Annotated in this window: 210 protein-coding genes and 5 tRNA genes (2 of these 215 running past the window's edge); 110 read left to right on the top strand and 105 right to left on the bottom strand. The window is 36.5% G+C overall.

Annotated elements, in window-relative coordinates; all coding sequences use genetic code 11:
- The 4 genes in view from EG849_RS03320 to EG849_RS03305 are tightly spaced (at most 33 nt apart) and all read right to left on the bottom strand, a layout consistent with a single transcriptional unit that may run on beyond the window.
- Positions 1-599 carry the 5' portion of an efflux RND transporter permease subunit gene (locus EG849_RS03320; RefSeq protein WP_125011657.1) on the bottom strand. 2587 nt of this gene lie to the left of the window's left edge, so the window shows 599 of its 3186 coding nt (coding positions 1-599); its start codon is at positions 597-599; its stop codon lies off the left edge, out of view.
- Positions 600-618: 19 nt separating this feature from the next.
- A complete protein-coding gene (locus tag EG849_RS03315) occupies positions 619-1674 on the bottom strand; it encodes an efflux RND transporter periplasmic adaptor subunit (RefSeq protein ID WP_125011656.1) in 1056 nt (351 codons plus the stop codon).
- Positions 1675-1684: 10 nt separating this feature from the next.
- Positions 1685-3052 (bottom strand): TolC family protein, encoded by a 1368-nt coding sequence (locus EG849_RS03310; RefSeq protein WP_125011655.1) that lies wholly within the window; start codon positions 3050-3052, stop codon positions 1685-1687.
- 33 nt (positions 3053-3085) lie between these two features.
- Positions 3086-3682 (bottom strand): TetR/AcrR family transcriptional regulator, encoded by a 597-nt coding sequence (locus EG849_RS03305; RefSeq protein WP_125011654.1) that lies wholly within the window; start codon positions 3680-3682, stop codon positions 3086-3088.
- A 179-nt stretch (positions 3683-3861) separates the two neighbouring features.
- Here EG849_RS03305 and EG849_RS03300 point away from each other — a divergent pair, with 179 nt between their 5' ends.
- Positions 3862-4836, top strand: coding sequence for a polyprenyl synthetase family protein (locus EG849_RS03300; protein WP_125011653.1), 975 nt, complete (start codon positions 3862-3864; stop codon positions 4834-4836).
- A gap of 52 nt (positions 4837-4888) precedes the next feature.
- The gene (locus EG849_RS03295; protein WP_125011652.1) at positions 4889-5239 is read left to right on the top strand and encodes a hypothetical protein; all 351 of its coding nucleotides are present in this window, start codon (positions 4889-4891) and stop codon (positions 5237-5239) included.
- Here the strand turns inward: EG849_RS03295 and EG849_RS03290 are convergent.
- Positions 5236-5769 (bottom strand): hypothetical protein, encoded by a 534-nt coding sequence (locus EG849_RS03290; RefSeq protein WP_125011651.1) that lies wholly within the window; start codon positions 5767-5769, stop codon positions 5236-5238. The genes EG849_RS03295 and EG849_RS03290 overlap by 4 nt on opposite strands.
- A gap of 115 nt (positions 5770-5884) precedes the next feature.
- Between EG849_RS03290 and EG849_RS03285 the strand changes: the two genes are divergently transcribed.
- Together EG849_RS03285 and odhB are read left to right on the top strand one after the other, a co-directional pair.
- Positions 5885-8671: a 2-oxoglutarate dehydrogenase E1 component gene (locus tag EG849_RS03285; RefSeq protein ID WP_125011650.1), complete on the top strand. Its 2787-nt coding sequence runs from the start codon at positions 5885-5887 to the stop codon at positions 8669-8671.
- Positions 8672-8749: 78 nt separating this feature from the next.
- Entirely contained in the window at positions 8750-9988 is a 1239-nt protein-coding gene (gene odhB / locus EG849_RS03280) for a 2-oxoglutarate dehydrogenase complex dihydrolipoyllysine-residue succinyltransferase (RefSeq protein ID WP_125011649.1), read from the top strand.
- A 65-nt stretch (positions 9989-10053) separates the two neighbouring features.
- Here the strand turns inward: odhB and EG849_RS03275 are convergent, their stop codons facing one another.
- Positions 10054-10491, bottom strand: coding sequence for a retropepsin-like aspartic protease (locus tag EG849_RS03275; protein WP_125011648.1), 438 nt, complete (start codon positions 10489-10491; stop codon positions 10054-10056).
- A gap of 199 nt (positions 10492-10690) precedes the next feature.
- On the opposite strand from EG849_RS03275, the gene EG849_RS03270 reads away from it, so the two are divergent.
- The 5 genes from EG849_RS03270 to EG849_RS03250 all read left to right on the top strand — a co-directional run bounded on the left by EG849_RS03270 (position 10691) and on the right by EG849_RS03250 (position 15487).
- The gene (locus tag EG849_RS03270) at positions 10691-11161 is read left to right on the top strand and encodes an Lrp/AsnC family transcriptional regulator (RefSeq protein WP_125011647.1); all 471 of its coding nucleotides are present in this window, start codon (positions 10691-10693) and stop codon (positions 11159-11161) included.
- A 47-nt stretch (positions 11162-11208) separates the two neighbouring features.
- The gene (locus EG849_RS03265; RefSeq protein WP_233581743.1) at positions 11209-11982 is read left to right on the top strand and encodes a sensor histidine kinase; all 774 of its coding nucleotides are present in this window, start codon (positions 11209-11211) and stop codon (positions 11980-11982) included.
- A complete protein-coding gene (locus tag EG849_RS03260; protein ID WP_125011646.1) occupies positions 11945-12664 on the top strand; it encodes a LytR/AlgR family response regulator transcription factor in 720 nt (239 codons plus the stop codon). The genes EG849_RS03265 and EG849_RS03260 overlap by 38 nt, the downstream gene beginning before the upstream one ends.
- A gap of 106 nt (positions 12665-12770) precedes the next feature.
- Complete coding sequence (locus tag EG849_RS03255) at positions 12771-15041, top strand: cation:proton antiporter (RefSeq protein ID WP_125011668.1); 2271 nt, start codon at positions 12771-12773, stop codon at positions 15039-15041.
- A 116-nt stretch (positions 15042-15157) separates the two neighbouring features.
- Positions 15158-15487 carry a DMT family transporter gene (locus tag EG849_RS03250; protein ID WP_125011645.1) on the top strand — a complete coding sequence of 110 codons (330 nt, stop codon included), beginning with the start codon at positions 15158-15160 and terminating at the stop codon, positions 15485-15487.
- Here the strand turns inward: EG849_RS03250 and EG849_RS03245 are convergent.
- The 3 genes from EG849_RS03245 to pyrH form a co-directional block, all read right to left on the bottom strand.
- On the bottom strand, positions 15484-17979 hold the full coding sequence (locus tag EG849_RS03245) for a DUF5686 family protein (protein WP_125011644.1): 2496 nt from the start codon (positions 17977-17979) through the stop codon (positions 15484-15486). The genes EG849_RS03250 and EG849_RS03245 overlap by 4 nt on opposite strands.
- A gap of 117 nt (positions 17980-18096) precedes the next feature.
- Positions 18097-18660, bottom strand: a complete 564-nt coding sequence (gene frr / locus EG849_RS03240) for a ribosome recycling factor (RefSeq protein WP_125011643.1) — start codon at positions 18658-18660, stop codon at positions 18097-18099.
- Between the two features lie 75 nt (positions 18661-18735).
- The gene (gene pyrH, locus EG849_RS03235) at positions 18736-19443 is read right to left on the bottom strand and encodes a UMP kinase (protein ID WP_125011642.1); all 708 of its coding nucleotides are present in this window, start codon (positions 19441-19443) and stop codon (positions 18736-18738) included.
- 143 nt (positions 19444-19586) lie between these two features.
- Here pyrH and EG849_RS03230 point away from each other — a divergent pair, with 143 nt between their 5' ends.
- Positions 19587-20198, top strand: a complete 612-nt coding sequence (locus EG849_RS03230) for a thioredoxin family protein (RefSeq protein WP_125011641.1) — start codon at positions 19587-19589, stop codon at positions 20196-20198.
- Between the two features lie 85 nt (positions 20199-20283).
- Here EG849_RS03230 and EG849_RS03225 read toward each other — a convergent pair whose 3' ends face one another.
- The 5 genes from EG849_RS03225 to EG849_RS03205 form a co-directional block, all read right to left on the bottom strand.
- The gene (locus EG849_RS03225; protein ID WP_125011640.1) at positions 20284-20913 is read right to left on the bottom strand and encodes a YiiX/YebB-like N1pC/P60 family cysteine hydrolase; all 630 of its coding nucleotides are present in this window, start codon (positions 20911-20913) and stop codon (positions 20284-20286) included.
- A 3-nt stretch (positions 20914-20916) separates the two neighbouring features.
- Positions 20917-21624: a tRNA pseudouridine(55) synthase TruB gene (gene truB / locus EG849_RS03220; RefSeq protein ID WP_125011639.1), complete on the bottom strand. Its 708-nt coding sequence runs from the start codon at positions 21622-21624 to the stop codon at positions 20917-20919.
- The gene (locus EG849_RS03215) at positions 21624-22442 is read right to left on the bottom strand and encodes an undecaprenyl-diphosphate phosphatase (protein ID WP_125011638.1); all 819 of its coding nucleotides are present in this window, start codon (positions 22440-22442) and stop codon (positions 21624-21626) included. Before EG849_RS03215 ends, truB begins: the two co-directional genes overlap by 1 nt.
- Before the next feature lie 65 nt (positions 22443-22507).
- Positions 22508-22759, bottom strand: a complete 252-nt coding sequence (locus tag EG849_RS03210; protein WP_125011637.1) for a DUF3098 domain-containing protein — start codon at positions 22757-22759, stop codon at positions 22508-22510.
- Between the two features lie 48 nt (positions 22760-22807).
- On the bottom strand, positions 22808-23683 hold the full coding sequence (locus EG849_RS03205) for a cell division protein FtsX (RefSeq protein WP_125011636.1): 876 nt from the start codon (positions 23681-23683) through the stop codon (positions 22808-22810).
- A gap of 415 nt (positions 23684-24098) precedes the next feature.
- Here EG849_RS03205 and EG849_RS03200 point away from each other — a divergent pair, with 415 nt between their 5' ends.
- From EG849_RS03200 to EG849_RS03165, 8 genes are all read left to right on the top strand, one after another.
- Complete coding sequence (locus EG849_RS03200) at positions 24099-27167, top strand: leucine--tRNA ligase (RefSeq protein WP_125011635.1); 3069 nt, start codon at positions 24099-24101, stop codon at positions 27165-27167.
- A gap of 199 nt (positions 27168-27366) precedes the next feature.
- On the top strand, positions 27367-28065 hold the full coding sequence (locus EG849_RS03195; RefSeq protein ID WP_125011634.1) for a zinc metallopeptidase: 699 nt from the start codon (positions 27367-27369) through the stop codon (positions 28063-28065).
- Between the two features lie 356 nt (positions 28066-28421).
- The gene (locus EG849_RS03190; protein ID WP_125011633.1) at positions 28422-29189 is read left to right on the top strand and encodes a TatD family hydrolase; all 768 of its coding nucleotides are present in this window, start codon (positions 28422-28424) and stop codon (positions 29187-29189) included.
- Between the two features lie 65 nt (positions 29190-29254).
- The gene (locus EG849_RS03185; RefSeq protein ID WP_125011632.1) at positions 29255-30391 is read left to right on the top strand and encodes a 1-acyl-sn-glycerol-3-phosphate acyltransferase; all 1137 of its coding nucleotides are present in this window, start codon (positions 29255-29257) and stop codon (positions 30389-30391) included.
- Positions 30381-31409 (top strand): asparaginase, encoded by a 1029-nt coding sequence (locus tag EG849_RS03180; protein WP_125011631.1) that lies wholly within the window; start codon positions 30381-30383, stop codon positions 31407-31409. Before EG849_RS03185 ends, EG849_RS03180 begins: the two co-directional genes overlap by 11 nt.
- Positions 31410-31471: 62 nt before the next feature.
- A tRNA-Ser gene (locus EG849_RS03175) sits at positions 31472-31556 on the top strand.
- 144 nt (positions 31557-31700) lie between these two features.
- Positions 31701-34070: a TonB-dependent receptor gene (locus tag EG849_RS03170; protein WP_125011630.1), complete on the top strand. Its 2370-nt coding sequence runs from the start codon at positions 31701-31703 to the stop codon at positions 34068-34070.
- 16 nt (positions 34071-34086) lie between these two features.
- Positions 34087-34902 carry a DUF4249 domain-containing protein gene (locus EG849_RS03165; RefSeq protein ID WP_125011629.1) on the top strand — a complete coding sequence of 272 codons (816 nt, stop codon included), beginning with the start codon at positions 34087-34089 and terminating at the stop codon, positions 34900-34902.
- A gap of 52 nt (positions 34903-34954) precedes the next feature.
- Here EG849_RS03165 and EG849_RS03160 read toward each other — a convergent pair whose 3' ends face one another.
- Positions 34955-35269: an HPF/RaiA family ribosome-associated protein gene (locus EG849_RS03160; protein ID WP_125011628.1), complete on the bottom strand. Its 315-nt coding sequence runs from the start codon at positions 35267-35269 to the stop codon at positions 34955-34957.
- Between the two features lie 225 nt (positions 35270-35494).
- Here EG849_RS03160 and EG849_RS03155 point away from each other — a divergent pair, with 225 nt between their 5' ends.
- Positions 35495-36319 (top strand): porin family protein, encoded by an 825-nt coding sequence (locus EG849_RS03155; protein ID WP_233581742.1) that lies wholly within the window; start codon positions 35495-35497, stop codon positions 36317-36319.
- On the opposite strand, the gene EG849_RS03150 is transcribed toward EG849_RS03155, so the two are convergent.
- The 5 genes from EG849_RS03150 to EG849_RS03130 all read right to left on the bottom strand — a co-directional run bounded on the left by EG849_RS03150 (position 36314) and on the right by EG849_RS03130 (position 42926).
- Positions 36314-36919 (bottom strand): hypothetical protein, encoded by a 606-nt coding sequence (locus EG849_RS03150; RefSeq protein ID WP_125011627.1) that lies wholly within the window; start codon positions 36917-36919, stop codon positions 36314-36316. The genes EG849_RS03155 and EG849_RS03150 overlap by 6 nt on opposite strands.
- Before the next feature lie 71 nt (positions 36920-36990).
- Positions 36991-38463, bottom strand: a complete 1473-nt coding sequence (gene rpoN, locus EG849_RS03145) for an RNA polymerase factor sigma-54 (RefSeq protein ID WP_125011626.1) — start codon at positions 38461-38463, stop codon at positions 36991-36993.
- Between the two features lie 126 nt (positions 38464-38589).
- A complete protein-coding gene (locus tag EG849_RS03140; protein WP_125011625.1) occupies positions 38590-39504 on the bottom strand; it encodes a hypothetical protein in 915 nt (304 codons plus the stop codon).
- 80 nt (positions 39505-39584) lie between these two features.
- The gene (asnS, locus tag EG849_RS03135) at positions 39585-41018 is read right to left on the bottom strand and encodes an asparagine--tRNA ligase (protein WP_125011624.1); all 1434 of its coding nucleotides are present in this window, start codon (positions 41016-41018) and stop codon (positions 39585-39587) included.
- 537 nt (positions 41019-41555) lie between these two features.
- Positions 41556-42926, bottom strand: a complete 1371-nt coding sequence (locus EG849_RS03130; protein ID WP_125011623.1) for a saccharopine dehydrogenase family protein — start codon at positions 42924-42926, stop codon at positions 41556-41558.
- Between the two features lie 126 nt (positions 42927-43052).
- Here EG849_RS03130 and EG849_RS03125 point away from each other — a divergent pair, with 126 nt between their 5' ends.
- Together EG849_RS03125 and pckA are read left to right on the top strand one after the other, a co-directional pair.
- Positions 43053-43439, top strand: a complete 387-nt coding sequence (locus EG849_RS03125) for a DUF423 domain-containing protein (RefSeq protein WP_125011622.1) — start codon at positions 43053-43055, stop codon at positions 43437-43439.
- Between the two features lie 78 nt (positions 43440-43517).
- Positions 43518-45146 carry a phosphoenolpyruvate carboxykinase (ATP) gene (gene pckA, locus EG849_RS03120; RefSeq protein ID WP_125011621.1) on the top strand — a complete coding sequence of 543 codons (1629 nt, stop codon included), beginning with the start codon at positions 43518-43520 and terminating at the stop codon, positions 45144-45146.
- A gap of 106 nt (positions 45147-45252) precedes the next feature.
- Here the strand turns inward: pckA and EG849_RS03115 are convergent, their stop codons facing one another.
- On the bottom strand, positions 45253-46011 hold the full coding sequence (locus EG849_RS03115; protein WP_125011620.1) for a uroporphyrinogen-III synthase: 759 nt from the start codon (positions 46009-46011) through the stop codon (positions 45253-45255).
- 20 nt (positions 46012-46031) lie between these two features.
- On the bottom strand, positions 46032-46697 hold the full coding sequence (locus tag EG849_RS03110; RefSeq protein ID WP_125011619.1) for a DUF4271 domain-containing protein: 666 nt from the start codon (positions 46695-46697) through the stop codon (positions 46032-46034).
- 315 nt (positions 46698-47012) lie between these two features.
- Here EG849_RS03110 and EG849_RS03105 point away from each other — a divergent pair, with 315 nt between their 5' ends.
- The 3 genes from EG849_RS03105 to EG849_RS03095 all read left to right on the top strand — a co-directional run bounded on the left by EG849_RS03105 (position 47013) and on the right by EG849_RS03095 (position 49600).
- Positions 47013-47738: a polyprenol monophosphomannose synthase gene (locus tag EG849_RS03105; RefSeq protein WP_125011618.1), complete on the top strand. Its 726-nt coding sequence runs from the start codon at positions 47013-47015 to the stop codon at positions 47736-47738.
- A gap of 58 nt (positions 47739-47796) precedes the next feature.
- Positions 47797-49137, top strand: a complete 1341-nt coding sequence (locus EG849_RS03100; protein ID WP_125011617.1) for a dihydroorotase — start codon at positions 47797-47799, stop codon at positions 49135-49137.
- A gap of 73 nt (positions 49138-49210) precedes the next feature.
- Positions 49211-49600, top strand: coding sequence for a DUF4296 domain-containing protein (locus tag EG849_RS03095; protein ID WP_158611910.1), 390 nt, complete (start codon positions 49211-49213; stop codon positions 49598-49600).
- Here the strand turns inward: EG849_RS03095 and EG849_RS03090 are convergent.
- Positions 49597-50589: an NAD-dependent epimerase/dehydratase family protein gene (locus tag EG849_RS03090; protein WP_125011615.1), complete on the bottom strand. Its 993-nt coding sequence runs from the start codon at positions 50587-50589 to the stop codon at positions 49597-49599. The two genes, EG849_RS03095 and EG849_RS03090, sit on opposite strands and share 4 nt — an antisense overlap.
- 169 nt (positions 50590-50758) lie before the next feature.
- Between EG849_RS03090 and EG849_RS15560 the strand changes: the two genes are divergently transcribed.
- Together EG849_RS15560 and tyrS are read left to right on the top strand one after the other, a co-directional pair.
- Positions 50759-50914 (top strand): hypothetical protein, encoded by a 156-nt coding sequence (locus EG849_RS15560; protein WP_158611909.1) that lies wholly within the window; start codon positions 50759-50761, stop codon positions 50912-50914.
- Between the two features lie 30 nt (positions 50915-50944).
- Positions 50945-52240, top strand: coding sequence for a tyrosine--tRNA ligase (gene tyrS / locus EG849_RS03085; RefSeq protein WP_125011614.1), 1296 nt, complete (start codon positions 50945-50947; stop codon positions 52238-52240).
- A gap of 84 nt (positions 52241-52324) precedes the next feature.
- On the opposite strand, the gene EG849_RS03080 is transcribed toward tyrS, so the two are convergent.
- The 5 genes from EG849_RS03080 to EG849_RS03060 all read right to left on the bottom strand — a co-directional run bounded on the left by EG849_RS03080 (position 52325) and on the right by EG849_RS03060 (position 58888).
- Positions 52325-53347: a LuxE/PaaK family acyltransferase gene (locus EG849_RS03080; protein ID WP_125011613.1), complete on the bottom strand. Its 1023-nt coding sequence runs from the start codon at positions 53345-53347 to the stop codon at positions 52325-52327.
- Between the two features lie 77 nt (positions 53348-53424).
- Positions 53425-54270 (bottom strand): T9SS type A sorting domain-containing protein, encoded by an 846-nt coding sequence (locus EG849_RS03075; RefSeq protein WP_233581741.1) that lies wholly within the window; start codon positions 54268-54270, stop codon positions 53425-53427.
- Between the two features lie 114 nt (positions 54271-54384).
- Entirely contained in the window at positions 54385-54726 is a 342-nt protein-coding gene (locus EG849_RS03070; protein WP_125011612.1) for a T9SS type A sorting domain-containing protein, read from the bottom strand.
- 104 nt (positions 54727-54830) lie between these two features.
- Positions 54831-56018 carry a hypothetical protein gene (locus tag EG849_RS03065; RefSeq protein ID WP_125011611.1) on the bottom strand — a complete coding sequence of 396 codons (1188 nt, stop codon included), beginning with the start codon at positions 56016-56018 and terminating at the stop codon, positions 54831-54833.
- A gap of 125 nt (positions 56019-56143) precedes the next feature.
- A complete protein-coding gene (locus EG849_RS03060) occupies positions 56144-58888 on the bottom strand; it encodes a TonB-dependent receptor (protein WP_125011610.1) in 2745 nt (914 codons plus the stop codon).
- 186 nt (positions 58889-59074) lie between these two features.
- Here EG849_RS03060 and EG849_RS03055 point away from each other — a divergent pair, with 186 nt between their 5' ends.
- Both EG849_RS03055 and EG849_RS03050 read left to right on the top strand, forming a co-directional pair.
- A complete protein-coding gene (locus tag EG849_RS03055; protein WP_125011609.1) occupies positions 59075-59758 on the top strand; it encodes a response regulator transcription factor in 684 nt (227 codons plus the stop codon).
- Positions 59758-60801 (top strand): sensor histidine kinase, encoded by a 1044-nt coding sequence (locus EG849_RS03050; protein ID WP_125011608.1) that lies wholly within the window; start codon positions 59758-59760, stop codon positions 60799-60801. The genes EG849_RS03055 and EG849_RS03050 overlap by 1 nt, the downstream gene beginning before the upstream one ends.
- Here EG849_RS03050 and EG849_RS03045 read toward each other — a convergent pair.
- The gene (locus EG849_RS03045) at positions 60775-61830 is read right to left on the bottom strand and encodes a glycosyltransferase (protein ID WP_125011665.1); all 1056 of its coding nucleotides are present in this window, start codon (positions 61828-61830) and stop codon (positions 60775-60777) included. The genes EG849_RS03050 and EG849_RS03045 overlap by 27 nt on opposite strands.
- 304 nt (positions 61831-62134) lie before the next feature.
- Here EG849_RS03045 and trmB point away from each other — a divergent pair, with 304 nt between their 5' ends.
- From trmB to EG849_RS03010, 7 genes are all read left to right on the top strand, one after another.
- A complete protein-coding gene (gene trmB / locus EG849_RS03040) occupies positions 62135-62809 on the top strand; it encodes a tRNA (guanosine(46)-N7)-methyltransferase TrmB (RefSeq protein WP_125011607.1) in 675 nt (224 codons plus the stop codon).
- A 2-nt stretch (positions 62810-62811) separates the two neighbouring features.
- Positions 62812-63438, top strand: coding sequence for a LysE family transporter (locus EG849_RS03035; RefSeq protein ID WP_125011606.1), 627 nt, complete (start codon positions 62812-62814; stop codon positions 63436-63438).
- A 51-nt stretch (positions 63439-63489) separates the two neighbouring features.
- On the top strand, positions 63490-63831 hold the full coding sequence (locus tag EG849_RS03030) for an MGMT family protein (protein WP_125011605.1): 342 nt from the start codon (positions 63490-63492) through the stop codon (positions 63829-63831).
- A gap of 133 nt (positions 63832-63964) precedes the next feature.
- Positions 63965-65095 carry an Mrp/NBP35 family ATP-binding protein gene (locus tag EG849_RS03025; protein WP_125011604.1) on the top strand — a complete coding sequence of 377 codons (1131 nt, stop codon included), beginning with the start codon at positions 63965-63967 and terminating at the stop codon, positions 65093-65095.
- A gap of 68 nt (positions 65096-65163) precedes the next feature.
- A complete protein-coding gene (locus EG849_RS03020; protein ID WP_125011603.1) occupies positions 65164-65403 on the top strand; it encodes a NifU family protein in 240 nt (79 codons plus the stop codon).
- A 271-nt stretch (positions 65404-65674) separates the two neighbouring features.
- Complete coding sequence (locus tag EG849_RS03015; RefSeq protein ID WP_125011602.1) at positions 65675-66727, top strand: NAD(P)/FAD-dependent oxidoreductase; 1053 nt, start codon at positions 65675-65677, stop codon at positions 66725-66727.
- Positions 66728-66730: 3 nt separating this feature from the next.
- Entirely contained in the window at positions 66731-67063 is a 333-nt protein-coding gene (locus EG849_RS03010; protein WP_125011601.1) for a 2Fe-2S iron-sulfur cluster-binding family protein, read from the top strand.
- Between the two features lie 43 nt (positions 67064-67106).
- Here EG849_RS03010 and EG849_RS03005 read toward each other — a convergent pair whose 3' ends face one another.
- The 6 genes from EG849_RS03005 to EG849_RS02980 form a co-directional block, all read right to left on the bottom strand.
- Complete coding sequence (locus EG849_RS03005) at positions 67107-67889, bottom strand: DUF3050 domain-containing protein (RefSeq protein ID WP_125011600.1); 783 nt, start codon at positions 67887-67889, stop codon at positions 67107-67109.
- A gap of 74 nt (positions 67890-67963) precedes the next feature.
- Positions 67964-69142: an acyl-CoA dehydrogenase family protein gene (locus EG849_RS03000; protein ID WP_125011599.1), complete on the bottom strand. Its 1179-nt coding sequence runs from the start codon at positions 69140-69142 to the stop codon at positions 67964-67966.
- Between the two features lie 107 nt (positions 69143-69249).
- Positions 69250-70044 carry an alpha/beta hydrolase gene (locus tag EG849_RS02995; RefSeq protein ID WP_125011598.1) on the bottom strand — a complete coding sequence of 265 codons (795 nt, stop codon included), beginning with the start codon at positions 70042-70044 and terminating at the stop codon, positions 69250-69252.
- A 95-nt stretch (positions 70045-70139) separates the two neighbouring features.
- Entirely contained in the window at positions 70140-70847 is a 708-nt protein-coding gene (locus EG849_RS02990) for a tRNA1(Val) (adenine(37)-N6)-methyltransferase (protein WP_125011597.1), read from the bottom strand.
- A 113-nt stretch (positions 70848-70960) separates the two neighbouring features.
- Positions 70961-71485, bottom strand: coding sequence for a ribosome maturation factor RimM (gene rimM, locus EG849_RS02985; RefSeq protein ID WP_125011596.1), 525 nt, complete (start codon positions 71483-71485; stop codon positions 70961-70963).
- 13 nt (positions 71486-71498) lie between these two features.
- Positions 71499-72062, bottom strand: coding sequence for a 30S ribosomal protein S16 (locus EG849_RS02980; RefSeq protein ID WP_125011595.1), 564 nt, complete (start codon positions 72060-72062; stop codon positions 71499-71501).
- 229 nt (positions 72063-72291) lie between these two features.
- Between EG849_RS02980 and EG849_RS02975 the strand changes: the two genes are divergently transcribed.
- The 6 genes from EG849_RS02975 to EG849_RS02950 all read left to right on the top strand — a co-directional run bounded on the left by EG849_RS02975 (position 72292) and on the right by EG849_RS02950 (position 79939).
- Positions 72292-72744, top strand: coding sequence for a DUF6252 family protein (locus EG849_RS02975; protein ID WP_125011594.1), 453 nt, complete (start codon positions 72292-72294; stop codon positions 72742-72744).
- 278 nt (positions 72745-73022) lie between these two features.
- Positions 73023-73430, top strand: coding sequence for an RNA recognition motif domain-containing protein (locus tag EG849_RS02970; protein ID WP_125011593.1), 408 nt, complete (start codon positions 73023-73025; stop codon positions 73428-73430).
- A gap of 175 nt (positions 73431-73605) precedes the next feature.
- A complete protein-coding gene (dnaE, locus tag EG849_RS02965; protein ID WP_125011592.1) occupies positions 73606-78132 on the top strand; it encodes a DNA polymerase III subunit alpha in 4527 nt (1508 codons plus the stop codon).
- Positions 78133-78248: 116 nt separating this feature from the next.
- On the top strand, positions 78249-78569 hold the full coding sequence (trxA, locus tag EG849_RS02960; protein WP_125011591.1) for a thioredoxin: 321 nt from the start codon (positions 78249-78251) through the stop codon (positions 78567-78569).
- Positions 78570-78852: 283 nt separating this feature from the next.
- Positions 78853-79779, top strand: a complete 927-nt coding sequence (locus EG849_RS02955) for a DUF58 domain-containing protein (RefSeq protein ID WP_125011590.1) — start codon at positions 78853-78855, stop codon at positions 79777-79779.
- Positions 79780-79865: 86 nt separating this feature from the next.
- Positions 79866-79939, top strand: a tRNA-Asp gene (locus EG849_RS02950).
- 162 nt (positions 79940-80101) lie between these two features.
- Here the strand turns inward: EG849_RS02950 and EG849_RS02945 are convergent.
- Positions 80102-80602 (bottom strand): DUF456 domain-containing protein, encoded by a 501-nt coding sequence (locus EG849_RS02945; protein ID WP_125011589.1) that lies wholly within the window; start codon positions 80600-80602, stop codon positions 80102-80104.
- A gap of 58 nt (positions 80603-80660) precedes the next feature.
- On the opposite strand from EG849_RS02945, the gene EG849_RS02940 reads away from it, so the two are divergent.
- Entirely contained in the window at positions 80661-81140 is a 480-nt protein-coding gene (locus EG849_RS02940) for a hypothetical protein (protein ID WP_125011588.1), read from the top strand.
- Between the two features lie 154 nt (positions 81141-81294).
- Here EG849_RS02940 and EG849_RS02935 read toward each other — a convergent pair whose 3' ends face one another.
- Together EG849_RS02935 and EG849_RS02930 are read right to left on the bottom strand one after the other, a co-directional pair.
- Positions 81295-82416 (bottom strand): glycosyltransferase family 2 protein, encoded by a 1122-nt coding sequence (locus tag EG849_RS02935; RefSeq protein WP_125011587.1) that lies wholly within the window; start codon positions 82414-82416, stop codon positions 81295-81297.
- Positions 82404-83330, bottom strand: a complete 927-nt coding sequence (locus tag EG849_RS02930) for a lysylphosphatidylglycerol synthase domain-containing protein (RefSeq protein WP_125011586.1) — start codon at positions 83328-83330, stop codon at positions 82404-82406. Before EG849_RS02930 ends, EG849_RS02935 begins: the two co-directional genes overlap by 13 nt.
- 52 nt (positions 83331-83382) lie before the next feature.
- Between EG849_RS02930 and ruvC the strand changes: the two genes are divergently transcribed.
- The 7 genes from ruvC (at position 83383) to EG849_RS02895 (ending at position 87968) form a co-directional block, all read left to right on the top strand.
- Positions 83383-83937 carry a crossover junction endodeoxyribonuclease RuvC gene (ruvC, locus tag EG849_RS02925; RefSeq protein ID WP_125011585.1) on the top strand — a complete coding sequence of 185 codons (555 nt, stop codon included), beginning with the start codon at positions 83383-83385 and terminating at the stop codon, positions 83935-83937.
- A gap of 47 nt (positions 83938-83984) precedes the next feature.
- Positions 83985-85124: a radical SAM family heme chaperone HemW gene (hemW, locus tag EG849_RS02920; protein WP_125011584.1), complete on the top strand. Its 1140-nt coding sequence runs from the start codon at positions 83985-83987 to the stop codon at positions 85122-85124.
- Positions 85125-85160: 36 nt separating this feature from the next.
- Positions 85161-85445, top strand: a complete 285-nt coding sequence (locus EG849_RS02915; RefSeq protein ID WP_125011583.1) for a GIY-YIG nuclease family protein — start codon at positions 85161-85163, stop codon at positions 85443-85445.
- 42 nt (positions 85446-85487) lie between these two features.
- Positions 85488-86255 (top strand): cyclase family protein, encoded by a 768-nt coding sequence (locus EG849_RS02910; RefSeq protein ID WP_125011582.1) that lies wholly within the window; start codon positions 85488-85490, stop codon positions 86253-86255.
- A gap of 12 nt (positions 86256-86267) precedes the next feature.
- Entirely contained in the window at positions 86268-86774 is a 507-nt protein-coding gene (locus EG849_RS02905) for a GNAT family N-acetyltransferase (protein ID WP_125011581.1), read from the top strand.
- Positions 86775-86778: 4 nt separating this feature from the next.
- Positions 86779-87144 carry an MmcQ/YjbR family DNA-binding protein gene (locus tag EG849_RS02900; protein WP_125011580.1) on the top strand — a complete coding sequence of 122 codons (366 nt, stop codon included), beginning with the start codon at positions 86779-86781 and terminating at the stop codon, positions 87142-87144.
- Between the two features lie 68 nt (positions 87145-87212).
- Complete coding sequence (locus tag EG849_RS02895; RefSeq protein ID WP_125011579.1) at positions 87213-87968, top strand: PH domain-containing protein; 756 nt, start codon at positions 87213-87215, stop codon at positions 87966-87968.
- 106 nt (positions 87969-88074) lie between these two features.
- On the opposite strand, the gene EG849_RS02890 is transcribed toward EG849_RS02895, so the two are convergent.
- From EG849_RS02890 to EG849_RS02865, 6 genes are all read right to left on the bottom strand, one after another.
- Positions 88075-89175, bottom strand: a complete 1101-nt coding sequence (locus tag EG849_RS02890; protein ID WP_125011578.1) for a DUF4407 domain-containing protein — start codon at positions 89173-89175, stop codon at positions 88075-88077.
- Between the two features lie 154 nt (positions 89176-89329).
- Entirely contained in the window at positions 89330-90586 is a 1257-nt protein-coding gene (locus tag EG849_RS02885; RefSeq protein ID WP_125011577.1) for a M56 family metallopeptidase, read from the bottom strand.
- Positions 90583-90954, bottom strand: coding sequence for a BlaI/MecI/CopY family transcriptional regulator (locus EG849_RS02880; protein WP_125011576.1), 372 nt, complete (start codon positions 90952-90954; stop codon positions 90583-90585). Before EG849_RS02880 ends, EG849_RS02885 begins: the two co-directional genes overlap by 4 nt.
- Before the next feature lies 1 nt (position 90955).
- Positions 90956-91390, bottom strand: a complete 435-nt coding sequence (locus EG849_RS02875; protein WP_125011575.1) for a toxin-antitoxin system YwqK family antitoxin — start codon at positions 91388-91390, stop codon at positions 90956-90958.
- Positions 91391-91618: 228 nt separating this feature from the next.
- Positions 91619-92047 carry an energy transducer TonB gene (locus EG849_RS02870; protein WP_125011574.1) on the bottom strand — a complete coding sequence of 143 codons (429 nt, stop codon included), beginning with the start codon at positions 92045-92047 and terminating at the stop codon, positions 91619-91621.
- A gap of 7 nt (positions 92048-92054) precedes the next feature.
- Positions 92055-93443: a dipeptidase gene (locus EG849_RS02865; RefSeq protein WP_125011573.1), complete on the bottom strand. Its 1389-nt coding sequence runs from the start codon at positions 93441-93443 to the stop codon at positions 92055-92057.
- Between the two features lie 112 nt (positions 93444-93555).
- Between EG849_RS02865 and EG849_RS02860 the strand changes: the two genes are divergently transcribed.
- Positions 93556-93637, top strand: a tRNA-Leu gene (locus tag EG849_RS02860).
- A gap of 194 nt (positions 93638-93831) precedes the next feature.
- Positions 93832-95895 carry a M3 family metallopeptidase gene (locus tag EG849_RS02855; RefSeq protein ID WP_394336483.1) on the top strand — a complete coding sequence of 688 codons (2064 nt, stop codon included), beginning with the start codon at positions 93832-93834 and terminating at the stop codon, positions 95893-95895.
- 51 nt (positions 95896-95946) lie between these two features.
- Here EG849_RS02855 and EG849_RS02850 read toward each other — a convergent pair whose 3' ends face one another.
- The 8 genes from EG849_RS02850 to EG849_RS02815 form a co-directional block, all read right to left on the bottom strand.
- Positions 95947-96798, bottom strand: coding sequence for a mechanosensitive ion channel family protein (locus EG849_RS02850; RefSeq protein WP_125011571.1), 852 nt, complete (start codon positions 96796-96798; stop codon positions 95947-95949).
- Between the two features lie 124 nt (positions 96799-96922).
- Positions 96923-97285: a nuclear transport factor 2 family protein gene (locus tag EG849_RS02845; RefSeq protein ID WP_125011570.1), complete on the bottom strand. Its 363-nt coding sequence runs from the start codon at positions 97283-97285 to the stop codon at positions 96923-96925.
- Positions 97286-97383: 98 nt separating this feature from the next.
- On the bottom strand, positions 97384-98295 hold the full coding sequence (locus tag EG849_RS02840; RefSeq protein ID WP_125011569.1) for a pseudouridine synthase: 912 nt from the start codon (positions 98293-98295) through the stop codon (positions 97384-97386).
- A 233-nt stretch (positions 98296-98528) separates the two neighbouring features.
- The gene (locus EG849_RS02835) at positions 98529-99488 is read right to left on the bottom strand and encodes a geranylgeranylglycerol-phosphate geranylgeranyltransferase (RefSeq protein WP_125011568.1); all 960 of its coding nucleotides are present in this window, start codon (positions 99486-99488) and stop codon (positions 98529-98531) included.
- Between the two features lie 111 nt (positions 99489-99599).
- Positions 99600-100538 (bottom strand): mevalonate kinase family protein, encoded by a 939-nt coding sequence (locus EG849_RS02830; RefSeq protein WP_125011567.1) that lies wholly within the window; start codon positions 100536-100538, stop codon positions 99600-99602.
- 1 nt (position 100539) lies between these two features.
- A complete protein-coding gene (locus EG849_RS02825) occupies positions 100540-100845 on the bottom strand; it encodes a type II toxin-antitoxin system RelE/ParE family toxin (protein WP_125011566.1) in 306 nt (101 codons plus the stop codon).
- Positions 100842-101063 carry a hypothetical protein gene (locus EG849_RS02820; protein ID WP_125011565.1) on the bottom strand — a complete coding sequence of 74 codons (222 nt, stop codon included), beginning with the start codon at positions 101061-101063 and terminating at the stop codon, positions 100842-100844. Before EG849_RS02820 ends, EG849_RS02825 begins: the two co-directional genes overlap by 4 nt.
- 29 nt (positions 101064-101092) lie before the next feature.
- On the bottom strand, positions 101093-102172 hold the full coding sequence (locus tag EG849_RS02815; protein WP_125011664.1) for a diphosphomevalonate/mevalonate 3,5-bisphosphate decarboxylase family protein: 1080 nt from the start codon (positions 102170-102172) through the stop codon (positions 101093-101095).
- Between the two features lie 145 nt (positions 102173-102317).
- Between EG849_RS02815 and EG849_RS02810 the strand changes: the two genes are divergently transcribed.
- Positions 102318-102797 carry a TspO/MBR family protein gene (locus EG849_RS02810; RefSeq protein WP_125011564.1) on the top strand — a complete coding sequence of 160 codons (480 nt, stop codon included), beginning with the start codon at positions 102318-102320 and terminating at the stop codon, positions 102795-102797.
- A gap of 60 nt (positions 102798-102857) precedes the next feature.
- On the opposite strand, the gene EG849_RS02805 is transcribed toward EG849_RS02810, so the two are convergent.
- Both EG849_RS02805 and EG849_RS02800 read right to left on the bottom strand, forming a co-directional pair.
- The gene (locus EG849_RS02805) at positions 102858-104078 is read right to left on the bottom strand and encodes a BaiN/RdsA family NAD(P)/FAD-dependent oxidoreductase (RefSeq protein ID WP_125011563.1); all 1221 of its coding nucleotides are present in this window, start codon (positions 104076-104078) and stop codon (positions 102858-102860) included.
- On the bottom strand, positions 104075-104761 hold the full coding sequence (locus tag EG849_RS02800; protein WP_233581740.1) for a glycerophosphodiester phosphodiesterase: 687 nt from the start codon (positions 104759-104761) through the stop codon (positions 104075-104077). The genes EG849_RS02805 and EG849_RS02800 overlap by 4 nt, the downstream gene beginning before the upstream one ends.
- Positions 104762-105025: 264 nt before the next feature.
- On the opposite strand from EG849_RS02800, the gene EG849_RS02795 reads away from it, so the two are divergent.
- The 3 genes from EG849_RS02795 (at position 105026) to EG849_RS16020 (ending at position 107251) form a co-directional block, all read left to right on the top strand.
- Positions 105026-106573 (top strand): SIR2 family protein, encoded by a 1548-nt coding sequence (locus tag EG849_RS02795; protein WP_125011562.1) that lies wholly within the window; start codon positions 105026-105028, stop codon positions 106571-106573.
- A gap of 180 nt (positions 106574-106753) precedes the next feature.
- Positions 106754-106915, top strand: coding sequence for a hypothetical protein (locus EG849_RS16025; RefSeq protein WP_317125180.1), 162 nt, complete (start codon positions 106754-106756; stop codon positions 106913-106915).
- Positions 106916-106921: 6 nt separating this feature from the next.
- Positions 106922-107251, top strand: coding sequence for a GNAT family N-acetyltransferase (locus EG849_RS16020; RefSeq protein ID WP_317125182.1), 330 nt, complete (start codon positions 106922-106924; stop codon positions 107249-107251).
- 52 nt (positions 107252-107303) lie between these two features.
- Here EG849_RS16020 and EG849_RS02785 read toward each other — a convergent pair whose 3' ends face one another.
- From EG849_RS02785 to EG849_RS02760, 6 genes are all read right to left on the bottom strand, one after another.
- On the bottom strand, positions 107304-108740 hold the full coding sequence (locus EG849_RS02785) for an alpha-amylase family glycosyl hydrolase (protein WP_125011561.1): 1437 nt from the start codon (positions 108738-108740) through the stop codon (positions 107304-107306).
- 7 nt (positions 108741-108747) lie between these two features.
- Positions 108748-110580 (bottom strand): glycoside hydrolase family 13 protein, encoded by a 1833-nt coding sequence (locus EG849_RS02780; RefSeq protein ID WP_125011560.1) that lies wholly within the window; start codon positions 110578-110580, stop codon positions 108748-108750.
- A 127-nt stretch (positions 110581-110707) separates the two neighbouring features.
- The gene (locus EG849_RS02775; protein ID WP_125011559.1) at positions 110708-113017 is read right to left on the bottom strand and encodes a glycoside hydrolase family 65 protein; all 2310 of its coding nucleotides are present in this window, start codon (positions 113015-113017) and stop codon (positions 110708-110710) included.
- An 83-nt stretch (positions 113018-113100) separates the two neighbouring features.
- The gene (gene pgmB / locus EG849_RS02770; RefSeq protein WP_125011558.1) at positions 113101-113754 is read right to left on the bottom strand and encodes a beta-phosphoglucomutase; all 654 of its coding nucleotides are present in this window, start codon (positions 113752-113754) and stop codon (positions 113101-113103) included.
- A 4-nt stretch (positions 113755-113758) separates the two neighbouring features.
- Positions 113759-115102, bottom strand: a complete 1344-nt coding sequence (locus EG849_RS02765; protein WP_125011557.1) for an MFS transporter — start codon at positions 115100-115102, stop codon at positions 113759-113761.
- A 202-nt stretch (positions 115103-115304) separates the two neighbouring features.
- Positions 115305-116330 (bottom strand): LacI family DNA-binding transcriptional regulator, encoded by a 1026-nt coding sequence (locus tag EG849_RS02760; protein ID WP_125011556.1) that lies wholly within the window; start codon positions 116328-116330, stop codon positions 115305-115307.
- Between the two features lie 226 nt (positions 116331-116556).
- Here EG849_RS02760 and EG849_RS02755 point away from each other — a divergent pair, with 226 nt between their 5' ends.
- The 5 genes from EG849_RS02755 to EG849_RS02735 all read left to right on the top strand — a co-directional run bounded on the left by EG849_RS02755 (position 116557) and on the right by EG849_RS02735 (position 128018).
- Positions 116557-119502, top strand: coding sequence for a SusC/RagA family TonB-linked outer membrane protein (locus EG849_RS02755; RefSeq protein WP_125011555.1), 2946 nt, complete (start codon positions 116557-116559; stop codon positions 119500-119502).
- 16 nt (positions 119503-119518) lie between these two features.
- Positions 119519-121117, top strand: a complete 1599-nt coding sequence (locus EG849_RS02750; protein WP_125011554.1) for a RagB/SusD family nutrient uptake outer membrane protein — start codon at positions 119519-119521, stop codon at positions 121115-121117.
- 45 nt (positions 121118-121162) lie between these two features.
- The gene (locus EG849_RS02745; protein ID WP_158611908.1) at positions 121163-122227 is read left to right on the top strand and encodes a SusE domain-containing protein; all 1065 of its coding nucleotides are present in this window, start codon (positions 121163-121165) and stop codon (positions 122225-122227) included.
- A 53-nt stretch (positions 122228-122280) separates the two neighbouring features.
- Complete coding sequence (locus EG849_RS02740; RefSeq protein WP_125011552.1) at positions 122281-125142, top strand: alpha-amylase family glycosyl hydrolase; 2862 nt, start codon at positions 122281-122283, stop codon at positions 125140-125142.
- Positions 125143-125267: 125 nt separating this feature from the next.
- Positions 125268-128018 (top strand): AsmA-like C-terminal region-containing protein, encoded by a 2751-nt coding sequence (locus tag EG849_RS02735; protein WP_125011551.1) that lies wholly within the window; start codon positions 125268-125270, stop codon positions 128016-128018.
- Here EG849_RS02735 and EG849_RS02730 read toward each other — a convergent pair.
- The gene (locus tag EG849_RS02730) at positions 128015-129577 is read right to left on the bottom strand and encodes a hypothetical protein (protein ID WP_125011550.1); all 1563 of its coding nucleotides are present in this window, start codon (positions 129575-129577) and stop codon (positions 128015-128017) included. The genes EG849_RS02735 and EG849_RS02730 overlap by 4 nt on opposite strands.
- 155 nt (positions 129578-129732) lie before the next feature.
- Positions 129733-129805 (bottom strand) — tRNA-Phe (locus tag EG849_RS02725).
- 123 nt (positions 129806-129928) lie between these two features.
- On the opposite strand from EG849_RS02725, the gene EG849_RS02720 reads away from it, so the two are divergent.
- The 6 genes from EG849_RS02720 (at position 129929) to EG849_RS02695 (ending at position 136249) form a co-directional block, all read left to right on the top strand.
- Positions 129929-130663: a type III pantothenate kinase gene (locus EG849_RS02720; protein ID WP_125011549.1), complete on the top strand. Its 735-nt coding sequence runs from the start codon at positions 129929-129931 to the stop codon at positions 130661-130663.
- Positions 130656-131894: a hypothetical protein gene (locus EG849_RS02715; RefSeq protein ID WP_125011548.1), complete on the top strand. Its 1239-nt coding sequence runs from the start codon at positions 130656-130658 to the stop codon at positions 131892-131894. The genes EG849_RS02720 and EG849_RS02715 overlap by 8 nt, the downstream gene beginning before the upstream one ends.
- 46 nt (positions 131895-131940) lie before the next feature.
- Positions 131941-133275: a tetratricopeptide repeat protein gene (locus tag EG849_RS02710; protein WP_125011547.1), complete on the top strand. Its 1335-nt coding sequence runs from the start codon at positions 131941-131943 to the stop codon at positions 133273-133275.
- 1 nt (position 133276) lies between these two features.
- Positions 133277-133834 carry an LPS export ABC transporter periplasmic protein LptC gene (gene lptC, locus EG849_RS02705; protein WP_125011546.1) on the top strand — a complete coding sequence of 186 codons (558 nt, stop codon included), beginning with the start codon at positions 133277-133279 and terminating at the stop codon, positions 133832-133834.
- An 18-nt stretch (positions 133835-133852) separates the two neighbouring features.
- On the top strand, positions 133853-134053 hold the full coding sequence (locus EG849_RS02700) for a hypothetical protein (RefSeq protein WP_125011545.1): 201 nt from the start codon (positions 133853-133855) through the stop codon (positions 134051-134053).
- Positions 134054-134200: 147 nt separating this feature from the next.
- A complete protein-coding gene (locus EG849_RS02695; RefSeq protein WP_125011544.1) occupies positions 134201-136249 on the top strand; it encodes a peptidylprolyl isomerase in 2049 nt (682 codons plus the stop codon).
- Positions 136250-136316: 67 nt separating this feature from the next.
- On the opposite strand, the gene EG849_RS02690 is transcribed toward EG849_RS02695, so the two are convergent.
- Both EG849_RS02690 and EG849_RS02685 read right to left on the bottom strand, forming a co-directional pair.
- Positions 136317-137228, bottom strand: a complete 912-nt coding sequence (locus EG849_RS02690; RefSeq protein ID WP_125011543.1) for a GYDIA family GHMP kinase — start codon at positions 137226-137228, stop codon at positions 136317-136319.
- 6 nt (positions 137229-137234) lie between these two features.
- Positions 137235-138560 (bottom strand): hydroxymethylglutaryl-CoA reductase, degradative, encoded by a 1326-nt coding sequence (locus tag EG849_RS02685; protein ID WP_125011542.1) that lies wholly within the window; start codon positions 138558-138560, stop codon positions 137235-137237.
- A gap of 278 nt (positions 138561-138838) precedes the next feature.
- Between EG849_RS02685 and EG849_RS02680 the strand changes: the two genes are divergently transcribed.
- From EG849_RS02680 to EG849_RS02660, 5 genes are all read left to right on the top strand, one after another.
- The gene (locus EG849_RS02680; RefSeq protein WP_125011662.1) at positions 138839-141007 is read left to right on the top strand and encodes a S9 family peptidase; all 2169 of its coding nucleotides are present in this window, start codon (positions 138839-138841) and stop codon (positions 141005-141007) included.
- 27 nt (positions 141008-141034) lie between these two features.
- The gene (locus EG849_RS02675) at positions 141035-142618 is read left to right on the top strand and encodes a peptide MFS transporter (RefSeq protein WP_125011541.1); all 1584 of its coding nucleotides are present in this window, start codon (positions 141035-141037) and stop codon (positions 142616-142618) included.
- 135 nt (positions 142619-142753) lie between these two features.
- The gene (locus EG849_RS02670; protein WP_125011540.1) at positions 142754-144394 is read left to right on the top strand and encodes an MFS transporter; all 1641 of its coding nucleotides are present in this window, start codon (positions 142754-142756) and stop codon (positions 144392-144394) included.
- A 67-nt stretch (positions 144395-144461) separates the two neighbouring features.
- Positions 144462-146222 carry a peptide MFS transporter gene (locus tag EG849_RS02665; RefSeq protein WP_125011539.1) on the top strand — a complete coding sequence of 587 codons (1761 nt, stop codon included), beginning with the start codon at positions 144462-144464 and terminating at the stop codon, positions 146220-146222.
- Positions 146223-146266: 44 nt separating this feature from the next.
- Positions 146267-146728, top strand: coding sequence for a thioredoxin family protein (locus tag EG849_RS02660; protein ID WP_125011538.1), 462 nt, complete (start codon positions 146267-146269; stop codon positions 146726-146728).
- Here EG849_RS02660 and EG849_RS02655 read toward each other — a convergent pair.
- The 4 genes from EG849_RS02655 to surE form a co-directional block, all read right to left on the bottom strand.
- Complete coding sequence (locus EG849_RS02655; RefSeq protein ID WP_125011537.1) at positions 146725-148764, bottom strand: ComEC/Rec2 family competence protein; 2040 nt, start codon at positions 148762-148764, stop codon at positions 146725-146727. The genes EG849_RS02660 and EG849_RS02655 overlap by 4 nt on opposite strands.
- Before the next feature lie 37 nt (positions 148765-148801).
- Positions 148802-149482, bottom strand: coding sequence for a C40 family peptidase (locus tag EG849_RS02650; protein WP_125011536.1), 681 nt, complete (start codon positions 149480-149482; stop codon positions 148802-148804).
- Between the two features lie 296 nt (positions 149483-149778).
- Entirely contained in the window at positions 149779-150894 is a 1116-nt protein-coding gene (gene lpxB, locus EG849_RS02645; protein ID WP_125011535.1) for a lipid-A-disaccharide synthase, read from the bottom strand.
- A 19-nt stretch (positions 150895-150913) separates the two neighbouring features.
- The gene (gene surE, locus EG849_RS02640; RefSeq protein WP_125011534.1) at positions 150914-151696 is read right to left on the bottom strand and encodes a 5'/3'-nucleotidase SurE; all 783 of its coding nucleotides are present in this window, start codon (positions 151694-151696) and stop codon (positions 150914-150916) included.
- Positions 151697-152079: 383 nt separating this feature from the next.
- Here surE and EG849_RS02635 point away from each other — a divergent pair, with 383 nt between their 5' ends.
- The 5 genes from EG849_RS02635 (at position 152080) to EG849_RS02615 (ending at position 161252) form a co-directional block, all read left to right on the top strand.
- Positions 152080-154317, top strand: a complete 2238-nt coding sequence (locus EG849_RS02635) for a carboxy terminal-processing peptidase (RefSeq protein WP_125011533.1) — start codon at positions 152080-152082, stop codon at positions 154315-154317.
- 1 nt (position 154318) lies between these two features.
- On the top strand, positions 154319-155425 hold the full coding sequence (locus EG849_RS02630) for an ABC transporter permease (protein ID WP_125011532.1): 1107 nt from the start codon (positions 154319-154321) through the stop codon (positions 155423-155425).
- 95 nt (positions 155426-155520) lie between these two features.
- Entirely contained in the window at positions 155521-158160 is a 2640-nt protein-coding gene (locus EG849_RS02625) for a gliding motility-associated C-terminal domain-containing protein (RefSeq protein ID WP_125011531.1), read from the top strand.
- Positions 158161-158191: 31 nt separating this feature from the next.
- Positions 158192-159127 carry a PorP/SprF family type IX secretion system membrane protein gene (locus EG849_RS02620; RefSeq protein ID WP_125011530.1) on the top strand — a complete coding sequence of 312 codons (936 nt, stop codon included), beginning with the start codon at positions 158192-158194 and terminating at the stop codon, positions 159125-159127.
- Between the two features lie 10 nt (positions 159128-159137).
- The gene (locus tag EG849_RS02615) at positions 159138-161252 is read left to right on the top strand and encodes an OmpA family protein (RefSeq protein ID WP_125011529.1); all 2115 of its coding nucleotides are present in this window, start codon (positions 159138-159140) and stop codon (positions 161250-161252) included.
- A gap of 37 nt (positions 161253-161289) precedes the next feature.
- On the opposite strand, the gene EG849_RS02610 is transcribed toward EG849_RS02615, so the two are convergent.
- The gene (locus tag EG849_RS02610) at positions 161290-161769 is read right to left on the bottom strand and encodes a hypothetical protein (protein ID WP_125011528.1); all 480 of its coding nucleotides are present in this window, start codon (positions 161767-161769) and stop codon (positions 161290-161292) included.
- Positions 161770-161883: 114 nt separating this feature from the next.
- Here EG849_RS02610 and EG849_RS02605 point away from each other — a divergent pair, with 114 nt between their 5' ends.
- Positions 161884-162720, top strand: coding sequence for a DNA/RNA non-specific endonuclease (locus EG849_RS02605; protein WP_125011527.1), 837 nt, complete (start codon positions 161884-161886; stop codon positions 162718-162720).
- A gap of 153 nt (positions 162721-162873) precedes the next feature.
- Here EG849_RS02605 and rodA read toward each other — a convergent pair whose 3' ends face one another.
- Genes rodA through EG849_RS02570 form a run of 7 tightly spaced genes read right to left on the bottom strand, consistent with a single transcriptional unit; the run spans position 162874 to position 170251 of the window.
- Positions 162874-164127, bottom strand: a complete 1254-nt coding sequence (gene rodA / locus EG849_RS02600; RefSeq protein WP_125011526.1) for a rod shape-determining protein RodA — start codon at positions 164125-164127, stop codon at positions 162874-162876.
- 6 nt (positions 164128-164133) lie between these two features.
- Complete coding sequence (gene mrdA / locus EG849_RS02595) at positions 164134-165990, bottom strand: penicillin-binding protein 2 (protein WP_125011525.1); 1857 nt, start codon at positions 165988-165990, stop codon at positions 164134-164136.
- Positions 165987-166496: a rod shape-determining protein MreD gene (locus tag EG849_RS02590; protein ID WP_125011524.1), complete on the bottom strand. Its 510-nt coding sequence runs from the start codon at positions 166494-166496 to the stop codon at positions 165987-165989. The genes mrdA and EG849_RS02590 overlap by 4 nt, the downstream gene beginning before the upstream one ends.
- On the bottom strand, positions 166489-167319 hold the full coding sequence (gene mreC, locus EG849_RS02585) for a rod shape-determining protein MreC (RefSeq protein ID WP_125011523.1): 831 nt from the start codon (positions 167317-167319) through the stop codon (positions 166489-166491). The genes EG849_RS02590 and mreC overlap by 8 nt, the downstream gene beginning before the upstream one ends.
- Before the next feature lie 11 nt (positions 167320-167330).
- On the bottom strand, positions 167331-168359 hold the full coding sequence (locus tag EG849_RS02580; protein WP_125011522.1) for a rod shape-determining protein: 1029 nt from the start codon (positions 168357-168359) through the stop codon (positions 167331-167333).
- 56 nt (positions 168360-168415) lie between these two features.
- Positions 168416-169942, bottom strand: a complete 1527-nt coding sequence (gene purH / locus EG849_RS02575) for a bifunctional phosphoribosylaminoimidazolecarboxamide formyltransferase/IMP cyclohydrolase (protein ID WP_125011521.1) — start codon at positions 169940-169942, stop codon at positions 168416-168418.
- Between the two features lie 57 nt (positions 169943-169999).
- Positions 170000-170251: a hypothetical protein gene (locus EG849_RS02570; RefSeq protein WP_125011520.1), complete on the bottom strand. Its 252-nt coding sequence runs from the start codon at positions 170249-170251 to the stop codon at positions 170000-170002.
- A gap of 121 nt (positions 170252-170372) precedes the next feature.
- Here EG849_RS02570 and EG849_RS02565 point away from each other — a divergent pair, with 121 nt between their 5' ends.
- Positions 170373-171623, top strand: a complete 1251-nt coding sequence (locus EG849_RS02565) for an ABC transporter permease (protein ID WP_125011519.1) — start codon at positions 170373-170375, stop codon at positions 171621-171623.
- A 119-nt stretch (positions 171624-171742) separates the two neighbouring features.
- On the opposite strand, the gene accD is transcribed toward EG849_RS02565, so the two are convergent.
- The 3 genes from accD to tamL all read right to left on the bottom strand — a co-directional run bounded on the left by accD (position 171743) and on the right by tamL (position 176299).
- Positions 171743-172597: an acetyl-CoA carboxylase, carboxyltransferase subunit beta gene (accD, locus tag EG849_RS02560; protein ID WP_125011518.1), complete on the bottom strand. Its 855-nt coding sequence runs from the start codon at positions 172595-172597 to the stop codon at positions 171743-171745.
- Positions 172598-172671: 74 nt separating this feature from the next.
- Positions 172672-173739: a class II fructose-bisphosphate aldolase gene (gene fbaA / locus EG849_RS02555; protein WP_125011517.1), complete on the bottom strand. Its 1068-nt coding sequence runs from the start codon at positions 173737-173739 to the stop codon at positions 172672-172674.
- Between the two features lie 49 nt (positions 173740-173788).
- Positions 173789-176299: a translocation and assembly module lipoprotein TamL gene (tamL, locus tag EG849_RS02550; protein ID WP_233581739.1), complete on the bottom strand. Its 2511-nt coding sequence runs from the start codon at positions 176297-176299 to the stop codon at positions 173789-173791.
- A gap of 88 nt (positions 176300-176387) precedes the next feature.
- Between tamL and EG849_RS02545 the strand changes: the two genes are divergently transcribed.
- Positions 176388-177116 (top strand): TrmH family RNA methyltransferase, encoded by a 729-nt coding sequence (locus tag EG849_RS02545; protein WP_125011516.1) that lies wholly within the window; start codon positions 176388-176390, stop codon positions 177114-177116.
- A 2-nt stretch (positions 177117-177118) separates the two neighbouring features.
- Here the strand turns inward: EG849_RS02545 and porT are convergent, their stop codons facing one another.
- Together porT and ubiE are read right to left on the bottom strand one after the other, a co-directional pair.
- On the bottom strand, positions 177119-177823 hold the full coding sequence (porT, locus tag EG849_RS02540) for a type IX secretion/gliding motility protein PorT/SprT (RefSeq protein ID WP_125011515.1): 705 nt from the start codon (positions 177821-177823) through the stop codon (positions 177119-177121).
- A gap of 1 nt (position 177824) precedes the next feature.
- Positions 177825-178556: a bifunctional demethylmenaquinone methyltransferase/2-methoxy-6-polyprenyl-1,4-benzoquinol methylase UbiE gene (gene ubiE / locus EG849_RS02535; protein ID WP_125011514.1), complete on the bottom strand. Its 732-nt coding sequence runs from the start codon at positions 178554-178556 to the stop codon at positions 177825-177827.
- A 200-nt stretch (positions 178557-178756) separates the two neighbouring features.
- On the opposite strand from ubiE, the gene EG849_RS02530 reads away from it, so the two are divergent.
- Positions 178757-179074 carry a hypothetical protein gene (locus EG849_RS02530; protein WP_233581738.1) on the top strand — a complete coding sequence of 106 codons (318 nt, stop codon included), beginning with the start codon at positions 178757-178759 and terminating at the stop codon, positions 179072-179074.
- Between the two features lie 72 nt (positions 179075-179146).
- Here EG849_RS02530 and EG849_RS02525 read toward each other — a convergent pair whose 3' ends face one another.
- The 9 genes from EG849_RS02525 to EG849_RS02485 form a co-directional block, all read right to left on the bottom strand.
- Positions 179147-179632 carry a dihydrofolate reductase gene (locus tag EG849_RS02525; RefSeq protein ID WP_125011513.1) on the bottom strand — a complete coding sequence of 162 codons (486 nt, stop codon included), beginning with the start codon at positions 179630-179632 and terminating at the stop codon, positions 179147-179149.
- 1 nt (position 179633) lies between these two features.
- Positions 179634-179981: a 2TM domain-containing protein gene (locus tag EG849_RS02520; RefSeq protein WP_125011512.1), complete on the bottom strand. Its 348-nt coding sequence runs from the start codon at positions 179979-179981 to the stop codon at positions 179634-179636.
- Between the two features lie 71 nt (positions 179982-180052).
- Positions 180053-180877 carry a thymidylate synthase gene (locus EG849_RS02515; protein ID WP_125011511.1) on the bottom strand — a complete coding sequence of 275 codons (825 nt, stop codon included), beginning with the start codon at positions 180875-180877 and terminating at the stop codon, positions 180053-180055.
- A 69-nt stretch (positions 180878-180946) separates the two neighbouring features.
- Positions 180947-181162, bottom strand: coding sequence for a hypothetical protein (locus tag EG849_RS02510; protein ID WP_125011510.1), 216 nt, complete (start codon positions 181160-181162; stop codon positions 180947-180949).
- A gap of 39 nt (positions 181163-181201) precedes the next feature.
- Positions 181202-181414, bottom strand: coding sequence for a hypothetical protein (locus EG849_RS02505; protein ID WP_125011509.1), 213 nt, complete (start codon positions 181412-181414; stop codon positions 181202-181204).
- Positions 181415-181481: 67 nt separating this feature from the next.
- The gene (locus EG849_RS02500; RefSeq protein WP_125011508.1) at positions 181482-182114 is read right to left on the bottom strand and encodes a bifunctional nuclease family protein; all 633 of its coding nucleotides are present in this window, start codon (positions 182112-182114) and stop codon (positions 181482-181484) included.
- A gap of 325 nt (positions 182115-182439) precedes the next feature.
- Complete coding sequence (locus EG849_RS02495) at positions 182440-183408, bottom strand: electron transfer flavoprotein subunit alpha/FixB family protein (protein ID WP_125011507.1); 969 nt, start codon at positions 183406-183408, stop codon at positions 182440-182442.
- Between the two features lie 108 nt (positions 183409-183516).
- A complete protein-coding gene (locus EG849_RS02490; protein WP_125011506.1) occupies positions 183517-184263 on the bottom strand; it encodes an electron transfer flavoprotein subunit beta/FixA family protein in 747 nt (248 codons plus the stop codon).
- A 148-nt stretch (positions 184264-184411) separates the two neighbouring features.
- The gene (locus EG849_RS02485) at positions 184412-185053 is read right to left on the bottom strand and encodes an O-methyltransferase (RefSeq protein WP_125011505.1); all 642 of its coding nucleotides are present in this window, start codon (positions 185051-185053) and stop codon (positions 184412-184414) included.
- Positions 185054-185120: 67 nt separating this feature from the next.
- Here EG849_RS02485 and rlmN point away from each other — a divergent pair, with 67 nt between their 5' ends.
- From rlmN to dnaG, 6 genes are all read left to right on the top strand, one after another.
- Positions 185121-186164 (top strand): 23S rRNA (adenine(2503)-C(2))-methyltransferase RlmN, encoded by a 1044-nt coding sequence (gene rlmN, locus EG849_RS02480; RefSeq protein WP_125011504.1) that lies wholly within the window; start codon positions 185121-185123, stop codon positions 186162-186164.
- A gap of 132 nt (positions 186165-186296) precedes the next feature.
- The gene (locus EG849_RS02475) at positions 186297-187277 is read left to right on the top strand and encodes a polyprenyl synthetase family protein (RefSeq protein WP_125011503.1); all 981 of its coding nucleotides are present in this window, start codon (positions 186297-186299) and stop codon (positions 187275-187277) included.
- A 162-nt stretch (positions 187278-187439) separates the two neighbouring features.
- A complete protein-coding gene (locus EG849_RS02470; RefSeq protein WP_125011502.1) occupies positions 187440-188000 on the top strand; it encodes an RNA polymerase sigma factor in 561 nt (186 codons plus the stop codon).
- Positions 187987-188682 (top strand): hypothetical protein, encoded by a 696-nt coding sequence (locus EG849_RS02465; protein ID WP_125011501.1) that lies wholly within the window; start codon positions 187987-187989, stop codon positions 188680-188682. The genes EG849_RS02470 and EG849_RS02465 overlap by 14 nt, the downstream gene beginning before the upstream one ends.
- A 27-nt stretch (positions 188683-188709) precedes the next feature.
- A complete protein-coding gene (locus tag EG849_RS02460; protein WP_125011500.1) occupies positions 188710-189783 on the top strand; it encodes a hypothetical protein in 1074 nt (357 codons plus the stop codon).
- A 310-nt stretch (positions 189784-190093) separates the two neighbouring features.
- Positions 190094-192073: a DNA primase gene (dnaG, locus tag EG849_RS02455; protein WP_125011499.1), complete on the top strand. Its 1980-nt coding sequence runs from the start codon at positions 190094-190096 to the stop codon at positions 192071-192073.
- Here the strand turns inward: dnaG and EG849_RS02450 are convergent.
- The gene (locus tag EG849_RS02450; protein WP_125011498.1) at positions 192070-192699 is read right to left on the bottom strand and encodes a LuxR C-terminal-related transcriptional regulator; all 630 of its coding nucleotides are present in this window, start codon (positions 192697-192699) and stop codon (positions 192070-192072) included. The two genes, dnaG and EG849_RS02450, sit on opposite strands and share 4 nt — an antisense overlap.
- Before the next feature lie 71 nt (positions 192700-192770).
- Complete coding sequence (nadE, locus tag EG849_RS02445) at positions 192771-193586, bottom strand: NAD(+) synthase (RefSeq protein ID WP_125011497.1); 816 nt, start codon at positions 193584-193586, stop codon at positions 192771-192773.
- A 123-nt stretch (positions 193587-193709) separates the two neighbouring features.
- Here nadE and gldB point away from each other — a divergent pair, with 123 nt between their 5' ends.
- Entirely contained in the window at positions 193710-194669 is a 960-nt protein-coding gene (gldB, locus tag EG849_RS02440) for a gliding motility lipoprotein GldB (protein ID WP_125011496.1), read from the top strand.
- Positions 194669-195010: a gliding motility protein GldC gene (gene gldC, locus EG849_RS02435; RefSeq protein ID WP_199732246.1), complete on the top strand. Its 342-nt coding sequence runs from the start codon at positions 194669-194671 to the stop codon at positions 195008-195010. Before gldB ends, gldC begins: the two co-directional genes overlap by 1 nt.
- A gap of 126 nt (positions 195011-195136) precedes the next feature.
- Here the strand turns inward: gldC and yihA are convergent, their stop codons facing one another.
- Together yihA and EG849_RS02425 are read right to left on the bottom strand one after the other, a co-directional pair.
- Positions 195137-195757, bottom strand: a complete 621-nt coding sequence (gene yihA / locus EG849_RS02430) for a ribosome biogenesis GTP-binding protein YihA/YsxC (RefSeq protein ID WP_125011495.1) — start codon at positions 195755-195757, stop codon at positions 195137-195139.
- A gap of 86 nt (positions 195758-195843) precedes the next feature.
- Positions 195844-196605, bottom strand: a complete 762-nt coding sequence (locus tag EG849_RS02425) for an alpha/beta fold hydrolase (RefSeq protein ID WP_125011494.1) — start codon at positions 196603-196605, stop codon at positions 195844-195846.
- 440 nt (positions 196606-197045) lie between these two features.
- Between EG849_RS02425 and mraZ the strand changes: the two genes are divergently transcribed.
- The 17 genes from mraZ to EG849_RS02340 all read left to right on the top strand — a co-directional run bounded on the left by mraZ (position 197046) and on the right by EG849_RS02340 (position 215695).
- Positions 197046-197519, top strand: a complete 474-nt coding sequence (gene mraZ, locus EG849_RS02420; RefSeq protein ID WP_125011493.1) for a division/cell wall cluster transcriptional repressor MraZ — start codon at positions 197046-197048, stop codon at positions 197517-197519.
- Positions 197494-198402: a 16S rRNA (cytosine(1402)-N(4))-methyltransferase RsmH gene (rsmH, locus tag EG849_RS02415; protein WP_199732245.1), complete on the top strand. Its 909-nt coding sequence runs from the start codon at positions 197494-197496 to the stop codon at positions 198400-198402. The genes mraZ and rsmH overlap by 26 nt, the downstream gene beginning before the upstream one ends.
- Positions 198403-198469: 67 nt before the next feature.
- Entirely contained in the window at positions 198470-198817 is a 348-nt protein-coding gene (locus EG849_RS02410; protein ID WP_125011491.1) for an FtsL-like putative cell division protein, read from the top strand.
- Entirely contained in the window at positions 198808-200805 is a 1998-nt protein-coding gene (locus tag EG849_RS02405) for a penicillin-binding protein (RefSeq protein ID WP_125011490.1), read from the top strand. Before EG849_RS02410 ends, EG849_RS02405 begins: the two co-directional genes overlap by 10 nt.
- Positions 200802-202265, top strand: a complete 1464-nt coding sequence (locus EG849_RS02400; RefSeq protein WP_125011489.1) for a UDP-N-acetylmuramoyl-L-alanyl-D-glutamate--2,6-diaminopimelate ligase — start codon at positions 200802-200804, stop codon at positions 202263-202265. Before EG849_RS02405 ends, EG849_RS02400 begins: the two co-directional genes overlap by 4 nt.
- Positions 202266-202272: 7 nt before the next feature.
- Complete coding sequence (gene mraY / locus EG849_RS02395; protein WP_125011488.1) at positions 202273-203496, top strand: phospho-N-acetylmuramoyl-pentapeptide-transferase; 1224 nt, start codon at positions 202273-202275, stop codon at positions 203494-203496.
- On the top strand, positions 203497-204834 hold the full coding sequence (murD, locus tag EG849_RS02390; RefSeq protein WP_125011487.1) for a UDP-N-acetylmuramoyl-L-alanine--D-glutamate ligase: 1338 nt from the start codon (positions 203497-203499) through the stop codon (positions 204832-204834).
- 40 nt (positions 204835-204874) lie between these two features.
- Entirely contained in the window at positions 204875-206212 is a 1338-nt protein-coding gene (locus EG849_RS02385; RefSeq protein ID WP_125011486.1) for an FtsW/RodA/SpoVE family cell cycle protein, read from the top strand.
- Between the two features lie 83 nt (positions 206213-206295).
- Positions 206296-207387 (top strand): undecaprenyldiphospho-muramoylpentapeptide beta-N-acetylglucosaminyltransferase, encoded by a 1092-nt coding sequence (gene murG / locus EG849_RS02380; RefSeq protein WP_125011485.1) that lies wholly within the window; start codon positions 206296-206298, stop codon positions 207385-207387.
- Between the two features lie 87 nt (positions 207388-207474).
- The gene (gene murC / locus EG849_RS02375; RefSeq protein ID WP_125011484.1) at positions 207475-208824 is read left to right on the top strand and encodes a UDP-N-acetylmuramate--L-alanine ligase; all 1350 of its coding nucleotides are present in this window, start codon (positions 207475-207477) and stop codon (positions 208822-208824) included.
- On the top strand, positions 208811-209536 hold the full coding sequence (locus EG849_RS02370; protein ID WP_125011483.1) for a cell division protein FtsQ/DivIB: 726 nt from the start codon (positions 208811-208813) through the stop codon (positions 209534-209536). The genes murC and EG849_RS02370 overlap by 14 nt, the downstream gene beginning before the upstream one ends.
- A gap of 3 nt (positions 209537-209539) precedes the next feature.
- Entirely contained in the window at positions 209540-210931 is a 1392-nt protein-coding gene (gene ftsA / locus EG849_RS02365) for a cell division protein FtsA (protein ID WP_125011482.1), read from the top strand.
- A 66-nt stretch (positions 210932-210997) separates the two neighbouring features.
- Entirely contained in the window at positions 210998-213025 is a 2028-nt protein-coding gene (ftsZ, locus tag EG849_RS02360; protein ID WP_125011481.1) for a cell division protein FtsZ, read from the top strand.
- A gap of 280 nt (positions 213026-213305) precedes the next feature.
- Positions 213306-213755, top strand: a complete 450-nt coding sequence (locus tag EG849_RS02355) for a GatB/YqeY domain-containing protein (RefSeq protein WP_125011480.1) — start codon at positions 213306-213308, stop codon at positions 213753-213755.
- 81 nt (positions 213756-213836) lie between these two features.
- Positions 213837-213913, top strand: a tRNA-Arg gene (locus tag EG849_RS02350).
- A gap of 50 nt (positions 213914-213963) precedes the next feature.
- On the top strand, positions 213964-214767 hold the full coding sequence (locus tag EG849_RS02345; protein WP_125011479.1) for a zinc-dependent peptidase: 804 nt from the start codon (positions 213964-213966) through the stop codon (positions 214765-214767).
- A 37-nt stretch (positions 214768-214804) separates the two neighbouring features.
- Entirely contained in the window at positions 214805-215695 is an 891-nt protein-coding gene (locus EG849_RS02340; RefSeq protein WP_125011478.1) for a DUF72 domain-containing protein, read from the top strand.
- Positions 215696-215749: 54 nt separating this feature from the next.
- Here EG849_RS02340 and rpe read toward each other — a convergent pair whose 3' ends face one another.
- The 5 genes from rpe to EG849_RS02315 all read right to left on the bottom strand — a co-directional run bounded on the left by rpe (position 215750) and on the right by EG849_RS02315 (position 221285).
- Positions 215750-216412 (bottom strand): ribulose-phosphate 3-epimerase, encoded by a 663-nt coding sequence (gene rpe / locus EG849_RS02335; protein ID WP_125011477.1) that lies wholly within the window; start codon positions 216410-216412, stop codon positions 215750-215752.
- Positions 216413-216958: 546 nt separating this feature from the next.
- Entirely contained in the window at positions 216959-217822 is an 864-nt protein-coding gene (locus EG849_RS02330; RefSeq protein ID WP_026707723.1) for a sigma-70 family RNA polymerase sigma factor, read from the bottom strand.
- A 243-nt stretch (positions 217823-218065) separates the two neighbouring features.
- Positions 218066-220246: a polyribonucleotide nucleotidyltransferase gene (locus EG849_RS02325; protein WP_125011476.1), complete on the bottom strand. Its 2181-nt coding sequence runs from the start codon at positions 220244-220246 to the stop codon at positions 218066-218068.
- A 153-nt stretch (positions 220247-220399) separates the two neighbouring features.
- Positions 220400-220669, bottom strand: a complete 270-nt coding sequence (gene rpsO / locus EG849_RS02320) for a 30S ribosomal protein S15 (RefSeq protein WP_121375174.1) — start codon at positions 220667-220669, stop codon at positions 220400-220402.
- Positions 220670-220829: 160 nt separating this feature from the next.
- Positions 220830-221285, bottom strand: a complete 456-nt coding sequence (locus EG849_RS02315) for a GAF domain-containing protein (protein WP_125011475.1) — start codon at positions 221283-221285, stop codon at positions 220830-220832.
- Between the two features lie 75 nt (positions 221286-221360).
- Here EG849_RS02315 and xrtF point away from each other — a divergent pair, with 75 nt between their 5' ends.
- The 5 genes from xrtF (at position 221361) to EG849_RS02290 (ending at position 225513) form a co-directional block, all read left to right on the top strand.
- Complete coding sequence (xrtF, locus tag EG849_RS02310; RefSeq protein WP_125011474.1) at positions 221361-221909, top strand: exosortase family protein XrtF; 549 nt, start codon at positions 221361-221363, stop codon at positions 221907-221909.
- Positions 221893-222348, top strand: a complete 456-nt coding sequence (locus EG849_RS02305) for an exosortase F system-associated membrane protein (protein ID WP_125011473.1) — start codon at positions 221893-221895, stop codon at positions 222346-222348. The genes xrtF and EG849_RS02305 overlap by 17 nt, the downstream gene beginning before the upstream one ends.
- Positions 222349-222402: 54 nt before the next feature.
- Positions 222403-222822, top strand: coding sequence for an HYC_CC_PP family protein (locus EG849_RS02300; RefSeq protein WP_125011472.1), 420 nt, complete (start codon positions 222403-222405; stop codon positions 222820-222822).
- A gap of 66 nt (positions 222823-222888) precedes the next feature.
- Positions 222889-225138: a TonB-dependent receptor gene (locus EG849_RS02295; protein WP_125011471.1), complete on the top strand. Its 2250-nt coding sequence runs from the start codon at positions 222889-222891 to the stop codon at positions 225136-225138.
- A 33-nt stretch (positions 225139-225171) separates the two neighbouring features.
- Positions 225172-225513, top strand: coding sequence for a heavy-metal-associated domain-containing protein (locus EG849_RS02290; RefSeq protein WP_125011470.1), 342 nt, complete (start codon positions 225172-225174; stop codon positions 225511-225513).
- A gap of 132 nt (positions 225514-225645) precedes the next feature.
- Here EG849_RS02290 and groL read toward each other — a convergent pair whose 3' ends face one another.
- The 6 genes from groL to EG849_RS02260 form a co-directional block, all read right to left on the bottom strand.
- A complete protein-coding gene (gene groL / locus EG849_RS02285) occupies positions 225646-227274 on the bottom strand; it encodes a chaperonin GroEL (protein ID WP_125011469.1) in 1629 nt (542 codons plus the stop codon).
- A 129-nt stretch (positions 227275-227403) separates the two neighbouring features.
- Positions 227404-227679: a co-chaperone GroES gene (locus EG849_RS02280; protein ID WP_125011468.1), complete on the bottom strand. Its 276-nt coding sequence runs from the start codon at positions 227677-227679 to the stop codon at positions 227404-227406.
- 141 nt (positions 227680-227820) lie between these two features.
- On the bottom strand, positions 227821-228195 hold the full coding sequence (gene secG, locus EG849_RS02275; RefSeq protein WP_125011467.1) for a preprotein translocase subunit SecG: 375 nt from the start codon (positions 228193-228195) through the stop codon (positions 227821-227823).
- A 5-nt stretch (positions 228196-228200) separates the two neighbouring features.
- On the bottom strand, positions 228201-229118 hold the full coding sequence (locus tag EG849_RS02270; RefSeq protein WP_125011466.1) for a hypothetical protein: 918 nt from the start codon (positions 229116-229118) through the stop codon (positions 228201-228203).
- A gap of 15 nt (positions 229119-229133) precedes the next feature.
- Positions 229134-229640: an LptE family protein gene (locus EG849_RS02265; protein ID WP_125011465.1), complete on the bottom strand. Its 507-nt coding sequence runs from the start codon at positions 229638-229640 to the stop codon at positions 229134-229136.
- 18 nt (positions 229641-229658) lie between these two features.
- Positions 229659-230686, bottom strand: partial view of a sigma-54 interaction domain-containing protein gene (locus EG849_RS02260; protein ID WP_125011464.1) — the 3' portion only. The gene runs 235 nt beyond the window's last position; only the last 1028 of its 1263 coding nucleotides appear in the window; its start codon lies off the right edge, out of view; it ends in the stop codon at positions 229659-229661.

Raw genomic sequence — 230686 nt, 5'->3', positions numbered from 1 at the left:
GAAATTGAAAGGCCATAACCTTCTAGCTTTCCGGGATCGATACTTACTTGGATTTCACGTTCTTCACCACCAACCATGTCCACTTTTGCCACGCCGTTGATACGGGCAAAAACAGGCTGAATTTTTTGGTCAAGCAAGTCATATAGCTCTTTCTCCGTAAGCGTAGAAGTTACCGAAAGGTTCATGATCGCCACATCGTCTAAAGAGAATTTATTCAAACTTGGCGGATCAGCATCTTCAGGCAAATCGTTGATTACGGCATTGATTTTACGCTGTGCATCGGTCAATAAAAAGTTGACGTCGGCTCCTGTATTTAGCGTAATCATCACGACAGAAACACTTTCCATCGATTTTGATTCGATTTTTTTGACACTTTCTAGTGAAGCTACGGCGTCTTCGATTACTTTGGTCACCGACGTTTCCACTTCAGAGGGCGCAGCGCCAGGATAAACTGTCTGTACCGTGATTACGTTTACTTCAAATTTTGGAACCAGCTCATAGCCTAATCCCATATAAGAGAATATACCGCCCAAAGTCAGCAGCGTAAATAATACGATGACCAAACTGGGCCTTTTTATTGATATTTCAGAAATTTTCATCCGTTATAGTCTAATTAAATTATTTGATAATTTGTACGGCTGTTCCGTCAGAAAGGTTGATCTGGCCCGAAACGACAACTGGAGTTCCTTTTTCAATTCCGGTAGTGATCTCGATATAATCGCCAAAACTTCTTCCCGTAGTTACTTTTGTCAAGGTCACTTTTCCGTCTTTAATCACAAAGATTTGTCCTGAACTGATGGAGCCTACAAAAGCAGTTCTTGGCGCCACCAAAGCTTCCACTTTTTGATCGCTTCCAAAATAGGCAGTGCCATACATTCCGGCTTTCAAGTCTTTTGAGCTGTTGTTTTTAATTTCTAATTCCACTGGGAAATTCAAGCTTCCATCTGCTTTTGGAGCAATAAAAGTAATTTTTCCTTCAAATGTTTTATCGGATAAAATTTGTGCCGTTACTTTTACCGTCTGTCCTAATTTTAAGCTAGAAATGTTTTTCTCGTCCACATTTACTTTTAATTTTAAAGAAGTGACATCTACAATTTCAAATAATTCTTTGCCTGGATTTACATACAATCCTGGCTCTACATTTCGTTTGTTGATGATTCCTGAAAAAGAGGCTTTGATGTTTACGTCAGAAGCTGCTAATTGAGAAGAGCGCAGGCTGTTTTTCGCATTTTCTAATTGCAAGCGGGTTTGGTCTAATTGCTGTTTGGTCACGCCGCCCGTTTTATAAGCGCTTTCAAATCGTGAGTATTCTACTTGGGCATTTTTATACACCGCCTGTGCATTTGCTACGTTTACATTTAGTTTGTCTCCGTCTATGATCGCCAAAGTTTGTCCGGCTTTTACAAAAGCACCTTCTTCCACTAACACGCGCCTTACCAAACCGGAAGCGTCTGCCGAAAGCATTACCTCTTGCTTTGGCAGAAAGGTGCTGTTGGCTATGTATTGGGATGAGACTTCTTTTATATTTACGGTATCGGCACGAACGGCCACATCTGTATTTTTTTCTGCAACAACGGCTGTTTCTGCTTCGTTTTTGTCTTTATTGCTGGTCAGCTTGTATCCGATTAAGCCTATAACAGCTACAATTACTACTATATATATTACTTTTTTCATTTTTGATGGATTAATTTGAAAGTGTTCTTAGTTCTCCTTTTGATTTGATCAGCTGTATTTCGGCCAGTTTATAGTCCAATAAAGCGGTTGTGTAATTATTTTGAGCTTCTACATTTGAGTTTTCTGCGTCCAACAGATCAGTCAAAGGAGCCAATCCGTTGTAATAATTATTTTGGGTATTGTCTAAAACTTCTTGTGCCAGTTTCACGTTTTCCTTTTGAGAATTAATCGTGATGATGCTGTTGTTGATTTGCGTCTTGGCATTTTCATAAGCCAGATCAAGGGAAAGTTTGGTGTCAATCATATCTTCCTTAATTCTTCTGATTTCAACATCGGCTTGGCGAACTTTCGCTCTTGTTCCAAATCCTGTGAAGATCGGAACTCTTAAATTCAACCCGATTGAAGAATAATCGGTCCAGTAAACGCCGTCGGCTGGCTTTGCAAACAGAGGCATTTCGGGACCTTGGCCCAGATAATTATAGCTTCCAGAAATGGAAAGAGTCGGGTAGTACCCAGCAATGATTGATTTCTTCTGGTAAATCAAAAGCTGCTCTTGTTTTTCAAGCAAAAGATATTCGCTTCGGGTTGCGGTCAGCGGCGCTTCTGAAAGTGCTTGCGGCGTCACTTCAAATTCAGTATCCGGAATAATAATAGGAGTTTCAATCGGCATTCCCATATAAAATTTCAGCGCATTTTCTTGTAACTGCAACGCATTGATTAGCTGCTGGCGCTTGGTGTTGATATTGTATAAGTTTACGGTCATACGGTCTAGATCAATTTTTTTGGCCAAGCCATTGTCAAATTGCCCCTTGATGATGTCGCGTACTTTGGAGGTGTTTACATAATTGCTGTCCACTACCGCCAATTTTTGTCTTTGCACAAAAACTTGGTAGTAATTGTTCGCCACCCGTTCAATCACCTGTTCTTCTGTCAGCTGCTGGTTGATTTGGTAAAACTCTCTTGTTGTTTTTGCTGCTTTCAGGCCCGTAAAAACGGCTTGGTCAAAGATATTCTGCGTCAAAGAAATACCGCCGCCCGCTGTCCATTTTTGACCTAATGGCGCTAATAGGGTGGTTCCGGGCTGTCCAAAGAAATCTCCGGGCAGTGCATTTAACTGCAAGATCGGGTTGTAAGTCAAATTCCCGTTTGCAGCAATCTGGGGCAAGGCTCTCGAACGAACTTCTTCGATTTGATACTTGCTGTTTTCAACTTCCAGCTTGGCTTTCTTTGAATCTGCTTTGTTTTCCAAGGCATATTTGATGGCATCTTTCAGGGTCAACGTTTGGGCTTGCGCGTGGATGCCCTGCGAAACAAAAAGCGATGCAACAAATAAAAAAGCGGCAGCTTTCAGCTTTTGTAAGCTATTTGTGGTCTTCATTTGTTTAAATTTATAATTGATTAACATTTGTTTTTACTTGATAAATAAAGTGTCCATTATGATTTCTTTTCGGTCTGAAAGAATTTTATCATATTCAGCATCATTTAAATGCATTGTTTTTTGAAAAAGCGGACGCATCGCAATCGGGAAAGAAGTCAGCGAAATCATATTCAGAATGAATTGAATCGGATCTGTTTTTCTGATCAAACCTTCTTCCATTGCCACTTCAAATTCTTCGTAGAATTTTTTCAGCATTCGGTCCATTCCTTCTTCGTCTTTGAAAAAACATCCTTGGTTGAATTGGGTTACCAAATACATTTCCATGTAAGGATATTCTTTTGCAATTTCAAAGGTATCGTCGATAAATTCAGCGATTTTTGCTTTGAAAGGAAGCTCAGAAAAGATAATAGATTCTGTTCTTTCTTGTTCGCGAGCTTGTGCGTCGGTGAAAACTAAGTCGAATAATTTGTCTCTAGATCTAAAATAATAGTTGATCAAGGTTCTATTTACACCAGCTGCATCAGCAATCTCTTGAGTTGTTGCATTAAATTTTCCTTCTCCAAAGAATAATCTTTTGGCGGTATTTTTAATCAACTCTTCTGTCGCTTCGTCTTTTTTAGTTGTTGCCATTTTTGTTTAACTAAAATATTTAACAATTTTGTCAATGCAAAGATATGTACAAAAGTGTTTAACAAAAATGTCAAATTTATTTTTAACGATTTTTTAACAGAAACCGTTTTCGTTTGAATTATTGATAATCCTATTTGGAATGAGAGAACAATACTGTAAATTAGCGCAAAATTATTTTTATGCATTCGATCAGCGACTACCAAGAAAATTTCCTGAATTATTTAGAAAGCCAGAAAATTTCTAGAGAGCCAAAAAGTCTTTACGAACCAATTCATTACATTTTGTCTTTAGGAGGCAAACGAATTCGTCCGATTTTGACACTGATGACGGCAGAAATTTTCGACTGTGATTATAAAGAGGCATTGCCGGCCGCTTTGGCTGTTGAGGTTTTTCATAATTTTTCGCTGGTTCACGACGATATTATGGATGATGCGCCCTTGAGAAGAGGAAAAGAAACGGTTCATGAAAAATGGAGCCTAAATACCGGAATTCTTTCTGGCGATGCGATGCTGATTTTGGCGTATCAATATTTTGAAAAATACGAACCGATAATTTTTCAATCCCTTGCAAAATTATTCAGCAAAACGGCTCTTGAAGTTTGCGAAGGACAGCAGTTGGACGTTGATTTTGAAAATCGTGATGATGTCACGATCCCTGAATATTTAAAAATGATTGAATATAAAACGGCCGTTTTGGTTGCTGCTGCTATGAAAATGGGAGCAATAATTGCCGGAACCAATGAAGAAAATTGCAACGCTATTTATGATTTTGGATTAAATCTTGGAATTGCTTTCCAGTTGCAGGACGATTATTTAGATGCTTTTGGTGATCCAGAAACCTTTGGAAAACAGGTGGGCGGCGATATTATTGAAAATAAAAAAACCTACTTGTTCTTAAAAGCCTTGGAGTTTTCTTCAAAACAAGATGCCGAGCAGCTTTTAAACTTGTTCTCGATCCAGCCGATTGACAACACCGAAAAAATCAATTCAATCAAGCAGATTTTTAATGAAACGGGTGCTGCAAAAGCGACTCAAGAGGCGATAAAAGAATTTACAATGAAAGCTTTTGCCACTTTAGAAACCCTGAACATAGCGGATGAAAAGAAAGAAATCTTAAGGCTTTTCGGTGAAAATTTGATGAGCAGAAGAGTTTAATGCTTCAAAAGTTTTAAAGTGCTTTGCACAATCTTAAATCAAAAATCTTAAAATGTTCATAGCTCCAATAAATACGGATGTACTGCTGTCAGAAGCTGAAAGAGAAAATCTCTACCTAAAATTGATTGAACAGATCAACAAAGATTTTAATTCTGCCAATGAGCCGGTTGATTTTCCGATGAGCACTTCGCCTGAAGAATTGAAAGTACAGCTTCACGAAAAAATCTTCCGCTTAATTCAGTATAAATTTGCAGAGTACTTGAATCTCCTTTATATAATGGATGTTTCTGAAGCCGAAATTAAAAAACTAGACGGTTCAGATTTGGTAGTTTTATCTGAAAATGTAGCTTTCTTGATCTTAAAAAGAGAATGGCAAAAAGTTTGGTTCCGAAATAAGTTTTAAAAATAAACCCTCACAAAAGGCATCAGAGCGTCACTGTACACATTTTTGCCGCTATCGTGCAAGACATTATAGCGAACGCCAAGCGTTACATTGTTAGTTCGGTAGCCTATGCCTAAAAACAGTGCGGTATTCCAAAAATTATCATTGGGAACTCCAAATTTGTCGTCATAATCTACGTTGACGCGAAGCTGTTCTAGTTCGGCTGAAAGCTGGATTTGCGGAATTGGATTTCCTAAAACGATCAAGCTCGGCCCATACATGTAGGATTCATAGAAGTTTTTATCCTTGACATAACTTCCCTGCAAGCCTATTCCGGCTGAAATATAAGGGTTAAAATCATAAATGGCACTGGGAGCCAATGCAATATTGGTATAATTAGAACCAAAACCAACACCCAGACCGCCTCCAAAATGAACCCTGCTCCAGAAATCTTTATCTTCGAATTCTTGTGCTTTTGCGCCTCCAGAATAAGCGAATAAACTTATTACGAAAACGATTTTTGTCATGTGGTTTAAAATGCCTACTTTCATACCTTAAATTTAAGTTAAGTTTGTTACATAAAAGTATGAAAAAATTATTAGGTTGTTCTAATTGTCGTACTTTTGCAAAAATATTTCTAACATATTTAGGACATTCAATTATATTATGGATAGGTTTTCTTTTTTAAACGCGGCACATACTGAATTTTTTGCTCAATTATACGATCAATATCTTGAAAATCCGGATAGCGTCGAACCAAGTTGGAGAAGTTTCTTTCAAGGTTTTGACTTCGGAATGGAAACATATAGCGAAGAAAATCAGGCACCTGCACAGCAAATGGCAAATTACGCATCTTCAAGTACTGCAGACGTAAGCCAGATCTCAGAAAAATTACAAAAAGAATTTAATGTTTTAAAGCTTATCGAGGCTTACAGAGCGCAAGGGCACTTGTTTACCAAAACAAATCCGGTTCGCGAAAGAAGAATCTTTAGTCCAAATTTGGATTTAGAGAATTTCGGGCTTTCAAATGGGGATTTGAACACAGTTTTTGATGCTGCGAAAGCCATCAAGATTGCACCTTGTACATTAAAAGAAATTTTGGGTCATTTAGACAAAATTTACCGCGAGCACATCGGTGTTGAATACATGTACATCCGGAATCCAGAAATAAGGCAGTGGATCCAAGATAAAATTGGCTACAACGACAACCAGCCAAAATTTTCTGCAGAACAAAAGAAAAATATTTTAAATAAATTGAATGAAGCGGTTTCTTTTGAGAACTTTCTTCATACCAAATATGTCGGCCAAAAACGTTTCTCCCTGGAAGGTGGCGAAACTTTAATTCCAGCTTTAGATGCTTTGATTGAAGCAGCGGCTGAAAAAGGAGTGGAACAATTTGTAATGGGAATGGCCCACCGTGGCCGCTTGAACGTTTTGGCAAATATCTTCGGAAAAAACACGCAAGATATTTTCTCTGAATTTGACGGAAAAGATTATGATGATGATGCGCTTTTTGACGGTGACGTAAAATACCACTTAGGCTTGACTGCAGACAAAAAGACAAAATCAGGAAAAAATATCAATATCAATTTAGCGCCAAATCCATCTCACCTAGAGACTGTTGGAGCTGTAATTGAAGGAATCGCAAGAGCAAAACAAGACCGTCATTTTCCAGATGATTTTTCAAAAGTATTGCCGATCGCACTTCACGGAGACGCTGCAATCGCTGGACAAGGAATTGTTTATGAAATTGTTCAAATGGCGCAGTTGGATGGTTACAAAACAGGAGGGACAATCCACATTGTAATCAACAACCAAGTTGGTTTTACTACAAATTACCTTGACGCCCGTTCTTCAACGTATTGTACAGATATTGCAAAAGTGACTAATTCGCCCGTTTTGCACGTAAATGCGGATGATGCGGAAGCAGTCGTACACGCCATGCTTTTTGCACTGGATTACAGAATGCAATTTGGAAGCGACGTTTTTATTGACCTGTTAGGGTACAGAAAATACGGGCACAACGAAGGCGATGAGCCTCGTTTTACACAGCCAAAATTATACAAGCTAATTGCAAAACATGAGAATCCTAGAGATATCTATGCTGACAAATTGAAAGCAGAGGGAATTATCGACGGTGACTATGTGGGTAAATTAGAAAAAGAATACAAAGGACTTTTAGATGAAAATTTAGAAGCGTCCCGCAAGAAAGATTTGACAATCATCACTCCGTTTATGCAAAATGAATGGGGCGGCTACACGCAAGCTGATGCCGATGAGATGTTGCAGAAAGTAAACACCACTTTCTCAAAAGAGATCTTGACAGAAATTGCTGCAACCATCACGACGCTGCCAAGCGACAAAAAATTCATCAGCAAAATCCAAAAATTAATCAACGACAGGAAAAGAATGTTTTTCGAATCGGATAAGTTGGATTGGGCAATGGCGGAACTTTTGGCCTATGGTTCCCTTTTGACAGAAGGATTTGATGTTCGTATTTCGGGCCAAGACGTGGAAAGAGGAACATTCTCGCACCGTCACGCAGTGGTTAAAGTAGAAGATTCTGAAGAAGAAGTAATCTTATTGCAGCAATTAAAACACCAACAAGGAAAATTCAACATCTTCAATTCACTTTTATCTGAATATGGAGTCGTTGGTTTTGACTACGGATATGCTTTGGCAAGCCCAAAAACATTGACCATCTGGGAAGCGCAATTTGGAGATTTCTCTAACGGAGCCCAAATTATGCTGGACCAATATATTTCTGCGGCAGAAGACAAATGGAACAATCAAAACGGTTTGGTAATGTTATTGCCACACGGTTATGAAGGCCAAGGAGCAGAGCACTCTTCAGCAAGAATGGAAAGATATTTACAGCTTTGTGCCAACCACAATATGTTTGTGGCTGACTGTACAACGCCGGCAAACTTCTTCCACTTGTTAAGAAGACAGATGAAAACAACGTTCAGAAAACCTTTAATCGTGTTTACGCCAAAGAGTTTATTGCGCCATCCATCAGTAGTTTCTTCGGTAGATGAATTTGCAAACGGAAGCTTCCAAGAAGTTTTGGATGACCCGAATGCAAAAGCAAAAGACGTAAAAACATTGGTATTCTGTACGGGGAAATTCTACTATGATTTAGTAGCAGAAAGAGAAGCAAACGGAAGAAATGACGTAGCCTTCGTGAGAATTGAACAGCTTTTCCCATTGCCAGTGGAACAATTGAAAGCAATTATAGCTAAATATCCAAATGCTGACGATTATGTTTGGGCACAAGAAGAGCCTAAAAACATGGGAGCTTATAGTTATATGTTGATGAATTTTGATTTAATAAAATTAAGAGTCGCTTCATTAAAGGCGTACAGCGCACCAGCAGCAGGGAGTTATGCACGTTCTAAAAAACGTCACGCAGCAGCAATTGCAATGGTTTTTGACAAAAATCTTTTTAGTTAATTAGATGCTGTCAAGGCTGAAAGCCGTAATTTTGAAATAAAGAAAACAAAAAATAACACACCATAAAATTATATACAGATGATTTTAGAAATGAAAGTTCCTTCTCCAGGGGAATCAATTACCGAAGTAGAAATCGCAACTTGGTTAGTAAAAGACGGAGATTACGTAGAAAAAGATCAAGCGATTGCTGAAGTAGATTCAGACAAAGCAACCTTAGAATTGCCAGCTGAAGCCAGCGGCATTATTACGCTTAAAGCAGAAGAAGGTGATGCTGTGGCTGTTGGTCAAGTGGTTTGCCACATTGATACTGACGGAAAACCTTCAGGTGGCGCTCCGGCAAAAGAAGAAAAGAAAGAAGAAGCTCCAAAAGCGGAAGCTAAAAAGGAAGAGCCTAAAAAAGAAGAAGCAAAACCAGCTCCAGCAGCTGAAAAAAGTTATGCTTCAGGAACTCCTTCGCCAGCGGCAAGAAAAATTTTGGACGAAAAAAATATGGATGCTTCAGCAGTTTCGGGTACAGGAAAAGGCGGAAGAATCACTAAAGACGATGCTGTAAACGCTGTTCCGTCAATGGGAACTCCAACAGGAGGAAACCGTGGATCAGAAAGAACAAAATTGTCAATGCTTCGTAGAAAAGTAGCAGAACGTTTAGTTGCTGCAAAAAACGAAACAGCCATGCTGACTACGTTTAACGAAGTAAACATGACGCCAATCAACACGCTTCGTAATGAATACAAAGATGCGTTCAAGGCAAAACACAACGGAATCGGTTTGGGATACATGTCTTTCTTCACAAAAGCGGTTACAAGAGCATTGCAACTGTATCCTGATGTGAATTCAATGATGGACGGTGACCACAAATTGGCTTTTGACTTCGTAGACGTTTCTATCGCAGTTTCTGGTCCAAAAGGTTTGATGGTTCCTGTGGTTAGAAATGCAGAAAACTTGACTTTCCGCGGTATTGAAGCTGAAATCAAAAGATTGGCTATCAAAGCGCGTGACGGACAAATTACGGTTGACGACATGACTGGCGGAACGTTCACAATCACAAATGGTGGTGTTTTCGGAAGCATGCTTTCAACGCCAATCATCAATCCTCCACAATCTGGAATCTTGGGAATGCACAACATTATCCAACGTCCAATCGCGGTGAACGGTAAAGTGGAAATTCACCCAATGATGTACGTGGCTTTGTCTTACGATCACAGAATCATCGACGGACGTGAGTCAGTTGGTTTCTTGGTTGCGGTTAAAGAAGCATTAGAAAATCCAGCAGAATTATTGATGGATAACAATCCTAAAAAAGCGTTGGAACTATAGTTTTCCAACTTCTTATAAATAAAAAATCCCGTTCAATGAACGGGATTTTTTTATGCTTGTCTTTTTTATTTTAAATAAAAGTACTCTCCGTGGTAGTCAATAATTCCTTTCCCTTTCATTAAAATATCGGCACCAATGATGCCGTGGACTGGTTTTGCTTTGTATTGTTCCAAGGCGATATTCACATGTTCCATATTAAAGATGACTAATGAAAAATCATCTGTTTTCCAACGGCCAAGCTGCAATGTATTGTTTGTTGAAGTTTGGGTATCCATCCCCACAGCTCCAGCTCCAGCAGCTTTCGTGAGCGAATCTTCGGCCATTAATTTAAAATGTTCCACATCGCCAAAACCCACGCAGCTGCTGGATGCGCCGGTGTCTAAAATGAAGTTTCCTTCAATTCCATTTATTTTGGCTTTGATTACAAGGTGATGTGTTTTTGAAACCTTTAATTTTATTTTTTTATAGCCTTTGCTTTTTAGTGCGTCGAAGATTTTGTCCATTATTTTGGTATGTTGTAACTCAAAAATAGCCAATTATCTTTAAAACTGACCTACTTCAAAACATAATATTTTACTAAAGATTGTGGTGTTTAATTTTAAAAAACGCTCCTTTTTTTGATAAATTAAAATAGTAAAAAATGAGTATATTTGATTTTTAAATGTAATTAAAATAGGTTCATCAGTTGTAAATTAAAAGGTTATGAAGATAAATTCCTTACAAATAGAAATTGACGGTATAGACAAAGAAATTTTACGTGATTTGATGGAAGATGCGCGAAAGCCCATTCTTCAGATTGCAAATAAAATTGGAATTTCAGGCGCGGCGATTCACCAAAGATTGCGGAAATTAGAACAGAATGGAGTAATTTCGAGTTCCAAATTGGTGGTGAACCCGAAAGTTTTGGGTTACAGCACGATGGCTTTCGTTGGCATTTATTTAGACAAAGCGGCCCGAAATTTAGAAGCGGTCCGTGAACTAAAAAAAATTCCGGAAGTTTTAGAATGCCATTACACCACCGGAAATTGGTCTATTTTGATCAAAATTATTTGTAAAGATAACGAACATTTGATGAGTCTTTTGAATACAAAAATTCAGGCCATCGAGGGCGTATCCAGAACAGAAACCTTTATTTCTCTGGATACCCAAATTGACAGGCAGATTCAGGTTTAGTGAAATTGGATTCTCAATCAAATGACTAATTTTACCCCAAATAAAAAATGGATACCAACGTTTTAATATCAAACACCCTTTACATGCTTGGCATTATATGCATCATCTGCCTCATCGTAGGAATTTTTGTGCTGTTTGTAAAACTTAAAAAAGCAAAAAGCGAAAAGCAGGAATTTGAAGAAAAGTACAATTCTTTAGAAATCAAGGTAAACGGTTTAAAACTGGAAACTTTAGAGTCGAAACTCAATCCGCATCTTTTTAAAAACATACTGAATTCGATACAGTCCCACGCGTACCAAACCTATCACGCGCTTGACAAATTGGCCAATGTGCTGGATTATATTTTATACGAAAGCCAAAAAAAGTTTGTTTCTCCGAGCGAAGAAATTGAATTTGCATTGAATTTAATTGAAATCAACAAGATCAAGATCAGTCCGCTGTTTGAATTAAAAGTAAAAACAAAAATAAAAGAAGGCGAATTGCTCTATGAGCAGCCCATTTTGGCACCAATGATCTCAATTGATTTAATTGAAAACGCCTTTAAACATGCTGATTTAAAAAGTTCGGATGCTTTTATTTCAATTGTTTTTGAATTTAAGGAAAGCTGTTTTTACTTGACCGTCTCTAATAAAATTTCAGATCATAAAATCTTGAAAAAAGACCGTAGCGGGTTAGGTTCTGATACTTTAGAGCAACGATTGAAAATAATTTACAACAATAATTTCAAACTCGATAAATTTGTCGAAGATGATGTCTATATTGCCCACTTAAAAATTGACCTCCTTGAATACAAAGCTCAAATGCTTGCTTCTGGACGATGAATTGCCAGGACTGACGTACTTAAAAATGCTCTGCGAACAAATTCCGGAACTGGAAGTCGTGAAGGCATTTGACAATCCCGAAAAATTACTGTCAGAGATAAAAAATATTGATTTTGATCTGGTCATCACCGATATTGAAATGCCAGGAATGGACGGCTTGAGCGTAGCCAATTTGCTGAAAGATAAAATGGTCATCTTTGCCACGGCTTATAAAGAATATGCTGTGGATGCTTTTGATATTGAGGCAATTGATTACATCACAAAGCCGGTAAAAAAGGACCGTTTGCAAAAAGCAGTAACGAAAGCTTTAGAAAAAATCAATAAAAAAACTTCAACAAAAAAATTCGTGCAGTTGAATACAGACAAAGGAAAAGCGCTTTTGTTTTTTGACCAAATTGTTTATATCCAGCCTTCTGAAAGTGACAGTCGTGACAAAGAAGTTTTGATGAAAGATGGTAATTCCATTTTATTAAAGAACATCACGTTTGCAAAATTGCTTTCCCAACTTCCGAAAGCTGATTTTTGCCGAATCAACAAAAAGGATATTATTGCGATGGCATCAGTGAAATTCTTTGCTCATGATGAAATTACGACAACATTTTTAGACAAATCGGGAAAAAATGTTGTGCTTTTTTTAAGTGATATTTATCGTTCTGACTTCCTTTGTAAAATCGATATTTAGGTTTTATTACAAAATTCTACCTTCTTGTTACAAAGCCTAAAAACTATTTTACAAAATCAAATTTAAAAGATTTTCAATGCAGATATTTGCGCAAAATAACCACACCATGCGCAAACATAAAAATTCTATTTTCTATGTAGTTCTCGTTGCCTTTTTTTCGCTAGTAATTTACTGGTTCTTAAAAGAAGGAAAGCATCTGGAACACGGAAGGACCATCATAGCAAAGACTTCTGACAAATCAGATTGGGCAGAATTTGTAGATTCGATGCAGCACAGCCTGCAACATCCGCTGGCAATTTTATTGGCGCAAATCCTGACGATTATTTTAGTCGCAAGATTCTTTGGGTGGATTTGCAGAAAAATCGGGCAGCCGTCTGTGGTTGGAGAAATTATTGCAGGTATCGTTCTCGGGCCTTCTTTAGTGGGATTGTATTTTCCGGAGTTTAAAGAAGCACTTTTTCCGGTAGAATCACTTGGCAATCTGCAATTCTTGAGCCAAATCGGGCTGATACTTTTTATGTTCGTCATCGGAATGGAATTGGACTTAAAAGTACTGCGAAATAAGGCACACGATGCAGTGGTCATCAGCCATGCCAGTATTATCTTTCCGTTCACGTTAGGTATCGGCTTGGCTTATTTTATGTACGAATCCTTTGCGCCAGCAGGAGTAGAATTTTTGTCATTTGCCCTTTTTTGCGGTATCGCAATGAGCATCACGGCCTTTCCGGTTTTGGCAAGAATCGTGCAGGAAAGAGGCATCCACAAAACAAAATTAGGAAGCATCGTCATTACTTGTGCTGCAGCAGATGATATCACGGCTTGGTGTATCTTGGCGGCTGTTATCGCTATTGTAAAAGCGGGTTCTTTTGTCAGCTCTTTATATATAATTGCTTTGGCAGTGGCTTATGTTTTCTTAATGATCATGATCGTAAAACCTTTCTTGAAAAGAGTGGGCGATTTATATTCTTCTAGAAAAACATTGAGCAAACCAGTGGTTGCCATCTTCTTTTTGACTTTAATTATTTCTTCTTACGTAACAGAAGTGATCGGAATCCACGCTTTATTTGGAGCTTTTATGGCAGGCGTTATTATGCCCGAAAGTGCAAAATTCAGAAGTATTTTTATTGAAAAAGTAGAAGATATTGCATTAATTGTCTTACTGCCGCTATTTTTTGTTTTTACCGGATTAAGGACGGAAATCGGACTTTTGGACGATCCTTATTTATGGAAAATCACAGGATTTATAATTGCGGTTGCCGTCATCGGAAAGTTTTTAGGAAGTACTTTGGCAGCAAAATTTGTGGGCCAAAATTGGCGCGATTCCTTATATATCGGCGCCTTGATGAACACCAGAGGTTTGATGGAATTAATTGTCCTAAATATCGGGTATGAACTTGGGGTACTTTCTCCGATGATATTTACAATGATGGTAATTATGGCTTTAGTCACCACATTAATGACGGGTCCTGCTTTAGACTTAATAAATTATTTATTTAAGACTAATAATTCAATTATTCCAGAGTCCATTAGCGCGAAGATCAAATATAAAATTTTGCTTTCTTTTTCTGTTCACGAGCGAGGAGTAGCTTTGCTGAAAATTGCAAATAGCCTAGTGAAAAAGCAAAACGGAAATGCAATGGTTACCACGATGCATTTGTCGTCCAGCAATGAATTGCACGGTTTTGATGCCAGCCATTATGAGCAGGAAGTTTTTAAGCCGATTGTCAGTGAAGCCGAAAATTTAAATCAAAAAATAATTACCCTTTACAAAGCTTCCGTTGACGTGGATTCTGATAGTATTGAAATTGCGAATCAAGGCGAATTTGACTTGCTGTTAATTGGCTTGGGACAGTCTATTTTTGAAGGAACATTGCTAGGGAGAGTTTTGGGTTACACCACAAGAATCATCAATCCAGATCGTTTGATTGATAAATTGTCAGGAAAGGAAGGCTTGTTTGAGAATTCCCCTTTTGATGAAAGAACCCGTCATATAATTGCTTACAGTAAAATGCCGGTGGGAATTTTGATGGATAAAAATCTTGAAGAAATTGACCAGGTTTTTATGCCTTTGTTTTCTGCCGAAGACAAGTTTTTAATTGAATACGCGCAGAAATTAATTCACAATAACGGTTCGCAAATCACGGTTTTAGATCCGGCGGGCGAGATTAAAAACAATTCTGAAATTAAAGAAAGTATTCGTTCAATTGAACATATTGCGCCAAACCACATTACTATGTCAAACGAAATAACGATGACCAAAGAGTTTTTAGAAAATCACGATTTGATGATTATCAGTCTTGACAGCTGGAAGAAATTAGTCGATTCCCAAAGTATTTGGTTAAATAACACGCCATCTGTGTTAATTATTAAGCCGTAAAAGTAAAAAGTGCTATTTTTGTTACGGATTATTTGTAAAAATACGTTATTATTAATTCTAATAAACCTGCCAAACTTTTTAGTTAGGCAGGTTTTATATATTTAAAAACAATCGAAATGAATTGGATTTTACTGATTATTGCTGGGTTATTTGAAGTAGGTTTTGCATCCTGTCTAGGCAAAGCCAAAGAAACGTCTGGCACTGAATCTACCCTTTGGATGGGTGGCTTTTTTGTCTGTTTGACCATCAGTATGGCGCTTTTGTACAAAGCGACCCAGACATTGCCAATCGGAACGGCTTATGCCGTTTGGACCGGAATCGGAGCGGTAGGAACTGTTTTGGTTGGGATTTTAATCTTTAAAGAACCAGCGACTTTCTGGAGAATCTTTTTTCTTTCTACTTTGATTGCTTCCATAATCGGATTGAAATTTGTTTCAAGCCACTAAATACCTAAGTTTAAAAGTACAGTCAGCTTAACCGAAATATTGTCTTCCAATCTAGGCAATTGGTTGGGGCCATATCTGTAAAATCCCGATAACCCGATGAATTTATAAATTTGGTTTAATTCAATTCCTGATTCAAAATAACCATCGCGCAATGTTTTATAATCCAGCCCGACGTGTTGCTCTGGTTTTTCCAAATCGCCCCAGGCGGCACGAGTTACCAAAACCGCTGATGGTTTGATTCCTTTAAAAAGCATCATTCTTTTGAAGCCGTGTTTTAATTGAAACATCGCATATTTACTGGAGAAAAACTCATTAAAATACATCGTTTCAAAACTGTTTTTTCCTGAAATTGTAATGCGCTGGATGATCTTCTCCTTCGTAAGGCTGTTTGGCGAAGTATTATACAAATGCGAAATCGGAAGGTCGCCCAACGCATAGCCGGCTTCCATCAAAAAAGCAGTTTTTTGTCCGTTTAAATATTTCTTTTCATATTCTGCACGAACATCTAATTTTGAAAACTGGAAGTCATTTTCAAAAACTTTTGGAAGCGACTGCGTAAACTGAAACGTGAATTTTGGGAACCTTTTTTCAATTTCTAATCTTCCTGATGGCGTCTGCATATAATCACTGAAAGGATTCCACTGCAAGGCCACCATTGCCGTGGTCATGTCATAATTGCTGTATAGTTTTCCGCCTAGATTATACACATAATTAAATTTCGGCTCAATTCTGCTGTGTGATAATTGCCAGATACTTTCCGTTTTTGGGATGATTTTAGTTTCAATATAACCGCGCCATGTCTTGTGATTGTAAAACGTGCTCAAGTTGATGGGCCGGGGATCGTATATTTTAAAAACGCGCTTGTCAATTGCAAAAGAAGTACTTGCAATCTCTCGTACGTCATCGGTATAGCTTCCGCCCAACCAAGTGTTTGAAAAAATCCCCAATCGAACCGCTCCGCCGATGCTGTATTTTATTTCGCCGTCTTTTGTGCCGTAAGCAGTATACCCTTCCAAACGGAATTTATTCGAAAATTTTTCATTCGTAATACCACCCAAACCTAAACGAAATCCTTCGTAATTATTGTAGCTCAAAAGATAGCGAAGGCCTAAATCCACAGGTCCAATTGGAATATATCCATTTAAAATTTTTCGGCCGAGGCGCAATTTTTTTTCAATTTTTTCTTTTTCTGCAATGCTGTCCAAAGCAAAATAAGTGCGTTCGCTTCGCGCGTCAAGCGTGTCAATTCGGTATTGATTCCAAAAAGTTTCGTCTTTTTTAATCGCATCATTTTTAACTTCCAAAGCAATTGCAGGATGCCTGATTTTCAACGGAACATTATACTCTTCGTCAAAATTATAAGATTTAGAAAGTAAATACGTAAAATCAGATGCTTCTTTTTTGCGCTTTTTATTCTCGTCAAAATCACCTTCAAATTTAATGGTTCCACCTAAAATTCGAATATCATCATCATTTTTTCCTTTGACAATTTTAAACTCTTTTTGTGTAGGAAACCACATTTTTTGGTCTTGCAAATATTTGAATTCGTGCGTGGCAGAAATATCCATTACAGCGCGAATTCTCATAATAGCTTTTGCAACAGCGAAATTCTCTTGGTCGATATAAAGAACGCCTTCAAGGCCATAGGTTTTGCTCTTTTTTCTGGGCTTGAAATAAACCATAAAAGCACTTCTATTATCAATTGTGACAGTGTCTAATAATTTAAATCGATAATCTGAAAAAGCATCTGGAGCAATCGGGCTATGGTATTTGGTTTCAAAAAGTTCGTATTTCAAATCATAAACCGAGAAAGACTGCAGATTAAAAGCAATAATTTCATAAATCGGATTCTTCAATCCCGCCATTCTGGTACCCAAAATGGTTTCCTTCAGTCGCTTGTCGGTAAACTGAAATTGCGACACTTTTTCAGTTTGGAATAAATGCTGTCTGTCAATAATTTTCTTGAAATTATAATTAGAAGAATCGATTTCTTTGAAAACGCGCCCTGAATATTTTTCGACAAAAACGGAGTCAATCCGTCCATCAATCGAATCAGGATTTGCAGTTACTACGAGCTTATTATACGTCTTAAATTGAAAACTTTTTAGCTTTTGTTGTGGGTCGTTATTTTTTTTATTCTGTATGGTTTTCATGATAATTTCATTCGCCGGATTTTCTTGGGACGCAATTAAAACTTCGTCGATCCTTTCTGATTTTGGCGAAAGCGCTATTTCAAAATAATTTTTTGTGCCTCTTGAAATATTATTTTTAGGTCGGTATCCAATGTAAGATGCTGAAAATAAATGGACTTCGCTTTTAGTAAATAAAATAAATTTCCCGTCAACATCAGTAATGGTAGAATTGTGTGCGGAAGAAATTGTAGCAAACGGAAGTGGCTTTTTGGTGTTTTCATCTCTTACAATTCCAGAAATTTGAAATTGCGCTTGCAAAGCAACCGAGAAAAAAAGCATCAGAAAAGTGAGAAATCTCATCAAAGGGAATTTGATTATAAGACGATTAAAGCCCAGATTTGTTACAACTGCAAATGTACTCTACTTTAACAAAAAAAATCCACTGTTTAAGTGGATTTTATGAGTTTATATAAAAGCTTAGACTTTCATAATTTCAGCTTCTTTATTCGCTAAAAGTTCGTCAATTTTTTTAATGTAAGCATTTGTCAAGTTTTGGACTTCGTCTTCTGCACTTTTGCAGATATCTTCTGAAGTTCCTTCTTTTTCTAATTTTTTAATCTCAGAATTTGAGTCTTTACGAACATTTCTTACGCCAATTTTTGCGTCTTCAGCTTCCGCTTTTGCTTGTTTTGCCAAATCACGACGGCGCTCTTCTGTCAAAGGCGGTACGCTGATGATGATGAGGTCACCATTGTTCATTGGGTTAAACCCCAGGTTTGCAATTTGGATCGCTTTTTCAATCGGCTGGATCATGTTTTTCTCAAAAGGCTGTATTGTGATCGTTCTCGCATCAGGAACGCTTAATTTTGAGACTTGAGATAAAGAAGTTTGCGAACCATAATAGTCCACAAAAACACTTCCCAACATCGCAGGACTCGCTTTTCCTGCGCGGATATTTAAAAATTCTTTTTCAAGGTGAGCAATAGAACCTTCCATAGATTCTTTTGTGCTGTCTAATATAAAATCAATTTCTTCAGTCATCTTTTAGATTATTAGATTGTTCAAGAGCTGGATTTTTCGAATTATCTATAAATCGAATTATCCAACTATCTTAAATTATACATTAACTACAGTTCCAATATTTTGTCCTTCGCAGATTTTTAGAAGGTTTCCTTTTTTATTCATATCAAAAACCACGATTGGCAATTCATTTTCTTGGCTTAAAGTAAAAGCGGTGGTGTCCATTACATTCAATCCTTTTTTCAAAACGTCTTCAAAAGAAATCGTGTCGAATTTTACAGCATCCGCATTTTTTTCTGGGTCAGAAGTGTAAACGCCATCAACGCGGGTTCCTTTTAAAATGACATCAGCATTGACTTCAACACCTCTTAAAACCGCTGCGGTATCTGTTGTAAAATACGGATTTCCGGTTCCAGCACCAAAAATAACAATTCTTCCTTTTTCAAGGTGGCGAACGGCCCTTCTTTTGATATACGGCTCTGCTATCGCCTCGATTTTCAACGCCGTTTGCAAACGTGTCAACATGCCTTTTTCTTCAAGAGCTCCTTGAAGCGCCATTCCGTTGATAACCGTTGCCAGCATGCCCATATAATCGCCTTGAACGCGATCCATTCCGTTGCTTGCTCCGGCTACGCCACGAAAAATATTTCCTCCTCCAATTACAATCGCGATTTCCACGCCTTTGTCGTGGATTTCTTTAATTTCTTCTGCATATTCAGCCAATCTTGCTGGGTCAATTCCATATTGTCTGTCGCCCATCAAGGCTTCTCCGCTTAATTTCAGAAGGATTCTTTTATATTTCATAGCTGTGTTTTAGTTTACTTTCGGCATTATTTCTTTACCAAAAGTTGTGCAAATATAGTCATTATCTAATTTTTTGTAATATGTTGCTCAAAAAAAAGTATTTCCGTTTTTATGAATTAATTTTGCAAAGATAAATCAAAGTTATGAAAGATATAATTAAGGAGAGTTTAAGCAAAAGCCTAACTTATTTGGAATATAGAAAAGTAGTTTCAGAATTGCTTTTGGAAGGAAAATCAACGGGTGATGTTCAGTCGGAAGAGTTATTGCATTACAGCAATTTGAATGAGACCAGAATGAATCGTCTGGAGAAAACCATAGCAATTACTCCAGAAAACGTCGAAAGATTAAAACTTTTGAAGAAAAAATACCTGTGGATTTTTATTTCAGAAGGTTGGTGTGGCGACGCAGCGCAATTGCTTCCGATTATGCACAAAATGGAAGTTCTGTCTGACAATATCGATTTTAAAATCGTGCTTCGTGATGATAATGAAGATTTGATGAACGAGTTTTTGACCAATGGCGGAAAGTCAATTCCGAAACTGCTAATTTTGGATTCGGAAACGTTGGAAGTTTTAGGAGATTGGGGTCCGCGACCGCAAGAAGCTTTTGATTTGGTTAAAAACTATAAAGAAAAACACGGCGTTATTGACGAAACGATCAAAACCGATCTTCAAATGTGGTATTTGCATGACAAAGGGCTGAGCACGCAAAAAGAACTTTTAGAAATGATGCGGTTGATTGAAATTCAGGAATAGCTATTTGAAAAACTTCGAAATTAAGTTTCATTACGCTTCTCAACAGTTGCTGAATTTTTCTTAATTCCAGAAGGTTTCAAGGATTTTATTTCAAAGTTCCCAAGATATAAATCTTACGAGAAGTTGACATGCCACCCGGATTACAGCCTGGTTTTCCTTCTGGAATTTCGCTTCCGATTGTTTTGTAATATTCGATCCAAGCCGGGAAAAACGCGTTCGTTCCCGGTTCTTTATAGGTCATCGGGAATAATTGAAAAAAAGGCTTTTCCTTATTTGCTTTTTTGAAAGCATCATAAATCAATTCTGAACAATAATATTTTCCGTTGTCATATACGTAATCATCATCATAACGAACGCCAATCTGTTCCAAAGAAAAAGAAATCGCTTCCGGAATTAATTTTTCATACTTCTTTTTGACTCTTCCAATGTACATTGGTTTTTTGGTGTTCTTTGAAAATTTCTCCAAAGAATTTAATCGAACAGCAGTGCCGGCGGCTTCAATAATAAAGATGCTGTCGTTTTTTTTGTACACCAATCCCATGTGGCTGAAATCATTTCCTTTATAGCCATCAGTCACCGCTTCAATGGCATCGCATAACGGACCGCAATCCATATCTTGAAAAATAAGATCGCCTGTTTTTAAATCAGAAGGATTGATTTGGGAATACGAAATAAAAGAGAATAGGAGGAAAATTAAAAAGGCTATTTTTTTCATAATTTACGCTTTATCTTCTGAAAAGTAATCTACAAAAGCTTCTAAATCATAGCCGTCTTCTACTTTGTAATCGCCAATTTTTGTTCTTCGTAGCGCCGAAAGATGTGCTCCAGAATGCAGTTCTTTTCCAAAATCAAAAGCTAGGGAGCGGATGTAAGTTCCTTTGCTGCAAACGACTCTAAAATCAATTTCAGGCAAAGCGATTCTTGTAATTTCAAATTCGTGAATAACCGTTTTTCTCGTAGGAATTTCGACTTCTTCACCTGCCCGCGCATGTTCATACAAACGAATTCCGTCTTTTTTCAACGCAGAAAATATAGGCGGTCTTTGGTCAATTTCGCCTAAAAACTGCTTTACGGTTTCGTGAATTAATTCGTTGCTAATATGTTCAATCGGGAAAGTTTCGTTGATCTCCGTTTCTAAATCATACGAGGGCGTCGTCCCTCCAACAGTGATGGTTCCGGTATATTCTTTGGCTTGGCCTTGCAATTCAGAAATTCTTTTGGTGAATTTTCCAGTGCAAACCAAAAGCAATCCTGATGCCAAAGGATCTAAAGTTCCGGCATGGCCGATCTTGAATTTTTTAGGCAATCCAACCTTATTGATTAAAGTGTATTTTAATTTATTAACCGCTTGAAACGACGTCCAATTTAAAGGTTTGTCGATCAATAAAACCTGACCTTCTTGGAAATCTTCTATTGTTAATTTCATTATTTAAAGTAAGTAAAATAAATTAATAAGCCGATTCCAATTATGATTCGGTACCAACCCCAAAACTTAAATCCGTATTTTGTCAAAAGGTTGATAAAGGTTTTGACAGCAATCAAAGCCACAATAAAAGCGACGATGTTCCCGACAATAAATAAGTTAATATGGGTTTGGTCTTGAAGAATCATCTCATAGCCTTTCATTTCGGTAGGCGTTCCTTTTCCCCAAGTTTTTACAAAAATAGAATAAACGGTAACAGCCAACATGGTGGGAACGGCCAAGAAAAATGAAAACTCGGCAGCAGCTTTTCTACTTAAGCCTTGAGTCATTCCTCCAATAATTGATGCGGCAGAACGGCTAGTTCCGGGCATCATTGCCAAACATTGCCAAAAACCGATGATCACCGCTTTTTTTACAGTAATTTCTTTTTCATCACTAACAGTTGGGTTTTTAAACCAATTGTCTACAAATAACAATACGATGCCGCCTAAAACCAAAACAGAAGAAATGGCGATTTGATTTCCTAAAACAGCTTCAATTTTATCATCAAAAAGATACCCTAAAACCAGGGCAGGAAGTACGGCAAAAATTAATTTTAGATAGAAACTTAAATTGGTGAAGTCAAAGAATTTCTTCCAATACAGCACTACGATTGATAATATCGCGCCAAACTGAATCGAAACCTGAAACATTTTTAAGAACTCACTTTCTTCCATATTTAAAAGTGAGGCAGCGAATCCCATGTGGGCTGTAGAAGAAACGGGCAAATATTCAGTTAAACCTTCAACAATGGCAATTATAATAGCTTGAATTAAATCCATATTTTTATTTTGACAGTTCGATTAATCGATATTTCGAAAAATCTAAGAATTGAACATTCGAATTTCTAGTTTTTCTTCGGTTTTTTTAAAATGGCAAAAATCGTAATTCCAAATCCAATCAAAACCGTTGTAGGAGCTAATCTAATTCTTCTGAAATCAAAAATTTTATCGCTGAAAACAGCAGGATCGTCCGATCCACCGCCCGACATCAAGATGAATCCCAAGGCGATAACCGCAATCCCGATTAATAAAAATTTATAATTGGCTCTTTCAAAAAGAAACTCGTTTTTTGAAGTATGTGATTCTTTATTGCTCATAATTTTAAGTCTTAAAGTTTAAAAGTCTAAAGTGTGAAAGTCTCAATTCTAGTATAAATCGTCCGTTCTTAAGTTCAAGAAACGTTGTGTTGCGAAGAAAGTGCTGAACCAAGTAATCAAGATTCCCACTAATAAAACACCAACCAAAACGGCGCCGATCATCAGCTGGTCTTCCAAAATATTCAGGTTAGGGAAATTCGTATCCACATAATATAAAACGCCCATCAAGGCAATAATTGCCAAAACAGAACCAATTACGCCTAATTTGATGCTTCTCCAGATAAAAGGTTTTCTGATAAAAGACTTTGTCGCGCCCACCATCTGCATCGTTTTGATGATAAAACGGTTCGAATAAATGGACAAACGCATTGAGCTGTTGATCAATAAAACCGCTACCAAAGCCAAAAATCCGCTGGCGATTAAAATCCAAAAAGTAATTTTCTGAATGTTGTCATTTACCAAATTTACCAAAACTTTGTCATACACAATATCAGAAACCATCGGGTTTTCCAAGATTTTTGTTTCAAACTGCTTGATGCTGTCCGTCACGATATAATCGGCTTTCAAGTGAATGTCAAACGAATTCTCTAACGGATTTTCGCCTAAAAATGCCATAAAATCCTCACCAATAATATCTGTATGTTGCTTCGCTGCCTGATCTTTCGTTACGTAGTCATAGGATTTTACAAACTTTGAAGTCTTTAATTCCGTGTCAAAAGCGTTGATAATGCTATCGTTCGCTTCGTTTTTGAAATACACTGACATCGCGATTTCTTCCTTAAAATCATCAGACAATTTCTTAGAATTGATTACAAATAACCCCAAAATTCCCAATAAAAAAAGTACCAAGAAAACACTCAATACCACAGAGAAATAAGAAGAAATAAGTCGTCGCTTTTGAAATTTTTCGAAAGAAGATGCCATAGAATTTAATTTGATGCCGTAAAAATAATAAAGAATTTCTTTAAACACAGTTTATAACGCTCAAAGTTTTGACTTTCGTACAATAAACGTAAATTTGCCACTTCGAATTGATTTTTTTTGTATAGAAATTATTTAGAAGCGAAAAAACAGTGTATTGCAGGAATTGCATTTCCCGCTGAACGCCACTCGCTGTTCTTCTGCAAAAAAGGCAGAAGAACGAGCTTAAACAAAGGCGTCATCGGGGCTATTTGAGAAACCATCTGCATTTTTTTAAACGCCGGTTTCCAAAATTGCGCCCAACATAAATTGAACAAAAAACACAACGAAATAAATGTTCAGCCCTAAAATCCTGAACTAAAAAAGAAATGACTTGAGCTTGCGAAAGCATGACTCCTTAAAAAAAATAAAAAGCAGAATGAAATACAACCCTAACGAAGTAGAGGCCAAATGGCAACAATACTGGGCAGAAAACCAAACTTTTCAAGCACAAAACAATTCAGACAAACCAAAATATTATGTTTTGGATATGTTTCCTTATCCATCAGGAGCGGGATTGCACGTTGGGCATCCGCTGGGTTACATCGCTTCGGATATTTACGCAAGATTCAAGCGCCATCAAGGTTTCAACGTTTTGCACCCTCAAGGTTATGACAGTTTCGGACTTCCGGCTGAGCAATATGCCATCCAAACGGGGCAACATCCTGATAAAACAACCAAGGAAAACATCGCACGTTACAGAGAACAACTAGACAAAATCGGTTTTTCATTCGATTGGAGCCGGGAAGTACGTACCTCAAACGCCGATTATTACAAATGGACACAGTGGATTTTTATCCAATTGTTCAATTCTTGGTACGATAAAGATGCCAATGAAGCAAGAGATATCAAGACATTGGTAATGAATTTCGAAGAAAACGGTAACGTAAAAGTAAACGCCGTTTCCGACGATAATATTCCTGCTTTCTCTGCCGAGGAGTGGAAATCTTATTCAAAAGAAGAACAAGAACGCCTTTTATTAAAATACAGATTAACGTTCCTAGCCGAAACTGAGGTAAACTGGTGTTCCGCTTTAGGAACCGTTTTGGCAAACGACGAAATCATCAACGGGGTTTCAGAACGTGGAGGCCACCCGGTTGTCCGTAAAAAGATGACCCAATGGAGTATGCGAATTTCTGCTTATGCTGAAAGATTGTTGCAAGGTCTAAACGACATCGATTGGACGGAATCATTAAAGGAAAGCCAAAGAAACTGGATCGGAAAATCGGTTGGAGCCTTAGTAACTTTTAAAGTGAAAGATTCTGAATTCGAAAGAAATGCAGTGGATTATGTATTGTCTGGCGATGAAACCAACGAACATAGAATTGAAGTTTTCACAACCCGTCCCGATACGATCTTTGGAGTAACGTTTATGACGTTGGCACCCGAGCACGAATTGGTTTCGAAAATTACCACACCCGAACAAAAACAAGCAGTTGAAGCTTATGTAGAAGCGACTTCTAAACGTTCAGAAAGAGAACGAATGGCCGATGTAAAAACCATTTCAGGTGTTTTCACCGGCGCGTATGCTGAACATCCTTTCACAAAAGAAGCCATTCCGGTTTGGATTGGCGATTACGTTTTGGCTGGTTATGGAACTGGTGCGGTAATGGCGGTTCCGTGTGGCGACGAACGTGATTATGCGTTTGCAAAACATTTCAATATAGAAATTAAAAATATTTTTGAAAACGTAGACATTTCAAAAGAAGCCTACGGTTCAAAAGACAATGTGGTTATTGATAATTCTGATTTCCTAAACGGATTGAATTACAAAGAAGCGACTCAAAAAGCCATCGAAGCGTTGGAAGAATTAGGCCAAGGAAAAGGAAAAACCAACTACCGTTTGCGCGATGCTGTTTTCTCCCGCCAAAGATATTGGGGCGAGCCTTTCCCGGTGTATTATGTAAACGGATTGCCACAGATGATCGCCACGCAACATTTGCCAATTCGCCTTCCAGAAGTAGAAAAATATTTGCCAACCGAAGACGGACAGCCACCTTTAGGAAACGCACCAGAATGGGCTTGGGACAGTATTGCAAATAAAGTAGTGAGTAGTCAGTTGATTGACCATAAAACTATTTTTCCTTTAGAATTAAACACCATGCCAGGTTGGGCAGGAAGTTCGTGGTATTGGTTGCGTTATATGGACGCGCACAACAACGACGAATTTGTTTCAGACGAAGCACAAAACTATTGGCAAAACGTCGATTTATATATAGGAGGAAGCGAACACGCAACCGGACATTTATTGTATTCCCGTTTCTGGAACAAGTTTTTGAAAGACAGAGGTTTTGTCAATCAAGAAGAGCCGTTCAAAAAATTGATTAATCAAGGAATGATTTTAGGAATGAGCGCTTATGCATATAGAATGAATCTTGAATTTTCGAAATCAGTAGATGATGAAAAATCTGAGATAGAAGGTGATACAATTATAAAGGATATAATTAAAAAACTTTCTAATAAATCATTTTTGTCATTTGATTTGATTCCAGAGTTCTATAAAAAAGATATCAGTATTTTAGGATCTGAAATCAAATTGTCTGAAATTCCTCAGATGGAAAACTTAATAAAAGAACAAGGGTTAAAAGATGATTTAGTTAGCCAATTTACAGTTAGGTTAACTCCAATTCATATTGGTGTACACCTTGTGGATTCAGGTAATAATTTAAATTTGGAAGACTTTAAATTAGATAATACTTACAGAGAATATTCAGATTCTGTTTTTGTAACTTCTAACGGCAAATATATAGTAGGTCGCGAAGTCGAAAAAATGTCTAAATCAAAATACAATGTAGTAACACCAGACGACATCTGCGAAGAATACGGAGCCGATACCTTGCGTTTATACGAAATGTTCCTTGGGCCATTAGAGCAAGCAAAACCTTGGAATACCGCCGGAATCACAGGGGTTTTCGGATTCTTAAAGAAACTTTGGAAATTGTATTTTGATGAAAATGGGTTGGTTGTAAATTCAAATCCGGCCACGCCAGAAGCTTTGAAATCATTACATAAAACCACCAAAAAAGTAACTGAAGATATCGAAGGATTCTCTTTCAATACTTCTGTAAGTCAGTTTATGATTGCCGTAAACGAATTGACCGCACAAAATTGCCACGAACGTTCAGTTTTAGAACCTTTGGCTGTTTTGATTTCTCCGTATGCGCCTCACATTGCCGAGGAATTGTGGGAGAAATTAGGACACACCGAAAGTATTTCAACGGTTCCTTTCCCAAAATTCAATCCAGAATATTTGGTAGAAAGTAACAAAGAATACCCGGTTTCGTTCAACGGAAAAATGCGTTTCACGATGAATCTTCCGCTAAACTTGACAGTTGCTGAAATTCAAGAAATCGTGATGGCTGACGAAAGAACCATCAAACAATTAGACGGAAAAATACCGAATAAAGTGATTATCGTTCCAGGAAAAATCATCAACTTGGTGGGGTAATTTAACTAAAAGATTTAAAAAGGACGAACGGCAACAGTTTTAGAAGCCGTTGCAACTTTAAAGGTCGGAAAAAAATCGAGGTTCTATTTTAAGAAAAATTTAGCACTGACAAACTTTCATAATTCAAAGAACCTCGCTATTTTGGCGAGGTTCTTGCTTTCTAGTAGGCATCAATCAAACTTAAAAAAAACAAAAAGAAATGATAGGATATTATATTTTATTAGGAGTCATCGCTTTGGCGAGCTGGGCGGTAAGTTCAAAACTAAAAAGCAAGTTTGAATTTTATTCAAAAGTGCATCTTAGAAATGGAATGAGCGGTGCCGAAATTGCTGAAAAAATGCTTGCCGACCACGGAATTTCGGGTGTTCAGGTAATCTCAACTCCGGGTCGTTTGACAGACCATTACAATCCGTCTGACAAAACCGTGAACTTGAGCGAAGCCGTTTACAACCAACGAAATGCTGCCGCAGCGGCCGTTGCCGCGCACGAAGTGGGTCACGCCGTGCAACATGCGCAAGCCTACCAATGGTTGACCATGCGTTCCAAAATGGTTCCGATGGTGAATGTTGCCGCGCCAATTTCGCAGTGGCTGATTATCGGCGGGCTGATTTTAGGCGCTGCCGCAGGTGTTGGAGCCGGTTTTTATGTGGCGGTTGCAGGGCTGGCCTTGATGACAATCGCCACGATTTTCACGTTAGTCACTCTTCCGGTCGAATATGACGCAAGCAACAGGGCTTTGGCTTGGCTGAAAAATAAAAACATGTTGAGCCAGCAAGAATATGCCGGAGCCGAAGATTCATTAAAATGGGCGGCACGAACCTATCTGGTTGCCGCACTTGGTGCCGTAGCGTCTTTGCTTTACTGGGCCATGCAGGTTTTTGGCGGAAGAAGAGATTAAAACGATAAAAATATTTAAAAAAGCCACGTCAACTGATGTGGCTTTTTTTTTGAAGCGAATCAACAGTGAATTGTCGGTAAAGGCAATTCCCGCTTTCTGCAGTAGTTTTTCTCCGAAAACGGAAGAAAAAGCTACTGTCGCCAATCAGGGCTATGGGAGATAGTTTTTCGCTTTTTTGAAAACTTGGGAGACAATCGCTGTCGATAAGCGTTATCATTGTTTGGAACGGCTTCCAACAGAGAATCAATTCCACAATCTTTATAAAGACTACTAATGCGAGAGCTTCATTCCTTGCAATGACAAATGGAGCGTTCCTAAAAAAAAACGTAATTTTGCCCTTTTCCAAAATAAAAGAGATGATTTTTACCGATACACATTCCCATATTTACAGCGAAGAATTTGCCCAAGACAGAACCGAAATGATGCAACGCGCTTTTGAAGCTGGCGTACAGCGCATTTTCGTTCCTTCGATTGATTCCACTTACACCGAAAAAATGTATGAAATCGAAAAGCAGTATCCTGAAAATGTTTTTTTGATGATGGGCTTGCATCCCACTTATGTCAAAGAAAATTATGAAGAAGAATTGGCTTTCGTAGAAACCGAATTGGAAAAAAGAAAATTCTATGCCATTGGCGAAATCGGAATTGATTTATTTTGGGATAAAACATTTTTAGAACAGCAAAAGATTGCTTTCAAAAGACAGATTCAATTAGCCAAAAAACACAAATTACCAATAAACATTCATTGTCGCGATGCGTTCGACGAAGTTTTTGAAGTTTTAGAAACTGAAAAAGCAGAGAACCTATTCGGAATTTTTCATTGCTTCACCGGAACTCACGAGCAAGCGCTTCAAGCTATTTCTTATAATTTAAAATTAGGTATCGGTGGTGTTGCCACTTTCAAAAACGGTAAAATCGATCAGTTTCTACATGAAATTGACATCAAACATATCGTTTTGGAAACCGATTCGCCTTACCTCGCTCCCGTGCCCTATCGCGGAAAAAGAAACGAAAGCAGTTATACAAAATTGGTTGCGGAAAAAATATCACAAATTTATAATTTGCCTTTGGAAGAAATTGCCAAAATAACAACTGAAAACTCAAAAGCTATTTTTGGGATTTAACAAAGAAATCATCCAAAATTCATAAAATTTTTGTTCATTTGTGAATTGTTAAAAAAATACAGTAAATGTCCAAATTTGATAATATCCGACCGTTTTACGACGTGGAAGTAAACGAAGCTTTATGCAAAGTTGCAGAACATCCGATGATGAAAGCCATGATGAGTTTTTCTTTCCCTGAATTAGACGAAAAAGTCTGGGTTGAACAATTGAAAAGAACACACTCTATCAGAGATTTTCAATGTAATTTCATATATCATGCATTGATGAAAGTGCTTGAAAATAGTTCTGACGGCTTGACAACTTCAGGTTTTGAGAAATTAGACAAGCATACTCCTTATTTATATATTTCAAACCATCGAGACATCATTTTAGATACGTCTTTGTTGAACGCCTGCTTATTTGACAACGGTTTGGTAATGACGGCTTCAGCTATTGGGGATAATTTAATTAAAAAGAGTTTTCTTAATATATTAGCGAAATTAAACCGCAATTTTTTAGTTCAAAGAGGTCTGTCTCCAAGAGAATTATTACAAAGTTCAAAATTAATGTCAGAATATATCGGACAATTGATTTTAAGAGAAAATCGATCTGTTTGGATTGCACAGCGTGAAGGAAGAACCAAAGATGGTAATGACTCGACGCATCCAGGAGTTTTAAAAATGCTTTCAATGGCTTCTGAAGAAAAAGTTTTAATGGACCATTTTAAGAAATTAAAAATTGTTCCCGTATCGATTTCTTATGAATATGACCCGACTGATGCTTTAAAAATGCCACAATTGGTAGCAAAAGCTAATGATGAAATATATGTAAAAGATGAAAATGAAGATTTCATGACACTATTAAAAGGTATAATGGGTCAGAAAAAACGAATTCATATTCACGTTGGTGATGTTTTAGACAAAGAATTAGACGAAATTAAGATTGAATTTGACAATTCTAACAAGCAAATTCAAGCTTTGGCACAAGCTATTGATGATTCCATCTTGAATTCTTATAAGTTGTGGCCAACAAATTATATAGCTTACGATATTTTAAATAACACTACAAAATATTCCCATTTATATACCGAGAAGGAGAAGTCGCTTTTTGAAAGACGTCTTGAAATTCGAATTGATGAAAATAATCCGGTAGAAATGCAAGGGTTTTTAGCGATGTATGCGAATCCGGTCGTGAATAAATCAAAATACGAAAATGCAATCTAGACCAAAGATACTTCTGATTTACACCGGTGGAACCATCGGAATGATGAAGGATTTTGAAACCGGAGCTTTAAAAGCGTTCAACTTTAGTAAATTGCTACAGCGAATTCCGGAGTTAAAACAATTGGACTGCGAAATTGAAACACACTCTTTCGAAACTCCGATTGATTCTTCGAATATGAACCCTGAAAAGTGGATTCAAATTGCAACTATCATTGAAGAAAATTACACTTCTTTTGACGGATTTGTAGTGCTCCACGGCTCAGACACGATGTCATACTCGGCTTCGGCACTAAGTTTTATGTTAGAAAATTTGGCAAAACCTGTGGTTTTTACGGGTTCCCAATTGCCGATCGGGGATTTGAGAACGGATGCCAAGGAAAATTTGATTACGGCAATTCAAATCGCTTCTTTGCAACACAAAAACAAACCTGTGATTAACGAAGTCTGTCTTTATTTCGAGTACAAACTATATCGTGGCAATCGAACTACCAAAATTAATGCCGAACATTTTAACGCTTTTGTTTCTTCAAATTATTCGCCATTGGCTGAATCTGGAGTACATTTAAAAGTCAATAACGAATTGCTTTTACCAAAATCGGGCGCTAAAAAATTCAAAGTCCACAAAAAAATTGATGATAATGTTGCGGTAATAAAAATGTTTCCTGGAATTAGCGAAAACGTACTTTCGGCCATCATTAATATTCCAAATTTAAAGGGAATTGTGTTGGAAACGTATGGTGCCGGAAATGCTCCAACCGACGATTGGTTTATTTCTCTAATCAAAAAATCTATCAAAAACGGACTGATAATCATCAATGTAACACAATGTGCTGCCGGAAGCGTGGACATGGGCAAATATGAAACGAGTTCGGCGATGAAAAAAATTGGCGTGATTTCTGGAAAAGATATTACAACGGAATCTGCCATTACAAAGCTGATGTATCTTTTGGGCCAAAAAGTTTCGCCTAATGTTTTCAAAACTATTTTTGAAACTTCTTTGCGAGGAGAGCTTTCTTAATTTTATAGTTTAAAATTTCTTATACTCACAAATTTTGCAGTTCTTTGCAACCGCAATAAAATAGAAAGGTGGCCGAGTGGCTGAAGGCGCACGCTTGGAAAGCGTGTATATGGCAACATATCGTGGGTTCGAATCCCATCCTTTCTGCAATAACCCAAGAAATAAAACCCTCAAAATCAACTGATTATTGAGGGTTTTCTATTAATGGATGTTCATCAAAATTTAACGTAAACTTCGCAATCTTTTTTAATAAATTGCGTTAATTCTTACAATCAACAAACAAAAAAGCAAATGCATCCATTTAAGTTTATTTTGTTCTTTATTTTTCTTTGCACTTATTCTAGTTTTTCACAAGAAAAATTCACCGTCAGCGGAACGATTTCTGACGAAAACAGCAACGAAACTTTAATTGGCGTAACCATTTACATTCCGTCGTTACGAATGGGAACCACTACAAATGAGTATGGATTTTACTCCATTACGGTTCCAAAAGGCGAGCACAGTATTGAAGTGAGCTATGTGGGTTTTGAATCAAAGACAGAAACTATTTCGGTAACCCAGAATCTTAAAAAATCTTTTTCGCTGGGAATCTCCAATCGAAATCTGGAAGAAGTTGTCATTACTGAAACCTCACGTTCCAACATCAGAAAAGCGGAAATGAGTGTCAATAAATTGTCTATTGAAACAATCAAAAAAATGCCTGTCGTTTTAGGCGAAGTAGATGTTTTAAAATCAATTTTACTGCTTCCGGGAGTAACAAATGCTGGAGAAGGCGCTTCGGGATTTAACGTTCGCGGCGGTGGAGCAGATCAAAACTTAATCCTTTTAGACGAAGCTACAATTTATAATTCTTCGCACGTTTTTGGCTTTTTCTCAGTATTTAATCCGGATGCAATTAAAGATTTAAAACTTTACAAAGGAGGCATTCCTTCGCGATATGGCGGAAGATCTTCGTCTGTTTTAGACATTTACCAGAAAGACGGGAATTCAAAAGAATATCACGCAAACGGAGGAATCGGTTTGATTTCGAGCCGTCTTTTAGTCGAAGGCCCGATTGTAAAAGACAAAGGTTCATTTTTAGTTGGAGGTCGCGGATCCTATGCGCATTTGTTTTTAAAACTTACCGACAATGACAATTCTGCCTATTTTTATGATTTAAATGCCAAATTAAATTACAAATTAAACGACAACAATAGTTTGTATTTGTCTGGATATTTTGGTCGTGACGTTTTTAACTTGGCCGATAGTTTCAAAAATATTTATGGAAATTCTACTTTAAATCTTCGTTGGAACCATCTGTTTTCTGACAAATTATTCTCAAACCTTTCCTTGATTTATAGCGACTATTATTATGGTTTAAATCTTGGATTTGTTGGGTTTGATTACGAATCAGGCATTAAAAATTATAATTTAAAGTATGATTTCAAAAATTATATTTCTGATAAATTCAAATTAAATTATGGCGTAAATGCGATTTATTACGACTTTAACCCAGGCGTGATTAGCCCATCTGAAGAATCCTCTGCCATAAATTATCGAAAATTTGACAGCAAAAAGGCTTTTGAACCAGCCGCTTATCTGGAGGCAGAACATAAAATCACCGATAAAATTGCCTTGATGTATGGCCTGAGATACAGCCTTTTTTATCGTTTGGGCGAATCCAATATTAATATTTATGAAAACAACGAAGCCGTTGTTTTCAACGAAGCTTTTCAGGTTTATGAAAAAGGCACACCCATCGGAACGCGCCACTATGGTAAAAATGAAACCATTGCTTCTTTCAATAATTTAGAACCCAGGGCTGCGATTTCCTACACTATAGACAACGACCAATCGATCAAAGCGAGCTACAACCGAATGACGCAATATTTGCAGCTGATTTCTAATACTTCGTCACCAACGCCTTTAGATGTGTGGTCGCCGAGCGATAATTTCATAAAACCACAAATTGCAGACCAAGTGGCACTGGGTTATTTCAGAAACTTACTGAATGATCAATATTCCCTTGAAGTGGAAACGTATTACAAAATGATCCAAAACAGAATTGATTATATTGACGGGGCTGATTTGATTGGAAATGAATTTATGGAGCAGATTGTCTTGAACGGAAAATTAAGATCGTATGGTTTAGAACTTCTATTTAAAAAAAATAAAGGCAATTTGACGGGATGGATTTCTTACACATTATCGCGTTCTGAACAGCAAACTCCGGGACGTAATGCAACAGAAACGGGGATCAATAATGGCGAATGGTACCGTTCAGCGTATGACAAAGCCCACAATTTAGCTGTAACTTCGGCTTATGAGTTCAATAAAAAATGGACCTTCGGAGCTAATTTTGCTTTGCAATCGGGTCAGCCGGTAACCTATCCTGACGGGCAATACCAATACCAAGGCATCACCGTTCCAAACTATGGAAAGAGAAATGGAGACCGTCTGCCAGCCTACCATCATTTAGACATTTCGGCCACTTACACTCCAAAACCAGAAAAGAAACAAGGCTGGCAGAGCGAATGGGTTTTCAGTATTTACAATTTATATGGAAGATCTAACGCTGCATCAATTAGTTTCAGACAAGATGAATTGAGCGGTAGAAATGAAGCCGTTCGTTTGTCCATTTTTGGGATCGTTCCGGGTGTCAGTTATAATTTTAAGTTTTAATTTCAACCGAATTTTTATGAAAAATCTAAAATATATCCTTTTCGCTTTCATCACAATTGCATTTTCAAGTTGCGAAGATGTGGTGGATATTGATTTAAACACGGCGCCTCCTAGATTGGTTATTGATGCATCAATTGTTTGGCAAAAAGGCACTGTTGGAAATTATCAAAGAATAAAATTAAGCACCACGACGGGTTATTATGAAACAACAGCGCCACCTGTTTCTGGCGCAACGGTTTTCATCACTGACAGCAATAACGACGTTTTTACTTTTATAGAAAATATGGGAACAGGAGAATATACCTGCGACAATTTTTTGCCCGTCTTAGATAGTGATTATGTTTTGACAGTGGTGCATGACGGACAGACGTACACCGCTACAGAAACCTTAAAACCTGTTCCTGCAATTGATTATATCGAACAAAATGACGAAGGCGGTTTTACTGGCGATGCTATTGAAATCAAAACTTTTATTACAGACAATGCTTCTACGACCGATTTTTACCTATGGAAGTACAACCCAAGTTATGCCGTAATTCCATCTTTTGATGCTGGAAATGATGATTTTATAAACGGAAACCAGTTCTTTGATTTGTTTATTAGTGAAGATTTAGAATCCGGACAAACTTTAGGAATTTCTGTCTATGGGATTTCACAGACTTATTACAATTATATGAATATCTTGCTAAGCATTTCTGGCGGTGGCGGTCCTTTTTCGACACCGACAGCAACTTTAAGAGGCAACATTGTCAACCAGACCAACTTTGACAATTATGCTCTTGGGTATTTCAATGTTTCCGAAATGGATTATCAAGTATATCAAGTACAATAAAAAAAGGCTCGTGCAAATGTGCAGGAGCCTTTTTTAATTTTTTACAGAAATATTAATGACTTTTCATTTTGTCAAATGTAGTATCTAAAACTTTTTTGATTTTATCAGAAGCACCGCTGAAAGCTTTCTCTACCGTATCAGCATTGTGGGTAACAACCATAGGATTCATTCCGGCTACTCTGGCTTCGATTACACATTTTTTATCGTCCAAGCCAAATTTTTCGCTGTTTTCGTCGCCAACATGAATTTCAAGACGCGTAATCTTGTCATCAAAACGTTTTAATTTTTCTTTTATTTCAGCTGAAAAATGATTTTGCATTCTTTCGTGCCCTTCAATTGTTTTGTCTGTGTTAAATTGTACTTGCATAATTTTATCTGGTTTGGTTTCTCTCAAATTTAGAAATTGTTTTCCTATAATTAAAAGCAATTAATAAAAGATTATGAATCAATTTTGCAACTATTTATTTGTGTCTGAAAACTCAATTTTGGGACATTTGGCTTCAAAGAATTCCTTTTTTTTCGTAATTTCCCTCAAAAATAAAATCGCATTGGAAATCCAATATCTAAATTGGAAACCAAAAACTTAAATCTTATGAAAAAGTACTTTCTTTTCTTCTTCTTATTTGCATTTTTTACGGCCTTCGCCCAAGATCCTGTAAAAGACAAGCAGATCAAAGAAGCGCAAGAACGAGAAGAGCAAGAACGAATCAAAGAATCACTTCGAGAAGAAAAACCCGCTGACATTCGTGAGTTAGAAGAAGCAAAACGCAAGCGGGATTCAACGAATACTACGGTTACAGTAATGGATTCTTTATATCGCGAAGACCAATTTTATATTGGATTGACTTATAATTTACTTCAAAAAAGACCTGACGGCGTGAGCCAAAACTCATTTTCTACCGGATTGCATATTGGTTTTTTGAGAGATATGCCCTTAAATGAACGCCGAAATTTGGCAATTGCTGTTGGGCTGGGTTATTCGATGAATGATTTTAGGCAAAATATAAAAATTACAAGAACAGATGGAATATCCAATTATCAAGTAATTGATGAAGATGAAATCAACTTTGATAAAAATAAATTTGCCCTCCATTTTGTAGATCTTCCGATTGAATTGAGATGGAGAACCTCCACAATGCAAAGCCACCGTTTTTGGAGGATTTATACGGGTTTTAAGTTGAGTTATTTATTCTTGAACAAATCAAAATATATGGACGGAAATGAAGCCGTGAGGTTATTCAACAACAGCGATTTTAATAAACTTCAATATGGGGCGTACATCGCTTTTGGTTACAATACTTGGAATTTCCACGCTTATTATGGCTTAAATTCATTGATGAAATCAGAAGCAAAAATTGAAGGAAAATCAATGGACATGAATACTTTAAACATCGGTTTGATGTTTTATATTTTATAGCCAAAAAGACAAAAGCCCGATTTGAGGCAACACTCCCACCAAAAAACCCGCAATCAGTTCTTTTCCGTCGTGCGCTTTCATTGACAATCTTGACGTAGCCACAATTCCGGTCAAGAGTAAAAAAGTGGCCACTAAATAAATGTGGTTGACTTGCGTGTGAAGGCTAAATCCGATAATGAAAATAGTAATCGAACTAATTCCGATCATGTGGATGCTGGCTTTTAAATTGACGAAAATCAACAAAAAAGTTATAATAGTACTGGCCAATGCACCGAAAAAGAAGAAATACAGTTCGGGAATAACTTCTTCCCGGATGCTTTGCGTAATTAAAATGTAAAGCAAAAATGCGTTAATTGCCAACGGAATTTTTCGCTGTGTGATCTCCGAAAGCATTAATGAATTGGCTTTACCTAAAGTCATCAAAAAATAAAACATCGATATCGGAATCAGGATCGTCAAGATGATGATTTGAATCATGATCAAAAACAATTCCTGATACGAATGATAGCGGTCTGTCAAGAAAAAATAAAGCAGAACGGCATATACCGAGATAAACATCGGATGAAAAACATACGAAAAAAAAGAAAGGATTTTTTTCATTTTTTAGGCAGAACAAATTAGCCATGAGGCAAAATTGAAATTGCTCCTATGTGCTGATGTTCTAATTTAATTTACATTTTCTTCCTCATTCTTGCCACCGGAATATCCAATTGCTCCCTGTATTTAGCAATTGTTCTTCTGGCAATCGGATAGCCTTTTTCCTTTAAAATATCTGCCAATTGATCATCAGGAAGCGGTTTGTGCTTGTCTTCTTCCTCAATCACATTCTGCAAAATTTTCTTGATTTCAAGCGTAGAAACATCTTCGCCTTGGTCATTTTTCATTGCTTCAGAAAAGAATTCTTTGATCAATTTTGTTCCATAAGGCGTTTCCACATATTTACTGTTGGCCACACGAGAAACTGTCGAAATATCCAACCCAACCATGTCGGCAATGTCTTTCAAGATCATTGGTTTCATTTTAGTTTCATCGCCATCCAAGAAAAATTCTTGCTGGTAATGCATAATTGCGTTCATCGTTACAAACAACGTTTCTTGACGCTGGCGAATGGCATCAATGAACCATTTTGCTGAATCCAGTTTTTGTTTGATGAACTGAACGGCTTCTTTTTGCTGGTTTGATTTATCGCGAGATGCTTTGTACGTCTGCATCATTTCTTGATAATCTTTCGAAATATGAAGTTCTGGCGCATTTCTTCCGTTTAACGAAAGTTCCAATTCGCCTTCGACAATCCGTATGGTAAAATCAGGAACAACGTGCTCTACCATTTTGTTGTTTCCGGTAAATGCGCCACCTGGTTTGGGATTTAATTTCTCAATTTCTTCAATTGCTTTTTTCAAATGGTCTTGAGAAACACCATATTTTTGCAATAATTTATCGTAATGTTTTTTCGTAAAAGCCTCGAATTGGTTTTCAATAATATCAATCGCCAAATCCACTGCTTCGGTTGGTGTCTTGTGTTTCAGCTGAAGCAAAAGGCATTCTTGTAAATCGCGCGCACCAACTCCCGAAGGTTCTAATTCGTGAATGACGTGCAATATTTTTTCTACGTTTTTTTCATCGGTATAAATACCTTGCGTGAACGCCATATCGTCCACAATATCTGGAATGCTTCTGCGGATGTAGCCCATATCGTCAATGCTTCCGACTAAAAATTCAGCAATTTCACGCTCCTCATCGTTTAAGATAAAAGTGTTCAATTGATTGATCAAGTCTTGATGAAAACTTACCGGCGCCGCAAAAGGCATCGTTCTTTCTTCGTCGTCGTCGCTGTAATTATTCGCCTGAAGTTTGTAATCTGGCGTTTCGTCGTTGCTTAAATATTCGTCGATATTGATGTCTTCTGCATCGATTCGGTCATTTTCATATTCATCATAATCGTCATATTCCTCGTTTTCAAATTCGTCTTTTTCATATTCATATTCATCTTCCTCTTTGCCTGTTTCCAGCGCAGGATTTTCGACCATTTCTTCTTTTAAACGCTGTTCAAAAGCTTGCGTAGGCAATTGAATTAACTTCATCAGCTGGATTTGCTGCGGCGATAATTTCTGTGATAATTTAAGTTGTAAAAATTGCTTAAGCATTCTATGGATTTATTTGGAATTTACCTTTCAAATTTAAGCATTTTCAAACAAAAATGGCACACGTTATGATAAACTTGTGCCATTTTTGATATGTAATTGAGTTTTAAACATTCATCATGAAAATATCTAATCTGGACAAATATATTTTTTTAATTTATAATCATATTCTGGAATATCTCCTTTAGATTCGCACAATAATTTAGTCTGTTCGTCATATAATTGCCACCATATTGATTGATTTTCATTGTCATAAAATGCAAGTAATTGGATTATTCCCGATTCATAGAATGAAATAGAAAATCCATTTTTAGCACCATCTTTATAGTTGGTTATTTTTTTTTGCTTATTGTTTTCATAAAAAGAAATCGAAATGCCATTAAGCTCATTCCCCTTGTAATTTTCTTTATAAATAATTTTCAACTTTTTGTTACTATTATCTATAGAATCATTTTCAGAGACATTATAATAAATCCACTCACCATCTTTTTTTCCAGATATATAATTACCATCAATCTGAGGAAAACCTTTTTTGTAGTAAATCCATTTGCCTTCTGCTAAATTATTTGATATTTTACCTTCTGCGATTTTATTTCCCTCTTCATCTTTCCAAATTTTATACTCTTTAGAAGAAGCCAAATCATAGAGAAGATCTTTATATTCTTTTTTCAATTCTTCTGACAGCTTACTATTTGTGCACTTACTTGTGTATATTCTTTCCTTAGAAATGTAAGCCCATATTATCCATTTCTCGCCAACTTTTCGTGTTCTTAATCCACAGGCTGTACCTTGAGTATGTGTATAAATTTTAATTGTTTTCCCCTCAGCACCTTTGAGGTTTTTTTCTATTTTGAAAACTAATTCATAATGCATTCCAGCTTCTTCTTCAATATCAACTTCCTTTATTGAAATTATTTTACCTTCAAAAATTATCTGTGCACTATTGTAAGCTTGAGGCAATGAATAGCCGTATCCCACACAACTACATGAATACGAATTAAAACCTACAAATAATAAAAAAAACAGGATTGTAATATTTCTCATGAATTTTAAATTTTCTCTAAATTACATAAAAAAATCCCGCTTTTCTCAAAGCAGGATTTCTTGCAACATTTTTTATTCTCTTAAAACTCCGCATTTCCAGGAGTTCTTGGAAAAGGAATTACGTCCCTGATATTTGTCATTCCGGTTACAAACAATACCAATCTTTCAAAACCAAGACCGAAACCGCTGTGCACCGCAGAACCAAAACGTCTTGTATCCAAATACCACCAAAGTTCTTCTTCGTCAATCCCGATCACTTTCATTTTCTCCAACAAAACGTCCAAACGCTCTTCTCTTTGTGAACCTCCAACAATTTCTCCAATTCCTGGGAAAAGAATATCCATTGCCCCAACAGTTTTTCCGTCTTCGTTCATACGCATGTAAAACGACTTGATATTTGCCGGATAATCATATACAATCACTGGCGATTTAAAGTGCTTCTCCACCAAATAACGCTCGTGTTCTGACTGCAAATCAGCGCCCCATTCTTCAATAATATAGTTGAATTTTTTCTTTTTATTCGGGGTTGAATTTTTCAAGATATCAATCGCTTCGGTATAAGAAACGCGTTTGAAATTATTCTCCAACACAAAATTTAATTTCTCAAGCAAAGCCAATTCGCTTCTTTCTGCTTGCGGTTTTGATTTTTCTTCTTCTAACAGACGACCTTCTAAAAACTTCAAGTCATCGCCGCATTTATCAACCGTATATTTAATGACATAGCGAATAAAATCTTCCGCCAAATCCATATTGTCGTGCAAATCATTGAACGCCACTTCTGGCTCGATCATCCAAAATTCAGCCAAGTGGCGTGACGTATTTGAATTCTCCGCTCTAAAAGTGGGTCCGAATGTATAAATCTGACCTAAAGCCATGGCAAAAGCTTCTCCTTCCAATTGTCCAGAAACAGTCAAATTGGTATGTTTTCCGAAGAAATCTTTTTTATAATCAACATTTCCTTCTTCGTTTTTTGGCAAATTATCCAATGGCAAAGACGTCACTTGAAACATTTCTCCTGCACCTTCGGCGTCAGCACCCGTAATCACAGGCGTGTTCACATACACAAAACCTTTTTCTTGAAAATAGTTGTGCACCGCAAAAGACAACACCGAACGAACTCGCATAATCGCTCCAAAAGCGTTGGTTCTCACACGCAAATGCGCATTCTCACGCAAGAATTCAAGCGAATGTTTTTTGGGCTGCATCGGAAATTTCTCTGGATCAGAATCACCCAAAATTTCCAAGCTCGTTACTTGAATTTCATATTTTTGCCCAGCACCTTGACTTTCTGCCAAAGCACCTTTTAAAGCCACCGCCGCACCAGTCGTAATGCGCTTTAAGGTTTCTGCCGGCGTATTTTCAAAATCCACAACACACTGAATATTATTGATAGTCGAACCGTCATTCAAGGCAATAAACTGATTATTTCTAAACGTTCTAACCCAGCCTTTTACATAAACTTCCTGCATCGTTTGAGCACTATTCAACAGCTCTTTAATTCTTGTGTGTTTCATTTTTGATGTTATAAAATATTCTTGAATTTATTCTTTTTTTATGAGCCCAACTAAAGGCTTTTTTTTAAATCATTTTCCTGCTTTCATTCCAAAGCTTTTTTGTTTCAACCTGAAATAAATTCAGGTTCCAGAAAAACAAAAAAGGCTTTTCCCTTCAATCAGGGCTAGTTGAAAACTTTTGGCTTCTTTTAAACTGCTGTCCGCCAATTGGAGTCAGTAAAGCGCAAAGATACTAAAAACGAAGATAAAAAAAGATACGCAAAATCAAAGGAATATTCAAATAAATGAATCTGAAAATAATGGCTTTTTTGATGAAAAGTGACTGAAAAGCTTATCGACAACGACTGTCTCCCAAGTTTCCAAAAAAGCGGAAAGAATTTTCCATAGCCCCGATGGCGCCATTGTTTGAGCTGTTGGTTTTGCGATTCGCAAAAAGCAAAGCGAGTGGCTCCAGCGGGAATTGCCTTTGCTGGAAATGCCTCAAGATTCGCTTTAAAAAAAAAGACTTACTTCTTTCGAAATAAGTCTTCTGGTTTTTTAGCTGGATACATTTTTTGGATTGTAACCCATGTAAGGAACGTGTTTTTCGTTGAAAATGACGCCGTATTCTTCTAATTCTTTGAGTATCGGCAGGTAAACTTCTTTGTTAATCGGAAGCTGAACGCCTGGTGTTTTGATGTTTCCGTTTAGGATTTGCAGGGTTGCCATTGCCACGGGAAGCCCTACGGTTTTGGCCATTGCGGTATAGGTTTGGTCGTCGCCTAGGCAAACCATGGTGGAATCAATTTGTTTTTGTTTTCCGTTGATTTCATACCCAAATTTGTGGTACATCACGATCATATCTTTATCGTGCTCTTCTAAAGTCCACGAATCAGTCAATATTTTCTCGAGAATCTGTGCCGGAGTGGCGTTTTTGAGGCCCACAATTTTGTTTGGGTTAAAGAGATCAAGCTCTAAAAGTTTGTCCCATTTGATATCATCTTGGTCGATCTTTAAGCTCAAGCGTAATTTGATTTCCACAGAATCGGTTGGGTGGTAAGGCAAAAATGAATTGGTGAACTCTCTGTAAGTCATGGTGTCAGAGTTTTCCATGGTATAGCTGTCGTCGGTCATGCCTAATTGCACAAACATGTTCCACGCTTTTGAATATCCCACGCGTCGAATTGTACCTCTATATAAGGTAAGCGCGTCGTCAAGGCCATAAATGCTTCGGTATTTTAAAGAATCACGGTTGGCGTAACCTTCAAAACGGCCGTAGCCTTCGACTTCCATAAATTCGGTTCTGCGAAATAATTTGTGATAGGGAATATATTTGTAAGTTCCTTCTTGGATAAATTTTGCAGCGCCGCCTTGGCCGGCAAGCACCACGTTTCTTGGATTCCAGGTGAATTTGTAATTCCAAAGATTGGTATCAGATTCTGGAGCTACCAAACCACCACAGAACGATTCGAATAGGATTATTTTTCCGCCTTGGTCACGAATTTCGTCAATGACTTTCATCGCGCTCATGTGGTCAATTCCTGGATCAAGCCCGATTTCGTTCATAAATACCAGATTATTTTCTTTGGCTAATTGATCCAAATTCTGCATTTCTTCACTTATGTAGGAAGCGGTAACCATGTGCTTTTTAAACAAAATGCAATCTTTTGCGACTTCAATGTGCATGAACGCCGGAAGCATGGAAATGACGATATCGGCTTTCTGGATTTCGTTGCGTCGTTGCTCTTCGTTATAAATATCAAAAGCTATTGCCGTGGCATTTTTGTGGTTTTTAGTTTTTCGTTGCGCCAATTCCAATGATAAATCGCCAATGGTAAGGTGCAGATTTTCTTCTTCGGATTTAAGTAAAAGGTATTGAATTAATGAAGATGCTGACCTTCCGGCGCCAATTATTAGAATATGTCTCATAAAAACCTAAATTTTTTAATAATAACACAAAAATAGGAATTTGTTATATTTAAAAAAACTTAATCGCATTTGTTTATCATAAAGTTTTTAAGATGGCGTAAATTTGCAGTATAAAATTTATGAAAAATGGACAAGAGAATACTTTCGACAGGAGCAGTTTTTGGGTTTATCGCAATTATTTTAGGAGCATTTGGAGCGCACGCTTTAAAAGAAGTTTTAGATGCAAGTCAATTGGTTTCTTTTGAAACGGGCGTAAAATATCAAATGTACCACGCTTTGTTTTTGTTGTTTTTAGGAAGCTCGAGTCTGGTTTCTGAAAAAGCGAAGAAAACTATCTATTTTTTAATGTTATGCGGAGTCCTGCTTTTTTCTGGTTCCATCTATCTTTTGGCTACCAAAAACGTAACAAATATTGATTTTGAAATTATTGTAATACTAACTCCTGTAGGAGGTTTGTTAATGATTATTGGCTGGGCAATACTTTTTTTAGATATAATTAAGAAAAAAGCATAAAGTCTTACCAAAAAGTTCAAGTTTAAAATTTAATTTTTACTTTTGCCGAATAATTAAACACAACTCAATTATAATTCTATGGATAATTACGACCAATCTACGAAATCGATTTCGCTAGAGAAATATGGAATCAAAAATGCTGAAGAGGTGATTTACAATCCTTCTTATGAAATGCTTTATGATGAAGAGTTAAATCCGAATTTGGAAGGTTTTGAAAAAGGTCAATTGTCAGAACTTGGAGCTGTTAATGTAATGACTGGAGATTTTACTGGCCGTTCGCCAAAAGACAAATATATTGTTGCTGATGAAATTACAAAAGACACCATTTGGTGGACTTCTCCAAAAGCAGTAAATGACAACAAGCCAATTTCAAAAGAAACTTGGGACGCTTTAAAAGAAACTACGTTAAAGCAATTGTCAAACAAAAAATTATTTGTGGTAGACACGTTTTGTGGCGCCAATGAAAATACAAGATTAAAAGTTCGTTTTATTGTTGAGGTGGCTTGGCAGGCGCATTTTGTAAAAAATATGTTCATCCGTCCAACGGAAGAAGAATTAGAAAATTATGGCGAGCCTGATTTCGTGGTAATGAATGCTTCTAAAACAGAATTTTCTGATTTCAAAGCACACGATTTGAATTCAGAAGTGTATGTTGCTTTTAATCTTACAGAGAAAATCCAGATTATTGGAGGAACTTGGTATGGTGGCGAAATGAAAAAAGGATTGTTCTCAATGATGAACTATTATTTGCCATTGCAAGGGATCGCTTCAATGCACTGTTCTGCAAACAAAGGAAAAGATGGCGATGTTGCTGTTTTCTTCGGATTGTCTGGAACAGGAAAAACAACATTGTCAACCGATCCAAAACGTGAATTGATTGGTGATGACGAACACGGTTGGGATAATGACGGCGTTTTCAACTTTGAAGGCGGTTGTTATGCGAAAACAATTGACTTGAGCAGAGAAAACGAACCAGACATTTTTAATGCCATCAGAAAAGATGCATTATTAGAAAATGTTACGCTTGACGAAAACGGAAAAATTGATTTCAAAGACGGTTCGGTAACTCAAAACACAAGAGTTTCGTACCCAATTTATCATATTGATAATATTGTGAAGCCAGTTTCAAAAGCAGGTCACGCTTCAAAAGTAATCTTCCTTACAGCAGATGCTTTTGGTGTTATGCCTCCAGTTGCAAAACTGACTCCAGAGCAAACAAAATACCACTTTCTTTCAGGTTTTACGGCTAAATTAGCGGGAACAGAAAGAGGCGTGACAGAACCACAGCCTACATTTTCAGCTTGTTTTGGAAAAGCATTCTTGTCTTTGCATCCTACCAAATATGGTGAAGAATTGGTAAAGAAAATGGAGCAAAATAACGCGACAGCTTATATTGTAAACACAGGCTGGAACGGAACTGGAAAAAGAATTTCTATTAAAAATACAAGAGCAATCATCGATAGAATCTTAGACGGTTCTTTAGAAAATGCGGAAACCACAACATTGCCGATTTTCAATTTTGCAATCCCAACAAGTTTAGAAGGAGTTGATTCTGATATTCTTGATCCAAGAAAAACGTATGCTGACGAATTAGATTGGCAGACAAAAGCAAAAGACTTAGGAAAATTGTTTGTTGCTAATTTTGAACAGTACGCTACAAATGAAGAAGGTAAAAACTTAAGAAAGGCTGGGCCGCAAGTGGTTTAATTATAATTCAAAAACAAAAAAATCCGTTCAATTGAACGGATTTTTTTTATGTCTTAAAAAAAATAAGCCGTTCCAGGAACGGCTTTATTTATATTGGAAAAAGAAATTATTTTCCTTTTTCCTCTTTATTTGCTTTGACAATATATTTCTCTAATGCCATTGTCATCGATGGCGCTTCAGGAGATGGTGCCATGATGTCGACTCTTAAGCCGTGATCAAGTGCTTCTTTTTGGGTTGTACTTCCAAAAACCGCAATTCTGGTGTTGTTTTGCTCAAAACTAGGGAAATTCTTGAACAGCGATTTAATTCCTGTTGGGCTAAAAAACGCTAAAACATCATAATAAACATCTGCTAAATCAGACAAATCGCTCATTACCGTTTTGTAAAAAGTTCCTTCGGTCCAGTTTACCTTTAAGTTGTTCAAAACTTGCGGAGCATCAGCATTTAATTGATCAGAAGCTGGTAATAAAAACTTTTCGTCTTTATATTTTTTGATCAATGCAGACATGTCAGCAAAGTCTTTCTGGCCAACATAAATCTTTCTTTTTCTATAAACCACATACTTTTGCAAGTAAAAAGCAACTGCTTCTGACTGGCAGAAATATTTTAAATCTTCAGGGATTTTATATCGCATTTCTTCGGCCACTCTAAAAAAGTGATCCACTGAGTTCTTGCTCGTTAAAATGATTGCTGTAAAGTTGTTTAGGTCTATCTTTTGCGCTCTCACTTCTTTCGCGCTCACGCCTTCAACGTGGATAAAAGGCCTGAAATCAATTTTGACTTTATGCTTTTGCTGCAACTCAAAATATGGAGAATTTTCTACTTTAGGCTCTGGTTGCGATACCAAAATTGTTTTCACTTTCATATTTGACTTTTTCTTATGTGCTACCTTTTTGTAAACCAATAATACATGAAATAATAAGGTGCTATTTCGAGTGCGCAAAGATACAAAATAAAATAAAACAACTTACTCAAAATCAAATTTTGATAAATTTTTAATGAAATAAAGTATGTCATTAAAATTATTAACAAAACAGCAACAATAATTAAATATATTAAGAAATCTATTGGTGTATCGTTATAAAACAAGATTACGTTAAGTGGTAAAATACACAATCCAATATATGTTCTGTAGCTAACTTTCTGTAAATTAAATTGTTCATTGAGTTCTTCAATGTTAAAGGAAGTGGCTATAATCTTTTCAATCAGATATTTAGAGAGAATAAAAATGCTTAAAAGAGTAACAATTTGTATGTATTTAATCCAATCTGTTTTTTCGAAATAGCCAAAATAACTAAGAATTAACTGAATAAAAAAAGCAAAAGAAATTACTTGAACGATAAAAAGACCAATTGTAAACCAATTCATCAAATTTGCGCTATCACGATAAATTTTAATGTACTTGTCATTATAAGCCAATTTTGAAAAATCTGCAAAACGCGTTTCAAAAACACCACGCGTTACCGCAATAAGCAAAAAAGAAAGCACAAAAAGAACGGTTGCCCAATCTTTGCTTCCTATAATTCTTGGCTGTAAAACGATTTCTAACATCTTACAAAATTAGTAAATTTTTATCTCTTTCTTTTTCTTTTTTTTTTAAGAAGCCACTCCAACCATCTGCTACAAGCTTTCTTTTTAAAATCTTTTTTCATCGCTACAAAAGAAGTTTCCATTGGTCGCTCATTTGACTCTTGAAAAAAAAGATTTGGAAAAAAAAGTCTTTCTATAATTACTGGGCTATCGGGTATTAAGATCTTGTAATCATCCGAAGTTTCAAAAATAATTAGATTTAAACTCCTATTATTATAATTTTATTAGCAAACAACAATCTTAAAAAGTTTACTTTTGTCTTGAAATTATGCAAATATGAACGACGGCATTGTTATAATTCCTACTTATAACGAAATTGAAAATATCGAAAGCATCATTAGAACTGTTTTTTCATTACAAAAGCCGTTTCACATCTTGATTGTTGACGACAATTCCCCAGATCAAACCGCAAAAAAAGTAAAAGCGCTTCAGGAAGAATTTCCTGATCGACTTTTTATGGAAAGTCGTGAAAAAAAATCCGGATTGGGTACCGCTTACGTACATGGATTCAAATGGGCTCTTGAAAGACATTATGACTACATATTTGAAATGGATGCTGACTTTTCGCACAACCCAAATGATCTTGAAAAATTATATGACGCTTGCCGTTTTGGAATTTATGATATGTCGATCGGTTCAAGGTATGTGACGGGTGTTAATGTGGTAAACTGGCCTTTAAGCCGCGTTTTGTTGTCATATTTTGCATCTGTTTATGTGCGAATGATCACCGGAATGGAAATTCAAGACACCACCGCAGGGTTTGTTTGCTATAAAAGAAAAGTGTTGCAAGACATTAATCTTGACAAAATTAAATTTATAGGTTACGCTTTTCAGATTGAAATGAAATACCGCACTTATGCAAAGAAATTTAAAATTGTTGAGGTGCCAATAATATTTACTGATAGGACAAAAGGACAGTCAAAAATGAGCAATTCTATTATAAAGGAAGCCATTTTTGGTGTAATTGTTTTAAGAATAAAAAAAATGGTTGGTAGTTTGTAAGTAACTTTGTAAACATTGTCAGCGTAAAATTTCCATACAAAATAATTAAGAAAAGAAAATGAAAAGTGTTTTAATTAAGAATGCCAAAATAGTGAACGAAGGAACTATTTTTGAAGGAGACGTTTTAATTGAAAACGAATTTATAGTAGAAATTGCTGAAACAATTAGCGCAAAATCATCAGCAACAAAAATCATCAATGCCGAAGGAAATTATTTAATTCCAGGGGCAATTGATGATCAAGTACATTTTCGTGAACCAGGTTTAACCCACAAAGGCGACATTGCATCTGAATCAAGAGCCGCTGTGGCTGGAGGAATCACCTCGTTTATTGAAATGCCAAATACAAATCCGCAAACTGTCACGATTGATTTATTAGAAGAAAAATTTGCAATTGCAGCTGAAAACTCATTGGCAAATTATTCGTTTATGTTTGGCGGAACAAATGATAATTTAGAAGAGATTTTAAAAGTAGATCCCAAAACAGTTGCTGGACTAAAAATATTTTTAGGTTCTTCAACCGGAAATATGTTGGTAGACAATGAGCAGGTTTTAGAGAAAATTTTCTCAAGTACGCCGTTGTTGATTTCAGTTCATTGTGAAGATGAAGAAACCATCAAAAATAACTTAGCGAAATATAAGGAAGAATACGGAGATGATATTCCGATGAAATTCCATCATTTGATTAGAAGCGAAGAAGCGTGTTATATTTCTTCTTCAAAAGCAATTGAATTGGCTAAAAAAACAGGAGCAAGGCTCCATGTTTTTCACCTTTCAACAGCAAAAGAAATGAGTCTTTTTACAAACAAAATTCCGTTAGAAGAAAAGAAAATTACGGCAGAAGTTTGCATTCACTATCTTTGGTTTACTGACAAAGATTATGAGAAAAAAGGGACTTTAATCAAATGGAATCCGGCTGTTAAAACGCAAGCTGACCAAGATGCGCTTTGGGAAGCGTTGCTTGACGGAAGAATTGATGTGATTGCAACAGATCACGCACCGCATACATTGGAGGAAAAGAAAAATGTGTACACTTCGGCGCCATCTGGTGGACCATTAGTGCAACACGCGGTTGTGGCGATGTTTGAAATGTTTCACCAAGGAAAAATTTCCGTGGAGAAAATCGTCGAAAAAATGGCGCACAATCCAGCAAAACTCTTTAAAATTGAGAAGCGTGGTTTTATCAAAGAAGGTTTTTATGCCGATGTCGTGATTGTTGACGCAGGTTTACCTTGGAGTGTGAAGAAAGAGAATATTTTATACAAATGTGGATGGTCTCCGTTTGAAGGCTTTACTTTTAAATCAAGAATCACGCACACGTTTGTGAATGGAGAAATGGTTTATAATAATTTTAAAGTAAAAGACGTTCGCGCTGGAAGGCGATTGACTTTTGACCGTTAATACTATTAGTATGAAAAAATGTTTTTTATTTTTTATAACGATTTCTTTTTTGGCTAGCTGTCAAAAAAAATCTGTGGAAAAGCCTGAAAATTTGATTCCTAAAGAAACAATGGTGAACGTGATTTATGATTTTGCGTTGCTTCAGGCAATTAAAAATTCACATCAGGGGATTTTAGATTCTAATAGGGTAGAACCAACGACTTATATTTATAAAAAACACAAGATTGATAGTGTTCAGTTTGTAAAAAGCAATGAATTTTATGCTTCAAATATAAAAGAATATGAGAAGATGTATGAAAGTGTAAACGCGAGATTGATCTTGAATAAAAAAGTTTCAGATTCTTTGATAAAAAAGGAAGAAGACGGCTTGAAAAAAGAAATTATAAAAAATAAGAAAAAAGTAGATACAATAAAAAGTAAAAGTAAAACAAAAAGAGATATGAAATTAATTCCGAATAGTTAAAAGGTATTTTTAACCTCGGCAATATAATTTTCAATGCTCTCAAATTCAAAATTGAGGGCATTTTTTATTTTAGAATTGTCAAAATTGCTATGTGTATGCATTGCTTTTGCGGTGGCGCGTGATAAGTTTCTTCTTCTAAAAAACAGGGTCGAAACCAACCAATCTAATTTCCAGGCGATGCTGGTCTGCCATGGCTTTAAATTAATAGAAGGTTCTTTTTTACCCAACGCTTTTGCAATCGTCCGTGATAATTTTTCATACGGAATGATTTCAGAAACAATCGTGAAACGTTCTTTACTGATATCGCTTTTCATTAAAGCAGCCATTATCTTGACCACATCATTAACGGTTGTAAAACCTGTTGCGCCTTTGGTAAAATACTTCAGTCCTTTTTTTATTCGGATAAAAACTTCACTGCTTCCGTTTTGCCAGAAACCGGTGCCGAGAATGATTCCCGGATTGACAATGATGGTTTTTAAGCCTTCTTCTTCCCCGCGCCAAACTTCCATTTCAGCGCCATATTTAGTGATGCCATAATCGCTGTGGGGTTTTTCTGGATTCCATTCTGTCTCTTCGGTGATGATCGTTTCTTGCTCCTGCAAATCTCCCAAGGCGGCTATCGAACTCACATGGCACAGTTTTTTGACATTTTTCGCCAGACAGAAATTGACAATATTGGCGGTTCCTTCAATATTCACCTTTCGCAATTGCTCTTCATCGTCGGGATTGAAAGAAATAACGGCGGCGCAGTGATAAACATAATCAATGTTTTCAAAAGCAATTTCAAGTGCTGGAATATCGCTGATGCAACCTGGAACCCAATTAATTTTATCAAATAAAAGGGGCTGGTTTTTCCAACGGAAAAGCGCTTCAGTTTTTTTGATATTTTCTTGATTTTTATAAAGTGCCCGAACTTCTTCTCCGTTTTGAAGAAGATGCAAAAGAAGATGAGAACCTACTAATCCGGTGGCGCCAGTTATTAAAATCATAAAGGCAAAAATAATACAATTAGATGATATGCGAACGAGATAATAAGAAAATTAGCGAATTTGGTAAATTTTTAGATGTTTCCAGCCCGTTTTCAAAACCTTTAAGAACAGCGACAAAGATGGGTCTGGCACTTAACAAAAATGCGAATAGTTTCTCAAATAGCCCTGATTGGCAGGAGTAGCCTTTTCTTCCGTTTACGGAGAAAAGCTACTGCAAAAAGCGGGAATTGCGACGGCTGAAAAAGCGGGAAGTTTCGCTTCAAATTCTTTAAAGCCTGCTGGTTTTAAATTAACTAATTATCAAATTGCCCAATTTTCTAATTAAAACTATCTTTGTGCAAATTATTTACAAAAAATGAAGAATCTAGTAGAAGAATTGAAGTGGCGCGGTTTGTATGCCGATAGTATGCCGGGAACGGAAGAGCAATTGCTAAAGGAAGTAACGACGGCCTATATTGGCTTTGACCCGACTGCCGATTCGCTTCATATTGGAAGTATGGTTCAGATTATTTTGTTGGTTCATTTGAAGAATTTTGGTCACAAACCAGTTGCTTTGGTGGGTGGTGCGACGGGAATGATTGGTGATCCGTCAGGAAAATCAGAAGACAGAAATTTGCTGAACGAAGAAACGTTGGCGAAGAATGTGGCGGGTTTGAAAAGCGTTCTTTCTCGCTTTTTAGATTTTGATTCGAAAGAAGCAAACGCTCCGATGCTAGTGAACAACTACGACTGGATGAAGGAATTTTCGTTTATTGATTTTGCGCGAGAAGTTGGAAAACGCATCACGGTAAATTATATGATGGCGAAAGATTCGGTAAAAAAACGTTTCAGCGGTGAAGGGGAAGGAATGTCTTTTACGGAATTCACGTACCAATTGATCCAAGGTTATGATTTTTACCATTTGTATAAAAACCACAATTGTATTTTGCAGATGGGTGGTTCGGATCAATGGGGAAATATCACGACGGGAACGGAATTGGTTCGCAGAATGGGTGGCGAAAATGCTAAAGCCTATGCTTTGACAACGCCATTGATTACAAAAGCGGACGGTTCGAAATTCGGAAAATCGGAAGGTGGAAATATTTGGTTAGATGCAGACAAGACTTCGGTGTATAAATTCTACCAATTTTGGGTGAATACAACAGATGTTGACGCTGAAAAATACATAAAAATCTTTACTTTTTTAGATAAAGAAATAATCGACGGTTTGATTGAAGAGCATAAAACGGCTCCACATTTGAGAGTGTTGCAGAGAAGATTGGCTGATGAAATTACGACTTTTGTACACTCCAAAGAAGAGTTAGAGAAAGCGATCCAAGCTTCAAATATTTTGTTCGGAAATGCCACTTCTGATGATTTGAAACAATTGGACGGAGCGACTTTTTTGGAGGTTTTTGATGGTGTTCCACAAGCGGAAATTTCGAGAGAAGATATTGAAAACGGAATTGATATTGTTTCTGTTTTAAATGAAAAATCAGGTTTCTTTAAATCAAACGGAGAAGCAAGGCGCGCTTTAACAGCTAATTCAATTTCAGTAAACAGAGAAAAAGTGAAAGAAGATTTTGTATTAACAGCAAATGATTTGATTAACAATGAATTTGTGTTGTTGCAAAGCGGAAAGAAAAATTATTTTGTTTTGAGGGTGGTTTAAAAGTTGATGAGGTTAAGGGTTTAAAAGGTATTGCGAGTAAATCTTTCCTTTTAAACTCATAAACAATTAACCTTTTAAACTTAATTACAAAACCATCAAATTACAACCTCTGATATCAGAATTATCAAAACGGCCCAATACTTCGAAAGAATTGTTGGGCTTTTTTTTGCCTAAATCTTGCGTGGCGATGAAGGAGCAAGAATTGATATTGGCTAAATCAATGACGTTGATGCCACCGGTTTTTCCGGTTTCAACGTATGACAAAGCGTCTTCGGTGTCACGGATTAAGATCTGCATCCAATTTGGACATTCAAAAACGCCATGGCCAAGAGAATAAGCTTGGGAAAGCAATTCTGTCATACCGTATTCTGAATGGATGGCGTCGACGCCAAAACCTTTGCAAAGCAAATCGTGCAATTCTTCACGGATCATTTCTTTTCGTCGGCCTTTCATACCGCCAGTTTCCATGATGATCGAATTGCCTCCTAACCCCCAAAGGGGGAATTGCGGAAGTGAAGCATCTTGTTTGCGTTCTTCAATTTTTTCGATTAAATCTAACAGCGCATACGTCACTCCAATTAAAATTACATCTTGCCCGGTTTTTTCTAATTCGATTAGCTTGTTTAAAAGTTCGTCATAATTGTTAAGGTAAAAACCGCTTTCGGGATGATTTGAAAGTTGAATTAAATCGTCTACCATATAAATCAGGGAAGAACCTTCGCGGTCTAAATAAGATGGAAGCAAAGCGAGAACAGCATAATTTTCAATGTTTCCGTAGAATTGTGAAAATGCTTTTCGATAACTTTCTTCGTATAAAGTAATGTCGGTAACCAAATGCCGTGAAGTGGTCATTCCGGTGGTTCCAGAGCTGGTAAATGTTTCTTGGATTTTTTCTTCGGAAGATAAAACGTCGTGGCTTTTAAAAAATTGAATGGGCAGAAACGGAATTTTTTGCACTGATTTCACGTCGTGTTTCTCTACTTTCAAATACTGGCAGAATTCACGATATACGACATTGTTGTCATATTGAAATCTAAAAACTTTTAAGGCAATTTTTTCAAATTGCTTTTTATTTGAAATGCTGAAAATGTCGGCTGGTGAAATCAAGGGAACTAATTTTTGGTAAAGGTATAAAATAAAAAAGCTCCAACGAATTGGAGCTTTTGAAAATATTTTGAAACTAATTATTTGATAACTAATTTTCTTGTTGCTGTTTTACCTTCTTCAGTGATTTTTACGATGTAAACACCAGCGTTAAGGTTTGAAACGTTTACAGTTTCAGTAGCAATAGTTTTTACTACTTGTTTTCCTAATACGTCAAAGATAACTACTGATTTCTCAGCATTAGCATCAGTTGTAATAGAGAATTTTCCGTTTGTTACTGGGTTTGGATAGATGCTTAAACCTGCGATAGCGTTTTCTTTAACAGAAAGTGTTGAGCCAGTTACAGTAAAGTTATCAATTCTCCAAGCGCCACCAGTTCCATAAGATGTTCCAACTGGAGCATAATCAGAAGTTGAAGGAGCGAAAATTGAAACAATTCTAAATTTAAAATTTGCATTATTATTTGCAGTAGCAGGAAGTGTTAAGCTTACTGGGTTAGCAAAATCATTAGCTAAAGCTCCATTATTGTTACTTAAAACTACCCAAGCAGTCCCATTTATTGAATATTCAAACTGTTGCCATTTAGAACCTGTGTTAGAGCTTCTTGGGTCAAAAGTAATTGAGATATTTGAATATCCAGCTGTACTTACATTAAATTGAAAACCTGCAGTTCCAGAAGCAGCTCCAGCTTCAGGAAAGGTTTTGATACTGTAAGCTTTTCCAGTAGAAGGGTTACCAGCAGGCATTGCACCACTTGTAAGATTATCTTCAACTCCACCAATTGTTGTAAATGTTCCGCTTCCAGTAGAAGGTAACATCGCTGCGGCAGGTGTAGCTCCGTCAAAATTCCATTGTGAGATTGTTGTTTGAGCACTTGCAGTGATTGCTAATACAAAAACAGATAATAAAGTGTAAAGTTTTTTCATATTCTAATTTGTTTTTTGTTATAAAAATATAGTGCAAAGATAGAAACAATTTATGTCAAGCAAAAATTATTGTGTAAATTTTAGGTTAAATCTGAAATTTTGTCAGTTTCGCAACTATTTGACAATTAGCTTTCTAGTGGCCGTTGCTTCGCCTTCCTTAATTTTTATAATGTAAACCCCTGGTGAAAGTGAAAAAACATTTAATTCTTTTGACGCTAAAGTTGCCTGTAAAACTTTTTTTCCTAAAACGTCATAAATCGCAATTTCTTTTGACAATGCTGATTTTGAAGAAATAAAAATCTTGCCATTGCTTACAGGATTTGGGTAAAAATTTAATCCTTCAATGGTGGTTTCCTGCATTTTTCCGTTAGCGGAAGTCTTTGTTTCTTGGGCAGAAAGGCTTGCAGAAAAAAAGAAGAGGAAGAAAAATATAGTATAAAAGTAATTTTTTGTCATTGCTCAGATTTGGTATTATAAATGTATAAAAATTATTTCAATTATTGTACCAAAAAAAATGCCTTTCAGAAAGAAAGGCATTTTGTCATCTATTTTTGTGAGGATTATAAACCTATTGTCCATCCAGTCGTCCAAGTTGGAACTCCAGATCCGTTTCCAGCTCCTGTTGCAGTTGCGCTTTCAGTATAAACTGCAGTTACATCAACTGCTGTTCCTGCTGTGTTTTTTCCTACTGATTTTGTAGCAATATCTTCAAATTTAACGTTAGTTGCTTTCAAGTCAGTTCCAATATATCCAATGCTTTCATCGTGTTGAATGTCAAAACCAGTTGCAAAACCTTTTAATACTACGTTGTCAAAGTTTCCTTTAGTTCCAACTCTCAATTTGATAGCTTGGTTTTCAGAACTTGCGTTAGTACCAATTAATGTAAGGTTTTTGATAGTTGGGTTTGATATTGGAGCAGCCAAGTGGTTGTTAGAGTTATTATCTGCTTCGATACCTCTGTTACTTGCGTTTGTTCTGATTCCATACCAGTTTTCACCAAGACCATTCCATCCTTCAGTCCAGTCAAACAAATCATCAGCTACATTAGTTACATCTTTGTTGGTAACAACAAGATATTTAGCATCTACAGTTCCACCGAACCATTCGAATCCGTCATCAGATCCTTCATAAACTTGTACATATTCTACTGTAGTTCCTTTACCAACTCCAAATAAAGAAAGTCCGTTAAATTCTTTTTCTGAATTGTAAGCGTATCCTGAATATTCAATTCTTAAATATTTAATTGAACCAGAATTATCATTTGCATCGGAACCACCATACGTTAAGTCAGAAACTTCAGCAGAAGCACTTGCTCCTTTGTTGATTGGTGCTTTACCACACAATACTAATCCACCCCAGGCACCTGGTTTGTTTTCAGCAGCAGTCATAATAACTGGTTGTGAAGCTGTACCTTGAACGTCAATTTTTCCTCCTTGAGAAACTGCAATATATCTAACAGACTCAAACTGATTTGGAGCTAATTCAGTAGCTTCAATTTTAACCCCTGGTTTGATGGTTAGTTTTGCATTGTTTTTTACAACAAGTTTTCCTGTAAGTTTGTAAGTTCCAGACTCAAGGATTACTTCACCTTCATTGATTTCACCTTGAAGGTTATCTCTGTTTACAACAAAAGAAGAGCCTCCTCCATTATTGTTTGAATCATTGTTGTCATCGCTAGAGCAAGATGTTGTAATAGTTGCAAGCGATAATGCTGCTAAACCGAAAATTTTTGAAACTGATTTTTTCATTACTTTTTTTGATTAGTTATGTTTATGCAAAAATGAGAACTTATGACTTATTGAACGTTAAGGTGATGTAATGTGTTTGTTATTTGTTTCTTAGCCTAACGTTATGTAAATGTTTTTAAGATGGATTAAAAATTGTAGTTCAATCCTAAACCGATATTTACTCCTCTTTTATAGCTTAATGCTTTCACATCGCCTGAAGCATTTTCTTGAACTCTTTCAAATGTTGGATTCAAAATGTTTCTTGCTCCAAAATCGATACCTAAGTTTTTGTTCAATTTTGTTTTTAAAACAAAATCAAGTGAACCAATGGCTTTATCCACCAAGTTTCCTTTTCCTTCATTACCTAAAGCATAAAGTTTGTCTGAATTGTGCGTGTAAGAAAGTGTTGCCATAATTCCTGAATCATTTTTCCATTCTTTTGAATAGGTCAAATCAGCGTTCATAACTAAATCAGAAGCTCCTGTGAATCCAGATGATGTGTCAGTTAAGTTACTGGCTTTTCTTCCCTGTGTTTCTTTGGCAATTTTTTCATTGTCAATATCTTGGTCAGTTTTCATGACAGAAGCGTTTAAACCAAATGAAAGTTTGTTTGCTAATTCTCCATCAAAGTCAAAAATATTTTTTCTTGCTTCAAATTCAGCTCCAAAAGCGTGACCTTGATCTCCGATGTTTACCCAAGAAATGTCATTGGTTGAAGAAGCGATGATTATTTCATTGATTGGGTCTTTGATATATTTTCCAAAAACGGTTACAGAGAATAGTTCATCATTTTGAGGAAACATTTCCCATTTTAAGTCAAGGTTGTAATTTTGAGAAGGATATAAAAACTCATTTCCAACTTTTGATTCCATTACATCTTCATAAATGAAATACGCACGTTCTTTAAATTGTGGCAAAGTATAGGTCTTACTTGCTGCCAATCGTAAATTTTGTTTGTCATTTACTTCGTACTTCATCACAAGACTTGGTAAAAATTCATTTCTGTTAAAAGTATTAGTTCCTCCACCAGCATCAAGTTGTGTTCTCCAGTCAACTGTTTGCTCTATTTTTTCATATCTTAAGCCAATAACTCCACTTAATTTTTCTGATAATTTATATTCAAAACTACCAATTGCAGCGTGAATTTTTTGATCACCATTATACGTTTGAGGGTTTAATCCTGCAAAAGATTGAAGTGAAAAGAACTCTCCGTTTTGATAATTTGATTGATTGAAAAAAGCATCTAAATTATTTGGATTAACAACCACTTGTTGTCCTTGGCTTGTAAGATCTGAGTTAAATTGAATGGCTTCGAAATCACGTTTTTTAAATCTTCCGTTGTATCCTAAAGTTATTTTTCCTTTTGAATCACCAGCTTCATTTTTAGCTAATTTGTAACTAACTGCCAAGTTTGCAGCCATTTCGTCTTCTTTCAAGTTTTGAAAATACCTTTGGTTGTCAGTGATCGTTCTCTCCACAAGTTTAAAATCTTGAGTGTCTCTTGTGTAGAACATTTTATTTTGAGTTCTGTCTGGCATATCACCTTTCACGGTGTTATAAGAAACTCCCCAGTCAAGGTCAATATTATCAGTAATTCTGTGATTTCCTAAAAGTTGATTAATTAAAACAGAGTTTTGCATAAAAGTACCTCTTTGAATAAGCAAGTCAGCATTTGCATTGTCATAATCACGGTCACTACCAAAATAAGTGTCTCTTGATTGATCAGAAGAGTTAACATATAAAAGGTTGTAACCAATTTTGTGATTGTTGTTTATACGATAATTGGTATTAAACATTGCGGTTGAATTCGTTGTATACGTAAAGTTTTCTTGGTGAAAATCTTTATTGAAAACGCCTTGAGCATTTATAGATCTTGTCAATCCTTCTCTGTAAGAATACCCGTTGTCAAAACTTGCTGTAGCAAAAAAGTTCAAACGCCCTTCTTCACCTATATCAAAACTTTTTCCAGCTTTAATTCCAAAGTTGCCACCAAACGGAGCTTCTTTTGTTGGATTCAAGCTGTTTTCATAATTATAAGCTCCTAATGGATTATTCGGAATTCCATAATTTACAAATCCTGATTTATTCGGACCTTGTTGTAGTAAAAAGTTATCTGATTTGCTTACAGCATTCGTGTTGATTTTTGAACCTAATGAGATTTCAAGCATCCCTTTTCCGCGGTAATCTTTTGAAACAATGTCTACATTTCCTCCAGCAAAATCGCCGTACATTTTTGCATTGTATGATTTATCAATTGAAATATATTCTACGATGTCAGTTGAAAAAAGACCTAAAGCAATATTTTTCTTTTCAGGATCATTTGATGGCATTGGCAATCCGTTCATCGATGTAGAGTTGTATCTGTCGCCAAGTCCTCTAACATACACGTTGTTGCTTCCTTCTTGTTTAGAAACTCCAGATGTTTTTGCGACAGCTGTTGCCACATCGCCAATTCCTTTTCTTGACAATTCTTGAGCTCCGATGTTTTGTTTAATTTCAACCGCTTTTTGCTGTTCCATTAAAAGAGCGGTTTCTTTTTGTCTGCTTTGGATCGATTCAATCACCACATCTTCTAAAGTCACGCTTCCAGAAGTCAAGGTCTTGTTGATTGTTCTTTTCTCTCCGGCAGCAATCGTGATTCTTTCTTCTTGTGATTCATATCCAAGGAAGCCATAAACCAAAACATACGTTCCCGGATTTACTTCAAGTGCATACTTTCCGTCAATATCTGTTTGGGCGGCGTTGGTGGTTCCTTTGACAGTTACTGTTGCAAAAGGAAGTGTTTCGTTATTCAAGTCCTTATCTGTGATGACTCCAGAAATTGTACCTTTGCTTTGGGCAAATCCAAGGGTGCTAAGCAATAAGGTGATGAATAAAAGTTTAATTTTCATGTTGTTGTGTTCTTTAATTTTGTGCAAAGAAACATCTGTTCTGTAAAGGTGGTGTTACTCACTTGTTACTATTTAGTTGCTTGAAGTTTACTAAATTGTTATCAGATTAAATTATCGTTAACACATATAATCGTTTTGTTTTATATTTACATTTACAACCGCTAAACGCATAACTTTTCCCTTATTATGAAAAAGAAAGACATTAAGATTTTATTGGTTGACGATGAGCAAGACATCCTCGAAATTGTAGGTTATAATTTGACGCAAGAAGGATATCAGATTTCTACAGCCAGTAACGGTAAAGAAGCTGTTTTAATGGCCAAAAAAGAATTGCCACACTTGATTATTATGGACGTAATGATGCCTGAAATGGACGGAATGGAAGCGTGCGAAAACATCAGGAAAATACCAGAATTGAGCAATGTCATCATCACTTTTCTAACAGCAAGAAGCGAAGATTATTCTCAGGTGGCCGGTTTTGATGCAGGAGCGGACGATTATATTACCAAACCCATCAAGCCAAAATTGCTTGTGAGCAAAGTAAAAGCATTGTTAAGAAGGCTGAAAGAAGAAGAGCAAAATTCAGAGACTTTGAATGTGGGCGGTATTGAAGTAAATCGTGAAGAATATAAGATTGTCCAAGACGGAAAAGAGATCATTCTTCCAAGAAAAGAATTTGAATTGTTCTACTTATTGGCTTCAAAACCAGGAAAAGTTTTCAAAAGAGAAGAGATTTTAGATAAAGTTTGGGGTAACGAAGTGATCGTGGGTGGCAGGACTATTGACGTTCATATCAGAAAATTAAGAGAAAAAATAGGAGAAGAATTGTTTAAAACCATAAAAGGTGTTGGTTATAAATTAGAAGTTTAATGTCTGTAAGTTTCAAGAAAACATATCGTTTTGCGGTAAAATCATCGCTTTATATTACCTTTTTTGCCACCGGATTAGTAGGTGGCTTAACCAGCCTTTTCTTTACGTTTTCCTGGAAATTTTGCCTTATTTTTGGTATTTCTATTGCCGTTTTTTCGTTCTTCGTATTGCAATACCGCGTCGAAAGATTTATTTACAGGAGAGTAAAAAAAATATACGACGATGTTTCGCTCCTGGAATCTACTAACTTCAGGTCACAGCCTATCACCACTGATATGGCGACGCTGACCAAGCAGGTGAAAAAATTTGCTACCGATAAAAAACTCGAAATCGAAACATTAAAAGTTCGTGAAGAATACCGAAGAGAATTCCTCGGAAACGTTTCCCACGAATTAAAAACCCCGCTTTTTACCGTTCAAGGCTATCTTTCAACGCTTTTAGATGGCGGGATGAAAGACAAGACAATTCGAAAAAAATATTTGCAGAGAGCCGAAAAAGGCGTGGAAAGATTGATTATCATTGTTCAAGATTTGGATATGATTACAAAATTAGAAGCGGGCGAATTGAATTTGGTCAACTCTCGATTTGATATTTTAGAAGTAATCCAAAATGTTTTCGATTTGCTTGAAATGAATGCTTCTGAAAAAAACATTATGCTGATGTTTGACATCAAATACCTGAAGCCAATCTATGTTTACGGCGATAAAGAAAAAATACAGCAGGTGGTCACCAATCTGGTGGTAAACTCTATAAAATACGGCAAGGAAGACGGAACTACCGAAATCAGCGTGGAAGATTTGGTCAACAACAAAGTCATCGTGAGAGTGATGGACAATGGCAGTGGCATCGAAAAACACCACATTTCAAGACTTTTTGAACGTTTTTACCGTATTGACAAAAGTGGCGCCAGAAGTGAAGGCGGTTCTGGTTTGGGCCTTTCGATCGTGAAGCATATTATTGAAGCCCACGATGAAAAGCTGTATGTGGAAAGCAAGGTAGGCAAAGGTTCAGAGTTTTCATTTACTCTCGAAAAGACAAAATAATTTGTTCCACGTAATGTCGGTTCCAAAGTTTTTTAACCCTTTATAGCTATCGATTTGGCTGAGTTTTTCAATCTTAAAATCATTTTGTTTTGAAAACGGAACCAATCCTTCTTTCTGTAGTTTTTTAGCCAAATATTCTTGCTCATATTGCCCAGGCGTTGGAATAAAAAAAGCTTTTTTGCCCAATTGTGCCAAATCCATGATCGTCGTGTAACCCGAACGGCAAAGCACCATTTCACTTTCATTAAAAGCAGTTTCTAATTCGTCGGTAGTCATAAAATTATAATATTTTACGTTTCCGATTTCTTCTGTTTTTTGCTCATTTTCAATTTTTCCTTTGATGAAAATTACGTTGCCGTCGTACAAAGGCATTTCTTTTTTTAATTTTTCCTCAAGCATCCCGCGTTGCGGTTCTGGACCAGAAAGAACCACCATCAAATCAAACTTTTTGTCCACATTTCTTTTGTGCAATCGGCTCAACGGGCCAATGTATTGTATGTTTTTATCCGGGTTTTCAAGATGACCTAATTTTCCGGTAAGATTTGGTTTTGTTTCCACATCAGGAACCCAGCACTGGCTGAATTTTTTAATGATCTGCTGGTGCATTTTGCTCGAAATCCAAGTGGTATTTCCGGTCAAAACGTTTAGTTGGTGCGTGATAAAGACTGACGGAATTTTCTTGGAACGTACGCCAAGACGATTGTCAGAAATAATGCCGTCTAACTTTAATTCTTTAACCCATTTTTTGATGATTTTCTTTTCGTCATAAATGGCTTCGAGCATTTTTGGCGCATTCAAAAGCATTTTCCATTTAAAGAAAGCGCCGTTTTTGGCATATTCAATTTGATAAGAAGGAAGTTCCAGCGATTTTAAATGCGGAAATTCTTTTTGAAGCATTTGCAATGCCACTCCGTCAGAAGCAATTATCGGGTTATAGCCGTTGTTTTGTAAAGCTTCTATGATGGGAATGCAACGTGTGGCATGGCCCAATCCCCAATTTAAAGGCGAGACAAGAATATTTTTTTTGATGGTTTCCAAATTTGGGATGCTTTTGTGGGTTTAAAAATAGTTTAAAAGTTTGGTTTTTGACTGCGGACTTCGGCAATGTGAGTACTGAAGCTTGAAAATAAGCGACGGCGTTTTTCAAATAACCACGATGGTGGTGACTATCTTTTTTTTTATTTTCAGAAAAAAAGATAGTGCCAACCAGCGGGAATTGCCTTTGCTGATGCCAAACTGTCGATTCGTTCTTAAATAAAAGAACATCTTCGAAGATAAATGTATTTCAGTTGTAACATATTTCCTTAATTTTACCAAAATTTTAAATTTAGCCGTGGGAAGTAAAAATAAGTTAAAGCGATTTAAGGAAAACGCGACATTTGAGAACGTTTTTCAGCCAACGAGAGAAGAAGTGGTGGGAGGAGAATTTCCGTTAAGAGGAAAATGGAATAGTGAATTTTTCAAAAATGAGAATCCAGTTATTTTAGAATTGGGTTGTGGAAAAGGCGAATATTCTGTTGGTTTGGCAGAAAAATATCCGAACAAAAACTTTGTGGGTATTGATATTAAGGGAGCTCGTTTTTGGCGTGGTGCCAAGACTGCTGTGGAAGATGGCCTGCATAATGTGGCGTTTGTGAGAACCCAGATTGAGCTGATCAACCATATTTTTGCAGAAAATGAAGTAGACGAAATTTGGATTACTTTTCCGGATCCGCAGATCAAATACAAAAGAACGAAACACAGAATGACCAATTCTGAATTCTTGCAGTTGTATAAAAAAATCTTGAAGCCAGACGGCGTGATGAACTTAAAAACCGACAGCGAATTTATGCACGGGTACACGCTTGGATTGCTTCACGGTGAAGGCCACGAGGTTTTATATGCGAATCATAACGTATATAAAAACGAAGGAAGTCCGGAAGAAGTGACGAGCATTCAGACGTTTTATGAGAAACAATATTTGGAAATTAACAAGTCAATTACGTATATTAGGTTTAAAATTAAATAAGTATGTCGATTTTTGTGGCGCTTTTGTGGGGTCTTTTATGTTCAGTTGTCGGAATTTCGTTGCCCGGATTGCTTAATCTTACGGCTGCAAAAACAAGTATTCGAGATGGGCGTTCAAGAGCCCTGATTTTTTCGGCAGGCGCCACAGTTGTCATTTTTATCCAGGCGTATATTTCAGTCGCTTTTGCAAAGTTGATCAGCAACAGTGGTGATCTCTTAAAACTGATTCAAGAAATCGGGTTGGGAGCTTTTGCGTTGCTGACCATTTATTTTTTCTTTTTTGCCAAAAAGCCAAAAGTGATACAAGAAGATAATACGGTGCGAACCAAAGTGGGGCGTTTCTTTTTAGGGATGTTGCTTTCGGCGCTTAATTTTTTCCCGATTCCGTTTTTTGTTTTGGTCAGCGTTTCATTGGCCAATAATGAACTGATGGTCTTTTCGCCCTTGACCAATTTGTTTTTTGTTCTGGGCGTAATCATTGGTTCGTTTTCTGTTTTCTATCTTTATATTGTTTTTTTTCAAAGAATCCAGCACAAAACCGAATGGCTGATGCGAAACATGAATTACTTTTTAGGCTCGGTCACTGGACTTGTTGCGATTATCAATTTGATTAAGATACTTCGGGAATAGTTCGACACGAATCCTTTTCATTATAATTTGTTTAATTCGTATCCAAAATAGATGAAAGAAGAAAATTTTTTCCAAAGAGGGTATGAAGTCGCAAGGCAGATTCCATGTGGGAAAGTCACTTCGTATGGAGCGATTGCCAATTTTTTAGGTTCTCGCGGTTCGGCCAGAATGGTCGGTTGGGCAATGAATGCGTCAACTAATAAGGAAGATGTTCCGGCACACAGAGTGGTGAATCGAAAAGGTCTTTTGAGCGGAAAGCATCATTTTGGCGGGACCAATTTAATGCAACAGCTTCTAGAAAGTGAAGGGATTCCTGTAGAAGAGAATCAGATTATAGATTTTGAAAAGCATTTTTGGGAACCAGGGGAATTTTTAAACCCAGAATTATATTAGAAAAAAGTTGGGTTTCTGTTATCAAGCCATAAACTTTTTCAATCTATTAACTTTACATTACCAAGTTTTCATCCTATCTTTGCAATTTAAAATCAGTCTAATTTAAAGGCTTGAAAAAGAGAGTTATACAAAAATGAAAATAGATAGAAAAGAAGTTTTAAAAGCATTGGAAACGATTACCATTGCTGGCGAAGGAAAAAATATGGTTGAAAGTGGCGCAGTCCAAAACGTTTTAACCTTCGGTGATGAAGTGATTGTTGAGGTTACGCTTGCAACACCGGCGCTTCACATTAAAAAACGTGCTGAAGCGGATATTATCGCAACAATTCAAGAAAAAATTTCGGCTGATGCGAAAGTGAAAGTCAATATCAAGATTGAAACTCCTGAAAAACCATCAGAAATAAAAGGAAAATCAATTCCTGGAATTAAAAATATTATTGCCGTTGCTTCTGGAAAAGGAGGAGTTGGCAAATCTACAACTACTGCAAATCTTGCGGTAACTTTAGCAAGAATGGGCTTCAGCGTCGGGATTTTAGATGCTGATATTTATGGTCCGTCCATGCCTATTATGTTTGACGTTGAAACAGAAAAACCAATTTCTGTTGTGGTCGACGGAAAATCAAAAATGAAACCAATCGAAAGTTACGAAGTGAAAATCCTTTCCATAGGATTTTTTACGGCGCCAAGCCAAGCCGTAATCTGGAGAGGGCCAATGGCTTCAAAAGCATTAAACCAAATGATTTTTGACGCAGATTGGGGTGAATTAGACTTTATGTTAATCGATTTGCCACCAGGAACCGGAGACATCCACTTGTCAATCGTTCAATCATTGCCAATTACCGGAGCCGTTATCGTGAGCACGCCACAAGCAGTTGCTCTTGCTGACGCTAAAAAAGGGGTGGCGATGTTCCAGTCAGACAGCATCAAGGTTCCTGTTTTAGGAATCATCGAAAATATGGCTTATTTTACGCCAGAAGAATTACCAGAAAATAAATATTACATCTTCGGAAAAGAAGGCGCCAAAAATCTTGCAGAAGATTTAGAAGTTCCGTTCTTGGGAGAAATACCAATCGTTCAGTCGATTCGCGAAGCAGGTGATTACGGCCGTCCGGCAGCGTTGCAGACAGGATCTCCGTTAGAAAAAGTTTTCGAAGAAATCGCAAGAAACGTAGTTCAAGAAACCGTAAGCAGAAACGAGAACCTTCCGCCTTCAGAAGCTGTGAAAATCACAACAATGGCCGGATGTTCAGCAGTTAAAAAATAAGACTTCTTAGAATTCTTAGGCTAAATCTAAAAGTCTAAGGCGACTGAAGAGCTAAAAAATTTAGAAAAATGACATCAGAAGAAATTAAATTAAACGTAGAAAAAGCATTGGATGAAATTCGTCCTTTTCTTGAGTCTGACGGAGGCAATATTTCGCTAATCGATATCGAGGATGACAAACACGTGAAAGTGCGTCTTGAAGGCGCTTGTATTTCGTGCAGTGTCAACCAGATGACGTTGAAAGCCGGGGTGGAAACTACCATAAAAAAATACGTACCGCAAATCGAAACGGTCATAAACATAGCTTAATTGGCTATGGAGTTTTTGGGCGTGACCGATTAAAAAAGCCTGTCGGCATTTTTAATCGGTCGTGCTTTTCGCTCCCAATCTTTTATTTTTTTCAACCTGAAATAAATTCAGGTTCTAAAAAAAAATAAAAGGATTTCCGCTCCAATCACTCACGCAAACTTCAGTTTAAAACAGAAATTTTTCTGAGTAAATGACATTTGTCATAAAAAAGCTTGACGGTTTCTCAGAACTTTGTGCCTTAGAAACTCAGAACCTTTGAATCTTAAAAAAAATGATTGAAACAGATATATTAATTATCGGTGCAGGTCCCACAGGGCTTTTCACTGTTTTTGAAGCAGGACTTTTAAAATTAAAATGCCACATTATCGACGCTTTGCCTCAACCCGGAGGCCAATTGTCAGAATTGTATCCTAAGAAACCCATCTTTGATATTCCAGGATATCCATCGGTTTTGGCAGGAGATCTAGTCGATAATTTGATGGACCAAATCAAACAGTTCCAACCCGGATTTACGTTAAACGAAAAAGCCGAAACAATTGAAAAATTAGAAGACGGAAGTTTTATCGTGACCACTGACAAAGGCACAAAACACGCTTGCAAAGCGGTTGCCATTGCTGGAGGCTTGGGAAGTTTTGAACCAAGAAAACCGTTGATTGAAGACATAGAGTTCTACGAAGAAAAAGGCGTGGAATATTTTGTAAAAAATCCAGAATTGTTCCGTAATAAAAAAATCGTGATTGCGGGCGGTGGCGATTCTGCTTTAGACTGGAGTATTTTCCTTTCCAATGTTGCTTCAGAAGTTACATTGATCCACAGAAGAAATGAATTCCGTGGCGCTTTAGACTCTGTTGAAAAAGTACAAGAATTAAAACACGCTGGAAAAATCAACCTGATTACTCCTGCAGAAGTGGTTGGCTTGAACGGTGCGGAACATTTAGATTCAATCGATATTGAAGAAAATGGAGCGCACAGAAACATCAAAACCGATTATTTCATTCCGCTTTTCGGATTGTCTCCAAAATTAGGAGCTATTGCCAATTGGGGATTAGAAATTGAAAAAAATGCCATCAAAGTTAATAATGCTCTAGATTACCAAACTAACATCGAAGGGATTTATGCCATCGGTGACGTAAACACCTATCCTGGAAAATTAAAATTGATTCTTTGTGGTTTTCACGAAGCGACCTTAATGTGCCAAAGTGTTTATAACAGATTGAATCCAGGCAAAAAATATGTCTTGAAATACACGACGGTTTCCGGTGTTGACGGCTTCGACGGAACTAGAAAAGAAGCAGAAAAAGCAGTTGTAAAATCAATTGATTAATTTATGGCTCAAGACGTTACTATAAAAATTATCGACAGGGAAGGTGTTTCTCATGAAGTTCAGGCGCCAACAGATATGAATATGAACATTATGGAGTTGGTTCGTGCGTATGAACTTGCTCCCGAAGGAACAATTGGTGTTTGTGGCGGTATGGCGATGTGCGCTTCTTGCCAATGTTATGTTTTAAATGAAGTTGCCCTGCCAGAAATGGGCGACGACGAAGAAGCCATGTTATCTGAAGCTTTCTTTGTGAAAGACAACAGCCGTTTGGGTTGCCAAATTCATATTACCGAAGAATTAGAAGGTCTGGAGTTGCAATTAGCTCCAGAATATTAAAATTAAAAAAGCCTAGTATTGTTGAAATACTAGGCTTTTTTAATTATGCCAATTCAGGTTTCATTTCTATCAATTCTTCAATAGCGTTCCAAAGGCCGATTCGTTTTTCTAACGCTTGGATCGAAATGTTTTTTACTTCGTCCCAGCGATTTTCATCATCACCGCACAGCTCTTCAATCATTTTCATGGCCATCGGTCCGTGTTCGTCGGCATCCAGTTCAATGTGTCTTTCAAAATAATAAATCAATTTTGACAAGTCAACATCAGGAAAGTTTTTTTGAAAAGCCAGTAAAATTTCAGTAAACATCAACGGAATCAGATCTTCTCTTCCGAAGGTAAAAGCGGCAGCGATTTCGTGCGGTTTTCCTTCGTCAATGACTCTAAAGGTAAAATCTAAAAATTCCTTGATATTGGAATGCAGGTCGCTTTGTTTGATCGAAACAAAAATATTTTGGGTACTGATAACATTTCTAAGAAACTCTTCAATTGAAAAAGTATTCGCCCCGCAATTTTTCATGGCGTCGATGTACATTTCAAAATGGCTTTGTCGTCCTCCGTCAAGATTCAAATCGGTTTCTTCGGCTAAAACAATTTCATTTATCAAATAACGGATTTCAGGGTTTCCGACGGGAAGCCAAGGCGTGGTAGTCGAAGTTAGCTTGAATTGAAGTGCTTTCAACAGCGACATAAAATCCCAAACGGCATATACGTGACTTTCTAAAAAACGGTGCAGATCATCTAAATTTTGAACTTTTTTATAGAGCGGATGATTTAATAAAATATCTTTTTGGGGCTGTATGCTGGCGTTAACTGTTTGAATATTCATAAATAGGGGTTTGTGCAAATGTAAAAAAGCTTCCCTTGATAGAGAAGCTTTTTTGGTATTTTAAGATTTGTTTATTACTTAAACGCAGCTATTCCGGTGATATCCAATCCTGTAATCAGTAAGTGAATATCGTGGGTTCCTTCATACGTAATTACAGATTCTAAGTTCATCATGTGGCGCATAATCGAGTATTCGCCCGTGATTCCCATACCGCCCAGAATTTGTCTTGCTTCTCTGGCGATGTTGATTGCCATATCCACATTGTTTCTTTTTGCCATCGAAATTTGAGCAGAAGTAGCTTTTCCTTCGTTTCTCAAAACACCTAATCTCCAAGTAAGCAATTGTGCTTTTGTGATTTCGGTAATCATTTCGGCTAATTTCTTTTGTTGCAATTGTGTTCCAGCGATTGGTTTGTCAAACTGAATTCTCTCTTTTGCATAACGCAAAGCCGTGTCATAACAATCCATTGCAGCGCCAATGGCACCCCAAGCGATTCCATAACGAGCAGAATCCAAACAGCCAAGCGGCGCTCCTAATCCTGATTTATTTGGCAATAAATTTTCTTTAGGCACTTTTACGTTATCAAAAATCAATTCACCCGTTGCCGATGCGCGAAGTGACCATTTGTTGTGTGTTTCTGGAGTGGTAAAACCTTCCATTCCTCTTTCTACAACCAATCCGTGGATTCTTCCCGATTCGTCTTTTGCCCAAACCACAGCAATATCTGCGAAAGGTGCATTAGAAATCCACATTTTAGCACCATTCAATAAATAATGGTCGCCTTTATCTTTAAAATTGGTAGTCATTCCACTTGGATTTGAACCGTGATCGGGTTCCGTCAAACCAAAACAACCAATGAATTCACCAGAAGCTAATTTTGGCAAATATTTCATTCTTTGTTCTTCGTTTCCGTATTTCCAAATTGGGTACATTACCAAAGAAGATTGAACAGAAGCCGTTGAACGAACGCCAGAATCTCCTCTTTCAATTTCTTGCATGATCAAGCCGTATGAAATTTGGTCTAATCCAGCACCGCCATATTCTTCTGGAATATAAGGTCCAAAAGCACCAATTTCTGCCAAGCCATCGATGATTTGTTTCGGAAATTCTGCTTTTTGGGCATACTCTTCAATAATTGGCGATACCTCACGCTTTACCCATTCGCGGGCCGCGTCACGTACCATTTTATGTTCGTCTGACAATAATTCGTCTAAAAGGTAATAATCTGGAGCTTGAAAAAGGTCTGGTCTCATTGTTATGTTTTTAAATCTTCGCAAAAATAGATAAAGATTTCTAACAAATCAATAATTAAAAGCCCAATTTTTATATAGAAAATTGAAATTGCGTGACGATTGAAAGCTTACAGCAAATTTCCGATTGCCTTGATTATTTTTTCTGAATCTGTTTTCATTGCCAAAATGTGGCCACCTTCATATTCTAAAAATGTTTTGGGTGCTTTGGCATTGTCAAAAACCAATTTTCCTTGTTCAAATGGCGCCACGCTGTCTGACTTGCTTTGGATTACCAGTAATTTTACATTTTCAATAGATTTGATATCATCTTTTGATGAATAAGGCGAAGTCAAATACATTTTAATAATCGCATGCTGTTCTGCTGGACGGGTGCTTAAAGCGATATCTGTAAAAGAAGCGAAACCGCTGTCTAAAACTAATCCACTGATTCTTGATTGGAATTTTTTGGTAAAATTAGTCGCAATCTGGCATCCGATGGAAGCGCCATAAATGATGATTTTCGTGTTTTTTACATCGGAACGATTTGAAATGTATTCAAATATTTTTTCAGAATCACTTGCAATAGTAAGGTGTGTGGGTTTTCCAGATGATTCGCCATAACCTCTAAACGAAGTCATGAAAACTTGATATCCGGCGTCAACCAACGGCTTTGTGATGAATTGATAATCCGTATAATTGCCTCCGTTTCCTTGAAAAAAGATAATTGTGGCTTTCGCTTTATCTTTTGGCTTTATGAAAATATTTTGTAACGTATCATTACCAACAATTACTGGAGCTTTTTCATAATCTGAAAAAAGCATCGGCTTTAATTCTTTGGAAGGAAAATAAAATTGATCGTCAAATTGTGCAAAAGAAGAAGTAAACGAAAAAATTAGCAATAAACACGTAAATACATTTTTCATAATAGAAGTTTTTGGTTGATTTCTATTGCAAAAGAATGACTAACGGATTGGGTGTAAAATAAAAAACTACTGAGTTGTAGAAAAACGAGGATGAATTACATTTTCAAATAAAAATCCTTTGTCAAAGCAATATATTCTTCCGTATAAATATGCCGTGAAGTTTCAATTACCAATTCATCCACAGGGAAATTTTCAGAAATATGGCGGCTGAAAGCCAAAAGACTGCGTTTGATTTCGGTAGTCGGAGTTCCTTTTACGCGTGTGATTTTAATTGGAAACAAATCAAAATCTTTCGCCAAGGCAATAAATTTCTCTTCTTCTTTATAAGGAATGATTGCGGAAAATATCCCGTTTTCAGAAAGCAATAAATCGGCAGCTTCTACCAAATCTTCAAAAGGCATTGCGTCTGCAAAACGGGCCAAATCTCTTTGTTCGTTCTCTGTTTTGTAATCTTCGGTATAAAAAGGAGGATTTGAAATAATCAGATCGTATTCGTCCTCTGGTTCTTCTACAAATTCATCCAAACCTGCGTGAAAACAAAACAATCGGTCGCTCCAAGGTGAATTTTCGAAATTTTCTACGGCTTGTTCATATGCTTCTTCATCAATTTCAAGCGCATCAATCTGTTCGGCAGTGCTTCTTTGGGCCAACATCAAAGCAATAATTCCGGTTCCGGCTCCAACATCTAAAACACTAAAAATATTATCAGGAATCGGTGTCCAAGCGCCAAGCAAAACGCCATCAGTACCAATTTTCATTGCACAACGGTCTTGTTCTACTGAAAATTGCTTGAATTGAAACATTGAAATAGTATTGAGATATTAGTATTGAGAAAATAATGAGAGAATAGAATAAAAGGAAGAGAAAAGATTTTATGTAAGTCTAAGAGGTCTAGAAATTCAATAATCTGAGTTGTCTAAAGATACATTTCAATCAAGCCTTCTGGTAAATCCATTATTACTTTTTTGTTCTCGCGGTCAATCTTTACAAGAAAATGATCAATCATCGGAACTAAAATTTCCACTTCGCCATTTAAAATTTCAAAAAGAGGTTGGGCAGTCGAGTCATTAATGGATTGAATTTTTCCGAAAACACCCAAACGTTTGTCTTCAATTTCAAAACCAATCACTTCGTGGAAATAAAATTTGTTGCCTTCAAGTTTTGGCAACATATTTAAAGGAAGGTAAACGGCATTGCCCATAACGGCATCGGCATCTTCTTCCGTGTTCATATCTTCAAAACGAACTCGCAGGAAGTCGTTTTTGTGGATAGAGCTGTTTTCAATAAAAAAAGGAACCAGGTGTTTGCCGCATTCGACAAACACTGATTCCAAGTTTTCGTATAACTCGGGTTCGTCAGTGTCAAGATAGACAAGGACTTCTCCCTTGAAACTAAATTTTTTAGCGATCTTACCTAAATAGAAACATTCTTCCTTACGCATTATCGCATCAAAATTAAGCTTGAGTTTCTTCGTTGTTTTCTTCTGCAGCAGGAGTTTCTTCAGTTGATTCAACTTCAGCAACTTCTTCTTCAACAGCAGGCTCGGCAGCTTTCGCAGCATCAGCTTCCGCTTGTTTCGCAGCAGCAATACGGCTTTCGTTTACTTTTTTCTCAGCTTCAATAGCTTTCGCTTTTGCATCTGCTTTAGTAGTAGAAAGGCCATCTTTTTTAGCGTCAACTTTTCCAGCTTTCTCATCTAACCATTTGGTTAGTTTTTCGTCAGCTTGCTCTTGAGTCAAAGCACCTTTGCGAACTCCTCCATCAAGGTGGTGTTTCAATAAAGCTCCTTTGTAAGATAGAATTGCTCTAGCTGTATCCGTTGGCTGTGCACCATTGTGAAGCCATTGTACAGCGCTATCAATGTTTAAGTCGATAGTTGCAGGGTTTGTGTTTGGATTGTAAGTTCCGATTTTTTCAAGGAATTTACCATCTCTTTTTGAGCGTGCATCAGCAGCTACAACCCAGTAAAAAGGTTTTCCTTTTTTACCGTGTCTTTGTAATCTAATTTTTACAGACATAATCTAAGATTAAATTTAGAGGTTCTCGACCTCTGTTAATTAAGGGTGCAAATATACAAAACTTTGCAATACAAACTATTTTGACTGCAACTTTTATCTTTTTTTGGATTTTAAAATTATAATGTTTCCATTAAAAGTTGTTATTTTTTAAAAATTCATTAGCATATATTCTTTAAAAAACTATTTTTGTCGTTACAAAATTTTGAAGACCTATATCCATACTATTTATATGAAAAAGATTTTATCGCTTTTGGTGCTTGTGCTAGCCTTTTCATCTTGTGAAGACGATGCTACTTTTAATAATCCCTCTGTTCAAGGAACAAAAGACGGCGCTTTTTGGAGAGCGACTTCTTCATCGGCTGTAGTTGTCGGAAACACATTGACAATCACGGCGGTAACACCATTTGAAATCCTTACATTGAAGACGTCTTCGGTAGAGCCAGGAGTTTACACTTTAGGAGAAGATAATTCAAACGCGGCAAGCTATACCTTTTCTGCTGACGGAATCAATTCTGAATACGCAACCGGAGCTGGACTTGGCGATGGTGAAATCGTTGTGGAGATCAGTCCCGTTGGAACGGTGACAGGAACATTTGAATTCAATGCGCCAGGAGCAGGAGGCGCTGTTTTAAATTACATCAATGGTGTTTTTTATCACGTACCGATTCAGGCGGCACAGTAAAAAAGAAAATATAAATTCAAATCCCGATTGCTTTACAGTAATGGGGATTTTTTTTGAGCAATACATGAGGTTTTGTTTAATGAAATTGAGGCCTCGCTTCAGTATCTTTTCTTTTGCATCCCAGAATAAAAGGATGGTCGAGGCAATCAGGGCTATATTTAACTTTTATAAGTAACGGCGCTTTGTCGATTTAACAAAAATTTAAATATAAATATCCTAACTGATAGTAGATTACAATTTATTTTAAGTTACATTTGTATAATTATAATAGTGTACATATGAATATTTTCGTTGGAAGCCTTCCATTCAGTATTGAGGAAGCAGATTTAAGAGAGTCTTTTGAGGCTTATGGAGCAGTTGATTCTGTAAAAATTATTACAGATAAATTTACTGGAAGAAGTAAAGGTTTCGGTTTCGTAGAGATGCCAAATGATGAAGAAGGTCAAAAAGCTATTGACGAGTTAAACGGAGCAACTGTTCAAGGACGTGCTATTGTAGTTAACAAATCAGAGCCAAAACCAGAAGGAGAAAGAAGAAGCTTTAATGGCGGTGGAAACCGTGGTGGTGGAGATTCACGTGGTGGAAGCCGTGGTGGATACGGAAACGATCGCAACAGCGGTGGTGGATATGGTGGTAACAGCCGTGGTGGAGACAACCGTGGTGGTGGAAACAGAGGAGGATACTAAACCCAAAATATAGTAAGAAAGACCACGCTTTTAGCGTGGTTTTTTTATGCCTTTATGGCAACGAAATTATTTTCCCGGTTGATAACGGAACCTCCTATTTTTTCCAAAAAAATAACTTAATTTTGTCAATCATGCTTTTTGATTTCTCAAAAATATAAAACCCTAATTTCTAGCCATGTACTTAATATTCGATACAGAAACCACCGGATTGCCAAAGCGTTGGGACGCTCCAATTAGCGATACAGATAACTGGCCCCGATGCATTCAGATTGCGTGGCAACTGCACGATGAAATGGGAAATTTGATTGAAAATCAAGATTATTTGGTCAAGCCAGAAGGTTTTAATATTCCGTATGATGCCGAAAGAATCCACGGAATTTCGACAGAATTAGCAATGCAAGACGGAGTTTCTTTGGCAGAAGTTTTGGAGAAATTCAACATTGCGCTAAGCAAGACAAAATTTATTGTGGGTCAAAACTTAGGTTTTGACGTCAATATTATGGGTGCTGAATTTCATAGATTGGGAGTTCATTCCCAAATGAGTTCGATGCCTGTTTTAGATACTTGTACCGAAGTTACCGCTTCGTTATTGCAGCTTCCCGGAGGGCGAGGAGGAAAATTCAAGCTTCCTACCTTAACTGAATTGCACAGTTATCTTTTTAATAAACCCTTTTCTGAAGCGCACAATGCAACTGCCGATGTGGAGGCAACCACGCGCTGTTTTTTAGAATTAGTCAGAAGAGAAATTTTTACTAAAGAAGAACTTGATGTCCCTGCTAGTTATTTTGAAGATTTCAAAAATAGAAATCCGCAAGAGTTTAAATTAATTGGTTTAAAACATATCAATTTAAAAGCGGCTTCTGATAAAATTCGCGAGCAATTAAAAGCCTTAGAGTCTTTTGATAGAAAAACAACCGTTTCTGAATCAGATAAAAGAGATTTTAAGGAAGCTATTTTTTCACATTTGCACAACCACACGCAGTTTTCGGTATTGCAATCTACCATCGGAATCGGGAATCTTGTTGCGGCGACAGCTAAAAATAAGATGACAGCCGTGGCGATGACCGATACGGCAAATATGATGGGTGCCTTTCACTTTGTGAGCGCCGTGATGAATCATAATAAAGCGGCTTCTGGTAAAAACAAAGCGTTAGTTGAAAGTGGCGAAGAGCCTACGGAGACTGAAATAAAACCAATCGTAGGGTGTACTTTCAATATCTGCGACAATCACTTAGATAAAACCAAAAAAGACAACGGAAACCAGGTTGTGCTTTTGGCAAAAAATAAAAAAGGCTATCACAATTTAGCCAAAATGTCTTCCATCGCTTTCACGGATGGATTTTATTATGTTCCAAGAATCAGCCGTTCCATTGTGGAACAATATAAGGAAGACATTATGGTTTTATCCGGAAATTTATACGGAGAAATTCCGAGTAAAATTCTTAATGTGGGTGAAAACCAAGCCGAAGAAGCTTTAATTTGGTGGAAAGAACAATTTCAAGATGATTTTTATCTCGAAATTATGCGCCACAATCAAGAAGATGAAAATCGTGTCAATAAAACACTGGTTGAATTTGCAAAAAAACACAACGTCAAGCTGATTGCCACAAACAATACGTTCTACCTTAATAAGGAAGATGCCAATGCGCATGATATTTTGCTGTGTGTAAAAGATGGCGAAAAACAGGCAACGCCAATCGGCCGTGGCCGCGGGTATCGTTATGGATTGCCAAATCAGGAATATTATTTCAAGTCGCAAGACGATATGAAAAAATTGTTTTCTGATTTGCCCGATGCAATTATCAATATTCAGGAAATCGTTGACAAGGTTGAAATCTACTCGCTTTATCGCGATGTACTGCTTCCAAAATTTGATATTCCTGAAGAATTTGTCGTGGCTGAAGATGAAGCTGACGGCGGTGTCCGTGGAGAAAACAACTATTTGCGCCACCTAACTATGACGGGCGCAAAAAGACGATATGGTGATATTACAGAATCGATTCAGGAGCGATTGGATTTTGAGTTACTAACGATTTCGAATTCTGGATATCCTGGCTACTTTTTGATTTGTCAGGATTTCATCGCCGAAGCTAGAAAGATGGACGTTTCGGTTGGGCCGGGCCGTGGTTCTGCGGCGGGTTCTGCGGTTGCTTATTGTTTGGGAATTACAAATATTGACCCCATTAAATACGACTTGCTTTTTGAGCGTTTCTTAAATCCAGATCGTGTGTCGATGCCCGATATTGATATCGATTTTGATGATGAAGGACGTGGACGCGTAATGGATTATGTAATCAACAAATATGGTAAAAATCAGGTGGCCCAAATTATCACGTATGGCAAAATGGCGACCAAGTCAGCGATTCGTGATACGGCTCGTGTGTTGGATTTGCCGTTGTTTGAAGCCGATAGAATTGCGAAATTGATTCCGGGAATGATGCCATCCAAATGGAATCTGGCGCGATTTATTTCTGAAAAAGAAGAAGACGTCAAAAAAGCGCTTCGTTCGGATGAATTTGATGGAATTAAAGAATTAATTGCGATCGCAAACGGTGGCGATTTGGCAGGAGAGACCATCCAGCAGGCAAAAATTTTGGAAGGTTCAATGCGGAATACCGGAATTCACGCGTGCGGTGTCATCATCACGCCGTCTGATATTACGAATTTCGTTCCGGTAACAACCGCGAAAGATTCTGATTTGTTTGTGACGCAGTTTGACAACTCGGTGGCTGAAAGTGCCGGATTGCTGAAAATGGACTTCTTGGGTTTGAAAACCCTTACCTTGATTAAAGATACGGTTAAACTTGTAAAATACAGAACGGGAATTGAATTAGATCCAGACACTTTTCCGATTGATGATCCTGAAACGTATGAGCTTTTCCAAAGAGGGGAAACGGTTGGAATTTTCCAATATGAATCTCCGGGAATGCAAAAATATATGAAGGATCTGAAGCCGACGGTTTTTGGAGATTTGATTGCGATGAATGCCTTGTATCGCCCGGGACCTTTGGAATATATTCCTTCTTTCGTTCGAAGAAAAAACGGCGAAGAAGAAATCAAATACGATTTAGATGCCTGCGAAGAATACTTGGGAGAAACCTACGGAATTACGGTTTACCAAGAGCAGGTGATGCTTTTGTCGCAATCTTTGGCTGACTTTACAAAAGGGGAAGCCGACGTTTTGCGTAAAGCGATGGGTAAAAAACAGAAAGACGTTTTGGATAAAATGAAGCCAAAATTCGTGGAACAAGCTTCGGCAAAAGGACATGATTCGGTTGTTTTAGAAAAAATCTGGAAAGACTGGGAAGCCTTCGCGAGTTATGCCTTTAACAAGTCGCACTCTACGTGCTATGCGTGGATTGCGTACCAAACCGCTTATCTGAAAGCACATTTTCCTGCTGAATATATGGCGGCGGTTTTGTCAAATAATATGAATGACATCAAGCAGGTTTCCTTTTTTATGGAAGAATGCAAGCGCATGGGACTGCAGGTTTTGGGTCCTGACGTGAACGAGTCGTTTTATAAATTTACGGTAAACGAAAATTATGCCGTTCGTTTTGGAATGGGCGCTGTCAAGGGCGTTGGTTCTGGAGCGGTCCAAACGATTGTGGAATGCAGAAAAGACGGCAACTATAAGTCTATTTTTGATTTGGCTAAAAGAATTGACCTTCGTGCCGCCAATAAAAAAGCTTTTGAAAATTTGGCTTTGGCGGGAGGTTTCGATTGTTTTCAAGCGCATCGCGCACAATATTTCCATGATGAAGGTGACGGAATTACTTTTTATGAAAAAGCAATTCGATATGGTTCTAAATTTCAAGAAAACGAAAATTCATCGCAAGTAAGCTTGTTTGGAGAAGCCAGTGACGTTCAGATTCCAGAACCTGTGGTACCGCCTTGTGACGATTGGAGCACGATGGAAAAATTGGCTAAAGAAAAAGAGGTCGTGGGGATTTATATTTCCGGACATCCGCTTGACGATTTTAAATTTGAGATGAAATATTTTTGCAATGCCAAATTAGAACACTTGAAAAATTTGGAACAACACGTGGGGAAAAACCTTACCGTTGCCGGAATTATTACCAATGTGCAATATAGAACCGCAAAAAACGGAAAAGATTGGGCGATGTTTACGTTAGAAGGTTATGATGAAAGTTATGAATTCAGAATGTTTAATGAAGAATATTTGAAATTCAGGCATTTCTTGGTGAACAACCAGTTCATCTACTTTAAGATCAATGTCAAAGAAGGTTGGGTAAACCGCGATACCGGGAAAAAATCAGAGGCCAGGATGCAGTTTTTAGAAGCAAAACAATTGCAGGACGTTTTGGGAAGTTTTGCTAAAAAATTGATCATTACTTTAAATATCAGAGAATTTCAGTCAGAGATGATTACCAAACTGAGCCATATTTTTCATTCGAATGCGGGGGATAACAACGTGACTTTTGAAGTAATGGAAATTGAAAAGACAACCCGCGAAATTCCGGCAGAAGTGGTTGAGGTTATCGCTGATGAAGTGATTCCTGATGCAGAAATCGGTGATGAAAATCCCGAGGTTGAAATGAATTTAGCCGTTCCAACGGTTGTGGAAGAGACAAAAGTCATTACCTATCTTTCCATGCCAAGCCGAAAATTGAAGGTAAATATTTCAAGCGAACTGCTCCGCGAATTAGAAAGTTTAAATTTAAATTTCAAACTGAACTAATTGAGAAATATTTTTTGTAAATTCAACTATAACCAAAACTGATTTTCAATTAACAAAAAATTACAGATTAAATCACTAATTTTGTAGCTTAAAAAGTAAACTAAAAGAATAAAAATATGGCACAAGCAATCACAGATGCTACTTTTGAAGAAGTAGTATTAAAGTCAGATAAACCAGTATTAGTAGATTTTTGGGCAGCGTGGTGCGGACCTTGCAGAATGGTAGGTCCAATCATTGACCAAATCAGCGAAGAATACGACGGGAAAGCCGTTGTAGGAAAAGTTGATGTTGATGCAAACCAAGAATTTGCTGCAAAATATGGCGTTAGAAACATTCCAACGGTGTTGGTTTTCCAAAACGGAGAAGTTGTAGGAAGACAAGTTGGAGTAGCTCCAAAACAAAATTATACTGACGCAATCGACGCATTATTGAAATAATCGAAAGCAAAAGTTTTTAAGAAGGTTCAGCGAAAGTTGAGCCTTTTTTTATGTTTTGAAGCGAAAGGCCAGGTATTTGCAGTGATCCGTTTTCCTGCTGCGGCAACTCGCTTTAAACCGGTTTGGCCGCCGGTTTAAGAGCTCAAACAATTGCCGTATCAGGGCTATTGGGGCAACTATCTGAATTTTAGGAAACGATGGTTCCAACCGTTACCTAAATTTAAACCTACAAATTGTAATTTTTAAATTTTTTAATCATTGAATCTTTCAATACATTTGATTTATGAAGATTGAATCTCAAATAAAAAAAATAGCTAGCTTTCAGCACCTTGAACTTTTGGCGGGCCAGGTAGTCGAAGGTTTCATCTCTGGAATGCATAAAAGTCCCTTCCACGGATTCTCGGCAGAATTTGCCGAGCATAAAGTTTATAATCCCGGCGAAAGCACCAAACACATCGACTGGAAGTTGTTCGCTAAAACCGACCGCCTGTACACCAAACGCTATGAAGAAGAAACCAATCTTCGCTGTCACCTTATAATAGACAACTCTTCGTCGATGCATTATCCTCAGTTGAGTGACAAACAGGAGTTCTATGAAAGCAAAATCGGATTCTCTGTCCTGGCTTCGGCCGTATTGATGAACCTGCTTAAAAAACAAAGAGACGCCGTGGGTTTAAGCATTTATTCTGATTCTTACGAATATTACGCGCCAGAAAAAGGGAGCGAACGCCACCACCGCATGCTTTTAAACAAGCTGGAAGATCTTTTGACAGCACCGAAACATTCAAAAAACACAGATACGGTGACGTTCTTGTATCAAATTGCCGAAAAGATGCACCGTCGCTCGATGATCATTCTCTTTACAGATATGTTTCAGCCGGGCAATGAAGAAACGCTATTAAATGCGTTGCAACATTTAAAACACAACAAACATAAAGTGGTTCTTTTTCACGTAATCGATTCTAAAACCGAGTTGAATTTTGATTTTGACAGCACGCCAAGAAAGTTTATTGACCTTGAAAGTGGTGAAGAAGTTAATTTATTCTCTGAAAATATCAAGGACGCATATGAAAAAAAAGCAGAAAGTTACTTTAAGAAGTTAGCTTTGACTTGTGCCCAAAACAAAATCAAGTACGTTCCAGTGGCAACGGGTGAAAATTTTGAAAAAATTTTGACTACATATTTAGTTGAAAAACAATTGTTTGGATAAAACTTGAAAAAAAACTTGAAATTATTTTCAAAAAACGCTTGCAGAAGCAAAAAAGAGTCTTATATTTGCACTCGCAATTAAGCGCTGGTTTGGTAGTTCAGTTGGTTAGAATACATGCCTGTCACGCATGGGGTCGCGGGTTCGAGTCCCGTCCAGACCGCTAAATTGGGGAAGCCTTTCGAAAGAAAGGCTTTTTTGTCCCAAAAAGGTTTTTAAGATTAGTTGTGTTGTTTAGGTACGAAAGTACCAGGTTTAGTAGTTAGACCAATGAAAAGCTTTCCATTTGTTTGGAGGGCTTTTTTGATTTAAGGAAGTTTGGGTTTTAAAACCAAATGGCTCTAAATTCATAAACTTTATACAAAAACAATCCTAAGAACGCCATACAAACCACAAACTTCATAAACGTTGAAGCCAGAAAGCCGACAAACGAGCCAGTCGCTGCTTTTAAAGCACGTTTATGGTCTTTTGAGTCATAGATTAGTTCTCCGATAAAAGCGCCCACAAAAGGCCCGATGATAAACCCAAACGGTATTGGCGCAAACAGCCCAACGATCAAGCCGATATTCGTACCCCAGATTCCATACGAACTGCCTCCAAAACGTTTCGTTCCTTTTGCGGGAATCACATAATCCAAAATTCCCACAGCAATGGCTACGAAAAGCGTAATGCCTAGCAACCAATATTCCGTTGCAACGCCTTCGCAAAAGTACAGCAACAGCAAACCAATCCATGAAAGTGGCGCACCAGGAATTACGGGAAGAAAACTACCTAAAACACCTGCGATAACACAAATAAAACCTGCAATCAATAAAAAATATTCCATAAATTTATTTTAGTATTTTTGAAATGCGTAATATTACAAAATGCCTGCCAAAACTATAATGAAAAAATTTACCGCAATCCTTTTTTTAAGCCTGCTTTTTGGCGCTTGCCAGAATCTCAAAAAGCCCGAGATTTCTGAAGAAGAACTGCTTCAGCAAGAATTAAAAAAGATAAATTGGACACAAGTTGACGAGTTTCCGTCGGTGGCAACCTGCGATTCGATTAAAGACGATTCAGTTCGAAAACAGTGCTTTTTCGACTTTTTAACCATCACCATCCAGCAAAAATTAGATTTAGACACGCTTTCGATCCTGTATCCGCAGATTGACACGATACAAGTTAAAGTTACGGTTTTCCCCGACTCGAGATTGGAATTTGAACCGCAATTTCCATCAGACAGTCTGGCTTACGATAAAATAAAAATTGACAGCATACTTCACGCACGATTGACCGATTTCCCAAAGATCAACCCGGCATTAAAACGCGGAATTCCCGTAAAAACCCAATTTGTTTTACCGGTAATATTAAACGTAGAATAATTTTTCAGAAGCTATTTCCTGCTGTACATTGCAATCTTTTCCTTTTTTAAAGAAAAAAAGAAAAAGGATTTCCATTTCCATCAGGGCTAAGGCAGTTGTTTTTTAAAAGATATTTTGCTTTAAGAAATCAAACCTGCAAGCTGAACAATGTAATCTAAAACCTCCTGCCTTTCCATTCATATTTTCCAAACAAAGAAAATACTGCCACAGCAACGCTGAAAAAAGGATAAAACAAATTGCTGATCAAAAAGAATTTCACAGATTTTGGCTGAAGGAATTTTCCAGTTTGGTATAAAATTAAAAAGTCGATAAAGATTTTTACAGCAAACAAAAGATACCAATTCCAGAAAGAAAATAAAGAAAAAAGAGTCAAGAAAAAAGAGATTACGATGGCCACGTTTCCTGCAAAAACAACCAAAGCCAAAACTTTACCAAAACCACTTTCATACGAAGCTGTTTTCGAAGCCCAGCGAACTCTTTGGTGAAACAAAGATTTAAAATCATCCAAAGGTTTTGTCAAAATAATATTGGCATCTGATTTTAAATAATGTACTTTTTTCGGATATTTTCTATTGGCTTTTTGCAGTAAAAAAACATCGTCGCCACTTGCAATTCCATTGTTTCCTTCAAAACCATTTAGGTCTTGAAACAACTTTTTTGAATAGGCAAAATTGGCTCCGTTGCACATAAAAGGTTTTTTGATTCCAAAGCTTCCGACAGTTGCGCCTTGCAAACTCATCAAATCCATTTGCTGAAATTGCTGTAAAAATGATTCATCAGCCAAGTAAGAAACGGCACCGACAATCATTTCTGGCTGGTGTTTCTGGATATAATTATCAATCGTTTTCAGCCACTCTTGAGATACAAAACAATCGGCGTCTGTTGTAATTATCCAGTCATTTTGAATAAAATTTATTGCCGTAGCAATCGCATCTTTTTTGGGAGAATTGGACTTTCTGTCGTTTTCAATTAGCTGGTAAGAAAAACTCAAAGCGGGGAATTGCTCAATGATTTCAACCGAAGTATCTTGGGAAGCATCATTCACAAAAACAACTTCAAACAAATTTCTTGGATAATCCAATTGCGAAAGAGAATACAATAATTCCGGAAGATTTTTAGCTTCATTTCGAAACGGAACGACAATTGAAAATTTTGTTTTGGCTTGTAAATCAGTAGTTTCAAAAGAAATTACTTTTTTAAATCCGTAGGCAATCCATCCAATAAAAAAAGAATAAACAATAATGATTCCAAAAAAAACAAAGGCTATACTTTCCATTTTGATTTGAATTTAAAGACATAAAAACTCCCGATTAAAACAGGAAGAACAACATTTAAAAACCAGATTAAGGTGCTGATGAAAACCACAATCCAATCGTTGATGCCAAGATTTCCGAAAAAATAAACGGCTACGCTTCCCTTTACGGCAAAATCCAAAAACTGAAAAGTAGGCAGGGAAGACGCTAAAAAATAAACGCTTGAAATACTTGCCATCAGAGACCAATAAGGTAAATCGACATCAAAAGCCAAGAATAAAAAGTAATATTGATGCGAAAAAATCAAATAGCGACAAACCGCTAAAAAGATGTTTTTCTGATGGATGGGTTTGGGAATTTCGTTTATTTTTTCAAACAATCGATTTAAGGAATAGCCTTTAATCGTGATTTTTTTGAAGAGAAAGGAAGCAACAATCAAGAAAAAAGCAATACCGGAAATAACCAAAACCCATTTTCCATAGCCCAAAATCAGAAGCCCGACGGCACCAAAAATAATGGTCAGAATCATTTGAATTCCGTTGCAGATGAGATTTAGAAAAACGATTTTTTTAGCTTCTTTCTTTTCGAAATACAACGCTTTGGCTCCGTATTCTCCGATTCCGTTTGGTGTGAAAATCGAAGCGGTTAAAGCACTTAAAACTTGTTCCGTTGCTTTGGATACTGAAATTTTCTCAATGACTTGAACCAAATTCTGCCATTTTAAAATCTCAAAAAAGCGGTTGAAAAAACTGAAAGACAAAATAAATAAAATGCCCCAAAAGGATTTTTTTCGATCTAAAAGTTCTAAAAACTGATTCCAATCTAATTTTTCATTATTTGCGAGTTGGTCCCAGATAAAATAAAATGCGCCTCCAACGATCAAAAGTTTGATTAGAAACGTGAGGAATTGTTTAGCTTTGTGAGGAATTGTAATCATTGTCGCAAAGGAACAAAACTTTAGACTTTAAACATTAAACTTTACACTAAAATTGGCCAACGAACGCATCATATTAGGAATCGACCCTGGAACCACGATTATGGGTTTTGGGTTGATAAAAATCGTCAACAAAAAAATGGAATTTTTGCAATTGAACGAATTAATTTTGAACAAATATGACGACCATTACATGAAATTGAAAGTTATTTTTGAACGGACGATCGAATTGATTGAAACCCACCATCCAGACGAAATTGCGATTGAAGCGCCGTTTTTCGGGAAAAATGTCCAATCGATGTTGAAGTTGGGAAGAGCCCAAGGCGTAGCAATGGCGGCGGGACTTTCACGCCAGATTCCGATTACTGAATACGAACCAAAAAAGATAAAAATGGCAATTACAGGAAACGGAAATGCCTCAAAAGAGCAAGTCGCTAAAATGTTACAGCAACTTTTAGGCTTGAAAGAATTACCTAAAAACCTTGATAGCACTGATGGTTTGGCGGCTGCGGTTTGTCATTTTTTTAATTCAGGAAAAGTGATCGACACCAAAAGTTATTCGGGTTGGGATGCTTTTGTGAAGCAGAATGAAGATAAAATTAGAAAATAAGCGAATTAGAAAATTAGTCAATTTCGAACTGAACACTGAATACTAAAATGAGCGGAATTTACATTCACATCCCTTTTTGCAAGCAGGCTTGCCACTATTGCGACTTTCATTTTTCGACTTCCATGAAGAAGAAAGAGGAGATGGTTTTGGCTTTGGCCAAAGAAATGCAGATGCGAAAAAGTGAAAATTCAGAAGTAGTAGAAACGATTTATTTTGGTGGAGGAACACCTTCTGTTTTGACAAATGAAGAGCTGAATTTTCTGATTGAAGAAGTATATCGAAATTTTAATGTTGCGAAAAATCCTGAAATAACGCTCGAAGCTAATCCAGATGATTTATCGGAAGAACGAATTATAGAACTATCAAAAACTCGAATTAACCGTTTAAGTATCGGAATTCAATCTTTTTTTGAAGAAGATTTGAAAATGATGAATCGCGCTCATAATTCGGCGGAAGCCAAAAAATCACTGCAAATTGCAACTCAATATTTTGATAATATTTCGATCGATTTGATTTACGGAATTCCAGGTTTGAACAATGAAATGTGGAGAGAAAACATTCAAACTGCTTTGGATTTTGGCGTGCCACATATTTCAAGTTATGCTTTGACGGTGGAACCAAAAACGGCTTTGAAAAAATTAATTCAAACCGGAAAAATAGCAGAACCAAAAGACGATAGCGCACAAGAACATTTTCAAATCTTGGTGGATGTTTTGCAAGAAAACGAATTTATACATTATGAATTGTCCAATTTTGGAAAGGAAAATTACTTTTCGAAAAATAATTCGGCGTATTGGTTGGGAAAAAAATACATCGGAATTGGACCTTCGGCTCATAGTTATGACGGAGTTTCAAGAAGCTGGAACATTGCCAATAATTCGATTTACCTGAAAGAAATCCAAGGCAATAAATTGCCAAACGAAGTTGAGGTTTTATCAAAAGAAGACCGTTATAACGAATATATCATGACGGGTTTGCGAACTATTTGGGGTATTTCTTTAAATAGAATTGAAACTGAATTTGGAGATAAATTCTTAAATTATTTAGTCCAACAAGCTGATAAATTTCTTGCAGATGATTTGCTTTCGATTGAAAATAATATTCTAAAAACGACACGTAAGGGCAAGTTTTTGGCAGATGGAATCGCTAGTGATTTGTTCATGCTGAACTCGTTTCAGCATCTTTAATGAACTCGTTTCAGCATCTTTAATTGTAAAATTTATATGGAAAAAGGATTTACTTATATTTTGACCAATAAAATTTTCACAGTTTTATATGTTGGAGCTACGAGAGATTTAAAAACTCGAATTGATTGTCATCGAAACGGAACTGGAGCTCTTTTTACTAAAAAATATAATGCCTTTATATTGATATATTTTGAAGAATTTGATGATTATAATGATGCTTTTAGAAGAGAAAAACAGTTAAAGAATTGGCATAAAGATTGGAAATGGAATTTAGCGAAACTCTCAAATCCTCAATTAAAAGATTTATATTTGGAACTATAATTTAGTATCTCAGATTGAGATGCTGAAACAAGTTCAGCATAAATGAAAGCAACAATAGACCATAATTCACAAACTTTTGAGGTTGATTTCTCAAAACCGCTTGATATTTCCATTCCGTTAACGAATACCGATGAAAACCCGATTGCTTGGTACATTGAAAAACCAGAGATTGAGCCAGTTCGTTTTGGCGATTGGATTGGAAAAGTTTCGGAAGGAAGTTCTTCTACAAATTTCAACAACATTGTCTTCAATCCCCACGGACACGGAACCCACACGGAATGTTTGGGACATATCACGAAAGAATTTTACAGCATCAATCAAAGTTTGAAGACATTTTTCTTTTTGGCAGAATTGGTTTCGGTGGAACCTGAAAGTCAAGGAGCGGATTTTGTAATTACGAAAGAACAAATCGAAAAAGCTTTAAACGGAAAAACTCCCGAAGCCATTGTAATCCGAACGTTGCCGAACTTAAAAGAGAAACGTTCTAAAAAATATTCCAATACCAATCCTCCCTATTTGGATGAAAAAGCTTCAGAATTCATCCGCGAAAGCGGTATAAAGCATCTTTTGATTGATTTGCCAAGCGTGGATAAAGAAAAAGACGAGGGAAAATTAGTGGCGCACAAAGCATTTTGGAATGTGAAAAATGTGGACGTTTTAAACGAAGACGCACGATTGGGTGCTACAATTACCGAATTGATTTTTGTTTCAGATGAAATTTCAGAGGGAAGTTATTTGTTGAATTTGCAGATTGCTTCGTTTGAAAATGATGCAAGCCCGAGTAAGCCCGTATTGTATAAAATAGAATAAACTATAGCTATAATGACCATATTAAAGAGTAAGACAGAAGATATTGACGCCATTTTTAAGCTTTATGATCAAGCAACAGCGTATCAAAAAACAGTAACAAAAAAAAGCTGGAAAGGTTTTGAAAGAGCTTTGATTGAAAACGAAATTGAGGAGAATCGACATTTCATAATCAAGGAAGATGATAAGGTTGCTTGTACTTTTGTGCTCACTTTTGATGATGCGGTAATTTGGAAAGAAGCGAATTTGGAGCCTTCGGTTTACATTCACAGAATAGCTACAAATCCTGATTTTAGAGGGCGAAATTATGTCAAAAAAATCGTTGATTGGACGGTAAATTATGCCCAAGAAAATAATAAATTATATGTCAGGCTTGATACGCACAGCGGAAATGAACGTATCAATGCGTATTATGAAAGCTGTGGGTTTACATATAAAGGTATTAGTGAAATTGAATGGACAAGCGATTTGCCAGAACATTACAAAGAAGGTTCTTTCAGCCTTTTTGAAATAAAAATCTAAAAAAATGGACATACAGCAATACTTCGAATATTGTCTTTCTAAAAAAGCGGTTACCGAGCATTTTCCGTTTGATGAAGATACTTTGGTTTTTAAAGTGGGCGGAAAAATATTTGCACTTTCATCCCTAAGCAATTGGGAAAAAGGAACGCCGGCCGTGAATTTAAAGTGTGATCCCGATTTGGCAGAAGAACTTCGTGCTGAATTTAATGATGTGCTTCCGGGGTTTCACATGAGCAAAAAACATTGGAATACCGTGAGAATAAACGGTGATGTTTCCAATAAAAAATTGTGTGGGATGATTGACCATTCTTATGATTTAGTTTTCAAAAGTTTAACTAAAAAATTGCAAAACGAAATATCAGAATTATAATTTAGATAGTATTTTTGTAAAACAAACTTAGTAACTTAGCTACTCAGTGACTTAGCAACTTAAAAAAAATGAACGAACATATTAAAAAATTTTTGAACGAGGAACAAGATCCTAAAGCGATTGACAAAATCACTTCAAAGTTGACTGATTTGCTTATGAAAAATGAGGAGATTGGTTATATCGGAGTTCAAAAAAAGCCAGCAATTACGGTTTTTCCAGATAGTATTGTCTTGACAAACAAACGAATTATCATCTGCAAGCCTAAGAATTTAGGGCTTTCAATGGATTTTACGGACTATACATGGGATGATATTGCAGGAACTTTTGTGAAAGAAAACATCTTAGGTTCTGAGTTTTCGTTTACGACCAAAACTGATTTGACGATTTCAATCGATTATATTCCCAAGACACAGGCTCGAAAAATAAATACGTTCGCAAAGGAGCAATTGGATATTTTGAAAAACGGAATTGCTACCGTTTATGAGCCAATTGATGGCGAACCAAAAACATTTTTAGAAGAAGAACTGGAGGATGATATTTTTCCTAAAACATTTGTTGAAATCGAAGCGCCAGAAGTTATTGAAGAAGTGGAGACAGAAGAAGTGACTGATTTTGCTGAGATTATTCCAGTTGCACAATCAGGATATCGTGATGAAAAACAACATCCGGATGAAAGGCCAGATTCAAAAGAACGCGCTTTGAAAGACCTTTCGCAAGACGAATTGTTTGAAAAACTTCAGAATTATAAAAAATTATTAGACAACGGATTAATTTTGCAAGGCGAATATGATACTTTGAAAAAAGAGATTTTGAGCCATATGTAATTAGACGAAGGTCAATAGTCAAAAAGTCGAAAGATAGAGCAGATGCACTATTTTTCGACTTTTTTTATGTATAATTTTGTCGCTTTATGGCATGTGGCTTTGCAACTTAAAATGTATTCTTTTGTTTCTCTACAAAATTATTCGACTGGAGTTCCAATAATTCTTTGGCATTTTTGCGTTGCAGATTGAAAAGTTCGTTGTCAGAAGCAATGTCTTCATACACCTTATCGTGCATTGAAGCGCTTGTTTTTACCAGCAATTCCCGTTGGTATTTGTCTTGATTGATGGTCGCTATAAGCGCGGTTTCTAAATCTTCCAGCTTAAAATCATATTCGCCTTTTGGCGATAACAATTTGGCTATAATCGGAGAAGTTTCAATGGCTAAAAACAAAAGCATTATGAAAAAAGAAGGCAACCAAGGCAAGCTGTTTAAAGCGTTGATTCGAGCCATCAAACCGTCAAAACCGTCTATGATTGGTTCGGTATCGGCTACTTTTTTGTCTAAATCAGCCTGAAGTGTTTTTGCTGTCTTTTCCAGTTCCGCAATTTTATCCAAATTTGTTTTTCGCAAAACATCCAATTCGGCTTTTGCCAAATCGTGTTTTGCAATTTTCTCTTTAAAAACAGGACCTTTTCCTAATTTTTTAGTTCCTGCAGTTCCTTCGGCTTCGGTAATATAAGTCGTGTACAAAGCGTTGACTTCTTTCTCTTTCTTGATCATTTCAGATTTTAAGCTGTCGGTTTGCGCTTTATTTTTATCCAAATCTGATTTGAAATAATTGGCAACTTCTTTCTTATTGTTCAGCGCCATTGCATTTTTTTCTTTCAATAAAACGGTATTGATTTCCTTTTCGAAAATTTTAATTTCCAAGGGTTTTGAGATGACAATTGCAATGATGATCGCCAGCATAATTCTGGGTGTTGCTTGAAGAAATTCCGCCGAAAAACTATCTCTTTTTTTAATGGTGGAAACAATAAATCGATCGAGATTAAAAATGAGCAAACCCCAAACCAAGCCAAAGAAAAGGGCGGGGTAAACACTGTCAAAAACAGTAAATAGGGCATAAGCACTGGCGATAAAAGCCATAACAGCTGTAAAAAAAACGGTCGCTCCGATTCCGGCAAACTTAGTGTTTTCGCTATCAGAACAAGTTTCAAGAAGCTTTCTGTCGGCTCCTGAACACAAGATGAAGAATTGTTTTAACATGATGATTGATGATTTGTGTATTGAAAACGTGTCCAATACGTGATGATTGATGATGTTTACAAAAGTAACGCCAAAATTTTAATTCTGGTATAAACGGTTGATATCTTTTAGTTTAGAGATAAAAAAAATCCGCTCATTGAGCGGATTTTAAATTTTATTTTTTTTCAACCTTTAATCGAATTGGTAAATTATAAGCTGCTCTAACTAATTTGCCATTTTCTTGTCCTGGCAGCCATTTTGGTGAATTTTTAAGAATTCGCAATGTCTCTTCTTTGGTTCCATGTCCTAAGTCTCTAATTATGTTGATGTTAGTTAGGCTTCCGTCGGTTTCTACAACGAAGCTCGCCAAAACATTTCCTGACTGAGTGAGTTCTGAAGGAATCTTAAATTCTTTTAAAACATACTGTCCAAATGCACTCATTCCTCCAGGAAATTCTGGTATAACTTCTATTGAAGTGTAAATGTCAGATTCTTTTAGTTTTTTTGAGTTAGGATTCCCATTTATTGGTTCAAGTTTTTTTACAATTGCATTTTTATTTTGCGAGGTTTTTGCATCGTAGAGATTTTTGGAACAAGAAATAAATATCAATCCCGCCAAAACGGGTACTACCGCTAATTTTTTGAGCAATGCTCTTGATTGTGATGTGGTTTTTGTCATCATAATTAATCGTTTTTTGGTTACTAAAAAATTTAAATTACTGGCCAAGTAAAAGTTGCTGTTCCAAGATGCTTTTTCCAAAAGCAAGCTTTGGTAAAACGGAACGTTGTTATAAGAGGTCACCACTTTCTCGTCTGCGAGAAATTCGTGGTTTAATTGAATTGCTTTTTTGTAGAAAATCAAGATTGGATTGAACCAGAACAGGGTTTTCAAAAACTCGATAAATAAAACGTCAAGCGTATGTCTTTGGCGCACGTGCGTGAGTTCGTGCATGTATAATTCGTCTTCAATATTTCTGTTTTCGAAGTCGCTTTTATTGATGAAAATGTAATTCAAAAAAGTGTGTGGCAGAATTTTTTCTTCAATCAAAACCAAGATTGCATTTTGATATTTTTCTTTTGGATTTGTTCTGATTTTTGAAATGATTTCAAATAGGTTTTTTCCAAAACGAAACAGAAATAATGATGTAATTATTCCGTGAAAAATCCAAAATAGAGCCGGCCAAATGCTGGTTTCATTAGTTATTGTTATCGTTTCTCCTTGAACGACTTGAATCGCATTTGGGATAATCGCATTCTGAAAAGTTTCAATAGCAAAATCAAATTTCAAAAACGGAATCACAAACGAAAACACGATACTTCCCAAAAGATAGAATCGGTTAAAACGGCTCATTTTTTCTTTTTCTAAGAATAATTTATAAACTCCTAAAAGCAAGAACAAGCATAATGTTGATTTGATTAAAATGGCTATCATTTTTTCTTTTTTTGAAGTTGTTGGTCAATGATTTTCTGAAGTTCTTCCAATTCGTTTTTGCTCAAATTAGTTTCTGTCGTAAAAAAAGAAGCAAATTGCGAAGCTGAATTATTGAAGAAATTTTTGATTAATCCGTTGACGTGTTTTGAGAAATAATCTGTTTTTTTAACCAACGGGAAATATTGGCGAGCATTTCCTATTTCATTATAGCTTATGAAATTTTTGTCAATTATTCTTTTTAACAACGTGGCAACGGTTGTTGTTGCTGGTTTTGGATCTGGATATTGGTCAAGCAAATCTTTCATAAATGCCTTTTCAAGTTTCCAAAGGTGTTGCATTAATTGTTCTTCTGAATTTGATAGTTGCATTTTATTCTATTTTTGGTTCTGTTTGATTAATTAATTCTCCTTTTTCATACGTTTTGATTCCGATGAGTTTTCCTTCTTCGTTATAAAACTTCCAGTTACCTTGATAATACCAATGTATTTGTTTTTCGGTCAAATCAAGCTGGGTTTTTCCTTGTGAGCTTATTTTTCCATTTGGATGATAATAGGTCGTTTCGCAAATCCCGTTTTTGTATTTTTCTTTTCGGAGTAATTTTTTATTGGCAAATTGTTTGTGTGTTCCTTTCTCAAGTCCATCTTTAAACCTTCCAATAGATTGGTAATTTACCTCATCCATTTTATTGTGATCAATCCATTTGCCATGGCGCTCGTTATTTTTTACACGATTTATTTTGCAACTTGAGAAAGTAAATAGTAGTAACAATATAAAAGTTAGAAAACGTAATTTTTTAGAATTCATTCTTAGGATTTAGAGTCTCTTCTATAAATGTAGAAATAAATTTCAATTCTACAAATGTAGAGCAATTTTTTTCAGAAGTTTTATTTTGCGTAAGCGATTGACGCACCAGCGGAATAAAAGATACAGCGGAAAGGGCGACCTAATTTTATGCGAATTTAATTTTTTGCAGATGGGTTATATATTGGGAACTGCAAAAAAAAATCCGCTCATTGCTGAACGGATTATAATTTATTTTTTACTAATTTTTATTGGTAAATTGTATCCAACCCTAATGGGTTTATAATCTTGCATTCCTGGTTTCCATTTGGGAGCAAGTTTCATGATTCGAACCGCTTCTTCGCCGGTTCCATAACCCAAATCACGTACCACTTTAATATCACTAAGGCTTCCGTCTTTTTCGACAATGAAACTTACATAGATAGTTCCAGATCCTGAAAAAGTAGCGGGAACCTTGTAGCTTTTAGAAACATATTTTGCAAACCCTGCCATACCGCCGGGAAATTCAGGGAGTGTTTGGACCTTTGATTGAATTTTTTTATCCTCAGTTTCTTTTTGATTTACTGAAATTGAATCTACAGCTTGGGCTTGACAATTAAAATTGAAGATAAAAAAAACAATGAAAAAGGCAATTTTAGTTACGTTGAAAAAAATATTCATTGTTTTACTATTTTGAAAGCTCCACAAAATATTTATAAAACAATGGAATAGTTTCAATTCCTTTTAAGTAATTGAAAACTCCAAAATGCTCATTTGGCGAGTGAATCGCGTCTGAATCCAAACCAAATCCCATCAATATTGTTTTTGATTTTAATTCTTTCTCAAACAAGGCCACAATTGGAATGCTTCCTCCTGAACGAACCGGAATGGGTTGTACGCCGAAGCTTTCATTATACGCTTTTGCCGCAGCCTGATAACCGATGCTGTCAATTGGCGTCACATATCCTTGACCTCCGTGATGCGGTTTTACTTTTACGGTAACACCAGCAGGAGCGATGCTTTCGAAATGTTTAGTGAACAATTCAGTGATTTCGTGCCAGTCTTGATTCGGAACCAGACGCATAGAAATTTTAGCGAATGCCTTGCTTGCGATAACCGTTTTCGCACCTTCGCCTGTGTAACCGCCCCAGATTCCGTTCACGTCTAATGTTGGACGGATAGAGTTTCTTTCGTTAGTCGTATATCCTTTTTCTCCGTAGATATCGTTTAGGTCTAACGCTTTTTTATAATTTTCTAATGAAAACGGAGCCTTTGCCATTTCAGCTCTTTCAGCATCCGAAAGTTCTTCTACTTTATCGTAAAATCCAGGAATGGTAATGTGGTTGTTTTCGTCGTGCAGCGAGGCAATCATTTTTGCCAAAACATTGATCGGATTCGCAACGGCTCCTCCATACAAACCAGAATGCAAGTCACGATTTGGACCTGTAACTTCCACTTCCACATAGCTTAAGCCTCTCAGGCCTGTGGTAATCGAAGGTTGTGTATTGGAAATCATTCCGGTATCTGAAATCAAAATCACATCATTTTTCAGTTTTTCTTGGTTTCTTTCCACAAACCAGCTCAAGCTTGCCGATCCCACTTCTTCTTCACCTTCAATCATAAATTTCACGTTGCAAGGAAGGTTGTTGGTCTGCACCATATATTCCAAAGCTTTCACGTGCATGTACATTTGGCCTTTGTCATCGCAGGCGCCACGCGCAAAAATAGCTCCCTCGGGATGCAATTCGGTTTTTTTGATAACAGGTTCAAATGGAGGCGAAGTCCATAACTCTATTGGATCTGGTGGCTGAACGTCATAATGACCATAAACCAAAACCGTTGGAAGGGCCGGATCGATCATTTTTTCGCCATAAACAATTGGATAGCCAGGCGTATCGCAAATTTCAACGAAATCGCAACCCGCTTTTTCCAGGCTTTCTTTCACGGCATTAGCCGTGTCAATGACATCTTGAGAATAAGCAGAATCAGCGCTGACAGATGGAATCTTCAGTAAATCAATAAGTTCGTTCAGGAAACGCCCCTTGTTTTTTTGAACGTAATCTTTTATAGTGTCCATTATTTTTAATTAATGTGTTGACTGCCAAAAATACGAAAAAGAATTTTTTAAATTTTTTAAATTTTTTATTTGAAAGTTCAAAAGTATCCCTATATTTGCACTCACAATTTCTGCGGATATGGTGAAATTGGTAGACATGCCAGACTTAGGATCTGGTGCCGCAAGGCGTGTAGGTTCGAGTCCTATTATCCGCACAAAAAGCTTCTCAATCGAGAAGCTTTTTTTTTGGACTAAACTTTTTCCAAATTAACATCTAAAATTCCTTTTCCAAATCATTTTCCTTTAAATTTACGCTTTAATAAACTTTACAATGAGAAAAAAAACCTTTTTCATTTTGTTAGCGATCGGAAACATGCTGACAATTGAAGCGCAAGAAACGAAACAGACTATGAATCCATTCTTTCAGGCATACAACACGCCTTATGAAGTGCCACCTTTTGATAAAATCAAAACAGAACATTTCAAACCTGCAATTTTAGAGGGAATTAAAAAACACGAAGCAGAGATTACTGCTATTGCTAATAGTTCAGAAGCACCGAGTTTTGAAAACACTATTTTGGCAATGGAAAATGCAGGCGAATTATTGTCAAAAGTTAATATTGTTTTTGGAAACTTAAACAGTGCAAACACGAATGATGAATTGCAGAAAATTGCAAAAGAAGTTTCTCCAAATCTTGCAGCTCATAACGATAATATCTACTTAAACGAAAAATTATTCAAGCGTGTAAAAGCAATTTGGGACAAAAAAGAATCTTTAAAATTAAATTTAGAGCAAGCCAAAATTCTTGAAAACCGTCACAAGGCATTCGTGAGAAGCGGTGCCAATTTATCAAATGAAGACAAAGACAAACTGCGAAAAATTAATGCAGAACTGTCGCTGACTTCTTTAAAATATGGGCAAAATATTTTAGCAGAAACTAACAAATATGAATTGGTGATCTCTGATAGAAAAGAATTAACGGGTTTGCCACAAGAATTAATTAACGCTGCTGCGGAAGATGCTAAAGCAAAAGGCAAAGACGGAAAGTGGGTTTTTACGCTTTCTAATTCTAGCGTAATGCCGTTTTTGCAATACAGTTCCAATAGAAAATTGCGTCAGCAAATTTGGGATGCGTACCAAACCAGAGCCAATCACGATGATGATTTAGACAATAAAGAAAATGTGATCAAGCTGGCGAATCTACGTGGCGAAAAAGCACGATTATTAGGCTACAAATCACATTCTGATTATGTTTTAGAAGAAGCTATGGCGAAAAATCCAGCAAATGTGGCCCAGCTTTTAAATGATTTATGGGCACCTGCTTTAGAAATTGCCAAAACAGAAGCGGCTGATATCCAAAAAATGATGGATAAAGACGGAATCAAAGACCAAGTGAAACCATACGATTGGAGATATTATACAGAAAAAATCAGGAAACAGCGTTTTGATTTAGACGAGCAGGAGTTAAAACCTTATTTCAGCTTGGAGAATGTAAGAGGTGGTGTTTTTCAAGTAACAGAAAAATTATTTGGACTAAAATTCAAGCAATTGAATGATGTTCCGAAATATCATGAAGAAGTTACCACTTGGGAAGTTACCGAAGCGGATGGAACGCACGTTGGAATTTTATATATGGATTTTTATCCAAGAGCGTCAAAAAGAGGCGGTGCCTGGATGACATCTTACAGAAGTCAAAAAACAGTTAACGGAGAAAGAAATGCACCCGTAATTTCAATTGTCTGTAATTTTACAAAACCAACAGGTGGCGCTCCCGCATTATTGACTTTCGACGAAGTAACTACTTTTTTCCACGAATTTGGTCATGCTTTGCACGGATTATTGTCGAATGTAACTTATAAAAGTTTAGCAGGAACAAGCGTTTCAAGAGATTTTGTAGAATTACCTTCGCAAATCATGGAAAACTGGGCTTCAGAACCTGAAGTTTTAAAAATGTATGCAAAACATTATAAAACAGGAAAAGTGATTCCAGATGCTTTGATAGAGAAATTGCAGAAATCAGGAACTTTTGATCAAGGTTTTACAACGGTAGAATATTTAGCGGCTTCGTTTTTAGATATGGAGTATCATTCACAAACTGCACCAATTACGCTTGATGCCAATGCTTTTGAGAAAAATGCGATGAAAAAAATCGGTTTGATTGATGCGATAATTCCAAGATACAGAAGTACTTATTTCCAGCATATCTTTTCAGGAGGCTATTCTTCAGGATATTACAGCTATATTTGGTCAGGAGTTTTAGACACGGATGCTTTTGAAGCGTTTAAATCAACGACACTTTTTAATCCAGAAAAAGCAAAACTATTCAGAGAAAATATTCTTGAAAAAGGAGGAACCGAGGATCCTATGGTTTTATACAAAAGATTTAGAGGCGCTGAACCAAGCGTGGAACCTTTGTTAAGAAAAAGAGGTTTGGATAAAAAACCAGAAACTTCTAAGAAAATTAAAGGCTAAAAAAAAATCCCATTCTGAAATTTCAGGATGGGATTTTTTTTTTGATATATTTTATTGCAAAGGTTTTACCGAAGCTTCTTTTACAAAAGGCTGGATCTCAATTCCGGCTTCATACAGCTGTGATTTGGCACGCTCCAAAACGTCAGAATGCACATCCCAGAAATCACTTCGATTGGCCCAAGGTCTTACTGCAATAGTTACTCCGTTATCCACCAATCCGGTCACAACAACGGCTGGAGCGGGTTCTTTTAAAATGCGTGGATCAGTGTCAATAATAGTTTTTAAAATAGACTTCACTTCTTGCAAGTTAGAATCATAAGAAACTGTAAAATTGATGTCGGCTCTTCGAGTTCCTTCCAAAGAATAATTGATGATATTTCCGTTGGATAAAGCGCCGTTCGGTACAAAAATGGTTTGGTTATTCGTAGTTGTTAGTTTGGTAACAAAAATTTGAATTTCAAGAACAGTTCCAGAAACACCTTGCGCTTCAATAAAATCACCAACTCTAAAGGGTTTGAATAAAATAATCAGCATGCCTCCCGCAAAATTTGACAACGAACCTTGAAGCGAAAGACCAACTGCCAATCCCATGGCTCCTAAAATCGCAACGAAAGATGAAGTCCCAATTCCTAATTGGTCAATAAAAGTAACGAATAACAAAACCCTTAAAACCCAAAGTAAAATATCAGCTAAAAACTTTGATAAGGTTGGATCAAAGTTTCTTGAAATCATTATTCTTCGAATCATTCTGTTGATAAAACGAATTGCATAAAGACCAACAAATAGAATTATGAAAGCAGTTAATAATTTGGGAGAATAATCCACCAGTATGGTGATGAATTGCGTGGCATACTTGCCCACATAATCAGAACTTGCGATTACTTCTGTTTCTAAATTTTGCATTTTAAGTTGTTTTGATATAAAAAAGCCCTTTCGGTTGAAAGGGCAAATTTAACATTTTAAAAAAGCTTAAATTTTAATGTGGCGTTAAAAAACAAAAAAAAACAGCAACTTTTAGTTATTCTGATTATCCGTGGTACACCCTTGAAAAAATAATTTTTCCGTCTTTCACTTCTAAAACCTCTGCTACTAACATGTCTTGTTCTCCATCTACATTTCTGACATATTCCATAAAAACACGGTCGCTATTTGCAGTCAGCGACGTTACTTTATAATGCAACGAAGGCAGTCGTTCAAACGCCTCTTTCCACCATTCTCTAAGCGCCGATTTCCCTTCCACATAACCATTCGTTTCTGGCTTTCTGATTTTTAATTTCGGACTAAAATGTTTGGCATCCTCATCATAAAGCGATAAAAGTTGCTCTAAATTATGATTGTTAAAAGCGTCAAACCATCGAAAAGCAATCGATTGTAAATTTTCTGGACTCATATATTTTGTAAAATAATAACCGCAGATTTACAGAAAAATCTGCGAATCTGCGGTTATTTTATTTTTAATTCTTGAAAATTAGTGCAATTTGTAGGAAACTAAACGTTTTTCAAATTGATGATTTCCTGCTCTGTCAAAGTTCTGTAATTGCCTCTCGGAAGATTTTTCTTCGTCAAGCCAGCAAAAGCCACACGGTCAATTCTTAAAACATCATAACTCAAATGCTCAAAAATGTGGCGAACCACTTTCACATTTGAAGTACGCAATTTTAATCCGATTTCGCTTTTTGGCTGGTCTTCGATATAGCTCACTTCTTCAACGCTGATGCGATGTCCTTCGATGGTCATTCCTTTTTGGATTTTCTCTAAATCTTCGTACTTTAAGTTTTTGTCTAAAGAAACTTGGTAGATTTTAGAAGATTTCTGATTCGGAATCGTGAATTTTCTGATCATATCCGTGTCATTCGTGAACAACAACAAACCAGTCGTGTTTTTGTCCATTCTTCCCACGGGAGACAACGGCGATTTACTTCCACCGCGAACCAATTCAGATACGTGACGGTGCTCAAAACCTTCGTCCATTGCTGTCGTAAAGTTTTTTGGCTTGTTTAAAAGCAAATATTCTTTCTTTTCAGGAGTCAAAACACTTCCGTCAAAATTCACTACATCGGTAGCTTTTACAAGATATCCCATTTCAGTAACCGGCACGCCGTTTACTTTCACATTTCCAGATTGGATGTAAATATCTGCCTCACGGCGAGAACAAACTCCCGAATTCGCGATGTATTTGTTCAGACGCATTTCGTCTGCTCCTTTTTGTCTTTTCGGAGCTTGGTTCGCTTTCTTTGCAGGCTTTTCCGGAGTCGCTTCCGTTGCTTTTGCTACAGTTGGCTTCGCTTTTTTTGGCCCTTGAGCTCTCTTTGGCAACGCTGGTTTAGACTTGCTAAAACTGCTTTTTCCACCAGATCTGTTTGAGGCGCTTCCCTTTTTGCCTCCGTCATTCTTGTTCATTGTTCTAAATTTGTGCAAAGATAGCGATTTTCGGTTGTAAATCCCTAGTCTATTGGATGATTCGGTTTTTTTAGAAGTATATTGATGTATTTCGAGAAGCTATTTCCTGCTTTTCCCTGCAATCTTTTTTGGCAATGTCTTTTTTTGCACGCCACAAAAGGTCCGTTGGTCGCTCTTTTGTGTCAGCAAAAAATAAGCCATTGCTCAAAAAAGGATTTCCGTTGCAATCAGGGCTATAAGACGCTGATTGCCAGCAATACCTTTTTGCCGTGCCACAAAACCGTGGGATCAATCAGCACAATACAAAAAACACCAGCCACAATAATGAATTTTAAAAGATTGTGAAGGTTTAAAAAATCTTTTCTTGACGATGATTTCCATAATTTTATAAGAAAGAAAATCATCAAGATCATGCAGATATAAAAGTAAATGACCATATAGCCCACTTCATAAATATCAACCAAAAGATAAATAGGGAAAAGAGTTACAATCGACAATGCCGTAACGGCAATTTTAGAAATCCGTTCGCCATAAACCACCGGAATTGTCTTGTAATCGCTCACAAAATCACCTTTCATGTTTTCTAAATCTTTAATCATTTCGCGAATCAAAATCAGCAGGAAAAGAAAAATGGCGTGGCCAAAAATAATGCCGATTTTCTGCCAGTCGTATTCGAGGTATTGGCCTTTAAAGTAGTAAAGCAAAATTCCGAAGAAAGGAAAAACCGCCAAAACCGAAGCCGTCAAATTGCCAATTATCGGGTATTTTTTCAGCTTGTGTGAATAAAACCAAATCAAGAAAATATAAATGGAGTAGAAGAGGCTCACGCGCCAAGACACAAAATAAGCCACTAAAACGGTCAAAAAATTCAACCCAAAATAAACGTACAGTTTGGTTTTTTGGCTTACCAATCGATCCAACATTGACTTATTCGGACGGTTGATCAAATCTTTCTGGGCGTCATAAAAATTATTGATGATATAGCCCGAAGCGATGCAAAAGCTAGAAACCAAAACCAAAATAAAAAGGTTGAAGTCTAAAATTATATCTAAAGCTCGCGTGTTTTCAGGAGCCAAAATAAAAATAGCCGAAAGATATTGCGCCAATAAAATGACAGGGATGTTGTAACCGCGAACCACAGAAAACAAACTGATAATTTTCATTACAAGAAGTTTGTACTTTCTGCTTAGCATTTTTTCGTGGTAAAAGGTTGGTTGGGTTAAAGGTAAAAGGATTTCTGTCTAAAATCAATGTATTGCATTAATTTTAAGACTTTAACTTTAAAGATGTACGATTAAAATCGATTAAAACTGGTAAACTACTTCCAGTTTGTAATCTTTCAAGGCTTCTTTGGCTTTTTCATAATCGGGTGTAAATCCAAGGATGTAACCGCCACCGCCTGAACCGCAAAGTTTTAAATAGTAATCGTTTGAATCCAGTCCTTTTTGCCAAATTCCGTGAAATTGTTCCGGAATCATCGGCTTGAAATTATTCAAAACTACTTTTGAAAGTTTCTTGGTATTTGACAATAAAGATTTGATGTCTCCGTGAAGGAAATTGTCAATACTTGCGTCGGTATATTTAACGAATTGGTTTTTTACCATCGCCCTGAAACCTTTGTCTTTCAGGCTTTCCATAAAAATGCTGACCATTGGAGCTGTTTCTTTTGTCATTCCAGAATCAAGCAAAAAGACAGCGCCTTTTCCTTGAAGACTTTGAGTCGGAATTCCGGTAGCTTCAATATTATCGTGTGAATTAATCAAGATCGGAATGCTCAAATAGCTGTTCAAAGGGTCTAGGCCTGAACTTGTTCCGTGGAAAAAAGATTCCATTTTTGAGAAAATCTGCTTTAGTTTCAAAAGTTTTTCACGAGTCAGGTTTTCTAAAACCGTTATTTTATTTTCGGCATATTGGTCATAAATCGCGGCAACCAAGGCGCCACTGCTTCCGACACCATAACCTTGCGGGATGCTGGAATCAAAATACATTCCGGCTTCCACATTCATTTTTAAAGTTGGGATATCAAATCGGACCAATTCAGGATTTTCGTCTTGCATGATTTCCAAATAATCCACAAAACGCTTCAAGCTCGCGTTTGATTTTATAGCTTCATCAGAAAGATTGTCATCAACTTTCAAACCTCCATTAAAAAAGTTATAAGGAATGGCCAAACCTCGAGAACCTCTGTTAATTGCGTGTTCACCGAAGAGTAGTATTTTTGAGTAAAATAATGGTCCTTTCATATTATTTGATGTCTTTCTTAATTTTATTTGGGTTTTGTCTGGTGTCGAAAATTGAAATAATTTCTAATTTAGTTGGATTGAATTTATATAAAAATGATGTCTGCTTGGTGACAACACATTTGTGCAACTTTTTATCGTTTAAAGATAATGGAAAGATTTTTGGATTTTCCGAAGCGATTAAAACTGAATCACGAAATTTTTTCATAAATATAATCCTCGCATTTACAGAAAACTTATTTTCAATGTAACCAGCTATTTCCACTAAACTATTTTGCGCTTTACTTGAAATTATTACTTTTCGAATCATTTTAAATATGGATCGATAAATGAGAAAAATTCAACATAATCTCCGTTTTCAATGTCTCTTTCTCCTTGCTCAATATCGGCTTTTTGCTCATCAGTTAATTCGTTCCACCAATCTTTTTTTTCTTTTTGAAAAATCTTTTTGATAGATTCAACCACAGCAAAATCATTTGTTTCTGCTAACTTTTTAATAAGCTCTAATTTTTCCAATTGAATATCCATTACCCAAATTTTAAATAAAGATACAAAATTTATAGTTTAGTTGCGCCAAATCCAATTTCATCGCAAATATATTGCGAGTTTTGACAATAGCCTACTAATTCATTCTTAATAAAATCTAAAACTTTATCGCTAACGTTTTCAGGATAAAGGACGTGGACATTCGCGCCAGCATCCAACGTAAAACAAACCGGAATTTGCGTTTCAGTTCTGAATTTCCAAATTTTATTGATGATTTCCAGCGTGTTTGGTTTCATCAAAATAAAATAAGGCATCGAAGTCATCATCATTGCGTGCAAAGTCAGGGCTTCGCTTTCCACAATTTTGATAAACTCGTCCAAGTTTCCTGATTCTAAAACGGTTTTTATTTTAGAAAGATTTTCGTGCGCCTGCTCAAAACGTCTTTCGGCATACGGATGATCGTGCATCAAATCGTGCCCAACCGTACTTGAAACTTGTTTTTCGCCTTTGTCAACCAATAAAATCGTATCTTGGTAGTTCTTAAAATTGTCGTGTATTTTGTTTGGAAATTCCACTCCAAATAAATCAGAACTTCCTGTAATTTCAGAATTTCCCCAAACCACAACGCTTCCTTTTACGCTTCGGCAAGCGCTTCCAGAACCCAATCGTGCTAAAAAAGACGCTTTTTGAAAGAAATAATCGTCTGTCATTTCAGGATGTAGTTGTTTTTCCAAACTCATCAAATTCATGGCCAAAGCCGACATTCCTGAAGCGGAAGATGCAATTCCAGAACTGTGCGGAAACGTGTTTTGAGTGTCAATTTCAAAATGATATTCTTTCAGAAACGGCAAGTACGGTTCAATTCGTTCCAAGAATTTCTGGATTTTCGGCTTGAAATCTTCTTTTGGTTTTCCCTCAAATAACAAATCAAACGAAAAATTTCCTGTCGTTTCTTTTTTCGAAAAAGCCAGTGAAGTAATCGTTTTGCAATGGTTCAAAGTAAAGCTGATGGATGGATTTGCAGGGATTTGGTTTTCCTTTTTTCCCCAATATTTCACCAAAGCAATATTGCTTGGGGCACTCCATTTTACAGCACCTTTTTCAATCGAATTTGTATATTTTGCCGGAATAAAATCCTTTTCAGAAACCATAAAATTAATTTTGTGCAAAGATACTTTTTTTGGATTGAAAAATTAAGTCAAATACAGATTTCAGCCACGAGCGCAGATTAATTTTTGTAAATTTGTGCAACATGTATTCCATTTTGTGGAATTTAAGGCAAAATAAAAAAGAGAGATGAATAAATATACAAGAATTTTAGTTTTAGTTGCCACCTGCTTGGTGGTCGGATATTTTTCGAGTTTGGTGACACAAGAAAGCGTGAACACGTGGTTTCCAACAATAAACAAGCCGAGTTTTAATCCGCCAGGCTGGCTTTTTGCACCCGTTTGGACCGCGTTATATATTATGATGGGAATTGCCGGCGGTCTGGTGTGGCACGAAATTAATTCTCCAAGAAGGGAAGAAGTTAAAAAAGCGATGTTGTTTTTTGCGATTCAATTAGCACTGAACGCGCTGTGGTCGTACCTTTTCTTCGGATTAAAAAATCCGTTATTGGCCTTGATCGAGATCTTTTTGCTTTGGTTGCTGATTTATGAAACCTACGCGAAATTCGGAAAAATTAATAAAATTTCAGGGTATTTATTTGTTCCTTATTTGCTTTGGGTGAGTTTTGCGACGGTGTTGAATGCAAGTATTTGGTGGTTGAATCAGTAATAAGTTTGCAGATTTTAATGTACAGTTTGCAGACTGCAATCTAAACCTGCGTTGTGAAAACTATATCGAATTCGCCACAATAAACCCGCTCGTCCAAGCATTCTGAAAATTAAAACCTCCCGTTATCGCGTCAATGTTTACAATTTCTCCAGCGAAAAATAAATTGGGATGCATTTTACTTTCCATAGTTTTGAAATTGATTTCCTTTAAATCGATGCCTCCAGCGGTTACAAATTCTTCCTTGAAGGTGCTTTTTCCATTCACTTGAAATTGTCCGTTGGTGAGCTGGTTCGATAAATTTTGAAGTTGCATTTTAGACAAATCGGCCCATTTGGTTTCCTCTGAAATTCCGGAAGCCAAAACCAAACTTTCCCACAAACGATTTGGGAATTCAAACGGCGATTTTTTGGAAACCGCTTTTTTAGAATGTTCTTGTTTTAATTCTTTCAAAATCACTTCGGCATCTTCGGCATCCATATCGTTCAACCAATTGACGAAAATCGTAAACTGATAGTTTTTTTCGAATAAAGTTCGGGCTCCCCAAGCCGATAATTTCAAAATCGCGGGTCCGCTCATTCCCCAATGCGTCACCAATAATGGCCCTGCAGAGGTCAATTTTGTATCTTTTACTTTCACCGAAACTTGTGCAGAAACACCCGGCAATTCTTTTATTCTAGGATCTTTTATGTTGAAGGTAAACAATGACGGAACCGGACTCACAATTGAATGTCCGAATTCTTGAAGCGTTTCCCACATTTTCGGGTTGCTTCCGGTTGCCAAAACTAATTTTTCGCAAATGTATTGTTCGTTTTGGGTTTCGATTTTCCAAAAATTCCCTTCCGAAGTTTCTGATTTATAAATCGACTGGACGCTTTGTCCGGTCAACACTTGGATTCCGAGTTTTTTTGTAGCCGAAGTAAAACAATCAATGATCGTTTGGGAGGAGTTCGAAACCGGAAACATTCGTCCATCATCTTCGATTTTCAATTCCACGCCGTGTTTTTCGAACCATTCAATCGTATCGCCAGAGCAAAATTGATGAAATGGACCACGAAGCTCTTTTTCGCCTCGCGGATAAAATTTCACCAACTCATTCGGTTCAAAACAAGCGTGGGTCACGTTGCATCTTCCGCCTCCAGAAATCCTGACTTTCGTCAAAACTTCCTTACCGCGTTCCAAGATTGCAATTTTTAATTTTGGATTTTTCTCGGCAATATTAATGGCGGTAAAAAATCCGCCAGCTCCACCTCCAACGATGATTATGTCGAAATTTTGGCTCATATTCTTTCGGGGAAATCGGTTATGATTCCGTTTACGTTATAGGTTTTAATTCGTTCAATATCCTCGGTTTCATTCAGCGTCCAAGTATAGACTTTGAAACCTTGTTCTTGTGCTTTCTGGACATTTTCGGGTGTCAAAAGGCTAAAATGCGGATGAATGGCTTTCGCCGAAAAAGCGGTTGCCCATTCCAATGCTTGCGAAACGCTGGCTTGCGACAGAACGCCCAAATGTATTTTTGGATTGATGGTGAAAAGCATCTCTAATTCTTCTCTTTGAAAACTCGAAACAACGAAATCTTCATACGAATAATCATTTTCAAGAATGTATTTTTCGATTAAATTCGAAACGGCTTTTGCAGTATGTCTTCCTTTTAATTCGATGTTGATGAAGCACTTTTTCCCGACCAAGTCCAAAACTTCTTCCAAAGTTGGGATTTCAATTTCATCGTTGATTCGCAAGGATTTTATTTCAGAAAGTGATAATTCAGAAACTGCTCCTGAACCGTTTGTGGTTCTGTCGACGGTGAAATCGTGGATGACAATCAATTCTCCTGTTTTACAAACGTGAACATCGAGTTCGATTCCGTCCACATTTAAATCCAATGCTTTTTGGAAGGAAGGAAGCGTGTTTTCGGGTTGGTGACCTTTGGCTCCGCGATGTCCGATGTAGACTATTTTTTTCAAGTTCGAGAATTAGTTTGCAAAAATACGCTTTTTTGAATTAGGATTATTTGGGAATCTTGTGGTAAAAACAGCTTCGCTTTTGAGGAATAACTTTATCGTTAAGTACTTTTTTTTGTTGTTTGAAGATTTGTAAGAAAAATTAAATACATTTGAGAGGAATAAGGACTGATGGTTATCAGCGGTATAGAGCCAGAATGAGATTTATTACTCTGGTTTTGTTAGGGATATATTAGTTATGTGCAAACAAAAAAAATCGTAGAAAAAATGAACTCTGAATTATTTGACCATTTAAAAGATTTTACAACCAATCCGTATTTATTTATTGGTTCGGGATTTTCACGTAGGTATTTAAACTTACCAACTTGGGAAGAGTTACTTTCGAATTTTTTTTTAGTTTCTTCTATTGAGGGAGAATTTGAATATTATAAATCAAAATGCAATAGTAATTTACCTTTGTTGGCTTCTAATTTGTCTAATGAATTTCACGAAATATGGTGGAAGAATGATTTATTTAAGGCTAATCGAAGTGTCAACAAGACTCTAGCAAGTGAAGGCATGAATTTACCTCTAAAAATAGAAATTTCAAATTATATCAAATCAATTCAAAGTATTTCAAAAGAATATGATAAAGAAATAGAATTATTAAAAACAAGTGTAATTGACGGAATTATTACAACCAACTGGGATAGTTTTTTAGAAGAAAATTTTAGTGATTTTAATATTTACATTGGACAACAAGAACTTCTATTTTCTGAAGCAATATCAATTGGTGAAATATATAAAATTCACGGATGCGTAACAAGGCCAGAAACATTAATTCTTACAGAAGAGGATTATTTAGATTTTAATTCCAAAAACGCATATTTAGCAGCAAAATTATTGACAATTTTCGTTGAACATCCTATTATTTTTATTGGTTATTCTCTTTCGGATAACAATATTCAACAAATTATTGACTCAATCGTAAAATGTGTAGAACCAAAAAATTTAGATAAATTAAAGAATCGATTGATATTTGTAGAATGGAAAAAAGATGCAGAATTTGAAATAAAAGATAGTAGCATCAAATTGCCTGATAATAAAGTCTTACCCATAAAATTAATAATAACAGATTCTTTCGAACCAATTTTCGAAACACTTTCAACCTTAAAAAGACAAATTCCGATTAAAATTTTAAGAAAACTTAAAAATTCAGTTGTCGAATTTGTAAAATCAAATAAACCAACTTCTCAAGTTTTTGTAGCTGATATTAATACAATAACAGATGATTCTTTAATTGAATATGCAATTGGTGTTGCAAGTCAATTATTATCAACACAAGGATATAAATCTATAGAAACAATTGACATAATTGAAGATATTTTAAATGATAATAAAAATTTCAATTCAAAACTATTAGTTGAAAATACATTTCCTAAAATTATTAAAGGAAATAGTTTTATACCACTATATAAATATTTAAGAAAAGAGAATTTATTAACAAAAACAGGGACTTTAAAATCAAAGAATAAATTCGAATTGAAAAAAAACACACCAAATTGTTTTTTACCCCCAATTGGTTGCATAAAAAAGCAAACAGAAATTAGAAGAAACCATAAAGATGTAAATTCAATTATTAATAGTTTTGATGTTTCACATTCTTTAAATTATATTCCCTTATTAGATTTTAAAACTATTAATCTCAATCAACTTTTAAAATTTTTAAGAAGTTGTTTAAATGATGAAACCATAAAAACATCATCAAATTTCAGAAAGTTAGTATGTTTATATGATTACCTGAAATTTGGAATAGAAAATAATGCCAGTAGCTAAAGCGGTTACAAAGGATTTGGGTATTAGGTCGAATTAAAAAATAGTTTATTACATAATGGCAAAAACTCACATCTTTAATTCCAAACCTTGTTTACTGCCAGAATGTTATCGGTCAAACTAAAACTAAACTGAAAGAAATGAAATCCACTTCATTCCCAACGCTATCCACCCAAAGGCTTTTTGCTTCGACAAATACAACAAGGCGATATTCAAAATATTTTCCACGGACTTTCTAATCGGGACGTGATACAATACTACGGAATCAGTTTTACGAGTTTGGAAGCTACAACAGCACAAATGACGTGGTTTAAAAATTTAGAAGAAACGGAGACTGGAATTTGATGGGCCATTTGCTCGAAAGACAACCAACTATTTTACGGAGCTGGTGGATTTAATGCATGGAGCAAAGAACACAAAAAAGCAGAAATTGGCTTTTGGCTGTTGCCTGATTATTGGGGAAAGGGATTTATGCAAGAGGCGTTTCCAATACGCTGTGCGTACGGATTTGAACACCTTGATTTAAACCGAATTGAAGGATTTGTAGCTAGTGAAAATACAAATTGTAAAAAAGCTATTGAGAAAATGAACTTTAAATGGGAAGGAACCCTGCGAGAATGCGAAATTAAAGACGGCAACTATTTGAATCTTGCTATTTATGCTAAACTAAGAAACAAATAAAAAAAGCACAAACCGTAATGATTTGTGCTTTTTTAAATGAGTTACATTTTGATTAATTCGTCAAAACCCAATATTGCCAAGGCTTAAAATTATGCTTTTGGTCTTTTGCCAACGTCACTTTTTCACCGGTCATATAATTGGTAAACGTACCGTCGATTGGTGCTGTGAATTGTTGGTCTTTTTTAGATAAATTACCGATATAAATTACTTTTTTACCGCCTTTTTCTCTTTCGAAAGCCAAGATATTTGCATCAGCCGAAGTAGCCAAACGCTTGTAAGAACTTGCGTTTTTTCCTCCGTTTAACGCTTCATTGTTGTTTTTCAGCGCTCCTAATTTTTCATAAATCGGGAACATTTTTGCCTTTGTTTTTGGAATAGAATCTTTCTCGAAAAACTTCAATCTTCTCCTCAAATCATATTCTTGACCTGTGTAAATCAACGGCATTCCAGGCATAATGTACGTCAACGCGGTGTACGCTTCTACGCCGTCGCCCATTCTTTCGTATTCGGTTCCGTTCCAAGAATTTTCATCGTGGTTGGACGTGAAGTTCATAAAGAAGTCGTTTTTCTCGTATTCTTTGCCAATTTTTGTAAAAACGGCATCCAAATCTTTCACGGTTTTTGTGCCTTTGTTGATATCGTTCATCACGTGATGTGCTTCCCAACCGTAGGCCATATCAAACAATCCGTCTTTTAAAAGATAGTTTTTGTTGGATTCCATCAGCATAAAAACTGGCTTCACTTTTTTCAATTCTGGAATGGTTTTTTGCCAGAATGCTGTCGGTACATTATCGGCAACGTCACAACGGAAACCGTCAATATTTTCTTCTTTTACCCAATATAACATTTCGTTTTTCATCGCTTCATTCAGCTCTTTATTAGAGAAATCTAAATGGGCAACGTCGGTCCAGCCCCACGATTTTCCTGTTTCAGGATTCAACGGATCGGTTACTTCGCCTTTGGCATTTTTTTGATAATATTCAGGGTGTTCTGTAATCCATTTGTGGTCCCAACCGGTGTGGTTCGCTACCCAGTCAAGAATGACGTACATTCCGTTTTCGTGGGCGGTTTTTACCAATTTTCTGAAATCTTCTTTGGTTCCATAATCTGGATTAATTGCCGTATAATCTGAAATGGCATATGCGCTTCCAAGGTATTTTTCTCTTTCTTTTGGGTCTTTAATATCTTCCACAGAAAGTTCTCCCGTTGCTTTCCTGTTTTTCATAGAAATTGGGTAAATCGGCATCAGCCAAATTACTTTTACGCCTAATTTTTTCAGTTCAGGAATGTCTTTCGTGAAAGCATTAAAAGTTCCTTCAGGAGAATATTGGCGAATGTTTGCTTCGTAAATTACGGCGTTTTCAGCCAATGCATCTGATACCGGAGCGATTGTTTCTGTGGTAGAAGCGGTTACTTCTTCGGTTTTTTTATCGTCTTTGCAAGAGATAAAAGCTGAAATGGCGACTGCTAATAAGATTGTTTTTTTCATAAGTTTATTATTTTAATTCTAAAACCAATACCGATTTTCCGTCCAAAGAAATTTCATTTTTCAAGTCAACTGATTTTCCGGAAAGTACATCTTTTCCTGATGTGAATGCTTTTATATTTTCTTGAAAACGGTTTGTTTTGATGGTTTTCGCTTCCGCAGAATTGTTCATCACAACCATCACCGTTTCCTTGTCATTGTGTCTGAAATATACATATACATTTTGTTCTGGAATGTAATGCGTCATTTTTCCGGTATGGACCACGTCTTTGTTTTTTCTCCATTGGAATAATTTTGCTGTCACATCGAAAAATTTATTTTGCTTTTCGGTTCTTCCTGATTTTGTGAAAGCATTGTTTTTATCGCCAGCCCAACCTCCAGGAAAATCTTGGCGGATATCGGCATCGCCTTTTCCTTTGTCGCCAGCCATTCCGATTTCGGAACCATAATACAACTGCGGAATTCCACGAACGGTAGCCAATAAAGCCATGGCCATCGTGTACTTCTGGATGTCGTTTTTATAATTTTGGTTGAATCTTCCCGTGTCGTGATTTTCGGCAAAAATCAATAAATTGTTGGTGTTTGCGTATAGAAAATCGTTTGTGAAATTGTCGTATACCTTGATCATTCCGTCGTTCCAACCTTCTTTGTCTTCGTTAAAAACATTTCCGAAAGCATCGTGCAACGTAAAATCCATTACACTTGGACAATGTGAATTGTAGCTTTGAATCGCGCTAATCGGGCTGTCTTTTTGCCAATAGGACATTTGGGCTTGGTCGTGCATCCAAACCTCTCCGACGATGTTGAAATAAGGATATTCATCGGTAATTGCTTTCGTCCATTTTGCGATTCCCACTTTATCATTATAAGAATACGTATCGACCCTAAAACCATCTAAATCGGCATATTCAATCCACCAAATAGCGTTTTGGGTAATGTAATTTAAAACCAAAGGATTCGATTGGTTCAAGTCAGGCATCGACGGAACAAACCAGCCGTCCATGCAATATTTCGCGTCAATTGCCGAAGCATTTGTGTCGAATTGCGTTGTCATTCTGTAGTTCGATTGTGCATATCCTGGAAATTGGTGGAACCAATCATAGCTTGGCAAATCTTTAAACATCCAGTGTTCAGCACCCCAGTGGTTGGTCACATAATCTTTGATTAATTTCATGTCCCGTTTTTTCATTTCGGCTGAAAGTTTCAAATATTCTTCGTTGGTTCCATAACGTGGGTCAATTCGGTAAAGGTCAGATTGTCCGTATCCGTGGTACGAATATCCTTTGTCGTTATCTTCGCAAAGTGGCGTGCTCCAAAGTGCGGTAACGCCTAATTCTTCCAGATAATCTAAGTTTTTTGTGATTCCTTCGATGTCTCCACCGTGACGACCGCCCGGCAAGCTTCTGTTGGCTTTTTCCGTGGTTGATTTATCGCTGTCGTTGTTCGGATTTCCATTCGCAAAACGATCTGGCATGATCAGATACATCATGTCTGAAGAATCAAAACTTTGGCGCTGGGCTGAATTTGCTCTTCTTTCTTTTAAAGCATATTTTTTTGTAAAGGCTACTTTGTTTTTGTTTTTAAACGAAAAAACTAAATCGGAAGCGGGAACATTTTTAGTGTCGATAGTAACGAAAATGTAGTTCGGATTTTCGGTTTTGACTACGTTTTTTATCACCACATTATTAGAAACTGAAGCTTCGTATTGTGCGATATTTTTTCCGTAGAACATGATTTGAAGTTCAGGATTATGCATTCCGGCATACCAAAAAGGTGGTTCAACTTTATCAATTTGGGCGAAAGCGGAAATGGATAGAAGTAAAAATAAAAGTGTTTTTTTCATTGTATTGTTGTTTTCTCGAGTGATTTCACGCGAAGTTTATTCTATTGGTTTTCTCACAAAGGCGCTAAGTAGCAAAGCAAATCGATATTAAAACTTTGCGCCTCTCCGTCTTTGCGAGATAAAATATTTATACGGTAACCAAAGTATTCGGTTCTACCAAGACAGCATTTCCGTTTACATAAACCGTCAGCTCTTTTGTTCCTTCAAGTGAAAATTTAGTTTCGTTTGAAGCGACTGAAACTTGCAAAATTTGGTTTCTGAAATTGATTTTAAACGAATAACCTTCCCATTGTTCCGGAATTCTTGGTTCAAAATGCAACGTATCATTTTTGACACGCATTCCTCCAAAACCTTCGACGATACTCATCCAAGTTCCAGCCATACTCGTGATATGGCAACCTTCTTCGACTTCTTTATTATAATCGTCCAAGTCCAAACGAGACGTTCTCAAATAGAAAGTATAAGCTTGCTCCATTCTACCCAAACCTGCCGCCTGAATGGAATGGACACAAGGTGAAAGCGAAGATTCGTGAACCGTAAATGGTTCGTAAAAATCAAAATGTTTCTCTAATTGTTCTCTTGAAAAATGGTCTTCGAAGAAATAAAACCCTTGCAAAACATCGGCTTGCTTGATATAAGGCGAACGTAAAATTCGGTCCCAAGACCATTTCTGGTTGATTGGCCGTTGGCTTTTGTCCAAATCATTCACTTTTACTAATTCCTTGTCCAAGAAACCGTCTTGTTGCAAATAAACATCGTGTTCTTCTGAAAAAGGGAAGTACATTTTGTCGGCCACTTTTTTCCATTGTGCCATTTCAGCCTTGTCTAAATTGACTTTAGCTATAATTCTGGAATAGTCAGAAGCATATTCTTTTGCTACTTTTTCGATCTGCTCCAAAGCGTAATCGATACACCATTTTGCCAAATAATTCGTGTAGAAATTATTGTTTACGTTGTTTTCATATTCATTCGGACCCGTAACTCCAAGGATTACAAATTGGTCTTTATTAGTAGAATAGGTCGCTCTTTGGTGCCAAAAACGAGCAATGGCAATCAAAACTTCCAAACCTTTTTCTGGAATATAACTGTAATCTCCGGTAAAACGGAAATAGTTAAAAATTGCAAAAGCAATCGCACCATTTCTGTGGATTTCTTCAAACGTAATTTCCCATTCGTTGTGGCATTCTTCACCGTTCATCGTCACCATCGGATACAACGCAGCGCCATTGGTAAAACCTAATTTACCAGCGTTTTCAATGGCTTTATCCAATTGATTGTAACGGTACGTCAGCAAATTTCTCGCAACTTGCTGGTCTTTTGTCGCCATATAAAACGGAATGCAGTACGCTTCAGTATCCCAATAGGTTGAACCGCCATATTTTTCCCCTGTAAAACCTTTTGGACCAATATTTAAACGAGAATCTTTACCCAAATACGTTTGGTTCAATTGAAAAATATTGAAACGAATTCCTTGTTGTGCTTTTACGTCGCCATCGATGGTGATGTCTGACATTTCCCAGATTTTTGCCCAAGCTTCAATTTGCTCTTGCAACAATGTTTTGTAACCTTTTGCTTTCGCAGAAGCGATTACTTTTTGAGCTCCAGCAATTAATTCCGAATTTTCGTGGTTCAGCGAAACCGTGTAACCGCCAAATTTTTGAATAGACGATTTTTCTCCTTTTGCAACTTGCACTTCATACAAAAACTGTACTTTTTCCGCGGAATCGTCAACATTTACTGGAGAAAGATTCAAATTTTTATCATTTGAAAAAATGCTGTTCGACATATAAGTCGCTACATTGAAGTGCGTCTTGAACGTTCTTGCCACAACAAAAGCGTCATTTTCAGAATGTTTAACGTCTAATGGCTCCCAGAATTTTTCTTCCCAGTTCGCATCTTCGTTTTTCACGCCAGCATCGATATACGGTTTGTAAACGATTTTGGCGTCTTTATTTAGAGGCGTAATTTCGTAATTGATGACACCCAATTCATCCGAATCCAAAGAAAGAAAACGACGAACGTTTACTTCAATTTCGGTTCCGTTTTGCAAGGTTGCCACGAAAGAACGATGGTACCAGCCTTCTTTCATATTTAATTCACGCTTGAAATTTTGAACTTCAGGACAAGCATTCAAGTCGAAATTTTCGCCGTTGATTTCAATTTCAATTCCAATCCAGTTGGGTGCATTCAATACTTTTGCAAAATATTCTGGATAGCCGTTTTTCCACCAGCCCACTTTGGTTTTGTCTGGATAATAAATTCCGGCGATATAACTTCCTTGGAACGTTTCAGCCGAATAATTTTCTTCAAAATTCGCTCGCTGTCCCATGGCGCCGTTTCCGATACTGAATAAACTTTCGGAAGATTTTACGCGCTCGGCATCAAATCCTTCTTCTATGATTGACCAATTATTTGGTATGATATAATCTTGGTTCATTGTATTTTTTGTTTAAAGTTTAACGTCTAAAGTGGAAGGTTGCGTAACTGGAAACCTTAAACTCTAAACCTTTTAACAGTGATTTATTTGATTAATGATTCGATGAATTGCTCATCGATATGTGTGAAATCTGGAAAGATAAATTGAGCTTCGTGGAGGATTTTTGCTTCACCTATACCAACACTTTTCATATTGGCGATGTTTGCCGCCTGGACTCCGGCTACAGAATCTTCAAAAACAATGGCATCTTCTGGATTCGCTCCTAATAACTGCGCTGCTCTTAAAAAAACTTCAGGGTCAGGTTTTGCGTTTGTCACGTCGTTTCCATCTACAATTGCATCGAAATAACTGATAATTCCAGTTTTCTGTAAGATGGGCCGTGCGTTTTTACTGGCAGAACCAAGAGCAATTTTTTGGTTGTTTTCTTTCAGAAATTTTAAAACCGGAACAACGCCAGGTAAAATTTCACTTTCGTCCATATCTACCAAATAAGAGAGATAGTCTTCATTTTTTTGAACCAGCCAAAGGTTTTTATTTTCTTGGGTGGCTTCTATTTTTCCTAATTCAAGGATAAGGTCAAGCGAACGAACGCGGCTTACGCCTTTTAGTTCTTCGTTGTGTTCTGGTGTGAATTCGATTCCGAGTTGGCTGGCTATTTTCTGCCACGCCAAATAATGGTATTTTGCCGTGTCCACAATTACTCCGTCTAGGTCGAATATGAATGCTTTTGTTTTCAAAATTTTATACTTTAATTATGTCATCTTCATCTTTTACCCTCGCAACAAATAGTGCGGCAATTAAAAAAGCAGCACCGCTGGTTACAATGGCATAGATGGGATTTCCGCCATAAACATATTTAACGATTGGACCGCCGATGATGGCGTTGATGATTTGAGGAATTACAATGAAGAAATTAAAAATCCCCATATAAACTCCCATTTTTTTAGCAGGAATGGAACCTGATAGAATGGCGTAAGGCATTGCTAAAATACTTGCCCAAGCAATTCCGACACCAACCATTGATAAGATCAACCAGTTTGGAGTGGGAGCAAAATAAACCGAAATCAATCCGATTCCTCCAACGATTAATGAAAAGGTGTGTGTAGATTTTCTTCCGAATTTTTTAGCGATAGCGGGCAAAAAGAAGGCGAATACAGCTGAAATAGCATTGTAAACTCCGAAGATGATTCCTACCCAGTCGCCCGCTTCCTGATATGTTTTACTACTGGTATCGCTTAAAGGAAGGTTATAGACGTGATGTGCAATTGCCGGAGTGGCGAAAACCCACATTCCGAACAAAGCGAACCAAGAAAAGAACTGTACCCAGCCCAATTGTTTCATGGTTTGCGGCATATTCTTGAAATCAGTAAAAATATTCAGTAAACTGGAAGACTCTTCTTCGTGGACAATTCCTTTCGCTTTATCGAAAGCCTCTAATTCTGCCGGAGAATACTCTTTGGTTGCAGCAACCGTCCAAAGAACGGCGCCAACCAGAACAGCCGCACCGATAATAAAGGACAAAATAAGATGATAAGGAACTTGGCCAGGAAGCGCCTCGCTTGAAATTCCGAACCAATTGCTCAAGGCATAAGGAAGCCAAGAACCGATTACGGCCCCAAGGCCAATCATAATGGTTTGAACGCTAAAGCCTAAAGTTCGCTGGTCGGAGGGAAGTAAATCGGCTACCAAGGCACGGAAAGGTTCCATGGCAATGTTGAACGACGCATCCATGATCATCAGCATTCCGGCTCCAACCCAAAGTGCAGGCATAAAAGCAGTTAATGTAGCGGATTGCGGCATAAAAATCAATCCAAACGCCGCTAAAACAGATCCGATTAAAAAGTAGGGTTTTCTTCTGCCGAAACGGGTCCAAGTCCTGTCGCTGTAATGCCCAATAATGGGCTGGACAATCAATCCTGTTAAAGGAGCAACAATCCAAAACCACGACAAACTGTGTACGTCGGCTCCGAAAATTTGCAGAATTCTACTGGCATTTGCATTTTGCAAGGCAAATCCCATCTGTATCCCCAAATATCCGAAACTCATGTTGCAAATATCAAAGAGACTTAATTTACGCTTTTCCATTATCGTAATGAATTGATTTATTTACGATAAGCGATGTTGCTTATCAAAACTTAATTTTTGTTTTCGAAGTAAAAATATAAGTATGATAATGTTGCAAATATATAATTTTTTTGAGCTTAAAATTAAAATCTCAATATTTAACAATTGAAAGAATTGAAAAATATTGAGATTATTCTATTGATTTACAGTTGTTTAAATCAAACTACAACGTTGGCGTAGATTCTCTAAGTACCAAATGTGTTTCAATAACTTCGGTTTTAAAATGTTCTTCTTCTTCCTCTTCTGATTCTAATCTGTCGATGAGCATTTTTGCTGCTTTTCCACCCATTTTTATTCCGTTTTGGGAAACGGTGGTAATGCTCGGAGATGAATATTTTGAGATGATTCCGTCAGTAAAACCAATGATAGCAATGTCTTCGGGAACTCTTTTGTGTATTTTTTTGGTTGCTTTGATCGCTGTAACGGCAAATAATTCGTTGACGGCAAAAACAGCGTCGATTTCATTATTAGCAATTAATTCTTCTATCTGAAAATCGCAAATGTCGATGTCTTCAATTTTTAAAATTAAATTAGGATCTACAATGATATCGTTGGTTTTTAGCGCTTTGATGTATCCGTCGGTTCTTAATTTACCAACGCTTACATAATCAACGGTTGTGATCAAGGCAATTTTTTTGAATCCTTTATTTATTAAGGTCTGAACAGCTTCATAAGCAGCCAAGTTGTCATCGATAATTACTTTGTCGCATAAAACGTCATTGGTCACGCGGTCAAACATCACGACCGGCATTCCCTGGTTGATCACTTCGGTAATGTGGTGGAAATCTTTTTTGTGCTGTGTTTCTTTAGAAAGTGACATGATGAAGCCGTCAATAGTTCCGTTTGCCAGCATTTCCATATTGATGACCTCTTTGTCAAAAGATTCATCAGATAACGTTACGATCACGTTGTATCCGTGTTCGTTGGCTACGTGTTCGATACCGCTGATTACCGTGGCGAAAAAGTGGTGCACAATTTCTGGAATAATGATTCCGATGGTTTTTGTCTTCTTGTTCTTCAGGCTCAGGGCAATCAGATTAGGCTTGTAATTGTATAACTTGGCAAAAGCTTGGACTTTTTGACGCGTGTCTTCGCTAATTTCGGGGCTGTCGCGAAGTGATTTTGAAACAGTAGAAATTGAGACATCTAATTCCTTTGCAATTTGCTTTAAGGTTACTTTTCTTCTCATGGGGTTTTGTTCAAGTATTAATTTGTCAATAAAGATAAATTTAAATTTTATTAATCGGTATTTTTAAGCGAAAAATTGCTTATTTCCGTAAAGTTGTCAACACGCAAACGTTTTCGGTACCTTGTTTTACGAAAACGTTTTTGTAGTGTGAATATTTTACATAAGTTTAACATTCGAAGTGAAAATATACAGTATTCAAACTCAATTTTTAACCTAAACAAAATGTATGAAAACAATTTATAAAAAGTTGTTGCTTTTAGTACTACTTCTTCCGTTTAGCGTGCTGGCACAAAGCACATTAAATGGTAATGTAAAAGATCAGTCGGCTGGTTTTGGATTACCCGGAGTAAGTGTTACAATTCAAGGTGGTTCTGGCGGAGCTACTACAGATCTTGAAGGAAATTTTCAGCTTTCAGGAGTAAAGTCAGGAGATGTGATCTCTTTTTCTTATTTAGGATACAAAATGACGACAGTAACTTATACTGGACAGAATAATGTAAATGTATTTATGGAGGAAGACGCTTCACAATTAGATGAAGTTGTTGTTATCGGATATGGTACTACTACTAAAAAAGATGCAACTGGAGCTTTGACTAACATTACATCTGAACAATTTAATAAAGGACCTTTAGTATCTGCTGACCAATTATTACAAGGTCGTGTAGCAGGTTTGCAAATTACAAATGCTGGAGGTGAGCCAGGTGGAGGTTCTTTGATCAGAATCAGAAGCGGTTCTTCTTTGAATGCAAACAATGATCCTTTATATGTTATTGACGGAGTTCCTGTTGATGCTGGTGGTGGTGGTGTTGAAGGAGGAAGAAATCCTTTGGCAAATATCAACCAAAATGATATTGCAAGTATGACCATTTTAAAAGATGCTGCTGCAACTGCCATTTATGGTTCAAGAGCATCTAATGGTGTTGTAATCATTACTACTAAAAAAGGAAAGTCTGGAGATATGCAAGTGACATATAACGGAAACTTTCAAGTAAATGAAGTGGTAAAAACAGTTGATGTTTTAAGTGCGAACCAATATAGAAATTATATTAATGAATTTGGTAGCCCGTCTCAAATCGGATTACTAGGTACTGCAAACACAGATTGGCAAAAAGAAATCTATAGAACTTCTTATAGTACCGATCACAACGTGGCGGTTTCTGGCGGAAATGACAATGTTGTTTACAGAGCTTCTTTAGGATATTCAAACTTAAATGGACTTTTGAAACACGATAATTTTGAAAGAACTACTGTTGGTGCCAATGTTACTGGTAACTTTTTAGACAAACACTTGAAAATTGAAGTAAATAATAAGACTACAATTATTCAAAATAACTTTAGCGAAAGAAGTGCTATTGGTGCTGCAATTGCTTTTGACCCAACGCAACCTGTTTACCAACAAAATGCTTTTGGAGGTTACTACCAATGGGCAAACCCAACAAGTGGTGTGTATGAAGTAAATGCTTCAAGAAATCCAGTGGCATTTTTAGAGCAAAAACACAATTTTGGAACAACTTACAGAAGTATCGGAAATGTTCAAGCTGAATATAAAATCCACTCATTTGAAGATTTAAAATTGGTAGCTAACTTTGGTTATGACTATAGTTCAGGAAGAGCTTTTGGTAATACAGATGATGATTATGTTGTTCCTGCTGAGGCTGGTTCTGAATACAGAAGAGAACAAGAAAATCAAAATAAAGTAATGGACTTGTATTTTAATTATAAGAAGACTATTGACGCTTTAAATACAACCGTAGATTTAACAGGAGGTTATAACTATCAAGATTTTAGATATAACTCAACAAGTTTTAATTATGATGCTGCAAATGATGTCTTAAATCCTGCAAACCCTAATAACGAACGCTTGAACATTCAATCGTTTTTTGGACGTGCAACATTTACAATTGCTGATAAATATATCATCAACGGATCGTTCAGAACTGATGGATCTTCAAGATTTCAAAAAGACAACAGATGGGGTTATTTCCCAGCTGCTGCTGTAGCTTGGAAAATTAGCGAAGAAAGTTTCTTAAAAGAAAGCACTATTGTAAGTGACTTGAAATTAAGAGCGAGCTGGGGAATCACAGGACAACAAGATACAGGAGCACGATATCCATCTTATCCTTTATACTCAAATTCAACAAATACAGCAGGGTATCAAATTGGGTACAATCCTGACGGAAGCCCAATTTATGTACAAACTTCATCTCCACTTGGATACAACCAAGATTTGAAATGGGAAGAAACTACAACAATAAACTTAGGTGTTGATTTTGGATTCTTTAATAATAGATTGCAAGGAGCTGTTGAGGTTTACAAGCGTAAAACAAATGACTTAATCGTTTTTGCACCAAATCCTCAAGGAGTTAACTTTTCAAATGGAGCAAATTACAACATCGGAAATCTTGAAAATCAAGGAGTTGAGGTGAGTTTTGATGTGTATCCAATTAGAAATGATAAAATGACTTGGAGAATTGGAGGAAACGTAACTTTCCAAGACTCTGAAATTACTGAATTGACAGGTTCAAAAGCAGGATTTAACATTGGAGGAATCTCTGGAGGTACGGGAACAACAGTTCAAAACCACCAAGTTGGATTTGCACCATCTGCATTCTTTGTTTACGAACAAGCGTATGATGCAGCAGGAGCGCCAATTGATGGAGTTTATGTTGACAGAAATGCGGATGGAATTATCAATGCTGATGATAAATACAGATACAGAAAACCAGCAGCAGATATGTTCTACGGATTCAATACTGATTTTTCTTATGAAAATTGGTGGTTCTCTATGAGCTGGAGAGGTAGCGTTGGAAATTACAATTATAACAACGTAAATTCAAACTTCGGTAACCAATCACAATCACTTCCTTCAAACGGAAACTATCTTTCAAATGCACACGTAAGTATATTAGATACTAACTTTGCAAGCCCAAGATATGAGTCTGATTATTATATTCAAGACGCATCATTCTTAAGAATGGATAACGTGAGTGTTGGTTATACTTTCAATAATGTATTTTCAGAAGGATCAAGCATGAGATTGACTGGAGCTGTTCAAAATGTCTTTTTAATTACAGGTTATAAAGGAATTGACCCTGAAAATACGTCAGGAATCGACAATAATTTATATCCAAGACCAAGAACCTATACTTTAGGTTTGAATGTTAATTTCTAAAAATAAAAAATTGAATATGAAAAAAATTAGTTTAACTCTAACAAAGATTGGAATCTTGGTTCTGGCACTTTCTTTTGGATCGTGTACAGATGATCTTGACCAATCAAATCCGCAAAGTATCGGCAGTCCATCTGTAGATGAGTTGTACAGCAACCCTGCGGCATATAAGCAAACCCTTGCAAAATTATATGCAGGACTTGCGACTACAGGTCAAAACGGACCTGCTGGTTCTCCTGATATTACTGGAATTGATGAAGGAGCAAGCCAATATATTCGTGGACTTTGGTTAATGAATGAACTTTCAACTGACGAAGCAATAATTGGCTGGAATGATAACACAATTAAAGATTTTCACTACCAAACTTGGTCAGCAACCGATTTGTTTATCAATGCAACGTTCAGCAGACTTGATTTTCAGGTGAAAAGTTGTAATGAGTTTTTGAGACAAACAACGGATGAGAAATTAAACGGACGTGGTGTTTCAGAAGAATTAAAAGCTGAAATTGCAACGTACAGAGCAGAAGCAAGATTCTTGAGAGCCTTAAGCTACTGGCATTTCTTAGATTTATTTGGAGGAAGAGTAGGATTGGTAACAGAAAACGATCCAACATCTTACTTCCTGCCAGAGCAGGTTACAGCAACTCAAATGTTTGATTTCATTGATCAAGAACTTAATGAAATAAACGATTTGCTAAAAGCACCAAGATCAAATGAATATCCTCGTGCTGATAGAGCAGCTGCTTGGATGCTTCATGCCAAATTGTACATGAACGCTAGAGTTTACATCGGAACTGAAAAATCTGCTGAAGCAATTCCATTTTTAGATCAAATCATCTCATCTGGATATAGCTTGCATAATGATTACAAACAGTTGTTTATTGCGGATAATGATAGAAATGGTTCTCAAAACGAAGTGATTTTTGCAGTTGCTTTTGATGGATTAAACACAAAAACGTACGGAGGAACAACTTTCTTAGTTCACGCTCCAGTTGGAGGATCAATGTCAGCAGCTGAATTTGGAATCAACGGTGGTTGGGGTGGTATCAGAACTACTTCTGCATTCGTAAATAAATTTCAAACTGGAACCGCAGATCAAAGATCAAATTTCCACACAGATGGTCAGTCGTTGGTAATCAATGATGTCGGGAATTTTGCGGATGGATATGCAGTGAAAAAATTTAAAAATGTAGATATTAATGGAAATCCAGGATCAGATGCTTCAGGAGATTTTGTGGATACCGATTTCCCAATGTTTCGTTTGGCAGATGTGTACTTGATGTATGCAGAATGTGCTTTAAGAGGTGGTGGAAATGTAGGAACAGGACTTTCTTATGTTAACCTTTTAAGACAAAGAGCTTATGGAAATGCATCCGGAAATGTAGGTTCAATTGACCTTCAATTTATTTTAGATGAAAGAGCAAGAGAATTGCACTGGGAAGGACACAGAAGAACTGATTTGGTTCGTTTTGGTAAATTTACAGGAGGTTCTTATGTATGGCCTTGGAAAGGAAATACGTTAAACGGTAGCCCAACTCCAAGTTATAGAAATATCTACCCAATTCCTTCAAATGCACTGGCAGCAAACTCAAAACTAATCCAAAATTCAGGATACTAAAAACATTTAAATTTTAAGAAAATGAAAAAAATATTAAAAAACTCTATGATAGCGATGCTTGCAGTTTTTGCAGTATCTTGTAATGTTGATGACGTGGAAGATAGACCAGTAGTCGTTGGAATTGACGCACCGATTTTAACTGCTCCTGAAGAAGGAAATGCGTATGTTTTAAATTCTGATACTCCAGACGTTCTTGCTGAAAGATTTATGTGGTCAGCAGCGAATTTTGGTACAGGGATTGTTCCTCAATATGATATTGAAATTGACAACGCAGGAGAGAATTTTGACACGCCATCTGTGATTGGTGCAACAGCGGGAGCAACTCAATTTGCGGCTTCACACAATGTTTTAAATGCTGCATTATTAGCGTTGGGAGCAACTCCTGAAGTATCAGCTAATTTTGAAGTAAGAGTAAAAGCTTATGTTGGATCTCAAGTTTTATATAGTGATGCAGTAGAGATGATAATCACTCCTTATGAAGGTTTTGTTCCATTACAACATTTATACGTGGTAGGGACTGCAACAGAATTTGGATATAACAATAATGCGGGAAACACTCCAATGTTTAGAGATGCATCAAATGAGTCATTATTTCATTTGAGAGCTTATTTTAATGAAGGAGAACTAAAATTATTAGGATCAATTGGAGCTTGGGAGCCACAATACGGTACAAATGACGGAACAACATTGGCGGATAGCTCAAATGGAGATCCGGGTGCAATTACGGTTGCCACTGCAGGATATTATGATCTTACAGTAAATTTAGAAGAGATGACTTTTTCATTAGTAGCATTTGATGCGACTGCAGCTCCATCTTATACAACAATGGGGATTATTGGAAATTCAACTCCAGGATCTTGGGATACGGACACAGATATGACAAATAGTACATTAAATCCTCATATTTGGAAGGTTACACAGATAGTTCTTACTCCTGAAGAAGCTAAATTTAGAACAAATGATGATTGGGCTGAAAACTGGGGTGGTGGACCAGCTACGCAAGGTGTAGCTCAATTCAATTCAAGCGGAAATATTCCAGTTGCAGAAGCTGGATCTTATAATGTTTGGTTTAACGACTTAGATCAAAGATATATTTTTATTAAGCAATAAATAATTTCATTAAGGGCTGTCGTAAAAGGCAGCCCTTTTTTAATACGAAGTCTATGAAAAAAATTACACTATTTTTTTTACTTCTAATCGGTTTCTCGGCTTTAGCACAAACGGTAACCATTCCTTCGCCTGCATTGGCAAACGGGCCGGTAACCATAAATTTTAATAAGGCAGGAACCCCATTGGCAGGTTATACGGGTATCATTTACGCCCATATTGGCCTTACGGTAAATGGCGCCCAATGGCAAAATGTGAAAGGAACTTGGAACAATAATGCCACGCAGCCGGCATTGACTTTAGTTTCAGGAACAACTTACAAATTAGATCTTACCCCAGATTTATACACTTCTTTTGGAGTTCCAACCACAAGCACGATTACTCAAATTTGTGTTGTTTTTAGAGCCGCAACGGGAAGTCCGCAATCGGCAGATACTTTTTTAAACGTAGGCGCCTTTCAATTGAACTTGGTTTCACCAGGGCAAAACAGTACCACAATTTTGGCTTCAGGAGGCAATTTAAACGTTACTGCAAATAACACCGGCGGAAATGCGAATTACGTTCTGAAAGCAAATGGAACAACGATCAACACCGCTACAACGGCAAGCTATACTTACAATCATACCAATATTACTTCCAACCAAAATTACGTTCTTGAAGTAACACAAGGAACTTCCACCTTGACCAAAAGTTTTGCTGTGGTTGTAAATCCGGGAGCATTAAGTCAAGCTTTGCCTGCCGGGATGAAAGACGGAATTAATTACAATCAAGCCGATCCGACAAAATCGACTTTGGTATTAAATGCACCAAACAAAGATTTTGTGTATGTGGCCGGAAGTTTTAATAATTACAATCCAACTTCCGCTTATGCGATGAAAAAGGATCCGGCAACCGGAAAATTTTGGTTGGAATTGACAGAATTAACTTCAGGAACTTTTTATAATTACCAATATTGGGTAGGCGACCAAACTAATCTTCCTGCAAATTCACCTGCTTTAGTGAAAACAGCCGATCCATTTTCAACATTGGTGTTGAGTCCGTTTGATGATCCAGAAATTCAGACCTTAGGAGTTTATCCAAATTTGCCTGCTTATCCTGCGGGGCAAGAAAGAGAAGTTACGGTATTGCAAACCGGTCCAAATGCGCATTACAATTATACTTGGAGTGATGCGACACTAAATTTTGTGAAGCCCGCTAAAAAAGATTTAGTGATTTATGAGGTTTTAGTTCGGGATTTTGACGCCAACAGAACCTACCAAAATTTAATTGACAGAATTGATTATTTTAAAAATCTGAAGATAAATGCAGTCCAATTAATGCCGGTAATGGAATTTGAGGGCAATGAAAGCTGGGGTTACAACACCGCTTATCACATGGCATTGGATAAAAGATATGGAACGGAAGCAAAACTTAAAGAATTTATCGATTTATGCCACCAAAACGGTATTGCGGTTATTCTTGACGTGGCTTTAAATCACGTTTTCAGCCGTTCGCCTTTAGAAAGAATGTGGATGCTCGATCCAGACAACGACGGTTGGGGTAACGGAATTACAGCTGAAAATCCTTATGGAAATCAATCAGCAATGCATTCGTATAATGTTGGAACTGATTTGAATCACTTCAACGCAAACAATATGACGCAGTATTATTCTGAAAGAACGATTCAGCATTGGATGCAGGAATTTAAAATTGACGGTTTCCGTTGGGATTTGACAAAAGGTTTTACTCAAAATTGTCCAGGCGGTTCCAATCAAGAAACCTGTACCAATGCGTACCAAGCTGATCGCGTTTTAAAATTGAAACAATACGCAGATATGCAATGGGCAATCGACCCAAATTTTTATGTGATTTTTGAACATTTGGGCAACGGAGGTTCGTACACTGAAGAAGTGGAATGGGCAAATTATAGAAAAACAGGTGACGCAGACGGAATTTCAAAAGGAATATTGCTTTGGAGAAAAATGACCGATGCTTATGCTAATTTTTTAAAAGGAAACAGCACCAATTTATCTGGAGTTGCTGATGGGACCAATATGTTCATCGGTTATGCAGAAAGCCACGACGAGGAAAGAGTAATGTATAAAGCGATGACAGAAACAGGCCAGACACAAAATATTCTGGTAAAAGCACAAAAAAGAATGTCGGCAATGGGAGCGGTACATTTATTAGTTCCGGGTCCAAAGATGATTTACCATTTTGGAGATTTGGGTTACGAAAGTTCGATTTTTACCTGCAATAACGGAACGGTAAACAATCAAAATGATGCCATTGCCGGAGATTGTAAATTAGATACCAAACCGCAACCGCAATGGACAGGAAACTGGCTTGCGAACACGGCAAGAAAGAAAATTTATGACGACTGGGCAAAAATGATTGAGTTGAAAAGAACGCAAAATGTTTTCAAAAACGGGCAACATACTTGGGTAAATACCACTGGGAAAACGCGCCTAAATGTATTTACAAGCACCGCCCAAACCACGGAGTTGAGTTATGTGATTGTAATGACAAACGCTACCAACGCCACAACAAATGATGCCGGAAACTTTCCCTTTACAGGAACTTGGTACAATTTAATGGATGGAACCCCGCTTGTCGTGACTAGCACAAACCAAGCAGTTTCAATTGAAGCAGACGGTTTCAGGGTTTATGGAAACAGACAGGCAGTTTTGAATACCGTTGATTTCAATCTTGCAAAAATAGCACTGTATCCAAATCCTTCAAGAGGAATTTTCAACATCAGTACAAATACGAAGAAAGTTTCGATTTATTCCATCGCCGGACAATTGGTCAAAGAATTTAAAGGAGATTTTGATTCTAATTACCAATATGAAATCGAAAGTTTAAACCAAGGAATGTACATCGTAAAGGTGATTGACGATCAAGATCGTGAAGCAACGCTAAAATTGATGAAACAATAAAGTTTGGAGTTAGTTATTCTTTTTTTAAAATGCCTTTTCTGATTGTTCAGAAAGGCATTTTTATTTATGTTAATTTCTTAAAAATGTGTATAGGAAATCATAATTCCTGCAATTACATTTGTACTATGAAATTCGACTATAAAAAAACAGGAATCAAGATTCTGAAAATTACAGGAATCACTATCGGAAGCATTCTTTTACTACTGTTTTTGATACCAATGCTTTTTCCAGGAACTATTGCCGAGCAGGTTAAAACGCTGGCAAATAAAAAATTAGACGGAGAACTAGAGTTTAAAGAATCAAATCTTTCGTTTTTTCGACATTTTCCTTCGTTGACCGTTTCGTTAGATGATTTGGTGTTGAAAGGTTCGGCTCCTTATAAAAAGGATACCTTGGTTTCTGCCAAAGAAATTGGTTTCGGAATCAACTTAAAGAATTTGATTTTTGATGGAGTCGTAAATATTGATGAAATTTTTGTTTCAGACGGATTGATTAATGTCAAAGTCAATGAAAAAGGGCAGGCCAATTACAACGTTTATATTTCTGATGAGAAAGAAGTTGCTACAGATTCAACAGAAACGGCAATCCATCTTGAAAGAATTGATATTAAAAATGTGAGGCTGAAATACAATGATATTTCGGCTAAAATTAATATCGATGCCAAAGGATTTAATTATGTGGGTAAAGGAAATCTTGACCAGTCAATTTTTGACCTGTATACCGAAGCTAAAATCGCATCGCTCGATTTTACTTTTGACGGAGAAACCTACTTAAAAAATAAAGAAGTTGACGCTGATTTAATTACCAAAATCAATACAAATTCATTGGCTTTTGTGTTTCAGCAAAACGATTTGAAGATTAATAAACTGCCCATAAGTTTCATCGGAAAGATGAATTTCTTGAGAGACGGGTATGATGTCAATTTAAAAATAGAATCCAATAACAGCCGGTTGAACGACGTTTTTACGGCATTGCCACCAAAATATGTAACTTGGCTAGAAAAAACAAAAGTAAAAGGAAGAACCGATCTGCTCTTGACTTTTAAAGGAAATTACAATGCTTCCTTGAATAAAAAACCCGATTTGGCTTTCGCAATGAACATTCGCGAAGGCTCGATTGCCTATAGCGATTCTCCATTTGTGACTTCTAATATTTCCTTAAAATTTAAAACGGTTTTACCGTCTTTAGATACAGAAAATCTGATTGTTGATTTAGATACGTTGCATTTTAATATTGGCGAAGATTATCTGAGTGCCAAAATAAATTCTAAAGGTCTCAAGAACATGGCTCTTTTTGCCGACTTGAAATCAAAATTAGATTTGTCAAAATTGTCCAGATCTGTTGGTATTGACGGTCTTGATTTTAAAGGAAACTTGACTGCTTCCGTTAAGGCGAAAGGCGAGTATAATGCTGAAAAGAAATTGTTTCCGGTAACCGCGGGTGTCATAAACCTGCAAAACGGAGAAGTGAAAACTGAATATTATCCAAATCCAATTACCGATATAAAATTTATCGGTGCGATTAAAAATGAAACCGGAAAATTTAAAGATGTTGATATTCAGCTGAATCCTGCTTCATTTGTTTTTGAAGGAAAACCAGTTTTTGTCAAGGCAATTTTGTCCAATTTTGAAGATGTAAATTATGATGTTGTTGCCAAAGGCGAACTCGATATTTCAAGAATCTACAAGGTTTTTAAACAAGATGGTTTGGATGTTACCGGTTATGCCAAAGCAGATTTGTCATTAAAAGGAAAACAAAGTTACGCGACAAACGGGCAATACTCAAAATTGCAAAACAAAGGAAGTTTGGCGTTAATAGATATAAGAACAACATCAGAATTGTTTCCGAAACCGTTTTTGATCAAGCAAGGCCTGTTCACTTTCAATCAAGATAAGATGAATTTTGACCAATTTACGGCCAATTATGGCAAGTCCGATTTTGCCTTAAAAGGACATCTGCAAAACGTGATTAATTTCTTTTTGGAGAAAAATGCAACCTTAAAAGGAAACTTTGTTATTGACGCCGATAACATTTTAGCCGATGAATTTATGGCGGAAACGTCAACGGCAACCGGAAAACCAAATGACAAGTCAGATGTAGCAAAAGAGAATCCAAAATCTTCGGGAGTCATTTTACTTCCTACAAATTTGAATGTTTCACTTTTGGCTAATGCTAAAAATGTGGAATACGATGGCTTGAAATTGAAAAATGTTTTAGGAAATGTGGCGGTCAGAAACGGAAAACTTTTGTTTGAAAAAATCAACTTTGACATTATTGATTGCAATGTGGGGATCAATGGCTTTTATGATGATTTGAATCCAAAAGAAGCCACTTTTGACATTCGTTTTGTAGCTAAAAATTTCAACGTAAAAAGAGCGTATAAAGAAATTAAAATGTTCCGGGAATTGCCTTCGGCTGCGGAAAAAGCCGAAGGTATTATTTCTTTAGATTATACGGTAAAAGGAAATTTGAACCAAGGAATGCAACCAATTTACCCTTCATTGGAAGGAAATGGCGTTGTTTCGCTTAGTAAAATAAAAGTAAACGGATTGAAACTTTTTGGACAATTAAGCAAAGATACCGACTTTGAATCCCTTGATAATCCTGATTTGAGCAAGGTTGATATTAAATCTTCAATCAAAAATAATATCATCAGCATTGAAGAAACCAAGATGAAAATCGCATTGTTCCGACTTCGCTTAAAAGGAGAAACGAGCTTTGACGGACAGCTTGACTTGAGAATTCGTGTCGGTTTGCCACCGTTAGGCTTGATCGGAATTCCAGTAGTGGTTACAGGAACTTCGGAAGCGCCAAAAATCAAAGTTTTCAGTAAAACGGGTGATGAAATCGAAGAAACAAAATACAAGAAAAATTAAAGCAAAGTCTTTTTGAGGCCTTCACCGATATTTCGCCACAAGAAATTATAAAATGATTTCTCCGGAATTCTTTCGAGTTCGACTTCGGCTTCCACGAGTTTTTCGTCAGAGTCATTTTTTACAAATAAATTACCAACCGCAGTGAGAAGTTTGTTCTTTTTCTGCGGTTTGTTTTTTCTGAAAATCGTAACTTTTATGTCGTCATATTTTATCGCAAAATCGCCTTTTGAAGTCTTGTCGTTTCCGGTAAAATTGAAATAAACTTCGTTGAGCATTCCGTCCACGGCCACATTCATATACGGTTTTGTAAACGGCTTTAGCTGATTTGCCGGAAATTTCAAAATACTTCCTTCGATGTTAAAACCATCATTTTTGTCTAATATATTCAGTTTCCAAGTTACTTTCATCGGCGAAACATTCATAAATTGGCAATTGACATTGATTGTCATATCCGGAAGTTTTTTCTGTCCATAACCCGAATTGATGTCGGTCACAAACATATTAAATTTATTGAAAGACAATAATCCGGCCCCTTTTTCAAAAGTTTTTTCTTCTTCATATTCTAACGTAGATTCGCGTATGGCCAGCGTATCCACGTGAAGCGGAAATTTTAATTCCCGAAGCAGTTTGTTGTAAAGCGGTTTTTTTGATAAATCATCCGCAGGCATTTTTGGCCGGTAGATATTCGCGAAAACTTTCTCGAAAAAAATATTCGTGGAATTAAAATAGAATTTGTCATCCTTAAAACCCCAATCCATATTATTGATGCGAATTTCATCCGCGTTTACCGTGAAAATATCTTTTTCCTTCGGAATTCTGCGCACAAATTCAGGCCGGTTGTATTCTGGAATTAAGTTGAAATCCGCAATCTTCAAATCCTTTTTATCTGAGTGGATTTTATTGGCGGTAATGTGGTAAAATTCGCTGGCACGATAATAAATGCTGTCGCAGTCCAGCTTAAAATCACGGTAGGTAAACGGAATTTTTTCTTCTAAAGTAGAATCGTCCAAAACCAGTCCGTCCAATTGCATTGAAAGATTGTGAACTAACAATGAAGCTTTGTTGGTCTTGGTAGAAATAATCTCAAGACTCGCGTTAAATAAATAAATATCTGAAACAGAAATCGTGTTCTTAAACGGAGCGACCACTTTATCAGTAATGCTTTTTGGATTGTTCAGTGCCCTTTCATCCGCTTTAAACAAGATAATTTCGGGTTTATTTATCGAAATTTTAGAAGCTTTAATTCTATCGCTAAACAAAATCGACCAAGCGCTGATATTCTCCACATTGATACTGACAATATTGGCGTAAATTCCTGATTTTATATCTTTTTTCTCTAACGATTTTTTAGGAACCAAAGTAATTCCTTTGATGGTCGCGCTTCCATCCAGCAAGGTGACATCAAGCGATTTGTAAGTGATTTGGTAAGGCGAATCATTATTTTCGTTAATCACGATTGGCAGTCTTTTTTTGATCCAAAAGTTCAGCCCGATGTTTGCGACAAACACCAAACCAATTAAGGCTATTATTCCGATCAAGACTTTTTTCCACCAAACCATCGCATTTATTTTAAGATTTTCATATTAAATATAAATATAAAAATCACGACTTTATCGGAAGTACTACTTTATTATAAGAATATTAAGATTTTGGAAGCGTTGGTTTTGGGAAAGTATATAAAACAAAAAACCCGAATATTTCTATTCGGGTTTTGTGGTACCTCCAGGGATCGAACCAGGGACACATGGATTTTCAGTCCATTGCTCTACCATCTGAGCTAAGGTACCGTTACAATTTTTAGTAGTAACTACTTGTTCATTGCGGGTGCAAATATAGGATGTTTTTTAGTTTCTCCAAAACAATTTTAAAAAAAAATCAATTTGTATCTTCGCAAAATCAAATTATACTATATGCTTTTAGCAATCGATGTGGGGAATACCAGAATTAAAAGTGCTGTCTTTGAGAACAATATCATTTTAGAACAGTCTGTTTTTTTAAAAAACGAGCTCGAAAAAAAAATTAAAAATATTTTAAAAAATTTTCCAAAAGTGACGAATTTAGTGGTTGCTTCGGTCGGAAATCTCGAAAAAGACGTTTTTTTAAAGCTGGATAAAAACTTAAAAGTGGATTTTATCACGCACGAAAATCAGTTTCCTTTTAAAAATAGGTATGCAACACCAAAAACGTTAGGGATTGACCGGATGGTTTTGGCCAGTGGCGCTACGTTGCAATTTAAAAACCAAAACAGGCTGGTGATTGATGCGGGAACGTGCATTACGTATGATTTTATCAATGACAACGATGAATATCTTGGCGGAGCCATTTCTCCCGGCTTGCGCCTGCGATATGAAGCGTTGCATAATTTTACGGCAAAATTGCCGTTATTGGCATTAGAAAACCCTGAGAATTTCATTGGCAATTCTACTGCTGAATCCATTCATTCTGGAGTAGTTAACGGTGTTTTAAATGAAATTGACGGCTTCATTGCGGAGTACAAACAGATTTATCCAAAATTTACGATAATTTTAACTGGCGGCGACGCTGTTTTTTTGGCTAAACGATTAAAAAATACCATATTTGCCAATTCAAATTTCCTTTTGGAAAGTTTGAACCATTTATTTCAATACAAAATCAACAATGATTAAAAAAATTATAGTAAGCTTTGGTTTGCTTTTTTCAGCAGCATCTCTAGCACAAGAAGGAACGGCATCGCCATATTCGTATTATGGAATTGGAGATGTGCGATTTAAAGGAACTGCAGAAAACAGAGCCATGGGAGGTATAGGGATTCTTAATGATAGTATCCATGTTAATCTTCAAAATCCAGCAGCTTATTCCGCATTAAAACTGACAACATTATCTGTTGGGGCTACTCACAGTATGACAAGTTTAAAAACAAGTGAGGCTAAAGGTGACGCTTCAAGAACGACTTTAGATTATTTTGCACTGGCTTTTCCAGCAGGAAAATTGGGTGTAGGTTTTGGTTTGATGCCTTATTCTTCTGTTGGTTATACCGTGAATTCTCCGTCAACTTCGCCCACTACGCCAAATCGATATTATACTGGAGAAGGTGGTTTAAACAAAGTTTTTCTTGGTGCAGGATATCAAATTACATCAAAATTTAGCTTGGGAATTGATGCCAATTATAACTTTGGAAACGTAGAAACCAAAGGATTACGTGCGTATCCAGATGTTTATTTAGGAACAAGAGAATTAAACACGTCTGATTTTAGTGGTTTTAATGTGAATTTAGGACTTATTTTTAATACGAAAATAGGAAAGAAGCAAGAATTTCTTGCAAGTGCCACATACACACCAGAAAGTAATTTGAAATCACAAAATACCAGAAAAATTGCTACTTTTTTGGGTAATGAAATAATTGATGTTGAAGTTGATATTCCTGTTGACGATACTGAAATTAAGATGCCAAGCAAGTTTGCTTTTGGTGCAGGTTTTGGAGAAAAATCAAAATGGTTTGTTGGTGGAGAAGTGACTATGCAAGAAACAAGCGGTTTTGGAAACCGATATAATGATATTACAAATGTAACCTATGAAGATGCTACAAGATATTCTATCGGAGGTTATTACATTCCAAATTACAGGTCATTTACAAGTTATTTTAAAAGGATAACCTACAGAGCTGGTTTGAAATATGAAAATACGGGTCTGGTAGTTGGAGGAACAGCTATCAAAGATTATGGAGTGACAATGGGACTTGGGTTGCCAGTTGGTAATGCGTTTTCTAGTATTAATCTTGGATTTGAATACGGAAGAAGAGGAACTACGTTCGATGGTTTGATTAAAGAAAATTATACAAACGTGTTTTTAAGCCTTTCGTTAAGCGACAAATGGTTTGTAAAAAGAAAATATGAATAAAAACAAAAATTTTTGCGTTAAGATTGCTTGCTTTTTAATGGTCTTTTTGAGTTTTAATACTGCTTCTCAAGCACAAAATTCAGAATGTAAAGACAAGCTAGTGGCTTTTGAAGAGTTTGCGAAAACAAACAACTTTGATGATTCAACTTACGAGCCTTGGCTTGACTTGAAGAAAAAGTGCGCCAAATTTGACGAATCAATTTACTTGATCGGGGAAAATATCTTAAAGCAGAAAATTTATAAAGCCAATGCTTCAGAGGCTAAAAACGGAATTATAAATGAACTTGCTTCTCTTTATGACGAGCATGATAAAAATTTTCCAAATAATAATAAAGGAAATAAATTGAACAAAGCACTTTTGCTTTATGAAAATAAAGTAGGATCTGAGGTTGAAATTTATTCTTTTTTAGACAAAGCTTTTAAAACAGATTACGTTCAGTTTAAGAGTCCAAATGCATTAAATATTTATTCAGAACTGCTTGTTAATCAATATAATTCTGGGGATAAAGGAATTTCTTCTGAAGATGCTTTGCAAAAACTAGATTTAATTGCAGAAAAAACCCAAATTGAATCTAAAGCAATCGAGCAAGCGATAAGCGGTTTGGTTTTAAAAGCAAAAACAGTAACCTTGATAGCTGAAGAACAAAGAACTGTCGATAATGCAAATATAAGTTTAGAGCAACTTTCTTTGGTTTCAGAAAATCTTACCGGAAGAATAAATGCGATTGCCAACTGCGAAGTGCTTTCTTCTTTTTATGAAAAGAATTTTGATAAAAATAAAGACAATGCTTTGTGGTTAGAAAGAGCAGCAGATCGTTTGGTTGATAAAAAATGCAAATCTGATTTGTATGTAAAAATTTCAGAAAGATTTCATTCGGTCAGCCCTTCTTCAAAATCGGCTTACAATATGGCTGTAGTTTCTCGAAGTGCTAAAAACAATACTAAAGCGGCTGAATATTTTGCACAAGCTGCAGATCTTCAGGTAGATGTTACAAAAAAAGCAGAGTATTTTTATACATTGGCGACAACTTATGGCTACGCAAATAAAGCTAAAGCAAGAGAAGCGGCTTTAAAAGCATTAGAATTGAAACCTTCAATGGGGAAAGCGCATACTTATATCGCACAACTTTATGCAAACAGCAGCAATGATTGTGGTGAAAATGGTTTTGAAAGCAAAGCAGTTTTTTGGCTTGCTGCCGAAAGTGCCAAAAAAGCGGGAGTTGTTGAGCCAAAATATAAAAAATCAGCAGATGATTTGGCTGAAAGTTTTATGAAAAAAGCACCTTCAAAAAAAGAAATTGCAGATGCTAAAAGAAAATCGGGGCAGTCAATCGCATTAAAATGTTGGATTAACGAGACGGTAAGTATTCCAAAAATATAATATGATTTCAAAAAATAAATTTATAGCAAACTTTCTTTTCCTAGCTATTATTGGGATTTTGGTTTCTTGTGAAAGTAATTTCAAAGAAGTACAAAAAATCAATATGGCAAATTTTGCTCCTATTGGTGAAGCGGATACTATAAATTTAAAATATACAGATTCAGGGAAAATTAAAGCAATTTTAGTTGCCCCAAAAATGTTTGACTTTGGCAATGCTTCTTTTCCTTATAACGAATTTCCACAAGGAATCGATGTGACTCTTTATGACGGAAACGAAAAGAAAAGTTTTATCCGATCTGATTATGCGATTACTTACAAAAGAACAAGTATTGTCGATTTGCAAGGAAATGTGAAAATTACTTCAGAAGATGGGAAAATTCTGGAAACAACACAATTATATTACGACCAAAAGAGAGAATGGTTTTTTACTGAAAAAAAATGCAAACTTACTTTAGGTCCTGGAAATATTTTTTACACTAAAGGTTTTGACGCAAGTCGCGACTTTAAAGATATAAACGGACAGGCCTTCTTTGGAGAAGGTGAAACAGGCGAACTTTAAAATTTATAATACAAAAAAATGGCTTACTTAAAATACATTCAATATTTTTACTTGATTGCAGCAGCGCTTTTTGCTGTGGACGGATTTTTAAATTTAAATGCTACAGAAAGAAATCCTTGGATTAGTTTTTTCTTTGCTGCAATTGCACTTTTTATGTTTTTCTTCCGAAGAAAATTTGCAAAAAAAATGGAAAACCAAAATAAAAACTCGAAAAGATAACTGAGTAATTAAGAGCTATTTTGCTAAACATTTGAAGCATATCTAAAAAAATCTTCATCTTTATTCGAAAATATAAGTTTACTGCTTTTATTATTAAATAGATAATCGTATTTTCGCCCACTGAATTTAAAAATTAACAATAAAAAAATGGCAGTTTTATCAAAAATTAGACAACGTTCATTACTTCTTATAGTTGTTATCGGGTTTTGCTTACTTGCATTTATAGTAGGTGACCTTATCAGCAGCGGTGGTTTTAACCAAACTTCAAAGTATGTTGGAAGCATTAACGGAAAAGATATTTCTTACGAAGACTTTAGAGCTAAAGTAGATGCGGCAGAAAGAAGTGGACAAGGAATAACTTCGATCCAAGCTGTTAACAGAGTTTGGGATCAAGAGGTTTCAATCGCTTTGTTGCAAGAGCAATTTGAAAAACTAGGAATCAGAGTTGGTGAAAACCAAATCATGGATATCATGAAACAAAGCCAAGATATTGGTCAAAATCCTCAGTTTCAAAATGCAGCTGGTCAATTTGATGCGCAAAAATTCAAAGATTTTTTTCAATCTAATCCAGAGTTAGCAGCTTCATTGGTTGAGAGAGAGAGCCAAGCAGAACTTTCTGCAAAATACATGATTTACAGCACAATGATCAAAGCTGGATTTGTTACAACTGAAGCTGATGGAAAATTTCAGTATGAGTTAGAGGCAAACAAAGTTACTTTTGATTATGTTGCTTTTCCATTCACTAATATCAAAGACAGTGAAGTTCCAGTTTCTGATGATGAAATTGTGGCTTACATGAGAAAAGACGAGAAAAAATACAAAGCTGACGAAACTCGCGAACTAGAATTTATTGTAATTGAAGATAAACCGTCTCAAGCTGACGAAGCTGAAGTTCAAAAAAACATTACAGTTTTAGTTGATTCTTTAAAAATGACTTCAAGAAATCAAGAATTTGTAGATGCAAATTCTGATATAAAATATGATTCAACTTATATAACGAAAAAAAATCTTCCAATTCAATTTGCGGATCAATTGTACAATTTGCCAGCAGGAGAAGTTTTCGGACCTTATCTTTTAAACGGATATTACGCAATCAGCAAATCTCTTGGAAAAAGAGCTGGAGCTAGCGCAAAAGCAAGTCATATTTTAATTGGATACCAAGGTGGAAAAATTCCTAATCCAGCAATTACAAGAACTAAAGAAGAAGCACAAGCAAAAGCAAATGATTTATTAGCTCAAATTCAAGCTAATCCAGCTGTTTTTGAATCCTTAGTTGCGACTAATTCTGATGATTCTGGTTCTGCTCAAAACAGAGGAGAATATGATAACATCATGCCAGGACAAATGGTAAAACCGTTTGATGATTTTGTTTTCAACAGACCAATCGGTTCATTGGGAGTTGTTGAAACTGAATTTGGTTACCACATTATTAAAGTAACTGACAAGCAAGATGCTGTTCGTTTGGCTACAATTGCACAAATTATTGAGCCTTCTGAGCAAACAAGTGATGAGATTTTTGCAAAAGCAAATAAATTAGAAGCAGAAGCGGCTGAGAAAGATTTGACAACAGTTGCAAAAACAATGGGATTGACAGTACAACCAACGGCTAATGTAAAAGCGTTAGACGAAAATGTAGGTCAATACCAAAACCAAAGAGCGGTAATTCGTTGGGCTTTTGACAAGAAAACGGACGTTGGTGAAGTGAAAAGATTCAATGTGCCAAACGGTAACTTGATTGTTAAATTGAAAAAGGTAAATGAAGAAGGTTTAATGGCGGTTTCAGATGCTAGACCAATGATTGAGCCAATTTTGAAAAACAAAAAGAAAACAGAGAAAATCAAAGCGATCATGACGGGTTCAACTTTAGAAGAAGCAGCTAAAGCTGCTAAAGTTTCAGTTGCTACAGTAACAGATCTTACTTTGCAATCTCCAAATCTTGCAGGGTTTGGTTCAGAGCCAAAAGTTGTTGGAACTGCTTTTGCAACTGCTCCAAACAAAGTTTCAGGAATTATCGAAGGTAAATCAGCCGTTTACAAAGTGAAAACAAAAACAGTTGTTGTAGCTCCAAAATTAGCAAACCACACTGAATATGTGGCTAAATTAAAGGCCCAAAGCGCTGCTGCTGCAGGTCAAATGATTCCAGCATTGAAAGAAAATGCTAAAATTGAAGACAACAGATTAGATTTCGGATATTAATATTCAGATCTTTTAGATATAAAAAAATCCCGATTGTGAAATCGGGATTTTTTTGTTTTAGTCTATTTTAAAGAATCATTTCTTCGTAAGTCAAGATGGTTTCAAACCCCTTTTGTTTAAAATACTCCTTCGGATTTTCTTCAGAAAGAACCATTACAAAGTCGCCACCCCAAGCGCCAAGACTTTTTACCGTTCCGTTAAAATCGTTAAAATATTTTTGTTTCACAGTTTCCATTTCTAAAACGGCGCTCATAATAGCTTCGTGTTTTTCTATGGCTTTAGAAAAAACAGGGAAATTATTGGTTTCTATAGTAAGCTTCGTTATTGTTTCAATTTCGGAAACTACTTCTGAAATATCCTGCTGCCTGTTTAAATATTTTTCAATCGAAGCCTTGCTGCTTTGTTTTTTATTAAGGTACACAAAATAGATGTTTTCAGTAAATGAAGGCTTAAAATCTACTCTTTCCACGATTGGCGCGCTGTTTTGCAATTGAAACGTGATTGGAAAATCATTTTGGGCATTTGCAATATCATAACCGCTGCCACCAAAAGTATTTTTTAAAATGGTATACGGATTGATTTCTAACCATTGTGCCACATTATTAATCAAAGTCGAAGAAGTTCCCAATCCCCAAAATTTAGGAAAAGTCAATTCTGTCTTGATTTTATATCCTTCAGAATCTGTTATAAAGCTTGGATTTTGAAGATAGGCTTCGTGTAAAATTTCAATCAATGTGGTTTTGGCTTTGTCATCTTCAAAAGCCTCTTTGTTTATGATGCTTTTGAAAGTAAGTATTCCCTCAAACCAAATGCTTCCGTCTTTGTCAAAACTTTTCCAATTGATTTCCTGATTTTCGCCTTGACTTACGATTAAATTCTGTCCAAATTTTGTGGGCAGGGCAAAAGCTTTTACGCCATTTAAAACCAGATATTCTCCGGTAATCAAAAGTTTTCCGTTGCTGTAAAATGTTTTTTCCAAAAGAAATTAAAGTTTTACTTTTCTTAAATCCTGCACAAATTCCACTACTGCAGCGTGCGAAACGGTATTGTCTTTAAAATGATTTAAAATCAAGATCCGTTCTGCGTCAGAGGCTTCCAGCTGATTGATGATGTTTCCCAAGTGCATTTTCATGTGGCCTTGCTGTATTCCGTTTGTGGTCAAGGAACGCAAAGCGGCAAAGTTTTGTGCCAAACCGGCAACTGCCACAATTTCCATTAATTCTTTTGCCGAAGGATTTTCAAGCATCTGCAAGGCTAATTTTACCAAAGGATGCAGGCTCGTCAAGCCGCCGACAGTTCCTAATGCCAAAGGAATTTCGATCCAAAATGAAAAAATTCCGTTTTCAATTTTGGCGTGGGAGAGACTAGAGTAGCTTCCGTTTTTTGAAGCATAAGCGTGGATGCCGGCTTCTACAGCGCGAAAGTCATTTCCGGTTGCAAGAACTACGGCGTCGATTCCGTTCATGATTCCTTTGTTGTGCGTTACTGCGCGGTAGGGCTCGACTGTTGCAATTTGCACCGCTCTCACAAACTTTTCCGCGAAATCATGTGGATTCGAAATATTTTTATCCCCCAACTCTTCTACTTTGCAAGAAACTTCTGCTCTCACAAGGCAATTCGGAACATAATTTGACAAAATGCTCATCACCACTTGAAGGCCTTTTTCTTCTGCTGAAAAAGCTTCAAAAGTTGCGGCTTCTGATTTTAAAGTTTTGGCAAACTGCTCTAAACAAGAGTTGATAAAATTGGCTCCCATCGAATCTTTTGTGTCAAAAGTCGCATGGAGCTGGTAGTAATTTTCAAGCAGGTGGGTTTTATTATTTAAAACAATGTCTAAAATACCGCCACCGCGTTTCTGCATATTTTTAGTGATGCTTTCAGTTTCGGTAAAAAAAGTAGATTTCTTTTCCGTAAAAAACTGCTCTAATTTTAAGGCGTCGCCTTTGTATATAAAATGAACCTGGCCAATTTTTTCTGTATTCAAAACAGTAGCTTTGAAACCGCCTCTTTTTGACCAAAATTTTGCGGCATTTGCCGCCGCCGCTACCACAGAACTTTCTTCAATGACCATCGGGATCGTCTTGAATTTTCCGTTGATCAAAAAATTGGGAGCAATGCCTAAAGGCAGATAGAAATTGGTAATGGTATTTTCAATAAAATCGTCGTGTAGTTTTTGAAGCTTTACGTCTGAATTCCAATAGTTTTTGATGGTGGAAATGGCTTCTTCCGGATTTGAAAAATATTCTTTTGCAATCCAGTTAATCTTTTCTTCTTTGGATAATTTTGAAAATCCAGCAATAGCGTTGTCCATTATTTATCGATTAAATCTTGAAATAGTGATGCAAAGATACGGTTTCAAGTGGTTGCGACTATTTAAAATTGATGTGATTTAGATAAAATTCCTTTTAATTTATTGGTAATGTTTATTTAATTTTTGCCTTTCGATTTTAAATTAATATGCAATGTTGTTAATTGATTTGAGATTTAATAGTAATAACTTTTTCTCAAAATTGCATTTAACACAATAGATAGTGGCTAATTGCAAATTTTTCACTAAAATTGAGGCTTTATTTACCTTTACAAAATATGATGAATTCACGCAAGATAACCGCACTGCTATTATTCTTTTGCATTTCGGTTTTTGGACAGCAAAAAATGGCACTGGAAGAAATTTGGGGTGGCGCTTTTAGAGCAGAAGGAATGGACAAACTACAGTCTTTAAAAAACACCAATCAATACACTGTTCTTAACTTTGACAGGGCTTCCCGAAGTATGCAAATGGATTTATACGATTATGCAACGTTAAAAAAAGTATCCACATTGATTGATACAAAAAGCCATAAAAATCTTCCTATGATTGACAGTTATACTTTCAATTCAAAAGAAAACTCGATTTTGATAGCTTGTGAGTCAGAGCAGATTTTCCGCCATTCTTTTGTGGCAAACTATTATTTATATGACATTTCTACGAAGCAATTAACCAAATTATTTGATTTCAAAGTTCAGGAGCCTACTTTTTCGCCTGACGGAACTCAAATTGCTTATGCCAAAGACAATAATTTATACGTCTATAACCTTCAAGCAAAAACTACGAAGCAAATTACCACTGACGGAAAGAAAAATGCAATCATTAACGGAATTACGGATTGGGTTTATGAAGAAGAATTCGCTTTTGTAAAAGCCTTTGACTGGAATGCTTCCAGCGATAAAATTGCTTTTATTCGTTTTGATGAGTCTGATGTTCCTGAATTTTCAATGGATATCTACAATCAAGGTTTGTACCCAACGCAACAGGTTTTTAAATATCCAAAAGCGGGCGAAAAAAACGCAATCGTTTCACTGCATATTTATGATGTCAAAGGAAATGCTACAAAAAAAATAAATCTTGGAAATTACCATGATTTTTATATCCCAAGAATGAAATGGACCAATGACGCTAATGTGTTGAGCGCTCAAGTCATTAACAGGCATCAAAATAATTTGGATTTGCTTTTCATTGATGGAAATTCTGGAACTGCAAAAGTCGTTTTGAATGAAAAAGACAAAGCGTATGTGGATATCACGGACAATTTGACTTTCTTGAAAGACAACAGTTTTATCTGGACAAGCGAAAAAGACGGTTTCAATCATATTTATCATTATGATAAATCCGGAAAACTGAAAAACCAAGTGACAAAAGGGAACTGGGAAGTGACCGATTATTATGGCTTAGACGAAAAAAACCAAACGATTTTTTACCAATCGGTAGAAAATGGTTCGATCAACAGAGATATTTATTCGGTGAAGTTGAACGGAACCGGGAAGAAACGGCTTTCAACACAAACCGGAACGAACGGAGCAACTTTCAGCCCAAATTTTGAATATTACATCAATACCTATTCTAGCGCAACTATGCCTGCGATATATTCTTTGAACAATGCAAAAACCGGCAAAGAAGTGCAATCGATCAAAAAGAACGAAGCGCTGCTTTCCAAGCTGCAAAAATATGACCTGCCTTCAAAAGAATTCTTTGAACTGACTACTGAAAAAGGACACAAATTAAATGCTTGGATGATCAAGCCGAAAGATTTTGACGCTTCAAAAAAATACCCGGTCTTGATGTTTCAATATTCTGGACCAGGTTCGCAGCAAGTGGCCAATAAATGGATCGATACGAATGATTTGTGGTACATGATGCTTTCGCAGCAAGGTTATATTGTGGCTTGCGTTGACGGAAGGGGAACTGGTTTTAAAGGCGCCGCTTTCAAAAAAGCAACCTACAAAGATTTAGGAAAACTGGAAGTGGAAGACCAAATAGATGCGGCAAAAATACTTGGGAACTACAAATATGTCGACAATTCTCGAATCGGAATCTGGGGATGGAGCTATGGCGGATTCATGTCGTCAAACTGTATCTTAAAAGGAAATGATGTTTTTAAAATGGCAATTGCAGTGGCGCCTGTAACGAATTGGCGTTTTTATGATTCCGTTTATACCGAAAGGTTTTTGCAGACTCCTGCAGAAAACGCAGCGGGTTATGATGAAAATTCTCCGATAAATCACGTAAGCAAATTAAAAGGAAAATACCTATTGATCCACGGAACGTCTGACGATAATGTTCACGTTCAAAACACCATGTTGATGGTGGAAGCTTTGGTCCAGGCGAACAAACAATTTGATTGGGCGATTTATCCGGATAAAAACCACGGCATCTATGGCGGAAAGACAAGATTGCAACTGTATACAAAAATGACAAACTTCATTAAAGATAATTTATAATTCAGAATAACCCTCAATATACATACTATGAATCAAAACGAAGGAATGCTCGAGCCACATTTGGACAAATTAGGAGCAAGTAACAAAACAGTTTTTGGGCATCCAGCTGCCTTATTTGTATTGTTTTTTACAGAAATGTGGGAAAGGTTTAGCTACTACGGAATGCGAGCGTTACTGACCGTTTTCTTAATTTCAGAAATTAGTAAAGGGGGCTGGGGTTGGTCAAATGCTGAAGCTATGGGCCTTTATGGTTGGTACACGAGTTTGGTTTATGCCACGCCATTAATTGGAGGAATGATTGCAGACAAACTTACGGGGTTTAGGAAAGCGATTCTTATAGGTGCTTTCTTGATGACTTTGGGACACGCTTCGATGGCGCTTGAAGGATTTGACGCTAACTTTTTTTATGTAGGTTTAGGATTAATGATTCTTGGAAACGGAATGTTTAAACCCAATATTTCTTCGATGGTGGGTCAATTATATCCAGATACAAGTTCTAAAAAAGATGCCGGATACACAATTTTCTATATGGGAATTAATGCAGGTGCGTTTTTAGGTTCTTTGTTATGTGGTTATTTAGGAGAAAAAATCGGATGGCATTATGGTTTCGGATTAGCAGGAGTATTTATGTTTTTTGGAATGTTGCAGTTTTATTTTGGCCAAAAAATATTTGGCGTTATCGGAAACAAACCTTTAACAACAGAAGAAAAATCAAAACAAGTTGTGGATAAAGACGAGGAGGTAATTCCTCCCAATGTTGTAAAAGATAGATTATTCGTAGTTTCAGTACTGATGATTGCAAGTATTTTCTTCTTCTTGGCTTTTGAACAGGCTGGAGGATCTTTAAGTATTTTTGCAAAAGATTACACCCAAAGAGTTTTAGAAGGAAATGCCGCCACATCCTTTAAATGGATAGACGCCTTGCTGACTTTGTTTCCCATTGTTGTTGTGACAATTGTATTATTGGCTCTGGCTAAAAAAATATTCAAGCAATATCCTTTGACTATTATTTTTACATTATTGTCTTTTGCATCCATTGCAGCTTTAGGTTTCTGGAAAATAGAAAGAGAATTTACTTCTTTAGAAACGGAAGTTACGGTTTCTTGGTTCCAAATCTTAAATGCCTTTTTCATTGTGATGTTTGCTTCGGCGTTCAGTAAGCTTTGGGAAAAATACTGGAATCCATCAGGACCGATAAAATTTGCAATGGGACTATTCTTAGTAGGATTTAGTTTTATTGTAGTTGCTTATGGTGCTTCAGGCATTCCTCAAGGCGCAGCGGCGGGAGCAGTTCGCGTAAGCATGCTTTGGTTGATCTTGGCCTATTTCTTTCAAACAATGGGAGAATTGTGTTTGTCGCCTGTGGGACTTTCGTATGTAAGTAAGCTTTCTCCAAAAAAATTATTGGGATTGATCTTTGGTTTCTGGTTCTTGGCTTCAGCTATTTCAAACAAAATTGCAGGAGTAATGGGCGGAATGATTGATGAAATTTCAGCCAAATATTCACTTTCTACGTTCTTTTTGGTTATAGCAATCATGCCAATAGCGGTAGCTTTAATTTTGGTATTAATGAACCCGATGTTGAAGAAAAAAATGCACGGTATCAATTAAAAATTGCTAACAATAACAAAATCCCTTTTTTAAACAAAAGGGATTTTGTCATTTAAGGATGATTCCAATTTAAAAATAAGCGGTAAATATTCTAATAAATTAGTTTAATTTGCACCTGTTAATTATGAAAAAACTATGTCAGAAAATAAAATCTCTCTTTTCTCAACAATAAAATCGTTCAACAAAAATTTTTGGATTGCCAGCTTCATGGAGCTTATGGAACGTTGGGCTTGGTACGGAATCTATACACTTTTAGGACTCTATTTGGTAGGGTCAACTGATACAGGTGGTTTAGGTTTTGATCACGTGCAGAAAGGAAATATTATGGGGAATATTGTAGGTATTCTTTATTTTCTTCCTTTGATTTTTGGGGTAATTGCCGACCGTATTGGGTATAAGATATCATTAACAATCTCTTATATCATCATGCTTTCGGGGTATTATTTGTTAGGAGAAGTAAATACTTATTGGAGTGTTTATATGGTTTTTTTACTGGTTGCGGTAGGTGCTGCCTTTTTTAAACCGGTGGCATCGGCGATTGTTGCCCGAAATACAGACGAAACTACCGGAACAATGGGTTTTGGTATTTTTTATATGATGGTAAATATTGGTGGATTTATTGGTCCGGCAATGTCATCTGGCTTAAGAACTACCTATGGCTGGAAGATCATATTCATTCAGGCCGCAATTGTAATTGGTATCAACCTGATCATTCTATTGCTGTTTTATAAAGAACCAAAGGTGGAAAAACCTAAAAATTCAATAGGTGAAGCGATTAAAGAAGCTGTTTTAGGAATTTTTGAAGCCCTTAAAGACATTCGTTTAGGCGTGCTGTTATTGCTTATGATCGGTTTCTGGACGATGTTCAATCAGTTATTCAATACCCTGCCTAACTTTATAGAAGACTGGGTAAACTCTTCGGTATTAAGCAACTGGTTAAATGAAAATATGCCTTCTTTGGGAGGTCTGTTAACACAGGATGGCCAAGTAAAACCAGAATGGTTTACAAATATCGACTCCTTAATGATTATTCTTTTTCAGATCATGGTCTCCTTTTTTGTTATTAAAATGCGCCATATCAACGCTGTAATTCGTGGTGCTGTAATTGCAACAATTGGTATTGGATTAACATTTTATTCTGGCAGTGTTTGGTTTACCATTATTGGAACCATGATTTTTGCTGTTGGAGAAATGATGTCTAGCCCAACCGTATCTTCATTTATTGCTTTAATTACCCCTAAAGGAAAAGAAGGATTGTACCAAGGAACTTACTTTTTGCCAGTAGCGGCGAGTTATTTTGTAACAAGTTTTATATCAGGCAGTTTGTATCAATCTTGGTCTGATAAATTATCCTTGCTTAAAAAAGAAATGACAGGCAGAAATATAGCGATGCCAGAAGTTGTAACAAAAGAACAGTTTATAGAAGAAGGTTCAAAAACATTCAACATGTCTATTTCCGGCTTTGAAAAACAATTCCATTTAAAAGCAGAAATAATTGATTGGAATCTTGTAAAACAATCATTTTCTGATTTTGCAACTTCTAAAAATATCGATGTCACTCAAGTGCATTTTCCTTTTTCTAAAAACGAATATTTTGCTTTGGCAGAACAAAAATTAGGAATGAGCCATTGGGACATGACCCATATGCTTTGGGAAATCTATAGCCCAAACAAAATCTGGTTTGTAATTGTGGGTATCGGTATATTTTCGGTCGTATCTTTAGCCATTTATGACAAAGTGATTATCAAGCCGCTTGAAAAACGTACTAAAAACTAAAATAGTTCTAAATAAAATTTTTTGACTATCTTTCGCAACCAAAATAAATTCTTAAACTACATACTACATGACTACAGAAGCTGAAAACCCAGATTTTTTTAAATCAAAAGTTTTAGGTCATCCTTCCGGATTATTCGTTTTATTTTTCACAGAAATGTGGGAACGTTTTTCTTTCTACGGAATGAGAATCTTATTGATATTGTTTCTTACGGCGGCGATAACAGGAGACAATCCAGGTTGGGGTTGGAACGCTGAAAATGCCGGAGCTTTATACGGAACGTATGCTATGTTGCTTTATATTACACCTATTTTTGGGGGTATTATTGCTGACAGGTATTTAGGATATCGTTGGGCTGTAGTGCTCGGATCAGTCATTATGACTTTAGGGCATGCCGCAATGTTCATTGACACACCATTTATGTTGTATCTTGGATTGGGATTATTAGTTATTGGAACTGGTTTTTTCAAACCAAACATGACTTCGATCCTTTCTGAAATGTATAAAAATTTCCCTGAGAAAAAAGATGGGGCGTATACCATTTTCTATATGGGAGTGAATGCCGGAGCTTTTTTCGGAATGATGCTTTGTGGTTATTTAGCTTCAAACTTAGGATGGCACTGGGGATTTGGATTAGCTGGTGTTTTTATGTTATTGGGAACCATCCAATTTTGGTTAGCAAAACCCTTATTCGGAAACATTGGAGAAGTTCCTACGAAAGCAAAAAGAGATGCTGCTATTGAGCAATCTAGGCTTTCTACAAATCAAGAAGACAAAAGAAATCCTTTTACAAACATTGACTATATTTTAATTGTCATCACTACGGTTATCGGTTTGGTGTATGCGTTTAATGATCCGCTGTCTAAAATTGGCGGAATCAATGTTTTTGATTTTAAAGTTGGAAACTTAGACGGTGCTATTTTTATGATTTTGACAGCTCTTGTTTTGTTTATTGTTTTAATCATTTCAAGACTTATCAGATATACAAAAGTAGTTAGAGACCGTATGATTGCTGTAATCGTTTTTGCTTTCTTTACCATTTTCTTTTGGATGTCATTTGAGCAAGCGGCCTCGTCTTTAGTGCTTTTTGCAAGAGATAATGTCGACAGAACTTTAGTAGGTGCTTCTTTGACAACTTTTAATATTATCAACACGCTTTTAACTGTTGTTCCGTTGTTGATCATTAGTTGGGTTTTGTTTCTACTTGGGAAACAAACTTGGAAAAAAGCATTTCTTTCGAATGTCGTGCTTGTGATCACATTTTTAGGTGTTTGGGGAATTTGTATTTGGATGCTTTATAGTGAATTTACAAAAACAGCTTCAGAAATTGATCCAAGCTGGTTTTCTATTCTAAACTCCTTCTTTATCATTGCTTTCGCTTCTACTATTTCTAAACTTTGGGACAGTAAATACAATCCTCCTGCAGCTGTAAAATACGGAATGGGATTGATCATCATGGCTTTAGGTTTTGGGTTGTTAGCGTATGGTTCTTACGGGATCACTGACGGTGTTAAAGTTTCAATGATTTGGTTGATTTTTGCTTACCTTTTGCATACCATCGGAGAACTATGTTTGTCGCCAGTTGGTTTGTCTTATGTGTCTAAGTTAGTGCCTGCACGAATGATCGCTTTTATGTTTGGTATGTGGTATTTGGCCATTGCAATTGGAAACAAATTAGCAGCCGTTGCAGGTGGGCAAATTGAAAACATTACAAAAGAATATTCTTTGTCAACGTTTTTCTTAATCTTTACAATAGTTCCTATCGTAGCCGGATTATTGGTAATGGCGTTAAACCCGGTATTGAAAAAATTAATGCACGGTGTACGATAAACGCGGCATCATTTTTGATACCAATCTTTTAAAATTATAATAAAATGAAAAAACTATTATTAGTGCTATTGTTAGCTGTTGGTTCTTATGCAACGGTGCAGGCTCAAGAAATAAAATGGATGTCTTTAGACGAAGCTTTGGCAGCTCAAAAGAAAAAGCCAAAACCAATCTTTATGGACGTTTACACAGATTGGTGCGGACCTTGCAAAATGTTGGATAAAAATACATTTCAAACAAAAGAAGTTTCTGAATACATCAATAAGAATTATTATGCAGTAAAATTCAATGCTGAAGGTAATTCTGAAGTGACTTACAAAGGAAAAAAATACACGAATCCAAAGTTTGATCCCGCAAGAAAAGGAAGAAACGGTGTGCACGATTTCACCATGTTTTTAAAAGTGCAAGGATATCCTTCAATGTACATTTTAGATAAAAAAGGAGAAGTGCAAAGCCCAATCGTTGGTTACCACACTCCAGAACAATTATTGCCGCTTATAAAGGCTTAATTTTCTTTAGATAATTTATAAAATCCCTTTTCAACAGTAGAATGAAAAGGGATTTTTTCTTTTTCACACGTTTCTTTCCAGCGCATTGCGTAGGTTTTGTAATTGGATGCGTCGGCAACAATCATCTTTGGTTTAGATTTTTGTATTATTCGCTCCAAATTCAACTTTGGCGATTGTGTCAAGATCAGGATATCCGGATTCAAGTTTTCAGGAAACACGCTCAAACTATCAATGATCAGGATTTTATTTTTGTTGAAATAGGATAAGTTTGAAATCTTTTCGGTCTTTGAAATAGAAGCAAAGTTACCCACTAAGTACGGTTTTAAGGCAAAGTTCATAGTTGCTTCGGAAAGCGAATCATTTGAATAAACGATGATATTTTTTCCTTTTCTTTCAGAAAGCAGCGTAGTTTTTTTAGCATTAAAAACAATAAATTCTTCTTGGCTTTGGTTCAAATATTCTGTTCCTAAATAAGTGATCTGAAAAATTAACAACGCGACAAGCGCCAAACTTAATTTCTTGAAATTAGGTTTCATAATCCAAATTGCAAAAGCAAAAATCATCAAATAACACGTAGCCAACATCTGCCAATTAAACGAAATATCTTGAAAAATGAAAGATTCAAAAGAAGCGACCCAATTGATGATTTTATTCAAGACAAAAATACTGTATTCTAAAAGCTTGGCCAGAAGTTTAGGAACTGCTGTTATGGAAGCCCAAAGCATTACAAAAACGCCCAAAGCCAAAATGATTCCGAGTAACGGCAAAACCAGCAAGTTAGTCACGAAAAACAGTCCTGGAAATTGATGGAAATAATAAACGCTCAACGGAAAAGCACCAATCTGCGCCGCAAATGATACGGCAAGTATTCCCCAAATGTATTTCAAAATCTTGTTTCCAGGCATCCAAATTTTATCAAAAATCGGTTTCAGCCAAACGATAAAAAACAAGGCACAATAACTCAATTGAAATCCGACATCAAAAATAAAAGAAGGCTCTACTAAAAGAATAAAGAAAATTGAGGCAATCAGTGTATGAAAAATGTTGGTTTTTCGGTTGGAATATTTGCCTATAGCCACGAAAGTAAACATTACGACAGAGCGCGTAACTGCAGGAGAAAATCCTGCAATCAATGCGAAAAGCCATAAAAATGCGATGATGATAAAGAGTTTTAAAAGTTCTCCAAATTTTGTTTTTGGCAAAGGTTTTAGCAAGAATCCAATGGCAATCATAATGCAACCCACGTGCAGCCCTGAAACAGAGAGAATGTGGACTGCTCCGGCCAATTGGTAGTCTTTTAAGACTTCTGGAGAAATGTCTTGCTGTTGCCCAAGAATCAAAGCGATTACTACGTTCAATTCTTCTTTTGCAAAACCTGATTTCTCTAAATTAGTTATAATTCGATTTCGAAATGCGGCGGCGTAGTACCACATGTTTTTTTCAAGCTTCGCATTGACTTTTAACTCAGATGCATCGGCATAAACCTGTCCGTAAATCGATTTGTTCTCAAGATACTTTCCATAGTTGAACTGGTTCGGATTGTTCGGTTCTCGATGTTTATAGATTTCGCCATAAAAAAGCAACTGCGATCCGATTTCAAGTTTTTGGTTTAAGCTGTCTTTCCTAATGTTGAAAAGAATTTTACCTTGGGTTTTGAGTGAATCCAATGAAGTGACTGCAGCAATATATCTTTCGTTCGAAGCGCCACTTTTTAGTTTTTCAATTAAAGTAATCCCAACAAAATAATTCTTTTCTGATTTAAATTTGTTTACATAATGATTTTCAAAAAACCGTTTGTTGTGAAGTGATTGTGTCGAAATTCCAATTAAAAAGAAAAGCGCATACGTCGTTATTCCAAAATATATTTTTTGGTCTAAACGCTTTATTGATAAGTAATAGGTAAGGACAAAGAAAATAGAAACCCAACCCAAAAGAACTAAGGCGGTCTTTGGGCTTGCATTTAGATAAAAAGAGGTTAATAACCCCAAAATGAACCAAATGCAAATTCTGGATAATGGAAATTTCAGTATTTTCATAAATCGAAAATACTGAAATTTTATAACAAATTCTTAATTATTGTTGAATAACTCTGTTGACTTGTGCAAAAGCTTTTTTGTAATACGCTTCGTCAGTTGAAGAAACGATCACACCTTTGCTTGTAGATGCGTGGATAAATTTAATTTCTTCACCAATTTTTTCAACAACCACACCCACGTGGTTGATTACTTTTCTTCCGTTGGTTCTAAAGAAAATCAAATCACCTTTTTTAATATCGTCACCTTGAACTTTCTCTCCAACAAGTGCCATCTGATTCGAGCTTCTTGGAAGTTTAATGTCAAACAAGTTGAAAACTGCAGTTACCATTCCAGAGCAATCCATTCCGGCAGTTGTGGTACCGCCGCCTCTGTATCTCACGCCAAGAAATTCCATAGCGTTGTTGATCAGTTGAAGCGATAAGTAGCTATCTGTTGGTGAAGAAACGACCAAGTCTGATTGTTCTTCTTCAACAATAACGTTTTTCTTTTTAGAAGATTTTGTATTTTTTGTCGCTTTTGGTTTTTCAACTGATGCAACTTGTTTTGTAGCAGGAATCGGTTTGTCTACAATTGTAGCAACGCTTTTCTTTTCTTCAGGTTTTTGGTAAACGCCTTTTTTTACAGCTTCTTTTTTAGAGGTGATGATTTGTGCGTTTCCTAAAGTGGTAACCAATAATGCGATTGGCAAGAACAGGGACAAGATTTTTTTTGCAGACATATTTTATTTTTTATTTTTCAGCAAAAACAAAAACTCATGGGGCGAATTTGCTTTAGATTTATTAATAAAATTCCGGAGAATTAATTTAGTTTTTCAATAATGAAAGTTTAATTTATAAACGATGATTAAAAAAGATTATTATATAATTTTTCTCAAATATAGCATAATTTCCATTAAGTCGAAAAATAACTTATTAAAAGTTTGTTAATAACTATTTTTTACGGAGAGGAAATTCTTAGAATCGGAATTGTATGTATCTGAAATAAAGCAAATTAAATCAGTGTGTTAATTCTGTGTTATGAATTCAGTTTATCAACAATTAGATGTGCTGTTTTTTGGCTCGCGCCAATGCCACCAAGCTTTTTTTCTAAAATTTCATACGATTCTAAAACTTTTTTTCGATGCTCTGTTTCTAAAATTTTATGCAGTTCCGCTTTGATTTTTTTCGGATTGCATTCGCCTTGAATTAATTCAGTTACCACTTCTTGATCCATAATTAAATTGACAAGAGAAATGTATTTTAAGGTAATGATCCGCTTGGCAATTTGATATGAAATCCAGCCTCCTTTGTAGCAAACCACTTCTGGAACCTTAAATAATGCGGTTTCCAAAGTAGCAGTTCCAGAAGTTACGAGCGCCGCAGTCGAAACGCTCAATAAATCATACGTTCGATTGGAGATAAAATGTACATTTTCATTATTTAAAAACTGCGCATAAAATTCATAATCTTGGCTCGGAGCACCTGCAATTACAAATTGATACTTCGGAAAATCCTTAACTACAGAAAGCATTTCGGTAAGCATTTTCGAAATTTCCTGTTTGCGACTTCCAGGCAAAAGCGCAATAATAGGCTTTTCATCCAGATTAAATGACGCTCTGAAAGTCGCCTCATCAACAGGTTCTCTATCGTGAATGGCGTCAATCAAAGGATGTCCGACAAATTCCACCGGAAAATGATGCTTCTTTTCATAAAAATCCTTCTCAAACGGAAGAATCACATACATAAAATCGACATCGCGTTTGATTTCTTTGATTCTATTTTCTTTCCAAGCCCAAATTTGCGGTGAAATATAATAGTGCGTCGGAATTTTTAAATTCTTCGCCCATTTTGCAATTCGCATGTTAAAACCAGGATAGTCAATAAAAATAATGGCATCGGGCTGAAATTTTAAAATATCAGCTTTGCAGACTTTGATGTTGTTCAAAATCGTTTTCAAGTTCATCACGACTTCCGCGAAACCCATAAATGCCAATTCGCGGTAATGTTTGACCAAAGTACCGCCGGTTTTTTCCATCAAGTCGCCTCCCCAGAATCTGATTTCGGCATTTGGATCTTCCTTATATAATGATTTCATCAAGTTCGAACCGTGCAGATCGCCCGAAGCTTCGCCTGCAATTATGTAATATTTCATGTTTTTTTCTAAAATGAAATTAATTTTTATCGTTTAATTTCCAAGTGTTCAAATTCTGGATCGCATGATGCGCCGTCAAGTCAAATTGCACCGGAACCATAGAAATATAGCCATTTGCCAATGCCCATTCGTCGGTATCTTCACCATTGTCTTGGTTTACAAATTTACCGGTAAGCCAGTAATAATCGCGTCCCATCGGCGAAGTTCGCTTGTCAAATTTTTCCTGCCACATTGCCTTTGCTTGGCGGCAGACCTTGATTCCCTTAATTTCTTTCTCTGATAATTTGGGGAAATTTACGTTTAAAATTACGCCTTCGGGCAAGCCGTTTTCCAAAACTTCCAAAGCAATTTTCTTCACAAATTTCTTTGCAGGCTCAAAATCCGCATTCCAGTCAAAATCCAAAAGCGAAAATCCAATTGCCGGAATTCCTTCAATACCAGCTTCCACCGCAGCGCTCATCGTTCCGGAGTAAATCACGTTGATCGAGGAATTTGACCCATGATTAATTCCAGAAACACAAAGGTCTGGTTTGCGTTTCAAAACCTCGTTTACCGCAAATTTGACGCAATCCACCGGAGTTCCTGAGCACGAATATTCAATGTCCACATCCTTGTCGTTGGTGATTTTATTGAGGTACAAAGTGCTGTTAATCGTGATTGCGTGTCCCGTCGCAGATTGCGGACTGTCAGGCGCCACCACCACCACTTCGCCAATTTCTTTCATGACGCTAATCAAAGCGCGAATTCCTGGAGCCGAAATCCCATCGTCGTTGGTTACCAGAATCAAAGGTTTTTTTGTCATATTTTTTTGAAGCTATTTCCCGCTTTTCACTTCAAGTCCTCGTCCAAAAGCTTTTTTTCTACTGCCACAAAAGGAGCTTCCTTCGGTCGCTCTTTTGCGTCAAGAAAAATACGCTTTTTGGCCTCCGGGCTTTTCGTTGCAATCGGGGCTATTAAAGAATCTGATTTGTGTACAATATAGCGGTATAAAATCAAATTTCATAATCACAAAAATAACCTTTTTTAAAGTTTTTGAATGCTGCAAAATTATATAACTTTGAATCCGGTTAAATTCTTTTGGCACGATTGATGTTTCCTTGGAAAAAGAGAAATTCATCTTTAACAAAAAATTATGCGGTTTTACCAATCATGGCATAATTTTTTCAGTAATTTAGTCAAAATTTGATGAATGCTATTATGAAATTTATGAAACGAAACTATAAAATATTGATATTGGTCGTTGCACTTGCTGCAGCACTATGGAGTTTTGTGCCTCGTGAGGTAAAAAACGATCCCGAAAAAGACAGGTTGCTTTTAGAATTATTGACGTTCGTAATTGAAAAAGGACATTATGATCCTGCAAAAATCGACGATGCATTCTCAAAAGGTGTATACAAAAGCTATATTGAAGCATTAGATCCTTCAAAACGTTTTTTTGTGCAGGCAGATATTGATGAATTCAGTAAATATGAAACTTTAATTGATGATCAAATTTTAAGTAGAGATTTGAGTTTCTTTGATCTGACTTATTCTCGCTTGGAAAAAAGAATAGAAGAGAGTAAAAAATATTACAAAGATATTTTATCAAAACCTTTTGACTATAAAAAAGACGAAGTGACCAACACCGATTATGAAAAACTTCCTTTTGCCAAAAATGACAGCGAATTAAGAGACCGTTGGTACAAGCAAATAAAGCTTTCGACGTTGGCTTCGCTTACCAATAAATTAGAGATTCAAGAGGGAAAAGACGTTGTGGATGATGAATTCTCTCCTGAATCCTCAGAATCAGCGGAGGCAAAAGCAGAAAAAAAGGCTAAAGAAAAAAAGGCAATTGAGAAAAAACCTTTTGACGTTCTGGAAAAAGAAACAAGAGAAAGCCAGCTGAAATCATTAGACGAATATTTTGGTTTTATCAAAGATTTAGACCGTGACGATTGGTTTTCAGTATACATCAATTCAATCGCAACACGTTTTGATCCGCACACTTCATATTTTGCGCCAGATGACAAAGAGCGCTTTGACGTAAGCATCAGTGGGAAATTAGAAGGAATTGGAGCGCGCCTCCAAAAGAAAAATGATTTTACAGAAATTACAGAATTGATTTCTGGAGGACCGGCTTGGAGAGGAAAAGAATTAGAGCCGGGCGATGTGGTTTTAAAAGTTGCTCAAGGTGATAAAGAAGCAGTAGACGTTGTAGGTATGCGTTTGGACGATGTGGTTAAAAAAATTAAAGGACCAAAAGGTACTGAAGTGCGCCTAACGGTGAAAAGAAATGATGGAACAATCAAGATTATTTCAATCATCAGAGACGAAGTGGAAATTGAAGAAACCTATGCGAAATCAAGTGTTGTAGAGAAAAATGGTCAAAAATACGGAATCATTTATCTACCTAAATTTTACATTGATTTTGAAGACAGAAATAGTCGTGACGCTGCAAAAGACGTTGCGAAAGAAGTAGAGCGTTTAAAAGAAGCGGGTGTTCAAGGAATCGTAATGGATGTTCGTGATAATGGGGGCGGTTCCTTGAAAACAGTTGTGGACATTGCGGGATTGTTTATTGACAAAGGCCCGATTGTTCAAATCAAATCAGCTGGAAAAAACAAAGAAGTTCTTTCTGATACTGATCCAAAAATTCAGTGGGACGGACCATTGGTGGTGATGATCAACGGATTTTCAGCTTCGGCTTCTGAGATTTTAGCGGCTGCGATCCAGGATTATAAGAGAGGCATCATCATTGGAAGTACGCAAAGCTACGGAAAAGGAACCGTGCAAAATGTAATTGATTTGAACCAATTTGTCCGCGGAAATTCAATGGGAGATTTGGGTGCGCTAAAAACGACTACGCAAAAATTTTACCGAATTAACGGTGGTTCTACGCAATTAAACGGAGTGAGCAGCGATGTAGCTTTGCCAGACAGGTATTCTTACTTAAAAATGGGAGAACGCGATATCGATAATGCGATGAAATGGGACAAAATTGATCCGGCAGATTATAAAGTGTGGACAAAACAAGGGAACTTTGATCTTGCCATTGAAAAAAGCAAAAAAAGAATGGAGCAGAATCCTCAATTTCAATTGATTGAAGAAAATGCAAAATGGATCAAGCAACGCCAAGATGAAAATGATTTTCACCTGAATATTGATAAATTTAAGCAAGAACAAACAGCACTTGAATTAAAAGCAAAAAAATATAAAGCCATTTCGAGCTATATAAATAATTTAAAATTCACATCTTTGCCTTACGAAGATGAAATGGTTAAAAAGGACGAAACTTTAAAAGAAAAAAGAGATCGTTGGCACGAAAGCCTTTCAAAAGATGTGTATGTTGAAGAAGCTTTAAATGTTTTAGATGATTTGCAGCCCGATTCACAAAAAGGAACTGTAAATTTGAAAAATAAAAAAGAAAAATTAGTTAGATCATAAATTGTATAAATCCACACAATCATTAACAGGAATAGCGCTCCAGAAATTTAAAAGAAATTTCTGGGGCGTTTTCAGTTTTGGATTTATCGTAGTTTTGATTCTGCTTTCAATTTTTGCCTATGTTTTGGCACCTGACAATTCAGAAAATGCCAATTGGGGCGATTTGACAATCCGTTCGCAAAAGCCGGGTTTTGAAGTGCAGATGCTTTCCATTCCTTTAAAAGATGAACCGCAAAAAAGTTTTTGGGATTTCTTTTTCGGAAGTCCGCAAGAGTTTTCAAAAGAACCGATTTCGAGCTATAAAATTGCAGGAGAAGAACTGATTTATACGTTGTATAATGATGATCCAAAAGTTATGATTCAAAAAGAAGCGACTTTAAGCGATTTTCCGGGTTATAGTAATTTAGAAGAAATTTCAAAAGAATATATTTCCACCCAAAAATTTTATTTAGGAACAGATAAAGCCGGAAGAGATTACTTGAGTAGAATGTTAGTAGGTTCTAGAGTTTCGATTTCCATCGGATTTGTAGCCGTAATTATTTCCTTGATTGTTGGCATTTTCTTCGGGGCAATCGGCGGTTATTATGGCGGAAAAATCGACGCATTTGTAATGTGGCTGGTCAATATTATCTGGTCCATCCCCACGTTGCTATTGGTAATCGCAATTACTTTAAGCCTTGGAAAAGGTTTTTGGCAAGTGTTCGTGGCCGTCGGGTTAACCATGTGGGTGGAAGTTGCCAGGGTGGTCCGCGGGCAAATTATTTCAGTAAAGGAAATGCAATATGTGACTGCGGCAAAAGCGCTGGGATATAAAAATTTGAGAATCATCGTGCACCATATTCTGCCGAATATCATGGCGCCCGTAATCGTGATTTCTGCGGCCAATTTTGCTTCTGCAATATTGGTAGAAAGTGGCTTGAGCTTTTTAGGGCTGGGTGCGCAACCGCCGGTACCGAGTTGGGGTGGCATGATTAAGGATTATTATGGAGATATCATTCTTGATAAGCCTTATTTGGCCATGGTTCCGGGTCTTGCCATTATGTTCCTGACATTGGCTTTCATGATGATGGGAAATGCACTTCGTGATGCACTTGATGTTAAAAATTAATAAAAATTAACGTATATTTTCTGTATTTTTTTTTTAAAATTTAAGTGATTATGTAAAAAATTACGATATTTTTACTACAACTTAAACTTAATTTTATGTCCCCAAAAATTAGTTGCTTGTTTAAAGCCAATTTTTCGCATACAATTTTTTTACTTTTTCTAATCCTATTTTCTGGCAGTAGCAACGCACAATGTGCTGGTGAAGACGCAAGTATTACAATTTGTGATATTCCAAATGTTGCCAACCAGACCGTCAATCTTTTTTCGTTATTAGGAGGAAGCCCAACACCGGGAGGGATTTGGACAGATTTACAGCAATCTGGAGGACTGAATGTGAATACGGGAATTTTAAATGTTCAAAATGTAAATGAAAGCGATATGTATGTTTTTGTTTACACTGTAAATAATTCTTCTTGTGTTGACAATGTGGCAACTGTCACGGTAACGGTTGGAGGATATTCAGGTGTTAACAATCCTAATGGTTCCGCCTGTGATGATAATGCTGCTGTGAATCTTTTTCAATTTATTGGCAATTTTCCGAATCCCCAAATTAACGGAACCTGGTCTGATGACAGCAATACCGGTTCATTAACAGGTAATCTATTGAACGCGACAACCTCGGGTTTGGGAACTTTTCAATTTACGTATACCATGCCGGCAATTGGAACTTGTCCTGCGCACAGTACGATTATTAACGTGACTGTTCATCCGGCGCCAGATTCAGGAAGTCCTCAAAATTTAATTTTGTGCGATTCTGAAGATTTGTCCCAGTATTCAAATTTAAATTTATTGAATTATTTGACGGGTCAAGATGCGGGAGGAGAGTGGTCTGAGAACGGAACATCTGAATTGTCGAGTCCTCAGGATACTTTTATAAATGTTCAAAATATCTATAATACTTTTGGGCCGGGCGAATATTCTTTTAGCTACACAGTAAAACCTTCACATCCAATCTGTACTGCAATGACTTCTACCGTTTTGATTGTGATAGAACAGCAGATTGATTTTACAGGTTCCATTTTGGTGGTAGATTCAGATATTTGTGAAGATGAAATTGGACTTGCTTCTTTTATGGCAACATTGACACAAGGAATTGAAGCTGTTCCAAATGGAGAGTATTCGATTCAATATCAAATTACGGGACCGATTCCTTCAGGAAATACTGTTTTAGCAAATTTTGTAAACGGAGTGGTTACATTTCCAATTCCAAGCATTTCTTTTCCGCTGGTTGGTGCTTACACGATAAGCATTGTTTCCATTCATGAAACTGGAGGTTATGGAGCTTGTGATCATATCATTGGAACTATTTTTGATATTTTAAATGTTTATCCATTGCCGAAAATTAATATCGGTACATTGACAATCAGTGATGCCTGTGAGGATTCAGATGTGCAGGTGACGCTTTCAGGAAATACAAATTTGACTGACGGAATTTATGAAATTACTTACAATTTATCAGGAAGCAATACGGTTACAAATCAAATTGTTCAATTTACTGTAGTTGGCGGTGTTTCTAATTTTATAATTCCGTTCCACTTGCTTTCGAACGCTGGCGAAACAACAATCACGATCATACATATTGTAAATCTTCAAACAGGTTGCGAAAATACAGCCTCCTTAGCGCAAACATTTATGTTAAATCCAGTTCCTCAAGGGGCTAACCTATTTATTACCATTAGCGATGTTTGTGAAAATCAGCCTGTAACTGTAAATATCGGAGGTCTAGGAACAATGACAAATGTTCAGATAAATTATGATTTAATTGGAGCAAATACAAATTCAGGAACCGCCACTTTGCCCGTTTCTAATGGAAATGCAACCCTTACAATTCCTATAAGTTCACTTCCAAATACAGGTGATACAACTTTTATTCTGCAAGATATTATTAATGTCACCACAACCTGCGGACTTTTAAATTATGGAATTTCAGAAACTTTTACCATAAACGAAAATCCAGAGGCGCCTTTTGCAACAGATTTAGAATTTTGCATAAATGAAAACGCCGTTGTTCAAGATTTGGTTCCGAATGGATCTGAATTTCAATGGTTTGACAGCCCGACGAGCACCACGCCTTTGAGCAATGCCAGTCCGTTGGTAACAGGAAGTTATTATGTTTCAGAAATGTCCCTTCTAGGCTGTATTTCTCCAAAAACGATGGTTTCTGTGGTTGTAAATGAAATCAGTGCACCCACTTTACATAGTGGCGGACAGAATTTTTGCGGATTGACATCTCCGGCTCCAGCACTTTTTGATTTGAGCCAAAACGTAAATTTTACAGGAAATTTAATGTGGTATAATGCTCCTTTCGGAGGAATTCAATTGTCAGATTCAGAAATCCTTCAAGACGGTGCCACTTATTACGGATTCGATTCTTCTCCAGTTTCAAGTTGCATTTCGCAAAATGCTTTAGTAGTCACGGTTTCGCTTTTAAATTGTGATCAAAACCAATATTCATTAATGATTCCGGATGGTTTTTCTCCTAACGGAGATGGAATTAATGACACTTTTAATATTCCGGATATTGAATTTTTGTTCCAGAATTTTAGCTTAGAAATATACAATCGCTATGGAAATCTGATGTATAAAGGAAACAGAAACACACCAGATTGGGACGGAAGAAGCAACAAGGGAGCCATGTCTGATGGTGTTGCTCCAAATGGCGTCTATTTTTATATTGTCAATTTCAATAAAGACAATAAAGCACCGCAACAAGGCCGACTTTATTTAAACCGATAATAGTCATCAATACCTTTTAAACAGAATTTAGATGAAAAAAATACTACTTTTTATCACTTGTTTGTGCTTTTTAAATAAAGTACACGCACAGCAAGATCCGCAATACACGCATTATATGTATAATATGAATGTGATAAATCCGGCGTATGCGACAGCAACTCCATCGATTTTAAATCTCGGCGGGTTGTACAGAACGCAATGGGTTGGGGCAGTTGGAGGTCCAAAAACATTTACCTTTTTTGCACACACGCCCGTAAGTGAAAAAATTGAACTCGGATTGTCATTAATTTCAGACGATATTGGCGACGGTGCCAAAAAAGAGAATAATATTTTTGCAGACTTTGCCTATATTTTGCAATTGAATAATGATCACAGGCTGTCTTTAGGTATTAAAGCGGGTGTGACAATTTTTGAAACTAATTTTAACGGATTTGAATTGGAAAGTGGCGCTACAAGTACCGATCCCGCATTCAACCAAAATATAAACAGCACGTTTCCAAATATTGGCGCAGGTGCTTTTTATTTTACAGATACCTATTATGTCGGATTTTCTGCGCCAAATCTTCTTTCCACAAAGCATCTTGAAGAACTAAACGGTGTCAGCAGGTTTGGCTCAGAAAATGTCCATATGTTCCTGACAGCAGGTTATGTTTTTCAAATCAGTGAAAATTTAAAATTGAAACCGTCCTTTATGGCAAAAGCAGTTTCGGGAGCGTCGATGGTTGCCGATTTTTCTGCCAATGCTTTACTTTATGACCGACTTGAATTTGGGGTTTCTTATCGATTAGATGACGCGGTGAGTGGTTTGGTGAATTTCAAAGTTTTGCCAAATCTTCGAATCGGTTATGCGTATGATTATACGGTGACCAATTTGGGCGAATTTAACTCAGGAACTCATGAAGTATTTATGCTTTTTGACTTGAATTTGATGAAAAAAGGATACGACAAATCACCAAGATTCTTCTAAAATAGATATTATGAAAAGAATTATACTTTTAATTGCGTTGGTTTTTTCAGCATCATTATGTGTGGCGCAATCTCAAGATTTGTCTCGTGCAAATGCTTATTTTGACCGTACATTTTACAGCGACGCCATTCCTTTATATGAAAATGTGATCAAAGAAGAGCGCAGTTTTGAAATTGTAAAAAACCTGGCCGATGCTTATTATTTTACAAATGACTTAAAAAATGCGGAACGCTGGTACCGTTTTTTAGTTAAAAATTATCCGAATAAAATAGACGAGAAATATTTTTTTAGATATTCCCACGCTTTAAAAGCTTCTGGAAATTATGAGGAAGCGAATGTTGTTTTAAGAAACCAAATGATTTTATCAGAAAAAGAGCTGGCAGATTTTGATAAGGAAATTGTTGTTTTAGAAAATATTGCATCCATTGGAAATCGTTTTGACATCAAGAACCTTCCAATTAATACTGAAAAATCAGACTTTGGAGCCGTGCAATTTGGGAATAAATTAATTTTTGCTTCGCCAACAAATGACAGTAAAAAATACAAATGGAACAATGAAAATTATCTTGATCTGCATGCAGTTTCATCTGTAGATTTTTCAAAATCTGAGGCCATTACAGTCGCATTTTCAAAAGTTATCAATACACAAATGCACGAGTCAAATGCAGTTTTTACAAAAGATGGGAAAAAAATGTATTTCACAAGAAACAATTATGTGGATGGAATAAAAGGAAAAGACAAAAATAAAGTGTCGCACCTGCAGATTTTTTCGGCAGATTTTGAAAACGGAGAATGGACAAATGTAAAATCGCTTCCGTTTAATAGCGATGCATTTTCTACAGAACATCCTGCCTTAAGTGCTGATGAGCAAACATTGTATTTTGCTTCGGATATGCCCGGAAGTATTGGTTCTTTTGATATTTTTTCAGTAAAAATAAACGGTGGCAGTTTTGGAAAGTCGGTAAATCTTGGTCCAACGATCAATACAAAACACAAAGAACAATTTCCTTTTGTTTCAAAAGACGGAAAGCTTTATTATTCTTCCAATGGAAAAATGGGTTTTGGTTCGCTTGATGTATTTGTTTCGGAGCTTAAAAAAGGACAGTTTTCTGAAGCTGTAAATGTTGGATTTCCTGTGAATTCAGGTTATGATGATTTCGCCTATTCGATGGATTCGGATACCGGAATTGGTTATTTGTCTTCCAATAGGCCAGGCGGGAAGGGCAATGATGATATTTATCAAATTACAGAAACAAAGCCTTTAATTGTTCAAGATTGCCAGCAGTTGATTTCAGGAATCATAACAGATGAAACCACAAAATTGCCCTTAGAAAATGCAGTGGTTATTTTGCAAGACGTTACTAAAACTGAAATTCAAAAAATCACTACTTCATCAGATGGAAAATTCAGTTTTACGGGCGGTTGTGAAAAGGCATACTTGGTTTTTGCATCTAAAGAAAAATATACGGAAAACTCGAGAGCTTTAAAATTAAATAAAGAAAGAAACAAAACCAATGATGCTTCGATGGCTTTGAAATCTTTTGAGGAAATCAAAAAAGAAGAAACAATTGCTTTGCTAGAAAAGAAAAAGGAGGAAGAGAAAGCTAAAGTTTATGAGAAACAAATAGCTGAAACAAAGAAAAAAGAGGATGCGAAAAAAGCAATATTGAAGAAGAAGGAAGATGCTAAAATTGCGGAAACAAAAAAGAAAGAACGCATTGAAAATCTTTTGGCAACGGAAAAAGACGTGGTCAAAGACAAAGACCGTTTGGTCATCAAAACCGAACCCATTTACTTTGATTATGATTTGTGGTACATCAGAAAAGAGTCAAAACCAATTTTGAATAAAGTAATTGATTTGATGAAACGATACCCAGAAATGATAGTGGAAATTGGCTCACACACAGATGTCAGAGGAAACAATAGATACAATCTTGATCTTTCTGAAAAGAGAGCAAAATCAACACGCGAATATTTTATTGAAAACGGAATTCCGAAAAATCGAATTTCTTCGAGAGGTTATGGGGAAACCGTTCAAATCGTGAAATGCATTCCCGAAGAGGCCTGCAATGAAGAACAACACGAACTTAACAGAAGAAGTGAATTTGTGATCAAAAGTATTTAGTATAAAAAAAACCACCAATTAGGTGGTTTTGCTTTTATTATCCTCTTGCTTTAATCAAGTTTTGCTGTTCTTTTTGAACTTTTGCTTCCAGCTCTTTAATTTTGATTTGCTGTTTGTTTAGCTTGATATTTTGGTTGGCAACTTCAGTTACAGTCATGGTGCCTTTTGCAGTATTTTTGTCATATTTTATTTTATTTTTTTCAAAAGACTTTTCTTCGCTGGCTAATTTTTTCTTTGCTTTTTCACAGCTTTTTTCAGCAGAAGCAATTTTTCTTAGTTTCTTAGTATAATTTTTTTGTTCTTTTTCAGCTTTCTTTCGAGATTTTTCTAAAGCTTTCTGTTCTTTTTCAGCAACTTTCAAGGCGCGTTCCTGTTCTTTTAATATTTTTTTTTCTTCTTTTGAAAGTGTAATTTCTTTTTGGAGCTTTGTAGTTTCCTTTATTGGCGGTGTATTTTGAGCGTTGCTAAATTGAGATGCGATTAATAATAGTGCTGTAAAAATAATTTTCGCTTTCATAAATGATGTATTTTAGGTTTTGATTTTAAAATCAATAATTTAGGCTAATATAAAAACAAATAGCGAGCCAAAATAAAATTATATAACAAGTAAAAACATTTTTTAGAATTAATAATGAATAAAAAAAGCATTCTTTTTTTGCTAAGCGCCATCTTTTTAGCAACAGCCTATTATATAGACCAAAATAAATCAGTTTTTGAAACGGAAACCGCCCAATCGAAAAGTATTGTTGAAAACGGTAATGAAAATTCAGATGGTGAAATTGCAACCGGAAGCAACTGGGCAATGGCACCTTCTTCAACCACTGGCGCTGTCGTTTATCACGATAATTATGTGCTTTCTTACAGTGAAGATCACGAACAGGCAGAATGGGTTTTCTATGAGCTTAAAGGAGCAAATGTTAATAAAGGCAATTATAAAAGGCCGTATTTTATTTCAGATCCTAAAGTAAAAACCAAATCAGCAGATTATCGGAATTATAAAAATTCAGGATATGATAGAGGGCATCTTTGCCCTGCGGGAGATATGAATTTTTCTAAAGAAGCTTTTGATGATACTTTTTACACGTCTAATATTTCTCCTCAAAAGAACGATTTTAATAGTGGGGTTTGGAATCGATTAGAACAAAAAACACGCTATTGGAGCCAGAAATATCAAGATATTTATGTGGTTACTGGCGGAATATTAAGGGATAATCTTAAAACAATTGGTTCTGAAAAGGTGTCAGTTCCCAACTATTTTTATAAAATTTTAATTGACAAAACGAATGGCAACTATAAAATGATTGCCTTTTTAGTACCACATGATAATTCAAAAAGGCCACTTTATGAGTTTGTGGTCTCTGTGGATGAGATTGAAAAAATGACAGGCATTGACTTTTTTCCGGCACTTCCTGATTCGATCGAAAACGATTTGGAAAAAAGAAGTGATTATAAAGCATGGAGTTTTTAGCGTACTGAAAGAAAAGTAGTTTCCGGCTAGCCCCGATGGTGGTGAGTATCCTTTCTTTTTTTGGGAACCTGAAATTTTTCAGGTTAAAAAGAAAGATACTGACTCCAGCGGGAAAATGGAAGGCAAAAATGCCTAGATTTTACGCTTCAAAAACTACCATTCGTTGACTTTATTGGCATCCATCTTGATGAAAATAAAGAGCAATATGCTGAACGCAAAAAGGCTGGAACCTCCGTAAGAAAAGAACGGAAGCGGTACACCAATTGTTGGGAACAGACGGATCAGCATCGAAATATTCACGGCAAAATGCGCAAATAGAAATGTGGCGACGCAATATCCGTAGACTCGACTAAATTTTGTTTTTTGATTTTCGGCCAGATAGATAATTCGAAGTAAAAGGATGACAAACAGTGAAATTACAACTATTGCCCCAATGAATCCCCATTCTTCACCAACTGTCGTGAAGATGTAATCAGTGTGCTGTTCTGGCACGAAACCGCCTTTTGTTTGAGTGCCTTCTAAGAATCCTTTTCCGAACCAGCCACCAGAACCAATAGCAATCATAGATTGGTTCAAGTTATAACCTTCGGCTTTCATGTTGACATCTTTACCAAATAAAACATTGATTCTGTCTTTTTGATGGGGTTCTAAAACGTTGTCGTACACAAAATCTACCGAATAAGTAAAGCCTACAATGATCACAAAAATAACGGCAGAAGCAATAGGATTTCGGTTGATTCTTCGGGATAAAATGAATTGCGCCAAAATGATGGCAATGGCAGCAATTACCACATATTCTGGTTCTAGCAACAAGGCCATAAAAAACAAAACAATGGCTGAAAATCCGGTCCAGAGGTACCATGAAGGCAGCCCTTCTCTAAAAAGAACAAAGATAAGCGCCACGAAAATCATGGCGGTTCCGGTATCATGAAGAAGGATCAAGACTAAAGGAACGCCCATAACTATAAAGGCTTTTATTTGGTCTTTAAAGTTTTTTAGATTTACTTGTACATCACTTAAATATTTTGCTAATAACAAAGATGTTGATGTTTTTACGAATTCGGATGGTTGTAGTGTGAAACCTCCAATGCTGTACCAATTGGTTTGACCTTTAATGGTTTTTCCGAAGATGAATAGACCCAGCAGAGAAACTAAACCGATGACATAAAAGACAAAGGCATATTTTTCATAGGTCTTGGCATCGAGCGTCAATACTACGAATATTAAAGGAATGGTTAGAATTATAAAAAGAATTTGCTTTCCATAAATTTGAGAAATGTCAAAAATAGAAGTTTCTTCATTTGGCAAAGACGCAGAATAAATGTTCAGCCAACCCATTATTACCAGCGAAATAAAGAGAACGATTGTGATCCAGTCAATGTTATTTTTGATGCTTTGGTTTTTCATCTATTTTTACTTGTTGATGGTAAATGGTTCTCCACTGGTTACTTTTGCATATTCAGCTTCAAGACTTCCTTCTAACATTCTTTTTTCTAAATCAGTTCTTGTAATTGTTCCTTTCAAATATTTTTCGATCATTAAACTGGCCATCGGTCCTGCCCAGCGAGCTCCCCAATATCCATTTTCTACAAATACCGCAATAGCAATTTTTGGATTATCTTTTGGTGCAAAAGCTACGAAAATAGAGTGATCCGTAAGTTGTGTTCTGACTCCGTTTATTTTTGTAAAATTTTCTGCTGTTCCAGTTTTTCCGCAAATATCAATTCCTTCTACTCTTAATGATCGGCCCGTTCCTTCGTTGTAAACACCAAATAATCCTTCGATTATAGGTTTGAAATGTTGTTTTTCAACAGTGGTTACGTGTTTTGTGGTGTATTTTTTATCAATGGTGTGGCCTTCAATTTTTTTGATGATGTGAGGCGTGTAATAATAGCCTTCATTGGCAACAGTCGCCATCATGTTTGCCAACTGAATTGGTGTTGTGGAAACTTCCCCTTGGCCAATAGAATTTGAAATAATGGTGGAACTCCTCCAGCCGCCATTTGGATACCATCTTTTATAATACCTTGAATCTGGAATATGTCCTTTTCTTCCAGCAGGCATATCGTATCCCATAAAATTACCCAAACCAAAACTTTTAAGGTGATTGCTCCACGCATCAACGCCATAAGCTGGTTTTGGATATTTCTCAATAGTCAGTTTAAAAACGCTTGCAAAATAAGTATTACATGAATGTGCCATACCGGTATGTAAATTATTGGTACCGTTGTCGTGGCATTTCATAAAAGCACCTCGACCATAAGAAAATCCATGACGGCAAACAAAACTGGAGTTTACATCAATCACTTCTTCTTGCAAACCAATTAGGCCAGTCATAATTTTAAATGGTGAACCTGGAGGATATTCGGCTAATAAACCTCTATCATATAATGGTTTTCCTAAGGTATCTTGGTCTAATTTTGTATAATTTTTTGATCGATCACGACCAACTAATAAGGCAGGATCGTAAGTTGGTGCCGAAATTAAAGCTAGAATTTCACCTGTTTTCGGTTCTAAAGCTACAATTCCGCCTCGTTTGTTAATCATTAAAGATTCGCCGTACTTTTGAAGTTCAATGTCTAAAGTTAATTTGACATCTTCTCCTTGAACGGCTACGGTATCGTATATTCCTTCTTTATACGAACCAATATCTCTGTTAAAACGGTCTTTCTGGATGTATTTTACACCTTTGCGGCCACGAAGAAATTCTTCATACACTTCTTCCACACCTTGTCTTCCGATTAAATCGCCACTTTTATAATACGGATTTTTGGCAATAATAGCGTCATTTACTTGCGCGATGTAGCCAAAAACATTTCCTGCGGCATTGACCTGGTAGTCTCTAAGCGAACGTTTTTGGATATAAAATCCTTCAAATTTCCTGATCTTTTCTTGAAAACCAGCATATTCTTTTTTGTTTAATTGGGGTAAAAAAACTGAAGGAAGCCTTGGGCTGTACACCTTTGCTTTTTCTAATTTTTTAATAAATTCTTCTTTGGGAATTTTTAATAGTTTGCAAAAACTTAAAGTATCAATATCCTTGACATCTTTTGGGATTACCATGACGTCATAAGAAGGTTGATTTGCAACCAGGAGCACGCCGTTTCGATCATACATGTAACCGCGTTCAGGATATTCATATCGTATCTTGATCGCGTTATTGTCAGATTTTTTTATAAAGGAGTCATCAATGATTTGAAGGTAGAAAAGCCTCGCCACAATTACAATTGCAGAAACAATTATCAAAGAGGGCAAAAATATTTTTCTCATCGTTTGGTGCTTGGCTTAAATATATAAATAATTATGATACAAAGTATTAAAGTAAATATAGAACTGGATACGGTTCTGAGTAAAATGTCTAAAATGAAATTTAATTTAAAAATTTCTAATAAAAACAAAATGATGTGATGTGTGAAAACCGAAATCAGCAGAAAAGAAAATCGTTCAGGCGTGAGTTTGTCGTTAATTTTGACGGTTTGGTATTCATAACTTACACCGAAAGAAAATTTAAAAAAAGTTGGTCTGACATAGGCCAAAACAACACAAGCCGTTGCGTGAATACCTCCTGAGTCACAAAACATATCCATAACGATTCCTAGAAAGAAACTTGCGGTAAGTAAAGCCGATTTGTTTCCGTTTACTGGAAAAAGCAGAATAAAAAGGATGTAAGGATACGGATTAACATAACCCCAAAAGTCAATTTCGTTAAAAATTAAAACCTGTGCGGCAAGCAAAAGTACAAAGCGGGCGATATTTAATAAAACTGTACTATTCATTTTCCGCTTCCGTTTTTGCTTCTAATTCTTCAATTTCTTTTTTCTCATAATTTTCAATTACATACACATGTCCCAGATTGGTCATGTCATTAAATAATCGAACATTCAGCGTAAAGTAATTGGTTTCTTTATCTGTATAAATTTTATCAATGATGCCAATTCCCACATTTGGCGGGAAAGTAACCGATTCATTTCCGGTTACGATCGTGTCGCCTTTTCGAACATTTGCCAATCTCGGAACGTCAATCAACTGAACAAATCCAGTGTTTTTTCCGTCCCAGCGTAAAGTTCCAAAATGATTGGACTTTTTGATCTTAGCATTGATCTGAGATTTTATGTTCAGAACGCTGATTACGGTAGCATAATTTGAAGACGTATGTTCAACGATTCCAACGATTCCTAAAGCGTTGACAACACCCATATCTGGTTTTATTCCTGCTTTAGAGCCTGAATTTAGCGTCAGATAGTTTTCTTTAACGTTATAAGAGTTTTTGATCACTTTTGAAATAATCGTGTTCATTCCCCGATACCCTTTCAAGCTGTCTTTTACCACAATGGCAGTAGAATCTTTGGCATTGTAAAGTAACTTTTTTAAGATCGCATTTTCTTGCGCCAGCTGTTCGTTCTGCGTTTTTAAGTTCAAGTATTCTTTAACGTTATGAATTTTTTCATAAACGCCACCCGAAATAAAATTGGCAGAAGTCACGACTTCACTTCGATGGTAAGAATGCGATTGGATTGTAAGTACTAACGAAATGCCCAAAAGCAGCAAAAACAGCAACTTATTGCTGTTTTTAAATATAAAATTTAGTATTTGCTGCATGAACTATGCTGTTATTTTATTAGTATGCTTCTGAATTTTGGTATGTTTTTAAGTGCCATTCCTGTTCCTCGAACTACAGCTCTCAAAGGATCTTCTGCGATGTAAACCGGAAGATCTGTTTTTTGAGAAATACGTTTGTCCAATCCTCTTAACATGGATCCGCCGCCGGCAAGATAGATTCCGGTGTTGTAAATATCGGCAGCTAATTCTGGTGGCGTTTGAGACAACGTTTCCATTACGGCATCTTCAATTCTTTGGATAGATTTATCTAATGCTTTTGCAATTTCCCTGAAAGAAACTTCCACTTGTTTTGGTTTTCCAGTCAACAAATCTCGACCTTGCACTGACATGTCTTCTGGCGGCGTTTCAAGATCTTCTGTTGCAGCGCCAATTTCAATTTTGATTTTTTCAGCAGTACTTTCTCCAACAAAAAGATTGTGCTGCGTTCTCATGTAATATACGATGTCATTTGTGAAAACGTCACCGGCAATTTTTACAGATTTATCACACACAATTCCTCCGAGGGCAATAACTGCAATTTCAGTAGTTCCACCACCGATATCCACAATCATATTTCCTTTTGGTTGCATGATATCAACGCCAATACCGATTGCAGCAGCCATTGGTTCGTGAATTAAGTAAACTTCTTTACCATTTACTCTTTCACAAGATTCTTTAACCGCACGCATTTCTACTTCAGTGATTCCTGATGGAATACAAACAATCATTCTGAGTGCTGGGGTAAACATTCTTTTCTTTAGTGCAGGAATGCTTTTTATAAACATGCTGATCATTTTTTCCGAAGCATCGAAATCAGCAATAACTCCATCTTTCAATGGCCTGATGGTCTTTATGTTTTCATGGGTTTTACCTTGCATCAAGCTGGCTTCTTTTCCCACAGCAATGATTTTGCCAGATACTCTGTCACGAGCTACAATTGATGGACTGTCAATCACAACTTTATCGTTGTGAATAATCAGTGTGTTAGCGGTACCAAGATCTATCGCAATATCCTCGGTCATGAAATCAAAAAATCCCATAAGTATTATTTGGGTTAAAAATGTTTATAAAAAATTAACATGCAAAGTTACATAAATTAATGTTTGAAATGACGTGTTCCTGTAAATACCATTGCAACTTTATTTTCGTTGCAATAATCAATACTCAACTCATCTTTTATAGAGCCACCTGGCTGAATTACAGCAGTTATTCCGGCTTTATCAGCAATTTCCACACAGTCTGGAAAAGGGAAAAATGCGTCACTCGCCATCACGGCTCCTTTCAAATCAAAATTAAAGTTATTTGCTTTTTCAATTGCTTGTTTCAATGCATCAACACGAGACGTTTGTCCGGTTCCTGATGCAATAAGCTGTCTGTTTTTTGCGAGCACGATGGTATTCGATTTTGTGTTTTTGCAAATTTTTGATGCAAATAACAAATCTTCAATTTCTTCTGAAGATGGGGGAGTTGTTGTAACGGTCTTTAGTTGTTCTTTATTGTCTGTAACATTATTTTTATCTTGAACCAATAATCCGTTCAAACACGTACGAACCTGTCTTTGAGGAAGCTCCACTTCATTTTGAACTAAAATAATTCTGTTTTTCTTTTCAGATAAAATTTCAATCGCACTTTCGTCATAGCTTGGCGCAATCACAACCTCACAAAATAATTGGTTTATTTCTCTTGCCGTGTCAGCATCAATTTTTCCGTTTGCAATTAAAACCCCGCCAAAAGCAGAAGTTGGGTCTCCAGCCAAAGCATCAAGATACGCTTCTCTCATCGTGCTTCTTGTTGCCAATCCGCACGCATTGTTGTGCTTTAAAATTGCGAAAGTCGGCTCGTTGTTTTTAAATTCTAAAATCAAGTTTATCGCAGCGTCAACGTCTAAAAGATTGTTGTAAGACAATTCTTTTCCGTGAAGTTTGTGGAACATTGCTTCAAAATCGCCAAAGAAAAACCCTTTCTGATGCGGGTTTTCTCCATAACGCAACACTTGGCCGTTTTCAACGCTTGCTTTATAAATCGTGTCGTCCGCATTAAAATAATTAAAAATCGCACTGTCATAGTGAGACGAAACGTGAAATGCTTTGGTAGCAAAAAGTTTTCGGTCTTCCAATGTCAATGCTCCATTTTGCTTTTTAATCAATTCTAAGAAATCAGCATATTGATCCACCGAAGCCACAATTGCAGTGTCTTTAAAGTTTTTCGCTGCAGCGCGAATCAAAGAAATACCGCCGATATCGATTTTTTCGATAATATCCGCTTCCGAAGCGCCACTTGCCACCGTTTTTTCAAAAGGATACAAATCAACAATCACCAAATCAATCTGTGGAATTTCAAATTCTTCCATCTGCTGCACATCGCCTTCGTGATCTTGACGGTTTAAAATGCCACCAAAAATTTTCGGATGCAACGTTTTTACTCTTCCGCCTAAAATAGAAGGGTAAGAAGTAACATCTTCCACCGGAACTACAGGAATCCCAAGGTTTTTGATAAAATCTTCTGTACCGCCAGTAGAATAAAAAGTTACATTTTGCTCGTGTAATTTTCTCACGATTGGCTCCAGTCCGTCTTTTGAAAAAACAGAGATAAGTGCTGATTTGATAATTTTTGAAGTGCTCATGGTGTAGTTGTGTTTAAAGGTGCAAAAGTAGTTATTCAAACTTTAACATTCAAAACATTAGCCATCTGTTTTTCTTATTTTTTTAATTTTTTTTTGAAGCAAAAAGGCGTTTATTTTCAGCCATCCATTTTCCCCGCTTTCTGCAGTAGCTTTTCTCCGTAAACGGAAGAAAAGGCTGCTGCTGCTGCTGCTGCTGCTGCTGCCAATCGGGGCTATTTGAGAAACTTCAGCCATTTTTTTAAACTTTTGGACCATTGCGGAAAAACTAAAATCAATACCAATTTTACTTCTCAACGCAGATTCGCCCATTTCTATAAATAATAATTTAATAAATCTGCAAATCTGCAGTTTTCCAAAAGCACAATCTTCAATTTTTTTTAGGAAATTGAAATTAAATTACTGAATTTTACAACAACACAAATTCACCATTATGGTTTTATATTTTCGATTGTTGCGAGAGAGTTTTGGCTTTGCCCTCAATGCTTTGCGTAATAATAAACTGCGAACCATTTTATCGCTGCTCGGCGTTACCATCGGAATTTTTTCCATCATTGCCGTGCTTGCGGCAGTTGATTCTTTAGACAGAAAGATCAAAAGCGACATGAGTTCGCTTGATAAAAACACCATGTATTTAAAGCGTTTTTCATTCGGTCCTTCTGAAATCCCGCGTTGGAAAAGAGAACAATTTCCAAACGTGACGTACGAAGAATTCCAGTACCTTAAAAATTCGGTAAACGGAATGGATAAGGCCGCATACCAATTGTTTACAGCAAGGCAAATTGCAAAATACGATACAAAAACCGTCAGTGATGTCAATGTGATTCCTGCCACGCACGAGTTGGTTGAAATCCAGTCGATGAAATTCAAGCAAGGCCGTTTTTTCAATGAATCAGAATCCAATTCGGGAACAGCAGTTATTGTTTTGGGATATGAAATTGCAAACAGCCTTTTTGAAAATACAGATCCCATTGGTAAAAAAATCCGACTTTACGGACAGAAATTTACGGTAATCGGTGTTTTAGAAAAACAAGGACAGGGCACTTTTGGCAATAGTAACGATACGGCAGTTTGCCTTCCGGTAAATTTCATGCGAAATAAATTTGGCGACCATAATGACACGATGACGCCAATCATTATTTTCAAGCCAAATGAAGGTGTGGATGTTGATGAATTTAAAGGGGAAGTAATTCAAAAACTACGCAACAAAAGAGGTATGAAAATTGGCCAGGAAGATAATTTTTTCATTGACGTGCTTTCTGGGTTTACCGAAATGATTGATCAAATCGTTGGCGTAATGAACGGAATTGGTTGGGCCATTAGTTTTTTCTCTCTGCTTGTAGGAGGTTTTGGGGTCGCAAATATCATGTTTGTTTCGGTAAAAGAAAGAACCAATTTGATCGGAATCCAGAAATCGCTCGGGGCAAAAAATCGTTTCATTTTGCTTCAATTTCTATTCGAGGCCATAATTTTATGCCTGATAGGTGGTTTAATCGGGTTGTTTTTTGTCTGGATAATTGCCTTTGGGTTGTCAAAAGCACTTGATTTTGAGTTTGTTTTGAGTGTAGGAAATATGATCTTAGGAACCGGTTTGGCAATGTTCATCGGACTTGTATCTGGAATTCTTCCTGCCATTTCAGCTTCAAAATTAGATCCGGTTGAAGCGATTAGAACGGGAATGTAAAAAGTCAGCGACGAATCCACGATATTTTTTAAAATCAGTTAAAGTATTGATATAAAAAAGCCACAAATTCAGAAGTGTTATTCGTGAATTTGTGGCTTAATTATTTTAATAAAAATCTGTTATCGAACCGGATTGTTTAAAATCAAATCCAAGTATAAATTGATATTGTCTTTTAATTCTTTTCTTGGCGTGATAAAATCTAAGAAACCATGCTCAAGCAAAAATTCTGAAGTTTGAAAACCTTCTGGCAAATCTTTTCCAGTTGTGTCTCTTACGATTCTTGGTCCGGCAAAACCGATCAAGGCGCCCGGTTCAGAAATATTAATGTCGCCTAACATCGCGTAAGAAGCAGTGGTTCCACCCGTTGTTGGGTCAGTACACAAAGAGATGTACGGAATTTTTGCATCAGCCAGCTGTGCTAGTTTTGCAGAAGTTTTTGCCAATTGCATCAACGAATAAGCGGCTTCCATCATTCTTGCGCCACCTGATTTTGAAATCATCACAAACGGAATATTGTTTTTGATGGAGTGGTCAATTCCTCTCGCGATTTTCTCTCCTACAACAGCTCCCATGGAGCCGCCGATAAAAGCGAAGTCCATACAGCAAATTACCAAATCTCTCCCTTTTGATTTCCCGACAGCCGTTCTTACCGCATCTTTCAATTTGGTTTTGTCCATGGCGTCTTTCAAACGGTCAGAATATTTCTTTGTGTCCACAAAGTTTAGTGGATCTTTTGAAGTGATTTTTGCGTCTAATTCGACAAACTCATTATTGTCAAAAAGGATTGAAAAGTATTCTTTACTGCCAATTCTAACGTGAAATCCGTCTTCTGGGCTTACAAATAAGTTTCTTGCCAATTCATCGGCATCAATAATTTTTCCGGTTGGAGATTTATACCAAAGTCCTTTTGGAACATCTTTCTTATCTTCCGTCGCTGTCGTGATTCCTTTTTCCGTTCTTTTAAACCAAGCCATCTTTAATTATTTAGGGTTATTATATAAAAAATCCAAACGCCAATTATTGAAAACCAGCATTTGGAAATTTAGTATTACAAAGTGTTAACGTTGTTCAAGTCTTTAAAAGCTTGCTCTAATCTTGTGTTGAAAGTAATTTCACCTTCGCGCATCCATTTTCTTGGATCGTAATATTTTTTGTTCGGAATTTCTTCTCCTTCTGGATTTCCAATTTGAGTTTTTAAGTAATCCACATTTTTAACTACATAGTCTCTCACTCCTTCAGTGAAGGCAAACTGCAAGTCAGTATCGATGTTCATTTTGATAACTCCGTAACCAATTGCTTCTCTGATTTCTTCAACAGTAGAACCTGAACCTCCGTGGAAAACGAAATCTACTGGATTCGCTTCTGTGTTGAATTTTTCTTGAACATAAACTTGAGAATTGTCAAGGATTTTTGGAGTCAATTTTACGTTTCCTGGTTTGTAAACACCGTGAACGTTACCAAATGCAGCTGCAATGGTAAAGCGAGGGCTGATTTTTGAAAGCTCTTCGTAGGCGTATGCTACTTCTTCTGGCTGTGTATATAATTTTGAGCTGTCTACATCAGAATTGTCAACTCCGTCTTCTTCACCGCCTGTGATTCCAAGCTCGATTTCAAGAGTCATCCCGATTTTGCTCATTCTTGCTAAATATTCTTTACAGATTTCGATGTTTTCTTCGATTGGCTCTTCCGAAAGATCGATCATGTGAGAACTGAACAACGATTTTCCTGTTTCTGCAAAATGCTTTTCAGAAGCGTCTAAAAGTCCGTCAATCCATGGCAATAATTTTTTTGCACAGTGGTCAGTATGAAGAATAACTGTCGCTCCGTAAGCTTCAGCCAAAGTATGAATGTGTTTTGCGCCTGCAACTGCACCTAAAATAGCTGCTTTTTCATCTGCATTTGACAAACCTTTACCTGCATTGTAAATTGATCCTCCATTAGAGAATTGGATAATAACCGGTGCGTTTAATTTTGCAGCCGTTTCCATAACGCCATTAACTGTGCTTGACCCAGTTACGTTTACTGCCGGAAGTGCAAATCCTTTTTCTTTTGCATATTTGAAAATTGCTTGAACTTGATCTCCTGTAGCAACGCCTGGTTTAATATTATGCGCCATTGTGTATTTTGTTTATAGTTAAAGTGTACAAAAATAATAATTTCTGAATTTAGAATGGGTAATTAATTCCAATATTTAATACGGAGTGGCCTAAATTGTAATCTTTGAACCATCTTTCGCTCACTTCTTTACCCGGATCATAGGTTTTAAATCCTAAATCCAAACGGATTACGAAGAAATTAAAGTCATATCTAAATCCGAATCCGGAAGCTAAGGCCATGTCTTCTAAAGATTTTAGTCCGGTGAAAGTATATTGTTCATTGTTTTCGCTGTCTAAAACGTTCCAGATGTTTCCGGCATCGGCAAAAACGGCACCGTATAATTTTCCTAACATTTTAAAACGAAGTTCTGTGCTGAACAAGATTTTCATGTTTGCTTCGTTAAAATCATTGATACCGCCACTGCTTCCCGGTCCTAGGCCATACGATTGCCATGCCCTGATGTCATTAGAGCCTCCCGCAAAGTAACTTTTTGAGAAAGGAATATTATCTGAATTTCCATAAGGGACTGCGATTCCAAAGAAAGCGCGCATCGCCAAAACCTTGCTGTTTGACAAATCCCAGTGTTTGATAAAATCAAGTTCTCCTTTGATGTATTGCGAATATTCTACTTCTAATATAGTTCTGTTTCCGTTTGGATTTTTTGGCTGGTCAGACAATCGAGATATAAGGCCTAAAAAGTTTCCGGCTGATTCTAATTTGGTTTTAAAAATCCAAAAATTATTGTCAAGCAAATCTGTTTTTGTCGTTTTTGTATAGGTATAACTCGATGCGAAAATCAAGTTGTTTTCTGTCAGCCTTGTTTTTCTTTCAGAAATGCTTTCAATCACGCGTTGGTCTTCTGGAGTAGTCGAAATGGTTCCTTCTGTAACGCCAGCGATAAAACCGTCTGTTCCTTCTTCAATAATTAAATTATTTTGGTCGTTGAAAAAGCTAGGGTTAATCTGCGTAGCATAATCTTGCGCCAAATCGTTTAGCCTTCCGTAAGAAGATTGGTAAACTCTGAAATAATTTGACTTGTTGACGTTTTTTACATATTGAATATTAAATAAATCAAACCGTGATGTCACATTTCGCTTTGGATTCCAATTGTAATACATTCCTCCAGTTAAACTTTCTTTGTCCAAGCCAATATTTTGCTGTTTTGCAAAACCAAGGCTTAAAACCGTATTCGGAATCATGTTTTTCGGTATAATTCTTTCGGTATTGAAAGGCAAAAATACTCTTGGGAAATTTAATTTGACATCGGCGCCATATTCTGACAAATTAAAAAATACATCATTTGGGTTGGCAACACCAAAATCTGTGGAAGAGCCCACATTTCCTCTTAACGAAAGTTCTAAAGTTTCAGCGCCACGAAACACATTCCTGAACGTTCCGGTAAGGCTTCCTGAAATTCCAAAATTTTGAATGTTAGAGTGCGTGACATCGGCAGTTGCTCCAAAACTAAATTTCTTTCGAGGCATCAAATAAATATTGGTAATCAAAGATTCGCCGTTGACATCTGTAGAATCTTCTACAAATTGAATGCTCGGTGAATTAAAAACACGCAGATTATTCAAATAGCGGGAAGTCAAAGTTCGGCGAAAGTCAGCATAAGTAACACCCGGAGTAAAAAAAACGGCATCGGTGATTGCTTTTGGTTTGTAGCGCAATTTGTCAACGCTGTAAATGTTGTAGCCCTTGTAAGTAGCGCTGTCAGCTACTTTTTCTTTATTTTTGCCCGTTTGGCTGTCGGTAAAAATATTTACTTCAGATATTTTATAAAGCTTGAAAGGTTTGGTGATGATCGTATCGCCAACACGAACGCTTCGGTCGCTAATTTTTAGCAACATATTGGTTTTGTGGTTGGTATCGATAGAATCTCCGACAAAAGTGATATTGGTGGGCTGAAAATAATACGCGCCGTTATTTCTGAAATTAGTGTTGATTCGTTCTCTTTCGGCTTCAAAATTCGAAGCTTTAAATTGTTCTCCTTTTACAATTACACTTTTGCTTTTATTCGCTTCATATAAAGAATCCAATTCTGGCGTAGCAATTTCTCTTGTCAAAGAATCAATGATGTAAGGCTCTCCCGTGACAACACTGTATTTTACCAGTGCTTTTTTGTTGGGCAAAGTATCAATCGCATAGGAAGTTTTGGCATTAAAATAACCGTTATTAAAGTAATAGGCTTTTAATCGGGTAATTGATTTTTTGGCTCTGGCTTCGTCTAAAATCACAGGCGGTTCACCAGTTCTTTTTAAAAATTTGTGAAATCCCGAATAAAAGAAAGAGTTTCCAAGGCGTTCTACTTGTTTTTTAGAAAGTAATGTTGACAATCTCTCATATTTTTTTGGATTGTCAATTACCTTTGCCTTAAACGTGGAATCTGGATTTTCTTTGGCAAGATTATACAAATTTAAGCGAAGGTTATAGCCTAAAAAGGTGCTGTTTGGCTTTTGATAAAGAAGATTTGAGATGGACTCGTCTTTTTCAATTTTGTCATTCACTGTGATTTCATTCTTTTTTAGGAGTTTTTTTCCGTCTGGAACTCTTTTTACGGTGTCGCAGGCAGTCATTATTATTCCTATTAGAATAATTAGTGATATTTTTGTACAGATCTTTTTCAAGTGGTCAGGCATATTTAATTCAAAAATACATTTTTTTATGGTTAGTAAAAACCAAATAAAATTAATAACGAGCTTACAGCAGAAAAAATATAGAAAAGAGCACAAAATGTTTCTTGCCGAAGGCCGAAAGGTCATCCAAGAACTCTTGCAATCTAATTTTGAATTAGAAAGTCTTTTTGCGACGTCCGCTATTTTTCCAGAAATCAATCCGAATAAAATAAATTTGGTCACGGATGCGGAATTGAAAAAAATCTCAGCCTTGGCAACGGCCAATGATTGCCTTGCGGTTTTTAAAATTCCGAATCAAAAAGAAAAAAGTGATTCTGGATTGATTGTCGCTTTAGACGATATTCGCGATCCGGGAAATTTGGGAACCATCATTCGTCTTTGTGATTGGTTTGGAATAAAAGATTTGATTTGTTCAGAAGAAACCGTTGATATTTACAATCCAAAAGTGGTTCAGGCCACCATGGGGTCGATTGCCAGAGTGAATGTTTCGTATTTGAATTTGGAAAATTATATTAAGGAAACCAAACTTCCGGTTTTTGGAACTTTTATGGACGGCAAAAACATATATAAAACCGAGCTTCCAAAAGAAGGAATCATTGTGATGGGAAATGAAGCCAACGGAATTTCTGCAACGATTGAGAAATTGGCCCAAAACCGATTGTCAATCCCTAGATTTGGCGACTTGCAACAAACAGAAAGCCTGAATGTAGCCACGGCAACATCCATAATCTTAAGCGAATTTAAACGAAATTTCTGATTTTATTGAAAGGTAAAATTTACAAAAACACCTCTGGTTTTCATTGTTCCGATGTTTCCGGTCCAAGGAGAATTGGGGTCTTCATCACGGATAATTTCGTCATTAAGGCCAAAAACACCGCGAATGGAAGGAGAGAATTTGAAATATTCTAAGTACAAGTCAACGCCAAATCCCATTTCATAGTTATTTGTCCATTGTTTCATGCGGAAACGTTCGTTCAAATTGTCGTCTTTTGATTTAGAATTACTGCCCAAGTTTAAAGTTGTGGAAACACCGCCAACCAAAAAAGGCCTGATGTTTCCGGTTCTCAAAGCCGAAAATTTCAATAAAAGCGGAAAGTGGATATAAGTCGATTTGACTTGGCGCAACGCATCCGTTTCATTGTCAAATCCAGGAAAATATAAATCTCTTTGGGTGTAATACAAGCCCGGTTCAAAACGCAAATCGATGTATTCTTGCAATCTTAAGTTTCCGATAAGTCCCACATTAAAGCCAGTTGTTCCTTTTACTTGAATGTCTGGGCCTGCAGTTTTGTAGTCAAACTTAAAGTCATACGCATTAAATCCAAGGTAATATCCCCAGTGAACACGCTGTTTGTCCCAGTTTTCAAGGTTGATAATCGGGTCGCTACCGAAAAGTCCTTTGCCAAACTGAGCATGACTTTGCAACGAAAAAGCGATAAGAAGGAAGGCCAATATTTTTTTCATACTATTTCTTAGATGCAGAATAAATTGTTGCGACTCCAAAAGTTTGTGGCTGGTCTGCAACATCTATAAACCCAATTTTTCTCAAAATATTGTTCAACGCTTCACCATACGGAAAACCATTTGCCGATTCTGAAAGATAACCATAAGCAGATTGGTCTTTTGAGAACATTTTTCCAATTAACGGTAGGATGTTTTTAGTGTAAAAAGTATAAAATTGTTTGTAAGGTGTTTTTGTGGGATTGGAAGTTTCTAAAATCACCAAAGTTCCACCAGGTTTTAAAACACGATAAATTTCTGCCAGACCTTTTTCTAAAGTTTCAAAATTTCGGATTCCGTAACCAACCGTGATAGCGTCAAAAGAATTGTCTCCAAACGGAATGTTTTCTGAATCGGCATGTACCATTTCAATTTTACTGGAAAGATTTTTAGCCTCAATTTTCTTCCTTCCTACGTCTAGCATTCCGGCCGAAATGTCAAGACCCACGATTTTTTGTGCCGTTGTTTGTGCCAGCAAGATAGCCATATCGCCCGTTCCTGTAGCAATGTCAAGAATGTTGGCGGGCTTCTTTGAAGCAACCATTTTTAAAACTTTCTTTTTCCAAGATTTGTCAATTCCAAAAGAGATGACACGGTTTAAGCCGTCATAATCACTTGAAATAGTGTCGAACATTTGTTCAACTTGCTCTTTTTTACCTAATTGTGAATCTTTATAAGGAGTGATATTCTTTAACATTTTCAATATTTTGAGCAAAGATAAACTATTATTGTACGATAGCAAAAACCTTATTTTTTAAACTGTTTATCTTTTTTACAAAATTAATAAACAAAAACTAACCAAATTAGGTTAGAGAAAAAAATACCAAAATTAGGCGATTGTGCGGAGTCTTTAATTTGTGCAATTTTACCAAACGTTAAACACATAAAATTAGTTATATGTTTTCAAGAAATTTAATAGCGGAACTGAAATGGGTGTTACTGGCACTAGCAATCTCATTTCTTCTTGTGAACAGTATCAACAGCAGTGCTTTTGCGAGTAATGCTGAAATTGGGGTGCCAAATACGTTCTTAGGGTTAAATTTGTTTTTGGAAATTTTAGTTTTTTTCGTCTTTTCTACCTTTGTGGTATTTGGTATTAAAGGCTTTTTTGAGATGTATTCTCAAAAGTTTGCCAATGTCATTATCTTCATTTCTGGAGTTTTGATGGCAGTGGTGATATTTATTTTAAGTTATCAGATACTGTCTATAGAGTAGCTATTGCTCTTTGAAACAATAATTAGTGTTTAACGAAAAACATCCTGAGCAATCAGGATGTTTTTTTTTGCTTTAAATACTTTTTAGAAAAGTTTGATACGTGAAATTAAATTTATGTCTTTCATCTGCCGGATGGTGTTCTTCTGAGGTCAGCTTCCATTTGGTGTTGTCAATTTCAGGAAAAAAAGTATCTGCTTCAAAGTTTTCATGAACTCTTGTCAATTCAATTGTATCGGCAAAATCCATTCCTAAAGTGTATATTTCGCCACCGCCGATGATGAAAATGGTTTCATCTTTTGGACAGGCTTCTATTGCTTTTTCCATGCTGTCCACAATAATACAGCCTTCGGGATGGTAGTTTTTTTGGCGCGTGATAATAACGTGAGTTCTATTTGGGAGCGGTTTCGGGAAACTTTCAAAAGTTTTTCTTCCCATAATAATATAATGTCCCGAAGTAATTTGCTTAAATCTTTTAAAATCATCGGGCAAATGCCAAAGCAAGTCATTGTCTTTTCCGAGCGCATTGTTTTCTGCAATTGCGGCAACCATTGTAATCATATTATAAGCTTTCGTTTTGAGAATTGTCAACTTTTGACTGCAGCTGCTGTAGTTTTCTTTCTTGTTTGGCAACCAATTTATCTATTTGTGAACGTTCCCAGTTTTTATTCATAAAGCTATCGGTGATAAAAACTCGGATGAAATGCAATATAAAAAGGAATGCCCAAATGGTTATGGCCCAAATATCCCAATTTGAATCGGGATAAAAGTCAATTTTTAAGACTCTATGGATTAAAACAAAAAAAATGCTTCCGACAAAAAATAATACGAAGTGAAAATACAAGCGTTTTTTCTGTTTAATTCGTCTTCGGGCATATTCATAAAGTTCGTGCTGTTGGTTATTGTCCATTTATGTGTAATTTGATTTTAAAGATAGGATTTATTTTAAAATTAAAAAATAGCGGACGGAATAATGTTTTCTTAAACGGCAACTGCGCCTTTGATATGTGGATGCGGTTCATAACCTTCTAAAGTGAAATCCTCAAATTTGAAGTCCAGGATGTTTTTAACTTCTGGATTCAAAATCATTTTAGGCAATGGTTTTGGGTCGCGAGAAAGCTGTAATTCTAATTGTTCAAAGTGATTGTTGTAAATGTGCGCGTCGCCAAAAGTATGGATGAAATCGCCTGGTTTTAAATTACAAACCTGAGCAATCATTAATGTCAATAAAGCATAAGATGCAATGTTAAACGGAACTCCTAAGAAAATGTCCGCGCTTCGTTGGTATAATTGGCACGATAGTTTCCCGTCAGCTACATAGAACTGAAAGAAAGCGTGGCACGGTGGCAAAGCCACTTTTCCGTTGGCTACATTTTCAGCAAATGATTTTGAAGTATCTGGCAAGACCGAAGGGTTCCAAGCGGAAACTAACATTCTTCGGCTATTCGGGTTTTTTTTTAAGGTTTCAATCAATTCTGTGATTTGGTCAATTTCTTCGCTGTTCCAATTTCGCCACTGGTGCCCATAAACCGGGCCCAATTCTCCGTTTTCATCAGCCCAGTCGTCCCAAATTTTTACGCCGTTTTCTTTTAAGTACGAAATATTTGTTTCGCCTTTCAAAAACCAAAGCAATTCATGAATGATTGATTTTAAATGCAATTTTTTAGTAGTAACCATCGGAAAACCTTCTGATAGATCAAAACGCATTTGGTATCCAAAAACACTTTTAGTTCCGGTTCCGGTTCTGTCTCCTTTTTGCGTTCCTGTTTCAAGAACGTGTTTTACTAAGTCTAAATATTGTTGCATTTTTTTTGTTTAATCGGTTAGCTGTTGATTTGTTTAATCAGTTATCAACTGATGTTGTGCGAAGTGTTTCTAACTAATAGTTCCAGCAATAGTAGCTTTCGTTTTTAAATTTGAACCATAAATATGTCCAAATAAAGACAATAGAATTTCAAAATCACTCACACTTTTGTCTTCAATTTTAAAAATGTAAGTTCCCTTATTAACTAGTTGATTTTCATTTCTTATTTTTAATAAAGTGTTATTTTCTTCATCAACTAATTGTGTTCCCCACTTTAAGCTAAACACGCCTTTTATTTTTTTGTTGAGTTCAATTACAGTAATATCTCAAAAAAATGAATTAACTTTTAAATTGTAAACAATCTCCTCATTTTCAAAAATTTTAAATTCCCAACCTTTACGAATAATCTTAAATGTTTTTTCTCCAACAAACATTTCGTTTTCTGCATAGTTAGGTTTAAGATTCGTTTTTAGTTTACCGATTATTTCTTTCTGTTGATTGTAAAGATTGAAATATTCATTTTCTAATTTCGCTATCATTATTTTCTATTTAACTGTTAATTGTAATGTTGCGGCCAACTTTCGGTTAAACAAACGCTATAACTTTCTAAGATTCTCTTTTAGAAATTTCATCACGAATCTTGGCTGCTTTTTCATAATCTTCATTTTGAACGGCAGTTTCCAATTGTTCGTGTAATTCTGAAAGGCTTAATTTGGCGTAAGCATTTGAAGCATCAGCCGTGCTATCGTCTTCCATTCCAAAAGTTTCTGGGTGGGAAAGAATATCGTCTAAATCTTGATTTTCGTTTTCGCCTTCCTGTGGATTTGTTTTCAAGAAGATTCCGGCTTTGTCAAGGATATTTTTATAGGTGAAAATCGGAGCGCTGAAACGCAAGGCCAAAGCAATGGCGTCTGAAGTTCTGGCGTCAATGATTTCTTCGATTTTGTCTCTTTCGCAAATAATGCTGGAGTAAAAAACGCCGTCCACCAACTTGTGGATGATAACTTGTTTGACCACGATATCAAATCTTTCTGCAAAGTTTTTGAACAAATCGTGTGTCAGTGGGCGCGGAGGCTTGATTTCTTTTTCTAAAGCAATGGCAATGGACTGTGCTTCAAAAGCGCCAATGACGATTGGCAGTTTTCGTTCTCCGTCCACTTCATTTAAAATCAATGCGTACGCACCATTTTGTGTTTGGCTGTATGAAATTCCCTTTATGGTTAGTTTTACTAAACTCATTTTTTGATTTAATATCAATTTTAAAATTCAATTCAAAACTGAATTTTGGTTGGTGTTTGTTTGTTGAAAATTACTACTATTTTTTTACTGCTCCAAGTTTTTTGACAAAGATTGGCAATAAATGGATTGCTTTCTAGCCCTGATTGCAGTGGAAATCCTTTTTGGGCGATTTTTCTTCGCCGAAAAAGATTAGAACGGAAAGCAGGAATTGCCATTACTGAAAAAGCCCTAACCATTCGCTCTAAAAAACAAAAAGGGCTATCTGAATCTTGATATTTCTACCTCATTTCAGATAGCCCTAAGATGGGCAAATTTAAAAAAATATTTACGAATTATTCGCCTTGAATTCTTTTAATTTTTCGGTCAGCTTCGGAACGATTTCAAAAGCGTCTCCCACGATGCCATAATCGGCAACTTTAAAGAACGGCGCGTCAGCGTCAGCGTTAATGACCACTTTTACTTTTGAAGAGTTGATTCCGGCAATGTGCTGGATGGCTCCAGAGATTCCAATTGCGATGTAAAGGTTTGTGGCTACTGGTTTCCCGGTTTGTCCCACGTGTTCGCTGTGCGGTCTCCAACCTAAGTCAGAAACTGGTTTTGAACACGCCGTTGCAGCGCCTAAAACAGAAGCTAATTCTTCTAACATTCCCCAGTTTTCTGGTCCTTTTAATCCTCTTCCGCCAGAAACTACAACTTCTGCATCAGCAATGGTTACTTTTCCGGTTACTTTTTCTACTGATTCAACTTTTACGCCAAAATCATTGTCGCCAATTGATGGAGAAAAATCTTCTTCAGTTAACGATGAAGCGTTTTCAAAAACGCCGTATGAATTTTTTGCCAATCCTAAAACTTTCACATCCGTACTGATTTCAGTGATGTTAAAAGCTTTGTTTGAAAAAGCATTTCTTTTTACTTGAAAAGGTGAAGTGCTCACTGGCAATCCCACCACGTTTGAAGCATAACCTGCGTCAAGAGAAACGGCAACAAGTGGCGCCAAATAAAGGCTGTCAGTTGTTGATGAAAGTAAAACTACCTTTGTTCCTTCTTTTTGGGCGGCTTGTTTGATAACGTCTGCGTATGCTTTTGCAGTAAATTTTGACAATTTATCGCTGCTTACTTTCAAGACTTTATCGACTCCATATTTTGATAATTCAGAAACATCGCCAGCATTGATTGTTACCGCCGTTACTGTTGTTCCTAAAGATGCTGCTACTTTTTTACCGTATGAAGCCAATTCGAAAGCTACTTTCTTGAATTTACCTTCTGCAGATTCTGCGTATATTAATATTGACATACTATTTATGATTTGTGATTTATGATTTATGAAAAATCTAAAATCGTGTTTTTTAATTTTACTGTTTTTGCAAACTGAAATCTAAAATCTGAAATCTAAAATCTCAAATTATATGACTTTCGCTTCGTTGTGCAATAGGCTGATCAACTCGTCTAAATTATCAGGGCTGATTAATTTTACCGCCGATTTTGGAGCTGGTTTTTCGAATTTCACCGCTTTTGTGTTTACAGAAGCGTCAACGGGCTCAAGAATTGTCAAAGCTTTCGTTCTTGCAGTCATGATTCCTCTCATATTTGGGATACGAAGGTCTTTTTCTTCAACCAAACCTTTTTGTCCGCCAATAATTAATGGCAAAGAGGTTGAAACAGTTTCTTTTCCGCCGTCGATTTCACGGGAAGCAGTTACTGAAGTTCCGTCCACTTTTACATCGGTACAAGAATTTAAAAAGTTCATTCCGGTAATTCCTGCGATCATTCCAGGAACCATTCCTCCGTTATAATCCAAAGATTCTTTTCCTGCAATTACAAGATCATAACCTCCGTTTTTGATTACTTCTGCCAATTGCTTCGCTACGAAGAAACCGTCAGTTGGATTTGCGTTGACACGAATGGCTTCGTTTGCGCCAATTGCCAAAGCTTTTCTTAAAGTAGCTTCGGTTTCTGGACCACCAACATTTACGACAGTAACATTAGCGCCTTGTTGTTCTTGGAACCAAATTGCTCTTGTTAAGCCAAATTCATCATTAGGATTTATTACGAAAGAAACTCCGTTTGTGTCAAATTCTGAATCACCGTTCGAGAAATTGATTTTTGAAGTAGTATCAGGGACGTGACTGATGCAAACTAATATTTTCATTTTATATAAAATTATAGTGTTGATATTTTAGGCTTCGAAAGTATGAATTAAAATTCAAAAAAAAAACTATGCACGCATAATAATTAGACAGATTTTGTGCAACTATTTCGTTTTCGTAAAAGATCTCTTCGTTTTTTTTAGCAATATGTTACAAAACTCTACTAACTGTCAAACCATCGCGAATCGGCAATAAAACCGTTTCAACTCTCGAATCTTCTTTTAGTTTTTTGTTGTATTCTAATAAAACATTGGTGCTCAAATCTTTCGGGTTTGGTTCCTCTAAAACCTTGCCGCTCCACAAAACATTATCAGATAAAATAATGCCGCCTTTGTTCATTACGGGCAAAATCATTTCCCAATAATTTAAATAATTGTCTTTGTCAGCATCAATAAAAACCAAATCGTACTTTTTATTTAAGTTCGGAATTATTTCTAATGCATCGCCCAAATGTTGGGTAATTTGATCTTTCCAATCAGATAAATCAAAATATTTTTTTTGAATATCTTCTAATTCTTCATTAATATCTATGGTGTCAATCGAACCATTGTCTTGCATTCCTTCGGCCAGGCACAAAGTGGCATAACCCGTATAAGTGCCTATTTCAAGAATATTTAACGGTCTAATTAATTTAGAAAGCATACTCAAAACCCGTCCTTGAAAATGACCACTCAACATTCGCGGCTGCATAATTTTCTGGAAAGTTTCTCTGTGCAAAGCGGCTAAAAGCGCCGGTTCGTCTTCAGAATGTCTTTCTACATATAATTCTAATTCAGGAGAGATAAAGTGCATTGTATTTGATTTTTAGCAAAATTATAAAATATTAGGTAGTTATCACTTCTATATTTAACTTTGCACCATGCAAATCGAGAAAAAAGACATCAGGGCATTATCAAAAGACCAATTGCGCGACTTTTTTGTTTCTAACGGAGACAAAGCCTTTCGTGGCAACCAAGTCTATGAATGGCTTTGGAGTAAAGGGGCGCATAATTTTGACGACATGACTAATGTGGCCAAGCCAACGCGCCAAATGTTAGAGGATAATTTTGTGATCAATCATATTAAGGTGGATACCATGCAGCGGAGCGAAGACGGAACCGTTAAAAACGCTGTTCGCCTTCACGATGGTTTGGTTGTGGAATCGGTTTTAATTCCTACGGATACGCGAACAACAGCGTGCGTTTCAAGCCAGGTGGGTTGCAGTTTAGATTGTAATTTCTGCGCAACCGCAAGATTAAAAAGAATGCGAAACCTTGGTCCTGATGAAATTTATGACCAAGTAGTGGCTATCGACAAAGAAAGCCGTCTGTATTACAATCATCCGCTTTCTAACATCGTTTTTATGGGGATGGGCGAGCCGTTGATGAATTACAATAACGTTTTGAAAGCCATCGAAATGATAACTTCCACCGAAGGTTTGGGAATGTCGCCGAAGCGAATCATGGTTTCCACATCTGGAGTTCCCAAGATGATTAAAAAATTAGCGGACGACGAAGTGAAATTCAAGTTGGCTGTTTCACTGCATTCAGCAATTGATGAAATTCGCTCTAGAATTATGCCTTTCAGCAAAAATTTTCCGTTGGCGGATTTGCGTGAAGCATTAGAATATTGGTACCGAAAAACCAAAAGCAAGGTGTCGTATGAATATGTGGTTTGGAAAGGAATCAATGATAACAAGGCTTCCATTGATGCGTTGGTGAAATTCTGCAAATATGTTCCGTGCAAGGTAAATTTGATTGAATACAATCCGATTGATGACGGAGAATTTCAGCAAGCTTCTGAAGAATCTATTAATGCCTACATAAAAGCATTAGAAGCTTCAGGAATTGTGGTAAAAGTACGTCGAAGCCGAGGAAAAGACATCGATGCCGCTTGCGGACAATTGGCAAATAAAGAAGCGTAATATTTATTATAAAATAGTCTAAACTCCTACAGAATTCAAAACTCTGTCGGAGTTTTTTATTATAAATAATCTTTAAATACTTCAATCTTTAAATATTTCAATTTTCAATCAGAAGCCGTATATTTGCATCCAATGAAAATCACCGAGCAAATAAAACAGCCCATTTTAGCCGAAATGGAACTTTTTGAACAAAAGTTTCACGATTCTATGACTTCAAAAGTGGCTTTGCTCAACAGGATCACTTATTTTATCGTCAACAGAAAGGGAAAACAAATGCGGCCGATGTTTGTTTTTCTTAGCGCAAAAATGGTTTCTGGCGGCGAAGTGAACGAACGGACCTATCGAGGCGCGGCGGTTATTGAATTGATTCACACGGCAACGTTGGTTCACGACGATGTGGTGGATGACAGCAATCGCAGAAGAGGTTTTTTCTCGGTCAATGCTTTGTGGAAAAATAAAATTGCGGTGCTTGTTGGTGATTATTTATTGTCAAAAGGATTGCTTCTTTCCATTGACAATGGCGATTTTGATCTGCTCAAAATTATCTCTGTTGCCGTTCGTGAAATGAGCGAAGGAGAATTGCTTCAAATTGAAAAAGCACGGCGTTTAGATATTACCGAAGATGTTTATTATGAAATCATCCGTCAAAAAACGGCTACCTTAATTGCGGCTTGTTGTTCGCTTGGGGCTTGTTCTGTCAATCCAGATAATATTGAAGTGGTTGAAAAAATGCGCAAATTCGGAGAATTGATCGGCATGGCGTTTCAAATAAAAGACGACCTTTTTGATTATACCGATGATGCTATTGGAAAACCAACCGGAATTGATATTAAAGAACAAAAAATGACCCTTCCGTTGATTTATGTCTTAAATCACTGTACTACAAAAGAAAAAGAGTGGGTGATCAACTCCATCAAAAACCACAACAAAGACAAAAAACGCGTCAAAGAAGTAATCGCGTTCGTAAAAAACAATAACGGACTTTCTTACGCAGAAGAAAAAATGGTACAGTTTCAGCAAGAAGCATTGCTGTTGATTCAAGATTTTCCAAATTCTCCTTATAAACAAGCACTTACCTTGATGGTAAATTATGTTATAGAAAGAAAAAAATAACAGTAATCCGCTGATTAGCTATTCGCTAATTTTTTTAATTAAAAATAGCATCTAATTTTTCTCCTCCATGCAACCATTTTCAATCGACAATCGTCTATGCTAATAGAACACGGATTGAAACGTTCAATTGAATCATAAAATCAATCTGAAATCAAATTTATTGTGAAAGTAATCGCATTACATCAAGAAGAAAGGGAGATAATCAGCGAGGCTGTCGAAAACAATCGACACGCTCAGCAAAAGATTTATTCTTCCTATTCTCCAAAAATGTTGAGCGTTTGCAGGCAATACATAAAAGATCTGCATGAAGCAGAAGATATTATGATTACTGCTTTCATGAAAGTTTTTTCCAACCTTAAGAATTTTGAACACAAAGGGAGTTTCGAAGGTTGGATCAGAAGAATAATGGTCAACGAATGTATTTCTTTTATCAGAGTTCAAAAAAAAGTAAAGTACATTGAGGACGAAAATTTTTTTGAAGAAACGCATAACAATACAGACAGTCAGTTTAATGTAGCAGATATCCAGTTTTTAATTGACAGTTTGCCAGACGGCTACAAGATGGTTTTTAACCTTTATGCTATTGAAGGATTCAAGCACAACGAAATTGCAAAGATGCTCGGAATTAATGAAGGAACATCAAAATCGCAATTGTCACACGCTCGAAAAATGTTGCAGGGACAGATTAACAAGTTAAAAAATTTTCAAAATGGAACCGAATAAATTAGAAAATAGCTTTAGAGAACAGCTGAACAAAAGAGAAATTCAGCCTTCTGAAATGGCATGGGACAGATTAGATGCGATGCTTTCGGTAACCGAAAACAAGAAGCCTAAAAAAAGAACTTGGATGTATGTTGCCGCCAGTTTTTTAGGATTCATTCTGATTGGTTCGTTATTTTTCAGACAGTCAGAAACCGAAGTAAAAACCAAAGACGCAGTTGTCATTCAAGAAAATAAATCACCAGCCCAATCCGAAGAAAGTACAATCCCAAATCAAGTTCAAGAAGTTTCATCATCAACAATCAGCGCAGTTCAATCAAATCAAAATGCCGTCACAGCCAACCAAAAAAGATCTAAAAAAGTAATTGCAAAAACAAAAATGGAGAAATTAAATCCGGAAAAAATCAATCCAGTTTTTGTTGAAGAAGCAATTGCGCAAGAAGAAAAAGTAAAGCCAAACCGTTACATCGAATCAGAAAGCCTTTTGGCAGAAGCCGAAACAAAATTGCAGTCAGAATCAATCAAATCAGCTGTTGCAAAAGCAGGAATGAAAGTAAATTCTAAAAAACTTCTTTCTTCAGTTGAAGGCGAATTAGACGACACTTTTAGAGAAAAAGTAGTACGTTCGATTGGTAAAAACTATGAAACAGTAAAGTCTTCATTGGCAACCAGAAATCAAGAATAAATCATCAAAAAATTTAAAATCAACATTATGCAGAAAATTATTTTTTACGCAGTGGCAACGCTATGCCTTTTCGCAAGCAAAACTTTTGCACAAGAAACCTTCGAGCAAAGAGCAAGAGTAATTGCTGAAAAAATAGAAACGATTACAAAAGAAGAAAAAGACGCTTTAAAAGCTGAGGTTGAAGATATCAACAAACAATTGGATAACGACCAAATTACGCAAGAACAAGCCGATGCCAAAAAAGAAGCCTTTGCGACAATCAGAGCCAATAATATTGAAACAAAAGTGTCACTCGAAGAGGCAAAATTGACCCAGCTTGTCAAAGAAAAAGTAGAAGGAAAAGTAGCTTCTGACTCTGTAGAAGGAAAACAATTTGGTATTTTTTGGAAATCTAACGGAAAAAATTCTGAAGCTTACAAGAAAAAGCAAGATTCATTATATGAAATCCGTTCAGACCGCAGAACGACATCGCAATTAGTCTTTGCCTCCGGATTTAATAATACGATTAATGAGGGAGATTTAGGAACCCTGAATGATTCTGATTTTAAATTTTACGACTCCCAATTTTATGAATGGGGAATCACTTTCAATACCAGATTGGCCAAAAATCGCAACCTGCTTCACGCAAAATACGGACTTTCATTGATGTACAATAACCTTCGCGCCACAGACAATAGAAGTTTTGTGGTCAACGGAAACCAAACCGAATTGGATGAAAATTCCATACATTTAAAAGAATCTCGCTTCAGAAATGTCTATTTGGTTTTGCCTTTGCATCTTGAATTTGACTTCTCTAAAAAGAAAATTGACGGTGATAAAGTCTATTTTCGAAGCCACGAAAGCTTCCGTTTTGGAATCGGTGGTTATGCCGGAGCACACTTAAAATCTAAACAAATTTTGCGTTATGAAATCGATGACCGAAACGTGAAAGAACGCACCAAAGGCGATTTTAACGCCAACAATTTTATCTACGGTCTGAGCGCTTACATCGGTTACAAGCAAGTAAGTTTGTACGCCAAATATGACTTGAGCCCGCTGTTTAAAGACAATGCGATGGAACAAAACAACGTTTCATTAGGTCTTAGATTTGATTTTAATTAAAATTTAGAGTTCGTTACGTTAGTTAAAATGCCTTCCAATAAAAATTTGGAGGGCATTTTTAATTAGGACCAAAACGTCAGTAATTTCAGTAATTCATTTTCCTGTTGTCTGCAGTAGCTTTTCCCCAAAACCCTGAGGGAAAAGGCTGCTGCCACCCATCGGGGGTAGTGGAGAAAATTTAGGCATTTTTGCTGTCTTTTGAATAATAACGTGAAAAGGCAAAGGGCCAAAAACTAAAGAAAAAAGACCATTTCAATTCTTTCCTTCTTTGTATCTTTGACCTCCAGTAAAAAAAATAAATCCAAATAAATTGATATCAAAGAATACCATAGACAAAGTTTTCGAAACCGCCCGGGTAGAGGAGGTTATCGGCGATTTCGTTCAGTTAAAAAGAGCCGGAAGTAACTTCAAAGGATTAAGTCCGTTTTCTGACGAACGCTCGCCATCGTTTATGGTTTCTCCAGTAAAGCAAATTTGGAAAGATTTTAGCTCCGGAAAAGGCGGAAACTCCATCGCATTTTTGATGGAACACGAGCATTTCACTTATCCAGAAGCCATTCGGTATTTAGCCCGGAAATACAACATTGAAATCGAAGAAACCGAATTGAGCGACGAGCACAAAGCCGAAGCCAATGAAAGAGAAAGTATGTACTTGGTTTCAGAATTTGCCAAAAAATATTTCCACAACACCTTATTAAACGACGACGAAGGAAAAGCGATCGGACTTTCTTATTTTAAAGAAAGAGGTTTCACTGGCGATACTATCAAAAAATTTGAACTAGGCTATTCGCCAGAATCTTGGGATGCTTTCACAAAAGAAGCGCTCGGAAAAGGCTATAAATTAGAGTATCTTGACAAAACCGGACTGACCATTGTCAAAGAAGACAAGCAGTTTGACCGGTTCAAAGGACGCGTGATGTTTCCGATACAAAGTATGTCAGGAAGAACATTGGGTTTTGGAGGAAGAATCTTGACCAACGATAAAAAAGCGGCCAAATATTTAAATTCGCCAGAAAGTGACATTTACCATAAAAGCAAAGTCCTGTACGGAATTTTCCAGGCCAAGCAATCCATCGCCAAATTAGACAATTGTTATTTGGTGGAAGGTTATACTGACGTAATTCAGTTCAGCCAAGCCGGAATTGAAAACGTGGTCGCGTCATCTGGAACCGCTTTAACGCCAGACCAAATTCGTTTGGTAAATCGTCTGACCAAAAATATCACGGTTCTTTTTGACGGAGATGCGGCTGGTTTGCGTGCTTCCATACGTGGAATCGATTTGATTTTGGAGGAAGGAATGAACGTGAAAGTATGCACATTTCCTGATGGGGATGATCCAGATAGTTTTGCCAAAAAGAATTCCCACGATGATTTGCTTCGTTATTTAGAAACAAATGCCAAAGATTTTATCCAGTTTAAAGCGTCGCTTTTGATGGACGAAGCCAAGAATGATCCGGTTAAAAAAGCAGGATTGATTCGGGATATGGTTACGAGTATTTCAAAAATTCCGGATAGGATCCAGCGGGAAGTATATCTTCAGGAAACGGCCCGGATTATGGATATTTCTGAGCAGGTTTTGGTCAATACGTTGGCGCAGTTGGTGCAGAAAGATGTGGTGGAAACTGGAAAGAAACAAAAGCAGGAGCAAAAAGCGTTTGATGTTGTCAAAAATGAAAATCCAGAGCAGGCACGAAAAATTGATATCCTTTTTGAACTAGAGCGAAAAATTATTGAAATCCTTCTTTTGTATGGAAATAAGGAAGATGAATTTGAAGATGTGTTGCTGAAAACCAACGATGAAGGTGAAATCCAGGAAGTTTCTGAAAAAAAGCAATACAAAGTGCACCAAAGAATCTATTTGAGCCTTCAGGAAGATGAGGTGGAATTGGCAAATCCTTTATTTAGGGATATTTACAATGACTTGATAAATTTCTTTCATCAAAATGAAACCTTCAATACAGAACAATATCTTATGCATCTTGCGCCAGAATTAGCGCAAGAAGTCACAGATATTTTAATGCAGGAAGAAAGAGATCTCCTGCACAATTGGGAAGGCCAAAATATTATCGTAAAGCAAAAAGACCAAACTATAAGCCAATATGTTTCAGAAACAATATTGACCATGAGGTGGTTTTTAGTAGATAGAATTATTGAAGAGCTAAAAGGTGAACTTTCTCCCGATCCTGAAGTTGATAATTCCGAAACGTTGTCAATGGCAATGGATTATTACAAATTGATCAATTCGTTTTCATCAAAATTAGGAAGAGTGATGTCGCGTTACAGCATCTAAACGATTTCTAATGTCTTTGCTTTGTTTACTAAATCCACAAGATTGGTAACGTTCAATTTGGTAAGCAATCTTAATTTGTAAGTACTTACGGTTTTTTCGTTCAAATCAAGGATTTTAGCAATTTCTTTGTTCTTTTTACCATCGCTTAAATAACGAAGCACTTCGATTTCTCTAGTTGAAAGTTTTCTGTACAAACGCTCAGATTTGTTTCTTTTACCAATCAAGGCTAGATTTTTCTTTACTGTTTCGCTAAAAACAACAGAACCATTGTTTACTTTCGTCAAAGCAGAAGCGACAGTTTCTAATTTAGAAGTTTTGTGAATGTATGCAGCGACTCCAGCTTTTAATGCATTGGGGGCATACATTTGTTCAGAAAGATTCGTGTAAATAACCAATTTTGTAGCAGGATATTCTTTTACCATGCTTTTTACAAGGTTAATACTTGAAAGGCCTTCTAAGTCTAAATCTAGAATGACAATGTCAACTGCTTTTTTGCTCAAGATGTCTTCAAGAGCTTGAAAGTTTTCGGCGTGTCCAACTATGCTTACTTCTGAGCTTTCTTTGAAGTAAGATTTAATCCCGTAATGGACAATTGGGTGGTTATCAGCCAGGCAAACTTTAATCATAATTTCGGAATTTTAAATTTAAATAAATAAATTGTAAGTAAATTTAGTTAAAATTTTGATGCTAACTCAATTTATGTTACTATTTTTAGTGAAAGTGGTATTTCGCAAACTGGTATGGGATTCATCTTATGCTGATTTACGAAATTCAATCTCGTATAGATTTCAAAAACTTCTAATTCTCTGCCAGAGAACTCGCTTTTTTGTCTTCCAGCATCTGATTGGGCCATCGCCCATTCTAATTCATCATAACTAGCTCCAAGCTGCTCTTCATCGCTTCTGTTATCACCAAATAAGCCATCAGTTGGAGCAGCATTTAAAATGGCATTCGGAACGCCTAAATGGGCTGCTAATTGGAATACTTCAGATTTCATTAAATCCGCAATAGGACTTACATCAACGCCTCCGTCTCCATATTTAGTATAAAAACCTACGCCAAAGTCTTCTATCTTGTTTCCTGTTCCTGCAACAATCAAACCATTAATGCCTCCATGATAGTATAAGGTAGTCATTCGCAGGCGCGCTCTTGTGTTGGCAAGCGAAAGATTGTATTTTATTTCATTTTCTCCAGCAGGAACCAAGCTTTTAAACATTTCAAAAACAGAAGTCAAATTGGTTTCAATATTTGAAACAGTATCAAATCTCTTTTTCAATTGCTCAATATGCTCTCTTCCTCTTGAAACATGGCTTTCAGCCTGATGAATCGGCATTTCTACACATAAGGTAGGAAATCCTGTCAAGGCACATAATGTAGAAGTTACTGCAGAATCCACCCCGCCTGAAATACCAACAACAAAACCATTAACTTTTGCTTTTGTAGCATAATCTGTAAGCCAATTGACGATGTGATTTTTAACTTCTTCCGTTTTTAATGTGCTCTTTTTTTGCATTTCCATATTCTATTTAAGAAACTTGAATTGTATATTTGTATCTTAATTTTCTATTATAAAGTTAGAAAAAACTTTTCATAATATTAGGTTAAGATTTTAATAGAAAAATTCCAACAAATTTATATGAAGAAATTTACAATTTTGTTATTTTTCGTGACAATTTTCGTTGCGTGTGAAAAAAAAGATAAAGTGCAAGAAAAAATTGACCAAATACCGTTAAAATTAAAAGTAGAGCGGTTTGATAAATTATTTTATGAGACAAATCCCGAAGAACTTTCCGTACTAAAAGAAAAATATCCTTATTTTTTTCCTGAAGGAAATGACGATGTGGTTTGGACTGATAAAATGAAAGATCCGCTTTTAAAAGAATTGCATGCGGAAGTTCAAAAACAATTTGGAGATTTTTCAGCAGAAACTAACGATCTGGAAGAATTATTCAGAAGAATAAAATTTTATTTTCCGCAAACTAATGTGCTAAAAGTCATCACCTTGATTTCTGAAGTTGACACGCAGGCAAAAGTTATTTATGCGGATAGCTTGCTTTTGGTTTCGTTAGATACCTATTTAGGCAAAGACCATCGTTTTTATGTGGATTTTCCAAATTATCAAAAGATCAACTTTGAAAAGGCGCAATTGCTTCCTGATGTGGTTTCTGATTTTTCAATGCGTGTGATTCCGCCTCCAACTGACAGGACGCTTTTATCTCAAATGATTTATTTCGGGAAAGAATTATATCTCAAAGATTTGTTGCTTCCAAAGCTTTCTGACGATGTAAAAATTGCCTACACGCCAGAGCAAATTGAATGGTGTAAAGATAATGAAGGTTATGTCTGGAGGTATTTTGTGGATGAAAAGCTGCTGTATGATTCTGATTCAAAGTTGCCGGGAAGATTTATCAATCCAGCGCCGTTTTCAAAATTCGGACTTGAAATTGACAATGAATCGCCAGGAAGGATCGGCATGTGGGTGGGATGGCAGATTGTACGTGCCTATATGCAAAACAATGATGTATCTTTGCAGCAATTATTGCAAGCGGATGCAAAAGAAATTTTCGATAATAGTAAATACAAACCTAAGAAGTAATGTCAAAAAAAATAACTTCAGATATTAAAATCACTGTAGAGTTAGATGATAACCGCGTTCCAGAAAAATTATTTTGGTCGGCGCAAGACGGCGGTGTGGTTCAGGAAGAGTCAAAAGCAATGATGCTTTCTTTTTGGGACAGCAAAGTGCAGGAAACAATGAGAATCGATCTTTGGACAAAAGACATGCCGGTTGATGAGATGAAAAAATTCTTCCACCAAAGCTTAGTGGCGATGGCTGACACGTTTCAAAGAGCAACAGACGATGAAAAGATGGCAGACACCATGAAAGATTTCTGCGATTATTTTGCAGAAAAAATGGAATTGAAAAAAGAAGAATAAGTTCTTCGTAAACCTAAAAAATCCCGAATTCAATTTTGAATTCGGGATTTTTTTTAGTTACAGATTTTCAATATAAAGATTGGATGTAAATCCTGGAGTTCTGATCTGAAAATCTGCGGTAGAAAATTAAAAACTATTCAAGTCTTTAAAAACTTCTTGGTTGATTTCGTCAATGTAGTGCAAAACTGAATCTTTTCCGGTTCCTTCAGTTGATGAGGTTACAAAGTAAGGTGGCATTTCTTCCCAGTTGTTGGCAAGCATTTTTTTCTTGTAGGCAGCCACGTGCGAATCAATTTTGGTTTTGCTGATTTTGTCAGCTTTTGTAAAAATGATACAGAACGGAACTTCATATTCTCCTAAATAAGTAAGGAATTCCAAATCAATTGCTTGGGCTTCCAAACGGATGTCGATCAACACAAAAGCACAAACCATTTGTTCTCTTTTTTCAAAATAATCAGTGATGAATTTTTGAAAAACTTCCTTTGTTTTCTTTGAAACACGGGCATAGCCATAACCTGGCAAATCGACCAAAAACCAATTGTTATTGATTTTAAAGTGATTGATAAGCTGTGTTTTTCCGGGTCTTCCCGAAGTTTTTGCCAAACTCTTGTGATTGGTCAACATATTAATCAATGAGGATTTTCCAACATTTGACCTTCCAATAAAAGCATATTCTGGCAAGCGCTCAGTTGGGCATTTGCTGACTTCAGAATTGCTGATTATAAATTCGGCGGTATTAATTTTCATAACGGATATTCGATTTGTGCAAAGGTAATCAAAAAAAATAACCGCTGTTTTTATTAAAAACAGCGGTTGGAAATTTCGTTGTCAGACTATAAATTTGTCTTTTGAAGCCATTCGTGCATCAATTTGTTGAACTCGTCTGGATGTTCCATCATCGCAGCGTGGCCACATTTGTCAATCCAGTATAAAGAGGAATTGGGCAATAATTGGTCAAATTCTTCAGCAACTTCAGGCGGAGTAACCTTGTCATTTTTTCCCCAAATGATACAAGTCGGAACGTGCATTTTTGGTAAATCTTTCGCCATATTGTGTCGAATGGCACTTTTGGCAATCGTTAAAGTCTTGATCAATTTGATGCGGTCGTTTGCCATCGCATATACTTCGTCAACAATTTCTTTTGTAGCAATCTTTGGATCATAAAAAACGTCTTCTGCTTTTTTCTGAATGTAATCATAGTCGCCTCTTCTTGGATAGCTGTCGCCCATGGCGCTTTCATATAATCCTGAGCTTCCGGTGATTATCAGTCCAAGCATTTTTTCAGGATACATTTTTGTGTGGTACAAAGCGATGTGTCCTCCAAGTGAATTTCCTAATAAAATAACGCGGTCGTAACCTTTATAAGTGATGAAATCCTTAACGTATTTTGCAAATGCTTTTACGTTTGTTTTTAAGATATTTTGGGTATAAATCGGCAATTCTGGAATAACCACTTTATATCCGTGTTTTGGAAAATAATCTGCAACACCGCCAAAATTACTCAGTCCTCCCATTAATCCGTGGAGTATGATGATTGGCGTGCCTTCTCCGGCTTCAAAATATTTGTATTTTCCTTCTTTTATTAAATCTTCCATTGATAGTTTTAGGCATTTTAACCCTATTTAGGGAACAACAAATATATGATTTTCTCAATAAAAATAATTTTTTGCGCTGATAAATTACTTTTAAATTTTTAACAGATTTTACTTTTGCGTAAGTAATTTCATCTCAAAAAATAATTACTTCCTTGAATTTGGTTAAAAGTCTAACAGTCAATTGTTTCGAAACGACTCTCGTGTTTCTCATTTTCTGAATAATTTAATATACCTATCAAAATTCCTAAATCGCTTGCTGAATTTTTTATAAAACTTAAAATTCGTTAAAAGATTGATAATGAAACCTAATGTTAAGATAAAATGAAGATTATCTGGTTTTGTTCCAAAGTGGTAAAACTTATTAACAAAGTGGTAGATTGTGGTAAATTGTGGTAATTATTTTTCTACATTTGCTATAAATCATTAAAAAACGTAACTAATTGAATACCATCATTGGAACATATGAATGTAAGGTTGATGCTAAGGGGAGAGTGCTTTTGCCAGCGCCCCTGAAGAAGCAATTGACTGATTCATTGAACGATGGTTTTGTGTTGAAGCGTTCTGTTTTTCAGCCTTGTTTGGAGTTGTATCCAATGGCTGAATGGAATTTAATGATGCAGAAAATCAATAAGTTGAACCGATTTGTAAAGAAAAATAACGATTTCATCAGAAAATTTACGGCTGGTGTAAAAGTAGTGGAAATTGACAATTTGGGAAGGCTTTTGATTCCGAAAGATTTGGTGGCTTTCGGAAGCATTTCAAAAGATTTAGTGTTGTCTTCAGCAGTAAATATCGTGGAAATCTGGGATAAAGATTTATATGAAAAATCAATTTCTGGCGATGATATCGATTTTGCAGATTTGGCTGAAGATGTAATGGGAAATATAAATGACGACGACAATGGAATATCATAATCCGGTATTATTAATGGAAACTGTGGATGGTTTGGATATCAAGCCAGACGGAGTTTATGTGGATGTGACGTTCGGCGGTGGCGGTCATTCAAAAGAAATTTTAAAAAGATTGGGTCCAGACGGAAGATTGTTTGGTTTTGATCAAGACGAAGACGCTTTGGCAAACGCTTTAGATGACGAAAGATTTACATTGATCAATGAAAATTTCAGATTCATCAAAAGGTTTTTGAGGTTCCACGGTGTGAAAGCTGTTGACGGAATTTTGGCGGATTTAGGTGTTTCTTCGCACCAGTTTGATGTGGCTGAAAGAGGTTTTTCAACTCGTTTCGATGCAGAATTGGATATGAGAATGAGCCAAAAAAATGACTTGAGCGCTTATAAAGTGGTTAATGAATATGACGAAGCCAATTTGCGCCGTGTGTTTTATGACTATGGCGAATTGAAAAATGCTCCGGCAATTGCAAGAGTGATTTTAGAAGCGAGAGAAATTGAAGAAATCAAAAATACAGAACAGTTAAAAACGGTTTTAAGTCGATTTCTTCCGGCGCACAAAAGCCACAAGATCTTGGCTCAAATGTATCAGGCAGTTCGAATTGAAGTGAATCAGGAAATGGATGTCTTGAAAGAATTTTTAGAGCAGTCTTTAGAAATTTTGAAGCCAGGCGGAAGATTGAGCGTGATTTCTTATCATTCCTTAGAAGATCGTTTGGTAAAAAGATACATTAAAAACGGAATGTTCGAAGGTGAACCAGAACGTGATTTCTTTGGAAATTTTTCGGTTCCATTTAAAACTATCGGAAAATTGATCGTTCCCAATGATGCTGAAATCAGAATCAACAACAGGGCAAGAAGCGCGAAATTAAGAATCGCAGAAAAAATATAGTGTTCCGATGGCAGATTTTAGTCGGCAGACTTCTGAAATCACAAATCACAAAACATAAATCTGAAAAATGAAAGGTGGAATTTATAGCATATTAAAAGCAAAGTTTCTGATCAATGATGACGCCGCAAAAAACTGGCAGTTCATCATTTTCTTGATCGTTTTGGCTTTGATTATGATTGCAAATTCACACAATTATGAGCAGAAAACATACCAAATTACCGAGTTAGACAAAGAGGTAAAAGAACTTCGTTCAGAATTTGTTGACAGACGCTCAGAATTAATGAAATTAAAAATGGAATCGACGATCTCGGCAAAAATGGAAGAAAAAATGATTTTTCCATCGTCAGTTCCTCCAAAGAAAATCAAGGTTTTAAAAGAAAAAGAAAAAGGCTTTTTTGAAAAATTATGGCAGTAGAAGAAAAAAATATCTCGTACCGCATTTACCTGGTCGCTTTCGTGGTCCTGGTAATGGCTGTCGGTATTTTAGTAAAACTGACCAATATTCAATGGGTTGAAGGGGATTATTACAGAAAATTGGCGCAAGATAAAACCGTAAAAAACTTTGTAATTCCGGCAAATAAAGGAAATGTGTATTCAGCTGACGGAAGTTTATTGGCTACGTCAATCCCAAATTACACGATTCGTTTTGATGCAATGGCTCCCAAAAAAGAAGATTTTGATAAGAATTTAAAAGCGTTGTCTGATTCACTTTCGCTTCTTTTAGAAAAACCAAGTTCTCATTATTTTAATGAATTGAGAAAAGCCAGAACTAACAAAAACCGATATCTGTTGCTGGCGAGAGGCTTGAGCTACACAGAATACATGCGAATGAAAACCTTTCCGTTATTCAAATTAGGAACCAATAAAGGGGGCATGATTTCAGAGCAAAAAACGATTCGGGAGCATCCAATTGGGAAAATTGCAGAAAGAACCATTGGTTATGAAAGGTTTGATGAAAAGGGAAATCCGACAAGAATTGGAATTGAAGGAGCTTTCGAAAAATATTTGAATGGAAAAGATGGTAAGGTTCTAAAGCAAAAAATTGCAAAAGGACAATGGAAACCAATCAGTGATAACAATCAAGTCGAGCCTCAAGACGGTTACGATGTAATCTCGACAATTGATGTTTACATTCAAGATATTGCACATCACGCATTGTTGAAACAATTGGAATATTACGAAGCAGAACACGGTTGTGTGGTGGTAATGGAGACAAAAACGGGTGAAGTAAAAGCGATTTCAAACCTTGGAATTGGTGCTGACGGCAATTATTATGAGACGATAAATTATGCGGTGGCAGAATCTCACGAGCCGGGTTCTACATTTAAATTGATTGATTTGATTGCTTTGATTGATGATAAAAAAGTAGATACGAGCAAGGTTTATGATACCAAAGGGGGCGATGTGGTGTATTTTAATCGACACGTAAGGGATTCAAAAAAAGGCGGTTACGGAAAAGTGTCTTTGGCAAGAGGTTTTGAATTGTCTTCAAACACGGTAATGGCCCAGGCGGTTTATGAAAGTTACAAAGACAATCCAAAGCAATTTGTGGATAGAATCAATGGAATGGGATTGAACAAGCCGTTGGGTTTGCCATTTGTAGGTGAAGGAAAACCAATAATTCCACAGCCCGGAGCTAAAAATTGGTACGGAACCACGTTGCCTTGGATGGCATATGGGTATGGAGTTTCCATAACGCCGTTGCAAATGCTTTCTGTTTATAATGCGATTGCAAATGATGGCGAAATGGTAAAACCGATTTTCGTAAAAGAAATTAAAGAGTGGAACAAAACGATTAAAAAATTCGATAAAGAAATCATCAATCCAAAAATTTGTTCGGATGAAACAGTAAAACAAATCAGAAAGATTCTTGAAAATACAGTAAAAAAAGGAACAGCCTCTAAATTGTATTCAAAAGATTTTTCAATGGCAGGTAAAACAGGAACCGCGCAAGTAGATTATGGCAAAGGAAAACACACCGATGCGATGTATTATGCGTCTTCTTTTGCAGGCTATTTTCCGGCAGACAACCCAAAATATTCTTGCATCGTGATTATTCACAAGCCAAGCAAGAGCAAAGGTTTTTATGGAGGAGATGTTTCTGGACCGGTTTTCAAAAGAATTGCCCAGAAGATTTTTACCGACGTTCCTTCCACGAATGAAATTAAAAACTTGAACAGAAAGACAAAAATTCAAGAAGAAAATTTCAGCAAATATTCCAACCTAGTCGAAGCAAATAAAGTTCCAGATGTTCACGGAATGGCAGGAATGGATGCTGTTGCGCTTTTCGAAAATTTAAAAATGAAAGTGAAAGTAGTCGGTATTGGAAAAGTAAAAAAACAATCGATCCAAGCCGGACAGCCAATTATTAAAAACAATACCATAACATTAGAATTATCGTGAGTATTCTAAAAGACATATTATATAAAGTGGCGATTGAAGCGGTAAAAGGTTCAACGGAAATCGCTGTAAACAACATTGACTTCGATTCCAGAAAAATTGAAGAAAACGATGTGTTTATTGCTATTCGCGGAACCGTTGCTGACGGTCACGAATTTATTGAAACAGCCATTGACAAAGGCGCCACGGCAATTATCTGCGACACGTTTCCAGAAAATATTGTAGCAGGAATTACCTATGTTCAAGTAAAAGACACGAACAGAGCTTTGGCTTTTATGGCTTCGAATTTCTTCGGAAATCCGTCGTCAAACTTGAAATTGGTTGGAATTACAGGAACAAATGGCAAAACGACAATTGCTTCTTTATTGTACCAATTGTTCAAAAAAGCGGGTTATAAAGTGGGATTGCTTTCTACGGTAAAAAATGTTGTTGATGATGTAGAATACAAGTCATTGCTGACCACTTCAGACTCTATTACCATCAACAGATTCTTGAAAGAGATGAATGACGTGGGCGTGGAATATTGCTTTATGGAAGTAAGTTCTCACGGAATCGCACAAAAAAGAACTGAAGGCTTGCAATTTGAAGGAGGCGTTTTTACCAATCTTTCGCACGACCATTTAGATTATCACAACACATTTGCGGAATACCGCGATGTGAAGAAACTATTTTTTGACCAATTGCCAAAATCGGCTTTCGCATTAGTGAATTCTGATGACAAAAATGGTCCGGTAATGTTGCAGAATTCGGGTGCTAAAAAATTGACGTATGCTTTGAAATCGTATGCTGATTATAGAGCTCAAATTTTAGAAAACCAATTGTCTGGATTGCTTTTGAAAATAAATGAACAAGAAGTTTGGGTTCGTTTAATCGGAACTTTTAATGCTTATAATTTGCTTGCGATTTACGGAACTGCCATTGAATTAGGTTTGGATAATTTAGAAGTTTTGCGATTGCTTTCTGAATTAGAAAGTGTTTCCGGAAGATTTCAATTTATTGTTTCAAAAGACAATATCACGGCAGTTGTGGATTATGCACACACGCCAGACGCTTTGGAAAATGTATTGAAAACCATTGAAGACATCCGCACTAAAAACGAACAATTGATTACGGTTGTGGGTTGCGGTGGAGATAGAGATAAAACAAAACGTCCAATAATGGCGAACATTGCGTCAACATTTAGCGACAAGGCAATTTTGACTTCTGACAATCCAAGAACCGAAAATCCAGAAGCGATTCTTGACGATATGGAAAAAGGAGTGGAGCCTCAAAATTATAAAAAAATGCTGGCCATTTTAGACAGAAAACAAGCAATCAAAACGGCTTGCCAATTGGCACAGCCCAACGATATTATCTTGATTGCAGGAAAAGGGCACGAAACCTATCAAGAAATCAACGGCGTCCGCCACGATTTTGACGATATGAAAATTGTAAAAGAACTTTTAGAACAACTGAATAAATAGAGAAACTATGCTATACTATCTATTTGATTATTTAGACCGAATGGACGTTCCTGGAACCGGAGTGTTTCAATACATCACATTCCGTTCTGGACTGGCAATCATACTTTCGCTATTGATTTCTACCGTATTCGGAAAAAAAATCATCAACTTCTTGAGAAAACAGCAAGTGGGTGAAACCGTTCGTGAGCTTGGTTTGGCAGGTCAAAATGAAAAAGCAGGAACGCCAACAATGGGCGGGCTGATTATTATTATAGCAACGTTGGTTCCGGTTTTTTTACTGGCAAAACTGAATAATATTTACATAATGCTGTTGATTGTAACGACGCTTTGGATGGGTTGCATCGGATTTTTGGATGATTATATCAAAATTTTCAAAAAAGACAAAGACGGCTTAAAAGGAAAATTTAAAGTAATCGGTCAAGTTGGTTTGGGGTTGATCGTCGGGTGTGTTTTATACTTTCATCCGCAAGTTACCGTAAGGACAGATACCGGAAACACGAATATTTTTGCAACAAACCAAACAACGGTTTCTGCAGTGCCATTGGAAGAGAAATCAACGGCAACAACAATTCCGTTCTTCAAAGACAATGAGTTTGATTACGCTGAGGTGCTGTCGTTTATGGGCGATGATTACAAAGATTTCGCTTGGTTGATTTTTATTCCAGTCGTAATTTTTATCATCACAGCAGTTTCAAACGGTGCGAATTTAACGGATGGAATTGACGGTCTGGCCGCCGGAACTTCCGCTATTTCCGTGGTCGCCTTAGGGATCTTTACGTTCGTTTCGGGTAATATTATTTTCTCGAATTACTTAAATATAATGTACATCCCAAATTCCGGGGAAATGACGGTCTATATCGCCGCTTTTGTCGGAGCGCTCGTCGGATTCCTTTGGTACAATACCTATCCAGCTTCGGTTTTTATGGGCGATACCGGAAGTTTGACAATTGGTGGCATCATTGCTGTTTTGGCAATAGCAGTTCGAAAAGAAATGATGATTCCGGTTTTGTGCGGGATTTTCTTAGCCGAAAATTTCTCAGTGATTTTGCAGGTTGCTTACTTTAAATATACAAAGAAACGTTTTGGTGAAGGCCGAAGAATATTTTTGATGTCGCCATTGCATCACCATTACCAGAAAAAAGGGTATCACGAAAGTAAAATTGTGACTCGTTTCTGGATCGTTGGAATTTTATTGGCAATTCTTTCAATCGTAACCCTAAAATTGAGATAGATGGAACAAAGGTTAGTCATTTTAGGCGGCGGAGAAAGCGGTGTCGGAACTGCAATTCTCGGAAAGAAAAAAGGATACGATGTGTTCGTTTCTGATTTCGGAAAGATTAAAAACAATTACAAAGAAGTTCTTGGTCTTCACGGCATCAAGTGGGAAGAGGAAAAGCATACAGAAGATTTGATCCTGAATGCAGATTTGGTAATGAAAAGCCCTGGAATTCCAGATAAATCGCCAATGGTAAAAAAGCTTTTGGAGAAAGGAATCCAAGTAATTTCTGAAATAGAATTTGCGATTCAATACACAAAAGCGCTGACTGTCGGCATTACCGGAAGCAACGGAAAAACGACCACCACAATGTTGACGTATCATTTGCTAAAACAAGGCGGTGTCAATGTAGGTCTAGCTGGAAACATAGGGAAAAGTTTCGCTTGGCAAGTGGCTGACGACAAACATGATGTGTATGTATTGGAATTAAGCAGTTTTCAGCTCGACGGAATTATAGATTATAAACCACATATTGCCATAATCACGAACATCAGTCCAGATCATTTAGACCGATATGATTACGATTACGGAAAATACATAGCCGCAAAATTCAGAATTACAGAAAATCAGACAGAAGAAGATTTCTTGATTTATGATGCTGACGACGAAGCCATCGGAAACTGGCTTAAAATGAATAAAACAAAAGCGCAATTAGTGCCTTTTTCAATGACAAAAACGTTTGAAAACGGAGCCTTTGCAACAGAAGAAAATATCAATATAAACATCAATAACGAAGAATTTGTTATGCCACAAGACAAACTAGCCCTAGAAGGAAAACACAACGTGAAAAATGCAATGGCCGCTTCAACGGTTGCGCAATTGCTAAGAATCAGAAAATCTACGATCCGTGAGAGTCTTTCTGATTTTCAAGGTGTGGAGCATCGTTTGGAAAAAGTGCTGAAAATTCAAAACGTTCAGTATGTAAATGACTCAAAAGCAACGAATGTGAACGCCGCATTTTATGCGTTAGACAGCATGAACACGCCAACCGTTTGGATTGTTGGCGGTGTTGACAAAGGAAATGATTATGCTGAATTAATGCCGTTAGTTCGTGAAAAAGTGAAAGCAATCATCTGTCTGGGAATCGATAATAAAAAAATTATAGATGCTTTTGGCGATGTTGTGGATGAAATGATTGAAGCGCAAAGTATGACTGATGCTGTCAAATTAGCGCAAAGAATGTCTGAAAAAGGAGATACGGTTTTGCTTTCTCCAGCTTGTGCAAGTTTTGATTTATTCGAAAGTTACGAAGATAGAGGAAGACAATTTAAGCAGGCAGTTCAGAATTTGTAGTTCTGAAAAATTGCTATTGAAAATAAAAATGTAAAGGATTATGAAAGAGTTTATAAACAATCTTAAAGGAGACAAGGTCATTTGGGCATTCATCGCCCTTTTGGCGCTGATTTCTTTTATGCCGGTTTATAGCGCGAGTAGTAATTTGGCGTACGGCGCAAACGGTTCAGGAAACACGGTTAGTTTTTTGATCAAACATTTTGCACACCTGGGCATCGGATTTTTGATTATTTACATGGTTCACAAAGTGCCTTATCATTACTTCAAGGCCATTTCTTGGTTTGCCATGCCGATTGTTGCCTTGCTTTTGGTCTACACCCTTTTTCAAGGAAAAACTATCGGCGGAGCCAATGCTAGCCGTTGGATCCAGATTCCTTTCATCGGTATCGGTTTCCAAACTTCGACTTTGGCATCGATGGTTTTGATGATTTATGTGGCACGATATCTGGCCAAGAAAAGAGAAATTGAAGATTCATTTAAAAAGTCGGTCATTGAGTTATGGCTTCCGGTATTTTTTATTTTGATGTTGATTCTTCCGGCTAACTTTTCAACCGCAGCGTTGATTTTTGCCATGGTTTCGATGTTGGTTTTCGTTGGAAAATATCCGTTGAAATATTTGGCAACAATTATTGGAGCCGGAATAATTTTCCTGACATTTTTTATATTGGTAGCAAAAGCGTTTCCAGATGCGTTCCCACACCGCGTGGATACTTGGATTAGCCGTATTGAAAATTTTACCGGAGACAAACCTGACGAAGATAATTATCAAATCGACAAAGCGAAAATTGCCATTGCAACAGGCGGATTCTACGGACTCGGGCCTGGAAAAAGTGTCCAAAAAAACTTCTTGCCTCAGTCTTCTTCCGATTTTATTTATGCCATTATCGTAGAGGAAAATGGATTGATCGGTGCAGTCGTGATTATGTTTTTATACATCATGCTTTTCATCCGGTTTTTAATAGCGTCACACAAAGCAAATACGCTATTCGGAAAATTATTAGTCGTCGGATTAGGATTTCCCATAGTCTTTCAGGCCTTGATCAATATGGCTGTCGCCGTAGAATTATTGCCCGTAACCGGACAAACGTTGCCACTAATTAGTAGCGGAGGAAGTTCCATTTGGATGACCTGTGTTTCTCTCGGAATTATTTTAAGCGTGACCAAAAAAGACGAAGAAATTGCCCAAGAAATTTTGGAAAAAGCCAAACGTGAAGAAGCGCTTCAGCGATTAATCGAAAGAGAAATGAACGGTGAATTAGAAGATGAAGAAGAAAAAAATGAAGAGGAAGAAAGCGAATACACCAACGAAAAAGTTGAACAAAGATACGCGATTGAAGATGCAAGTGATAATCCGATGAATGCAGTTCTCGGAAAATAATGTAAGATTTCAGAATTGAGTAATGAGAATTGAGATTTCAGTTTAGACTAAAAAATCTGTGAATCTGCGGTAAAAAAATAAAAATGCAAAAATTAAAATTCATATTGAGCGGTGGCGGAACTGGTGGACATATCTACCCAGCGATTGCTATTGCCAATGAATTAAAAGAACGTTTTCCTGATTGTGAGATTTTGTTCGTTGGAGCAAAAGACAAAATGGAAATGCAAAAAGTCCCGCAAGCCGGATATCCGATAAAAGGGCTTTGGATTTCAGGAATACAACGAAGATTGACGATTGACAATACACTTTTTCCCTTCAAGCTTTTTGACAGTTTGTTGAGATCAAGAACGATTGTCAAAAATTTTAAACCCAATGTCGTTATCGGAACGGGTGGTTTTGCAAGTGGACCGTTGTTGAGAGTGGCTGGTTTTGCCGGAGTTCCAACAGTGATCCAAGAACAAAATTCCTATCCCGGAATTACAAACAAATGGTTGAGTGCCAAAGCGAGCAAAATTTGCGTGGCCTATGAAAATTTGGAACGATTTTTTCCAAAGAACAAAATGGTGTTGACCGGAAATCCGGTGCGCCAAGATTTAATTGACATCCACGGAAAAAATGCAGAAGCAAAAGAATATTTCAAGTTAGACGCTGATAAAAAAGTGTTGTTGATTCTTGGCGGAAGCTTGGGTTCCAGAAGAATAAACCAATTGATTGCAAAAGAATTGGTGAATTTTACATCACAAAATGTTCAGGTCATCTGGCAATGTGGTAAGTTTTACATCGATGAATACCAACATTTTAATGAGAAAGAACATGTTCAGGTTGTAGCGTTTATTGACAGAATGGATTTGGTTTATGCTTCGGCAGATTTCATAATTTCAAGAGCTGGAGCTTCTTCGGTTTCAGAATTATGTTTGGTCGGAAAACCAGTGATTTTCATTCCGTCGCCAAATGTTGCGGAAGACCACCAGACCAAAAATGCCAAAGCAATCGTTGATAAAAATGGCGCATTGATGGTCAAAGAAAATGAGTTGGATACGCAATTTACAGAAACATTCAACAATCTGTTAAGCGACCAAAATTTACAAATTGAATTAAGCCAAAACATAAAAAGATTGGCCACGCCAAATGCAACAAAGGATATTGTTGACGAAATTATAAAATTGATAAAATAGGCAATTGCCAAAACAAAATAGCCAAGAGCAAAGACAATAAAGGAAATTTAGAAGCTTTGCATGTCAGCAACTTAGAAACTAAAAAAAATGAATTTAAATCAGATACATAACGTTTATTTCATCGGAATCGGAGGCATCGGAATGAGTGCATTGGCGCGTTATTTCAAGGCCATCGGAAAAAATGTATCTGGATATGACAAGACAGAAACCGAATTGACGCAAGAGTTGGCTTCCATCGGAATTGATATTCATTTTGAAGATGCTATTGCATTGATTCCAAAGGATTATTTCATTGAAAACACGTTGGTCATTATTACTCCAGCCGTTCCAAAAACGCATTCAGAATGGAATTTTTTCTTGGAAAGAGGTTTTGAAATCAAAAAAAGAGCTGAAGTTCTTGGAATAATTACAAAAGATACGTTCTGTTTTGCAGTTGCTGGAACCCACGGAAAAACGACGACGTCAAGTATTCTTGGGCATATTTTATACGAAAGTGGTGCTGACGTAACGGCTTTTTTAGGAGGAATCGTAGAGAATTACAATTCAAATTTAATCGGAACTGGAAAAACGGTTACCGTTGTGGAAGCCGATGAATTTGACCGTTCTTTCTTGCATTTGCATCCAAATATTGCGTGCATCACATCAATGGATGCAGATCATTTAGATATTTATGGTGATTCTGCATCTATTGAAGCTTCGTTTGTGGAATTTGCGAATAAAGTTGAAGACAAAAATAATTTATTTATAACAAAGGGATTGCCATTGGAAGGAATTTCGGTAGCGGTAAATGAAGAGGCAGAATATAGCGCTTTCAATGTGAGAATTGAAAACAGCGCTTATGTTTTTGACGTGCAAACGCCGACAGAAACAATCACCGATTTGAAATTTAATTTACCAGGTAAACATAATTTGACCAATGCTTTAATCGCTTTGGCAATGGCAAATACCTACGGCACCCCGACCGATCACATTGCCAAAGCATTATTCACTTTTAAAGGTGTGAAAAGAAGATTTTCATATCAAATTAAAGAAGAAAATTTAGTTTATATCGATGATTATGCACATCATCCAACAGAAATTAACGCCGTAAATCAAGCGGTTAGAGAATTGTATCCAAATGAAAAAGTGCTGGCTATTTTTCAACCGCACCTTTTTAGCAGAACAAGAGATTTTATCGATGGATTTGCAGAAAGCTTGTCTCAGTTTGATGATGTAATTTTATTGGATATTTATCCCGCAAGAGAATTGCCAATTGAAGGCGTAAATTCAAACTGGTTATTAGAAAAAATAACAAATAATAACAAGAAATTAGTTGCAAAAGACGAATTAATTTCCGTAATTTTAAATAGCGACGCAAAAGTTGTCGTGACCATCGGAGCGGGCGATATCGGTGAGTTAGTGAAACCAATTAAACAAGCATTAAATGAAAAAGTTTAACTGGATAAATGTAAAATTGATAGGGATGTTCGGGTTGGTAATCTTCCTGTTTTCCTTCACTTCAAAAAGAAATAGTGAACGGAAATTGAAGAAAATCGTAGTCGAATTTGTAGATGAAAACAGTCCGTTTATTACCGAAGAATCGGTTAATAAATTGTTAATAGAAAATAATTCGAGTGTGAAAAACATTCAAAAAGATAAGGTAGATTTGAAGGGATTGGAGCAAAACCTCAATAATCACAATATGATACAAAAATGTGAAGTATTCGTGACGGTTGATGGTGTGTTGAAAGCTGTTGTAAAACAGAAAACTCCAGTGGCAAGGGTGTTCGGGTCTGATGGTTCTTTTTATGTTGATTATGAAGGACATAAGATGCCGTTATCTGATAATTTTACGGCAAGGGTGCCCATTGTTTCGGGTACAATTAATAAGCAAAACAACCAAGATTTGATCAAGGTTTTTCGCTACATCTACGACGACGAATTTTTGCAAAAAAACATCATCGGAGTCGAAGTTTTGCCGGGCGGAAGCCTAAAAATGAGGAACAGAAATTTCAATTATGTGATTGATTTTGGCAAGACAATAAATGTTGATAAAAAGTTCAAGAACTACAAAGCCTTTTTTCAGAAGGCAGTTCAAGACAGTTTGATAAATAATTACAAGACAGTAAATCTGAAGTTTACGCAACAGGTAGTGTGCACCAAAAATTAGGATATGGAAAAAGAGAGCATTGCAGTAGGTTTAGACATTGGGACAACCAAGATTGTCGCTATGATTGGCAAAAAAAATGACTATGGAAAATTAGAAATTCTCGGTGTAGGAAAATCTAAAAGTTTGGGTGTTGCCAGAGGTGTTGTAAATAATATCACGCAAACAATCCAATCCATTCAGCAAGCGGTTCACGAAGCTGAAGTGGATTCAGGTTACAAAATTAAAGACGTTGTTGTGGGAATCGCCGGACAGCATATTCGCAGTATCCAACACAGCGATTACATCAGCAGAAGCAATCCTGAAGAAGTAATCAGTGATAATGATATCGACCTGTTGATCAATCAAGTGCACAAATTGGCGATGCTTCCCGGAGAGGAAATTATCCACGTTTTGCCACAAGAATTTAAGATTGACGGTCAAGCCGAAATTAAAGAGCCAATCGGAATGTATGGCGGAAGATTAGAATCTAGTTTTCACGTAGTCGTTGGGCAAGCTTCTTCGATCAGAAATGTAGGAAGATGCATTAAAAGTTCTGGTTTAGATTTATCTGGATTGACGTTAGAACCTTTGGCTTCAGCGGATGCGGTTTTAAGCCAAGAAGAAAAAGAAGCAGGTGTTGCCTTGATCGATATCGGTGGCGGAACAACTGATCTGGCAATTTTCAAAGACGGAATCATTCGTCATACCGCTGTAATTCCTTTCGGAGGAAATGTAATTACGGATGATATCAAAGAAGGATGTTCGATTATTGAAAAACAAGCGGAATTGTTGAAAGTAAAATTCGGATCTGCTTGGCCAGGAGAAAATAAAGACAATGAAATTGTTTCTATTCCAGGTTTGAGAGGAAGAGAGCCAAAAGAAATTTCGTTAAAAAACTTGTCTAAAATAATTCACGCACGCGTTGTGGAAATTATTGAGCAGGTTTTTACAGAAATCAAACAATACGGTCACGAAGATCCTCGCAAAAAATTAATCGCAGGAATTGTTTTGACAGGTGGTGGAGCTCAATTGCAACATGTGAAGCAATTGGTAGAATACATCACTGGGATGGATACCAGAATCGGATATCCAAATGAGCATTTAGCTGGGAATTCTAGCGAAGAAATTTCAAGTCCTTTGTACGCAACGGCAGTTGGATTGGTAATGAACAGCATCAGAAACAATACAATCAGTGCAGTTCCGTTAAAAGAAATAGAGGCTGAAAAAGTGGTTGTGGCGCCAATCAGAAGAGAACCGGTGGCAGAACAAGTTTATGAAACGGAAGAAGTTCAGGCAGAACAAGTTCAAAAAATGGCAGTAGCTGAAAAATCAAATCCAACCGGCGACCGAATGAAGAAATCATTCTTTGACAAGTATATTGATAAAATCAAAGAATTTTTAGATAACGCAGAATAACGAGGCAGATAGAGTATTAGCCGAAAAAAAAATTAAGAAAAAGAAAAGAAATTAAAACCAAATATTATGACGAGCAACTCAGATTTTGGAAGTATTTCATTTGATTTACCTAAAAATCAATCAAATGTAATTAAAGTAATAGGTGTCGGAGGTGGCGGTAGCAACGCGATCAACCACATGTTCCAGCAGGGAATTAAAGGGGTGGATTTTATTGTCTGCAACACTGATTCTCAAGCCTTGGCAAACAGTACTGTACCAAATAAAATTCAATTAGGGGTTCACCTTACTGAAGGTCTTGGTGCGGGTGCAAACCCAGAGGTTGGGCAACAGTCTGCAATCGAAAGCATCGCTGACATTGAAAAAATGTTGGACAGCAATACAAAAATGGTTTTCATCACCGCAGGAATGGGTGGCGGAACGGGTACGGGCGCTGCGCCGGTAATTGCCCAATTGGCTAAAGATAGAGATATCTTGACCGTTGGGATCGTAACTATTCCTTTTCAATTTGAAGGAAAAGTGCGCCAAGAACAAGCGTTATTGGGTGTTGAAAGACTAAGAAAACAAGTAGATTCGTTGATTGTAATCAACAATAATAAATTAAGAGAAGTGTACGGAAACCTTGGTTTTAAAGCTGGTTTCTCAAAAGCGGACGAAGTTTTGGCAACAGCCTCAAGAGGAATTGCTGAAGTAATCACGCACCACTACACTCAAAATATCGATTTAAAAGACGCTAAAACCGTTTTGTCAAACAGCGGAACTGCCATTATGGGTTCTTCGATCGCAATTGGTGAAAACCGTGCCAAAGAAGCAATCGTTTCGGCATTAGATTCTCCGTTGTTGAATGACAACAAAATTACAGGTGCCAAAAACGTATTGTTGCTTATCGTTTCTGGAACTAACGAAATCACGATTGACGAAATCGGTGAAATCAACGACCACATTCAAGTGGAGGCAGGCTTCAACGCAAACATCATTATGGGTGTTGGTGAAGACGAAACTCTTGGAGAATCAATCGCTGTAACCATTATCGCAACGGGATTTAACGTAGAACAACAAAACGAAATCGTAAATACAGAGCCAAAAAAAATCATCCATTCTCTTGAAGAAAACCAAAGAATGGGCCACGATTTGTCTCCAAAACCAGTAGTTTCATCTTTTGATTTTTCTGCTCCTGAAGAAAAAAAAACAGTAGCGAACACTGAAAGAGTTGTTTTTGAATTAGAAGAGTATAATGTCTTTGATGCAAAAGTAGAAGAACCAGTAAAAGTGGCGGAAGAGCCAGTTCAGCAAGTACAATTTGTAGCGCCAATCGTTCCTATTGCTCCTGTTGCTCCCGTCGCTCCCGTTTCTGATTTGGTAAAAACAACAGAATTTATCAAAAATATTGATGTTGAATTCCAAATTGTTTCGCCAATCAGCGAGCACGAATTTTACATTACGACTCCTGAAGTTAGAGAAATGGAAGTTTTCCAGCCCGAATTCGTAGCTTATAAAAAAGAAGAAGAGCAAATCACTTTTTCATTTGATCTTCCTGTAAAACAAGAAGTGGAAGTACCAAGAGAAGCTCCAAAACAAGACAGGATTCTTTTTGAATTATCAAACGAAACGAAAGAAATTCAAGTAAACCAGCCGGTTCAAGTAGTTCCGATGACAGAATTGAACGAAAAAGGAATCGTAAGATATTCGCTTGAAGAATATATGGAAGTAGAAAACGAATTGGTTCAATCCAAGCCGGTTGCAATAGTTGAAAAACCGGTTGATAAAGAATTAGAGTTGACCATGAAAGTGGAAACTCCAAAATTCACCAATCCAGCTTTTGAAGAAATCTCTCCGTTAGAAATGACAATTGAGCAGACTTTGAAAAAAAGAGCCGATGAGCGAAGAGCTAAAATGAAAGAATTTAATTACAAATTTCACAACAATCCATCAAGAGTTGATGAATTTGAAAAAGAGCCAGCATACAAAAGAATGGGTATCGATTTAAGCAATACCCAGGCTGACACTAGCAAATCTAGGATGTCATTAGGAACAGACAGCAACGACGACTTACAGTTGCGTTCAAACAACTCGTTCCTTCACGATAACGTAGATTAACTAACTCAAACCATAATTCTGATAACCCGAAAATTCATTGATTTTCGGGTTATTTTTTTTATCTTCGCAGGGTCTTTGTGGTAAAACCGTCATGGACGAGGTAGGAAGGAATTGGAAGCGAATCGTTTAGGCTTTTTTAGTAATGGCAATTCCCGCTTTCCGGTACAATCTTTTTCATTTTTTTAAATGAAAAAGGATTTTCCCTTCAATCGGGGCTATTAGAGAAACTATTCGAATTTCTTTAAAAAACAGGACAATAACGCAAACAGAACCAAATAAAATGAGCTTACAAATACAGATCAACGAAGAAATAAAAACGGCAATGAGAGCCAAAGACACCGTTAGTCTTGAATCATTAAGAGCCGTGAAATCTGCCTTGTTATTGGCACAGACAGAATCAGGTTCAAAAGAAGAAATTTCTCAAGAAGACGAAATCAAGCTTTTGCAACGATTGGTAAAACAAAGAAAAGACAGCGCAAACATTTATAATGAACAAGGAAGGCCTGACTTGGCAGCTCCCGAATTAGAGCAAGCTGCCATAATTGAAAAATTTCTTCCGGCGCAATTATCAGAAGCTGAAGTTGAGGCGGTAGTTGCAAAAATTATTTCAGATTCAGGCGCATCAGGGATGGCTGTAATGGGAAAAGTGATGGGCGAAGCTGCTGCGCAGTTAGCAGGAAAAGCAGACGGAAAGACAATTTCTACCATCGTGAAAAAATTATTATCTTAAATTAAATAATTATCCTTCTTAGACTTTTAGACAACTTAGGCTTTCTAAAGTCCAAAAATCTAAGAAGTCAATAACAAAAATGACCCTGTAGTTCAACTGGATAGAATATCAGATTTCGGCTCTGAGGGTTGGGGGTTCGAACCCCTCCAGGGTCACCATTTTTAAAGCCAAACTTACTGTTTGGCTTTTTTTTTAATTCCAAAAAAAAATGATACAGCAAATTATTCTCTTGCTATTATTAGTCGGGCCAATTCTAATTTTGGGAGCAATGCTGGCTTTTAAAATAGTGGAATCGGGTTATATTTTGATTTTTAATAAGCCGTTGTATCTTTATTTTTATCCTTTTCCGAAGAAATTACAGCCCAAACACAAATTGATGCTTCAAAATGAATTTGCGTTTTACAGAAGGCTTTCAGATAAAAAAAAGGTCTACTTTGAACACCGAATAAATTGTTTCCTGAAAACGTATAAATTCATTGGGAACGACATTGCGATAACCCAAGAAATGATGCTTCTCGTTGCTGCAACTTATGTAATGCTGACTTTTGGAATGCGCCATTATTTGGTGCAGAGGTTCAATAAGATTGTAATTTATCCCGCAAAATATTTTTCTGCTTCCAATCAAGAATATCACAAAGGAGAATATAATCCGAGGTTGAAAGCGGTTGTTTTTTCTTGGGAAGATTTTCTTTTGGGGCATCAAAATTCCAGCGATAATGTAAATCTTGGCTTGCATGAATTTGCACACGTTTTGCATTTTCACGCGTTGAAAAGCAATGATCCGAGCGCTGCGATTTTCTATGATGAATTTAATGCGATCGCCAATAGCTACAAAGATGAAGCGCTTTTTGCAACGCTGATTTCAAAAGGATATTTCAGGGAATATGCCTACGAAAACCAATATGAATTTTTGGCCGTTATTTTGGAACATTTCTTTGAATCGCCTGAAACGTTTAAAAAGCAGCTTCCTGAGTTATATGACAGAGTTAGGAAAATGATAAATTTCAAATGACCTATTTCAAATCTTTATACCTTTACTTTAAAAAATTATGGATTTTGGAAAAGTAACCGATCCGGGTTTGGTGGATTTTACCCTGCCGAAAGATGCGCCCCAAACAAAAAAGGTTTTGAGTGCTACAAAAGGAAACGATTTTGAAGTGTACGTAGGCTGTGCCAAATGGAACCGAACCGAACTCAAAGGTTTTTATCCGCGCGGTACAAAAGATGAATTAGCGTATTATTCCACGCAATTTAATTCAATTGAACTGAATGCGACTTTTTATCGAATGCCATCTTGGGAACAAGTTGAAACATGGAAAGATAAAACGCCTGAAAATTTCAAGTTTTTCCCAAAGTTGACAAATACGATCAGCCATTTTAAAAGATTAATTGATGTGAAAGAAGTGGTGAATGATTTCTGCAATTCTATTAGCAATTTTGATGATAAACTGGGAATGGCTTTTTTACAGCTTCACGACAATTTTAAACCTAAAGATTATGAACGGCTGGCAAAAGTTGTCGAAGATTTTCCCAAAGGAGTGCCGCTTGGAATTGAGGTTAGAAACCAAGAATGGTTTAGCGATGAAAAAGTGCAAGACCAATTCTGTGATTTGTTACAGCAGCACGATATGGCAAATATAATTGTGGACACGGCCGGCCGACGCGATATGCTGCACATGCGATTGACTAATTCGGTTGCTTTTATAAGATATGTTGGTGCGAACCATTCTTCAGATGTGGAAAGATTAGACGATTGGATTGCCAGGATTAAAAAGTGGCGAAAAGAAGGATTGCAAAAATTGTATTTTTTTGTCCATCAAAATATTGAAGTTGAATCTCCGTTGCTTGCTACTTATTTTATCGAGCGGTTAAATAAAGAATTGAAATTAAATTTAAAAATACCGGCAAAACAAGAGAAGCAAGGTGATTTGTTTGGATAAAAAAAAACCTGCAAAATAATTCTTTGCAGGCTTTTTTTAAAATTGTATAATCGTTTAAATTGAAGTGATTTTCTTCAAATCAGCAATGGTTGCCATTTGGTCTTCTGCTTTGAAAACATAGCTTCCAGCAACTAAAACGTCAGCTCCGGCTTCTGCCAATTGCTTTGCATTTTTATTGGTTACGCCGCCATCCACTTCAATTAAGGTAGAAGCATTGTTTCTGATAATGATTTCTTTCAGCTGTTTTACTTTTTTGTAAGTCGATTCAATGAAAGATTGTCCGCCAAAACCAGGATTTACGCTCATGATGCAAACCACATCGATATCGTTAATAAGGTCTTCTAAAAGCGTAACACTTGTATGCGGGTTAATTGCTACACCTGCTTTCATTCCTTCGGCTTTAATTGCCTGAAGCGTTCTGTGAAGATGGTTACAAGCTTCGTAATGCACGCTTAAAACATTAGCTCCAAGGGAAGCGAAAGTTTTGATGTAACGGTCGGGATCGATAATCATCAAGTGGACGTCAATGGTTTTCTTAGCGTGTTTTTGGATTGTTTCCAAAACGGGCATTCCGTAAGAAATATTTGGAACAAAAACGCCGTCCATGATGTCAATGTGAAACCAGTCGGCTTCGCTATTGTTGATCATTTCAAGGTCGCGCTGTAAATTTCCAAAATCAGCGGCTAGAACTGATGGTGCAATTAGTGTGTTTTTCATTTTTGTAGTTATGTTGTCTGTTGTTTAAAATTCAGAATTCCGAGTTGGATATTTAAAATTTTTGCAAAGGTACAAATTCTAAACTTTTGTTTTAAGCTTTGAATGTTGAACTTGGAATAAAGAATTTTGAATTTTGAAAAAAAAGTGTTGGTTTGAATTCGTCAGCGTGAGGGATTTGAGCGGAAATCCTTTTATTTTTTTCTTAAAAAATAAAAGATTGGGAGCGGTAAGCCCGACAGCAAAAAAATGCGTCAGCTTTTTTTTTGTGGCACGCCCAAAGTATGATTTTTATTGAACTTTGAATTGTGAAGTTTTATAAAAACAAAACTTCGGAAACCCGATCCGCCGTGCCGGAGAACAGACCGGATGTTTTGTTTGATAAAAAAACAAAACTCCGGTAATCAGCCGGAGTTTCAATCATCAATCAAAAAACGAACAGTTTTGAAACTGTTGTTGCGTTAACTATTGCGGTATGTGTCTGTTCGGAAAACAATTTACAAATTTATCTTAAGAATCAAAATTGATTTTAGAAAATGTTGCAATTGGTTATCCTAAATATGTTTTTAAGATTTTGCTTCTTGAAGTGTGTTTCAATCTGCGGATTGCTTTTTCTTTAATCTGGCGCACGCGCTCACGGGTCAAATCAAAAGTTTCGCCGATTTCTTCTAAAGTCATGGGATGCTGGTCGCCCAAACCGAAATAAAGCCTTACAACATCAGCTTCTCTTGGCGTCAATGTTTCTAAAGAACGCTCAATTTCTGTACGCAACGATTCATGGATCAATTCTCTGTCTGGGTTTGGAGATTCACCCGAACGCAAAACGTCATAAAGGTTTGAATCTTCTCCTTCCACAAGCGGCGCATCCATTGAAAGGTGGCGTCCAGAGTTTTTCATAGATTCTTTTACGTCATTCACGGTCATGTCTAATTCTTTCGCAATTTCTTCAGCAGAAGGAGGTCTTTCATTAGATTGCTCTAACAAAGCATACATTTTGTTGATTTTATTGATCGAACCAATTTTATTCAACGGCAAACGAACGATACGGGACTGTTCTGCCAAAGCTTGAAGAATCGACTGGCGAATCCACCAAACGGCATAGGAGATAAATTTAAAACCGCGCGTTTCATCAAAACGCTGTGCGGCTTTAATAAGTCCTAAGTTTCCTTCGTTAATTAAATCGGGAAGTGTAAGTCCTTGATTTTGATATTGTTTTGCTACGGAAACCACGAAACGTAAATTGGCTTTTGTCAATTTTTCTAATGCTCTTTGGTCTCCCGCCTTGATCTTCTGTGCTAATTCTACCTCTTCATCAGCGGTAATTAAGTCAACTTTTCCAATTTCTTGTAGGTATTTGTCTAAAGAAGCAGTTTCACGATTTGTTACCTGCTTGGTAATTTTTAGTTGTCTCATGTAGGTTTTCCTTAAATTTTAAGTATTCAGATTGTTATACGTAAGGAGTGCCCAAAAAGTTACAAAAATTTCAAAGAATTATCTAATTGTCTTTTAATAATTAAAATTAATTTTGTAAATTATTGACTTTGTGTGTTTTGTGTTTTTAATTGCTAAAGCGTATTTTTAAAAAAAAACTTAAAAACCCCATCTCAATAATGAAATGGGGTTTTAGTTGAATTAACCTTTAAAAAAGAATAATTATTATTTTCTGTCGTCACGTCTTTCTGGACGAGGTGCTCTTTCTTCTCTTGGAGCATTTTCATCTCTTGGAGGTCTTGGCAAAAGTGCTTTTCTAGAAACTTTTTCTTTTCTTGTTTTTGGATCAAGTCCTAAGTATTTTACTTGGAATACGTCACCCATGTTTACAACATCAGTTACGTTTTCAGTTCTTTCCCAAGCCAGTTCAGATACGTGAAGCAATACTTCGTTTCCTGGAGCTTCTGTATATTCTACAACGGCACCAAAATCTAGCATCTTGATTACTTTCACTTCGTAAGCTTCTCCCATTTGTGGTTTGAAAATGATTGAATCGATTTTTGCCAATACAGCAGCGATTCCGTCAGGATCAGTTCCAAGGATTTCAACAACACCTTGCTCATCCACTTCGTTGATTACGATAGTACAACCTGTAGCTTTTTGCAATTCTTGGATCACTTTTCCACCAGGTCCGATTAACGCACCGATGAAGTTTCCAGGAATTGTTCTCATAATGATTTTTGGAGCGTGAACTTTAACGTCTTCGTTTGGTTTAGCTAAAGTTTCAATCAATTTTCCTAAGATATGCAAACGTCCGTCACGAGCTTGAGCTAAAGCTTGCTCCATGATTTCATATTTCAATCCGTCAATTTTGATGTCCATTTGACACGCTGTAATTCCTTCGGAAGTACCCGTTACCTTGAAATCCATGTCTCCCAAGTGATCTTCATCACCCAAGATATCAGATAAAACAGCAAAACGATCTCCGTCAGTAATCAATCCCATTGCAATTCCAGAAACCGGACGAATCATTTGAATACCAGCATCCATCAAAGATAGAGTTCCAGCACAAACTGTTGCCATTGAAGACGAACCGTTAGATTCCAATACTTCAGAAACCACACGAATTGTATAAGGACAATCAGCAGGAATCATATTTTTTAAGGCTCTTTGTGCCAAGTTTCCGTGGCCCACTTCTCTTCTTGAAGTTCCTCTTAGGGGACGCGCTTCTCCTGTTGAAAATGGTGGGAAATTATAGTGCAGATAGAATTTTTCTTCTCCTTGTTCAGATGGTGAATCAATTTGGTTTGCTTCTCTAGAAGTTCCTAAAGTTGCTGTAGCCAAAGCTTGCGTTTCTCCACGTGTAAACAATGCAGAACCGTGAACTGAAGGTAAATAATCTACTTCACACCAGATATCTCTGATTTCTGTAGTTTTTCTTCCGTCAAGACGTGTTCCTAAATCTAAAGTTACATTACGAACGGCTTCTTTATTGACTTTTTTGAAATATTTAGAAACTAAATCTCCGTTTTCCAATAATTCTTCGTCAGTAAATAACGTTTTTACTTCTTCTTTAACTTCGTCAAATGCAGCCGAACGTTCGTGTTTCGCAGAACCTTTGCTTGCAATTGCGTAAATTTTATCATAAGATGCTGCTTTTACTTTTTCGTAAATCGCTTCATCTTCTCTTTCTCCTTCATACGTACGAACTTCTTTTTTACCAAAGGCAGCTTGCAGTCTTTCTTGCGCAGCAATTTGGTTTTTGATGTGTTCGTGTGCAAATTTGATTGCTTCTAACATTTCTGCTTCTGAAATTTCTTTCATTTCACCTTCTACCATTGCGATAGAATCTGTTGAAGCTCCAATCATCATGTCAATATCTGACAATTCTAATTGGGCGCGAGAAGGGTTGATGATGAATTTTCCATCAATTCTTCCGACTCTTGCTTCAGAAATCAAAGTTTCAAAAGGAATGTCAGACAAAGCAAGCGCTGCCGAAGCGGCTAAACCTGCCAATGCATCTGGCATTACTTCTTCGTCATGAGACATCAACTGAATCATAACTTGAACTTCTGCATGGTAATCTGATGGGAAAAGCGGACGTAAAACACGGTCAACTAATCGCATTGTCAATACTTCGCTGTCACTTGGACGTGCTTCTCTTTTGAAGAAACCGCCTGGAAAACGACCTGCTGCAGCAAATTTTTCTCTGTAATCTACCGTTAACGGTAAAAAGTCGATACCTGGACTTGCTTTTCTTGCGGAAACAACGGTACCTAAAATTACCGTTTTTCCAATTCTTACTACTACAGATCCGTCAGCTTGTTTTGCTAAACGGCCTGTCTCGATTGTGATGCTTCTGCCATCACCTAAATCGATGCTTTCTACAAATAATTGTGGAATCATAAATTAATTCTCTAATTGATTAAACAATGGGTTTTAGTTGTGTTGTAGTTGTTGTGTGTAGTTATTGTTCTAAAACCCAATGAAAAACCAAACTTTTTATGCTAATATATGTAAAAACAAAAAGAGGCGCGTAAGCACCTCTTTTTTATTGAATTATTTTCTAATATTCAATTCTTTGATAATCTCACGGTATCTGTTGATATCTTTCTTTTTAAGATAATCAAGCAAGCTTCTTCTTTTACCTACTAAAAGTACAAGTGAACGCTCTGTGTTGTAATCGTGACGATTTTTTTTCAAATGCTCTGTCAAGTGGCTGATTCTGAAAGTGAATAATGCAATTTGACCTTCTGCTGAACCAGTGTTTTCAGCTTTTCCTCCGTGTTTAGCGAAGATTTCCGCTTTAACTTCATTAGTTAAGTACATGCTAATATTATTTTAAATGATTATTATGTATGAATAAGGTTTTCTTATTCGTGGGCAAAGGTAACTTTTATTTTGAGATTAAAAAATTTAAAGATTTAATAATTTGAAAAATTGTAGGTTAGCCACCCAATTCTTTACGCTTTCAATTGTAAAATTTCAATTAAAACAACTTTGCTACTTCTGCATTCACAAATTCTAAAAAGCGTTCATCCAAATCTGAAAACGGATCTAAAACATTAGAATCAATATCAATTTGGCCAATGTTTTTCCCATCTACAAAAAGAGGAATGACAATTTCAGATTTTACCGTAAAACTGCAAGCGATGTAATTGTCTTGTGCTTTTACATCAGGAACCACGAAGTTTTCATTAGAAACGGCTACCTGTCCACAAATTCCTTTTCCAAACGGAATCACGGTGTGGTCAGTCGGTTCTCCGGCATAAGGTCCCAAAAGCAATTCTTCTTTTTCGCCATTTCGGAAATAAAATCCAACCCAGTCATAATAATCAATATTGTCTTTTAAAAGATGGCAAAGCTGTAATAATTTGTCTTCTCTCAAAGTGTCTTTGTGCAGTAATATGTCTTGAACCTTAGGTTTTAATTCTTCAAAAGTCATAATTGATAATTTTTTTACAAAAGTATTTATTTGTCAGTTGATAAAATTGTATAGTTTTGTTAAAAATCAATTTAGTTGAAAAAGTATTTCCACCAATACCGACCGTTTTTCGTTTTCCTTTTAAAGTTTTTCGTGACTTATGGAATCCTTACTTTTTGCTACCAGATGTATTTAAATGGATTTGATTCAAAAACTTTTGAAACTGATGGAATGACAAAATTCGTTGCTTATCAAACGGAAGATTTGCTTCAAATTATGGGTCAAGATGCTTACACCGTTCCGCATTTCAAGCAAGCGTGTATGAAATTGTTTTTTAATGGCAAATACATTGCCAGAGTAGTAGAAGGTTGCAATGCCATGAGTGTGATGATTCTTTTTGTGGCGTTTGTGGTCGCTTTTAAAGGGAAATTAAGACACACCCTTTTGTTCATCATTGCCGGAATTTTTATCATACATGTATTAAATGTCTTGCGAATTGCTCTTTTGTCAATGGCGCTTTTCCATTATCGGGAGTACGAACATATCTTGCATGGCGTAATTTTTCCATTATTTATATATGGAGTCGTTTTTGGTTTGTGGGTAATTTGGGTTCAAAAATTTTCAACGTATGCAAAAGCTTCTTAACTATAAAAAGGAAATCTTTTTTTCAATCCTGCTGGCCTTTTTATTGGCATTAATCCGAACTTTTGAAAGCTGGTTTTACGATCCGTTCTTGAATTATTTTAAGACAGATTATGCTAATCTGCCTTTCCCAGATTATGACACTATAAAATTAGGTTTCAGTTTGTTTTTGAGATACGCCTTAAATTCAATCGTTTCTTTGGCAATAATTCAAGTTATATTTAAAGATTTTATGCTGACAAAATTTGCTTCAGTTTTATATTTGATTTTTTTTGTAATCTTGATCATTACTTTTTTTATAATTTTAAATCTTTCTGCCGAAGCCAACAATCTCTTGCTTTTTTATATCAGGCGGTTTTTAATTCAGCCTCTTTTTGTCTTGCTTTTTGTGCCTGCATTTTACTACCAAAATCAATTGGTTAAAAAAAATAACAACTTATAAGGAGTTTTTCCTTTAAAATTTTGATATGTTTGCAAAGCATTCAGCTACAATTCAATGAGTTTTAAAAAGAGCACCAGTTTAATTTTAATATTTTTCCTATTGGTTTCCAATATGGGAATGGCTTTAAACGTGCACTTTTGCGAAGGAAAACTAGCTTCTATTTCATCTGCTTATAAAGAGGAAGAAACGTGCAAAATGCCAAAATCTTCAGGTGAAAAGTGCTGTGCAGAAAAAGATGCTGATCACAAAAAGTGTTGTTCTGACAAAGAATTAGATCTGAAGAAAAAAACGGAGGAAGTGGTAGTGAAAACTTTTTCGTTTCAAATCGACATGCCAAGTTTGGTTGAGGATTGGAAACCGCTGGTTTTTGAAGCTTTACTGCAATCCATCAAACAAAATCCAATTGAATATTGCTGTGATGCCAATGCGCCACCGCTTTTCAAACTGTATTCTCAATATATTTTTTACGCCTGATTTAATATTTCATTGACAAAGCCATTTTTTATGGCCAAAATTTCTTGATAATATTAAATCTTTTTTATGCAAAAGCAATTATTGCTGATCGCATTATGTTTTGTATCCAGTTTTTCTTTTTCGCAAGAATTAAAAGGAAAAATTACGGAAGCTACAACTGCAAATCAGCCACTTCTAGGAGCCAGCATTCAATGGCTCAATACCCAAATTGGGACAACAACAGATGAAAACGGAGAATTTTCTATTCCGTATAATTCTGAATACACACAATTGGTAATCAGTTTTGTGGGTTTTGAAACGGATACTTTGACCGTGAATTCTTCTGAATATATCAAACATTCGCTTACACAAACTAAAAGTTTGGACGAAGTCGTGATTAACAAAGAACGTAAAAGTTTACAACGCTCCAATTTGCAAACCGCCAATGTTTCGACCATGTCAAGCAAAGAATTATTGAAAGCGGCATGCTGTAATTTAGCGGAAAGTTTTGAAACCAATCCTTCTATTGATGTTAATTTTTCAGATGCTTTGACGGGAACAAAACAAATCAAGATGCTTGGTTTGACAAGTCCCTATTTGATGATTACAGAAGAAAATATTCCGTCTGTTCGTGGTGCCTCGCAAGCGTATGGGCTGTCTTTTACGCCCGGAACTTGGGTTGAAAGTATCCAGATTACAAAAGGAGCGGGTTCTGTTATAAATGGTTTTGAAAGTATTTCGGGACAAATCAATACCGAGCTGATCAAGCCCGTAAACGATATTCCGTTTTTTTTGAATGTCTATGGTTCCACCGACAGCCGTTTTGAATTAAACACACATTTCAACAAAAAAGTTTCGGATAAATGGGCCACAAGTTTGTTTGTTCACGGAAATACGCGTGTATCAAAAAATGATATGAATGACGACGGATTTTTAGACAATCCGTTGGCAAAACAAATCAATGTTTTAAACCGTTGGCAATATACCGACCTTGAAAAAGGCTGGGTGAGTTTTATCAATTTCAGGTATATGAATGACGATAAACAAACGGGTGAAATTGATTTTGATAAAGACCGCGATAAATTGACAACCAATTATTGGGGTTCTGAAATCAAAACACAGCGTTATGATGTTTCGGCAAAACTAGGGTACGTTTTTCCAGATATGCCCTACCAAAGCATTGGTTTGCAAACAGCTTTTAACGGACACGATCAAGAATCTTATTTTGGATTGAATCAATATGACATCAATCAAAAAAGCTTTTATTCGAACTTGATTTTCAGTTCCATCATCAGCAATACGTTGAACAAATTTTCTGCTGGTTTGAATTTTACCTATGATCAATACGATGAATTTGTAGGTGTTCCAAATATTTCGAAGGATTTTGACAGAATCGATAATTCCGTCGGCGCTTTTTTTGAATATACGTATGACAATACCACAAATTTCAGTCTTGTTGCGGGAGCCAGAGTTGACAATCACAACCGATTGGGAACTTTTGTAACGCCAAGATTACACATGAAATACATTCCTTGGGAAAGAGCAACTTTGAGAGCCTCCGCCGGAAGAGGAAAGCGTTCCGCTAATATTTTTGCCGAAAACCAACAGCTTTTTGCAAGTTCAAGAGTATTTGATGTTTTGAATACAAACGGAAAAATCTATGGTCTTGATGCTGAAATCGCTTGGAATTATGGCTTGAGCTTTATGCAAGGTTTTACGCTTTTTAACCGTCCGGCGGATGTGAGCGTTGATTTTTATAGAACCGATTTCCAGAATCAAGCAGTTGTAGATTTATATGCTTCGCCACAACAGGCTTTGTTTTATAATTTGAACGGAAGCTCGTATGCCAACAGCTTGCAATTGGATTTCAACTATGAATTGGCAACGCATTTCAACTTGAGAACAGCTTACAAATATTATGAAATTGAAACTGATTATTTAAGCGGAAGTGCCCAAAGACCATTGCAGGCAAAGCATCGTTTCTTTGCAAATTTGGCTTATGAAACGCACATCGCAGAAAAAGGGCAACAGTGGAAATTTGATTTCACTTACAATTGGTTAGGAAAGCAACAATTGCCAAATACGCTCTCTAATCCTGAAGCAGACCGACTTCCAGAATTTTCGCCGGCCTTTGCCGTAATGAATGCACAAATTACCAGAACATTTTCTTCTACATTTGAAGTGTATGTAGGCGGAGAAAACATCGGGAATTACAAACAAGACAAAGCGATTCTTGGAGCAGCTGATCCATTTGGAACAAATTTTGATAGTTCTATAACGTATGCGCCCATTTTTGGACAGATGTATTATGCAGGATTGCGATTTAAAATAAAATAATTCAATAGTCAATAACAGTAAAAATTATAAAATATGAAAAAAATAATGTTCGTGCTTTTCGTTTCCTTAATTGGTTTTTCATCGCAAGCACAAGAGAAAAAAAATAAAAATGCCAAGAAAGATATTGAAGTGAAAGGCAATTGCGAAATGTGCAAAAAGCGAATTGAAAAGGCTGCTTTCAGTGTTCCAGGAGTAAAATCGGCAGAATGGCATCAAGACGACCAAACCTTGCATTTGATTGTCAATGAAGAAAAAACGGATGCTTTAAAAGTACAGCAAGCCATCGCAAAAGTGGGTCATGATACAAAAGAGGTTCGCGCCACAGATGAAGATTATGGAAAACTTCATACATGCTGCTCTTATGAACGAAACTAAATTAAAAATGCCCTGAAGAAATTCAGGGCATTTCATTTTTTTACAGCTATTTTAATGTTTGTGGTAATTAATGTTCTAAAAAAAAAGCGCTCTATTGAGAGCGCCTTTTTTAAAACTATTTCCATAATGATATTACATCATTCCTGGCATGCCGCCACCCATTGGGTTTCCGCCACCATTTTCTTCCTTGATTTCAACCAAAGCACATTCTGTAGTCAAGATCATTCCAGAAACAGAAGCCGCGTTTTCAAGTGCCACGCGAGTTACTTTTTTAGGGTCAATAATTCCTGCTTTCAGCATATCAACATATTCGTCAGTTTTGGCATTGTAACCAAAATCACCTGAACCTTCAGCTACTTTTGCAACAACCACAGAGCCTTCAAGACCTGCATTTTCAACAATAGTTCTCAATGGAGATTCCACAGCGCGAGCTACGATTTGAATTCCGGTAGCTTCGTCAGCGTTGTCAGCTTTAATGTCTTTTAGAGCATTTTTAGCTCTCAACAAAGCAACACCGCCACCAGCAACAATTCCTTCTTCAACTGCAGCGCGAGTTGCATGCAAAGCATCGTCAACTCTGTCTTTTTTCTCTTTCATTTCTACTTCAGAAGCAGCACCAACGTAAAGAACAGCAACACCTCCGGCTAATTTAGCCAAACGTTCTTGCAATTTTTCTTTATCATAATCAGAAGTCGTAGTTTCCATTTGACCTTTGATTTGCCCCACACGATTTTTGATCAATTCAGCATCTCCAGCACCGCTAACTAATGTAGTAGTGTCTTTGTTGATGGTTACTCTCTTTGCTGTTCCAAGCATTTCAAGAGTTGCATTTTCTAAAGTATATCCTTGCTCTTCAGCGATAACAGTTCCGCCAGTCAAGATCGCGATATCTTCCAATAGCGCTTTTCTTCTGTCTCCAAAACCTGGCGCTTTTACAGCAGCGATTTTTAAAGCACCTCTTAATTTGTTTACTACTAAAGTTGAAAGCGCTTCTCCGTCAACATCTTCAGCGATAATCAACAAAGGTTTTCCTGATTGTGCAACTGGTTCCAAGATCGGAAGTAATTCTTTCAATGAAGATACTTTTTTATCGTATAATAAAATATATGGATTCTCTAATTCAGCTTCCATTTTCTCAGAATTGGTCACAAAATAAGGAGAAAGATATCCTCTGTCAAATTGCATTCCTTCTACAACGTCAACATAAGTATCCGTTCCTTTTGCTTCTTCTACAGTGATTACGCCTTCTTTTCCAACTTTTCCAAAAGCTGTTGCAATCAATTCACCGATTACATCATCATTATTAGCTGAAATTGACGCAATCTGTTTGATTTTTTCAGAATCGCTTCCTACTACTTTAGCTTGTTTTGCTAGGTCAGCAACAATTGCTTCAACTGCTTTGTCAATTCCTCTTTTCAAGTCCATCGGATTTGCTCCGGCAGCCACGTTTTTCAAACCTTCTTTTACGATTGCTTGCGCTAAAACGGTTGCAGTTGTAGTTCCGTCACCCGCTAAATCATTGGTTTTTGAAGCTACTTCTTTTACCATTTGAGCACCCATATTTTCAAGAGTGTCTTGTAATTCGATTTCTTTTGCAACAGAAACACCATCTTTAGTAACGGTTGGTCCGCCAAAAGATTTTCCAATAATTACATTACGGCCTTTTGGTCCTAATGTTACTTTTACTGCATTTGCCAATGCGTCAACACCACGTTTTAATCCGTCACGTGCTTCGATATCAAATTTTATTTCTTTTGCCATTTTGTTTAGCTATTAGTTTTTAGCTGTCTGCCTTTAGCATTTGCTAAGGAATAAGCCTTAATGTGTTATTATTATTATTATTATTATTTTATAGTGCGCTATAGCTGAGTGCTAGTAGCTAAATTTTTTTTAGATAATCGCAAGGATATCATCTTCTCTCATGATCAGATAATCTTTTCCTTCTAATTTTAATTCAGTTCCAGCATATTTTCCGTAAAGAACAGAATCACCCACTTTAACTGTCATATCGTGGTCTTTATTTCCGTTTCCAACAGCAACAACAGTTCCTTTTTGTGGTTTTTCTTTTGCAGTATCAGGAATGAAAATTCCAGAAGCCGTTTTTGTTTCTGCAGCAGCAGGTTCAACCAATACACGGTCTGAAAGGGGTTTAATATTTAAAGCCATAATTTTGAAATTTATGTTTATATGATTTTTTAAGTTTCCTTAAGGTAGTCAGAAATTGTGCCAATCAATGTTTATGACATTTTGGGCAAAAAAAAATGCCAACACGTCAGATGTTGGCATTTTTTATAAAAAGTTGTATGACTATTTTGCTGTATCAGCAGCAGTTGGTTGAACTGTTGCAGCAGGAGCATCCGTTGCAGGGGTAGTTGCAGCAGGAGCAGCTTCTGTTTTTGGAGCAGGAGCAGCATTTCTGTCAATAATTTTTGATCCATTATCTGCAAAAGTTCCAGTGAAGCTTAAACTAGACAATAATACCAAAATGATTAATACTGTCGCTAGCGTCCAAGTACTTTTATCAAGAAAGTCAGATGTTTTTTGAACACCACCAATTTGTCCACCACCACCACCAAGTGTTGATGATAAACCGCCTCCTTTAGGGTTTTGTACCATAATTACCACCACCAATAGAAAACATACTATCGCGATTAAAACCAAAAAAATTGTAAATGTGCTCATTTGTATTAATTATTGTTATTTTGTTGTAATAATTTTATATCTAAAATTCGGTCTGCAAAGAAATGATTTTTTTCTGGATATTTCAAAATTAATATTTCATAAGCTTGAATTGCTTTCAGATATTTTTTCTGTTCTAAGTAAACTTTGGCTAAAGTTTCCGTCATTAGATAAGAACTATCTTGTGAATTTCGCTCGGCAACTATTGAAATTGCTGGCATATTCTTGACCGGAGAAATTTTTGGGTTGTTTTCAATAAACTTATCAATCATGTCTGATTTTTTCTGTTTTTCTTCGTCAATTTCTACATTTACTTCAGGTTTTCCTTCTTTTAAAGAAGATTTTTCTCGGTCAATTGGCTTAAAACTTGACAATTGTAGCCATTCTTGAAACGAGTGGCGCTCATTGGTGGAAAATTCTAAAGGTTTTCCAATCTCTAATTTTTGCTCTAATTTTTCTTCAGAAGTACTTTTTTTATTTTCAGAAACCATTTCTAAATCGGATGCTATACTTTCTTTTTGAAGTTCTGGAGTCGCTTCTTTTATAGAAGAAATTATCGATTGTTCTAACGAATTTGTTTTTGGTTCTTCTTTTTCAATTTTTGAAGGTCTGACAATTTCAAATCCATCCACTAAAATTTCTTTGATTCGAGCTTCTTTTTCTTCAAAAAATGCTTTTTGAACCGCAGTGAAATTCTCCGAAGTAATAAATTCAAATAAAACGCTTCGGTCAGTAGTGTGCGCTGCGGTTAATTTTAGTTCTCCGTTGTATTTAAAACTATTCTGATTGTACAAATTTTTCAAGCGTAAAGCTCTGGCACTTTGAAAAAACGGAAATTCATCCACAATTTTTTCAAGCACAAAGGTATGCCTGTCGCCAATGGCGCTCGGATTATTTAATAAAGATGTAAATTCAGTTAAGTTCAAAATTTTGTTTTTAAATTACCATTTTGCCAAAGTATCGTTGAAAATATCTTGCGTGATTCTCAAGAAAATCACATCTAAAGCCGTCGCTAAAACGGATCCAACTGGCTGTGCATCTCCAGAATAATCATAGAAAAACGAATATCTTTTTTCTAAATCATCTTCTTCTTTGTTTGTATTTCTATAACGAAGCATCACTGAAATTGTAAGTCTGTTTTGTGCTGCTCTTTGATCAGCAGTTGCCGTCATTGGTGAAATTCTGTAATCGGTAATTTCTCCTTCATAAACCAAGTCGCCATCTGAATTTGTCAAGCTCAAATTGGTCTGATTCTGAATCAAATCTTGTAGAGCCAACGTGAAAGTTCGTTCAATTCCGGGTTCAATTAATTCCGCATTGTTTTGGAAATAATTTACTTGAAATGTTTTTGCATCTAGTTTTCCGGTTCCTGTGAAATTGTAAACCGAACAACTATTAAAGGTAAGCAAAACCAAAATGGCCGGAATAATATGTTTTATTTTTTTCATTTTTATAAGTCAAATATACTATAAATCAAACTGTTTTATCTTTCTGTACAATGTTCTTTCAGAAATTCCGAGCTCATCCGCGGCAGCTTTTCTTTTCCCCTTATTTTTTTCTAAGGATTTTTTGATCAGCTCAATTTCTTTTTCTTCCAATTTTAGAATTTCTTCTTCTTCAACGGTTTCTGCAAAAGTATAATTGTCATCCTGTTCTTCAAAATCTTCTTCTATTTTCTGCGGATTTGAAAGGTAAGAAACACGCGGTTGCTCTTCAAAATCTATTTCGCTGTCTTCTTGATTGTTGCTTCCGTAAATTTTTTGAATCAAGTTTTTATTGGTTTCTTGCACTTTTGAACTTCCGTTTTGCATCAGCTCCATCGTCAGTTTTTTCAAGTCGTTCAAGTCGCTTTTCATATCAAAAAGTACTTTGTACAGGATTTCTCTTTCCGTACTGAAATCGCTTTCACTCTTTTTGTCTTTGATAACCGAAGGCAAATTGCTTCCTTCCACAGGCAAATACGATTGTAAAGTAACTGCCGAAATATCTCTGTTAGTTTCTAAAACTGAAATCTGTTCGGCCACATTTCGCAACTGGCGAATGTTGCCACTCCAGCGAAATTTTAGCAAAAACTGAACCGCATTATCATCTAATTTAATAGGAGGCATTTTATATTTATGGGCAAAATCAGAAGCAAATTTTCTAAAAAGCAAATGAATATCGTCTTTTCTATCGCGAAGCGGAGGCAATGGAATGTCAACCGTGCTCAAACGATAGTACAAATCTTCACGGAATTTTCCTTTTTCAATAGCCTCAAACATATTTACGTTTGTTGCCGCAACGATTCGAACATCCGTTTTTTGAACTTGCGAAGAACCTACTTTGATAAATTCGCCATTTTCTAAAACACGAAGTAAACGAACTTGGGTTGTCAAAGGCAATTCTCCCACTTCATCCAAGAAAATCGTGCCGCCATCGGCTACTTCAAAATAACCTTCACGTGTGGAAGTTGCGCCTGTAAAAGCACCTTTTTCGTGTCCGAAAAGCTCACTGT

The sequence above is a fragment of the Flavobacterium macacae genome (assembly GCF_003865365.1).
Classification (GTDB): Bacteria; Bacteroidota; Bacteroidia; order Flavobacteriales; family Flavobacteriaceae; genus Flavobacterium; species Flavobacterium macacae.
This window is presented reverse-complemented; position numbering and strand designations above follow the sequence as displayed.

What these genes read in the sequence shown, in the direction of transcription:
- EG849_RS03265 (WP_233581743.1), top strand. Translation starts at nt 11,209, where the DNA reads ATGGATACCAACGTTTTAATATCAAACACCCTTTACATGCTTGGCATT.
- EG849_RS03185 (WP_125011632.1), top strand. Translation starts at nt 29,255, where the DNA reads ATGTCCAAATTTGATAATATCCGACCGTTTTACGACGTGGAAGTAAAC.
- EG849_RS02700 (WP_125011545.1), top strand. Translation starts at nt 133,853, where the DNA reads ATGGCTTACTTAAAATACATTCAATATTTTTACTTGATTGCAGCAGCG.
- EG849_RS03060 (WP_125011610.1), bottom strand. Translation starts at nt 58,888, where the DNA reads ATGAAAATTAAACTTTTATTCATCACCTTATTGCTTAGCACCCTTGGA.
- EG849_RS03210 (WP_125011637.1), bottom strand. Translation starts at nt 22,759, where the DNA reads ATGAGCAATAAAGAATCACATACTTCAAAAAACGAGTTTCTTTTTGAA.
- EG849_RS02975 (WP_125011594.1), top strand. Translation starts at nt 72,292, where the DNA reads ATGAAAAAGATTTTATCGCTTTTGGTGCTTGTGCTAGCCTTTTCATCT.
- EG849_RS02685 (WP_125011542.1), bottom strand. Translation starts at nt 138,560, where the DNA reads ATGGACAACGCTATTGCTGGATTTTCAAAATTATCCAAAGAAGAAAAG.
- EG849_RS02785 (WP_125011561.1), bottom strand. Translation starts at nt 108,740, where the DNA reads ATGAAAAAAACAATCTTATTAGCAGTCGCCATTTCAGCTTTTATCTCT.
- surE (WP_125011534.1), bottom strand. Translation starts at nt 151,696, where the DNA reads ATGACAAAAAAACCTTTGATTCTGGTAACCAACGACGATGGGATTTCG.
- EG849_RS02460 (WP_125011500.1), top strand. Translation starts at nt 188,710, where the DNA reads ATGCAGAAAATTATTTTTTACGCAGTGGCAACGCTATGCCTTTTCGCA.
- EG849_RS03295 (WP_125011652.1), top strand. Translation starts at nt 4,889, where the DNA reads ATGTTCATAGCTCCAATAAATACGGATGTACTGCTGTCAGAAGCTGAA.
- EG849_RS02545 (WP_125011516.1), top strand. Translation starts at nt 176,388, where the DNA reads ATGGTTAGTAAAAACCAAATAAAATTAATAACGAGCTTACAGCAGAAA.
- EG849_RS02940 (WP_125011588.1), top strand. Translation starts at nt 80,661, where the DNA reads ATGAAAAAATTTACCGCAATCCTTTTTTTAAGCCTGCTTTTTGGCGCT.
- gldC (WP_199732246.1), top strand. Translation starts at nt 194,669, where the DNA reads ATGTCAAAAAAAATAACTTCAGATATTAAAATCACTGTAGAGTTAGAT.
- EG849_RS02865 (WP_125011573.1), bottom strand. Translation starts at nt 93,443, where the DNA reads ATGGACACTATAAAAGATTACGTTCAAAAAAACAAGGGGCGTTTCCTG.
- EG849_RS03195 (WP_125011634.1), top strand. Translation starts at nt 27,367, where the DNA reads ATGATAGGATATTATATTTTATTAGGAGTCATCGCTTTGGCGAGCTGG.
- EG849_RS03150 (WP_125011627.1), bottom strand. Translation starts at nt 36,919, where the DNA reads ATGAAAAAAATCCTTTCTTTTTTTTCGTATGTTTTTCATCCGATGTTT.
- EG849_RS02850 (WP_125011571.1), bottom strand. Translation starts at nt 96,798, where the DNA reads ATGCAAAATTTAGAAACAGAAGTAATCGCAAGTTCTGATTATGTGGGC.
- EG849_RS02370 (WP_125011483.1), top strand. Translation starts at nt 208,811, where the DNA reads ATGAAAAAGTTTAACTGGATAAATGTAAAATTGATAGGGATGTTCGGG.
- EG849_RS03310 (WP_125011655.1), bottom strand. Translation starts at nt 3,052, where the DNA reads ATGAAGACCACAAATAGCTTACAAAAGCTGAAAGCTGCCGCTTTTTTA.
- EG849_RS02315 (WP_125011475.1), bottom strand. Translation starts at nt 221,285, where the DNA reads ATGACTTTTGAAGAATTAAAACCTAAGGTTCAAGACATATTACTGCAC.
- EG849_RS02815 (WP_125011664.1), bottom strand. Translation starts at nt 102,172, where the DNA reads ATGGTTTCTGAAAAGGATTTTATTCCGGCAAAATATACAAATTCGATT.
- EG849_RS03030 (WP_125011605.1), top strand. Translation starts at nt 63,490, where the DNA reads ATGAAAGAAGAAAATTTTTTCCAAAGAGGGTATGAAGTCGCAAGGCAG.
- EG849_RS02720 (WP_125011549.1), top strand. Translation starts at nt 129,929, where the DNA reads ATGCTTTTAGCAATCGATGTGGGGAATACCAGAATTAAAAGTGCTGTC.
- EG849_RS02520 (WP_125011512.1), bottom strand. Translation starts at nt 179,981, where the DNA reads ATGGACAATAACCAACAGCACGAACTTTATGAATATGCCCGAAGACGA.
- EG849_RS02980 (WP_125011595.1), bottom strand. Translation starts at nt 72,062, where the DNA reads ATGTCTGTAAAAATTAGATTACAAAGACACGGTAAAAAAGGAAAACCT.
- EG849_RS02900 (WP_125011580.1), top strand. Translation starts at nt 86,779, where the DNA reads ATGGACATACAGCAATACTTCGAATATTGTCTTTCTAAAAAAGCGGTT.
- EG849_RS03075 (WP_233581741.1), bottom strand. Translation starts at nt 54,270, where the DNA reads ATGAAAAAACTTTACACTTTATTATCTGTTTTTGTATTAGCAATCACT.
- rsmH (WP_199732245.1), top strand. Translation starts at nt 197,494, where the DNA reads ATGACGACGACAATGGAATATCATAATCCGGTATTATTAATGGAAACT.
- murC (WP_125011484.1), top strand. Translation starts at nt 207,475, where the DNA reads ATGAATTTAAATCAGATACATAACGTTTATTTCATCGGAATCGGAGGC.
- EG849_RS03275 (WP_125011648.1), bottom strand. Translation starts at nt 10,491, where the DNA reads ATGGACAAAATCTTCGACGCACTAAAAAGCAAAGGCTATAAAAAAATA.
- EG849_RS02405 (WP_125011490.1), top strand. Translation starts at nt 198,808, where the DNA reads ATGGCAGTAGAAGAAAAAAATATCTCGTACCGCATTTACCTGGTCGCT.
- EG849_RS03065 (WP_125011611.1), bottom strand. Translation starts at nt 56,018, where the DNA reads ATGAAAAAATCAGTTTCAAAAATTTTCGGTTTAGCAGCATTATCGCTT.
- rlmN (WP_125011504.1), top strand. Translation starts at nt 185,121, where the DNA reads ATGCAAATCGAGAAAAAAGACATCAGGGCATTATCAAAAGACCAATTG.
- EG849_RS02780 (WP_125011560.1), bottom strand. Translation starts at nt 110,580, where the DNA reads ATGAAAAAAACACTTTTATTTTTACTTCTATCCATTTCCGCTTTCGCC.
- asnS (WP_125011624.1), bottom strand. Translation starts at nt 41,018, where the DNA reads ATGAAACACACAAGAATTAAAGAGCTGTTGAATAGTGCTCAAACGATG.
- tamL (WP_233581739.1), bottom strand. Translation starts at nt 176,299, where the DNA reads ATGACTGCCTGCGACACCGTAAAAAGAGTTCCAGACGGAAAAAAACTC.
- EG849_RS02895 (WP_125011579.1), top strand. Translation starts at nt 87,213, where the DNA reads ATGAACGAACATATTAAAAAATTTTTGAACGAGGAACAAGATCCTAAA.
- EG849_RS03115 (WP_125011620.1), bottom strand. Translation starts at nt 46,011, where the DNA reads ATGAAAGTGAAAACAATTTTGGTATCGCAACCAGAGCCTAAAGTAGAA.
- EG849_RS02890 (WP_125011578.1), bottom strand. Translation starts at nt 89,175, where the DNA reads ATGTTAAAACAATTCTTCATCTTGTGTTCAGGAGCCGACAGAAAGCTT.
- mraY (WP_125011488.1), top strand. Translation starts at nt 202,273, where the DNA reads ATGCTATACTATCTATTTGATTATTTAGACCGAATGGACGTTCCTGGA.
- EG849_RS02325 (WP_125011476.1), bottom strand. Translation starts at nt 220,246, where the DNA reads ATGATTCCACAATTATTTGTAGAAAGCATCGATTTAGGTGATGGCAGA.
- EG849_RS03070 (WP_125011612.1), bottom strand. Translation starts at nt 54,726, where the DNA reads ATGACAAAAAATTACTTTTATACTATATTTTTCTTCCTCTTCTTTTTT.
- EG849_RS02835 (WP_125011568.1), bottom strand. Translation starts at nt 99,488, where the DNA reads ATGCTAAGCAGAAAGTACAAACTTCTTGTAATGAAAATTATCAGTTTG.
- EG849_RS02635 (WP_125011533.1), top strand. Translation starts at nt 152,080, where the DNA reads ATGAATGCTATTATGAAATTTATGAAACGAAACTATAAAATATTGATA.
- EG849_RS02505 (WP_125011509.1), bottom strand. Translation starts at nt 181,414, where the DNA reads ATGATAGCGAAATTAGAAAATGAATATTTCAATCTTTACAATCAACAG.
- EG849_RS02475 (WP_125011503.1), top strand. Translation starts at nt 186,297, where the DNA reads ATGAAAATCACCGAGCAAATAAAACAGCCCATTTTAGCCGAAATGGAA.
- EG849_RS03270 (WP_125011647.1), top strand. Translation starts at nt 10,691, where the DNA reads ATGAAGATAAATTCCTTACAAATAGAAATTGACGGTATAGACAAAGAA.
- nadE (WP_125011497.1), bottom strand. Translation starts at nt 193,586, where the DNA reads ATGCAAAAAAAGAGCACATTAAAAACGGAAGAAGTTAAAAATCACATC.
- EG849_RS02830 (WP_125011567.1), bottom strand. Translation starts at nt 100,538, where the DNA reads ATGAAAGGACCATTATTTTACTCAAAAATACTACTCTTCGGTGAACAC.
- EG849_RS02660 (WP_125011538.1), top strand. Translation starts at nt 146,267, where the DNA reads ATGAAAAAACTATTATTAGTGCTATTGTTAGCTGTTGGTTCTTATGCA.
- pckA (WP_125011621.1), top strand. Translation starts at nt 43,518, where the DNA reads ATGGATAATTACGACCAATCTACGAAATCGATTTCGCTAGAGAAATAT.
- EG849_RS03215 (WP_125011638.1), bottom strand. Translation starts at nt 22,442, where the DNA reads ATGGATTTAATTCAAGCTATTATAATTGCCATTGTTGAAGGTTTAACT.
- lpxB (WP_125011535.1), bottom strand. Translation starts at nt 150,894, where the DNA reads ATGAAATATTACATAATTGCAGGCGAAGCTTCGGGCGATCTGCACGGT.
- EG849_RS02820 (WP_125011565.1), bottom strand. Translation starts at nt 101,063, where the DNA reads ATGGATATTCAATTGGAAAAATTAGAGCTTATTAAAAAGTTAGCAGAA.
- EG849_RS02340 (WP_125011478.1), top strand. Translation starts at nt 214,805, where the DNA reads ATGGATTTTGGAAAAGTAACCGATCCGGGTTTGGTGGATTTTACCCTG.
- EG849_RS02715 (WP_125011548.1), top strand. Translation starts at nt 130,656, where the DNA reads ATGATTAAAAAAATTATAGTAAGCTTTGGTTTGCTTTTTTCAGCAGCA.
- truB (WP_125011639.1), bottom strand. Translation starts at nt 21,624, where the DNA reads ATGAAATTAACAATAGAAGATTTCCAAGAAGGTCAGGTTTTATTGATC.
- EG849_RS02295 (WP_125011471.1), top strand. Translation starts at nt 222,889, where the DNA reads ATGCAAAAGCAATTATTGCTGATCGCATTATGTTTTGTATCCAGTTTT.
- EG849_RS02875 (WP_125011575.1), bottom strand. Translation starts at nt 91,390, where the DNA reads ATGAATTCTAAAAAATTACGTTTTCTAACTTTTATATTGTTACTACTA.
- EG849_RS02590 (WP_125011524.1), bottom strand. Translation starts at nt 166,496, where the DNA reads ATGAATAGTACAGTTTTATTAAATATCGCCCGCTTTGTACTTTTGCTT.
- EG849_RS02795 (WP_125011562.1), top strand. Translation starts at nt 105,026, where the DNA reads ATGAACTCTGAATTATTTGACCATTTAAAAGATTTTACAACCAATCCG.
- EG849_RS02935 (WP_125011587.1), bottom strand. Translation starts at nt 82,416, where the DNA reads ATGGAAAGTATAGCCTTTGTTTTTTTTGGAATCATTATTGTTTATTCT.
- EG849_RS02570 (WP_125011520.1), bottom strand. Translation starts at nt 170,251, where the DNA reads ATGGGCGAATCTGCGTTGAGAAGTAAAATTGGTATTGATTTTAGTTTT.
- EG849_RS02915 (WP_125011583.1), top strand. Translation starts at nt 85,161, where the DNA reads ATGGAAAAAGGATTTACTTATATTTTGACCAATAAAATTTTCACAGTT.
- EG849_RS03170 (WP_125011630.1), top strand. Translation starts at nt 31,701, where the DNA reads ATGCATCCATTTAAGTTTATTTTGTTCTTTATTTTTCTTTGCACTTAT.
- EG849_RS03025 (WP_125011604.1), top strand. Translation starts at nt 63,965, where the DNA reads ATGAAAATAGATAGAAAAGAAGTTTTAAAAGCATTGGAAACGATTACC.
- EG849_RS02525 (WP_125011513.1), bottom strand. Translation starts at nt 179,632, where the DNA reads ATGATTACAATGGTTGCCGCAATTGCAGAAAACAATGCGCTCGGAAAA.
- ubiE (WP_125011514.1), bottom strand. Translation starts at nt 178,556, where the DNA reads ATGTTAAAGAATATCACTCCTTATAAAGATTCACAATTAGGTAAAAAA.
- EG849_RS02855 (WP_394336483.1), top strand. Translation starts at nt 93,832, where the DNA reads ATGAATCCATTCTTTCAGGCATACAACACGCCTTATGAAGTGCCACCT.
- EG849_RS03305 (WP_125011654.1), bottom strand. Translation starts at nt 3,682, where the DNA reads ATGGCAACAACTAAAAAAGACGAAGCGACAGAAGAGTTGATTAAAAAT.
- EG849_RS02625 (WP_125011531.1), top strand. Translation starts at nt 155,521, where the DNA reads ATGTCCCCAAAAATTAGTTGCTTGTTTAAAGCCAATTTTTCGCATACA.
- EG849_RS02610 (WP_125011528.1), bottom strand. Translation starts at nt 161,769, where the DNA reads ATGAAAGCGAAAATTATTTTTACAGCACTATTATTAATCGCATCTCAA.
- EG849_RS03300 (WP_125011653.1), top strand. Translation starts at nt 3,862, where the DNA reads ATGCATTCGATCAGCGACTACCAAGAAAATTTCCTGAATTATTTAGAA.
- EG849_RS03315 (WP_125011656.1), bottom strand. Translation starts at nt 1,674, where the DNA reads ATGAAAAAAGTAATATATATAGTAGTAATTGTAGCTGTTATAGGCTTA.
- EG849_RS02695 (WP_125011544.1), top strand. Translation starts at nt 134,201, where the DNA reads ATGGCAGTTTTATCAAAAATTAGACAACGTTCATTACTTCTTATAGTT.
- EG849_RS02740 (WP_125011552.1), top strand. Translation starts at nt 122,281, where the DNA reads ATGAAAAAAATTACACTATTTTTTTTACTTCTAATCGGTTTCTCGGCT.
- EG849_RS03200 (WP_125011635.1), top strand. Translation starts at nt 24,099, where the DNA reads ATGAAATACAACCCTAACGAAGTAGAGGCCAAATGGCAACAATACTGG.
- mrdA (WP_125011525.1), bottom strand. Translation starts at nt 165,990, where the DNA reads ATGAGAAAAATATTTTTGCCCTCTTTGATAATTGTTTCTGCAATTGTA.
- rimM (WP_125011596.1), bottom strand. Translation starts at nt 71,485, where the DNA reads ATGCGTAAGGAAGAATGTTTCTATTTAGGTAAGATCGCTAAAAAATTT.
- ftsZ (WP_125011481.1), top strand. Translation starts at nt 210,998, where the DNA reads ATGACGAGCAACTCAGATTTTGGAAGTATTTCATTTGATTTACCTAAA.
- EG849_RS02870 (WP_125011574.1), bottom strand. Translation starts at nt 92,047, where the DNA reads ATGAATATTTTTTTCAACGTAACTAAAATTGCCTTTTTCATTGTTTTT.
- trxA (WP_125011591.1), top strand. Translation starts at nt 78,249, where the DNA reads ATGGCACAAGCAATCACAGATGCTACTTTTGAAGAAGTAGTATTAAAG.
- porT (WP_125011515.1), bottom strand. Translation starts at nt 177,823, where the DNA reads ATGAAAAAAATATTGGCCTTCCTTCTTATCGCTTTTTCGTTGCAAAGT.
- EG849_RS02385 (WP_125011486.1), top strand. Translation starts at nt 204,875, where the DNA reads ATGAAAGAGTTTATAAACAATCTTAAAGGAGACAAGGTCATTTGGGCA.
- EG849_RS02735 (WP_125011551.1), top strand. Translation starts at nt 125,268, where the DNA reads ATGAAATTCGACTATAAAAAAACAGGAATCAAGATTCTGAAAATTACA.
- rpsO (WP_121375174.1), bottom strand. Translation starts at nt 220,669, where the DNA reads ATGTACTTAACTAATGAAGTTAAAGCGGAAATCTTCGCTAAACACGGA.
- EG849_RS03285 (WP_125011650.1), top strand. Translation starts at nt 5,885, where the DNA reads ATGGATAGGTTTTCTTTTTTAAACGCGGCACATACTGAATTTTTTGCT.
- EG849_RS02930 (WP_125011586.1), bottom strand. Translation starts at nt 83,330, where the DNA reads ATGATTACAATTCCTCACAAAGCTAAACAATTCCTCACGTTTCTAATC.
- EG849_RS02450 (WP_125011498.1), bottom strand. Translation starts at nt 192,699, where the DNA reads ATGATTAAAGTTTGCCTGGCTGATAACCACCCAATTGTCCATTACGGG.
- EG849_RS02355 (WP_125011480.1), top strand. Translation starts at nt 213,306, where the DNA reads ATGAGCTTACAAATACAGATCAACGAAGAAATAAAAACGGCAATGAGA.
- EG849_RS02620 (WP_125011530.1), top strand. Translation starts at nt 158,192, where the DNA reads ATGAAAAAAATACTACTTTTTATCACTTGTTTGTGCTTTTTAAATAAA.
- EG849_RS02995 (WP_125011598.1), bottom strand. Translation starts at nt 70,044, where the DNA reads ATGAAAAATGTATTTACGTGTTTATTGCTAATTTTTTCGTTTACTTCT.
- EG849_RS02905 (WP_125011581.1), top strand. Translation starts at nt 86,268, where the DNA reads ATGACCATATTAAAGAGTAAGACAGAAGATATTGACGCCATTTTTAAG.
- EG849_RS03125 (WP_125011622.1), top strand. Translation starts at nt 43,053, where the DNA reads ATGGACAAGAGAATACTTTCGACAGGAGCAGTTTTTGGGTTTATCGCA.
- EG849_RS02755 (WP_125011555.1), top strand. Translation starts at nt 116,557, where the DNA reads ATGAAAACAATTTATAAAAAGTTGTTGCTTTTAGTACTACTTCTTCCG.
- EG849_RS03130 (WP_125011623.1), bottom strand. Translation starts at nt 42,926, where the DNA reads ATGAGACATATTCTAATAATTGGCGCCGGAAGGTCAGCATCTTCATTA.
- EG849_RS02485 (WP_125011505.1), bottom strand. Translation starts at nt 185,053, where the DNA reads ATGCACTTTATCTCTCCTGAATTAGAATTATATGTAGAAAGACATTCT.
- EG849_RS02945 (WP_125011589.1), bottom strand. Translation starts at nt 80,602, where the DNA reads ATGGAATATTTTTTATTGATTGCAGGTTTTATTTGTGTTATCGCAGGT.
- EG849_RS03000 (WP_125011599.1), bottom strand. Translation starts at nt 69,142, where the DNA reads ATGAGACCAGACCTTTTTCAAGCTCCAGATTATTACCTTTTAGACGAA.
- EG849_RS03050 (WP_125011608.1), top strand. Translation starts at nt 59,758, where the DNA reads ATGTCTGTAAGTTTCAAGAAAACATATCGTTTTGCGGTAAAATCATCG.
- gldB (WP_125011496.1), top strand. Translation starts at nt 193,710, where the DNA reads ATGAAGAAATTTACAATTTTGTTATTTTTCGTGACAATTTTCGTTGCG.
- EG849_RS02465 (WP_125011501.1), top strand. Translation starts at nt 187,987, where the DNA reads ATGGAACCGAATAAATTAGAAAATAGCTTTAGAGAACAGCTGAACAAA.
- hemW (WP_125011584.1), top strand. Translation starts at nt 83,985, where the DNA reads ATGAGCGGAATTTACATTCACATCCCTTTTTGCAAGCAGGCTTGCCAC.
- EG849_RS03005 (WP_125011600.1), bottom strand. Translation starts at nt 67,889, where the DNA reads ATGAATATTCAAACAGTTAACGCCAGCATACAGCCCCAAAAAGATATT.
- EG849_RS02280 (WP_125011468.1), bottom strand. Translation starts at nt 227,679, where the DNA reads ATGGCTTTAAATATTAAACCCCTTTCAGACCGTGTATTGGTTGAACCT.
- murG (WP_125011485.1), top strand. Translation starts at nt 206,296, where the DNA reads ATGCAAAAATTAAAATTCATATTGAGCGGTGGCGGAACTGGTGGACAT.
- EG849_RS03140 (WP_125011625.1), bottom strand. Translation starts at nt 39,504, where the DNA reads ATGAGAAATATTACAATCCTGTTTTTTTTATTATTTGTAGGTTTTAAT.
- rodA (WP_125011526.1), bottom strand. Translation starts at nt 164,127, where the DNA reads ATGAAAAACCAAAGCATCAAAAATAACATTGACTGGATCACAATCGTT.
- pyrH (WP_125011642.1), bottom strand. Translation starts at nt 19,443, where the DNA reads ATGAAATATAAAAGAATCCTTCTGAAATTAAGCGGAGAAGCCTTGATG.
- EG849_RS02955 (WP_125011590.1), top strand. Translation starts at nt 78,853, where the DNA reads ATGAAGATTGAATCTCAAATAAAAAAAATAGCTAGCTTTCAGCACCTT.
- EG849_RS02845 (WP_125011570.1), bottom strand. Translation starts at nt 97,285, where the DNA reads ATGAGTCCAGAAAATTTACAATCGATTGCTTTTCGATGGTTTGACGCT.
- EG849_RS02495 (WP_125011507.1), bottom strand. Translation starts at nt 183,408, where the DNA reads ATGTCAATATTAATATACGCAGAATCTGCAGAAGGTAAATTCAAGAAA.
- EG849_RS03035 (WP_125011606.1), top strand. Translation starts at nt 62,812, where the DNA reads ATGTCGATTTTTGTGGCGCTTTTGTGGGGTCTTTTATGTTCAGTTGTC.
- EG849_RS02530 (WP_233581738.1), top strand. Translation starts at nt 178,757, where the DNA reads ATGTTTTCAAGAAATTTAATAGCGGAACTGAAATGGGTGTTACTGGCA.
- EG849_RS02970 (WP_125011593.1), top strand. Translation starts at nt 73,023, where the DNA reads ATGAATATTTTCGTTGGAAGCCTTCCATTCAGTATTGAGGAAGCAGAT.
- EG849_RS02665 (WP_125011539.1), top strand. Translation starts at nt 144,462, where the DNA reads ATGACTACAGAAGCTGAAAACCCAGATTTTTTTAAATCAAAAGTTTTA.
- EG849_RS03180 (WP_125011631.1), top strand. Translation starts at nt 30,381, where the DNA reads ATGCAATCTAGACCAAAGATACTTCTGATTTACACCGGTGGAACCATC.
- EG849_RS02515 (WP_125011511.1), bottom strand. Translation starts at nt 180,877, where the DNA reads ATGCAACAATATTTAGACTTAGTAAAACACGTTCTTGAAACAGGAACG.
- EG849_RS02670 (WP_125011540.1), top strand. Translation starts at nt 142,754, where the DNA reads ATGTCAGAAAATAAAATCTCTCTTTTCTCAACAATAAAATCGTTCAAC.
- EG849_RS03160 (WP_125011628.1), bottom strand. Translation starts at nt 35,269, where the DNA reads ATGCAAGTACAATTTAACACAGACAAAACAATTGAAGGGCACGAAAGA.
- EG849_RS02300 (WP_125011472.1), top strand. Translation starts at nt 222,403, where the DNA reads ATGAGTTTTAAAAAGAGCACCAGTTTAATTTTAATATTTTTCCTATTG.
- tyrS (WP_125011614.1), top strand. Translation starts at nt 50,945, where the DNA reads ATGAAGAATCTAGTAGAAGAATTGAAGTGGCGCGGTTTGTATGCCGAT.
- mreC (WP_125011523.1), bottom strand. Translation starts at nt 167,319, where the DNA reads ATGCAGCAAATACTAAATTTTATATTTAAAAACAGCAATAAGTTGCTG.
- EG849_RS02330 (WP_026707723.1), bottom strand. Translation starts at nt 217,822, where the DNA reads ATGAGACAACTAAAAATTACCAAGCAGGTAACAAATCGTGAAACTGCT.
- EG849_RS02305 (WP_125011473.1), top strand. Translation starts at nt 221,893, where the DNA reads ATGCAAAAGCTTCTTAACTATAAAAAGGAAATCTTTTTTTCAATCCTG.
- ftsA (WP_125011482.1), top strand. Translation starts at nt 209,540, where the DNA reads ATGGAAAAAGAGAGCATTGCAGTAGGTTTAGACATTGGGACAACCAAG.
- fbaA (WP_125011517.1), bottom strand. Translation starts at nt 173,739, where the DNA reads ATGGCGCATAATATTAAACCAGGCGTTGCTACAGGAGATCAAGTTCAA.
- secG (WP_125011467.1), bottom strand. Translation starts at nt 228,195, where the DNA reads ATGAGCACATTTACAATTTTTTTGGTTTTAATCGCGATAGTATGTTTT.
- EG849_RS02880 (WP_125011576.1), bottom strand. Translation starts at nt 90,954, where the DNA reads ATGCAACTATCAAATTCAGAAGAACAATTAATGCAACACCTTTGGAAA.
- EG849_RS02680 (WP_125011662.1), top strand. Translation starts at nt 138,839, where the DNA reads ATGAATTCACGCAAGATAACCGCACTGCTATTATTCTTTTGCATTTCG.
- EG849_RS02345 (WP_125011479.1), top strand. Translation starts at nt 213,964, where the DNA reads ATGATACAGCAAATTATTCTCTTGCTATTATTAGTCGGGCCAATTCTA.
- EG849_RS03230 (WP_125011641.1), top strand. Translation starts at nt 19,587, where the DNA reads ATGAAAGATATAATTAAGGAGAGTTTAAGCAAAAGCCTAACTTATTTG.
- EG849_RS03055 (WP_125011609.1), top strand. Translation starts at nt 59,075, where the DNA reads ATGAAAAAGAAAGACATTAAGATTTTATTGGTTGACGATGAGCAAGAC.
- rpe (WP_125011477.1), bottom strand. Translation starts at nt 216,412, where the DNA reads ATGAAAAACACACTAATTGCACCATCAGTTCTAGCCGCTGATTTTGGA.
- EG849_RS02810 (WP_125011564.1), top strand. Translation starts at nt 102,318, where the DNA reads ATGAATAAATATACAAGAATTTTAGTTTTAGTTGCCACCTGCTTGGTG.
- EG849_RS02410 (WP_125011491.1), top strand. Translation starts at nt 198,470, where the DNA reads ATGAAAGGTGGAATTTATAGCATATTAAAAGCAAAGTTTCTGATCAAT.
- EG849_RS03205 (WP_125011636.1), bottom strand. Translation starts at nt 23,683, where the DNA reads ATGGCATCTTCTTTCGAAAAATTTCAAAAGCGACGACTTATTTCTTCT.
- EG849_RS02490 (WP_125011506.1), bottom strand. Translation starts at nt 184,263, where the DNA reads ATGAAAATATTAGTTTGCATCAGTCACGTCCCTGATACTACTTCAAAA.
- EG849_RS02290 (WP_125011470.1), top strand. Translation starts at nt 225,172, where the DNA reads ATGAAAAAAATAATGTTCGTGCTTTTCGTTTCCTTAATTGGTTTTTCA.
- EG849_RS03225 (WP_125011640.1), bottom strand. Translation starts at nt 20,913, where the DNA reads ATGAAAAAAATAGCCTTTTTAATTTTCCTCCTATTCTCTTTTATTTCG.
- odhB (WP_125011649.1), top strand. Translation starts at nt 8,750, where the DNA reads ATGATTTTAGAAATGAAAGTTCCTTCTCCAGGGGAATCAATTACCGAA.
- EG849_RS02840 (WP_125011569.1), bottom strand. Translation starts at nt 98,295, where the DNA reads ATGAACAAGAATGACGGAGGCAAAAAGGGAAGCGCCTCAAACAGATCT.
- EG849_RS02605 (WP_125011527.1), top strand. Translation starts at nt 161,884, where the DNA reads ATGAATAAAAAAAGCATTCTTTTTTTGCTAAGCGCCATCTTTTTAGCA.
- EG849_RS03190 (WP_125011633.1), top strand. Translation starts at nt 28,422, where the DNA reads ATGATTTTTACCGATACACATTCCCATATTTACAGCGAAGAATTTGCC.
- EG849_RS02655 (WP_125011537.1), bottom strand. Translation starts at nt 148,764, where the DNA reads ATGAAAATACTGAAATTTCCATTATCCAGAATTTGCATTTGGTTCATT.
- EG849_RS02885 (WP_125011577.1), bottom strand. Translation starts at nt 90,586, where the DNA reads ATGATAGCCATTTTAATCAAATCAACATTATGCTTGTTCTTGCTTTTA.
- EG849_RS03250 (WP_125011645.1), top strand. Translation starts at nt 15,158, where the DNA reads ATGAATTGGATTTTACTGATTATTGCTGGGTTATTTGAAGTAGGTTTT.
- EG849_RS03245 (WP_125011644.1), bottom strand. Translation starts at nt 17,979, where the DNA reads ATGAGATTTCTCACTTTTCTGATGCTTTTTTTCTCGGTTGCTTTGCAA.
- EG849_RS02805 (WP_125011563.1), bottom strand. Translation starts at nt 104,078, where the DNA reads ATGAGCCAAAATTTCGACATAATCATCGTTGGAGGTGGAGCTGGCGGA.
- rpoN (WP_125011626.1), bottom strand. Translation starts at nt 38,463, where the DNA reads ATGCTTAAGCAATTTTTACAACTTAAATTATCACAGAAATTATCGCCG.
- EG849_RS03255 (WP_125011668.1), top strand. Translation starts at nt 12,771, where the DNA reads ATGCGCAAACATAAAAATTCTATTTTCTATGTAGTTCTCGTTGCCTTT.
- EG849_RS02745 (WP_158611908.1), top strand. Translation starts at nt 121,163, where the DNA reads ATGATAGCGATGCTTGCAGTTTTTGCAGTATCTTGTAATGTTGATGAC.
- EG849_RS02825 (WP_125011566.1), bottom strand. Translation starts at nt 100,845, where the DNA reads ATGATTCGAAAAGTAATAATTTCAAGTAAAGCGCAAAATAGTTTAGTG.
- groL (WP_125011469.1), bottom strand. Translation starts at nt 227,274, where the DNA reads ATGGCAAAAGAAATAAAATTTGATATCGAAGCACGTGACGGATTAAAA.
- EG849_RS02615 (WP_125011529.1), top strand. Translation starts at nt 159,138, where the DNA reads ATGAAAAGAATTATACTTTTAATTGCGTTGGTTTTTTCAGCATCATTA.
- EG849_RS03110 (WP_125011619.1), bottom strand. Translation starts at nt 46,697, where the DNA reads ATGTTAGAAATCGTTTTACAGCCAAGAATTATAGGAAGCAAAGATTGG.
- frr (WP_125011643.1), bottom strand. Translation starts at nt 18,660, where the DNA reads ATGACTGAAGAAATTGATTTTATATTAGACAGCACAAAAGAATCTATG.
- EG849_RS03165 (WP_125011629.1), top strand. Translation starts at nt 34,087, where the DNA reads ATGAAAAATCTAAAATATATCCTTTTCGCTTTCATCACAATTGCATTT.
- accD (WP_125011518.1), bottom strand. Translation starts at nt 172,597, where the DNA reads ATGGCTTGGTTTAAAAGAACGGAAAAAGGAATCACGACAGCGACGGAA.
- EG849_RS02425 (WP_125011494.1), bottom strand. Translation starts at nt 196,605, where the DNA reads ATGGAAGATTTAATAAAAGAAGGAAAATACAAATATTTTGAAGCCGGA.
- purH (WP_125011521.1), bottom strand. Translation starts at nt 169,942, where the DNA reads ATGAGCACTTCAAAAATTATCAAATCAGCACTTATCTCTGTTTTTTCA.
- EG849_RS02760 (WP_125011556.1), bottom strand. Translation starts at nt 116,330, where the DNA reads ATGAGAAGAAAAGTAACCTTAAAGCAAATTGCAAAGGAATTAGATGTC.
- EG849_RS02765 (WP_125011557.1), bottom strand. Translation starts at nt 115,102, where the DNA reads ATGGAAAAGCGTAAATTAAGTCTCTTTGATATTTGCAACATGAGTTTC.
- EG849_RS03010 (WP_125011601.1), top strand. Translation starts at nt 66,731, where the DNA reads ATGGCTCAAGACGTTACTATAAAAATTATCGACAGGGAAGGTGTTTCT.
- EG849_RS02750 (WP_125011554.1), top strand. Translation starts at nt 119,519, where the DNA reads ATGAAAAAAATTAGTTTAACTCTAACAAAGATTGGAATCTTGGTTCTG.
- EG849_RS03105 (WP_125011618.1), top strand. Translation starts at nt 47,013, where the DNA reads ATGAACGACGGCATTGTTATAATTCCTACTTATAACGAAATTGAAAAT.
- EG849_RS02990 (WP_125011597.1), bottom strand. Translation starts at nt 70,847, where the DNA reads ATGTTTCAATTCAAGCAATTTTCAGTAGAACAAGACCGTTGTGCAATG.
- EG849_RS03015 (WP_125011602.1), top strand. Translation starts at nt 65,675, where the DNA reads ATGATTGAAACAGATATATTAATTATCGGTGCAGGTCCCACAGGGCTT.
- EG849_RS03090 (WP_125011615.1), bottom strand. Translation starts at nt 50,589, where the DNA reads ATGATTTTAATAACTGGCGCCACCGGATTAGTAGGTTCTCATCTTCTT.
- EG849_RS03020 (WP_125011603.1), top strand. Translation starts at nt 65,164, where the DNA reads ATGACATCAGAAGAAATTAAATTAAACGTAGAAAAAGCATTGGATGAA.
- EG849_RS02500 (WP_125011508.1), bottom strand. Translation starts at nt 182,114, where the DNA reads ATGAGTTTAGTAAAACTAACCATAAAGGGAATTTCATACAGCCAAACA.
- EG849_RS03100 (WP_125011617.1), top strand. Translation starts at nt 47,797, where the DNA reads ATGAAAAGTGTTTTAATTAAGAATGCCAAAATAGTGAACGAAGGAACT.
- EG849_RS02775 (WP_125011559.1), bottom strand. Translation starts at nt 113,017, where the DNA reads ATGAACCAAGATTATATCATACCAAATAATTGGTCAATCATAGAAGAA.
- EG849_RS02730 (WP_125011550.1), bottom strand. Translation starts at nt 129,577, where the DNA reads ATGGTTTGGTGGAAAAAAGTCTTGATCGGAATAATAGCCTTAATTGGT.
- EG849_RS02675 (WP_125011541.1), top strand. Translation starts at nt 141,035, where the DNA reads ATGAATCAAAACGAAGGAATGCTCGAGCCACATTTGGACAAATTAGGA.
- yihA (WP_125011495.1), bottom strand. Translation starts at nt 195,757, where the DNA reads ATGAAAATTAATACCGCCGAATTTATAATCAGCAATTCTGAAGTCAGC.
- EG849_RS02650 (WP_125011536.1), bottom strand. Translation starts at nt 149,482, where the DNA reads ATGTCTGCAAAAAAAATCTTGTCCCTGTTCTTGCCAATCGCATTATTG.
- EG849_RS02265 (WP_125011465.1), bottom strand. Translation starts at nt 229,640, where the DNA reads ATGAAAAAAATAAAACATATTATTCCGGCCATTTTGGTTTTGCTTACC.
- EG849_RS02565 (WP_125011519.1), top strand. Translation starts at nt 170,373, where the DNA reads ATGGTTTTATATTTTCGATTGTTGCGAGAGAGTTTTGGCTTTGCCCTC.
- dnaE (WP_125011592.1), top strand. Translation starts at nt 73,606, where the DNA reads ATGTACTTAATATTCGATACAGAAACCACCGGATTGCCAAAGCGTTGG.
- lptC (WP_125011546.1), top strand. Translation starts at nt 133,277, where the DNA reads ATGATTTCAAAAAATAAATTTATAGCAAACTTTCTTTTCCTAGCTATT.
- EG849_RS02910 (WP_125011582.1), top strand. Translation starts at nt 85,488, where the DNA reads ATGAAAGCAACAATAGACCATAATTCACAAACTTTTGAGGTTGATTTC.
- EG849_RS03155 (WP_233581742.1), top strand. Translation starts at nt 35,495, where the DNA reads ATGAAAAAGTACTTTCTTTTCTTCTTCTTATTTGCATTTTTTACGGCC.
- EG849_RS02580 (WP_125011522.1), bottom strand. Translation starts at nt 168,359, where the DNA reads ATGGGATTTTTTGATTTCATGACCGAGGATATTGCGATAGATCTTGGT.
- murD (WP_125011487.1), top strand. Translation starts at nt 203,497, where the DNA reads ATGGAACAAAGGTTAGTCATTTTAGGCGGCGGAGAAAGCGGTGTCGGA.
- EG849_RS03290 (WP_125011651.1), bottom strand. Translation starts at nt 5,769, where the DNA reads ATGAAAGTAGGCATTTTAAACCACATGACAAAAATCGTTTTCGTAATA.